This window comes from Flavobacterium aquatile LMG 4008 = ATCC 11947, assembly GCF_000757385.1.
GTDB lineage: Bacteria > Bacteroidota > Bacteroidia > Flavobacteriales > Flavobacteriaceae > Flavobacterium > Flavobacterium aquatile.
This window is the reverse complement of the sequence record NZ_JRHH01000006.1, coordinates 1-230,686: the sequence shown is the minus strand read 5'-3', so window position 1 is coordinate 230,686 and position 230,686 is coordinate 1. Positions and strand designations below refer to the sequence as shown.

213 protein-coding genes, 1 tRNA gene, 1 other RNA gene and 1 pseudogene are annotated in these 230,686 nt (G+C 31.9%); 79 read left to right on the top strand and 137 right to left on the bottom strand.

The window, feature by feature from the left end:
* Positions 1-81 precede the first annotated feature (81 nt).
* The 6 genes from LG45_RS15645 to LG45_RS15620 all read left to right on the top strand — a co-directional run bounded on the left by LG45_RS15645 (position 82) and on the right by LG45_RS15620 (position 7,328).
* Positions 82-747 carry a ferredoxin reductase domain-containing protein gene (locus tag LG45_RS15645; RefSeq protein ID WP_035128993.1) on the top strand — a complete coding sequence of 222 codons (666 nt, stop codon included), beginning with the start codon at positions 82-84 and terminating at the stop codon, positions 745-747.
* A gap of 85 nt (positions 748-832) precedes the next feature.
* Positions 833-1,372: a DUF4142 domain-containing protein gene (locus LG45_RS15640; protein WP_240471891.1), complete on the top strand. Its 540-nt coding sequence runs from the start codon at positions 833-835 to the stop codon at positions 1,370-1,372.
* Positions 1,372-1,716: a plastocyanin/azurin family copper-binding protein gene (locus tag LG45_RS15635; protein WP_035128990.1), complete on the top strand. Its 345-nt coding sequence runs from the start codon at positions 1,372-1,374 to the stop codon at positions 1,714-1,716. The genes LG45_RS15640 and LG45_RS15635 overlap by 1 nt, the downstream gene beginning before the upstream one ends.
* A gap of 22 nt (positions 1,717-1,738) precedes the next feature.
* Positions 1,739-3,049, top strand: a complete 1,311-nt coding sequence (locus tag LG45_RS15630; RefSeq protein ID WP_035128988.1) for a hypothetical protein — start codon at positions 1,739-1,741, stop codon at positions 3,047-3,049.
* A 132-nt stretch (positions 3,050-3,181) separates the two neighbouring features.
* Positions 3,182-6,328, top strand: a complete 3,147-nt coding sequence (locus tag LG45_RS15625; RefSeq protein WP_035128986.1) for a cytochrome c biogenesis protein CcsA — start codon at positions 3,182-3,184, stop codon at positions 6,326-6,328.
* A gap of 40 nt (positions 6,329-6,368) precedes the next feature.
* Positions 6,369-7,328 (top strand): transporter family protein, encoded by a 960-nt coding sequence (locus tag LG45_RS15620; RefSeq protein WP_035128983.1) that lies wholly within the window; start codon positions 6,369-6,371, stop codon positions 7,326-7,328.
* Positions 7,329-7,340: 12 nt separating this feature from the next.
* On the opposite strand, the gene LG45_RS15615 is transcribed toward LG45_RS15620, so the two are convergent.
* The 3 genes from LG45_RS15615 to LG45_RS15605 all read right to left on the bottom strand — a co-directional run bounded on the left by LG45_RS15615 (position 7,341) and on the right by LG45_RS15605 (position 10,893).
* Positions 7,341-8,777, bottom strand: a complete 1,437-nt coding sequence (locus tag LG45_RS15615; RefSeq protein WP_035128980.1) for a pyridoxal phosphate-dependent decarboxylase family protein — start codon at positions 8,775-8,777, stop codon at positions 7,341-7,343.
* A complete protein-coding gene (locus tag LG45_RS15610; RefSeq protein WP_131494673.1) occupies positions 8,777-9,436 on the bottom strand; it encodes a ferredoxin reductase domain-containing protein in 660 nt (219 codons plus the stop codon). The genes LG45_RS15615 and LG45_RS15610 overlap by 1 nt, the downstream gene beginning before the upstream one ends.
* A 221-nt stretch (positions 9,437-9,657) precedes the next feature.
* Positions 9,658-10,893 carry a site-specific integrase gene (locus LG45_RS15605; RefSeq protein WP_035128976.1) on the bottom strand — a complete coding sequence of 412 codons (1,236 nt, stop codon included), beginning with the start codon at positions 10,891-10,893 and terminating at the stop codon, positions 9,658-9,660.
* A 579-nt stretch (positions 10,894-11,472) separates the two neighbouring features.
* Here LG45_RS15605 and LG45_RS15600 point away from each other — a divergent pair.
* Complete coding sequence (locus LG45_RS15600) at positions 11,473-11,811, top strand: hypothetical protein (protein WP_035128973.1); 339 nt, start codon at positions 11,473-11,475, stop codon at positions 11,809-11,811.
* Between the two features lie 66 nt (positions 11,812-11,877).
* A complete protein-coding gene (locus LG45_RS15595) occupies positions 11,878-12,348 on the top strand; it encodes an HAD domain-containing protein (RefSeq protein ID WP_035128970.1) in 471 nt (156 codons plus the stop codon).
* 170 nt (positions 12,349-12,518) lie between these two features.
* On the opposite strand, the gene LG45_RS15590 is transcribed toward LG45_RS15595, so the two are convergent.
* From LG45_RS15590 to LG45_RS15450, 30 genes are all read right to left on the bottom strand, one after another.
* Complete coding sequence (locus LG45_RS15590; protein ID WP_035128967.1) at positions 12,519-14,414, bottom strand: hypothetical protein; 1,896 nt, start codon at positions 14,412-14,414, stop codon at positions 12,519-12,521.
* A 15-nt stretch (positions 14,415-14,429) separates the two neighbouring features.
* On the bottom strand, positions 14,430-17,522 hold the full coding sequence (locus LG45_RS15585; protein WP_035128964.1) for a GmrSD restriction endonuclease domain-containing protein: 3,093 nt from the start codon (positions 17,520-17,522) through the stop codon (positions 14,430-14,432).
* 231 nt (positions 17,523-17,753) lie between these two features.
* Positions 17,754-17,918, bottom strand: coding sequence for a hypothetical protein (locus LG45_RS16525; protein WP_165570817.1), 165 nt, complete (start codon positions 17,916-17,918; stop codon positions 17,754-17,756).
* A 15-nt stretch (positions 17,919-17,933) separates the two neighbouring features.
* Positions 17,934-20,129: an ArdC family protein gene (locus tag LG45_RS15580; protein WP_035128962.1), complete on the bottom strand. Its 2,196-nt coding sequence runs from the start codon at positions 20,127-20,129 to the stop codon at positions 17,934-17,936.
* A gap of 1 nt (position 20,130) precedes the next feature.
* Positions 20,131-20,601 carry a hypothetical protein gene (locus LG45_RS15575; RefSeq protein WP_035128959.1) on the bottom strand — a complete coding sequence of 157 codons (471 nt, stop codon included), beginning with the start codon at positions 20,599-20,601 and terminating at the stop codon, positions 20,131-20,133.
* Complete coding sequence (locus LG45_RS15570; RefSeq protein ID WP_035128956.1) at positions 20,592-21,146, bottom strand: hypothetical protein; 555 nt, start codon at positions 21,144-21,146, stop codon at positions 20,592-20,594. The genes LG45_RS15575 and LG45_RS15570 overlap by 10 nt, the downstream gene beginning before the upstream one ends.
* Before the next feature lie 110 nt (positions 21,147-21,256).
* Positions 21,257-21,613, bottom strand: coding sequence for a hypothetical protein (locus LG45_RS15565; RefSeq protein ID WP_035128953.1), 357 nt, complete (start codon positions 21,611-21,613; stop codon positions 21,257-21,259).
* 12 nt (positions 21,614-21,625) lie between these two features.
* A complete protein-coding gene (locus LG45_RS15560) occupies positions 21,626-22,312 on the bottom strand; it encodes a glycoside hydrolase family 19 protein (RefSeq protein WP_052087629.1) in 687 nt (228 codons plus the stop codon).
* Positions 22,312-22,452: a hypothetical protein gene (locus LG45_RS16520; RefSeq protein ID WP_165570822.1), complete on the bottom strand. Its 141-nt coding sequence runs from the start codon at positions 22,450-22,452 to the stop codon at positions 22,312-22,314. Before LG45_RS16520 ends, LG45_RS15560 begins: the two co-directional genes overlap by 1 nt.
* A complete protein-coding gene (locus LG45_RS15555; protein ID WP_035128950.1) occupies positions 22,452-23,159 on the bottom strand; it encodes a peptidoglycan-binding domain-containing protein in 708 nt (235 codons plus the stop codon). Before LG45_RS15555 ends, LG45_RS16520 begins: the two co-directional genes overlap by 1 nt.
* A 4-nt stretch (positions 23,160-23,163) precedes the next feature.
* Entirely contained in the window at positions 23,164-23,586 is a 423-nt protein-coding gene (locus LG45_RS15550) for a hypothetical protein (protein ID WP_035128947.1), read from the bottom strand.
* A gap of 1 nt (position 23,587) precedes the next feature.
* Positions 23,588-24,082: a hypothetical protein gene (locus LG45_RS15545; protein ID WP_035128945.1), complete on the bottom strand. Its 495-nt coding sequence runs from the start codon at positions 24,080-24,082 to the stop codon at positions 23,588-23,590.
* A 309-nt stretch (positions 24,083-24,391) separates the two neighbouring features.
* Entirely contained in the window at positions 24,392-24,586 is a 195-nt protein-coding gene (locus LG45_RS15540; RefSeq protein ID WP_035128942.1) for a hypothetical protein, read from the bottom strand.
* Positions 24,586-25,377: a hypothetical protein gene (locus LG45_RS15535; RefSeq protein ID WP_035128939.1), complete on the bottom strand. Its 792-nt coding sequence runs from the start codon at positions 25,375-25,377 to the stop codon at positions 24,586-24,588. Before LG45_RS15535 ends, LG45_RS15540 begins: the two co-directional genes overlap by 1 nt.
* 1 nt (position 25,378) lies before the next feature.
* Entirely contained in the window at positions 25,379-25,660 is a 282-nt protein-coding gene (locus LG45_RS15530; RefSeq protein WP_035128937.1) for a hypothetical protein, read from the bottom strand.
* Between the two features lie 2 nt (positions 25,661-25,662).
* A complete protein-coding gene (locus LG45_RS15525; protein WP_035128923.1) occupies positions 25,663-26,037 on the bottom strand; it encodes a hypothetical protein in 375 nt (124 codons plus the stop codon).
* 49 nt (positions 26,038-26,086) lie between these two features.
* Positions 26,087-26,644 (bottom strand): hypothetical protein, encoded by a 558-nt coding sequence (locus LG45_RS15520; protein WP_035128920.1) that lies wholly within the window; start codon positions 26,642-26,644, stop codon positions 26,087-26,089.
* A gap of 35 nt (positions 26,645-26,679) precedes the next feature.
* Positions 26,680-27,294 (bottom strand): hypothetical protein, encoded by a 615-nt coding sequence (locus LG45_RS15515; RefSeq protein ID WP_035128917.1) that lies wholly within the window; start codon positions 27,292-27,294, stop codon positions 26,680-26,682.
* An 8-nt stretch (positions 27,295-27,302) separates the two neighbouring features.
* Positions 27,303-27,929: a hypothetical protein gene (locus LG45_RS15510; protein WP_131494672.1), complete on the bottom strand. Its 627-nt coding sequence runs from the start codon at positions 27,927-27,929 to the stop codon at positions 27,303-27,305.
* A 77-nt stretch (positions 27,930-28,006) separates the two neighbouring features.
* Positions 28,007-28,702 carry a transglutaminase-like domain-containing protein gene (locus LG45_RS15505; RefSeq protein ID WP_035128910.1) on the bottom strand — a complete coding sequence of 232 codons (696 nt, stop codon included), beginning with the start codon at positions 28,700-28,702 and terminating at the stop codon, positions 28,007-28,009.
* Positions 28,703-28,860: 158 nt separating this feature from the next.
* Positions 28,861-29,088: a hypothetical protein gene (locus tag LG45_RS15500; RefSeq protein WP_035128907.1), complete on the bottom strand. Its 228-nt coding sequence runs from the start codon at positions 29,086-29,088 to the stop codon at positions 28,861-28,863.
* Between the two features lie 233 nt (positions 29,089-29,321).
* Positions 29,322-29,663 carry a hypothetical protein gene (locus LG45_RS15490; protein WP_035128901.1) on the bottom strand — a complete coding sequence of 114 codons (342 nt, stop codon included), beginning with the start codon at positions 29,661-29,663 and terminating at the stop codon, positions 29,322-29,324.
* Positions 29,664-29,676: 13 nt separating this feature from the next.
* Positions 29,677-30,288, bottom strand: coding sequence for an ATP-binding protein (locus LG45_RS15485; RefSeq protein WP_035128899.1), 612 nt, complete (start codon positions 30,286-30,288; stop codon positions 29,677-29,679).
* A gap of 11 nt (positions 30,289-30,299) precedes the next feature.
* A complete protein-coding gene (locus LG45_RS15480; protein ID WP_035128896.1) occupies positions 30,300-31,097 on the bottom strand; it encodes a hypothetical protein in 798 nt (265 codons plus the stop codon).
* A gap of 11 nt (positions 31,098-31,108) precedes the next feature.
* A complete protein-coding gene (locus LG45_RS15475; RefSeq protein ID WP_035128894.1) occupies positions 31,109-31,375 on the bottom strand; it encodes a helix-turn-helix domain-containing protein in 267 nt (88 codons plus the stop codon).
* Between the two features lie 87 nt (positions 31,376-31,462).
* Positions 31,463-32,311, bottom strand: a complete 849-nt coding sequence (locus tag LG45_RS15470; protein ID WP_035128890.1) for an RteC domain-containing protein — start codon at positions 32,309-32,311, stop codon at positions 31,463-31,465.
* 340 nt (positions 32,312-32,651) lie between these two features.
* Entirely contained in the window at positions 32,652-33,479 is an 828-nt protein-coding gene (locus LG45_RS15465; protein ID WP_035128886.1) for an oxidoreductase, read from the bottom strand.
* Between the two features lie 19 nt (positions 33,480-33,498).
* Positions 33,499-34,272, bottom strand: coding sequence for an NAD(P)H-dependent oxidoreductase (locus LG45_RS15460; RefSeq protein WP_035128884.1), 774 nt, complete (start codon positions 34,270-34,272; stop codon positions 33,499-33,501).
* A gap of 9 nt (positions 34,273-34,281) precedes the next feature.
* Positions 34,282-34,593, bottom strand: a complete 312-nt coding sequence (locus LG45_RS15455; RefSeq protein ID WP_035129181.1) for an EthD family reductase — start codon at positions 34,591-34,593, stop codon at positions 34,282-34,284.
* Positions 34,594-34,706: 113 nt separating this feature from the next.
* Complete coding sequence (locus LG45_RS15450; protein WP_035128881.1) at positions 34,707-35,243, bottom strand: YbhB/YbcL family Raf kinase inhibitor-like protein; 537 nt, start codon at positions 35,241-35,243, stop codon at positions 34,707-34,709.
* A gap of 84 nt (positions 35,244-35,327) precedes the next feature.
* Here LG45_RS15450 and LG45_RS15445 point away from each other — a divergent pair, with 84 nt between their 5' ends.
* On the top strand, positions 35,328-35,696 hold the full coding sequence (locus tag LG45_RS15445; RefSeq protein WP_035128877.1) for a winged helix-turn-helix transcriptional regulator: 369 nt from the start codon (positions 35,328-35,330) through the stop codon (positions 35,694-35,696).
* A 307-nt stretch (positions 35,697-36,003) separates the two neighbouring features.
* Here LG45_RS15445 and LG45_RS15440 read toward each other — a convergent pair whose 3' ends face one another.
* Complete coding sequence (locus tag LG45_RS15440) at positions 36,004-37,251, bottom strand: site-specific integrase (protein WP_035128874.1); 1,248 nt, start codon at positions 37,249-37,251, stop codon at positions 36,004-36,006.
* Between the two features lie 1,026 nt (positions 37,252-38,277).
* On the opposite strand from LG45_RS15440, the gene LG45_RS15430 reads away from it, so the two are divergent.
* Genes LG45_RS15430 through LG45_RS15420 form a run of 3 tightly spaced genes read left to right on the top strand, consistent with a single transcriptional unit; the run spans position 38,278 to position 39,667 of the window.
* Complete coding sequence (locus tag LG45_RS15430) at positions 38,278-39,036, top strand: hypothetical protein (protein WP_035128868.1); 759 nt, start codon at positions 38,278-38,280, stop codon at positions 39,034-39,036.
* Positions 39,036-39,431 (top strand): DUF5675 family protein, encoded by a 396-nt coding sequence (locus LG45_RS15425; RefSeq protein WP_035128865.1) that lies wholly within the window; start codon positions 39,036-39,038, stop codon positions 39,429-39,431. The genes LG45_RS15430 and LG45_RS15425 overlap by 1 nt, the downstream gene beginning before the upstream one ends.
* 11 nt (positions 39,432-39,442) lie before the next feature.
* On the top strand, positions 39,443-39,667 hold the full coding sequence (locus tag LG45_RS15420) for a hypothetical protein (RefSeq protein ID WP_035128862.1): 225 nt from the start codon (positions 39,443-39,445) through the stop codon (positions 39,665-39,667).
* Between the two features lie 238 nt (positions 39,668-39,905).
* Here LG45_RS15420 and LG45_RS15415 read toward each other — a convergent pair whose 3' ends face one another.
* The 37 genes from LG45_RS15415 to LG45_RS15235 form a co-directional block, all read right to left on the bottom strand.
* Entirely contained in the window at positions 39,906-40,085 is a 180-nt protein-coding gene (locus LG45_RS15415) for a hypothetical protein (RefSeq protein WP_035128859.1), read from the bottom strand.
* Positions 40,086-40,106: 21 nt separating this feature from the next.
* Positions 40,107-40,529: a DUF6943 family protein gene (locus LG45_RS15410; RefSeq protein ID WP_035128857.1), complete on the bottom strand. Its 423-nt coding sequence runs from the start codon at positions 40,527-40,529 to the stop codon at positions 40,107-40,109.
* A gap of 1,378 nt (positions 40,530-41,907) precedes the next feature.
* Complete coding sequence (locus LG45_RS15405; protein ID WP_255318236.1) at positions 41,908-42,273, bottom strand: DUF6265 family protein; 366 nt, start codon at positions 42,271-42,273, stop codon at positions 41,908-41,910.
* A gap of 152 nt (positions 42,274-42,425) precedes the next feature.
* Positions 42,426-43,241: a helix-turn-helix transcriptional regulator gene (locus LG45_RS15400; protein WP_035128854.1), complete on the bottom strand. Its 816-nt coding sequence runs from the start codon at positions 43,239-43,241 to the stop codon at positions 42,426-42,428.
* Positions 43,242-43,253: 12 nt separating this feature from the next.
* Entirely contained in the window at positions 43,254-44,924 is a 1,671-nt protein-coding gene (locus LG45_RS15395; protein ID WP_035129179.1) for a CocE/NonD family hydrolase, read from the bottom strand.
* Positions 44,921-45,619 carry a DUF4386 domain-containing protein gene (locus LG45_RS15390; protein WP_035128851.1) on the bottom strand — a complete coding sequence of 233 codons (699 nt, stop codon included), beginning with the start codon at positions 45,617-45,619 and terminating at the stop codon, positions 44,921-44,923. The genes LG45_RS15395 and LG45_RS15390 overlap by 4 nt, the downstream gene beginning before the upstream one ends.
* 34 nt (positions 45,620-45,653) lie before the next feature.
* Positions 45,654-46,073, bottom strand: a complete 420-nt coding sequence (locus LG45_RS15385; RefSeq protein ID WP_035128849.1) for a DUF6326 family protein — start codon at positions 46,071-46,073, stop codon at positions 45,654-45,656.
* A 61-nt stretch (positions 46,074-46,134) separates the two neighbouring features.
* Positions 46,135-47,184, bottom strand: coding sequence for an acyltransferase family protein (locus LG45_RS15380; RefSeq protein WP_035128846.1), 1,050 nt, complete (start codon positions 47,182-47,184; stop codon positions 46,135-46,137).
* Between the two features lie 7 nt (positions 47,185-47,191).
* Positions 47,192-47,758, bottom strand: a complete 567-nt coding sequence (locus LG45_RS15375) for an ankyrin repeat domain-containing protein (protein ID WP_035128843.1) — start codon at positions 47,756-47,758, stop codon at positions 47,192-47,194.
* Positions 47,759-47,785: 27 nt separating this feature from the next.
* Complete coding sequence (locus LG45_RS15370) at positions 47,786-47,989, bottom strand: helix-turn-helix domain-containing protein (RefSeq protein ID WP_035128841.1); 204 nt, start codon at positions 47,987-47,989, stop codon at positions 47,786-47,788.
* Between the two features lie 3 nt (positions 47,990-47,992).
* A complete protein-coding gene (locus LG45_RS15365) occupies positions 47,993-48,529 on the bottom strand; it encodes a DUF2975 domain-containing protein (RefSeq protein WP_035128838.1) in 537 nt (178 codons plus the stop codon).
* A 179-nt stretch (positions 48,530-48,708) separates the two neighbouring features.
* A complete protein-coding gene (locus LG45_RS15360; protein WP_035128835.1) occupies positions 48,709-51,861 on the bottom strand; it encodes a M1 family aminopeptidase in 3,153 nt (1,050 codons plus the stop codon).
* Between the two features lie 2 nt (positions 51,862-51,863).
* On the bottom strand, positions 51,864-52,733 hold the full coding sequence (locus tag LG45_RS15355) for an ABC transporter ATP-binding protein (protein WP_035128832.1): 870 nt from the start codon (positions 52,731-52,733) through the stop codon (positions 51,864-51,866).
* A gap of 135 nt (positions 52,734-52,868) precedes the next feature.
* Positions 52,869-53,255, bottom strand: a complete 387-nt coding sequence (locus LG45_RS15350) for a hypothetical protein (protein WP_035128829.1) — start codon at positions 53,253-53,255, stop codon at positions 52,869-52,871.
* Positions 53,256-53,273: 18 nt separating this feature from the next.
* Positions 53,274-53,480, bottom strand: coding sequence for a helix-turn-helix domain-containing protein (locus tag LG45_RS15345; protein WP_035128826.1), 207 nt, complete (start codon positions 53,478-53,480; stop codon positions 53,274-53,276).
* Positions 53,481-53,482: 2 nt separating this feature from the next.
* The gene (locus LG45_RS15340) at positions 53,483-54,001 is read right to left on the bottom strand and encodes a DUF2975 domain-containing protein (RefSeq protein ID WP_035129177.1); all 519 of its coding nucleotides are present in this window, start codon (positions 53,999-54,001) and stop codon (positions 53,483-53,485) included.
* A 155-nt stretch (positions 54,002-54,156) separates the two neighbouring features.
* Positions 54,157-55,677, bottom strand: a complete 1,521-nt coding sequence (locus LG45_RS15335; protein WP_052087627.1) for an amidohydrolase family protein — start codon at positions 55,675-55,677, stop codon at positions 54,157-54,159.
* Between the two features lie 102 nt (positions 55,678-55,779).
* Positions 55,780-56,520, bottom strand: coding sequence for a LytTR family DNA-binding domain-containing protein (locus LG45_RS15330; protein ID WP_035128823.1), 741 nt, complete (start codon positions 56,518-56,520; stop codon positions 55,780-55,782).
* Positions 56,521-56,903: 383 nt separating this feature from the next.
* Positions 56,904-57,389 (bottom strand): hypothetical protein, encoded by a 486-nt coding sequence (locus tag LG45_RS15325; RefSeq protein ID WP_035128820.1) that lies wholly within the window; start codon positions 57,387-57,389, stop codon positions 56,904-56,906.
* Positions 57,389-58,099 (bottom strand): DUF3800 domain-containing protein, encoded by a 711-nt coding sequence (locus LG45_RS15320; protein WP_035128816.1) that lies wholly within the window; start codon positions 58,097-58,099, stop codon positions 57,389-57,391. The genes LG45_RS15325 and LG45_RS15320 overlap by 1 nt, the downstream gene beginning before the upstream one ends.
* 12 nt (positions 58,100-58,111) lie before the next feature.
* The gene (locus tag LG45_RS15315) at positions 58,112-59,953 is read right to left on the bottom strand and encodes an HsdM family class I SAM-dependent methyltransferase (RefSeq protein ID WP_035128813.1); all 1,842 of its coding nucleotides are present in this window, start codon (positions 59,951-59,953) and stop codon (positions 58,112-58,114) included.
* Positions 59,954-59,956: 3 nt separating this feature from the next.
* Positions 59,957-60,526, bottom strand: coding sequence for an HNH endonuclease family protein (locus tag LG45_RS16200; protein ID WP_052087626.1), 570 nt, complete (start codon positions 60,524-60,526; stop codon positions 59,957-59,959).
* Entirely contained in the window at positions 60,513-61,187 is a 675-nt protein-coding gene (locus tag LG45_RS15305) for a hypothetical protein (protein WP_035128810.1), read from the bottom strand. Before LG45_RS15305 ends, LG45_RS16200 begins: the two co-directional genes overlap by 14 nt.
* A 6-nt stretch (positions 61,188-61,193) precedes the next feature.
* The gene (locus LG45_RS15300) at positions 61,194-63,806 is read right to left on the bottom strand and encodes an ATP-binding protein (RefSeq protein WP_035128807.1); all 2,613 of its coding nucleotides are present in this window, start codon (positions 63,804-63,806) and stop codon (positions 61,194-61,196) included.
* Between the two features lie 3 nt (positions 63,807-63,809).
* The gene (locus tag LG45_RS15295) at positions 63,810-64,013 is read right to left on the bottom strand and encodes a helix-turn-helix transcriptional regulator (protein ID WP_035128804.1); all 204 of its coding nucleotides are present in this window, start codon (positions 64,011-64,013) and stop codon (positions 63,810-63,812) included.
* A 47-nt stretch (positions 64,014-64,060) separates the two neighbouring features.
* Positions 64,061-64,669 carry a hypothetical protein gene (locus LG45_RS15290; protein ID WP_035128801.1) on the bottom strand — a complete coding sequence of 203 codons (609 nt, stop codon included), beginning with the start codon at positions 64,667-64,669 and terminating at the stop codon, positions 64,061-64,063.
* Positions 64,666-65,331, bottom strand: coding sequence for a P-loop NTPase family protein (locus tag LG45_RS15285; RefSeq protein ID WP_052087625.1), 666 nt, complete (start codon positions 65,329-65,331; stop codon positions 64,666-64,668). Before LG45_RS15285 ends, LG45_RS15290 begins: the two co-directional genes overlap by 4 nt.
* Positions 65,261-66,157 (bottom strand): transcriptional regulator, encoded by an 897-nt coding sequence (locus LG45_RS15280; RefSeq protein WP_035128798.1) that lies wholly within the window; start codon positions 66,155-66,157, stop codon positions 65,261-65,263. Before LG45_RS15280 ends, LG45_RS15285 begins: the two co-directional genes overlap by 71 nt.
* An 8-nt stretch (positions 66,158-66,165) precedes the next feature.
* Complete coding sequence (locus LG45_RS15275) at positions 66,166-66,459, bottom strand: helix-turn-helix domain-containing protein (RefSeq protein WP_035128796.1); 294 nt, start codon at positions 66,457-66,459, stop codon at positions 66,166-66,168.
* Positions 66,460-66,547: 88 nt separating this feature from the next.
* Entirely contained in the window at positions 66,548-67,396 is an 849-nt protein-coding gene (locus LG45_RS15270; RefSeq protein WP_035128794.1) for an RteC domain-containing protein, read from the bottom strand.
* A 53-nt stretch (positions 67,397-67,449) separates the two neighbouring features.
* Entirely contained in the window at positions 67,450-68,145 is a 696-nt protein-coding gene (locus LG45_RS15265) for an ABC transporter ATP-binding protein (RefSeq protein WP_035128792.1), read from the bottom strand.
* 6 nt (positions 68,146-68,151) lie between these two features.
* Positions 68,152-69,399 carry an ABC transporter permease gene (locus tag LG45_RS15260; RefSeq protein ID WP_035128789.1) on the bottom strand — a complete coding sequence of 416 codons (1,248 nt, stop codon included), beginning with the start codon at positions 69,397-69,399 and terminating at the stop codon, positions 68,152-68,154.
* 3 nt (positions 69,400-69,402) lie between these two features.
* Positions 69,403-70,500, bottom strand: coding sequence for an efflux RND transporter periplasmic adaptor subunit (locus tag LG45_RS15255; protein WP_035128786.1), 1,098 nt, complete (start codon positions 70,498-70,500; stop codon positions 69,403-69,405).
* A complete protein-coding gene (locus LG45_RS15250) occupies positions 70,497-71,813 on the bottom strand; it encodes a TolC family protein (RefSeq protein ID WP_035128783.1) in 1,317 nt (438 codons plus the stop codon). The genes LG45_RS15255 and LG45_RS15250 overlap by 4 nt, the downstream gene beginning before the upstream one ends.
* A 4-nt stretch (positions 71,814-71,817) precedes the next feature.
* Positions 71,818-72,687, bottom strand: coding sequence for an SDR family oxidoreductase (locus tag LG45_RS15245; protein WP_035128780.1), 870 nt, complete (start codon positions 72,685-72,687; stop codon positions 71,818-71,820).
* A gap of 132 nt (positions 72,688-72,819) precedes the next feature.
* Entirely contained in the window at positions 72,820-73,641 is an 822-nt protein-coding gene (locus LG45_RS15240; RefSeq protein ID WP_035128777.1) for a DUF4249 family protein, read from the bottom strand.
* A 28-nt stretch (positions 73,642-73,669) separates the two neighbouring features.
* The gene (locus LG45_RS15235) at positions 73,670-76,045 is read right to left on the bottom strand and encodes a TonB-dependent receptor (RefSeq protein ID WP_035128774.1); all 2,376 of its coding nucleotides are present in this window, start codon (positions 76,043-76,045) and stop codon (positions 73,670-73,672) included.
* Positions 76,046-76,282: 237 nt separating this feature from the next.
* On the opposite strand from LG45_RS15235, the gene LG45_RS15230 reads away from it, so the two are divergent.
* The gene (locus LG45_RS15230) at positions 76,283-77,335 is read left to right on the top strand and encodes a sensor histidine kinase (protein ID WP_052087624.1); all 1,053 of its coding nucleotides are present in this window, start codon (positions 76,283-76,285) and stop codon (positions 77,333-77,335) included.
* Complete coding sequence (locus LG45_RS15225; protein WP_035128771.1) at positions 77,332-78,054, top strand: LytR/AlgR family response regulator transcription factor; 723 nt, start codon at positions 77,332-77,334, stop codon at positions 78,052-78,054. Before LG45_RS15230 ends, LG45_RS15225 begins: the two co-directional genes overlap by 4 nt.
* Before the next feature lie 2 nt (positions 78,055-78,056).
* Here LG45_RS15225 and LG45_RS15220 read toward each other — a convergent pair whose 3' ends face one another.
* The 8 genes and pseudogenes from LG45_RS15220 to tpx all read right to left on the bottom strand — a co-directional run bounded on the left by LG45_RS15220 (position 78,057) and on the right by tpx (position 86,890).
* Positions 78,057-79,304 carry a site-specific integrase gene (locus LG45_RS15220; protein WP_035128768.1) on the bottom strand — a complete coding sequence of 416 codons (1,248 nt, stop codon included), beginning with the start codon at positions 79,302-79,304 and terminating at the stop codon, positions 78,057-78,059.
* A 260-nt stretch (positions 79,305-79,564) separates the two neighbouring features.
* Positions 79,565-79,652, bottom strand: a tRNA-Ser gene (locus tag LG45_RS15215).
* Positions 79,653-79,810: 158 nt separating this feature from the next.
* Positions 79,811-80,941, bottom strand: a complete 1,131-nt coding sequence (gene ribB, locus LG45_RS15210) for a 3,4-dihydroxy-2-butanone-4-phosphate synthase (protein WP_035128765.1) — start codon at positions 80,939-80,941, stop codon at positions 79,811-79,813.
* 477 nt (positions 80,942-81,418) lie between these two features.
* Positions 81,419-82,834 (bottom strand): annotated as a pseudogene (locus tag LG45_RS15205) (LptF/LptG family permease); the annotation flags it as partial.
* A gap of 6 nt (positions 82,835-82,840) precedes the next feature.
* Positions 82,841-83,482: an outer membrane lipoprotein periplasmic chaperone LolA1 gene (gene lolA1 / locus LG45_RS15200; RefSeq protein WP_089046924.1), complete on the bottom strand. Its 642-nt coding sequence runs from the start codon at positions 83,480-83,482 to the stop codon at positions 82,841-82,843.
* A gap of 4 nt (positions 83,483-83,486) precedes the next feature.
* On the bottom strand, positions 83,487-85,970 hold the full coding sequence (locus tag LG45_RS15195; RefSeq protein ID WP_035128759.1) for a DNA translocase FtsK: 2,484 nt from the start codon (positions 85,968-85,970) through the stop codon (positions 83,487-83,489).
* A gap of 49 nt (positions 85,971-86,019) precedes the next feature.
* Positions 86,020-86,391, bottom strand: a complete 372-nt coding sequence (locus tag LG45_RS15190; protein WP_035128756.1) for a diacylglycerol kinase — start codon at positions 86,389-86,391, stop codon at positions 86,020-86,022.
* Between the two features lies 1 nt (position 86,392).
* Positions 86,393-86,890: a thiol peroxidase gene (tpx, locus tag LG45_RS15185; RefSeq protein WP_035128753.1), complete on the bottom strand. Its 498-nt coding sequence runs from the start codon at positions 86,888-86,890 to the stop codon at positions 86,393-86,395.
* A 142-nt stretch (positions 86,891-87,032) separates the two neighbouring features.
* Here tpx and LG45_RS15180 point away from each other — a divergent pair, with 142 nt between their 5' ends.
* The 12 genes from LG45_RS15180 (at position 87,033) to LG45_RS15125 (ending at position 98,428) form a co-directional block, all read left to right on the top strand.
* Positions 87,033-87,356: an ArsR/SmtB family transcription factor gene (locus LG45_RS15180; RefSeq protein WP_035128750.1), complete on the top strand. Its 324-nt coding sequence runs from the start codon at positions 87,033-87,035 to the stop codon at positions 87,354-87,356.
* Positions 87,357-87,406: 50 nt separating this feature from the next.
* Positions 87,407-87,883: a DUF6428 family protein gene (locus LG45_RS15175; protein WP_035128747.1), complete on the top strand. Its 477-nt coding sequence runs from the start codon at positions 87,407-87,409 to the stop codon at positions 87,881-87,883.
* Between the two features lie 142 nt (positions 87,884-88,025).
* A complete protein-coding gene (locus LG45_RS15170) occupies positions 88,026-88,637 on the top strand; it encodes a low molecular weight phosphatase family protein (RefSeq protein ID WP_035128744.1) in 612 nt (203 codons plus the stop codon).
* Between the two features lie 5 nt (positions 88,638-88,642).
* Positions 88,643-89,683 (top strand): ACR3 family arsenite efflux transporter, encoded by a 1,041-nt coding sequence (gene arsB, locus LG45_RS15165; RefSeq protein ID WP_035128741.1) that lies wholly within the window; start codon positions 88,643-88,645, stop codon positions 89,681-89,683.
* A gap of 52 nt (positions 89,684-89,735) precedes the next feature.
* Complete coding sequence (locus LG45_RS15160) at positions 89,736-90,071, top strand: hypothetical protein (protein WP_035128738.1); 336 nt, start codon at positions 89,736-89,738, stop codon at positions 90,069-90,071.
* 57 nt (positions 90,072-90,128) lie between these two features.
* Positions 90,129-90,329 carry a hypothetical protein gene (locus LG45_RS15155; RefSeq protein WP_035128735.1) on the top strand — a complete coding sequence of 67 codons (201 nt, stop codon included), beginning with the start codon at positions 90,129-90,131 and terminating at the stop codon, positions 90,327-90,329.
* A gap of 80 nt (positions 90,330-90,409) precedes the next feature.
* Positions 90,410-92,008, top strand: coding sequence for a hypothetical protein (locus tag LG45_RS15150; RefSeq protein ID WP_035128732.1), 1,599 nt, complete (start codon positions 90,410-90,412; stop codon positions 92,006-92,008).
* Positions 92,009-92,144: 136 nt separating this feature from the next.
* Complete coding sequence (locus LG45_RS15145) at positions 92,145-93,458, top strand: TolC family protein (RefSeq protein WP_035128731.1); 1,314 nt, start codon at positions 92,145-92,147, stop codon at positions 93,456-93,458.
* Between the two features lie 48 nt (positions 93,459-93,506).
* The gene (locus tag LG45_RS15140) at positions 93,507-94,595 is read left to right on the top strand and encodes an efflux RND transporter periplasmic adaptor subunit (protein WP_035128729.1); all 1,089 of its coding nucleotides are present in this window, start codon (positions 93,507-93,509) and stop codon (positions 94,593-94,595) included.
* 72 nt (positions 94,596-94,667) lie between these two features.
* Complete coding sequence (locus LG45_RS15135) at positions 94,668-97,898, top strand: efflux RND transporter permease subunit (protein ID WP_035128727.1); 3,231 nt, start codon at positions 94,668-94,670, stop codon at positions 97,896-97,898.
* Positions 97,899-97,903: 5 nt separating this feature from the next.
* Complete coding sequence (locus LG45_RS15130) at positions 97,904-98,209, top strand: hypothetical protein (protein WP_035128718.1); 306 nt, start codon at positions 97,904-97,906, stop codon at positions 98,207-98,209.
* A gap of 27 nt (positions 98,210-98,236) precedes the next feature.
* The gene (locus LG45_RS15125) at positions 98,237-98,428 is read left to right on the top strand and encodes a YgaP family membrane protein (RefSeq protein ID WP_255318234.1); all 192 of its coding nucleotides are present in this window, start codon (positions 98,237-98,239) and stop codon (positions 98,426-98,428) included.
* Here LG45_RS15125 and LG45_RS15120 read toward each other — a convergent pair.
* The 4 genes from LG45_RS15120 to LG45_RS15105 form a co-directional block, all read right to left on the bottom strand.
* Positions 98,425-99,198, bottom strand: a complete 774-nt coding sequence (locus tag LG45_RS15120) for a sulfite exporter TauE/SafE family protein (protein ID WP_035128715.1) — start codon at positions 99,196-99,198, stop codon at positions 98,425-98,427. The two genes, LG45_RS15125 and LG45_RS15120, sit on opposite strands and share 4 nt — an antisense overlap.
* A gap of 52 nt (positions 99,199-99,250) precedes the next feature.
* Positions 99,251-99,508, bottom strand: coding sequence for a DUF6952 family protein (locus tag LG45_RS15115; protein WP_035128713.1), 258 nt, complete (start codon positions 99,506-99,508; stop codon positions 99,251-99,253).
* Positions 99,509-99,514: 6 nt separating this feature from the next.
* On the bottom strand, positions 99,515-99,829 hold the full coding sequence (locus LG45_RS15110) for a thioredoxin family protein (protein WP_035128711.1): 315 nt from the start codon (positions 99,827-99,829) through the stop codon (positions 99,515-99,517).
* An 86-nt stretch (positions 99,830-99,915) separates the two neighbouring features.
* Positions 99,916-100,551, bottom strand: a complete 636-nt coding sequence (locus tag LG45_RS15105) for a peroxiredoxin (RefSeq protein WP_035128709.1) — start codon at positions 100,549-100,551, stop codon at positions 99,916-99,918.
* 375 nt (positions 100,552-100,926) lie between these two features.
* Here LG45_RS15105 and LG45_RS15100 point away from each other — a divergent pair, with 375 nt between their 5' ends.
* Complete coding sequence (locus LG45_RS15100; protein WP_035128707.1) at positions 100,927-102,603, top strand: amino acid permease; 1,677 nt, start codon at positions 100,927-100,929, stop codon at positions 102,601-102,603.
* Between the two features lie 59 nt (positions 102,604-102,662).
* Here LG45_RS15100 and LG45_RS15095 read toward each other — a convergent pair whose 3' ends face one another.
* The 3 genes from LG45_RS15095 to LG45_RS15085 all read right to left on the bottom strand — a co-directional run bounded on the left by LG45_RS15095 (position 102,663) and on the right by LG45_RS15085 (position 105,977).
* Positions 102,663-103,076 carry a hypothetical protein gene (locus tag LG45_RS15095; protein WP_035128704.1) on the bottom strand — a complete coding sequence of 138 codons (414 nt, stop codon included), beginning with the start codon at positions 103,074-103,076 and terminating at the stop codon, positions 102,663-102,665.
* Positions 103,077-103,207: 131 nt separating this feature from the next.
* Positions 103,208-104,614 (bottom strand): DUF4932 domain-containing protein, encoded by a 1,407-nt coding sequence (locus LG45_RS15090; protein WP_035128702.1) that lies wholly within the window; start codon positions 104,612-104,614, stop codon positions 103,208-103,210.
* 145 nt (positions 104,615-104,759) lie between these two features.
* Positions 104,760-105,977 carry an aminotransferase class I/II-fold pyridoxal phosphate-dependent enzyme gene (locus LG45_RS15085; protein ID WP_035128700.1) on the bottom strand — a complete coding sequence of 406 codons (1,218 nt, stop codon included), beginning with the start codon at positions 105,975-105,977 and terminating at the stop codon, positions 104,760-104,762.
* A 273-nt stretch (positions 105,978-106,250) separates the two neighbouring features.
* On the opposite strand from LG45_RS15085, the gene LG45_RS15080 reads away from it, so the two are divergent.
* Positions 106,251-106,703, top strand: a complete 453-nt coding sequence (locus LG45_RS15080; RefSeq protein WP_035128698.1) for an Lrp/AsnC family transcriptional regulator — start codon at positions 106,251-106,253, stop codon at positions 106,701-106,703.
* 67 nt (positions 106,704-106,770) lie between these two features.
* Positions 106,771-107,196 (top strand): META domain-containing protein, encoded by a 426-nt coding sequence (locus tag LG45_RS15075; protein WP_165570821.1) that lies wholly within the window; start codon positions 106,771-106,773, stop codon positions 107,194-107,196.
* Here LG45_RS15075 and LG45_RS15070 read toward each other — a convergent pair.
* Positions 107,193-108,677, bottom strand: a complete 1,485-nt coding sequence (locus tag LG45_RS15070; RefSeq protein ID WP_035128696.1) for a T9SS type A sorting domain-containing protein — start codon at positions 108,675-108,677, stop codon at positions 107,193-107,195. The genes LG45_RS15075 and LG45_RS15070 overlap by 4 nt on opposite strands.
* Before the next feature lie 81 nt (positions 108,678-108,758).
* On the opposite strand from LG45_RS15070, the gene lpdA reads away from it, so the two are divergent.
* Together lpdA and LG45_RS15060 are read left to right on the top strand one after the other, a co-directional pair.
* Positions 108,759-110,162, top strand: coding sequence for a dihydrolipoyl dehydrogenase (gene lpdA, locus LG45_RS15065; protein WP_035128694.1), 1,404 nt, complete (start codon positions 108,759-108,761; stop codon positions 110,160-110,162).
* 284 nt (positions 110,163-110,446) lie between these two features.
* Complete coding sequence (locus LG45_RS15060) at positions 110,447-111,973, top strand: hypothetical protein (protein ID WP_035128692.1); 1,527 nt, start codon at positions 110,447-110,449, stop codon at positions 111,971-111,973.
* Positions 111,974-112,029: 56 nt separating this feature from the next.
* Here LG45_RS15060 and LG45_RS15055 read toward each other — a convergent pair whose 3' ends face one another.
* The gene (locus LG45_RS15055) at positions 112,030-112,932 is read right to left on the bottom strand and encodes a DUF4349 domain-containing protein (RefSeq protein ID WP_035128690.1); all 903 of its coding nucleotides are present in this window, start codon (positions 112,930-112,932) and stop codon (positions 112,030-112,032) included.
* A gap of 184 nt (positions 112,933-113,116) precedes the next feature.
* On the opposite strand from LG45_RS15055, the gene LG45_RS15050 reads away from it, so the two are divergent.
* The 3 genes from LG45_RS15050 to LG45_RS15040 are packed head-to-tail and all read left to right on the top strand — an operon-like array spanning position 113,117 to position 117,735.
* Positions 113,117-114,406: an anthranilate synthase component I family protein gene (locus LG45_RS15050; protein WP_035128688.1), complete on the top strand. Its 1,290-nt coding sequence runs from the start codon at positions 113,117-113,119 to the stop codon at positions 114,404-114,406.
* A gap of 17 nt (positions 114,407-114,423) precedes the next feature.
* The gene (tilS, locus tag LG45_RS15045) at positions 114,424-115,731 is read left to right on the top strand and encodes a tRNA lysidine(34) synthetase TilS (RefSeq protein ID WP_035128686.1); all 1,308 of its coding nucleotides are present in this window, start codon (positions 114,424-114,426) and stop codon (positions 115,729-115,731) included.
* Complete coding sequence (locus tag LG45_RS15040) at positions 115,732-117,735, top strand: protein-disulfide reductase DsbD family protein (protein WP_035128684.1); 2,004 nt, start codon at positions 115,732-115,734, stop codon at positions 117,733-117,735.
* 61 nt (positions 117,736-117,796) lie between these two features.
* Here LG45_RS15040 and LG45_RS15035 read toward each other — a convergent pair whose 3' ends face one another.
* The 3 genes from LG45_RS15035 to LG45_RS15025 all read right to left on the bottom strand — a co-directional run bounded on the left by LG45_RS15035 (position 117,797) and on the right by LG45_RS15025 (position 119,725).
* Positions 117,797-118,984 (bottom strand): sensor histidine kinase, encoded by a 1,188-nt coding sequence (locus LG45_RS15035; RefSeq protein WP_035128682.1) that lies wholly within the window; start codon positions 118,982-118,984, stop codon positions 117,797-117,799.
* A 71-nt stretch (positions 118,985-119,055) separates the two neighbouring features.
* Positions 119,056-119,256 carry a helix-turn-helix transcriptional regulator gene (locus LG45_RS15030; protein ID WP_035128681.1) on the bottom strand — a complete coding sequence of 67 codons (201 nt, stop codon included), beginning with the start codon at positions 119,254-119,256 and terminating at the stop codon, positions 119,056-119,058.
* Positions 119,246-119,725, bottom strand: coding sequence for a hypothetical protein (locus LG45_RS15025; RefSeq protein WP_035128679.1), 480 nt, complete (start codon positions 119,723-119,725; stop codon positions 119,246-119,248). Before LG45_RS15025 ends, LG45_RS15030 begins: the two co-directional genes overlap by 11 nt.
* Positions 119,726-119,902: 177 nt before the next feature.
* On the opposite strand from LG45_RS15025, the gene LG45_RS15020 reads away from it, so the two are divergent.
* The 3 genes from LG45_RS15020 to LG45_RS15010 all read left to right on the top strand — a co-directional run bounded on the left by LG45_RS15020 (position 119,903) and on the right by LG45_RS15010 (position 123,880).
* On the top strand, positions 119,903-121,438 hold the full coding sequence (locus LG45_RS15020) for a YifB family Mg chelatase-like AAA ATPase (protein WP_035128677.1): 1,536 nt from the start codon (positions 119,903-119,905) through the stop codon (positions 121,436-121,438).
* Between the two features lie 37 nt (positions 121,439-121,475).
* On the top strand, positions 121,476-122,405 hold the full coding sequence (locus LG45_RS15015) for an alpha/beta hydrolase (protein ID WP_035128676.1): 930 nt from the start codon (positions 121,476-121,478) through the stop codon (positions 122,403-122,405).
* Between the two features lie 182 nt (positions 122,406-122,587).
* Entirely contained in the window at positions 122,588-123,880 is a 1,293-nt protein-coding gene (locus LG45_RS15010) for a hypothetical protein (RefSeq protein ID WP_035128674.1), read from the top strand.
* A gap of 14 nt (positions 123,881-123,894) precedes the next feature.
* Here the strand turns inward: LG45_RS15010 and LG45_RS15005 are convergent, their stop codons facing one another.
* The 7 genes from LG45_RS15005 to panB form a co-directional block, all read right to left on the bottom strand.
* Positions 123,895-125,217 carry a hydroxymethylglutaryl-CoA synthase family protein gene (locus tag LG45_RS15005; protein ID WP_035128672.1) on the bottom strand — a complete coding sequence of 441 codons (1,323 nt, stop codon included), beginning with the start codon at positions 125,215-125,217 and terminating at the stop codon, positions 123,895-123,897.
* Between the two features lie 294 nt (positions 125,218-125,511).
* A complete protein-coding gene (gene ypfJ, locus LG45_RS15000; RefSeq protein WP_035128670.1) occupies positions 125,512-126,375 on the bottom strand; it encodes a KPN_02809 family neutral zinc metallopeptidase in 864 nt (287 codons plus the stop codon).
* Positions 126,376-126,421: 46 nt separating this feature from the next.
* Positions 126,422-129,910 (bottom strand): PAS domain S-box protein, encoded by a 3,489-nt coding sequence (locus LG45_RS16195; RefSeq protein WP_165570820.1) that lies wholly within the window; start codon positions 129,908-129,910, stop codon positions 126,422-126,424.
* 603 nt (positions 129,911-130,513) lie between these two features.
* On the bottom strand, positions 130,514-131,842 hold the full coding sequence (locus LG45_RS14990) for an aldehyde dehydrogenase (RefSeq protein WP_035128668.1): 1,329 nt from the start codon (positions 131,840-131,842) through the stop codon (positions 130,514-130,516).
* A 3-nt stretch (positions 131,843-131,845) separates the two neighbouring features.
* Complete coding sequence (locus tag LG45_RS14985) at positions 131,846-133,234, bottom strand: hypothetical protein (RefSeq protein WP_035128666.1); 1,389 nt, start codon at positions 133,232-133,234, stop codon at positions 131,846-131,848.
* Positions 133,235-133,313: 79 nt separating this feature from the next.
* Complete coding sequence (locus tag LG45_RS14980; RefSeq protein ID WP_035128664.1) at positions 133,314-134,009, bottom strand: RluA family pseudouridine synthase; 696 nt, start codon at positions 134,007-134,009, stop codon at positions 133,314-133,316.
* Positions 134,010-134,042: 33 nt separating this feature from the next.
* Positions 134,043-134,861 (bottom strand): 3-methyl-2-oxobutanoate hydroxymethyltransferase, encoded by an 819-nt coding sequence (gene panB, locus LG45_RS14975; RefSeq protein WP_035128662.1) that lies wholly within the window; start codon positions 134,859-134,861, stop codon positions 134,043-134,045.
* Between the two features lie 124 nt (positions 134,862-134,985).
* On the opposite strand from panB, the gene LG45_RS14970 reads away from it, so the two are divergent.
* The 12 genes from LG45_RS14970 to LG45_RS14920 all read left to right on the top strand — a co-directional run bounded on the left by LG45_RS14970 (position 134,986) and on the right by LG45_RS14920 (position 147,360).
* Positions 134,986-135,417 (top strand): nuclear transport factor 2 family protein, encoded by a 432-nt coding sequence (locus LG45_RS14970; protein WP_035128660.1) that lies wholly within the window; start codon positions 134,986-134,988, stop codon positions 135,415-135,417.
* 33 nt (positions 135,418-135,450) lie between these two features.
* Positions 135,451-136,785 carry a sigma-54-dependent transcriptional regulator gene (locus LG45_RS14965; RefSeq protein ID WP_035128658.1) on the top strand — a complete coding sequence of 445 codons (1,335 nt, stop codon included), beginning with the start codon at positions 135,451-135,453 and terminating at the stop codon, positions 136,783-136,785.
* 18 nt (positions 136,786-136,803) lie between these two features.
* Positions 136,804-137,853: a DUF389 domain-containing protein gene (locus tag LG45_RS14960; protein ID WP_052087621.1), complete on the top strand. Its 1,050-nt coding sequence runs from the start codon at positions 136,804-136,806 to the stop codon at positions 137,851-137,853.
* A 160-nt stretch (positions 137,854-138,013) separates the two neighbouring features.
* Positions 138,014-138,295 (top strand): DUF7674 family protein, encoded by a 282-nt coding sequence (locus tag LG45_RS14955; protein ID WP_035128656.1) that lies wholly within the window; start codon positions 138,014-138,016, stop codon positions 138,293-138,295.
* Positions 138,296-138,378: 83 nt separating this feature from the next.
* Positions 138,379-138,456 carry a potassium-transporting ATPase subunit F gene (locus LG45_RS16325; RefSeq protein ID WP_081932100.1) on the top strand — a complete coding sequence of 26 codons (78 nt, stop codon included), beginning with the start codon at positions 138,379-138,381 and terminating at the stop codon, positions 138,454-138,456.
* A gap of 2 nt (positions 138,457-138,458) precedes the next feature.
* Positions 138,459-140,159, top strand: coding sequence for a potassium-transporting ATPase subunit KdpA (gene kdpA, locus LG45_RS14950; RefSeq protein ID WP_035128654.1), 1,701 nt, complete (start codon positions 138,459-138,461; stop codon positions 140,157-140,159).
* Between the two features lie 10 nt (positions 140,160-140,169).
* Positions 140,170-142,188, top strand: a complete 2,019-nt coding sequence (kdpB, locus tag LG45_RS14945) for a potassium-transporting ATPase subunit KdpB (RefSeq protein ID WP_035128652.1) — start codon at positions 140,170-140,172, stop codon at positions 142,186-142,188.
* Positions 142,189-142,200: 12 nt separating this feature from the next.
* On the top strand, positions 142,201-142,761 hold the full coding sequence (locus LG45_RS14940) for a K(+)-transporting ATPase subunit C (protein ID WP_035128650.1): 561 nt from the start codon (positions 142,201-142,203) through the stop codon (positions 142,759-142,761).
* 120 nt (positions 142,762-142,881) lie between these two features.
* Positions 142,882-143,964 (top strand): porin, encoded by a 1,083-nt coding sequence (locus LG45_RS14935; RefSeq protein ID WP_035128648.1) that lies wholly within the window; start codon positions 142,882-142,884, stop codon positions 143,962-143,964.
* A gap of 106 nt (positions 143,965-144,070) precedes the next feature.
* Positions 144,071-145,198 carry a histidine kinase gene (locus tag LG45_RS14930; protein WP_035128646.1) on the top strand — a complete coding sequence of 376 codons (1,128 nt, stop codon included), beginning with the start codon at positions 144,071-144,073 and terminating at the stop codon, positions 145,196-145,198.
* A gap of 1 nt (position 145,199) precedes the next feature.
* Positions 145,200-146,918, top strand: coding sequence for a sensor histidine kinase (locus LG45_RS14925; protein ID WP_035128644.1), 1,719 nt, complete (start codon positions 145,200-145,202; stop codon positions 146,916-146,918).
* Positions 146,919-147,012: 94 nt separating this feature from the next.
* Positions 147,013-147,360, top strand: coding sequence for a hypothetical protein (locus LG45_RS14920; protein WP_035128642.1), 348 nt, complete (start codon positions 147,013-147,015; stop codon positions 147,358-147,360).
* On the opposite strand, the gene LG45_RS14915 is transcribed toward LG45_RS14920, so the two are convergent.
* Positions 147,357-148,784, bottom strand: coding sequence for an L-serine ammonia-lyase (locus LG45_RS14915; RefSeq protein WP_035128640.1), 1,428 nt, complete (start codon positions 148,782-148,784; stop codon positions 147,357-147,359). The two genes, LG45_RS14920 and LG45_RS14915, sit on opposite strands and share 4 nt — an antisense overlap.
* Before the next feature lie 239 nt (positions 148,785-149,023).
* Here LG45_RS14915 and LG45_RS14910 point away from each other — a divergent pair, with 239 nt between their 5' ends.
* Positions 149,024-149,923: an EamA family transporter gene (locus LG45_RS14910; RefSeq protein ID WP_035128638.1), complete on the top strand. Its 900-nt coding sequence runs from the start codon at positions 149,024-149,026 to the stop codon at positions 149,921-149,923.
* Here LG45_RS14910 and tamL read toward each other — a convergent pair.
* Positions 149,920-152,211, bottom strand: a complete 2,292-nt coding sequence (tamL, locus tag LG45_RS14905) for a translocation and assembly module lipoprotein TamL (RefSeq protein ID WP_035129160.1) — start codon at positions 152,209-152,211, stop codon at positions 149,920-149,922. The genes LG45_RS14910 and tamL overlap by 4 nt on opposite strands.
* On the bottom strand, positions 152,204-157,192 hold the full coding sequence (locus LG45_RS14900; RefSeq protein WP_035129158.1) for a translocation/assembly module TamB domain-containing protein: 4,989 nt from the start codon (positions 157,190-157,192) through the stop codon (positions 152,204-152,206). The genes tamL and LG45_RS14900 overlap by 8 nt, the downstream gene beginning before the upstream one ends.
* A 321-nt stretch (positions 157,193-157,513) precedes the next feature.
* On the opposite strand from LG45_RS14900, the gene dnaK reads away from it, so the two are divergent.
* The gene (gene dnaK / locus LG45_RS14895; RefSeq protein WP_035128636.1) at positions 157,514-159,391 is read left to right on the top strand and encodes a molecular chaperone DnaK; all 1,878 of its coding nucleotides are present in this window, start codon (positions 157,514-157,516) and stop codon (positions 159,389-159,391) included.
* A 56-nt stretch (positions 159,392-159,447) separates the two neighbouring features.
* Here dnaK and LG45_RS14890 read toward each other — a convergent pair whose 3' ends face one another.
* Entirely contained in the window at positions 159,448-160,332 is an 885-nt protein-coding gene (locus LG45_RS14890; protein WP_035128634.1) for a Brp/Blh family beta-carotene 15,15'-dioxygenase, read from the bottom strand.
* A gap of 113 nt (positions 160,333-160,445) precedes the next feature.
* Here LG45_RS14890 and LG45_RS14885 point away from each other — a divergent pair, with 113 nt between their 5' ends.
* Positions 160,446-161,168, top strand: coding sequence for a bacteriorhodopsin-like (locus tag LG45_RS14885; RefSeq protein WP_035128632.1), 723 nt, complete (start codon positions 160,446-160,448; stop codon positions 161,166-161,168).
* 119 nt (positions 161,169-161,287) lie between these two features.
* Positions 161,288-161,893, top strand: coding sequence for a hypothetical protein (locus tag LG45_RS14880; RefSeq protein WP_035128630.1), 606 nt, complete (start codon positions 161,288-161,290; stop codon positions 161,891-161,893).
* Positions 161,894-161,914: 21 nt separating this feature from the next.
* On the opposite strand, the gene LG45_RS14875 is transcribed toward LG45_RS14880, so the two are convergent.
* Both LG45_RS14875 and LG45_RS14870 read right to left on the bottom strand, forming a co-directional pair.
* Positions 161,915-162,172: a hypothetical protein gene (locus LG45_RS14875; protein ID WP_035128627.1), complete on the bottom strand. Its 258-nt coding sequence runs from the start codon at positions 162,170-162,172 to the stop codon at positions 161,915-161,917.
* On the bottom strand, positions 162,172-163,239 hold the full coding sequence (locus LG45_RS14870; RefSeq protein WP_035129156.1) for a glutaminyl-peptide cyclotransferase: 1,068 nt from the start codon (positions 163,237-163,239) through the stop codon (positions 162,172-162,174). Before LG45_RS14870 ends, LG45_RS14875 begins: the two co-directional genes overlap by 1 nt.
* Positions 163,240-163,326: 87 nt before the next feature.
* On the opposite strand from LG45_RS14870, the gene ffs reads away from it, so the two are divergent.
* From ffs to fsa, 4 genes are all read left to right on the top strand, one after another.
* Positions 163,327-163,424, top strand: an RNA gene (gene ffs / locus LG45_RS16320) — signal recognition particle sRNA small type.
* A 105-nt stretch (positions 163,425-163,529) separates the two neighbouring features.
* Entirely contained in the window at positions 163,530-164,528 is a 999-nt protein-coding gene (locus tag LG45_RS14865; protein WP_035128625.1) for an enolase C-terminal domain-like protein, read from the top strand.
* A 57-nt stretch (positions 164,529-164,585) separates the two neighbouring features.
* Complete coding sequence (locus LG45_RS14860) at positions 164,586-165,389, top strand: SDR family oxidoreductase (protein WP_035128623.1); 804 nt, start codon at positions 164,586-164,588, stop codon at positions 165,387-165,389.
* 381 nt (positions 165,390-165,770) lie between these two features.
* Positions 165,771-166,427, top strand: coding sequence for a fructose-6-phosphate aldolase (fsa, locus tag LG45_RS14855; protein ID WP_035128621.1), 657 nt, complete (start codon positions 165,771-165,773; stop codon positions 166,425-166,427).
* 127 nt (positions 166,428-166,554) lie between these two features.
* Here the strand turns inward: fsa and LG45_RS14850 are convergent, their stop codons facing one another.
* The 3 genes from LG45_RS14850 to LG45_RS14840 form a co-directional block, all read right to left on the bottom strand.
* Positions 166,555-167,964 (bottom strand): TlpA family protein disulfide reductase, encoded by a 1,410-nt coding sequence (locus LG45_RS14850; RefSeq protein WP_035128618.1) that lies wholly within the window; start codon positions 167,962-167,964, stop codon positions 166,555-166,557.
* A 100-nt stretch (positions 167,965-168,064) separates the two neighbouring features.
* Positions 168,065-168,454 carry a hypothetical protein gene (locus tag LG45_RS14845; protein WP_035128616.1) on the bottom strand — a complete coding sequence of 130 codons (390 nt, stop codon included), beginning with the start codon at positions 168,452-168,454 and terminating at the stop codon, positions 168,065-168,067.
* 652 nt (positions 168,455-169,106) lie between these two features.
* On the bottom strand, positions 169,107-172,916 hold the full coding sequence (locus LG45_RS14840; protein WP_205620521.1) for an nSTAND3 domain-containing NTPase: 3,810 nt from the start codon (positions 172,914-172,916) through the stop codon (positions 169,107-169,109).
* Positions 172,917-173,286: 370 nt separating this feature from the next.
* On the opposite strand from LG45_RS14840, the gene LG45_RS14835 reads away from it, so the two are divergent.
* Entirely contained in the window at positions 173,287-174,906 is a 1,620-nt protein-coding gene (locus tag LG45_RS14835) for an ABC-F family ATP-binding cassette domain-containing protein (RefSeq protein WP_035128613.1), read from the top strand.
* Between the two features lie 153 nt (positions 174,907-175,059).
* Here the strand turns inward: LG45_RS14835 and LG45_RS14830 are convergent, their stop codons facing one another.
* A complete protein-coding gene (locus tag LG45_RS14830; protein WP_035128611.1) occupies positions 175,060-175,953 on the bottom strand; it encodes a pirin family protein in 894 nt (297 codons plus the stop codon).
* Between the two features lie 364 nt (positions 175,954-176,317).
* Between LG45_RS14830 and pyrR the strand changes: the two genes are divergently transcribed.
* The 10 genes from pyrR (at position 176,318) to LG45_RS14790 (ending at position 181,808) form a co-directional block, all read left to right on the top strand.
* Positions 176,318-176,857, top strand: coding sequence for a bifunctional pyr operon transcriptional regulator/uracil phosphoribosyltransferase PyrR (gene pyrR / locus LG45_RS14825; protein ID WP_035128609.1), 540 nt, complete (start codon positions 176,318-176,320; stop codon positions 176,855-176,857).
* A 116-nt stretch (positions 176,858-176,973) separates the two neighbouring features.
* Positions 176,974-177,903, top strand: a complete 930-nt coding sequence (locus tag LG45_RS14820; RefSeq protein ID WP_035128607.1) for an aspartate carbamoyltransferase catalytic subunit — start codon at positions 176,974-176,976, stop codon at positions 177,901-177,903.
* A 2-nt stretch (positions 177,904-177,905) separates the two neighbouring features.
* A complete protein-coding gene (locus tag LG45_RS14815; protein WP_035128605.1) occupies positions 177,906-178,238 on the top strand; it encodes a hypothetical protein in 333 nt (110 codons plus the stop codon).
* 10 nt (positions 178,239-178,248) lie between these two features.
* Complete coding sequence (locus tag LG45_RS14810) at positions 178,249-178,467, top strand: hypothetical protein (RefSeq protein WP_035128603.1); 219 nt, start codon at positions 178,249-178,251, stop codon at positions 178,465-178,467.
* Positions 178,454-178,627, top strand: a complete 174-nt coding sequence (locus tag LG45_RS16515; RefSeq protein ID WP_165570819.1) for a hypothetical protein — start codon at positions 178,454-178,456, stop codon at positions 178,625-178,627. Before LG45_RS14810 ends, LG45_RS16515 begins: the two co-directional genes overlap by 14 nt.
* A 5-nt stretch (positions 178,628-178,632) precedes the next feature.
* Positions 178,633-179,541 (top strand): ribonuclease Z, encoded by a 909-nt coding sequence (locus LG45_RS14805; protein WP_035128601.1) that lies wholly within the window; start codon positions 178,633-178,635, stop codon positions 179,539-179,541.
* Positions 179,542-179,556: 15 nt separating this feature from the next.
* Entirely contained in the window at positions 179,557-179,697 is a 141-nt protein-coding gene (locus tag LG45_RS16510; protein ID WP_165570818.1) for a hypothetical protein, read from the top strand.
* 54 nt (positions 179,698-179,751) lie between these two features.
* Complete coding sequence (gene pdxH / locus LG45_RS14800; RefSeq protein WP_035128599.1) at positions 179,752-180,399, top strand: pyridoxamine 5'-phosphate oxidase; 648 nt, start codon at positions 179,752-179,754, stop codon at positions 180,397-180,399.
* A gap of 212 nt (positions 180,400-180,611) precedes the next feature.
* Entirely contained in the window at positions 180,612-181,109 is a 498-nt protein-coding gene (locus LG45_RS14795; RefSeq protein ID WP_035128597.1) for a CAP domain-containing protein, read from the top strand.
* 177 nt (positions 181,110-181,286) lie between these two features.
* The gene (locus LG45_RS14790; protein ID WP_035128595.1) at positions 181,287-181,808 is read left to right on the top strand and encodes a hypothetical protein; all 522 of its coding nucleotides are present in this window, start codon (positions 181,287-181,289) and stop codon (positions 181,806-181,808) included.
* 146 nt (positions 181,809-181,954) lie between these two features.
* Here the strand turns inward: LG45_RS14790 and LG45_RS14785 are convergent, their stop codons facing one another.
* Genes LG45_RS14785 through LG45_RS14770 form a run of 4 tightly spaced genes read right to left on the bottom strand, consistent with a single transcriptional unit; the run spans position 181,955 to position 186,787 of the window.
* Positions 181,955-183,775: a chloride channel protein gene (locus LG45_RS14785; protein WP_035128593.1), complete on the bottom strand. Its 1,821-nt coding sequence runs from the start codon at positions 183,773-183,775 to the stop codon at positions 181,955-181,957.
* Between the two features lie 31 nt (positions 183,776-183,806).
* Positions 183,807-184,475, bottom strand: coding sequence for a DNA alkylation repair protein (locus LG45_RS14780; protein ID WP_035128592.1), 669 nt, complete (start codon positions 184,473-184,475; stop codon positions 183,807-183,809).
* A gap of 9 nt (positions 184,476-184,484) precedes the next feature.
* Complete coding sequence (gene ggt / locus LG45_RS14775; protein ID WP_052087636.1) at positions 184,485-186,206, bottom strand: gamma-glutamyltransferase; 1,722 nt, start codon at positions 186,204-186,206, stop codon at positions 184,485-184,487.
* Positions 186,203-186,787, bottom strand: coding sequence for an acyl carrier protein phosphodiesterase (locus LG45_RS14770; protein WP_035128590.1), 585 nt, complete (start codon positions 186,785-186,787; stop codon positions 186,203-186,205). The genes ggt and LG45_RS14770 overlap by 4 nt, the downstream gene beginning before the upstream one ends.
* A 97-nt stretch (positions 186,788-186,884) precedes the next feature.
* On the opposite strand from LG45_RS14770, the gene glmM reads away from it, so the two are divergent.
* Both glmM and LG45_RS14760 read left to right on the top strand, forming a co-directional pair.
* Positions 186,885-188,285 (top strand): phosphoglucosamine mutase, encoded by a 1,401-nt coding sequence (gene glmM, locus LG45_RS14765; protein WP_035128588.1) that lies wholly within the window; start codon positions 186,885-186,887, stop codon positions 188,283-188,285.
* A gap of 139 nt (positions 188,286-188,424) precedes the next feature.
* Positions 188,425-190,023, top strand: a complete 1,599-nt coding sequence (locus LG45_RS14760) for a S41 family peptidase (protein ID WP_035128586.1) — start codon at positions 188,425-188,427, stop codon at positions 190,021-190,023.
* Between the two features lie 27 nt (positions 190,024-190,050).
* On the opposite strand, the gene LG45_RS14755 is transcribed toward LG45_RS14760, so the two are convergent.
* The 9 genes from LG45_RS14755 to LG45_RS14715 all read right to left on the bottom strand — a co-directional run bounded on the left by LG45_RS14755 (position 190,051) and on the right by LG45_RS14715 (position 198,477).
* Entirely contained in the window at positions 190,051-190,491 is a 441-nt protein-coding gene (locus LG45_RS14755; RefSeq protein ID WP_035128584.1) for a VOC family protein, read from the bottom strand.
* A 14-nt stretch (positions 190,492-190,505) separates the two neighbouring features.
* Positions 190,506-190,910, bottom strand: coding sequence for an SRPBCC family protein (locus tag LG45_RS14750; RefSeq protein WP_035128583.1), 405 nt, complete (start codon positions 190,908-190,910; stop codon positions 190,506-190,508).
* Entirely contained in the window at positions 190,907-191,269 is a 363-nt protein-coding gene (locus tag LG45_RS14745) for an iron chaperone (protein WP_035128581.1), read from the bottom strand. The genes LG45_RS14750 and LG45_RS14745 overlap by 4 nt, the downstream gene beginning before the upstream one ends.
* A gap of 39 nt (positions 191,270-191,308) precedes the next feature.
* Complete coding sequence (locus tag LG45_RS14740; RefSeq protein ID WP_035128578.1) at positions 191,309-192,874, bottom strand: protein adenylyltransferase SelO; 1,566 nt, start codon at positions 192,872-192,874, stop codon at positions 191,309-191,311.
* A 94-nt stretch (positions 192,875-192,968) separates the two neighbouring features.
* Entirely contained in the window at positions 192,969-193,955 is a 987-nt protein-coding gene (locus LG45_RS14735) for an SH3 domain-containing protein (RefSeq protein WP_035128576.1), read from the bottom strand.
* 11 nt (positions 193,956-193,966) lie between these two features.
* Positions 193,967-194,560: a hypothetical protein gene (locus LG45_RS14730; protein ID WP_035128574.1), complete on the bottom strand. Its 594-nt coding sequence runs from the start codon at positions 194,558-194,560 to the stop codon at positions 193,967-193,969.
* Positions 194,561-194,572: 12 nt separating this feature from the next.
* Positions 194,573-196,342, bottom strand: a complete 1,770-nt coding sequence (locus LG45_RS14725) for a SpaA isopeptide-forming pilin-related protein (protein WP_035128564.1) — start codon at positions 196,340-196,342, stop codon at positions 194,573-194,575.
* An 81-nt stretch (positions 196,343-196,423) separates the two neighbouring features.
* Positions 196,424-197,971: a hypothetical protein gene (locus LG45_RS14720; protein ID WP_131494670.1), complete on the bottom strand. Its 1,548-nt coding sequence runs from the start codon at positions 197,969-197,971 to the stop codon at positions 196,424-196,426.
* A gap of 53 nt (positions 197,972-198,024) precedes the next feature.
* On the bottom strand, positions 198,025-198,477 hold the full coding sequence (locus LG45_RS14715) for a hypothetical protein (protein ID WP_035128560.1): 453 nt from the start codon (positions 198,475-198,477) through the stop codon (positions 198,025-198,027).
* Between the two features lie 136 nt (positions 198,478-198,613).
* Between LG45_RS14715 and LG45_RS14710 the strand changes: the two genes are divergently transcribed.
* The 7 genes from LG45_RS14710 (at position 198,614) to LG45_RS14680 (ending at position 206,689) form a co-directional block, all read left to right on the top strand.
* Positions 198,614-199,009 (top strand): hypothetical protein, encoded by a 396-nt coding sequence (locus LG45_RS14710; protein ID WP_035128557.1) that lies wholly within the window; start codon positions 198,614-198,616, stop codon positions 199,007-199,009.
* Positions 199,010-199,657, top strand: a complete 648-nt coding sequence (locus LG45_RS14705; protein WP_035128555.1) for a hypothetical protein — start codon at positions 199,010-199,012, stop codon at positions 199,655-199,657.
* Entirely contained in the window at positions 199,630-200,424 is a 795-nt protein-coding gene (locus tag LG45_RS14700) for a sensor histidine kinase (protein ID WP_035128553.1), read from the top strand. The genes LG45_RS14705 and LG45_RS14700 overlap by 28 nt, the downstream gene beginning before the upstream one ends.
* Before the next feature lie 6 nt (positions 200,425-200,430).
* Complete coding sequence (locus tag LG45_RS14695; RefSeq protein WP_035128551.1) at positions 200,431-201,069, top strand: response regulator transcription factor; 639 nt, start codon at positions 200,431-200,433, stop codon at positions 201,067-201,069.
* Between the two features lie 93 nt (positions 201,070-201,162).
* Positions 201,163-202,650, top strand: coding sequence for an aminotransferase class V-fold PLP-dependent enzyme (locus LG45_RS14690; RefSeq protein WP_035128550.1), 1,488 nt, complete (start codon positions 201,163-201,165; stop codon positions 202,648-202,650).
* A gap of 47 nt (positions 202,651-202,697) precedes the next feature.
* Positions 202,698-204,392 carry an energy-dependent translational throttle protein EttA gene (ettA, locus tag LG45_RS14685; protein WP_035128548.1) on the top strand — a complete coding sequence of 565 codons (1,695 nt, stop codon included), beginning with the start codon at positions 202,698-202,700 and terminating at the stop codon, positions 204,390-204,392.
* A gap of 89 nt (positions 204,393-204,481) precedes the next feature.
* Positions 204,482-206,689, top strand: a complete 2,208-nt coding sequence (locus LG45_RS14680) for a response regulator (RefSeq protein WP_035128546.1) — start codon at positions 204,482-204,484, stop codon at positions 206,687-206,689.
* Here the strand turns inward: LG45_RS14680 and LG45_RS14675 are convergent.
* Complete coding sequence (locus LG45_RS14675) at positions 206,686-207,936, bottom strand: DEAD/DEAH box helicase (protein WP_035128544.1); 1,251 nt, start codon at positions 207,934-207,936, stop codon at positions 206,686-206,688. The two genes, LG45_RS14680 and LG45_RS14675, sit on opposite strands and share 4 nt — an antisense overlap.
* Positions 207,937-208,002: 66 nt before the next feature.
* The gene (locus LG45_RS14670) at positions 208,003-209,043 is read right to left on the bottom strand and encodes a formimidoylglutamase (RefSeq protein ID WP_035128542.1); all 1,041 of its coding nucleotides are present in this window, start codon (positions 209,041-209,043) and stop codon (positions 208,003-208,005) included.
* A gap of 116 nt (positions 209,044-209,159) precedes the next feature.
* On the opposite strand from LG45_RS14670, the gene LG45_RS14665 reads away from it, so the two are divergent.
* Both LG45_RS14665 and LG45_RS16190 read left to right on the top strand, forming a co-directional pair.
* Positions 209,160-210,044 carry a hypothetical protein gene (locus LG45_RS14665; RefSeq protein ID WP_035128541.1) on the top strand — a complete coding sequence of 295 codons (885 nt, stop codon included), beginning with the start codon at positions 209,160-209,162 and terminating at the stop codon, positions 210,042-210,044.
* Between the two features lie 121 nt (positions 210,045-210,165).
* The gene (locus LG45_RS16190; RefSeq protein WP_052087619.1) at positions 210,166-211,170 is read left to right on the top strand and encodes a hypothetical protein; all 1,005 of its coding nucleotides are present in this window, start codon (positions 210,166-210,168) and stop codon (positions 211,168-211,170) included.
* A 101-nt stretch (positions 211,171-211,271) separates the two neighbouring features.
* Here LG45_RS16190 and LG45_RS14655 read toward each other — a convergent pair whose 3' ends face one another.
* From LG45_RS14655 to LG45_RS14590, 14 genes are all read right to left on the bottom strand, one after another.
* Positions 211,272-211,961 (bottom strand): hypothetical protein, encoded by a 690-nt coding sequence (locus tag LG45_RS14655; protein ID WP_035128539.1) that lies wholly within the window; start codon positions 211,959-211,961, stop codon positions 211,272-211,274.
* Between the two features lie 161 nt (positions 211,962-212,122).
* Positions 212,123-212,668, bottom strand: coding sequence for a hypothetical protein (locus LG45_RS14650; RefSeq protein ID WP_131494669.1), 546 nt, complete (start codon positions 212,666-212,668; stop codon positions 212,123-212,125).
* Positions 212,669-213,210: 542 nt separating this feature from the next.
* Positions 213,211-215,613: an alpha-ketoacid dehydrogenase subunit alpha/beta gene (locus tag LG45_RS14645; RefSeq protein ID WP_035128535.1), complete on the bottom strand. Its 2,403-nt coding sequence runs from the start codon at positions 215,611-215,613 to the stop codon at positions 213,211-213,213.
* A gap of 186 nt (positions 215,614-215,799) precedes the next feature.
* The gene (locus LG45_RS14640) at positions 215,800-218,604 is read right to left on the bottom strand and encodes a gluzincin family metallopeptidase (RefSeq protein ID WP_307725776.1); all 2,805 of its coding nucleotides are present in this window, start codon (positions 218,602-218,604) and stop codon (positions 215,800-215,802) included.
* Positions 218,601-219,491 (bottom strand): hypothetical protein, encoded by an 891-nt coding sequence (locus LG45_RS14635; RefSeq protein WP_035128532.1) that lies wholly within the window; start codon positions 219,489-219,491, stop codon positions 218,601-218,603. Before LG45_RS14635 ends, LG45_RS14640 begins: the two co-directional genes overlap by 4 nt.
* 5 nt (positions 219,492-219,496) lie before the next feature.
* Positions 219,497-220,930 (bottom strand): MBOAT family O-acyltransferase, encoded by a 1,434-nt coding sequence (locus tag LG45_RS14630; RefSeq protein WP_035128530.1) that lies wholly within the window; start codon positions 220,928-220,930, stop codon positions 219,497-219,499.
* A gap of 82 nt (positions 220,931-221,012) precedes the next feature.
* Positions 221,013-221,738, bottom strand: coding sequence for an LOG family protein (locus tag LG45_RS14625; RefSeq protein ID WP_035128528.1), 726 nt, complete (start codon positions 221,736-221,738; stop codon positions 221,013-221,015).
* A 58-nt stretch (positions 221,739-221,796) separates the two neighbouring features.
* Positions 221,797-222,258, bottom strand: a complete 462-nt coding sequence (locus tag LG45_RS14620) for a DinB family protein (RefSeq protein ID WP_035128526.1) — start codon at positions 222,256-222,258, stop codon at positions 221,797-221,799.
* A gap of 21 nt (positions 222,259-222,279) precedes the next feature.
* Positions 222,280-222,819 (bottom strand): GNAT family N-acetyltransferase, encoded by a 540-nt coding sequence (locus LG45_RS14615; protein ID WP_035128523.1) that lies wholly within the window; start codon positions 222,817-222,819, stop codon positions 222,280-222,282.
* A gap of 1 nt (position 222,820) precedes the next feature.
* The gene (gene uvrA / locus LG45_RS14610) at positions 222,821-225,652 is read right to left on the bottom strand and encodes an excinuclease ABC subunit UvrA (RefSeq protein WP_035128522.1); all 2,832 of its coding nucleotides are present in this window, start codon (positions 225,650-225,652) and stop codon (positions 222,821-222,823) included.
* A 170-nt stretch (positions 225,653-225,822) separates the two neighbouring features.
* On the bottom strand, positions 225,823-227,769 hold the full coding sequence (locus LG45_RS14605; protein ID WP_035128520.1) for an OmpA family protein: 1,947 nt from the start codon (positions 227,767-227,769) through the stop codon (positions 225,823-225,825).
* Positions 227,770-227,782: 13 nt separating this feature from the next.
* Positions 227,783-228,691, bottom strand: a complete 909-nt coding sequence (locus LG45_RS14600) for a PorP/SprF family type IX secretion system membrane protein (RefSeq protein WP_035128519.1) — start codon at positions 228,689-228,691, stop codon at positions 227,783-227,785.
* Positions 228,692-228,755: 64 nt separating this feature from the next.
* Complete coding sequence (locus tag LG45_RS14595; protein ID WP_035128517.1) at positions 228,756-229,592, bottom strand: T9SS type B sorting domain-containing protein; 837 nt, start codon at positions 229,590-229,592, stop codon at positions 228,756-228,758.
* A partial coding sequence (locus LG45_RS14590; RefSeq protein WP_035128515.1) for a DUF7507 domain-containing protein occupies positions 229,589-230,686 on the bottom strand: 1,098 nt, incomplete at its 5' end. The genes LG45_RS14590 and LG45_RS14595, both read right to left, overlap by 4 nt.

The following is a 230,686-nucleotide window of genomic DNA, read 5'->3' as shown; positions in this document are numbered from 1 at the left end:
TGCATCGTTTGATGGTGTATTCAAAAAAAATCACCCCATCAAATTTACAATTTAATCGTTTAATTAAAAAACAAAGAAAAGATGTATTACGACACAAAAATCATCCATAAAGAATGGATAACTCACGACGTGCTAAGGTTATTGTTAGAAAAACCAAAATTATTTAAATACACTATTGGTCAGGCGATTGAACTGTCAATTGATTCCCTAGAATCGTTTAAACACTTTGCGCCATTTACGTTAACTAGTACTAATGAAGATGACTTTCTAGAAATAATAGTGAAAGTATATCGACAAAGAAACCGATTAACGTTTTGGATGTCAGAGTTGAATCTCGATGCAAAAATAATAATTTCTGAAGCTTGGGATTCATATGAATATAAAGGAGACGGTGTATTTATTGCTGCAGGCTCAGGAATTACTCCTTTTTTACCTATGATAAGGAATCTATCAAAAACAAATAGATTGGGAGACAATGTTTTGATGTATGCAAATAAGAAAGAAGAAGATATCATATTGCGAGATGAACTGAATGAACTGCTAGGAGTGAATTGTATAAATGTTTTGAGCAGAGAAGTTTCAGATTCTTGTGAATCAGGTAGAATTGATAAAGAATTCTTGAAATCTTGGGTAACTGATACAAATTTATTCTACTATGTCTGCGGACCAGAAAGTTTTAATGATAATATCAAAGAACATTTACTTAGTCTGGGAGTTGATGGAGACAAAATTCAAGTAGCATATTAATGAGTTAACGAAAATAAATGGAAAATTTTGTAACCGTACTCTAGAATTTTCATCCAAACGATATAAACTTTAAATTATCAAAACAATGAAAAAAATTATTTCAATGAAAAAAACTGTAAGTGTGCTAGTGGTTCTGCTAGTGTCGTCGTTCTCGTTTGGGCAAAAACAACCCCAATTATCAGACCCTGAAATAGCATCAGTTGCTGTGGTTGCTAATCAAATAGACATAAGCTATGCTGAAATAGCTATTGAAAAAAGCAAGGACAAGGAAATTAAAGAATTTGCAACCTTGATGATGACTGACCACAAAGCCGTTATTGGGCAAGCTGTTGCACTTGTTAAAAAATTAGGCGTAACACCAAAAGATAATGCAGTTAGTCAATCTTTATTAAGTGCTTCTGAAAACACAAAGAAAGAACTGAGAGCAAAAAAAGGAAAAGATTTTAACAAGGCATACATTGATAATGAGGTTGCTTACCATAAAGCCGTTATTGCTGCTGTAAGAGACCTTTTGATTCCACAAGCTAAGAACACTGAGTTAAAGTCACTATTAGAGGCGGTTTTACCTGCACTAGAAACTCACTTGTCACATGCTGAAATGGTTCAACATAAATTTTCAAAATAATGAGACTAAAGAGAGGTTATTATAAAAGCTTTATACTGTTAGTTGCCTTGCTGATTTTTGCGCCGCAAGTTAGCGGTCAAAAGAAGACAAAGGCTCCTAAAGTTTACACGATAGAAATTTCAAAAATGAAATTTATACCTGCGGATTTAGTTGTTGAAAAAGGATCTAAAATAGTTTGGATTAACAAAGATTTTTATCCACATGATATTACAGATGAAATTAAGAAAACTTGGTCATCTAAGCCGATAAATCAAAATCAAAGCTGGAGTAAGATTGTTACCAAGAATGAGAATTATTTCTGTAATCTTCATAAAACAATGAAAGGTAAGATTACTGTTAAATAAATAATCTATAAAATTTAAAAAAATGAAAATAAATAAAATCTATAGTCTGTTGTCATTGGTACTGGTCGGTATTTTTAGTACTAGTTGTACAGAAACAGAAATAAGAACCGAAACAATTACAGAAATTTTAGATCCGGCACTGGTAACAGAAGGAAAAGAAACTTTTAGACATGATACTTTTGGAGATGAAGATTTTTGGAGTGGAATTTTACATTTAGACAAAGCTATTAAAGGCTCGTCAAATGGCGGATATGGTTCAGGTGTTAGTCCCGCGACAGCATTGTCTGTTGGGTTAAAGGTTGATTCAGAGGCTCTACCTGCTGATGTTGCTCAGGCAATTCAAGCTGGTCAGGTTGATTTAAATAGTCCGGCTACTACACTTACTCTTTTAAAGTTAAATGCTGTGGTAGGATTAAAAGGTAATTTCGATACTAGTGGAAATATGACTTCTGTAGGCATAACTTGTGCACTTTGTCATTCTACAGTTGATAACTCATTTGCTGCGGGAATTGGAAAAAGATTGGATGGCTGGCCGAATAGAGATCTTAATGTAGGAGTGATAGTATCACTTACTGATAATGCAGCTTTTTTGGCTAATTTACTCCATGTAGATGAACCAACGGTCATGACAGTATTGCAAGGATGGGGTCCAGGTAAATTTAATGCTGGTCTATTTATGGATGGTAAGGCATTGAAACCAGATGGGACGATTGCCGCTAATCTAATACCTGCTGCCTATGGAATGCAAGGGGTTAATTTAGCGACTTATACAGGATGGGGAGATATGACTTATTGGAATGCGTTTGTTGCTAATCTTGAAATGCATGGGAAAGGAAACTTCTCTGATTCTCGATTGAATAATGCAGTTCAGTTTCCCATAGCAAGTGAAAATAATTTTGGGAATGTTACGAATTCTCCTGATTTAATTACCCCTAAATTACCTGGTTTGCAGGCATATCAGCTTTCATTACTCGCTCCCGTACCACCGTCAGGAAGTTATGATGCTGCGGCAGCTGCGGCAGGTAAGATAGTATTTCAAGGTGTTGGTCAATGCGCAACATGCCACATATCACCAATTTTTACTGACGCAGGATTTAATCTGCATTCTGCATCTGAGTTGGGAATTGATAATTTTGAAGCTAGTAGGTCACCTACTGGAATGTACAGAACCACACCTTTGAGAGGATTGTTTGCGAGAAGTACCGGAGGCTATTATCATGACGGAAGATTTACCACTTTGGGAGATGTTGTTAATCATTATGATAATCACTTTAATCTTCAGTTAAATTCTCAACAAAAAAATGATCTTATAGAATATTTAAAATCTATATAATATTTAATTCCTGTTTTTGGTTTGATCCCGTGATTAACATGACTTGTGTTTAGTCACGGGATTTTTTAAAAATTCTTCTTTTAACATATTGCTGACTATTGTCGGTAACATTTTTATTTTAAAATCAATCTAATGATTAGAAAACTAGTTTCGGTATTTTCTTCAAATTATTTAATGGCTCTATTGTTCGTGATTTTTGCTGGCTCTATGGCGGCAGGGACTTTTATTGAGAATAGTTATAATACGAATACTGCAAGAATTATTATTTATAATTCATGGTGGTTCGAATTAATTCTACTGTTGTTTACAATCAACTTCGTATGTAATATTGGTAAGTATAAGTTATTCAGGAAAGACAAATTAGTGATTTTAGGACTCCACTTTGCCTTTATTTTTATTATAACTGGTGCTTTTATTACGAGGTATTTTGGCTACGAAGGAATAGTTTCATTAAAAGAAGGTGAAAGTAAACAAGAGATTCTTTCTGATAAAGCTTATTTAACAGCCGAAATTGAAACTAAAGGCTCACAAAAAAGAACGGTAATAAGCCGGGCTCTATTATTGTCTCAAAAAACAGATTGCAATAACGATTTTGCCATTCATGCCAATCATCAAAACAAGCCAGTTGATATTATCTATAGCCGTTTTATCATGAATGCAAAACAAGTTTTTAAGCAGGATAAAAACGGGAATAGGTATCTGAAAATTGTAACTGTGAACGAAAATGTTAGGGTTGATCATTTTATTAAGGATGGGGAAATCTTAAAAACCCCGAATGTAACTTTTACCTATAATAGACCTATGATTAACGCAATTAATTTTACAAGCGAAATTGATGGGCGGCTTTTTATTAAAGTTCCAATTAACGGAAGTTTTTTGGAGATGTCCTCTGGAAATTCAGGTAATGTCATAGCTAATGATAAATCGTTGTTGCATGTAAAGAGTCTTTATAATTTTAATAATATACAATTTGTTGTTCCCTTTTTTCCCAAAAATGGAGTTTTAGATGTTAATTCAGATTTTAAATATGATAATAAAGGTGAAAATGATGCCCTAGAATTAAAAATTAAAGTTGGAAATATAAGTAAAGATTTAGTCCTGTTTGGAAAAGAAAAGAAGAAAGGAGTGCCAGAAATTGTCTTGATTGATGATTTGAGGTTGAAACTATCTTATGGTAGTAAGGAATATAAGCTTCCTTTTAAAATTAGGCTTGATGATTTTATTGCGGAAAAATATCCGGGTACATTAAATAGTTATTCTTCATTTGAAAGTAGAGTTTCTGTTTTGGATGAGAATAAGGAAACGAAAGAAAGAATTTATATGAACCATGTCTTAGATTATGATGGATATCGCTTTTTTCAGGCTTCTTATCACCCTGATGAGAAGGGAACTATATTAGCGGTAAACCATGACAATCTTGGTACGAATGTTACATATTTGGGTTATGCATTGTTATATCTTAGTCTAATTTTATTATTGTTCGATAAAAAATCAAGATTCGGAATCGTACAGAAAAAATTAAAGAACTACTCAAAAAAAGGTTTTGTCTCTATACTGCTATTCTTCTCTCTGTTCAGTCTAAGTTCTTTTGGTCAGGAAATGAATCATTCTGAAAAGTCTGTTATTAAATTCCGGTTAGATTCTATAATAGATTTTTATGCTGTTCCTGTTAAGCATGCGAAGCTATTTAGTAAATTGGTTGTACAGGATGAAGTAGGAAGGATGAAACCTTTAAATACCTATTCGTCAGAATTGCTAAGGAAAATAAGTAAGAATGACTACTACAACGGTTTAAACTCTGACCAGGTTCTTATCTCAATTATGCAACGTCCTAAAGTGTGGTATAATGTTCCTTTGATATATTTAAAGAAAGATAATGATAGTTTAAGAAAACTAATTGGGCTAAAAGCTGATGAAAAGTATGCAGCGTTAGCGGATTTTTTTGATAGAGATGGAAAGTATAAACTTGCAAATCAAGCGAAAGATTCCTATCGTTCTTTGCTACCTAACCAGTATGAAAAAGATTTTATAGAAACTGATAAACGTGTGAATATATTCTATAATATCATTACTGGTCGTGTACTTAAAATTTTTCCAATTCCTAATGATTTAAATAACAAATGGATTTCTGCTTCAGAGACAGAACATTCAGGAGTTGAAGGCAAGGATTTACTTTATGTAAAAAATATTTTGCCTCTTTATTTTACTTCTTTAGTTACCTCGTTCGATAAAGATAATTATTCTAAATCTGATTCTCTCTTGTTGAGTATTGAAAGATATCAAATAAAATTTGGAAGTAAAGTAAGACCCTCAAAAGATAAAATAAGTGCCGAACTACTTTATAACAAATATGATGTATTCAAAGAACTTTTTAAATGGTATATGTATGCCGGAGTTTTAATGCTTGTTTTATCATTACTGAATATTTTCAAACCTAGAAAGTTCTTCAGAACTTGCTTGAGGATTATGCATTATCTAGTTCTCGCTCTTTTTACCTTACAGAGTTTAGGGCTTATCTGCAGATGGTATATTTCAGGACATGCACCTTGGAGTGATGCTTATGAAACAATCATTTACATTAGTTGGGCAACAATGTTATTCGGATTAATACTAGGTAGGAAATCAAGTTTAACGGTCGCGTCAACAGCTTTTGTTGCCTCAATGATACTCATGGTAGCTCATTGGAATTGGTTAGACCCATCAATTGCCAATTTACAACCAGTTTTAAATTCTTACTGGTTAATGATACATGTTGCTATTATTGTTGCAAGCTACGGACCTTTTACATTGGCAATGATACTTGGATTAGTCTCAATGATTATGATGTGTTTTTTAAATGAATCTAATAAAAAACTATTAAGTGATGCGATAACAAAAGTTCTACTGATTACTGAAATGTCATTGACTGTGGGACTTATTATGTTAACTATAGGTAATTTTTTAGGTGGACAGTGGGCGAACGAGAGTTGGGGAAGATATTGGGCATGGGATCCTAAAGAAACTTGGGCATTGATTAGTATAATGATATATGCTTTTGTTCTACATATGCGACTAGTACCTATTTTAAGAGGGAAATGGATCCTCGCCTTGTTTAGCGTTTTGTCTTATTATTCTATACTAATGACATATTTTGGGGTTAACTTCTACTTGTCGGGATTACATTCTTATGCGAAAGGAGACAAGGTAATAACACCAATTTACATATATTATTCACTTGCTATATTATTTGTGTTAGCAATACTGTCGTTCTACAAACAAAAAACCTTTTTAAAATCTTAAAATTATTAATTTTTTGTTTTTTAAAATAAATCTAAAATCTATGAAAAAATATAAAATATTACTTATAACTATCTTATTTTCTGTAACTTATGCTAATAGTCAATGTGCGTGCTGTGCAGGTGCAGCAACTGGTTCTTCGGGCAGTTTTAATAACAACAATGGATTATTAACCCTCGAAAAAAGACAATTAGTATTAGAAGACTATGTAGAATATCGAAATATCAATATCAAAAGTCAACATATCGAGGAAGCCAGAATAGAAGAGGACGAAGAAACGCCACTTAAAAGCATTTTTGTGAATTCTCTAGGTGTACGATATGGCATTACGGATAAAATTACGATTGCTGCATCACTTCCCTATGTTTTTTTACACACTGATAGCGGTAACGACAATGGTTTAGGAGATTTAATGGTAATAGGAACTTTTAATGCTTATTCAAAAAATAACTTTAACATTGCACTACAAGGAGGTCTCGAACTACCAACAGGAATTCAGAAAGGATCGAATTTTGACAATACAACCGTTGTGGTTGGTTCGGGTTCATTTGACCCAATGGTCGGGCTGCTATTTTCAAAGCGATGGGAAAACAATATAGCACTTCAAGGCAATGGGACTTTTAAATACACGACGAATGGTTTTAAAGGAAATTATTATGGAAATATATCAGTTCAAAATGTAACATTTTCCTATAGAATAAAAGAAATAAAAAAGAAAGCGGACTTAATTTCAAATGATACTCAATATAAAATCATTGAAACAAATTACAGATGGACTGTATTCGGTGGTTATTATGGTGAATGGCTAGATAAAATACGAGAAGATGGTAGTGTAGATGAAGATTCTGGCTATTACCTAGGATTTCTAAATATAGGCACGAATTTTAACTACGACAGTTGGAGTTTTCCTTTGACTCTTTCATTGCCTATTATACAAGATATGAACGGAGAACAAAACGATGCTGGAATTAGGTTAAGAATCGGAGTTGTTAAATCATTTTAAAAAAACAGTCATTTATCGAAGAGGTGTAGTTATATCTTTTTTGTTTAGGATTTCACTAAGGATATTCAATAATGAATCAACTTCGATTTTATGAGTCCTAAAGGAAACAATTGCAGCTCTTAATGTAAAGTTTCCATTAATGGTGGTGCTTGAAATGAAAACCTTTCCGTTGTTTTGTATTTCTTTTATAATAAATCTGTTGAGGTCATCTGCACTCCCGTTTTTGGGTAGAAATCTAAAAGTAACGATTGATAAATCCGGTTTTGGACCGACCTCAAAACCGATTTTTTTTACATTAGAATAAAAGTACCTTGCTAAGTTCAGTTTTTCGTCTAAATAATGTTCAAATGTATTGTGACCGTAGAGCTTTAATGGTAACCACATTCTCAATCCTCTAAAGTGTTTGCTTAATTCGGGCGATAACTGAGAAGGTGAATAACTATTGGAATCTTCATTGGCATCCTGCATATAATTTGCACTGTACTGATTAGCTTTGATAAGATTATTAATATTTTTTACTAAAACCACACCTGATCCGTAAGGTAGAAATAAACTTTTATGAGGATCCATAATTATAGAATCCGCTAAAGAAATTCCTTTTAATCTTTTCTGCCCCCTCTTTGTCAAAAGATAAAATCCTCCATAAGCAGCGTCAATATGAAACCATAACGAATATTGTGTTGCAATTTTTCCGATATCACATAAAGGATCAATCATGCCAGCATCAGTTGACCCAGCATTTGCTACAATTAAAAAAGGATTCAAATCAATTTTTAAATCCTCTACAATCTGTTTCTCAAGTTTTTCAGTATTCATGCGTAATTCTGAATCAATATCAATGTAGCGAATAATGCAGTCCTCAAGACCAATAATATTTATGGCTCTTTGAATGCTATGATGTGATTGATGAGAACAATATATAACTGTCCTTTCAATATTGCGAATATTTATATTTTTTGCTTTTTTTGCTGTTAAGAGCGCTATAAGATTAGCTATACTTCCCCCTGAAGTTAGGTTGCCGCCATAACCCTTTGAATAACCAACAAGGTCTGCTGTCCATCGAATTAGTTCATTTTCCATGTTAACGGCACCAGGAGATGCATAAAATACCCCAGCATATTTATTGGAGATTGCAGCAATGTAATCGCCAAGAGCGGAACTGAAAATACCACCTCCTGGAATGTATCCCATGTTTGCTCCGGATGCAGTATTTAAACCTGGGCTCAATAATTCTTCCTCTAATAAGGACAAAATTTCATCTATCCCAGATGATTTCTCATTAATGGCGAACTTTCTATCCGTATTTAAATTGCTTTTAGATGGATCATTATATGCATTCAAATGTGACAAATTATTAAGGAAATGCTCGCCGAAAATTAAAGTCTTATCTACTAATTCCTTTCGTTCCTTGGGCGATTCTTCTAATAAAAATAATTTTTTAATTTTCATTACTTCCCTGTATGTATTTGTTCTTTATTAAACCCAATATTTAGTAGAGCAACCATTATGTTCTTTTCAAATTTATAAGTTCCACATATGAATATATCTTGATCTAAATTATATACACGCTTCTTAAGTAGACTATAGTAATCGAACTGGCTCCCGTGGTAAATGTTCTTGTAGTTTGCGCCTAAAATTTTTTTCATTTCTGAATCAAAAAAAACATCTGCTTTGGTCTCATTAAAAAGTAAAAGTTTGTGATTTGAAATGTTTATCGAGTCTGGACTAATTTTTTTCAAAATATTTAAGATTCGGGCTATGAAAATATTTTCTACTATAAACAAACCTGGACCTTTGTATTCTTGTGAGTCCCAAGCATCAGATATAAAAATACTTTCATTAGTGTTTATTATACTAAGATAATCTGAAATTTTACTATCATTGGGGCAACTCTTTACAATTATATCGAAAAAAGTATTCCCACTTACATCTATAATTGTAAATGTATCAACCTCCAACCCAAATTGCGGAGCATCAATACTCAAATCGATAACTTGACCAAGTTTGCAATCGTAATTATAAGGTCTCTCGATTGATAACTTGACAATTCTATCGCTAATAAATCTTTTTTTAACGACTTTGACTTTATAAGGAAAAATGAACCCCATTTGCATGTATTTTTAGTAGTTGTTATATCTGGACACCAAGATTTAGATGATTTCCCAAACAGAAGGTTACATTTTATATCACTTTAAATAAACTTTTTGGATATGTAGAAAGAATATAATTATAGATTCTTCAATACTATTTGCATCGATGTTTTATACATTTTGTCCTCTCGCAAATTGTTAATGATTTTGATATGTTTTTTGAATTAAGAATTTAACGCTTATGAACTTTTTGCTACTGTTTGTGACTTCAGTTTTTGTTTTAGAATTGCCATATCATCACTAACTTTTCTATCCAAAACCTTAGCGTAATGTTGTGTAGTTCTCAAATTTTTATGCCCAAGCATTTTACTCACACTTTCAATAGGAACGCCATTTGTAAGTGTGACAGTAGTAGCAAAGGTGTGTCGAGCAATGTGAAAGGTTAATTCTTTTTCGATTTCGCAAACTCCTGCAATTTCTTTTAAATATGTATTCATTTTTTGATTACTCAAAATAGGAAGTAGTTTATCTTGATTGTTATTTTGTGGATGGTCTGCATATTTATCAATAATCATTTGTGTAAATGGAAGTATTGGAATTTTGGAAGCAGTTTCTGTTTTCTGTCTGTGAGTAAATATCCACTTCTCACCATCAATTCCTAGGCTTACATGCGACTTTGTTAAATTTTTGACATCAATGTATGCCAATCCGGTAAAGCAGCTAAAAAGAAAGATATCGCGAACAAGAGATAGTCTTTCGGTTTTGAAATCTTTTTCAATGATGTTTTGAATTTCTTCTTCAGATAAATAAACTCTCTCGACTTCTTTAACTTTCGATTTGTAGTTTGCAAACGGATTTTTATCAAGCCAGTCATTGGCCAGACAAAGCTTTATTATTTTATTGAAGTTCTTGATGTATTTAACTGCGGTGTTATTGGAGCAGTTTCTAACGCTTCTTAACCAAAATTCATAATCGGTTACAAAAGCATGATCTATCTTGTTTATCTCGATATCTGAAACTTTGTACTTCCACAATAGAAATTCTTTAGTATGGCTCAACGAAGTTTTGTAACGTTCTAATGTTCCTGGTGCATATTCTTTGCCAACCAGTTCTTTGATTTTATTGTTGTGGTCTTGGAAGATTGGAATTAGCATACGTTTAGTTTCGGTTGCTCTAAACAATTCATTCTTTAAGTTTTCCGAAGTAACTTTGATGTCTTTTTTGAATAATCTTTTTTCAGCTTCCAAAACTTGATTTTTTAAATAATCTAGATGGCTATTAATTGTTCTAGCTTCTTCATTAGTACCCTTGACTTTAGAGCCTTCTCCTAACCATCTTTCGGGATTTACATACTTGTTTGCGCTAAACTCAAATCGTTTGGATTGGATTGTTACTCTTGCATAAATTGGGCAAATGCCCTCGTTGTTGGCTTTTGATCTCTTTATGTAAAAGAGAACTGATACAGTAGTGTTCATAAGTGGTAACCTTTTAGTTATTATTAAATTTAAAATTTCTAATAATTACAAACAAGATGTACATATTTTGAATATGTTGTTGAACACCTTGCTGTACTGGTGGTTTTCTGTAAGAGGTGTCACTTAAATTTTTATAATTTAGTGACACCTCGAAAGACACCAAAACTTTGAGATTAAATGAATAATTTGATATATCCGTAAAAGAAAAAACCCACTAAATCGTTGAATTTAGTGGGTTTTGTAACCATTTGTATTTCTACTGGCGGAGAAAGAGGGAATTGTATTCCGACTTTAATACGTTGATATGTAGAATTTTAATTTTCTATTCCTAAATAGGGTCTCGCTTTTGCTCCTCAATTTTGACTTGCAAATTTTCGAATCCATCCATTACAAATATAAAGAAAAAAAATGACTGACCAAAAAAGCTTAAATTTATTCGTTCAATGATTGAACTGGTTGATGAACTTGCTTATATTTCATTTGCGATTTACTACGAAATATGTAGCAAATCGCAAATAGAATATTTTTTAAAACTGTAATTATTTCAGTAAGTTTGCCTTTTATAATTTACATTTTACAATGGCTAATATCACAAAGGCTGAAATCGAAAAATTTTTAGCACAAGCACCTTTTGACCTTAAACCTGGGCAAGGCGCAATTAGTTTTCCAATAATTGAAAGAATCCATAGGAGATTACAACTAGGTAAAAGATTTAGTTCTATAAAAGTCCATGAAGGAATTATTACAGATGGTCATCATCGCTACATTTGTATGAGTATTTTAGGATTGGAAATTGAAACTTCCAAAGGAGGGAAAAATCCATCTGCCGAAGGGTTTGACTGGAAGAAATTAGATGTTGAAGCAAATGACTATGATACTGACGCAGATATTCAGCGTTATGAGGAATTGTATGGCTGATTAACAGTAAGTTAAAAAAATACTTAATATGTTTTTTATTAAAGAATAACACATTACCTTTGTATCATGTTAATATTATTAGACATAGATGGTGTAATGCTTTCAGCATCTTCTTGGAAACCCGTTGAGAGATTAGACGATGGTTTTTCAAGTTTTAGCCCTAGAGCTGTTTCAAGTCTTCAAAGAATTATTTCGGAGACTGGGGCTTCTATTGTCTTAACTACATCTCATAAATCTACATATAGTTTACCTCAATGGAGAAAAATTTTCAAGAAAAGAGGTATTGATGTATCTATTGTTGGGAAGCTTGAAGACAATACCACTTTTTTGACCCGTAAGGAAGAGATTCTAAACTGGCAACTTAAAAACAAGAGCATTAATGATTATGTTATTCTTGATGATGATAAGTCATTAAATGGTTTACCAAGTAACATTAAAGAAAAGCTAGTTCTCACAAGTCCAATGTTGGGTTTAACTAACGATGATGCTTTGTCTGCTATTGAAACTTTAAGGAAATCTGAATTAGTTTATGCTTAACTAAAAAGTTAATCAATATATAAGCCTCTTTTTAAGAGGCTTTTTTATGCAATTTTGACTACTTATTTATAAGTACTTTCGTTTGGAAATATATCAATTAACCTTGGGATAGACTTTGAATTAAATGTTTTAACCTTGTAGATGAATTTTCATTTATAGTTTTTCAATTATTACCAAACTGTAAGAGGTATAATTGAAACCCAATTAGTACCATTATGGTATTCAATTCCATTAAGATAATTTACTCCTTTTACGAAAGCAGGTCCATTGGCTTGCAAAAAATTATAAATTGATTCTGAAGCAGATTCTAAAGAATTATAGTTAAATCGAGCATCACTTTTTGAAGGGCTAAAAGATGGTATTGGCACACCATTATTTGTTCCATGACATCTTTCAGTAAAACATTTTGAATTGGATAAACTAGGTGCTCCTCCATTTCTACTTAAAATAACGGATTCTTTTAATTTTAGCTCGTAATAGGTAAAATGATTTACTGCTGAATTAACAGTCATGGTAATCCTGATGCTTTTGCCATGTTCGAGTACACATCTATAGTTATTACTAATATCCAAGTTTATTAGTAACTGTCTAAGATTCGGAATGGCATTTTCCAGTATAAGTAGTTCGTTTTTATAGATTGGCGATGTAATTTCATGATGTGAAAGAGGATGAATTAAATTATGCAGTAGCCCAATAATTGCAGTAATATCTGTAACATCAGCATTAATTTTTTCCAAAAAATTTTTTGTTTTTGAAAGCAATAAAGTTAATTTATAATCTGCAATTTGAGTGTTATCAGCATCTACTAATTCATATTCAGGTACTAAATCCTGAATCAATTCCTCAACAGATTTTCGAAAATAGTTGGTTGCTGCGGGATAGTCTGGGCGAACTTTATCGTGAAGATATTGAACTGCTTTCTCATAATTTGTAGCTCCTTTTACTAGTATAGGTTTTGATATTAGATTGTGATTAACCGTTTCTGTTCCCACATAAATTTCAAGTGTTGACCAAGATTTGTCATCATGAATTTCAAACTGTCTCTTTGCTAATTCAAACCAATGTCTATCGTAAGTTGAGATAAATTTTTGAAAACCAGAAAATTCAGCACGTAATATGTTTAAGATAGGAATACGATTACCAGCATCTAATCCAATAAAGACATCATCAAGAAATAATATTTTTAAATCCACATTCGTCGGGTTTTGCAACAATGAAGCTAAATATAAGCAAATTGCAATTGCAGATAACCTAGCCTCATTAAGAAAGTCACTATAATCACCAAGAATACTTACTCCGTCTTTAATTATATCTAAACGCAAATCTGCCGTCGTGTACCAATCAACTTTGTAATTTTCATAATTAAAGTCCAATGGGAGAAGAACATAATTAAGTTGAATATTAAAATCTGTAAAATATAAGTTTAATAAGCGATTTAATTCATTAAATACTGAATCTAAAGTTGACCTAAGATGAATCTCATAATTGGGTAACTCAATTGCTGCATTTTTATGACATCTATCATTTCTAGTATATGCTCTTACTGTTAAATCATTTTGTAATTGATCCCATTTTTCTTTGAATTTAAAATTCCCACCACTAGCTAGTGGTATATGATTTCCTAAAAGAGAAAAGACTATTAAATCGAATAGATTAGGTCGTTCTTCTTTGTGTAAATAAACTTTCAAAAGGTCTGTATAATCTAAAAAACCTTTCACTAGTGATGCAGTTTGAATAAATTCAATATTATTATCGGACGTGACACTACCAAATGTGTACTCCTCCTCTGTACCTGGTAAAAGTTGAAATGGAGTATTGCTAAATTCTGAAAAAGTTATTTTGATTTCTCCATCTAAATGGGATAAATATCTATTCTTTACAAATGGTAATGCCAACTTAGTAGATTTGGCAAAATAGTTATTCATTGCTTTATACAAAGAACTTTTACCACTTCCATTTTCACCATAAATTAGAACATTCTCTCCATTTGGCAATGTCAACGCATCATACCTACTACAATATGCTCTACAATTATTAATTGCTAATGATACAATACGTTTTGTCATCTTAATCTAAATATTTTAAAAATTATTTTCAATATTTATTACTTCTTTCATATTTAGGATTTTCAATAAACTAATATTTAAATCATTATTTGGACTACTTAATTTCTTATAAATAGAATCAATGGATGAATTATTAAGCTCTAATTCAATCTGAGGTATTTCATTTAAGTAATCTGAGATTTTAATGTCAAATGCTTGAAACTGACTTTCAAAATACAATTCATATACCATTGCATCAAGTAGACGTTCAAAAAACAATTTTGCTTCCTTATTGTTATTAGAATTTAAAATATAATCAGTAACAATAACAAATGGTTGTTGTTTTTCTATAGAAATTACAGGTATTTCAATTGACCTTATTTCAGATAATGTTATAATTTTGGTTTCTTCACTTCCTTTTATAAAATTTAAATAAAAATTATGAAAACAATATCTACTTGAAAGAATAGATAAAATAAATTTTGTTTCAAAACCATATCGATTAATTACCAAACCAATTATGTTGGTATTGAAAACTAATTTCGATTCATAATATGCTGTGCTAAGGCGGGTATTAGACGTTAACGCTCTCTTTATCAAAATCTTGTCGTTAAAATTAAAAAAATCTTTCGAATTAAATTTCGTCAATTCATCAACGTAGTTCAAATCTTCGGAATTAATTTTAAAATCTTTAAACTCTCCTTTCCTAAGATAAGGATAATGTGCGTTTAAATTTCTCGAATTCGTTTGATGGTATTCATTTAAATTTATTCCTTGAGAGATATTAGCTATTTCTCCTAAAAATGCAGTTTGTCTATGTTTATGATTGTTTTGGAATAAATTAATTTGAAGACTATTATATTTTGATTTAAATTTTGAAACATTCGTATCGAAAGCTTGTCTATTTTCAATACCAGTCATGTCATTAAATAATGATTTTAAATTATTTCTAATTTCAATTTTTTTGACTTCGATTGTTTCAAATGGAACATCATATAAAAAATACCATAATGCGTAAAATGCTTGTTGGGTTCTACGACCATTTTCAATATTAAAAATATCATCTAAGTTTTTATTTAAAGTCGATGCAGCGCTGTCTTTTGAATCAGAGAGTAATATTCGTAGTTTTTTAATGAAGTTAAATTCAAAATCATTTGCAGAAGTAATAAAAATATCTGACAAAGAACTATCTTCTAAAACTTTAGTAATCTCATTTTTTGATTTTATACGAAAATTAATCTTGTTAACAACCTTATAAATATCTACATCTTTTGGACTGAAATTATCAGGCTTATTGGCTCGAATCCATGTATACTGTAAATATGCCAAAGCTGTATAGATATTTTCATTTTCCATTCGGGAATTATTTTTCCTAATGTAAAACCATTCACTATTATTGCTATAAATTGATTTAATAGTAGTTATAACATCTCTGGGAACATAAGAATTCCACATCTCAAAAGTATCTTCTTTAATCGGATATGGTTTATTGTTTAGCCTAATAAACAAATCGATTGGCTCAAAATTGACATTATTTTTATAACTGATTTCTATAAACCACAAGTCAAAATTTTTAATTTTTTCTTTCTGGTCTAAATTTAATTGCTCAAATTTTTTGCCATGTAAATTACTTAAAATACTATTTTTTAAATATAATGAAAAAGTGTTTTTATCAGAATATCTAACTTTGTTATTTTCATCTAAGTATGGTTGACCTATAAAACCTAAAATACTTAATAATCGTTGTTGACCATCTAATACTTCAGAGATTTCGTCCTTACGTTTATAAACAAATATAGGAGGTAATTTAATCCCTAAAAGAATACTTTCAATTATCGCTGAAGACTTCTTTTTATTTATTACTTCATTTCTTTGATAAGGCGGACGAATTAAAAACCTATGTCGTTCCATTTGACGACAAATATCCATTATAGCAATTGAAGATGGCTCTGGTTTGTTAATTCGTAAGTCATCAAAACTAACTCTTTCTTCATTTTCAGGTGTTAGTTCTTGATTTCGCAACTTAAATTCAGAATTATGTTGAAGATATAATGTGAAATCAATATCAAATTTTTTAGAAAAAAAAGTTGAAATAACCTCGTATCTATTATATAATTCTTTCGCAAAAGAACTACGAATCATTTCAAACGATTCTATATTTTTATAAATATATAATATCAATTCATTTATTATATCTTCAGTTATAAGGTTAAGTGATAGCCCTTCGTTTTCTAGTATTGAAAATGCCCAAAATAAACACTCAGAAATAAGTCTGTTATACAAAATTCCTTCATCTGGAAAACCTACTTTAACTTTTGTTAGTAGATTTATTTTTTCAATGAAACTAGAGTATATTTCTTGTATTTCAATCTCATCAATGTTAGAAAAAGAAAATTCATAAAATTTTGATATGATAGTGTCTTTTTTTACAGCATAATATTTAATTGGAATTTTATGTTGAACAAGTAACTGTCTTATTTTTTTTAAAATGATTTCATTACTAGTTTTTTCAAAATGTAAAACATTAGAAATATTTCTATATAATATTCGGTCATTAGTTAACTTCTTTTTAAAGAAAGAATTTAAATCATCTTCAAAATAGACAGCGTTATCTATCTCAGTAGGTTTTAGCGGAGTAATTCCAGAATTGTACCGCTTAAAAATTTCCTTTTTTACAACATCCTCAAGTTCCTCATCAACCAAACTTTGACTATGAAAGCTAAATTCAATTATTCGTAGTTTAGTATCCCAAAACAAATCTTGTAAATGCGTCTCGAAATCTTTAAAATTTTTATTTGCAATTCCAACATTATCAAGCTTTTGCAAGCCATTTTTTTTAAGTTTAAATTCATTATTGATAAACCTTAAAATTGTTTGGTATCGTTGTCTACCATCAATTACCTCAACCTTATCCGAATTTCTAAAATAGATTAATGGAGGAATTTCAGTACCTAACAAAATACTTTCAATAAAATATGTTGCCTTTTCATCATCCCAAACATAATTCCTTTGATAGAAAGGCTTATAATCAGTTTTTTCAACTCTTTCAGGGTTGTTGAATAAACTTTCTATAGACATCACTTTTGGCTCTATCTTGATTTTATTTTCAAATATTTCTCTAATTTCCATTCACTCCAATAATTAATTGATATCAAAAAATAATCATATTATTTCTGTCGTAAATATAAGGCAAATTGAAGAAAATAAAAAATGTCAATATTTTGGCAAAACAATTGTTTTTTGTTAAGTTTTAAATCACAATGGTCTATTTATTTTGACAATTATATAAAAAGTATTATATTAATGATGAAGCCGTGTCACATTTCTGCAATACGGCTTTTATTACCAACAAATTAAAAATTATTTTTTAGCTTTAGCTTTGACAACTCTACCTCCCTTAACGTAGCGATACCCTTTCTTTAATGTTCCGTCTTTTTTAACACCTTCTCGAACAATTACTCTACTGCATAATTTTTTAGCCGAGATTCTTTTTTTGCCTTTCGGTTTTACTTTTTTACTTACCATGATTTTGAATTTTAATTATTTAACTTTAAACGATAATTTTCTTTTACTTTTTGCCTCAGTCGGCTCATTTACAACCTTTTTGTAATACATCGAGTATTTTAAAGTGAGGTCGTTTCCTCTGTTTTTCTCCAATGTAGCGAACCTTTGTTTTGGGTCTTGATGAGAGGAACAATGAATTACAGAAGTTGGATTGTGTGCCATCTTATTACCACCATACATCGCCCCGTTTTCTTTTACCTGTGATATAAAGCACCAAATTACTTTCGGGTAGGTGGTTCTTAAAAAGTTCAATTGGTCGGCTGTTATTTTTAAATCCGTAACGGAATCTGCTATAATAACCTTTACCACTTTGCAGAAATCCTGCAATTCTTGAAAGGGCTTTTCCAAATAACCTTTTATAGCTATGTAGCGTCTTCCTTTCTCGGTTGTATTTCGGTTGATACTATCGAGTGTGTCCTTGCTCTCAATTCCACCTTGCTCATAATCGATGTACGCTACTGGCGTTTGCTGTTCTCCAAAAGCATTGGCAATTTGCATAGCCAACTGTGATTTTGAACTGTGCTTATTACCTTTAATCAGAATAAGTGCCTTGTGAGGTTGTTGTTTTTGTAAAAACTTTCCAATCTCTCCACCCAATACAAAGACATCTTTAGCCTCTTTTGGTGCGGAATTAGCAGAAATAAAGCCTAATTTCTCTAACTGATTTAAACTTTTATTCCGATCTGTTACAAGTGGTTTTTTACTTACTCCAGTAATGGCTTTTTTTGTTACTCGTACAACTCGTTTTTTCTTTACTTCGGTAACTTTTTTAGTTTTGGCTTTTGCTCCCAAACCTGTAAATAAATCCAGTTGACTATCCTGTTTTGGTTTGTTTTTGTCTTTGGTTTTTACAGGTCTTTTCCCTGGAGTTTTTACAGCTACTTTTTTTACTGGCTCTTCCTTTTTTTCTTCATCTTCTTTATCACTATCTGAGTTTCTGTTTAAAATGTAATTGACTGCCTTTTGAGATTGTGCCGAAGCTTTGAGAAAAAAACGGTTGTCGTTCTCTAATTCAGTGACTAAAACAGTATTCCAGTTTTTAAGATATTTTGCCGAATTTTCTTTGGTTTGAAACAATATGCCTGCCTCTGAACATAAAAAGACTGCTCCTAATTCTGCAATAAGTTCCTCATAAGCATAATTTTTACTACCAAACTTTCCGGAGAAATCCCTGTCCAATCTTTTTTTTGCTCCTGTCGAATGGGTCAGCTCGTGAAAGTAGGTGCAGTAATACGATGCCTCTTTGTTAAAGGCAGTTATTTTAGGCATATTAAGCGTATCAGTAGCAGGCTGATAATAAGCTTTGTCTCCAACAAAAGTATAAGTAGGCGGGTTTTTATATCCGTCAATAAGATGTTGTGCTTGTTCTATCGGATTGACTTTTTTACTGTCTGTCTTGTCACTTGGAAATTTTAACCCTGTACAATCATCAGCCCTAAAAACATTGTAATATTTAATTACTGGAATTTTTACCAAATGCGCTTTCAAATCTTCTTTGGTAAGTCCGTGAGATTTTACAAACTCAGTAAACTTTACCTTATCGGTGGTCTTGAATTTTAATGTACCATTGTCATAATTAAAAATCATAGTGTAGTAAATCACTCGTCTTGCCTTACTATCCTTTTTCAATGATGCTTTAGTTTCCTTGATTTGATTAAAGGTTAAATAGTAAGGCTGAATAAATTTGATAGGCACTAGATAACCTTTGCCATCTTCATCAAATTTCACATCGAAATTCAGCAGAAAATTTGCTCCTGTGTATTCCTTTTTGCTCACATAGTTTTTGGCTGTTCCGTCAGCTCCCGAACCAACCCAATCCTTTTGCCAAGGCAAATGCCCGACCTTTTCAATGGTGTTTATAATCAAATCCGTTATATAATTGTAAATATCATCGGGAGAAACGCCATTTAAACCTTCTGGAGTATCGGGTTCGGATTGATATTCCAAAGTAGGCAAGATGATGCTTTGCTCTGCGCCACTAAGTCCCAATTCATAAATAAAATCATGTATTTCAATAGTGAAAACGGAATCTTTATTTTGTCTCAAAACATTCGTTATACGTTCTGAGATTAGCGAATGCTTTTGCTTTTTAGCTCTAGCCAAAAGTTTTCTTAGTGTGCTTCGAGAAACTTGTTTTCCGTTCAGATTATTAAATGCTGTTACTAAATCCATACTATTGAATTATTGAATATTCTTTGCCCAAAACCCCTAAAATGGTTTCAATTTGAATGTCTTTTACTCCTGTTATTTTTACTAGACTTTCCATATTGGAAAGATTCTCAAGTATCGGAATCTCAACTGTCAGATCCTTTAATACAAATTTGCCTTTGGCAGGAACTGAAACAAAAGATTTGTTTACCGTAATGGTTGCAATACGTTTGGCTGTCTTGTCTTTCAGTACAATTCTCTTCACAACAGCAATAACACCATCGGGTGAAAAATTATCATTGGTGGGATTGAAAAGGGTTACATCTAAATTGAAACGCATCCTTTTAAAATTGATGTCGAAATTTCTAAACCCAGTCGGCAACGCTTTTAGTTTTCCCATAGTTTCTTTCCACTTATTTACTTTACTGCTATACCATAGTAAACCAACGCCTACAAGTGCGCCAGTAATGACGATGTGTTTTGCTCTTATACCCATAGACTTGTTTTGTTTCTGATAAATACAACCACTTTATACCCAAGATAAAGGAGCGTCAAAATCCCCAATCCCATTAAAAACTTTTCCAATTTTGATAGTGGTTTTTTAATCACAATAGGTATTTTTTTTATCTGAATGATTGTTTTACCATTGGTGGTTTTGGTGGTCGAATTTTCGTTTTTAGTTTGTGCTATTTTAGAGTAAAATTCCAGTTGTTTTGCTAGTTTATCGTAAATCAGTTTATAGCTGTTATCACCCGAATTCTTTGAAGTATTTAGCTTTGATAAAATCTCATCGACCTTTACATTTACTAGGCTATCCAACTTACGGTTTCCAGTATTGCTTTGAACAACTGGAGTGATTAATTTATCATCAATCGCTTGATTAATAATCACATTTTTTATGCTGTCTTTTTTTTGAATTTCACTTTTGAGAAAAGTATTTTCTTCTTTATATTTTTTAGCTGAAGAACAACCCGAAGAGATTAAAGAAAGCATTAATAGTAAAACAGAGAATATTAAAAATTTAGTGATTGTCTTTTTCATTGCTTTTGTTTTTGAGAATAGATTTTAATGTAAAGAATGCCTTTTGGGATAATTCCAGTAAATTGAATAAATCAATACTCCAATACATACTGGCGATTTCTATTATCTTGTTAAGGATTTGTTTTCTCATTTATTAATTGCTTTAGCTTGTCAAAAAAAGCACCTAATAAATCTTCCATCCTTTTATGAAAAATGGTTGAAAATGAACCACACCAAGCGCAAACCATATAAGTAAATAGCTTGTTAAAGTGCAGGAACTGGTCGAAAAAGCCATATACCAAAAGGGCGACAAAAACCGAAACAATCGCTTCTGCTAAAAACCACTTCCAAGAGGCTTTGACACCTTGTTTTACTTGCTTTATTATTTTAACGATTGCACCCATGATTACGATGATAAGGAATAGGAAAAAATCCAGTATCTGCTTGGAATGAATCGTAATCCATTCCATTATTTGCTGTTTTGTCATTGTTTGTATAATTTATTTATCAAGATGTAAAAGCCCAGACCAAAAATTGTAAATGGGACTAGGTAGGAGCGTCTGCTTGACTTTTTTTTTTAATATCCCGAGTGTGTCAATCGTGATGTAATAATTGAGCTGTTTTACCCGCTCTTGTAAATTGGTCAGTCCGCCATTTATCTTTTTTGTAATGGTGTTGATATTGTTTGTATCTGCAATCGGATTAAGATTGAACCTGACCGACCAAAACCAACCCGCAATATCAATAGCTATATCAGGTCTTGAAGCCAAATTAGGATTAGCAATCACATCATGTCTCGAATAGTTCTTATATGCCTGATAATTGGCTCTTCCAGTTAGTTGCATCAGTCCACGACCTCTAAAACGCCAACCGTCTCCAACTTGCGTATTGCCTAGATTTATCTTTCCCCAATTGCCACCATAAACAATATTTGCAATGGCTTCTTGATTGGCTTTGTGTTTTGCAGTTCTGCCGTAAAGGTTTGCCTGTGCAACTGAAATTTGATTTGTTCCGAAAGTTTTAATTAGTCCTTGTGGCGAATAATTCAGATTTTCAGTAAACCTTGTAAATCCTCCGCTTTCCTCATGAATCTGTGCCAAAAAATGAGCAATTCGTCTAGGAGTGTTCAAGCCATACTTTTTGAAGATGCTCAAAAAAGTGATGCTGTTTGTCAGTAAAAATTCCATTACAATACTACTTTTTTAGGTTCTGTTTTTGGCTTGTCTTCTGTCTTTGTAACTTCGGGACTTGTCTCATTATTCATAGTGGCAACAACCAAAATCCCTGCTACTGCAAGAGAAAGCCATAATGTTGCATTTGTATTCATTATTTAAAGTCATTTAGTTTGATTTGCTTAACTCCCTTTTGGGTAAATAGTGCGTTCTCTGTATTTCTTCCAAAATCGCCGTCAACCTTGACTTTCAAGAGTGTCTGTAACGCTCTTACTTCTGCTCCCTTGCTTCCTTTTTTAAGTAGCTTATTCTTGTCAATACCCGCTTGGTTTAGGTTACTGGCTGATACGATTGTTGGGAGTATCTTGCCAATTGGTTTTATTACATCTTGGTCAGCAATCCAGTAAATATCATTGAGTAGCATTCCGTTTCTTTGTGCAACATACCGATAGGTTCCGTCTGGCTTTCTTCCAACCCAAATAATAGTACCTATTTTATCTCCTTTTTTGAAAGTGGCTTTTCTGATTCCCTCGCTGATATAATTTCCGTCTGCCATTTTTCGGGCATCATACGCCTTTGTACCGTTAAATCCTGTTGCCATTATTTCCTGTCCTATACTGTATCTGAAACTATCGGCTAAAACTGGAGCTTTAACAAGTAGTTGTGTTTTTACGGGAACAATTGGAGCGGTAGCCAGTATTGGTTTTTTTATGGGAATTTCTGTTGTCTCTACTTCTTCATAGGGAATTTCTTGTGTATAGTCTTGGCTTTTATCTTTGCCTTTTTGAACAAAATAATAGATGCCACCACCTAAGGCTAGGGCAATACCCCCGCCAATCCATAATTTATCTTCTGTGGTCATTTTTTTATAATTGTTTTGGATAATTTGATTTTAACAACTTGTAATCTTCCTCGCTTAATTCCTCTTTTAGCCAAATCTTTAATGGATGCTTTACTGGAGTTTGCCAAAGGGCAAAATAAGTATTGCCTGTAAGGGTATTGTAATACCTGCTACCAAAGGCTTTAATCACTTGTGAAAACTGCGCTTCAGATACTCCAGTTAGTGCAGTAAAAATGGACTTTCGCTTCTCTGTGTTAGTGAAATTGGCTTCTTTCATGGCATCATAAAGCATTGTTGCAACTTCTTTGGCATTGAAACTGGAATCCGTTAAACTGGCATCCAAATACGCACCTGCTTTTTTATTTTTACTGCTTTGTGAGACAGCAAAAAGCATTATTCCCAGTCCTGTAAATCCTATTGCAATAGGCACTATTTTTGTGACTTCCATATTAAAAAAAGTGTGGTATTAAAAAGCGTAGTTCAATTAGTTCGCTTGGAGTGAATTGGTCTGCAAACCATTCTATCATTGTCATTTTTTCGGATAATGGATTGATGCCTTTTCTTTGACCAAACTCATTGTAAATCCGAATAAATCCGTTGTGATTAACTCCCATAAGATTTTGCTTGACCGATTTAAAACCGCTTCCCAAACCGTACATCGCATTAAAAATAGCCTCGGCTTTATTCTTTGCCATTCCGCTTGAAATATTACTTGGTTTTTCTCTTCGGTCTTCAGCGAGAGAAGAAAAACCGTTAAATACTTTCTTGTAAACAAAATAGCCAACCCCTAAAAACAATCCAGTTTTGAGTACTCCCTTTACTATTGAAGCTGTTGCATTTACCGTAGCATTGGCATTGTCAAGAGTATTGGCTATTGCTTTTTGCCCCTGCGGTGATGAAGCTACTGCCATTATTGCGGGATTATGTAAACCTTGCTTTTCCATTTTTTACTTTTTTGGCATTGGATAAACTAAACAGAGAATCTATTTCACTCCTTTTTCAAGGTTCTTTTCAATATTAAAATGAAGTTTTTAAATGGTCAGGACTTTCACCCTCTATAAAATAGGTCACATATTCCAATGTGTTTTACTTCAATTCAACCCCTGTTTAGTTTTAACCTCTCTTGGCTGAGTTTTTACACACTCTTTAAGTGATAGACACTTCCAATCTTACACGTCCAAGTTTATTCCAATGCTATTTTTAGAGTTGTTTCTCTTGTAAGTAGAATGCCTACAAGCCAAGCAACTGCTATCCTACATAATAAATTCTTTAATGGTCAGCCAGCTCTCTTTGTTAGTAACCATTGCAATTGCTTTTTTGGAGTTTTTAAGTTCAACTAACTTCTCTAAAACCTCATTATCTAAATCCGATAATTGTTCAATCAGTTTTGCCTTTTTCTGTAACTTGAAAGGGTTGGCTTCCTTTGTTTTTATAGTAATTACATTCATTATACTATCATTTGATGTTTCTGTAATAATTCAAATAGTTCTTGCGAGAAAACATTATTCTCTGTCTTTTCACTAATTTTCTGATACATGACCTGCAATAGTGTTATCGTATCATCATCAAGGGTTTTAACAATATCCAAGAATGTTTTTTTTGCATCCGAATAATTATCATCCTGTAAATCATCCGCAGAAGCCACTCCTAAACCATTTGGTTCAATGGGAACATTAAACCCCAAACTTTTTAAGATAATCGGAGCTTGTTTTGCTACCCCTAAAAGCATATTGTTTAAACTGTCATTGCTTTCTTTTGTGTATCGCTTCTGCAATTTCTCTTCGTTGAGAGCCTCATTCTTGGCTTTAAGCTCCTTGTTTTCTCTTTCCGATTCCTCAAGTTTCCTAGCAAGTTCAGCCCTGTCATAGGCTTGAAGTTTCAAATCGAAAATCTCTGTCATTCCAAGTCCCATAAGTCCCGATTTCTTTTTCTTTTTTTTCTTCTTTTTTGGGATCAGTTTTTCTTGTTCTTCAGTAGCATTTCCAAAACTTACATCAAAAGGTTCTCCCTCTAGCTTAAAGGCATTGCTTCCGTTTTTTCTTTTTTCCTGTAGGCTCAACTTTGTATGACCATCAGCGAATAATCGCTCGAAAAATTCTTCGGAACTACCATACTCATTTTTTATCTGCTCGTGGGTTACATTGCGGAAAATGGATTTTGAGGTATTCCTGTCATAAACAGTAACAGCACAAAATTTGTCGCTATTGAGTTTATCCATCAAATCATCTAATTGCTCCATTTTAAATTAGCTTTTTGTAGATAAGTAAAACTTTGTTTTGTGCTGTTGTTCCTTTTCGTTTGATGCCTCTATCTTGATTTAAAAAAATGACTGTCAACTGAACTTTTGAGTACGTGCCATCGGGAACAATTAAAATCTGCTTCTGAGTTGGATATATACTAACTCCGTTAATTATTGCAATGGTAGTACCTGTGTTTACAACTGACAAGCAAGTGATGTTCTCTAAAACAGGTATTTGCTCTTCTTTGAATTCTCTTGTTATAAAGGCAGTTTCTACAAACATTGCTAGACTTTATTAATGGTATTGTTATACAAAAACACGACATGAAATTTTAAAGGAATATCTCCTGCAAGCGGTTCTTCAAGGGCAAACAAAAGCGAATAATCCTTGTTGCCTGTATCAAAATTTAGTGGTTTGAAACTCCTTTCATATTCTCCACCTGTGGTTTGTCTCCAGTTGTCAATGTGAACCATTGGAATAATTGCAATACTGTTGTCGTCTTTCATTTCAACTGATGGCATTGCCCCAGTATTCTTTTCAACTCCATTGGTATAGACTGCAACAGCTGTTGTAAATCCAATTGGCAATTTGAAGTTTTCAGATGTGTTATTCTCTCCAGGTTTTATTGTTGCTTTTACAACATAATGTATCTGTCTCATGGCATTTGTGTTTTTTGAGCCAAAGCCTTTCGGTTATGGCTTTCCAGTACTATTTTTTAGCTTCGGTTACTCTAAATTCCAATCTCATAAAAAGTGGCTTTCCAGTTGGAACTGTAACCCCTTTTGGAAATTCCAATTCCAATTTGAATTCTTCCTTGGCTCTTAAAAGCGGAGTAGTCGCAATTGGTCTGTGGTCTTCGTTCTTGAAATTTTGGGTATCGGTCATAGGCAAATCAATGAGCATATCATTGGTTTGGATGAGCCTTAAATCTGCATTTTGCAACTGTGCAGGAATTCGTTCCGAGTTTTGCCAATTGGCATTTTCTACGGATGTTCCATCAGATGTAAACAAGGTTCGGATGGAATCAATTACAACATCACGACCAGAGTTTAAAAGGTTACCATCAAAGTTGGTTACTCCAACTAATTTTTTGGTATTGGAATCAACCAATTGGTTAATGCCACTCATTCCATCAACTTTTACATTTAAGTAAAATGTCTTATCTACTAATTTGGTAGCCTGTGGTCTTACTGCTTGTGCGTGTTGGCGTTGTCTTGCCCCCAAGACCTTGATTGCTCTTTGCAATTGTGGGTTTCTATTTTCCATTTTTCTTATGAATTAATTTTTACTTCTTTTTTTGTTTACAAAATATAGTTGCCGTTCTCGTCGATGTAAGCACCCAATCCGTCTTCATCTTCATAAGCACTCAAACCATCTTCAACATAGTTACCACTTGCATCAATGTAACCGCCCAATCCATCTTCGTGGTAATTTCCTGCTTCATCATAGTAGCCGTTTAGTCCTTCTTCATCGTCATAACCGCTCAAACCATCTTCAACATAGTTGCCGTTTACATCAATGTAACCACCCAATCCATCTTCGTGGTAATTGCCGTAGGCATCTATATATCCATTAAGACCATTTACTGCTCCAGATAGACCTGCTGCCTTTTGCATAAATCTTCCCATTGTGGTTTCGGGATTGAGTTTTGATGCAATTTTTTCAGATGAAAAAACATTCTTTACCAATTCTAATCCGTGAGCAATGGAGACACCAATTGCTGAACCTCTCAAAAGCGAACTCTTTGTATCACTTCCCTTTACTTTTACTGCTAAAAATCCAGCACCAAAAGCAACTGCACCATTTACAACACCTTTAACCATATTGGAAGATGTCTCTGTCACCGTGCCAGTGAGACCTCTTGAGAGCGCACCTACAGCAACGGCAGAACTAATTGTTATTAACTCTTGTTTCATTTCTATTTTTATTGATTACTTTTTGAACTTGTAGCCAGTAGAATAGCTCCTACAGCACCAACTCCAATAACAATTGGGATTGTATAATTGGGCTTATCTGTAGTGGCACTCTCATTTTTCGCCATTTCTTTTTGAGTAGCAACCTCGTCTTTTAAATTCTCTACTGGAATATCTTTGACCTGCGAAATGGTTTGCAATTGCGCATCATTTGGAACGGATTGACTGAATTCTGCATCTGTTGAAAGTGTTTCAGCAGGCACTCCTTTGATTTGTGAGATAGTGTCTAATTGTTGTGGTGTAGGTGTTGCATTTTGCATTACTTCGCCTTGTCCCGAATCATCGTAAACCTGCTGTGAACCACCGCCAGAAATGACGTTTTTTATGGTAGGCTTAACCACGTTGTTGATGGCAAACTTTCCAACTTTGGTTTTACTGATTTTGGTGGCAAATTTTACAGCCTTACTGCCTTTAATTTTTGTAAAAAGCTTACCCGCCTTGCTATCCAGTATCTTACTTGCAATTCCTCCTCCCGGAATAAAACTCATTGCTGTAGTGGCTAAGGGAATGGCTACTTTACCTACTTTAATAGCATTTTTGATAGAAACGTTTTTTAAGCGAACGTTCTTTTTAAGCATCTTGCCAATTTTAAGCCCTTTGTTCAGTCCAGCATTCAGCCCTGTTTGTTCTTCTAATATTATCATATTCTTATTGTTTAAAAAGGAAATCTTTCTCTTGTCTGATTACTGCTTTTTTTAATGGTAGTGCTTCTTTTGGTTTTTCTAGGCGTACCTTTCAAACCTTTTTTTGGTGCAGGGCAGTTAAGCCCGATATGTGGCAATTTTAAACTCATAAAAACATCTTTTTTATCGGTATAATTTGGTTCTTTGTTACTCTGTACAGTACCATCAATTACACAATATCCATCCTCTAATTTTCCGCTCACTTGATTATTAGGCACTACAACGTAAACATGGGTGTACTGTTTTGGATTAAAATTCGGCTGTTTGATTTGCCTTATATAATGCTTGATTCCCAAATTCAGAAGCACGCAACTGGCAAAAATGGAGTAGCTTTTGCAATCAATCCCATCTCTTCGATTAAACCAACTATTGGCTGGACTTCTTATGTTTTGAGTAACTCCATCAGCCTGATATTGGATGTCATAAAACAAGAAATAATGAACTTTATCGCAGGTTTCTTTTATTGTGTTGCCTTTTAAAATCAATGATAGTTTGGCAACCTGCTTGTAAAAAGTCTTTGCCCATTTACTCATTATTGAAACCGAATAAAAAGTATCGCCACTCTGTAGTTTTACCTTTTGATTTTTTGGCTTCTCGATTAAATGATTAAACTCGTCACCGTTTTTTATCCTGCGCTTTAGAATTAAGTTTATTTCATCCTTTGTCATCTGCTCTGTAACTTTCTGATACAAATGTTTGAAATAAAAAAACCTCGCCTTTAAGTAAAGCGAGGTATGACAAGGTATTGCAATGGTTTTTTAGGTATAATAAGGTATTGAAAGGTACGCTAAGGTATTACTGCAATGGTTTTGGAATAGTATTGCAATTAGCTACTGTCGTCAAGATAATAACCTTTTGGCAACCCGTAGGTTTCTACAAATTCCATAAATTCTAAATGCGGTATTATCTTGGTGTCCTTGGATATGCTTTTCTCTTTTAGAATTTCATTGATTTGCTTTCTGATTTTTGCCTCACTAAATTGGTTGCAATACATTTCTATCAATTCTGATTTTGTAACCGAATGGGGAAGTGGTTTTTTAACTTTACAGCTCATTGTTCCAGTTTTGATATTGTTTTTTTAAATCATTTATTTTGAATAGCATTTTGAAAACATACGATTCCAAGAATTTCAATATCCTGTTTTTACCTTTTATGATAAAATCCAAAAATTGCAATGGAGCAGTAATAATAATTGCAAGGCATATTGCTAAAGCAAAAAAATTGTACTGAATTATTTTTAGGCGGTCTATAAACTTCATTTTTTTGTGATTTTTGGTTAGTGTTTTTTTAAATATTTATAAGTTTCTCATGCAATAAATCGGAGGTAGTCTGCATCACAAATTTTTGTCCGTCTGTTCGTTCTTCTCTTTTCCATTGACAACAAAAAAGCAGTATGACAGCCTGTGATGGAGATAATGAGATATTTGCAAACTGTTTTTGGTTTTCAATCTTGTTTCTAAAAATGTAAAACATACTTTGCAGTACATCAATTATAATGATGTCATTGCAATACTTTTCATAATCATTGCAATGAGAAATATTATCAACTTTATTCCTGATAAATTTTAGTAGTTCGGATTGTATGATTTCAATGTCTGCTATCTTGATTTTCTTTAATGCTATTTTCATTTTGATATTTTAATTAGCGTTTGTCTCCAGTATTTTTATCGAATGCAATGAGATTGAGCATTCCTCTTAGTCTTGACCGAACTCTATTGCCATAAGCAACCTCTATTTCGGAGGCTGATAGATTACTTGTGATGTGGGTTTGGATTTTCTTTGCCACAAATAGATCATATCTTGAAAGGATTATTTCTGCCATAACATTGCACTCGTTTCCGAAGTATTTTAAGTTTTGTTCTACACCCAAATCATCGAAGCAATAGTTTTTATATTCCGTTTGAGAATAGCTACCACGGCTGTATCGGTGGATGATTTCATAGCCTTCCTTTATGAACTCAAAACTTATATCTCGACAGGTCTTTAAATAAAATTTGTTGTTTGGCTTGGTCACATATTTCATTAATGTCATTAGTGTTGTCTTGCCACAACCTACTGGACCCGATAATAAAATTCCTTTGGTCAAGTCGATACCAAATTTTTCAGTTGTTATCCCATCATTGAGAAAGTAGGCTACAAGTTTTGTAATGTTCGTAATGTCTTGCTCTACGAAATGAAACTTTTCTCCAAAATCTTTTTTGCCTCTCTGTTCCAACCATGCTAGAATCTCTGGGTAGTTGTATTGTGAATTCATAGTTGGTTATTTTACAATGGTTCTGCATAGTCTTTGTCTTCTACGGTGTGCAAATTATTAGCTCTTGGTTGTTCTTTGATTAGATTGCTTTGTGGTAAATTAATTGTGAATTTGGCAGTATTGAGCATCCAGTTGCGAGCAGCAGCATTCCAATCAATCATTTTCGTTTTACCGCCAATTAACCAACCGTTACTGGTGTAATAGTTATAAAACCGCTCTGCTTCAAATTCTGTATACTCCTGAATCTTGAAATAATTCTTCACCATTTCTAAACTTGGACTTTCTTTTTTTTTGGCGGAACTTTTTTTTTCTTTTTCCGAAGTATCTAAAAATTCATCTTCATTTAAAATTTGAAAATTGGTGTCTATAGATATGTTTTTATTGTTTTTTAAGGTTTGTATATTATTATATATATTGGGTTCATTAACATGTTCAGTAACCTTACTATTGACTTGTTCATTTATTGGCTTTGTTGCATCAATTGTTGAACTGGTGTTTCCTTTTTTAAATGAATAGCTATCCGCAAGATTGTGTACTATGACTTCTGAACCCGAATAGGGGTTGTAAGACGGTAAATAATCTATGAAACCAAGCAATTGCAATTCTTTAATGCACTTATGGTAAGTTGCTTTAGAAGCAATTCTACTGGCTTTCATCATTTCATCACGGGAAATTGCAATTGGATTTTTGAACCGATTGACATTCCAACTTTGAAACAATGCCAAATACAAACTGATGTGGGTTGGATAAATGGTTTCTTCATTGGCAATACGAATAAAAAAGCCTGTCAAGTGTTTGATGTAATTCATAGAACGACAGATTATTTTGACTTATTACCGTTCAATACTTTATCAATATCTGAATGATTATAATACATAATTCCACCAATCTTGGTATAGGTTAATGTTCCATTGACACGTAGATTTTGCAAAGTTCCAGAGGAAATATTTAACAGCTTGCGGACTTCGTTGGATTTGAGCCACTGTTTTACCTGTTGCGGTTTGGATTGGATGATTTCTTTTAAATCATTCAATAGAAGACTTCTGAATTCGTTTAAATCTTCTCGGGTAATAACTTCAATTGCCATAACGTATATTTTAGATTGTTATGGCACAAATTTGTAATATTTGAATTGTTTTGTTTCACAACGGGGTTTGTGTTGTGAATGATTATTTTAAATTATATCATCTGCATTGTCCATGCGCTTGATTAGAGATTCATTTAATGCAGTAATAAATTTTGTTCGGTCAGTTTTACGAGTTCTGATTTCTAGGAAAGTACGGCGGTATTGACCTAAATCTATTTCAAAAATATGCTCGAAATATTCAGCTATATCTTTCAAATCAGCACTGCCATTATTGAAAACTCCTTGCGAGTGAAGGGCATATAGTAATTCCGTTAGCGCTACTTTAGAACCTGTCCACATTAGTTTAATGTTCGGTTTGCGTTGTGATTTTTCTGAAATATCTTTATTTTCAGTCATAATTAACTTATTTTCTATGTATAATTGAAGTAGGTCATTGGCTAAAATTTGTGCTACTTTAAAGTCATGGGAAGTGCTAAATGTTGTATCTGTTTCAAAATAATAATTGTCTAAGGCAAGTTTAATATCAAACTTGCCTCTTTGAAAATATTTATAATCCAAATAAGTGCTTCCAGATCTATAATACTGATAAAATTCAAGTTCATTATCAAAGAAAGATTTTAGTTTTAAAAGTTCATTATGAAAGTATTTCTTTAATATTCGATTTCCTCCATTTGGTCTTTTCATTTCTATTTTATAAACCATATTATAGTAAATGAGTTTAGACGTGAACTGAGGCTTTATTTCTTTGAAAAAAAGTATTTCTTCTTGATCTGTTTTAAAAGAATTTTTAATTACAACTTTCTTAATTATATTTATTGATTTTAATATAATGTCAATTGCATTTTCACATTTCACTATTGGATTTTCTATTTCAATTTCTAAAAAACTTAATTGTTCATTTAATTTAGCTAATTGAAAATTTATATTGATGTTCAAATTTATATGGTTAATAGAGATTAGAAAATAATATGATCTAATTACAATTTAGTAGCTTGATTAAAAATAATTCTATTTAATTTGTATGTATCTTTATGGAAGTTCTTATTACAACTAAGAAAGTCCGAAATCCATTTTTTCATTTTATTCATAAATTTTTATTTATATTAATCTAAATTTCTATGAGTTTACATAAGAAAAGACTATTTAAAAAAAAATAGGGTATGTTGGAAAACAACCCTATTCTTTTCACATTTTCAAAATATATTACAAAGCGTTATACTGTAAACATTGCAGAATCTTTCTAAACAAATTTATTTCACTATATAAAATTTCGCTTTTAGTAAGTACAACTTTCTGCAAGTAACTTAAATTCTTTAATTTCATTAGCAACACTTTCAATTTTTGAATTCAAAGTTGCGATAGCAGTTTTACCCAAGGGAAGACGTAAAGGTGGAAATTCAGATTTGGTAATTTGAATTATAGCCTCTGCTGCCTTATTTGGGTCTCCTTCCTGAATTCCATCAATAGCTTTGATTTTTTCTCTAAATAATCCTGAAGTAGTGTTGTAATCTTCAATTATTTTTGATGCATGTTTAAAAGAGTTACCAGCAAAATTAGTGCGAAATGGTCCAGGTTCAACAATAGTTACCTTTATGCCTAAAGGAGAAACTTCTTGAGCTAAAGCTTCGCTAAAACCTTCAAGGGCAAATTTACTGGCATTATAAATACCAAAACCTGCAAATGCCTTAAATCCACCATGGGAACTAATTTGAATTATATGCCCGCTTCTTTGCTTACGAAATATTGGTAGAACATTTTGAGTCACGTGCAATGAACCAAAAAAATTAGCTTCAAAGACATCTCTTGCTTCTTGTTCATTAGTTTCTTCAATTGACCCAGCAAAACCAAAACCTGCATTATTTACCAAAACATCTAAATTATCAAATTGACTCTTGATTTTTTCAATAACTTCTTTAACGTTACTAAAATTTGTTACGTCTAATGTAAATGCTTTTGCCTTATCCTTATATTCATTATTAAATGCATCTGTTTGATATTGGTTTCTAAAAGTCCCAATCACAAAATCACCTTTATCAATCACCGACTGGGCAAGAGCTTTACCCAATCCGCTAGATATTCCTGTAATAAACCAAGTTTTTTTCATTGTTAAATATTTATTATAATTACGAAGCAATATGAGCATTAATCCCTGTCTTTTCAGGATCAATATCATCTCTTAATACATGTCTATCAGGATAATCCCCACCATTTTGAGATCTGAAAGGAATTGGTGTATCAGTAAATAAATTATGAAGCCTTGAAGACCAAATTAGTTTGGCTTTTTCTACCTCTTCAGGAGTTATAAAGGCAGCGCTATGGATTACATGAGTTGGTAATACTTCCATTCCCGGATAAAACAATGCACCATGAGTAAGAGGAAATAATAATTGTTCGATAGGGCCATTAATACCTCTTGGACTGAAATCACTTTCCGGGCCACCTGTATATACAGAAACAATTGCCCTCTTACCACTTAAAATACCTTCACCAAATCTAAATTCATTGGTGCCATTTTTATATCCATACGCAAATCCAAAAGCATATACTCTTTCAATCCATCCTTTTAAAATTGCTGGCATACTATACCACCATAATGGGAATTGTAAAATAACAGCATCAGCACTTAGTAATTTCTCTTGTTCTTTTACAACATCAGAGGTTTGATTTTGAGTAGCATATGCATTACCTGATTCATGTATCAACGAAAGTCTTTCACTATTAGCTCTAACTGGAAAATCTTCTTCATCATATACAGCTTTCCACTTCATCGCATAAAGGTCAGAAGTTATTACTTCATGTCCCATTTTTTCAAGAACTTCAATACTCGTATTTACCATTGTTCTGGTAAGAGATGTTTGCTCAGGATGAGCAAACACAATTAATATCTTTTTTTTCATTTTTTTAAATTATTTTATAATTTCACTTATTTGCATTACAGGTTCTATGTCTGTGAAGTTCGGAGAATCTTCAAAAATTTTATTGAAATGTGGCACCATGGCGCTTTGGAAAGAGTCCATGTTCTCAAAGTATAAATGGGTTACATTTATATACACAGGCATAGAATTTGGTTCATTACCAAATAAACCTCTATCAACTGAAATCTTTTTTAAACTTTCGCCACAAATTTGCTGAACAAATGGCAGGTGTTTTTTTAGGTAATAATCAATATCAAATTTTTTACCTTCAACGTTTTTGTAGTATGCTATTACTTTTATCATTTTTGAGTTTTTAAATTTAGATTTTTGGTACTTCTGGCCATATAAACTTATTTGAGTTTGAATAAAATGTATTTTCAAAAAAGCATTAAATCCAAATTCCAAATTTAATTGCCTTAATTTTTTCCATATATTATTAATGACGACTTTGAGATTGTATTCTTATTAAGAATGAAACCTGTTAAAGCAGCACTTGCATTATCATCCACTTGTATACTATTATTTAGTGCATATACAGTAACAATGTATCTATGTACTTGTCCAACAGGTGGACAAGCCCCAAAAAAGCCTCTGACTCCAATATCGTTTAGTCCGTTTGTAGCTCCTTTAGGTAATTTATTTTCTGTAAAACTACCTGAATCAGAAACAAGGGATGTAACTGATGGCGGAATATTGTAAACCACCCAATGCCAAAGTCCACTACCTGTAGGCGCATCTAAATCATACATTGTTACAGCAAATGATTTTGTTTCTTTTGGGGCATTTTCCCAATTTAGTTCAGGTGAAACATTTTCACCTGTACAACCAAAACCATTTGCAAATTGAGCATTGACAAACTGACCTCCAAGGTCCTTACTTTTCAAAGTAAATGTTTGTGCCATTGCAAATCCAGTAATTACTAGTGTTGCAATTGTAAAAATTTTTGTTTTCATCTTATACTATAATTATTTTAGTTGCAAAACTAATTTTAGTTTTCTAAGTTTGCAATAACTATCAAAAAGGATAGTTTTAAAAAGATGAAGAAAGAATGTGTAGGTAACTATGTAAAACTAAATGGAAAAAGCTATCCTTGTTCCGTTAGTCTTACAATGGACTTAGTCGGTGGAAAATGGAAAGCTGTAATACTTTACCATTTAAAAAATGAGCAAAAAAGATATAGTGAATTACGAAAAGAAATCCCGAGTGCTACAGAGATGACACTAAGTTTGCAATTAAAGCAATTAGAAAAAGATGGGTTAATTTCAAGAAAAGTTTATGGAGAAAAACCGCCGATTAAAGTAATTTATTCATTAACTGATTTTGGTAAAAGCTTTGTTCCAATTTTGGAAGCAATTACAAAATGGGGTAATCAAGTTATCCTTGAAAAAGGTGAATTTATTATATAAAAAATTAAATAAAAAAGTTTCTAAAACTATTTTGAATTGATAACGAGTCGACCTTTTTTAGGACAACACATTCAGATGTCGTTTATTATTTTTTTGTTGCTATAATTTCATTTAATTAACTATAATTTATATTTAATTTTTGGATAACGATAATTTAAAAAATATGTTAACTGCTGAAAAGAGTCAGTCAATTCTAATAGAAATAACTCAATAGATAATACTATTTATTTTTGAAAAAAAACTATTGTGAATATTCATTGATTTTTTTGTAATATGTTTGTTTTTAGAAATATATTAAGTAGATAATTTAACTTGATTTTACTTGTTCTGTTTTGGTGTTTAATAAAGTAAACTTGTTTTTTAAAACCATCATATCCTCACCAACTTTTTTATCCAAAACTTTAGCATAATGTTGTGTCGTTCTCAAACTTTTATGTCCTAACATTTTGCTTACACTTTCAATCGGAACTCCATTAGTAAGAGTTACAGTAGTTGCAAAAGTATGTCGGGCAATATGAAAAGTAAGTTCTTTATCAATCTTGCAAATTCCAGCAATTTCCTTTAAATATGCATTCATCTTTTGATTGGATAGAATAGGAAGCAATTTATCATCGCCAATACATTGAGGATGATTTTCGTACTTATCGATTATCATTTGCGTAACTGGTAAGATTGGAATTTTTGAAGCACTCTCTGTTTTTTGGCGATGTGTAAAAATCCACTTCTCGCCATCAATTCCAATACTTATATGGGATTTTGTTAAGTTTTTTACATCAATGTATGCTAGACCCGTAAAACAGCTAAAGAGGAATATATCACGCACTAGAGACAATCTTTCTGTTTTAAAATCTTTTTCAATGATACTTTGAATTTCTTCCTCAGATAAATAAGTACGTTCTACTTCTCTAACTTTAGATTTATAATTTGCAAATGGGTTTTTATCAAGCCAATCATTAGCCAAACATATCTTGATTATTTTATTAAAATTCTTGATGTATTTAACGGCAGTATTATTAGCGCAATTTCTAACACTTCTTAAATAGAATTCATAATCGCTAATAAAGGCGTGGTTTATTTTTGTAATATCTATATCAGATACTTTGTATTTCCATTCTAGGAATTCAATAGTATGTTTCAATGAAGTAGTATAACGTTCTAAAGTTCCCGAAGCATATTCTTTACCTACTAACTCTTTAATTTTATTGTTGTGGTCTTGAAAGATAGGGACGAGCATACGTTGTTTTTCCTCCAACCCAAAAAGTTTACTTTTAAAGTTCTCAATATTTACCTCTTGGTTTTTATGGATTAGTTCCATTTGAATATCCAATACTTTAGATTTCATCAAATCAAGATAACTATTGATTGAACGAGCTTCTTCTGTAGTGCCTTTCATTTTGGCTAAATCTGCCGACCATCTGTTAGAATCAACAAATTTCTTTGTACTAAATTCTAATCGATTCCCATTTACGGTAAGTCTTATATAAATTGGAAATTGTCCAATAGTATTTGCTTTTGTGGATTTTGCATAAAAATGCAATGTAACTTTTGCTTTCATTTTTTTGACTGATTAATTATTCTTCAAGTTAAATTCCTAATTCAAATCAAACAAGATGTTTACTGAGTGAACAAGTTATTGAACACGTAAATAAACCCAATGTTTGAAAGGGTTGAGAGAATTTAGCGAGACCCTAATTTTTAATATTTTTTTAGGGTCTCGATTTTATCTCGCATGAGATAAGATTCGATGAATAATTTGGTATGTCGGTAAAAGCAAAAAACCCCGAAAATCATAGGATTTTCGAGGTTTTGATACCATTTAGGATTTTTTTCAGCGGAGAAAGAGGGATTTGTCTGCTATAAAAGCCACCAATAAAACCAATACTTCGCAAAGTATTTTATTTAAGTGACACCTCGACTGACACCTCTTTATTAGGATACAATTATCTTTAATTCAAAGTAGTCAAATATAAGCATAATAATCTGAATACTAAAGCATCAAGACTAAAAAATGAACTAGTTATTTAATAACAAATTTACCCGAAATGGTTTAAAATGAAGTTGGGATTTTATCCGCATTTTAACCAAAAATTAAATGAGCTACTTGTTCATATTTTAATCCTGCATATGAACAAAACTCTTCGATAGTTAGAAACTCATTTTCGAGCTTGTTGAGGTCAGTTTTCACTTTTTGCATTAATCTGGTACTTTGGCGATAACTCTTTCCTGTTATGCGCTGTATGTCTTTCGGATAGATGCACACCCTCTGTTTTTCAAATTTCATACATTATCTATGCCTTTGACTAGGCTTTGACTACCTTAAACGTACTATCAAATAATATTTAAGATTATACAAAAGTAGGATTTTTTAAAAAATTATTTGCTTCTGCAATTTAATACTGTTTTATGTGCTTTCTGATAGGCATTTATGTCGATTTAAGCCATTTGTGTCGCTTTGCGACATATGGAACTGCTCACTCTTTTTTTTTCTGTTTTATTGGCTAAAATTTGTTTCGAAATCAATCGGAAGATGTTGCAACGGAAAGATGATTTAGAGTAAAGTTTAATCTAAATTTTAGAAATTATGGCAAGACAGAAAGGCATAATTAAATTAAAAGGTACTATCGGAGATATTACTTTTTATAAAACCCAAGACGGACACTTGGCAAGAGAAAAAGGCGGAATTGACGCTAGTAGAATTGCAAGTGATCCAGCGTTTCAGAGAACGCGAGAAAATGGTTCGGAGTTTGGTCGAGCAGGAAAAGCTGGTAAAATTTTGAGAACGGCTTTACGTCCGCTTTTAATCAATTCTGCCGATGGTAGAATGGTTAGTCGCTTAACTCAAGCGATGGTAAAAGTTATTCAAGCCGATTTAGTAAGTGAGAGAGGTTTGAGAAACGTTATTGATGGCGAAGCTGAATTGTTGTTTGGTTTTGAATTCAATATTCGTGGAAAGCTTGGAACGAGCTTGTATGCTCCATTTGTTGGAGCAATTGATCGAGTGGCTGGAGAAATTACTGTGGATTTGGCATCATTTATTCCATCGAATATGATTGCTGCACCAAGTGGAACTACTCACTTTAAAATTATTTCTGGCGGTGCTGAAATTGACTTTGAAGCTGAAACGTATGTTGTTGCTACGTCAGAAACTGCAATTCTACCATGGGACGCAACTCCAACTGCTGTAATCAGTCAAGTTAATGCGGTAACTCCAGCGAGTACAAAACCTTTGTTTTTGGCTTTGGGAGTAGAGTTTTATCAGCAAATCAATGGTACAATGTACCCATTGAAAAATGGTGCTTTTAACCCATTATCGATTGCAAAAGTTGATAGTGGTGTGTAATGGTTATTTCAATAACTAGAATTTATTTCCCCGAAGGAACGAACGGAAAACTCGAATGCGATGGCAAATTAATATGTAATACAATTGAATTGCCTTGGAAGATAAACGAAACGAAAGTTTCCTGCATTCCGGAAGGGAAATATTTTATTAGAAAACGATACAGTCAAAAATTTCAATGGCATTTAGAGGTTTTGGATGTACAAAATAGAAGTTTGATTTTGTTTCATCCTGCAAATAATGCTTTGAAAGAATTAAATGGTTGTATTGCTCCTGTAACAAAAATTTCAGGACCAGGTTTAGGTCTGATGTCACGAAAAGCTTTTGACAAATTAAAAAGTTTGGTTTACAAAGCTTTGGACAGAAAAGAAAGTATAGAATTGATTGTTAAATCTTAAATTCATAGATTATGAATGTAATAAAAAGAGCGAAAGCTCCAACTCCAAAATTTTTCAAAGTGCTTCGAAATGTTGGTTTGGCATTAGCTGCTGTTGGCGGAACTATTTTAGCTGCACCAATTGCTTTACCAGTTGTGGTTACCACAATTGGAGGTTATTTGGCTGTGGCTGGCGGTGTTGTTTCAGCAGTTAGCCAATTAACTACAACACAAGAAAAGAGTAATGCAAGTAAATAATAATACACTGATGGGTACCGCTGGCGGTACATTTTTGAGTATTGTACCAAATTTACACTCTGCTGATGTCTTAAAGACTGTAATATTAGCATCTGTTGGTGCAATTGTCAGTTTTTCAATATCTTTGGCACTCAAATTTTTCATAAAGAAGCACAAAAAATAGTCTAATTCTAGTTGTGGTGACCTTTGGATTAGACAATAATGAAGCCCAAACCGTAAGGATTGGGCTTTTTTAGTTTTAGATTTCTTCAAATAGATTTAGTGTTACTTCTAAAACCACAACTTCGGAATTATGATTGTATAATTCTTGCCATTTTGCGCTGTCAATGGCTTTGGCTCTTGTGTCGAAAATGCCAAAACATACTCTTGATGCTTTGGACTTCCAATTGTCGGTTTGGTACAAAATAAATAGTTTCATATTAGCTGATTAGATTAATTATTATTTTCTGCAATACCTGTATAAAATGCTTCTGCGTAAGTCGTTTATGAGGTTTATGTTTTCGTGAAATTGCTTTTCTTTTTGCTCTAAAAGTTTGAGTGTCGCAACATTTTTCTGATGCTCTTCGTGTTCTTGCATCATTAAGCTAGCTTTTGGATTAAATTCGTTTTTGAAGTCTGGAAGGCGTAAAAATGGAATTACTGAACCGCAAAGGAACTGATGCCAAAACTTGGTTTGCCATAAGCTGTAAGCGACAAAATAAATACTTTCGCAATCTGTTTCGTTTTGAAAAATAACCACAAAGCTGTTAGTAAATGGCAATTTTTGTGGCTTTCCGCTGTTCATTCCTTTGTTAAGTATGAATAAATGAGGTTTGGCGTATAATGTGTCTTTTCGGTGTGTTTTGATGATGAAATTGGGCATACTTTCGGTTTTTTAAGATGATGTGCCTCGTTACCACAAGCCACACATAAAATTTTTAAAAGAAAAAAAAAGAAAAAAAAGAAAGTCGTCCATCAAGTGGAGGTTTCAAGAAAAAAAAGTTTTTTAGAAAAAATACTACCCGATACATCATCGGAAATGAAGAAGTGAAATCGGAAGAGAATGTTGTTGCGAAACGTTATGGGTGGAGATTTTTTCTAAAACCCACAGGGCTTGAACTTTTTTTTCTTGAAACCGGAACTTACCTTTACTTTCTTTTATTTATTATTTTTTTATTTTCTTCTAATCCGAGAAGTTTCTACTGAAGACTGATTTAAAAATGTTGATGAAGTAGATGATGTTCTCCAGAAAGGGTATGAAATTTTAATGGCTGCATAAAATTCAAAACAATAGCAACGTTTTTATGTGGCCATTAAAATTTCATACTCTTTCTTACCGTTTGATTTTTTGAGGATGCCTAAAGGTTATTTGGAAAATTGTTTAAATTGATGTTGTTATGAAAATGGGAAGCATCTTCAAAAAAACAATGCAAATACTTACCTAGTGCGTTGGCAGCAGTTCAAAGCAAGTGTGTCTTTTTTTATTTGCTTACCGAGATGTTTCTGATTGATTTTACTATCGGCTTGATGCCAAATCTACCTATTGAAAGACTAATTTGAATAATAAAGTGAGTAATCCTATGAAACCGCTAGGTATCAAGACGATGGAAAAGCAATTTATATAGTGTTTCTGGCAAATAAAAAAAGATACTCTTGCTGGGATTTTTGGTTTTGTGGGTAGAAAAATGGCTTTTACCATAGGCAAATCCACTATACTTTAAAAGCAATTTTTCTACTTACAAAAGCAATGCAAACAGTACCTATTTATGGATAAAGTTGCTAAAAACAGTTACCGAAAACGTTCTTAAAAGCAAGTACAACCGTAAAGTTTCCGATGGAATGATAACGTTGTTAAAGACAGTGGCGAAGGACGGTGTTTTTTTGTAGCTGGGTGATGCGATGGGAGCTGCAAAAAATGTTGTCCTGGAGCCACTGGCAAGCGCGTTGGCAGGTGCGGCTGTTTTACATAAATGATATTATAACTTCATTGCAAAAACCAAAAAACAATAAACTCGCTTTGTGATGAATTATAATACTCAATTATGTAACACAGCTTGGGAGAAAAAATTACTGGCGCAAGTTGCGAAGCATACGTGTTTTTTCTAAAAACTGTGCCAGTAATTTTTTTGGAGCGTTGGCAAAGGAGTGTAAATTGGAATGCCAAGATTCCTCTTATAAACTAATAAATATTTAGTTTTTTACCACACAAAAAATCCTCAACTGTTTGCAATTGAGGATTGACTATAAATTAATTTATAGTTTTATTTTTGTTTCATCATTTTATAAGAAAACCCTTTATCGTTTTCGCCTAAAACTTCTACAAAAAGTGTGGTTTCATCAAGCTTGGTGTATTGAATTTTTTTAGGAAAATCGTGTGTTAAGTTTTCAAATGAGATTTTATTTTTAACTTCTTTGTTCAAAACAAATTCAATTGGTTTTCCATCGTTTTGATTTACAACTTGAGCGGTATAAATAACTTTACCTTCAATTTTTTTAATCGATAAAAATTCGGACACTATTTTTTTATCGGCTTTCATTTTATATGAACTACCTTCTAATTCATTTTCGTTTTTTATTTTCCAAGTTTCGTAATTTTCTTTGTTTTCCATTTTCCAAGTGCCCTCCAGTAACCTAAATTCGTTGAGGTTACATTTTTGTGTAAAAGAAAATAAGGTAAGTAATGTGATAAAGCCAATTATTGTTTTCTTTTGAATAAATTTAAAAATATTTTACAAAATTGATTTTTTTATTTCGTGTAAAATTGTAAAAATGCGACACTCTATACTTTCTCCGAAAACAAATGCGACAATTTTAAATTTTCCGAATAAAAATCTTTAGGACTTACACCAGTAAATTCTTTAAACTCTTTTATAAAATGAGCTTGATCATAAAAGTTGTTTTCATAAGCTACATCTGTTAAATTGGAATATTTGTTTTCTAGTAACGATTTCAAAACCGATTGTATGCGTATCATTTTAGAAAGTTGCTTTGGACTAACACCAATCACTGATGCGAATTTTCGCTCTAATTGTCGTTTGTTGGTGCTTAAATTTTCTGACAATTCTTCTACAGTTAATTGACCTTTTAATTCTAAAATCAATGCAACACTCGATTTTGTTATTCTATCAATAACTTTCGAATCTGAAATTAAATCGGTAAAAAAAGCTTCAACAATTTTAACTCGTTCTTCATTTGAAGCTGCTTTTAGAACTTCTTTTTCTAATTTACTTGCTTCTTCTCCAAATAATTCAATTAACGGAACCGCTTTGTTTTCCATTTTATGAATAGGGAAATCGGTAAACGGAACAAAGCCATTGGGTAAAAAACGGATGGCGAATATTCCTGTTTTTCCAGTGGGTTCAATGTCTAAAGGCTGGGTGATTTGTCCAAAAACAAAACATTTCGGTTGAATAATAAAACTTCCATCTACTAAGTATTGTTTGTAAAAATCGCCATAGTGAAAAATCATTTCCATGCAACCATCTGGAACAATGCGTTGCTTTTCTGGATTAGTCTCCTTTTCAGCTTCTAATGTCCAATAACATTTTATGAAGTCTGATAGATTTTTATTGGGTTCAATTGTATTGTAATTCATTTAGGGTTCTGATTACTCTTTCCAAACAGGAATACTTATAAAACTATCATTATACCATTTTATTTGCATAGGTTCACCGGCATCTTTTATGGTTTCGTCAACCACGTTTTTACCCGAACCATAATTTATAATTTCAAATGGATGTTTATTAGTATTTAGCAAAATAACTAATTTACTTCCTTTACTAATTTTTTTACTAACCAATCTGGTGTTTTCAAAAGTAATAGTTTGAAATTTGTTTGGCTTCAACAATTGTCGCTTTTCATTGTTTTTTGCATAGCTAGCTCGACCAACATATCTCGTAAGAAAAAAGTATTTACCATTTGGCATTAATTCATACAATGCTATAGAAATATCCATATCTTTTTTATTGATTTTAAGCTTTAAATTTCCTATAAAAGAGCCATTTATTGTAAACTCTTTTTCAAATATTTTTGTAGAAAAAACCAATCCTCCACTTACATCAAGAGTATCAAACACAATAGTAGGTGTGTAAAAATTATTTTGATTTTTTCGGTCTTTAAAATCTATTATTTGAGTTGAAAATGATTTCTTTTTAGGTTTTTCTTCATCAAGTATTTCACTATTTAAATAGAATTTTAAATTTCGATTATTCATTTTGGCTAATGACGGTACGTGTTTCCATTCATTGGCTCCCATTACTTGATAATTGATTTTATCTTTCAATAAATCGGGTTTTTTACCATCTTTCAAAATATAATCGAGCCATTGATAGGCAATATCTCCCATATTTATATTTGCCACTTCATCAATAGTGTAACCCATTAAATTGGGTGCTGCTTTTCGTTGTCCACCCCAATGATCGTAAGGACCAATTACAAAATAATGATTGGCGTTTTTGTTGTATTTTGTATGTAATTTGAAATACTGCAATGCCGAAATTTGTGAACCATCATAATATCCAGTAGTTGAAAGAACTGGAATATTAATTTTTGCATATTCTTCTGGAGTTGGCACTAACGATTGCCAATACTTATCGTAACTAGGATGTTGCAACCATTTTTTAAAAATCTCACTTTTGTAACCTGCCAAACTATCCATTTTACCAAAAGCAATACCATTATCAAACCATTCAAAAGGTAAACTTCTTCGTATAGGTTCTTTTTTGTAAATATTATCGTGAGGCCAATATAAATTCAAATTTGACTGAACGTTGTTTTCCATTGGCGTGTCAAAACCTGGCATTACTGCTACTTGCGGCACAATAGTTTTTAATGCTGGATGTATGTTTTTTGCCGTTGCCCATTGCGAAAAACCAGTATAACTACCGCTTAACATTCCTACTTTTCCATTGCTCCATGGCTGTTTACTTATCCAATCGATAATGTCATAAATATCAGTTCCTTCATGTTCATAAGGAACATAATCTTTTAAATTGGCACGAATTCCACGTGCATAAGCCACAACACCAACATAATCTTTATCAGCAGACCTTTTGCCCAAAATTGCATCTCCTTTTCCTTGATAATAGGTTGTATAAAAAAGAATAACGGGCAAAGGTTGTGTGTTTGTTTTTTTACGGACCACAATTGCTGAAATTGGAATGCCACTTTTTGTCGGTATAGAAACACTATCTTGAATGATATAATTTTCATCATTAGAATTCTGTGCAATAGATAAATTGGTAATTAGAAAGCAAAATGCTAAAAATATTTTTTTCATGAGATTGATTTTGATTGATGATTTTCTTTTGCGCCCATGATTAATAACCACAAGCATATTCCTATTTCTCCAAATGTGGCTGGTATGCTAATGTATTTTGAAATTCCAAGAGTAGAATAATCTGAAACCAAAGTATTTCCTAAAAAATTTATTAAATACCCAAAGCAACCCATCATTAACAAAATCCCGAAAAACTTAGGTAAAAAACTCGATTTATAAACCAAATATCCAAAAGGCAAAAGCCATAATCCAGAAAATATATGAACTATTCGCATTCCATTATCATATTGATCAAGATTTAGCATTATTTGAGATTTTGTTTCCTCCAAAGACAAATCAAAACTATTCTCTGTAATAAATGATAACACATTAAACTGATTATGAATATTCAAAAAGTAAATTGGAACACTAATAATGGCTAACAAAATCATCAATTTTGCATAATTTTTGTTTACAGATTTTAATAATTTGTAAAGTTGAAGCACTAAAAACAGAAAGAATGTATAACAGGATAAACCACCTACAATTCCGAATCTGAAAAGCGTTTCAGAGGCTTTTATGTTATTAAATGTTTCGGTTGGATTGTCCCAAACAATTAATTTAGAAGGTACATAAGCCAAACTAAAAATTCCTGTTACTACTACTCCTAAATAGAGTAATCCTGCAATTCGAGCTGTTTTTTTATTTGATGTCATTTTCGTGTTTTGGTTTAAGGTTTAATTTATTAGATTAATTAATTTGTTTAGTCCAATTATAAGCAGTCCAAACAATGATTGCCGTAAGCATACTTTCTAAAATGGCGTAAAAAACATAAAAAACTCTCCATTCTGAAAATGAAGTCGCTGCAATTAGCAACATTATGGCTGTAAAAAACAAACCAAATACTATGTTTAGCCATTTGTTTAGTTGTGGTTTTAATAGAATCGAAAAACAAATCATCAGAGAAGGAATTGCTAATAATAATGATGCTAAAAATAATTTTATTGGAGTATCAAGCATACTGTTTCCATTAATTATTCCACTTACTTTTGTAGGAACATATAACTCAAAATAATCGCCATAGATGTAGAGAAATGTTACAGATGTCCATAAAGAGGCGAGTTTAACTTTGATATTTATTTTGATGTCTTCAAGAATTGTTTTTTTCATTTTTATTGTTTCATTAAGTGAGACGATAACCGATTGATTTTGTTACAGTTGTAATTTTTTCTTAAATTGAACTTTGTTTTAACCCAAATAATGGCCTAATAAGTTTTATTCGTTTGATTATAAATTGATATAGTAGCCAACTGCCAAAACCTGTAAAAAGTAATAGTAATATAAATTTTAATTGTACATTCATTTGTAATGGTAATAGTATCTTAGAAATTGCAAACAAAACAATGATGTGAATCATATAAATAGGATAAACTGCTTTATTCATATAATTTAAGAAATTTGAAGAACGATTCAAATATTGATTTGTAAAGGCTAAAATTGTAATTATCCAAAACGCTGATTCAATGGCTAATAAATAGTTGGGTGCACTATTTAAGTTTTGTAGTATGCGACTAGTATATAATCCAAAGGCTAAAAAAAGCGTTAGCCATTTCCATTTCATTAGAAAAAAATTATCTCCAGTATATGCAAAGCAAAATCCGAACAAAAATGCCAGCATTCCTAAAACAAAACCGTGTAATGTAGTTGCATACATTTCAAATGGGAATGGTTTTACTATTAGTGCTTCTATCACAAAACAAAACATTACTAAAAGTATAGATATAGGATTGCTTAAGATTTTTTTTAAAGTGATTGCTAATTTTGATTTGAAATTATTTTTTAGATAAATGAATGGAAATGAAAACAACAAAACATAAACAAACAAATTTCCTAAAAACCATAAATGTCCTGAATTTGGTAAGTAAACAAAAGGTATTTTGTATATATTTAGCCAAATTAATGATTGAAATGGTACTAAAACAAAATATCCAAAAAGAAAAGGTAGCAATATTCTTAATGTTCTTTCTGTAATAAATTCTTTCCAGTTTTTAGTTTGAATTGAAAAACAAACACCCATTCCAGAAACAAAAAACAGCAACGGAATTCTCCAAATATTTAGCATTTGCATAGGCAACCATAAACCAGTCCATTTTTCTTCATTGGTTATAAAGCCTATCATTGTACCCCAAGGTTGAAAAACTATAGCTGTATGGTAAAGTATTAATAGAAAAACGGCAATTACCCGAAGCCAATCTACATAAAAGTGTCTGTTTGAATTCATAAGAAAGTTATTCTAGCATTTTTGCGATTATAGGTCTTGTTTTTTCAAGATGTTTATAATCTAGTTTTAAACCCATTGGAGCTAACATTTTTTCCATCATTTCATACACACCTTTTACTTCTGAAAATGGACTAGAAACAGATTGATAGGCGTTGTTTCCATATAAATTCTTAATGGTTTTATCGGCACCTTTTTTCAAAAGTATCTTTACAATTTCGGTTCTGCAAAAAAATGCCGCAGTAATTAAAGCTGTTGAGCCTTCATTGTTTTGAACATTAATTTTGGCACCAGCATTAATTAATAGTTTTGCAATTTCGGTTCTTCCAAAAAGAGTAGCAGTTATTAATGGTGAAGAACCTCCAAAAGGATCTTTCAGGTTTAAATCCTTTTTAGATGAAATGTATTTCTTTACAAAAGCAATATTATTTTTCACAATTGCATTATGAATATCTTCTTCTAATACAATTACATTTTTATGTAAAATATTCCTGTTTTCAATACTTATGTTATAAGCAAAAGTGGTCACTGTCGCAATTAAAGAAATTGCAACTAATTTTAGTTTCAAAGTTTTCATGATTATTTTTTTTAGATTATTTTTTTCTTAATTTTTAAATTCTAAAATATCGCCTGGCTGGCAATCTAAAGCTTTACAAATGGCTTCTAATGTACTAAATCTTATAGCTTTTGCTTTTCCAGTTTTTAGTATAGAAAGATTAGATAATGTTAAATCTACTTTTTCGGAAAGTTCGTTTAATGACATTTTTCGTTTTGCCATCATCACATCGAGGTTTACAATTATTGCCATAACTTATATTGTTAGTTCGTTTTCTTCTTGTAACTCAATTCCTTTTTTGAAAATAACAGAAATAATATAAATAATAGCTGCCATTGTTATAAATGCAGAACTATCTACCCAAAACTGACTTAGTTTATCAATTTCATAACCTTGAATTTGCAAACTATTAGCAATTTGTCGTGCTACATGGCTCAATATTCCTATTGAAAAAGTGTAATGGCTAATTTGAGAAATTTTATTTGATACAAATCTGCTAAATGGTTTGGTTAAATCTAACTTGAATTGCAATTGTATTACCACATAAAAAAGTATTGCTTTTAAAATTGATATAAATAGTACAAAAGCATACATCCCATAAAAAACCATTTCACTTTGCTGATGCAATTTACTCAGATCAAGTTTTTGATAAAGATTACCCACCATTTCTGGTTTAAAAACACTAAATATAAAATTGACTATCAAGCCACCAGCTTCTATGGATAAACCAACAAAAATTAGCCATGAGATAACATGTAGAATTATAAATACGAGTTTGTTTACATTAATCATAATTTTTAAATTTAAAAGTTTAACAAGACAAAAATAATAAATATTTATTGAAAATCAATAAAATTATATTGAAAAGTATTAAAAATTTAAAATATTTTTTTAAGACACCAATAAAATCAATGCTTTTGAAATGAAAAAATCCACAACTGTTTTTAATTGAGGATTCTAATCGTGAATTTTTACTTTTTAAACAAAATATCAATCTCCTTATGCTGTTTTTTATCTGCAACTCTATAAACTTCTTCTAAAAAATCAGTAGAAATAGGTTTCGGATTTGGATATTTATGTTTGTTTAGAAAATTTCGAAGTGCCAAATTCACCTTTTCTTCGCCAAGTAGTTCACTCAGTTTGTACATAGCCACAGCACCTTTTGAATAGGCAACATGAGTTAAGTCGCCAGTTGCTTTTATAAGTGGTGCATCGCCTGAAAAACCTTTTTCGCTTTCAAAAATATCTTGGTGCATCGCAATACTTTCTGCTGCTTTTTGTTTTCCATACATTTTTTTAAGTAGCATCATTTCGGTGTACATCGCCAATGTTTCTGTAAGCATGACATCGCCTTCACGTTCGTCAGGATCAATTTGAGAATTTCCCCACCATAAATGCGCTAATTCGTGACCAGCCAATTCATTAATTACATCTTGTTGTTTGTCTGCCGAAATATTACAATGAAACGACATATTTTCGTTCATATAAATGGTGGCTGGATAAGCAGTTGCATTAAATCCTTTTGTAAAGCCCGATATTTCCGCAAAACGAATGGTTTTAAATGGATACTTCCCAAAATTACTTTCGCAATAATCCATCGTAATTTTTGCGTTTTTGATTAAATGAGCGACGTTTTCACTGTGTGTAGGATGATAATATACTTCAAAACTTTTACCTTTGTATCGTTCTTTTTTTACTGCATAATTTGCCGAAGAAATAGCAAACCGAAAGGGAATAGCATCGGCTTGAAACTGAAACACATTGCGGTTTTTTTCTTTCCATTGTTTGGATAATTCGCCTATACCAATTACGGTTTGACTGGCTTCGGTTGAAACGATCATATCCAACGAAATGAAATCGTCATTTAAAACTTTTGGTGCTTCTAAACGTGTAATTTCTGTTCGTTTTCCTAATTGATATTGTTTTCTAATTTTCTCGTTTTCAATTTCGTTAGAAACATTATAACCAATTTGAGGAAAATAGCGACTAATACGCATAAAACTTCCGTTTTCTACAATAGCATTAAACGATTGATGTCCGTTTACAGGTTTCCATTGATAGTATAATTCAAAATCGAAACTGATTTTTTGATAGGGAAGTAGTACTTTTTTTAATCGAATAATTTGATATTGATTTGTGATTGAAATAGCTCCATTTTCAGTATGTAAAACCGCTTTTTTAATTTCAAAATAATCTGAAAAATTAAATAAAATTTCAGTAATTGGTTGTTGGGTTTTGTTTTCTAAAACATAATTTCCTTTAATTGAATATGCATTTTCGGATGGAAATAAATCCACTCGTGTGGTTACTTTAGTTATGGTTGGTTGCGATTTGTTCTGAAAATTTCGGAATTGTTTTTCGTAATTAACTTGAGCTAATTCCTCTTGGTTTTTATCTTTTGAAACATAACCTGAAACAGAGTTTTTTCCTAGAAATGAAAGTAAACCAAGGCTAAAAATTGCAATCAACCAAAATGAAATTTTAGCAACTGACTTTTTACTTTGATGAATAAAATATAATAGAAAAAAGACGAGTACAAAACCGAAAAATAATCGTTGTATAAAAGCATTTTCATAGCTTCCAAAACCATTCATATCGCTATAATCAAAAGAAATGGTGTGTAAAAATTTAAGCAATGGATATTTTATAATCGATTTTCCTAAAGAAGTGGTCATCAGTAAAACAAATATTCCCGAAATGGCTAAGGCGAAATATTTATTTTTGATGATTTTTTGAAAGATTAAAGTAAATCCACCTATTAGAATTAAAGGAAATGTTGTAAACAAAAAGGATTTTGTATATACATTCCATTCGATATTTGGATAGTTGTAAAGAAATTGAAATGCAATGCCTTCTAATATTAAAACAGTTGTAAAAACAAAACTCAATATAATTAATGTGAGCCAAATGGACCAGAATTTAATCGAAAAATTTGGCGTGCTTTCTTCAATATAATGAAAGTTGGCATTTTTGCTTCTCCAATACAAATCATTGCCATAGAAAACCAAAATTAATGCGCCCAACACATAAAAATTTTGAATAATGGTAGAAATCATCAATCCAGACGATGCGTATTTTTGTGGTAATCGAATACCTTTTTCAATTTCTGCATACATTTCCATTCCGACTGCAAAGAGTAAACTCAAAACGATTACTATAAATGGAATGCTTTTTACAACATAGATCCAATTCATTTTTGTAAAAGAAAAAAACGATTGCAATTTGACTTTGTTTGATTTTTCGGTAGTAACAAATGCAAAAGGTAGCGATGAAACTTCATTTGGAACCGATTTTACTTTGATAGATTTTACTTTTTTAATAATTGAAAATCGTTTGGTAGCCAAAATCAACACTAAAATTGAAAATAGCAGAATTCCTATTCTGTTGGCTAATAAAATTCCGTTTGGAAATAATAAATCCGTATTACGTTGTTCAATGGTCAAATGTGCAGTTTGATAGAAATAAGCCGACAACCCAAAGGGATCAAAAATGGCTGAAATAATCTGTGCTTGTTTTGATTGTGGTAATTGATTTGCCATAAAAGGCGAGCTTGAAAATAACATACTTACCATGTAAAGCACATAAAGCAATAAACCGCTAACATAAATGAACAATTTGCTTTTGGAAAACCAACCTATTGATGTGGTAATTGTTACTACAAAAAATGTATTTATGGCAGTGAAAATTAGTATCGGAATTAGGTAAAAAAAGAAGTTAAAATCAACATTTTTCATTCCGTTGGAATCAAAATTTCTACCTATAAAAAAGCTAATTGTGAGCAATAATGTAAATCCAAAACTCAATATAAAAATGGAAGTAAATCGGCTCCAAAGAAATTGTTTTTTGGAAATAGGCAACGAAAAATAAATAAGATTCAAATTGAAATCTATTTCCTTTAATGCCAATTGTGCTGAAAAAAGAGTAGCAAAAAAAATGCTGGTTAAACTCAAAAACGCTGTAATAAATGCCACTTGATACGGTGAATTAAATGCCAAGTTTTCATTTAATGTAAAACGAGCAGCATTCCCACCAAATATTCCAAAAACAAATAAAGTTACAACCAAAAGTAGAAATCGCCAGTTTTTACAGTACGATTTTAAATCAAATAAAATTAGTGTTTTCATATTTATATCTGATTTAGAGTTTTGAAATACACTTCTTCCAAACTTGGTTGTATGGCTTCAAAATCGGGTAAAATTTCTTCTGAAAATACTTGAATATTCAATTTTCCACCTACATAATGCGAAGCAATAACATAAAAATTTGATTTGTATTTTTCTAATGCTTCTTTTGAGATTTGTTTTTGCCAAATTTTGCCTTTTAGTTCCGTCACAAAATCATTCGGGTTTCCTTGTAGCAATACTTTTCCGTTTTGCATAATTGCCATTTGTGAACAAAGATTTCTAACATCTTCCACCAAATGTGTAGAAAGAATTACAATGCGTTCCGATCCAATTTCCGAAAGCAATCCATTAAAACGATTGCGTTCTTCTGGATCTAAACCTGCAGTTGGCTCATCAACAATTATGATTTTTGGATTGCCCAAAAGCGCTTGTGCCACACCAAAGCGCTGACGCATTCCCCCCGAAAAAGTATGTACTTCTTTATTTTTTTGAGAAGATAGGTTCACTTTTTCTAGTAAAGACTCGATTTGTTCTTTACGTGCTGTTTTGTTGGAAACACCTTTTAGTATTGCAATATGATTCAATAATTCATAAGCCGAAATTTTAGGATAAACGCCAAAATCTTGAGGAAGAAAACCTAATTGCTCTTTGATAAACATTGGATTTTCTAAAATATTGGTGCCATTTAGTAGAATTTCTCCCGAATCGGCTGTTTGCAAGCCAACAATAGTTCGCATTAATGATGATTTTCCTGCTCCATTTGGACCTAGTAACCCAAACATTCCATTATTGATTTCTAACGAAATGTTACTCAACGCTTGTACTCCATTGGCATACGTTTTTGTGAGATTCTTGATTGATAAACTGTTCATTTTTTGTTGATTTTGATGATTATTATTTTAAAATTTTGACAAGAAAATTCCTGTCAGCTACAATTAAGTAGTTGAGATATTTGATTACTATGTGTTTGAATTATTTTTTTTACGTATTACTCTAAACTCCGGGTTTTAAGTTACACTGTATATGATGGCAACACCAATTGCAAATGCAAAAGGAGAAATAAATTGAAAATAAATTGGTTTTAAAATATCGGCAGCTTTATTTGAAAAATTATGATGAAGTTGCTTTGGGACAAAATATAATACCAATGAAGTAAAAATCATAAACGAACCAACCCATTTGAATATCTCTGGAAATTTAGATAGACTGGAATATATAACTAAAGCTGCTGCAGGAATCATTCTTATAGTAATTTCAGCATAATTTATAAAATTTGTACTTCCCGCTTTTCTTAAAATTGCTCTTGCTTTTTTCGGGTTTAGAAGCATCAATAAGCCTACTGAAATAAAAAATATTCCAAATAAAATAATTGTGTATTTTGCTAGGGTCGTCATAATGGTTATGTTTTTTTATTACTCTTTTACGTACTCGATAATATCTCCAGGTTGGCAATTTAATGCTTCACAAATAGCTTCTAGTGTATCCCAACGAATACCCTTGGCTTTACCCGTTTTTAAAATGGATAAATTTGCTGGAGTGATTTCCAAAATCTCTGCCAATTCTTTGCTTTGCATTTTGCGTTTGGCAAGCATTACATCTATGTTTACAACTATTGGCATAATTAAATAAATAAGTCTTGTTCGTTTTGCAATTGTAATCCTTGTTTGAAAATGGCAGCTAAAAAATAAGCAAAAACTCCTAAGAAAAAATGAATTACCGCAACCCATTCTAATCCTTCTTCAATTTTACCAGCAAAAATAGAAGCTAATAAAATGGTTAACCAAGGCAAAGTTAAATTAGCCAAGTAAAACCATCTCAATTGATTTACACCATATTTTGTAAATAATTTAGGTTGTTTAAAAACATTGAACACATTACTGACTAGCAAAAAGAAAATTCCATAAAAGCCAATAGGAATTAAGAAATTAAACAATTTATAACCCCAATTATTTTCTCCGACTAAAAAATGCGTTTCTGTATAGGGAAAGCAAATTGTAAAATACTTTCCATTGTCTTTTGTGAAATAACTCCATTCAGTTAGTAATGAAACCAATGAATATAAAGTGGTTAACAAATATAAAATGGCAACTACTCTTGTGATGTAGAATAAGATTGTAGAAATTATTTTTACGTTTTTCATTTGCATGAAATTTTGATTTATTTCTGCAAATATATAATTAATTATTGCAAAACAATAATTAATTGATTAAAAAATGTAAAACGTACTTTTACCACCGAATAAAAATTTATTGTTGTTAGAAGTGAAATAAGTGAATTGAAAAAGATAGAACCTTTTCAATTAATATATTCGTTAATTTTTATAGATCTATTTTCATTATTAGTTTCTTCAATTGCTTTTAGTATTGTTGCAATTTGAACTTTATCAATCATATTTTTACCAAAGAAAACATTTTCTATTGTTTTTGTGTTTTTAATATCCTCTAATGGATTTTTTGAAAGTAACACTAAATCTGAATTATAACCGATTTTAATTTTTCCAGAATTTCTTTTCATCCAATTACTTGGTTCAACAGTTGCTGAATAAAGTGCTTGTGAGTTTGTTATTCCTGATTTTGTTAATGATTGTAACTCATCATGAAGAGAAAATCCGGGAACCATTGTTGATACATTGGCATCTGTTCCAGCCATAATCGTAACTTTATTGTCAACCAACGCTTTTGTCATAATATGAATTGCTTCTACATAAGTTTTCCAAAAAAGAGCTGATAATTTTCTTGCATCTGGATTATCTTCTCCATCATATTCATACCCATTTTTACTTGGTAACCAACCTAATTTGTAAATTGGCGTTCCTTCAATAATTTTAGGATTGGCATATTTTAGTTCTATTTTTTTAAGTTCAGATTTTAGATCAAATCTTTGTTTAGGAAAGCTTTCAATTAGCGAAATAGTAGAAGTTACACAAATATTGTTTTCTTTTAATTTTTTTGCAATTTGGTTTGAATGTGCTTTTAAGAAATTTATATATTCTTTTGGGTTTTTAGAAATTGATTTTCCAAAATCATCCATATTTTTCACGGTTATTTCTTCAACGTGAGCAATTTCTTTTTGACCCGAAGTATAAAACGCATCTAAATTAACTAAAGGAATATGCCCAATAACAGGAATATTATATTTTTTGGAAATGTCTATTGTGGTTTTAAACATTTCGGGATTAACAAAACCGTACATTTTTACCGCATCATAACCTTGTTCTTTTATCTTTTCTATCTTTTTTTCTGCATCGCCTTTCGTTGAATAATTGATTGATTGTCTAGTCCATTGATAGTAATATCCCATTATTCCACTTTCACTAAATATTGGTGGAGAAGCGATAAACATTCGTGGTCCAAATCCATTTTTTTGAATTGATTTTCTCCATTCTAAAGTAATTGGTCTTCCAGCCATTTCTCTAATAGAAGTTACTCCATTAACTAAATATAAAAATAAATCATTTTTGCTTTCTTTTAAATGAACGTGAGAATCAATAAGACCTGGAATTAAATATTTATTTGTTCCATCAATTGTAACAGCATTATTTTCGACAAGTTGATTTTCTCCTAAACGAATTATTTTACCATTTTTAATAATTACATCTTGATTTTTAATGAAGTGGCTACAATCTTCTGAAAGTATATTTGCGTTTTTTATTTGAATTATTTCGGTTGGTTTAACAATTGAAGAAATATCAATAACTTTTGTTGATTTACCTAAAACCTTATTTAATTCATTATCCGACCACAAAAACACACAAATAGAAATGCTTAATAATGCCATAACAACGTATAGCAATTTCCTAAATCTCATTTTTTTCATAAATTTATTATTTTAATTATGTTGCAAAAATAAGGTTATGAAGATATGATTTCTACCGTGAATAGTGATTAGGTATGAAATATGCTATTTTAGGTATGAAAATTATAAAGACAATAATTGTTCTTTATAATTTTTAGAAACTGGTAATTCAATTTGAGTCAGAAAAATGGTTTCTTGATTTTTCCAAGCTTTAAAATGAGTTGGATTTATTAAATGGGAGCGATGGATTTGAACTAAAAAATCAAAATCTTTTTGGATTTTTTTAAGCGTACTGCGAATTAATTTTGCTTTTAATTGATTTTCTTCTAAAAAGAAAATTTCCACATAATTCTGTGAATTAGAAACGCAGACTAAGTCATTTTTTCTTATTTTTAAAATGTCTAGCTTATTTTCTCCTCTAATAACAATATTTTCGTCTTGTATTGGAATTAACTTTACAGAATATATCCTTGCTAAAACTATAATTGGAGTTGAAATCAAAGCAGATTTAAGAATAATTACTTGTATAAATTCCAAAAAGCCAAATCCTCCATTTAGAATAGGACTTTTATAATATGAATAAGTCATTACTAAAAAAAGGAAATGGAAAAGTAAAAGGGTAATTATTTCAAAACCAATATTCCATTTTAATACTTTTTTATAAACCCTTTTTTGAATTACGGCAATTAAGCCATAACATAGAAATGCAATAAGACTAAATCCAACACTTATAAGAATCCACTGTTTTGAACTTATTGTTCCATCATCAAATGGTTTGATAAAATAAGCGAAAATGAAAAACCAAAAACTGATAAAAATTCCAATTAGTAAATGATGGTTTATCAAAGGATTAATTTTTTTCATTTTTTATAATTAACGAGTAAGTATTGAAATTTCATTTTTAGATTATAACGATATGATTTATAAATTTGCAGGAATTTCTTTCTGATTAAAAGTGAATGTAATTAGCGAAATGAAGCAAACAAAGAATTGGCTTTAGGAATACTTGGACTAAAGACGTTTTTTGTGCAGATGAATGAGATAATGAGTTGATTAAGCATTTTTTGTGGTATATTTTTTGTTATAAATATTTATGAAAGCATTACCTGAAATTGGTCGAATATACGTTTTTTGATAGAAAATTTGTTTTTTGGTACAAGAGTTGTATATTTGCAAAGTCATTTCCCTAGGGAAAAGGACCTGGTTCGCGAAAGCGCACGCCACAGCACCGTAGCCTGTGGCTTTTTTTATTTTACCCTCTTTGTATATTTGTCTTCATAATATTTTTGATTTCTAGCATCGTCAATGTGAAAACATGAAATAATCATATAATCAGGAGTGATTTTTTCCATTACCACTAAAAAGTTTCCTTCTTTGAACCAAAAGTAATCTCTGATTTTACCATCTGCTTCTAAAAACTGAAAACAAATTACATCTTCAGTATCTTTATTTTCTAATATTGGTTTTATCCAATGAATTTTGTTGGCTCTTTTTTTATCAAAAACTCTTTTCCCTTTATCTCCTCTTGTAATTATTTTTACAAAAGTGTGCGGATAAGTTTCGAAACCTTCTTCCTTTGAATTTGCTACATCTATTTTTACTCTGCAACCATCAAAATAAAAAACGGTATCAATAAAATCGGCTTTGAATACTTGATACAGTTCTTGTAAATGCGCAGCTGATGGGTTAATTCCTAAATAGGGTATGTGATCGTCCAAGTCTAATAAATCCATTATAGCTTTATTTTAGGTTGGTGATCAAAAATATTGAACTTTGTTTCCCAAGGTTCTGTTCCTTCTTCGAGATTAAAACCAGATTTAGTTTCTAAATATTTAATGAAATCCATCCTGTTTTGAGTTGGATTTACAATGTTATTCATTACTACTCTTGTTTTGTAAGTAATAGCTCCAATAAAAAAATCGGCTAATTGAAAGAAATTATTATCGTGAGAATGTAAATGCTGGAATTGTTTGAATGGGCTTTTGCCGTTGTACTCGGTATCAAATACTTCATTGATTTTTTTTAATTTTTCTCTACCACGAGTATTTTGAACATCAATAAAAACTCTGTATTCATCGCCATTACTATTATTAGGATGCAACAAATAATAGGTCATTTTATAATAGAAATTGTCGTGAGAACCTTGATTGAAATCTATATGATTTAAGCGCTCTTTGTATTTGACTAAAATACAACGAAACTGGAGCGATGAACTAAAAAAATAATCTACTAATTCTTTGTATAATTCGGTTCTTGCATTTGAAAATTTATTCCATTTAAGTTCTGACTTTTGATTGTGCTTTGCAAGTATTTGATTGAACTCTTTTTGTAATTCAACATAATCTACCATTGGTACTTTGATGTAACCGATACACATTACCGGAATATCGTCATGTTCTAAATGACAACTTTCGTCGATATAAAAATCATATTTATTGCTCATAGATGTCGGAAATTAAAGTCTGATATTATATCTTTCTTCAAAGAAAGTATCAAGAACTTCTTTGTTATTTTCATTAAGTATAAAATCAATTTCATTATTTGTAAAATCGCAGATACCAAAATTGTTGATATAATTACCATTTAAAGAATAATAACTTGATGAATATGGTTTACTTGTCGTTTTTATATAATACCAAAATAATCTTGACTCCAGTATTTTTTTAACTATTAACATTTCTTCTTCTGAATGGCCAATAATTGCTTGACCGTTATAAAACAATAAATCAATATCATTACTAATAAGATATTTTGGTGTTTGGTCAGAAAACTTAGGAAAAAATAATTTGTTTTCAACTTTTTCCAAAGATTGGGTTCTACCAAAAGAAAACCATTTTTCATATTTCCCTTTTCCTTTATCTCTCTTAGCTAGTTCTAGCTTTTTTTTCGTTAGATACTTGTATGCTTCTGGAAAGACATCTTTTAAAAACTCTTCTTCTAAAGCTTTTGGTTTGTTTTCATTATTATATGGAAATAATACTTTCTCTCTTACATTATCAAAATCAATACTTCTACTTAGCTTGTTTGAGTTTAGAATATCCTTGCAAATTCCTTTTTCAATAGGATATAAATTTCCATTTTGTAAATAAAAGAAGTCATCATCTTCAGCAACTGGCTTAAAAATATAAAGATCATTTCTTAATGTAGCAATACCATGTCTTGTTTTATAAAGCTCCCCAAAAGGAGTTCCTATAGATTCTATTCGAGATATAACTTCATTATCATTTAGATTCCAACCTTTTTTTGCATCTAAATTTCGATAATTTACTCTATTATATAAATTTCTATTATAAGGTAACTCTTTAGCGACAGACTTATAGTATTCAACAAAATTTTGCTCAGTGTTTTCTATAAAGCAAATACATGTGTAAGTACTTTTAGATTTAAATATCTGAAGTGTCCCAAAATCAATAATTCTAATTGCAGCTCTTTTATCTTCAAAATACCTTCTTAGTGCTCTACCATTTAGACTTTTGAAAAAAGAATTCATTGTAATGTAACCTAGTATTCCATTTTCAGCAAGGTTTTCATAACCGATTTGAAAGAAAGGAATATAAAGATCTTGGTTTCCTGAATTACTTACAGACCAATTTTGTAGATTTACCTTTACTGCATCTTCTAAATTTCTTGCACACACATAAGGAGGATTTCCCAATATGGCTTGAAATCCCTGAAAATCATTATATATGTCCTGCCATTTAAAAGTTAACGCATCGCCTTCGTATAAATTAAAATGAAACTCTTCAACATCTTCGCCCTCAGACAATGCTAATAAGCACAATAATATTTTACTACGAGTTATAGAATATTCTTGAATATCAAGTCCGAAAATTTGATTTTCAAAAATATATTGATAATTATTGCCCGTTCGTCTTTTAATCTCTTTTGCAGCACTATATAAAAAACCACTACAACCACATGAAATATCTGCAATTTTAGCATCTATAAGTTGATTACCTACTTTTCGGAAAGTTTGTGAAATAATATATGAACGAATTTCAGAAGGTGTATAAATTGCACCATTTACAATTCTATCAGATGGAGAAATGACAAATTCAAAAAGCTCAATTAAATCTTCAAGTTCAAATTGTAAAATTTCTTCATTAACTATTGATACAAAATTATTTAGGTTGGAATACTCAATTGTATTATCCTCTGAAATTTGATATTGCTTTAAAAAAATATTATTATCAATTCTTAAATTATTAACTTTTATAAAAGTGGAAACAATAAGTCTGTCTACTTCTAATGGAAGAGTAGAGTATGATTTTAAAAATTTTAAGACTTGTTGTTTCATCAATTATTGATTTGTTTTTAAATAACTAAGATAGATAGTAAATTCCTCTGCTAATTCACTATGAATTATTCTTAAATCATTTTTTATTTTAATGTTTTCGGGATTATGAATTGCAACTCGTAATTTTTCTAGTCTATTAAGAATTTCATCAAGTTTCCATATTATTCTATATCTAGCAAGACCTAATTTTAATTTACCAAACATATAATTTGCTTCCTTAGAAGTAGGCTTTGCAACAATTGAACCATCAGTATCTCTTTCAAAATGCACATTAAAATCAATATTACATGGGTCTAAATAATGTCCTTCATCATCAGATTTTAAAATATTTACATAAGAGCAACAATAAACTAAATTGCTGTAATCAGTTTCTAATGCTGGATTCTTTGAAAATGGTTTAAAATGGTCGATATGAAAAGTGTTTTTTCCACCAAACCAAAAATCTCTACAATCTGTATATCCACATTTTGAATTAAAATCTTCGGCTAAATATTTTTTAAAACTTCTATAACTTGCATAAGTTTTTGTACAAGTTCTCGCTGGTGTAAGTTCTCTAAATCTAATTGCCGCCATCTTCATCCAACTTTTTAAGAAGTTCATCTACCTTACCAAGCATACTATCTAATTTTTCTGAATTAGAAAACGATTTGAATTCAGATGGTATTATGTTTTGTGCATCAATTGATCTTTCTAAAAAATCATCAAGTTCAATAATTCTTCGTTCAATATCAAAATCTGCATTTCCGTTTTTCCTTACTTCAATTAATTCAGCTAATTCACTTTGAGCACTTTCAATTCTTGATTTGTAATGTTCAATCTGTTTAACAAGTCTATCTGTAAATTTAACTTTTGCTTTTGTATCTTCAATTTCAGTAGTCATAAGACTTTTTGTGTAAACTAAATTTACATCTTCACTGTCACTAACTGCATCTTGATCTTTTGCTGTTAATACAAAACATGGAAACTTATTTCTAATAGAAAGAAAATCTTCAACCAGTTCTACACCATTATAAGGAACATTATAACCTAAAGCACCAATATTTTCATTGAGCAAAAAATCACAAACAATTACATCTGGATTGATTTTAATTATTTTATCAATCATTTCTTCTTTATCACCTAAAGGCAATTGTGTGATAACTTCAAAAATATTGTTACTATTAGTGTCATCAATATAATTCAAGAAGTTTTCAATTTGTTCTTGATCTTCATCGATATAAAGTAATCTGTACATAATCTTTTATTTATTATATTTAATTGGGAAAGTTATCCTTAATCCAAAACCAACTTCCGGATATAGAAGTTGAATATTACCATCGTTTTCATTGACAATAGATTTAATTAGCCACATTCCAAGTCCTGTTCCTTCTTCCTCACCTGTATATAGATTTCTTCTTGTTGTAAACAAAGGCTCAAAAATCTTTTCAGGCTCAGTTATGTCTTTTGAAAGCCCTGGTCCATTATCGCTATAGTCAATAACTATATTTTTTTCATTTTGATTTATTTTTACTTTTATCTGTCTTGGTCGATTTTCTTTTGAGATTATAAAAGCATCTATTGAATTAACTAATAAATTATTAAAAATACTATCTAAGTCAATTTCAAAAACCCTCATATTTACTTCTTCAACTTCTGAAAGATCATAATTGATTCCCTTTTCATTTAATACTGTAAGCCAATCATTCTTATAATTTGTGAAATATGGTTTAAACGAAAGTTGTCTCCTTGTTCTTTTGTCTTTTCTTGTTGCACCTAATGAGAAATTTAACCAGTTTTGAATTTTAACATCTTGAAGTTTAATACGTTCAATTAACTTGAAAGGATTTTTTCTATCTTCAATATTTTCGTAATCACTTTCAATAATTTTATCTGCAAGTAGATTTTTCAAACGATCTGTTCTAACTGCTAACATATCATTTAATTTACTTAAATCATGGCTAAAAGATGCTAGAACAATACCACTACTTGCCAATGCTCTGAGCATTTTTTGCTCTTCTTTTAATTTTTCTATTTCTTCTTCTTTTCTGTCTAATTCACTAGCTAGAATTTCTTTTTCCTTTTCTGATTCAGTTTCTTGTGAATTACTGCTCTCATTTAATGGAGTTGGGTTATTTGCTGACGCTTCTTTTTTAGCTCTACTTTTTGCTAATATTTCATTTTTGAGTTTTTCAGCTTTTTCTCTATCTCTTTCGGGACCATATTTTATATCATCATAATCTGACATCTCTCTGGCTATATAAGCTCTGTCTTTTTCAAATTCTGCAATGATTTGAGTTAATAAAAGCGTAAAAATTCGAAAGGTTTTATTTTCTTGCAAACCTTCACGACTTGACTTATCTTCAAAATCAACATTTGTTAAACGAGAGATGTTTACAGCTCCAGCAACATTATCAGGTTCAACTTTGTATCCACCTTCTTTCTTTGCTACACTTGCAGGACTTTGTGTTTTTCTGCTTCCTAAACCTAACCAGTCAAAAGCCACATTATTTACTTCACCATATGGTCTTACTCTAAAATTATCTCTTACTAGTTTAACTCCTCCAAATTTATTTAACCAATCTTTTCTATTGTTAGACATGAAACCTCTTGTAAAGAATTTCTTTGTATCAATAGAGTTGGACTGTCTTTTCAAGAAATAAAATGAAAATCTGAACAATCCAATATTCTTGAAAGTGTTATCTTCGTCTATGTCTTTATAACCTTTCAATAACTCTGAAAAAGTTATTGTTTTTTCCCAATATCCTTTTATGAAATCACTTTTTCGATAGTTTGGTTTTTGCATTGCCACTCTCTCGAAAAAATCGTTAGGAATTAATTCTACGGCATACTCATTTCTAAATATCTTTATTTGTACATTTTGGTTGTCATCAGCTATTGCTACTAACTTATAATCGAAATCGTCACAAACTGAGCCTAAAACTTCGCCATATTTTGATTTTATCAAAGAGCTAAAAAGAAAAATTTCAAAATCACCAACCTCTTTTGGAGGTACTAATACTTCTAAATCATTAAATACTTGTTCAACAAAATAATCTTCCCAATGATCTCTTAAATTTGTTATTTTTAGTATTGTTCCAAATTTAAATTCTTTTTCAGATTCAATTTTAGACAAATCAATTTCCGGTATTTTTTTTAGTAGTTCTTCTTTAATCGAATTTGATTTTAATCCTGTTAAAATTGCCCCAACTTTATCAATGGTTTTGAAATCACCTTCGAAATCTTCCCAATTAACTAACCAATTGTACCCAGTAAAATTTGTTAATATTCCATTAATGTCTGTATCTGGATTATGAACATCCGGGTTAGAATTGAAAATTGTTGTCATTTCACATCTGCCACCCAATTTATCTAATGCAAATCTTCCTATACCTTTTGCTCCTGATTTTACTCTGCCATTTTTTGTAAAAATGTCATTAGCTTTATTATCAGTACCTATTGTCATCCAATGCTCTCTTATTATATTTTGAGTCATTCCTTCACCAAAATCAATAATGTATAGTGCTGAAAATTCTGAAATGATATTTTTAAAAGCTAATTTCTTTTCTTCATCTAATTCAGCATCTATTATATAATCACCTTCATCGTTTCTCTTATAAACTATGTTAAGTTGCTCCTCAGAAACACCTAAACTCAAAAGACCATTAAAATGTTCTTCATCAATTTCGTTTAAAATTGAAGAATATTTATTGTCAAAATAAACTATACAAACTTTACTATCGGCATCATAAGCATTTTTTACAAGCTCAATGATTGCTCCTTTTGAAGTAGCTACATTCTCCCTACCTATAAGCCTTGCTGTTCTAGCAGAAACTCTAAAAGGAATAACAATATTATCCGGATTAAGATTTTCCATTAATTACTTATCATTTATTAATTCTGAAATACTAATTTTTAATAGTTCAGAGATTTTAACCAATGTATTTAAATTTGGTTGCACATCATTTGTACACCATCGAGAAATAGTAGCTTCATTCTTTCCTAACTGTTCGGCTAACCACTTACTAGTTAAATTCTTTTCTGCTAATACAGCCTTTAAACGATTAATTGCTTTTTTACTCATAAAAATTGCATATGATGCAAATATATTGAATAATATACAATTAAAGATTAGCAATCAATGTAAAATTTAAGGTTATACAATTCGATTAATTTTTCTTGATTTCCTACCAATTGTCCTATCTCAATAAAAGCAATATCATTAGCAAATGCTTTCTCTCCAATTAAATGCTCAATATGCATATAAACTGCTTCTCGAAGTCTTGGATTGTATTTGTGGATGATGTAGTTTTTGATGAATACTTTAATACCTATATCGGTTTCTTTTTTCGAGTTCTTTATTGGAATAAAATACATTTCGCTTATTTTTAAGTTGATGCCGTAATATTCAAATGGTTTATCTGTGCAGTTTTTGTATTTAGTGATATTATGTTCCGGCTGAAGAAAGGCAGTTATTTTCCAACGTTCTAAAGCTATAGAATGATGAACTAGTAACTCTACTTCTTTGAAAAGATAAGGATTGCCATTTGCTGTAATGATTAGTTCTGCATCTTTATTTTTGTTTTTTATGATTAGATCAAGGTTTTTATTGTATTGATGGAGAAGATAAATTAACTTATCGAAATGTACTTTGATTTCGTCTTTAGGTATTTCATTTAACAACAGAAAAACGAAGTTGTTTTCTTTGAAGTGGTTCCAGAATTTAGTTATTTGATTCATCGCTTGTCTTTTATAGTTTTGTCGTAAGCAATTAAATTGAACATTTCTCTCATTCGGCTACGCACACGGTTTCCATAATAAGTTTCAATTTCAGAAGCCGAAAGGTTTGTAGTGATATGTGTTTGGATTTTTTTAACTGTAAAAATATCATAGCGACTTAATAGAATTTCTGCCATTACATTACATTCGTTTCCGTAATATTTTAAGTTGTTTTCTGTTCCTAAATCGTCGAAGCATATTGTTTTGGGTTCTGATTCATATAGTTTTCCTTTGCTGTATTTGTGAATGATTTGGTAACCGTCCTGGATAAACTCAAAACTTATATCTCGACAAGGTTTTACGAAAAATTTATGTTCGGTTGGCGTTAGGTATTTCATCAAATTCATCAGTGATGTTTTACCGCAACCGACAGGACCAGAAAGTAAAATTCCTTTGTTGAGGTTTATGTTGTATTGAAAACAAGTTGGTTCGTCTTTTAGAAAATAAGCAATGAGTTTGTAAATTATGGGATAATCGCTTTCAAGGATTTTGAAATGATTTCCGTATAGTTCAATTCCTTTTTTTTCTAACCAAACAATTATTTCAGTGTAGCTATAATGGCTCTGAATAGTCTTTGTCGGTTCCTGTGTTGAGGTGTTTTGCTCTGTTGGATTGTTGTCCATTTGGGATGAATTTAGGTGCATTTAATATCCAATTTTGTGCTGCGGCTTGCCAATCGACCATTGGTGCTTTGCCACCAACTAACCAACCGTTGCTAGAGAAGTAATTGAAAAATTTAATTGCTTCGAGTTCTGGAAAGTGTTGCTCAAGAAAATAAGCTTTCACATTTTCGATTGTTGGTATTTCTTCTTTTTGCCGACTTTTTTCAGTTTGATTTTTATCGGTGTCGGCGAATGTTGAAAACATTTCTTTTTTGGCGGAACTTTTTTCTTTTTCTTCAACAATATTTTTTAAAAACTCACTATCAATTTCAAAATTTTTTGCTTGCTCGTCCAAGTTTACAATCTTTAAATCGTTTGAAATGTTTGGTATGTTTGTATTGTTTATATAAGATACTAGAGCTTGTTCAGTACCTGTTTCAATACTTGTACCACTACCAGTATAAAGCTTGTTCACTACTTGTTCATTGACTAGTTCAAAAACAGGTTCGTTTTTTGGTATTGTTGTTTTTTCGTTTTTGGGAATTGGTTTTAAATCGTCTGAAAAATTGAAAAGGTAAACGTGGCTTCCTTTGAATGGATTGTATGACGGTTCATAGTTGATGTAACCTAACGAATGTAAGTTTTTGAGGCACTTATGATAGGTTGCTTTTGAACTGATTTTACTAATTCTCATTACCTCATCACGAGAAATGCTTATTGGATTTTTAAAGCGATTGCAGTTCCAAAATTGGAACAATGCTACATACAAACTTACGTGAGTTGGATTGAGTGTTTTGTCGATTGCCACTTTCTCGAAAAATCCTGTTAGATGTTTTATGTAATTCATCTTTTGAGCTATTTTCGATTGAATAAATTGGGTGTTGCTTCGACTTTGTTGGTTTCTATAACTTTTTCTAGATCATTACTGGAGTAATATAGAATTCCTCCAATTTTAGTATAAGTTAGTGTGCCGTTTACTCGTAGGTTTTGTAAAGTGCCGGAAGAAATGTTTAACAGCTTTCTGACTTCGTTAGATTTGAGCCATTGTTTTTGCTGCTGCGGTTTTGAATTAAACATAGCGTTTAAGTCGGAAAGAAGGAGTGTGCGAAATTCATTTAAGTCTTCGCGAGTAATAACTTCGATTGCCATAACTGATTTTTTAGATTGTTATGGTACAAAATTGTGAAGATTGATTTGTTTTATTTCACAACGCGGTTCATGTTGTGAACGATTTTGTTTAAATTACATCATCTGAGTTCTCCATTCGTTTAAGTAAATTTTCATTTAAAGAAGTTATAAACTTTGTTTTATCAGCTTTTCTTGCTCTGATTTCCAAGAAAGTACGACGGTATTGCCCTAAATCTATTTCAAAAATATGCTCAAAATATTCAGCAATATCTTTTAAATCTGCAACTCCATTATTGAAAACTCCTTCTGAATGTAGCGCGTACAAAAGTTCTGTTAATGCAACTTTTGAACTTGTCCATGTCATTTTCACGTTCGGTTTGCGTTGTGATTTTTCATTATTATCTTTATTTTCAATCATAATTAATTGGTTTTCTAAATACAATTGGATTAAATCATTTGCTAAAATTTTAGCTACTTTGTAATCGTGAGAAGTAGAAAAAGTCTTGTCGGTTTCAAAGTAATAACTATTAACAGATAATTTTATATCACATTTTCCTCTTAAAAAATATTTATAGTCCAAGTAAATATTACCAGTTCTGTAATACTTATAAAATTCTAATTCGTTATCAAAGAAAGCTTTCAACTTAATTAATTCATTGTTGTAATATTTTTTTAAAACTCTAGTACCACCATTTGGTTTCTTCATTTCAATATTAAAAATCGTATTATGATAAATGATTTTAGATGTAAATTGTGGTTTAATTTCTTTGAAAAATTGAATTTCTTCTTCTTCAGATTTAAAATTTGTTTTTTGAATTAAAACCCTTAACTTTTCTTTCGATTTTATGCTGATTTCAATTGCTTTTTCACAACGTTTAATTTCATTATCAATTTCTAAATCAATGAAATTCAGTTGTTCTGTTAAGTCGGAAAGTAAATGGTTTATTTTAGTATTCAAGGTTCTTATTTTTGATATTTAGTATTGTTCTACTCCAAATTCACAGTTTTATTTTATTTTTTCTTAAGACAATTTATAATTTTTCCATCCATCATTTCAATAATTCTATCCGACTTGTTTGCAAAATCGTTATCGTGTGTAACTGCAATTATCGTTTGATTTTGTTCGTGAGCTAACATTTGGAAAGTATCAAAAACAATATCTGAATTTTTAGAATCCAAATTGCCTGTTGGTTCATCTCCCATAATAATAAGTGGGTCATTAATTAAGGCACGAGCAATAGCTACACGTTGTTGTTGACCACCTGATAGTTTAGAGGCAGTTTTTAGGGCTTGGTCTTGTAATCCTAATAACTTTAGTTTTTCATAAGCTCGTTCTTCAATTTCTTTTTTGGAATAATTACCAAGGCGTAGGGCAGGAATCATAATATTTTGCAAGCAACTGAATTCATTGAGCAGGTAATGAAACTGAAATACAAAACCTATTTTTTCATTGCGTAATGCAGCCAACTCATTTTGCTTTTTTCCAGTAACCATTATTCCGTCAATAATTAATTCCCCTTTATAATCGGTGTCCATTGTTGAAAGAATGTAAAGCAGAGTTGATTTACCGCTGCCAGATTTACCTACCAATGTTGCAAATTCCCCTTTTTTTACTGAAAAAGAAATATCATTGAGCACCTTAAATTCTTCTGGGTCATAAAAGTACTTCTCTATGTGATTTGCTTGTAAAATAATATCTGAAGTCATACTTTTTTATTTTCTTAAAATGGAAACTGGGTCAACATTTGCGGCTTTGCGAGCAGGTAAGTAGCTCGCAAAAAAGCAAACTACTAATCCGAACAAACTAGCATTAATAAAGACCATATAATCTAGTACAATAGGAAAATATCCTTGATCTGGACCCATATATATTTTTGACGCAAAATAAACCATTACACCTCCTATTAGTAGGCCAACAGCAATTCCCATTAGCCCGATAAGTGTTCCTTGTAACACAAAAATCTTTATAACATCCCAACCTTTAAATCCCATAGCTTTTAGGATAGCAATATCATTGATTCTATGGGTAATGGTCATATTCAGAATATTATATGTTCCAAATCCGGCAACTAACAAAATAGAAAGCGACATTGCAAATATTATGATGCCTCGCATTTTGAATCCGTTTAGTTGGTCACTGTTTGCCGCTTTCCAATCTTCGGCTTTGTAATTAGTTAGTGCAGAAAACTTGGCCGAGTAGTCTGCTGCCTTATTAAAATCTTGAACATTTACATCAATATTCGTAATATAGTTTGCGTTTTCGCCCAAAAGCTGTTGTGCAGCATTTATCCCAATATAGGATTTGGTTTTATCTACAATGGAACTATTCGTTTTAAAAATGCCAACCACTTTCATTACTTTAGTAATGTTCTTTGAGGAAGTAATGCTAATATTGTCGCCTGTTTTTGCATTTATTTTTGACGCTATGCCAACACCCAAAAGAATCCCATTAGAGTGGGTTTCTATGTCTTCCATTCTGCCTTGAATCATACTGGGTTTTATATTGAACATTTTGCTTGCTTCGGCTATTTCTAATCCAGAAGCATCGCCTGATACTTGCGACATTCCACTATTGTAAAATACTTTGACTGCAATTTCGGGTGTTACATATGTTACTTCGGGTTGTGCTCTTAGCAATGTTATTATCCTTTCTGGGTTTACTATTTGCTCACTTTTAGGGATAACAGTTGGATTGCTTATTAGTACTAATGAGTTTGAGTCTTTGGGTGTAATAATGGATTTACTAATTTCATCGTCTTTATATACACGAATGTGTGGTGTATTATTAAATATGGTTTTATTTGATTTTTTGACAAAACCGCTACCCAAGGAATTCATAAAAATAAAAATAGAAATACCTATAGTTACACCAAGAGCAGCCACAAGTGTTATTTTTTTGTTTGCAACTACATAAGTAATTGAAATATTAGTATCGATGTTATGGTTGTAATGCGTTTTCATAAGTTAGGGCTCTTCTTTTATTATCGTTTGACCCACTTCCAAACCACTGATTATTTCTACCCATTCGTTGGAAACAATTCCTGTTTTTACTGTTATCATTTTTGAATCTTCTTTGAGCATTACTTTATTGCCATAATTCAAGTAAGCCAAGGGAATAACTAAAGCATTCTTTTTAGTCCCAATCATAATATTCGCTTCCAATTGAGTACCCGTAATGTTGAGGTCTAGTTTTTTGTCAAAATATGCCTTAACTATAAATGATCTTGAAGTTTCATCAAAGGCAGGTAGAATTTGGGTGATGCTTGCTTTATATACTTTAGTTTTATTAGTGTTTAGCTTTATCATAACCGTTTGTCCCTTCTTTAATTTGGACATAATCGTTTCATCTACATTTAATTTGGCATAGATTACGCTTGGATTACCGATTATTGCAATTACATCGCCTTTACGAACGTAGTCGCCCAATTGTTTTTTCTTTACATAGACTTTCCCTGTATTAATTGCGGTAATTTTGTTCTGATTTTCAAGCACATTGCTAACTTTACTGGCATAACGTTGAACGATTTCTTGTTGATTAGCACTAATTTGCTGATTACCATATTGTTCTTTCAATGCCTTTAGATTTGATTGAGAGTTTGTTAAAGAAAGTTGGATATTATCATATTCTGTTCGAGATACACTATTGCTAGCATAAAGGCGTTTGTATCGTTCCAATTGTTGCTCGTCAAGTTTTACTTTTGCGGTTGCAGCAATTATATTAGCTTTAATTTCTTGTAAAGCAGGTGCTGATGACAGTGTGTTGTTACTAGCAATAGTATGAAGTTGACCAGCACTTTCGGCATTAATTATATTTTGATTATTGTCAATTACAGCTATTACTTGCCCTTTTGTCACTAAAGTTCCTTCTTCAAAATTCATTTGAATCAGATGACCATCGGTTTGAGCAGTAAGATTGTATTGATTATCTGCTTCGAGCATACCAGAAGCAAACACCATTTCCGTAATATCTTTGCGTTGAACTTGTGCATCATTTTGTTTATCGGAGCAGGCTGCGAAAAACAAATACATTACTATAACGACTATTAGGTACTCTTTCCTCATTTGATAGTATTGCTTATGATTATTTTACTTTTTGCATATTTTACAGAAGCTAAAAGAGCAACAGTTTTCAAACTGCTGTTGAGCCAATCATCAAAAGAATTAATGAGGTCTGTTGCTGAAATAATTCCTTCTCGGTAAATATTTAGATTTTTCTCGTAAGAATCTTTCTGTAATGCTTCAATTTCTGCATTAATTTTGTAGCTCTCATAAGCCTTGCGATAATCAAGTTCTAGTTGAATATTATTGATTTGGTCTTGCAATTTGTTATGATTCCAATTGTTTTGGGCAATTTCAAAATTTATTCTATCCTTTTTTACTGTTGCTATTTTTGAAACTTCGGGTAGAATAGGAATACTAACTTTCAATCCGATATAGTTACTACCAAACCAATTGTTGGTTCCAAACCAATTATTGTTGTTGCTTTCCTGCCAACTGAATGAACTGAATAGGTTTAACGTTGGGTACATCCATCTTTTGTCCGCGCGAAGTATGGCTTGTTGGTATTTGGTTTGCCATTCGCCTTGGCGTTGCAAAAGGTCTCCGGTAGCTTTTATAGGTAACTGAATATCTGAAACTGAGTTTTCATTTCCTGTAATAATGATAGCGGTTTCAGGATTAATATCACATAAAATTTTCAAACCGTTGTATTGCTGTTGAAGTTGTATTTCGAGTTGTTGCAATTTGTCTTTTACTAATAGTTGATTGGCTAGTGTAATATTGATATCTTGACTACGTACTAGTCCTTCCTTTTGTTTGTTTTGCAGAAAATGAACGAGCGATTCTGCATTAGATAGACTTTTGGTAGTAACATCAATTTGCCATCTATAAGAGAGAATGTTATGATATGCGGCTGATATACTTTCATATACCACTTTTTTAGTAAGTAAATTTGTAACCGCTGTCAATTGCTCATTAGTTTTTGCAACCTTGATTTGAGCCATTGCATAAGGATTTATCAAATCAATTTGAGGTTCGAAGGCAAAATTGCTGACATATTTTTGTCCGAAAGTGATGGTTCTAAAAGTCCCTTCTGGACCTCCAAATACTTCAGCAGGAATAAAATTCGGATTTAGTTTTGTATTATCTGTAAGAGTAAAACTGCCAGTACCTTTCAAATTAAACATTCCAAGTTTGGAAGCAAGTGTTTGGTATTTTACAAGAATAATTTGCTGATTGGCATTACGAAAAGAAATACTATTTGTTTCGGCATAAGCATACACCTCTTCCAATGTAGTGAAAATTACTGTTTCTTGTGCAACACAATTTATTACAAAAAAGTAAGAAAGGAACAGTAAAATTAATTTAGGTTTCATAGTGCTATTTGTAAATTTTTAGCAAAAAGTCTTCAACACTTGTAGGTTTTCTTTCTAATAGCATTTCCATTTTAGAATTTACTCCTGCTAATTCACCTTGTTGGGCTGCCAAAGAAAAACCGCCAATCATTTTAGCATACTCTTTTGGAATACCTGATCCAATTGCAGTTTTAATGAACGTTTCAATGTCTGGACTGACGTATGTGATATTCTTATTTGTAATGTGATAAATCATAGCTGCTATCTCTAGAAATGAAACACCTTTTCCGGATACATCATAAATTTTATTTTTGTGCCCCTCAGAATTTAAGATATTGGCTGCTACTTCAGCCATCTCATTTCTCAATGTAAATGCAATTTTTCCATTACCTGCTGGCAGATAAATACCATTTTCGATTACATTTTTGCCTAAAAACAATGGTAACATATCTAAGTATAATCCGTTACGAAGAATTGTATAATACATTCCGCTTTTCATAATAGCAATTTCAGTTGCTAAATGTGATTTCATTACGAATTTCATTGGTGATTTTGGATCATCAGTCTCGTGTATTTGGCTTGTATAGAGAATGTGTTTTACTCCTGCTTTTTTTGCCGCTTTTACCACTTGTTTGTGCTGAACAGCATGGTTTTTCATTTCCCCACTTGAAACAAAAAGTAGTTTATCTATTCCAGAAAATGCGTTTATCATTGATTGATAATCATTATAATCACCTATAACTACATTAATACCGAATGCTGCTAGCAATTTTGCTTTGATTTTGTCTCTTGCTATTGCATAGATTGATTTTTTGTCTACGCCTTTTTTTATCAATGCTTCTATTACTGCATAACCATAATTACCAGTTGCTCCAGTTATCGCTATTTTTTCCATTTATTTTTACACTGTGTTTTTTAGAATCAAACCTTTATCATGTTTGAATTAATTAAAAAAAATACTGGATGTTGTTAGCATCCAGCATCCTAACATAACTCAATTTAAACCAAAACAAACATGAAATTCTTATTATTGAATAGTATAACTTTTAGTATCAATCTCTGATAATCTGAAATAACCAAAAGGAAAATTTTTGCTATTGGTTTGATTTGTAATGTTACCCCGAACCTTAGTTGGTGTTGTTGCAAACGGACTGTCATCATTACCGGACGCTAATAATAATTTATTGAAATATTCAGAATATCTTCTTGAGATTCCATATAATTTTATGTCCATAATATCACCGGGTTTTAAATCCTTATTTGAGTAGTATATAGTCATAAGATTTCCATTATCGTTTTCGTCATCTTCAATTTGGTATTGAGGGAAAGCTACTCTGTTTGATGCATGTCTGTACAAATAGTAGTTTTGTTGTGCGCCATTATCCTGAAATTTGGTAAGGACTTCAACTTCATCGCCACCAAAACCGGCATCATTGTTTTGTATTACATCAGTTTGCATAGTTGGAGCATTAACGAGTGTTTCTGTTGCTGTATAGGTTTCTCCGTTTAATACAATTGATAACACATATGTTTCTCCAATCGCTGGTTGGAAATTAGTACAAATGTATTCTCCTGTTCCTGGATTTTCAATAAAGTTAAAAACCGTATTAGCAGAGTTGGTTACTGTAATATTTGCTCCAGAAACTGTTGGGAAAGTTGGGCTATAATAACCCGTTGTTGTAGACAATTTTATTTTTTGTTCACTACCCGTTGTATTTTTAACCCAGTCAATTGATGCGTCAATTACTAATCTTGGTGCAGCAGTATCCAAATCTACAGTTATAACTTCCTCACAACTGGTTAAAAGCAAACCAATTGTTACTATTAAAATTTTAATTGATATTCTCATTGTATGTATTGTTATTAGTTAGATTTTATTAGAATTTGAAATTATAAGTTACACTTGGAATAATTCCGAATATTGATTGTTTTCTGGCTTCACTTGTACCAGTATCAATGTTTTGACCAAAGTTAAATGCAGCTGCATTGGCTCTATTGTATACATTATAAACACTAAAAACCCATTCGCCTCGCCATCCTTTTGTCTTATCTGGTTTTGGAATGTAAGTAGCTGATAAATCTAAATGATGGTAGGCAGAAAGAGAGTTTTCGTTTCTTAGACCGTAATCAGCAACAGTAACTCCTTGATATTGGTATTTACCCACTGGAAACGTTGCCGCTTTACCTGTTTGATAGGTGAAAATACTACCAAAAGACCATTTTTTTGTTAATTGATAAGCTGCTGTTACAGATAAGTTGTGTAATTTATCATAATTAGCACGATACCATTCACCATCGTTAATACCTGGTTCATTAGCGTTTCTTCCTGGTGTTCTTTGTTCCGCTTTAGAAAGCGTATAAGAAAACCAGCCTGTTAATTTACCTGTATTCTTTTTGAACATTACTTCTAAACCATAAGCTCGCGCTTCACCATTTAGCATTACTCTTTCAATATGTTTATTCGCTACCAATTCTGCACCATCAATAAAATCTGTTTTATTCTTTATTTTTTTATAAAAAACTTCGGTCTCTATAGAGTATTTATCGTTTTTGAAGTTTTGAAAGTATCCTAAAGCCACTTGATCTAAAATTTGTGGTTTTAGGTATTGATCACTTGGTGCCCATATATCCAGTGGAGAAACCGAAGCTGTATTGGTAATTAAGTGAACATATTGGCTCATTCTGTTATAACTCGCCTTGATAGATTGATTATCGTTTAAGGAATATGCTGCTGCAAAACGTGGCTCAAGATTACCAAAGCTTGCAATTTTTTTGTTTTTTCCGTACTTGATTGAACCAGTTGGAGAAGCTTCTTCATATACTTGAAAATCTTGATTGAAGACTACTGCTTGATTATTTGCATAAGTACTCACTTCTTCTTCACCTAGTCTTTGGAAATTACTGTATCGAAGTCCATAATTAATAGACAATTTATCAGATAACTTTTGTTCAGCACTTATGTATAGTGCGTTTTCAAAAGCAAATTTCTTTTGTATTTGGAATGGGTTGATGCTAGATGACGCGTCAACAGGATTAATTGTACCGGGATTAAAATTATAGTAAATAGAATTTAAACCATAACTCAACGTCAATTTGTCTGACATATAATGTTTAAAATCATATTTCAGATTGTAGTTCTTCACTTCCGATTTCCAATCAATTCCAACAAATTTTAGTTTTAAACCATAATCATAATCACTATAAATAATTGAAGCATTAGAAAACAATTTGTCGGTGAAATTATGGTTCCATCTTACATTGAAAAGAGTATTGCCATAGGTGTTAATGAAGTTATTATTGAAATTCATATTGTCGTTTCCAAAATATCCTGATACAAAAACATTGTTTTTATCATTGAATTTATAATTCAGTTTTGCATTAATATCATAGAAATAAGCAGAATTAGGTTCATCAGCCAATTTTAAAAAAAGATGCGCATAGGATCCTCTTCCAGCTACTACAAAAGAACTTTTTTCTTTTACAATTGGGCCTTCAACTAATAAACGACTTGAAATTGCTCCAATTCCACCAGTTACATGATACTCTTTATTGTTACCTTCTTTTTGATAAATATCTAAAACCGAAGAAATACGACCACCAAAATTGGCAGGAATTCCACCTTTGTATAGTTTCAAATCTTTAATTACATCAGAATTGAAGACAGAGAAAAATCCGAATAGGTGAGAAGTGTTGTATATTGTTGCTTCATCAAGCATTACCAAGTTTCCATCTACCGAACCACCTCTTACATTAAAACCAGTTGCACCTTCTTGAGCATTGGTTACTCCTGGTAATTGTAAAACCGATTTTAAAACATCAACTTCACCCATAACAGCAGGCATCTTTTTTATAGTTGCAATCGAAAGTTTATTTGTACTCATTTCGGGTTTACGAATATTTACTTTAGTTTTATTAGATTTTATAACTACTTCATCCAATGTTTTACTGTTTTCTGTCATTACAAAATTCTTTTTTGTGTTTTGAGTCAAAGAAATTGATTCTTCAACAGCATCGAAACCAATATAACTTATGCTGATAGTATACTCTCCTTTTGGTAAAGTAATCGAATAAAAACCATAAGAGTTTGTGATTGTTGAAGCTTTTGCCTCGGGAATAACAATATTCACACCTATAAGTGTTTCATTATTTAATTTATTAGCAATTGTGCCGCTCAAAGTCACCTTATCTTGTGAATATACATTAGATATAGTCATAAGAATAATTAAAATAAAATACTGGATTTTGCTTTTCATTTATTTAAAGTTTTAAATTTTAAGCGAAACTATTGTATAGAAGAATTGGTTTTTTTTGAATTATACCAAACCGATTAACTTTTATAGGAAAATGTATTTTATAACTACTAAAAGTTTTGAATCCAGTTATAAAATTTTAAGTGCTTATTTTTTGTATAAAAAAAATGTGCTTTTGTATAAAATACTATTTGTCGCAGTTTTAAGTTTTACATTTGTAACAAATTATATATTATTCCTATGAGTAAAACTTTGCATAAAGAATTGATTGATAAAAATTTAATGCTACAATTTTTTATTACGCCAAACTATAGGATGTATAGGCATTTTATAATGATTGTTTTTATTAGCTTAGCAATATTTAATAGTGACCCTGAATATACAGAACCAACTGAAGCTATTAGTAGAGTTATTGCATTATTAATGTTTTTGGTATTGGTTTATACTAATATGTACTTACTAGTGCCAAAACTTTTGTTTAATAACAAATATTTTGCCTATTGTTTATCTGTTATAGGTGTTATATTTATTTCAGCCTTGATTCACAAGAGTGGTCAATATTTTTATGGTTCGGATGTTAGATTGGATTCTACTAAAGAAGATGTTAGCTTTTTGCCTTTTTCATTTGTTATAATAATATTATTTTCTGCATCTGCTGCTATCAAATTGTTTCAAAGATGGATGCTGGATGCACAATTAATAACTGAATTGGAACGAGCAAATACGAATGCTGAATTAGAACAATTAAAAAATCAAATCAATCCTCATTTTCTTTTTAATATGCTCAATAATGCTAATGTATTAACTAAGAAAGATCCTGAAAAAGCATCACAGGTTTTAATGAAGTTGAGCGATTTATTGCGTTATCAATTGTATGATAGTGCAAGAGAAAAAGTGCTACTGACTTCAGATATCCATTTCTTAGAAGATTTCTTAAATTTGGAGAAAGTAAGACGAGATAATTTTGATTTTATAATATCCAAAGAAGGAAATTTGAGTGGTGTATTAATACCTCCGTTACTATTTATTTCATTTGTAGAGAATGCAGTAAAACACAATAACGATTCAGCTAAATCGTCTTATGTGAATTTATTTTTTGATATTAGAAATGACGAGCTTTTTTTCAAGTGTATTAATTCAAAGCCCATTTTAAAAGCAGTAAACACAAATACTGGTGGTTTAGGATTGGTAAACATAAAAAGAAGATTAGAATTGCTATTTCCTTTGTCTTATAATTTAAAAATAGAAGATAATCCAGAAACCTATAGCGTAACCTTAACCATAAAATTATGAATTGTATTATAGTAGATGATGAACCGTTGGCAAGAGAAGCTATTCAAATGTTGATTGAGCAAACTGACAATTTAAACTTGATAGGTTCATTCAATAGCCCAGATGCAGCCTCCCAATTTTTAATAAACAATGAAGTTGATTTAATATTTCTTGACATTCAAATGCCAGGAATAAATGGAATTGAATTTGCCAAAACTATTCCGAAAGAAACGTTCGTGATTTTTACCACTGCATTTTCTGAATTTGCTACTGATAGTTATGAAGTTGATGCTATTGATTATTTAATAAAGCCAGTAAAATTAGAGCGTTTTCAAAAAGGTGTAGATAAAGCACAGGTATATTACAAATTATTCAATGCTGATTATGCCAATAATAATATTGAAAATATCACAGATGATTATTTTTTTATAAAAGCCGATAGAAAAATAGTTAAAATTCATTTTAACGATATTCTTTTTATTGAAGGTTTAAAGGATTATGTGGTTATGCACACAGAAAATCAAAAAGTAATTACCGCGATGAATATTAAAACAATTCATGATCAGTTGCCTAAAAATATGTTTGTTAGAGTCAGTAAATCTTATATTATCAATGCGAAAAAAATAGATTCAGTTGATAATAATACAGTCTATATTGGAAAAAATGAAATCCCTATTGGGAATATTTATAGGGATTTCTTTTTTAATGAGTTTGTGACTAAAAAGATTTTGAGTAGATAACTTTAGCTTGACTTAACATCGAATTTTGGCTTTTCTAATGATATAAACTTGTTTCTCAAGATTTGCATATCCTCACTAACTTTTTTATCCAAAACTTTTGCGTAGTGCTGGGTTGTTCTTAAATTTTTATGACCGAGCATTTTACTAACGCTTTCTATTGGAACTCCATTTGTAAGTGTTACAGTAGTTGCAAAGGTGTGTCGAGCAATATGAAAGGTTAATTCTTTTTCAATCTCGCAAACGCCAGCTATTTCTTTTAAATACGCATTCATTTTTTGGTTTGTCAAAATTGGGAGTAGTCTATCTTCATTATTACTTTTAGGATGGTCTGAATATTTGTCAATAATCATTTGTGTTACCGGAAGGATTGGAATTTTAGAAGCGGTTTCGGTTTTCTGCCTGTGCGTAAATATCCATTTCTCGCCATCAATCCCGATGCTTATATGCGAGTTGGTTAAGTTTTTGACATCAATATAAGCCAAGCCAGTAAAGCAACTAAAAAGGAATATATCACGCACTAGCGATAGTCTTTCGGTTTTAAAATCTTTCTCGATTATATTTTGAATTTCTTCTTCAGATAAATAAACTCGCTCGACTTCTTTAACTTTCGATTTGTAATTAGCAAAAGGATTCTTATCAAGCCAGTCATTGGCCAAACAAAGCTTAATTATCTTGTTGAAGTTTTTGATGTATTTAACTGCTGTATTGTTGGCACAGTTCCGAACGCTTCTTAACCAAAATTCATAATCGGTTACAAAAGCATGATCTATTTTATTAATCTCGATATCAGAAACTTTGTATTTCCATTGTAGAAATTCTTTAGTATGACTTAACGAAGTTTTGTAGCGTTCTAATGTTCCTGGTGCATATTCTTTTCCAACTAGTTCTTTGATTTTGTTATTGTGGTCTTCAAAAATCGGAACGAGCATACGTTTAGTTTCAGTAGTTCCAAACAATTCATTCTTCAAGTTTTCAGAAGTAACTTTGATGTCTTTTTTGAACAATCTTTTTTCTGCTTCCAAAACTTGATTTTTTAAATAATCCAGATGGCTATTTATTGTTCTAGCTTCTTCATTAGTGCCCTTAACTTTGGTGCCTTCTGATGACCATTTCTCTGGATTTACATACTTGTTGGCACTAAACTCAAATCGTTTGGCTTGGATTGTTACTCTTGCATAAATTGGGCAAATGCCCTCATTGTTGGCTTTTGATCTCTTGATGTAAAAGAGAACTGATACAGTAGTGTTCATAAGTGGTAACCTTTTAGTTATTATTAAATTTAAAATTTCTAATAATTACAGACAAGATGTACATATTTTGAATATGTTGTTGAACACCTTGCTGTACTGGTGGTTTTGTTTAAGAGGTGTCACTTAAATTTTTATAATTTAGTGACACCTCGAAAGACACCAAAACTTTGAGATTAAATGAATAATTTGATAATCCTAGAAACGAAAAAACCCACTAAATCGTTGAATTTAGTGGGTTTTGTAACCATTTGTATTTCTACTGGCGGAGAAAGAGGGATTCGAACCCCCGGACCTGTGACAGTCAACAGTTTTCAAGACTGCCGCATTCGACCGCTCTGCCATTTCTCCAGTTTGAGCGTGTGCAATTCGTTATTGCGAGTGCAAATATAAGAACCTTTTTTTGTTTTCCAAATAGATTTTAAATAAAAAAACGATTAATTTTTATTTAAAAAAGTAATCGTTTCATTTTCTTTAGGTTATGATACTGTTTTAATTTAAATATTTTTTTAATAATTTACATAATCGGTAATTTCTAAGCCATATCCTATCATACCTACACGTTTTGTATGTTGAGTATTGGAAATTAATTTGATTTTAGAAATATCAATGTCGTGCAGAATTTGTGCTCCAATTCCGAAATCTTTAGCATCCATTTTTATTTGTGGTGCATTTTTAATTCCTTGTTCTTGCAATGTTTTTAATTCCTTCAATCTATTCAATAAATCTAATGAGTGCACTTCTTGATTGATGAATAAAACGGCACCTTTTCCTGCCTCATTGATAAGTTTGAACATATCATCCAGTTTCTTATCAGCATTATTAGTCAATGTTCCTAGAATATCGTTGTTGATTTGTGTTGAATTAATTCTGGTTAAAATTGGTTCTCCATTGCTCCAACTACCTTTGGTTAGCGCGATATGCACTTGTTTATTTGTAGTTTGAAGGTAGGCGCGAAGTCTAAATTCTCCAAAGCGAGTTTCTATTTCAAAATCTTCTTTTTTGACAATTAAACTATCATGCTGCATTCTGTACGCAACTAATGCTTCAATGGAAACTAATTTTAAGTCGAATTTTTTAGCAACATCTACAAGTTGAGGTAAACGTGCCATCGTGCCATCGTCATTCATTATTTCTACGATAACACCAGCCGATTTAAATCCGGCGAGTCTTGCAAAATCAATTGCAGCTTCTGTATGACCAGTTCTTCTTAAAACACCTCCTTGCTTTGCAACTAATGGAAAGATATGTCCTGGACGCGCTAAATCGTGTGGTTTCGTGTTTTCATCCACTAATGAAAGTATGGTTTTTGCTCTGTCTAAAGCCGATATACCAGTAGTAACACCATTTCCTTTTAGATCAACAGAAACTGTAAAAGCAGTTTCCATATGATCGGTATTGTTGCTTACCATTGCATGTAAACCTAATTCCTTGCAACGACTCTCTGTTAAAGGAGCACAAATTAATCCTCTACCATAAGTGGCCATAAAATTAATCATTTCGGGAGTTACCTTTTCGGCAGCAGCCAAGAAATCACCTTCATTTTCACGATCTTCATCATCAACCACGATGATAATTTTTCCTTGACGGATATCTTCAATGGCTTCTTCTATTGTATTGAGTTGTATAGTATTTGACATTTGTAAGTGTGTTGTTGATAATTAATTATCAGTGTTTTTAAGTGCTTTTTCAAGCGCTTTTTTATTGTAAAAATAGATAATTGAATAGAAAGGAAAACCTAAAGTAATAGAAATTTCAATACCTGGCTCAAATTTTGTATTGAGAAAATTTCCAATTGTATCCAGTTTTTTTTGTGTAGTAAATATTTTATAGGAAAGAACTATAATTGATAGTATCAAAATTAGTGCAGTTATAATCGAGCTTACCAAAAGGGCAACAATCGACATAGCAAAAGTAATTGCATAGATGACTAAGGTGATTTTAGTGTCTTTGTTGTATTCTAAAAGTAATGCTGTTATGTCTAATTTATCTAGAGTTGATGCCTTAGGTGCGGGAAGAACGTCATTTGAAATTAATTCATTTTCTTCAATAGCTATCGATTTTTCTTTAGTAGTTTGAGTTACTGCGTTTTTTGTTTGTCTAGCTGCTAAATAGTTCTGAATCGGAACTAGTATTACATCTAAATTAATTACGCCTCCAATATCTTTAATGGCTCTATAGGTTAGCAATACTGCAAGCGGAGCTAAAACAATAGTTGACATCCAAGTTCCTAAAAATGGTGTAATTCCGTCTTCCTGAGCAAGTTTTTTACCAAAAGTATTGATAAAGTGAAAGATTATAAAAATGGTTACAGCAAATACAATTGGCATTCCTAAACCACCTTTTCGAATGATTGCTCCAAGCGGTGCGCCAATAAAAAACATCAAAATACATGAAAATGCAATTACAAATTTTTCATAAAGTGCAATCCAATGTTGGTTGATGTTTTTCTGTTTTTCTTCCATTTCAAATTTGGAACTTTCGATAGAAAAAACAGTACTTTCTACATTTGTTGTAGCATATTTTATTGCTTGGGTCTTTTTACCATTATCTAAATCGGCAAGGAGATTTTTATTGAAATTGGTCTTTTTCGTTGGAGTAGTTGTGTCAGCAATACTAAAATTTGTTGCTTTATTGGAGATGTTAATTCGCTGGTAGATATTTTCAGTGAATGATTTTATATCTTTTCTATAATTCGTATTTAGTGAATCTAAAGTATAATTTAACTCACCAACATTTAGCATTGTATTGGTATTGGCAATTTCTCCAGTTTCTGTATTGGTATTTAGTTTAGATAAATCAATATTGATTACATCTTTCTTGAAAGTAGCTTTTGCAAATGGCATTCGCTCACGTTCTTCATATTTTTTGGGAGTGATGTCTTCATAATAATTTCCATCATAAAGAACTAATTTTAAAGTATTGGAGGTTTCACTACTTATAAGTTCACCTCGTTTTGCTTTAATCACTGTTTTATTACCATCACCATTTTGAGATTTTATGTGAATGATTACTCCATCTAATAAATTTCCTTTATCACCCGACTTTTTATCGACTTTAATAGTGTAATTCCCTATTTCGCTAAATTGTCCTTCGGCTATCGCCATTGCTGGACTTCTTTGCGCAATATTTCGCCTAAAATTGATGAATTTATATTCGGCAAACGGAATCACATTATTGGCGAATACAAATGCAATTAAGCTTAAAATAACAATAAAAACAGTTAAACCTCGCATACTTCTTTGAAGTGAAATTCCAGAAGATTTCATTGCAGCAAATTCGTAGTTTTCGGCTAAATTTCCAAAAGTCATGATAGAAGCCAAAAGAACTGAAAGTGGCAATACCATTGGAATAATCCTTGGCATTGCAAATAGTAAAAACTTTAAAATTAATAGTATTTCTAAATCCTTTCCAGCTAGTTCTGAGATGAATAACCAAACGGTTTGCAATATGAATATAAAAAACAAGATTACAAATACTGTAGTAAATGTAATCAAGAATGTTTTTAATAAATACTTATCTAATATTTTCACAAAGGGCTAATCTAATTTATTGATGTAGTATTTTGGATATTTACTAGCCACAAAGGTAAATTGATTTTTTGATAAAGGCTGATTTGTTTTAAAAGAATTAACAGTCAAAGTTGTTTTTGTACCGTTTTTGCCTACTTCAATTAGATTATAGATGTGCTTTGTTTGAACATCAATTCCAAGTAAAATCTCTTTTCGTTGGTCTTTTGTATTGTTCGGAATCAATTTTATGTACTGAATTTTTCTTCCTTTTACATTTTGCGGAATATCCATGTAATATTTGTAGCCACTATTAAAAAAAGTTAGCATTTTAGCTGGTGTAATGGCTTTATCGTCTGAATCATTTACGCTAGAAACGGTAACTTCTTCATCTTCAGGAATAATAGTATATGATTTTTTACCGTCATATATTTTAGTTACGCCCATAAAATTCAAGACATATTTGTTGCCTTCAATGGTTACATTTCCTTTGCTATCCTGATTTATATTCTCTTTAGCATTGTTTAAAGTGTATTTAAAATCAATAGCAATATTTTTATAACTTTTCACTTTAGCCGTAACATCATCTAAAAGTGCTTTAGCTTTTTTGTCTTGTGCGTTAGCAGAAATGCTAATAATTAAAAGAAGCGCAATTGAAAGAAATCTTTTCATTTTACTAATTATTTTGTTCATTGTTGAGAAATTGATCGAGAGCAACCAAGTCAGGAATGTTTACACTTCTTGCTTTACTGCCTTCAAATTGGCCAACAATTCCGGCTGCTTCCAATTGATCTATCAATCTTCCGGCGCGGTTGTAGCCTAGTTTCAGTTTCCTTTGCAATAATGATGCCGAACCTTGTTGAGCAGTAACAATTATTTCTGCGGCATCTCTAAATAGCGCATCTCTTTCAGAAATATCGATGTCTAATTTCACACCACTTTCTTCGCCAACATACTCCGGAAGCATGAACGCATTTGGATAGGCTTTTTGAGATCCAATATAATCTACAATTTTTTCTACTTCGGGCGTGTCCACAAAAGCGCATTGTACACGAACTAAATCATTTCCGTTAGAAAACAATAAATCTCCACGACCAATTAATTGATCGGCACCACCTGAATCTAAAATCGTTCTTGAATCAATTTTGGAAGTTACTCTAAAGGCAATTCTAGCTGGGAAATTCGCTTTAATCATACCCGTAATCACATTTACCGATGGTCGTTGCGTGGCAATAATTAAGTGAATTCCGATAGCACGAGCTAATTGAGCCAAACGGGCAATAGGTGTTTCGACTTCTTTTCCTGCAGTCATAATTAAATCGGCAAACTCATCGACAACCAACACTATATAAGGTAGAAATTGGTGTCCGTGCTCTGGATTTAATTTTCGGGATTTGAATTTTTCATTGTATTCTTTGATGTTTCTAACCATCGCATCTTTTAGTAAAGAATAACGGTTGTCCATTTCAATACAAAGTGAATTTAATGTATTGATTACCTTGCTATTATCAGTAATAATGGCATCTTCAGAATCGGGTAATTTTGCTAAATAATGTCTTTCGATTTTATTGAAAAGCGTCAATTCTACTTTCTTCGGATCGACTAAAACAAACTTCACTTCGGCAGGATGTTTTTTGTAAAGTAACGAAGTTAAAACGGCATTTAAACCAACCGATTTTCCTTGTCCTGTTGCTCCAGCCATCAAAAGGTGAGGCATTTTGGCAAGGTCAAATACGAAAGTTTCGTTCGAAATTGTTTTTCCTAATGCGATAGGCAATTCCATTTCGGCTTCTTGAAATTTTGCCGAAGCAATAACCGTTTTCATCGGAACCATTGTTGGGTTTTTGTTTGGAACCTCAATACCAATAGTACCTTTTCCTGGAATAGGAGCGATGATACGAATTCCTAAAGCCGATAAAGAAAGTGCAATATCGTCTTCTAAACTCTTAATTTTTGAGATACGAATTCCAGCTTCGGGAACAATTTCGTATAGCGTTACCGATGGTCCAACGGTGGCTTTAATTTGAGCAATATCAATTTTATAGTTACGAAGCGTTTCAACGATTCGATTTTTATTTTCCTCTAATTCCTCTTGGTTGATAGTAATTCCAACGCTTGAATATTCTTTTAATAAATCTATAGTTGGGAATTTATAATTTGATAATTCCAAAGTTGGATCGAATAATCCGAAATCAGCGACAAGTCGGGATGCTAAATTTTCTTCAACAATATCTTCATCTTGGGCTTTTTCAATTACAAAAGCTTCATCATTGGTTTTGATAATTTCAGGTTCTGATGGAGTAACCGAAAGAGTAGGAGTAACTGGTTCTGTAATTTTTGGTTGCGATTTTAAACTCGGTTCCAATTCAATTTCAGAATAACTAGAAATGGTAGGTTTTAAGGATTCTTTATTGATTTCAAATTGCGATGCCGGTTTTAAAACAATGTCTTCCAAATTAAAATCGGCTTCTTCTTCCTTATCGTCAATTGCAAATTCTTCCAAATTGTATCCAGCGCCATTTTCATTAATGGCATTCACAACTGGAGTTAATTCGTCTTTCATTTCCGATTTTTTCTTCTCGAAAAACGTTTTAATACTATCTGGAGAAATTTTGATTTTGAATAACAAATAGATAATAATTCCGAAAACTAAAACCAGTAAAGTTCCGATTTTCCCAATGTAATCCTGAAAAAACAAGTTCATTTCGTAGCCAATTGTTCCACCAAGTTCGGGTAACGAATTAGCAAAAAATCCGAATAAAATGGAAAGAACAATGATGGCAAACAAATCCCAAAACCAAGTTGATTTGAGTTTTTTAAGAGGTAAATCTAAAACCAAAAACGCTCCGGTAACAAAAAATAATTTCACAAATAGAAACGATGCTGCTCCAAAACCTTTATAAATAAAGATATCCGACAAGAAAGCGCCCACTTTTCCTAGCCAGTTTGCGGCAGGTTTAGTTCTATCAGTAACATCCGAAACTAAATTTTGATCCTCTTGACCGTGTAAAAAGAACGAAATAAATGCCACTAATAATCCGATAGATAAAAGTACCAAAAGGCAACCCAAAACTACTTTGTATTGCCTTTTCATTTTCCACGGAAGTTTTTCTTCGGGTTCGGTTGATTTTGTTTTTTCTTTTTTTACTTGTTTTGCCATTCGAAATTCAATAGTTTTTATAAAAATAGAAATTTTAAGTTATAATCGTCTAAAATTTTGGAATATAAATAATGCATCCAACAGCAATTGCAGTCATCGCTGCAAAAAATACCGCTCCAGCGGCAATGTCTTTTATAAAACCAATGCGTTCATGGTATTCAGGATGAATGAAATCTGCGACTTTTTCTACAGCCGTGTTCAAACCTTCAATTCCAAGAACTAAACCAATTGCTAAGGTTTGAATCAACCATTCTTCATGAGAAATTTCAAAGTAGAAACCAGCAATAATCAACAAAACTGCTATGGAACTTTGAACCATAACACTGTGTTCTGTAGTGATTAATTTGATGGCGCCTTTAAAGGCAAATCCCATACTTTTGAATCGTCCTGATAAAAATTTTGTGTCTCTTTGGAATTCCATATTATAGTGAAGCTAATGCCGCTTCATAGTTTGGCTCATCAGCAATTTCTGCTACTTGCTCTGTATATTTTACAACACCATTTTCGTCTATGACAATTACAACTCTTGAGTGCAAAGCATTTAAAGCTCCGTCTGTCATTTCTAAACCATAATCTTTACCGAAACTTCCTGATTTAAAATCAGATAAATTTACTACATTTTCCAATCCTTCTGCACCACAAAAACGTTTTTGGGCAAAAGGTAAATCTCTAGAAATGCAAAGTACTTTTGTGTTTTCTAATTTGCTTGCACTTTCGTTAAAATGTCGTACAGATGCTGCACAAGTTCCAGTATCAACACTTGGGAAAATATTTAAGACTAATTTACTTCCAGCAAAATCAGCTAAAGTTACTTCAGATAAATCGGTTTTTAGTAATTGAAATTGAGGTGCTTTCGAACCTACTTTTGGTAATTCACCATTGGTGTTTATTGGATTTCCTCCTAATGTTATTGATGCCATTTGTGTATAGTTTTAAGATGTCAAAAGTATGAATTTTTTTCGGAATTGGGAATAGCGAAATTGGGTTTAAAATTTAACACAATTTATATTTGTTTTATCATTGTTTTATTGTAATATTGCAATTTAATAATTATTTATAAAAATGGGAGCATCTAAATCGGAATCATTTTCTACAGAACATAACGAAATGGCAAGTTTATTTAAAGCACTTTCGCATCCGGCGAGAATTGCAATTGTAGACTATTTATTGAAGGTTGACACTTGTATCTGTGGTGATATTGTAAACGAATTGCCATTGGCACAACCCACCATTTCACAACATTTGAAAGAATTAAAAAACGCTAATATCATCAAAGGAACTATTGAAGGAACTGCCATTTGTTACTGCATAAATCCTGATACAATTGATAAAATTGAAAATCACTTTGGTGTGATTCGTCATAAACTTAAGAATAAATGTTGTTAGGTAAATTCGAATGTCTTAATACTTAATACTTCAATCTTAATACTAAAACTATGAAACTATCAGAAATAAAAAATCAGTTAAAAAATCTTACTCAAATTGCTTTTCAACTGCCTAATGGCGAATTGGTTCCAAGTCATTTTCATGTAACCGAAGTTGGAAAAATCACTAAGCATTTCATCGATTGCGGTGGCGTTGTTAGAAACGAAGAGGTTGTTAATTTTCAACTTTGGGAAGCCAATGATTACGATCATAGATTGCATCCTGAAAAATTGGTTCACATTATTGAATTATCAGAAGAAAAACTTCAAATTCCCGATTTAGAAATTGAAGTCGAATATCAGATGAAAGAAACTATCGGTAAATTTAGTTTAGACTTTGACGGAACTAATTTCCAATTAAAGTCAAAATTAACCGATTGTTTAGCCAAAGACAATTGCGGTATTCCACCAGAAAAATTGAAAGTAAAAATCGGCGAGTGGAAGCAAAAAGAAACTTCTTGTTGTACACCAGATTCTGGTTGTTGTTAAAAAGTAGCACAAGGATTCACAAAGTTTTCACGATGTTTCTCAAAGAATCTGTGTTAATCTTTGAAATCTGTGGCAAAAAAATAATATCCTGTGCGAACCTAGCGTAAATCATTGCGCTCTTTGCGGAAAAAAAAAATAATCTATGCTTGAAAATTTATCAAATACAATACAGTCAATTACAGAAATTTCTGTTCCTAACGAACGAAAGGAAGTTTTACATCCTTTTATTGATTATCTTCAAAACAAAGTAAATTACAACGAAGAAATTCGTCTAAATTTCATTTGCACCCACAATTCACGCAGAAGTCATTTGTCTCAAATCTGGGCACAAACGATGGCGTTTCATTTCGGAATCAAAAATATTTTTTGTTATTCTGGCGGAACGGAAGCAACAGCTATGTTTCCGAAAGTGGGTGAAACTTTAGGAAATCAAGGATTTGAAATTCAGAAATTAAGCGAAGAACAAAATCCAGTTTACGCAGTGAAATTTGATGAAAATCAACATCCAATTATTTGTTTTTCGAAAACGTATTTCGATGATTTTAATCCCAAAAGCAAGTTTGGAGCCATCGTGACTTGCAATAATGCTGATGAAGGTTGTCCAATGGTTTTTGGTGCAGAAGCAAGATTTCCGATAAAATATGATGATCCAAAAGCTTTTGACGGAACTGATTTAATGAATGAAAAATATGCAGAACGCAGTTTGCAAATTGCTAGCGAAATGTATTTCGTTTTTAGTCAAATAAAGAAATAAATACGATGAAAAAAAGATTAGGATTTTTAGACCGTTTTTTAACGCTTTGGATATTTTTAGCAATGTTACTTGGTGTTGCTATTGGTTATTTTATTCCAAATTCAGATGACTTTATAAATTCATTTTCTTCAGGAACTACGAATGTTCCGTTGGCTATTGGGTTGATTTTGATGATGTATCCACCGTTAACCAAAATCGATTTTTCTAAAGTGCCTCAAATGCTTGAAAAGCCAAAATTACTATCAGCTTCGTTTTTCATCACTTGGATTTTTGGTCCGTTTTTGATGTTTTTATTAGCCACTTTTTTCTTGAAAGATTATCCCGAATACATGACTGGATTGATTATTATCGGAATTGCACCTTGCATTGCGATGGTAATCGTTTGGAACGAACTAGCCGAAGGAAACCGCGAATTAACTGCTGGATTAATTGGAATTAATAGTTTACTTCAAGTCTTTTTCTTCAGTTTGTATGCCTATTTTTATTTGGAAATCATGTTGCCTTTATTCGGAATTAAAGGACTAGAATTAAATATTACAATAACCGAAATCGCTCAAACGGTCGGAATCTATTTAGGAATTCCTTTTGCCTTAGCAGTAATTAGTCGTTTTGCAATTAAAAAATATTTAGGAGACAAATTTTTCAATCAGAAATTTATTCCGTTTGTTTCACCAATTACGTTGATTGCTTTACTTTTTACAATTGTAGTAATGTTCAGTTTGAAAGGCGAAATGATTGTCGATTTACCAATGGACGTGGTTCGAATTGCAATTCCATTAGTAATTTTCTTTGCAATTATGTTCTTCTTGATGTTTTTTGTTGCAAAGAAAATTGGAGCGAATTATCGTGATGCCGTTGCGCTATCATTTACTGCTTCAGGAAATAATTTTGAGTTAGCAATCGCCGTTTCCATAGGCGTTTTCGGAATCAATAGCGGACAAGCTTTTGCAGGTGTTATTGGTCCATTAGTAGAAGTTCCTGCATTAATTATCTTAGTAAATGTAGCATTTTGGTTGAGGAAGAAATATTTCATTAAAACATCTTAATTGTGTAACATTTGTCACATTTTTTACGATTTATTTTTAGTACTATTGTACCATGAAATTTTTAGCAATCTTATTGTGTTTCTATTTTAACGCCTTAACCATTATTCCATCGGTTAAAGCAATCAAAATGCAATTTGCTAAGAAAGAACTAGTTTCGTGCAATAAATCCAATTCCGATTGTGAACCAACAAAAGGTTGTGAAAAAGAGAAATGCCTTTTAAATTTTAACTTTAGTAGTTCAAGCTTTATTGTATTTGCAACAACTTACAATTTCACAAACAATACTATTTTCATTCCCAAAAAGGAAAATAGTTTATACCACAAAAATTTCATTTCCAATTATAATGTAACTATTTGGCAACCTCCAGAATCGTTTTTATTGTCTTAAAATCAATGTAATTTAATGAATTACAACAAATCAATTTAAAAATTTAAAACATAAAAAATGAACAAATTAGTTTCAATTATAGCAACAGTAGCTTTATTATTTTCAATGAATGTAAACGCTCAACAAGAGCCAAAACAAAAAAAGAGAAAGGCTAAAACCGAAAAATCATGTTCTTCAGATGAAAAAAAATCTTGTGGAACCAATGAAAAAAAAGGTGGCTGTTGTTCTTCTAAAAAATCAGAAGAAAAAAAATCATAGATTAACAACTCAATAGTTAAAAATAGTGCCAGTTTTCAATTGGCACTATCTAACTATTGTGTAATTTTAAAAATCTTAAAATGAAAATACTATATAAAATTGTATTGCTTTTAATCTCAAGTTTTGCCTTTTCACAAAATACTTTTGATTATCAGGTACAATTAAATCCGATAACCATTCCTAATTTTCCAGGAATACATTCTTATGCCTTTGGGCAACACAACGGAAAATGGTTAATAATAGGAGGAAGAATTGACGGAATTCATGCGCGTCAACCTTTTAATTCTTTTCCTGCAGCAAGTAATAACGCTACTATTTTTGTGGTTGATATTGCTACCAATCAGTTTTGGTCGGCTTCTGTAAATTCTTTGGCAACTAATTTAAAAGAACAACTTCAAGCAACTAATTTCAACTTTTATCAAGATGATACGACATTATATTTAATCGGAGGTTATGCTTTTTCTGCTACTGTAAATGATCATATTACATTCAACAAAATGACTTCTGTTGATGTACCAAATCTTATAAATGCAGTGATCAATGGAACTCCAATTGCAAGTAATTTCAAGCAAATGACCGACGAAAATTTAGCAGTTAATGGAGGACAATTGGGTAAAATTGGAAGCACGTTCTATCTTGTTGGAGGTCATCGTTTTGACGGACGCTACAATCCGATGAACAATCCAACTTTTGTGCAAACGTACACTAATGGAATCAAGAAATTTACCATTGACAATTCGGGAACACAATTGAGTATTTCCAATTATGAAGTCATTACTGATGCCGTTCATTTACACCGAAGAGATTATAATTTGTTACCACAAGTTTTTCCAAATGGAGAACTGGGTTACACCATTTCATCAGGAGTTTTCCAAATTAATGTAGATTTGCCTTTTTTGTATCCTGTTGATATTAAGTCGTCTGGATATCTTCCTCAAACCACTTTTAATCAATATTTGAGTAATTATCATAGTGCTCATTCAAGTTTATATGATGCAACGACCAACCGAATGCACAATTTGTTTTTTGGTGGATTAAGTCAATTTCATTACAATGGAACGACTTTAGTTCAAGATGATAATGTACCTTTTGTAAACACAATAAGTCGTACAACGCGTTTTGCAGATGGAAGTTTGCAAGAATATCAATTACCGGAAACAATGCCATCTTTAAAAGGCGCAAGTGCCGAATTTATACCAAATGAAAGTTTGCCGCATTTTTCTAATGAGGTACTAAAATTGGATGAAATCACGGCAAATGAGTTTGTAATTGGTCACATTGTTGGTGGTTTAAGTAGTCCGACGCAAAATCCGTTTAGCGTGAATCAAACTTCTACAACTTCGGCAAATGCAACAATTTATGAAGTGAAATTGATTCGAAATCAACCTTTAGGAGTTCAAGAAATCAACGGAAAAAATCCATTTTCTATGACAGTTTCACCAAATCCAACTCAGAATGGTTTTGTAAAAATTAACTTTACTATGGCTTATCCAACAACAATTGATTATTTCGTAACTTCATTAGACGGAAAAATTATCACAGATGGTGAAGTTTCTGATGCCAAACAAGGAGATAATACAATGAATTTTGAAATTGATGGTGTTACAAATCAAACGGTTATCATCACTTTTATTTTTGATAATAAATTTTATGTTTCTCAAAAGGTGATAGTTAACTAAATTAATCAAACTATTTTTTCAAAAAGCGTTCAAGAAATTGGACGCTTTTTTTGTAACATTAGTTACTCTGTAACATTTGTAACTGTAAAGCCATTTTTACCGTTCTACTTTTGCTTTATAATTCAGATATAAAATTATGAAGAAAATAAGTTACATCATTTTTACAGGAACAATTTTGAGTTCGTTTTTTGGTTTTAGTCAAGATACTTTGGCTATTTCTAAAAGTGAATTAGTTCAAAAAGTATCCGAGAAGAATTTGCAAATAAAAATTGCCGAAAAAACCTATCAATCGGCAAGGGCAGATTACAATCAATCCAATGCACTCTTTTTGCCCAACATCAATGTGTCTCATACCGGAATTTCTACAACCAATCCATTGATGGCATTTGGTTCTAAACTAAATCAAGAAATTTTAACAGCATCCGATTTCAATCCAGCGTTGTTAAATGATCCAGCGAAGACTCAAAATTTTGCAACCAAATTTGAAATCCAACAACCACTTATCAATATTGATGGTTTGTTTGAAAGAAAAGCTGCAAAATCTAAAATGGAAGCCTATCAATTGCAAACCGAACGTACTAAAGAATATTTAGAATTAGAAGTTTCAAAAGCGTATATGCAATTACAATTAGCATACAGAGCTGTAAAGGTTTTAGAAAAAGCCAATGCAACAGGAAAAGCCAATTTGAAATTAGTTGATAATTATTTCAAACAAGGAATGTTGCAAAAAACCGATTTGCTGAATGTTCAAGTTCGAGTAAATGAAATAGCCAACCAATTGCAATATGCAAAAAGTAACGTGCAAAATGCGTCCGATTATTTAGCTTTTTTATTGAATGAAGATAGTAATGGGAAAATCTACAAACCATCGGAAGAATTAGATAATGCAATTGTAATTGAAGAAATAAACACTTCATTATCAGACAATAGAAAAGATATTCAAGCGATGAGTAAATCGTCTGAAGCTTATGCTAAAATGTTGCAATCGTCTAAAATGGCTTTCTTACCAAGATTAAATGCTTTCGGAAGTTATGAATTGTACGACAAAAACTTTTTAGGAACGGCTGCTAAAGGTTATTTAGTTGGAGCACAATTATCGTGGAATGTTTTTGATGGATATAAATCGATTGGGAAATTTCAAAAAGCCAAAGCAGAATTTCAAAAAGCTGATGTTGAAAAAGACCAATATAAAAAACAAAGTCAGTTGGAATTAAACAAAACCAATCGTCAATTGAAAGATGCTGAAAATAAAGTAAATCTGTCGCAATTGGCTTTGGAACAATCCCAAGAAGCTTATAGAATTCGCCAAAATAGATTCACACAAGGATTAGAAAAAACAACCGATTTATTACAATCAGAAACCCAAATGATTCAAAAAGAATTGGAGCATTTGCAATCGGTTTTCGAGTATAATTTCACTAAGCAATATTTGCAATTTTTAACGAAGTAAAAGAGTATTAAGATTAGAGTATTAAGTATTAAGACAATAGAAAATATTATGAAGAAAGTAATAACCATCCTAACTCTTTCAACTATCTTATTCGTATCATGCGGAAAAGAAACGAAAGAAGCAACCAATAACGAACCAGCCATTGCAGTTCAAGTAAGCGGAATTTTAGCAGATAATAACGGAGAATATGTAACCGCAAGTGGTAAAATTGAAGCCGAAAACAGTGCCAATGTATCAACTAGAATGATGGGTTATGTGACTAAAGTTCACGTAAAAGTAGGACAAAAAGTAGGCGCAGGACAACTTTTAGTAAGTGTAAACAACACCGACTTACAAGCCAAAAAAGCACAAGTAGATACTTCAATTCTACAAGCAACTGCAGCTTTCAATAATGCTAAAAAAGATTACGAAAGATTTACAGCTTTATTCAATCAGCAAAGTGCTTCTCAAAAAGAATTGGACGATATGACTTCGCGTTACGAAATGGCTAAAGCTGGTTTAGAAGGAGCAAGACAAATGCGAAACGAAGTAATGGCGCAGTTTTCTTATTCTAATATTACAGCTCCATTTTCTGGAGAAGTTACTAATACGTTTGTAAAAGAAGGTGATATGGCGAATCCAGGAATGCCTTTAGTTAGTGTTGAAGGAGTTTCAAGAATGCAAGTTACTGCAATGGTTTCTGAAAGTGATATTGCTCAAATCAATAACGGAATGTCAGTTAAGGTTTTAGTAAAATCAATCAACAAAGAAGTGGCAGGAAAAGTTTCCGAAGTAAGTGGTTCAGCTAAAAATACAGGCGGACAATATTTAGTAAAAGTTACTTTAAACGCTACAGACAAAGCCATTTTATCAGGAATGTTTGTGAATGTCCAGTTTCCAATAGCCAACAAACCAAAAGCTGAAACAACTGTAAAATCTGATAAAGTAATGGTGCCAGAAAGTGCTTTGGTAAAACAAGGACAACTAACAGGAATTTACACCATAGCTGGTGGAAAAACAGCCATTTTAAGATGGATAAGAACCGGAAAATCATTTGGTAATCAAGTAGAAGTTTTATCAGGATTATCGGCTAACGAGCAATACATCGTTTCAGCAGAAGGTAAATTGTATAACGGAGCTTTGGTTAGTATTCAGTAATCAGTCGCAGTTTTCAAGTTTAGTTAGAAAACAACTTTAAACTTTTAAACCTTAAACTTTAAACAAAAAATCATGCAAGAAGGTATATCAGGTAAAATTGCCCATTTTTTCATCAACTCTAAATTAACCATTCTATTGATGGTTGCTTTGATGATTATCGGCGTATATAGTTCGTTCTTAATTCCTCGTGAAGAAGAACCTCAAATTAATGTTCCAATGGCCGATGTCATGATTGGTTATCCAGGAGCAAGTCCGGCAGAAGTGGAAAGCCGTGTGATAAAACCACTCGAAAAAGTATTATCCAACATCAAAGGTGTCGAGCATTTGCATAGTATGGCTATGAATGGTCAAGCGATGATTATTGTGCAATTTTATGTAGGCGAAGATTCAGAACGTTCGTATGTGAAATTGTACGACGAGTTAATGAAAAACGAAAATATGTTCCCAAAAGGTGTTTACAAACCCATGGTAAAAACACGTTCGATTGACGATGTTCCTATGATGGGATTGACCCTTTGGAGTGAAACATTAAACGATTTTGAAATTCGTCAAATTGCGGAAGAAGTAACTTCTGAAATTGAAAAAGTAAAAGACGTTGCCATTACCAAAGAAATTGGCGGAAGAACGCGTGAGCTAAAAGTAGTTTTAGACAAAGATAAAATGGCCGAAAATGGCGTGGATGCTTTGGGTGTTATGCAAATGATTCAATCCAATAATGGTAGTTCACAATCGGGAAGTTTTGTTTCAAATGATAAAGAATATTTGGTAACAACAGGACAATTTTTATCCAATTCAGAAGATGTGGAGAATTTGGTTGTGGGTGTAAATGCAAACATGCCAGTGTATTTAAAACAAGTCGCTGCTGTTCAAGATGGTCCTTCAACACCAAGAAGTTATGTATCTTTTGGTTACGGAAAAGCTAATGAGAAATACACCAAAAACAAATCAGAATATCCAGCTGTTACTATTTCTATTGGAAAAGTAAAAGGCGCTGATGCAATGAAAATAGCAGACAAAATACTTGAAAAAGTAGAAGGTTTGAAGAAAACGTTAATTACCGACGATGTTCATATTGAGGTTTCTCGTAATTATGGAGAAACTGCTTCTCACAAAGTAGGAGAATTGTTGATGCACTTAGGAATTGCGATTATAGCCGTTACACTTTTAGTAATGTTAGCTATGGGTTGGCGTGGTGGTTTAGTGGTATTCTTTTCTGTGCCATTAACGTTTGCTTTGACCTTGTTTGCTTACTATATGTTGGGTTATACGCTTAACAGAATCACACTTTTCGCCTTAGTTTTCGTGGTCGGAATTGTGGTTGATGATAGTATTATCATTGCCGAAAATATGCACCGCCATTTCAAAATGAAGCGATTACCATTCAAACAAGCGGCTATTTTTGCGATTAACGAAGTTGGAAATCCTACGATTTTAGCAACGTTTACCGTAATTGCAGCAATTCTTCCAATGGCGTTTGTATCAGGAATGATGGGACCTTATATGAGTCCGATGCCAATTGGAGCTTCTATTGCGATGTTATTGTCGTTGTTTGTAGCTTTAACGGTTACGCCTTATTTAGGTTACCATTTATTACACGAAAAAGACAAACAAGAACACAAAGCCGAACAAGGATTAGAAACGTCATGGATTTATAGAGTTTACAACAAAATTGAACGACCATTTCTTGAAAATTCTACCAAACGTAGAGTAATGTTGGGAATTACTGTTGTTTTGTTAGCAGGTTCAGTTTTGATGTTTTTCACTAAATCCGTTTTGGTAAAAATGCTACCTTTTGATAACAAAAACGAATTCCAAGTGGTAGTTGATATGCCAGAAGGAACTACGTTAGAAAGAACAGCAGCTGTGACTCAAGAAATTGCTCAATACCTAACAACCATTCCAGAAGTTGTGGATTATCAAAATTATATTGGAACTTCTGCACCTATTACGTTCAACGGTTTGGTTCGTCATTACGACTTGCGTGGCGGAAGCAATATGGCGGATATTCAAGTAAATTTATTACACAAAGAAGACCGTGATTTACAAAGTCATGATATTGCCAAATTGGTTCGTCCAGAAGTGCAAAAGATTGCTAAAAAATATGGTGCGAATGTTAAAATTATCGAAGTCCCGCCTGGACCACCAGTTTTATCAACATTGGTTGCCGAGATTTATGGTCCAAATTATAAAGATCAAATTGCAGTTGCCAATCAAGTAAAAGGTATTTTAGAAAAAACGTCTGATATTGTAGATGTCGATTGGATGACTGAAGACAATCAAACCGAATATCGATTGGAAGTGGACAAAGAAAAAGCAATGCTTAATGGTATCGCTCCACAACAAGTAGTTGGAAATCTGACTTATTTGTTGAAAGAATATCCTGTTTCTAATTTATATGATGAAAATTCAAATAACAGTGTTGGAATCGTGCTTTCACTTGATGACAAAGACAAAACTTCGTTGCAAGACATTCAGAATTTAAAAATCAAAGGAAGTCAAGGCAATGTAGTTCCAGTTTCTGATTTGGTAAAAGTGGTTGCTGATACTTTGCAAAAAACAATTTACAGAAAAGACCAAAAACGAGTAGTTTATGTAACGGCTGATATGGCAGGAACATTAGAAAGTCCGGTGTATGCTATTTTGGGAATGAACGAAGAATTGCAAAAAATGAAATTGCCAAAAGGCTACAAAGTCAACGAATTATACATGGAACAACCTTCCGACGAAAGTGATTTTACGGTAAAATGGGATGGAGAATGGCAAATTACATTGGAAGTTTTCCGTGATTTGGGTGTAGCTTTTGCGGTTGTTATCGTGATTATTTATATGCTGATTGTAGGTTGGTTCCAAAATTTCAAAACGCCAATGGTTATGATGATGGCGATTCCACTTTCGTTGGTCGGAATTGTATTTGGACACTGGTTATTAGGAGCATTTTTCACAGCAACTTCTTTCATCGGTATGATTGCTTTGGCAGGAGTAATGGTTCGAAACTCCGTCTTGCTCATCGACTTTATCGAAATCCGACTGAACGATGGAGTTCCATTAAAACAAGCCATTATAGAAGCAGGTGCAGTGCGAACCACACCAATTTTATTAACAACAGGAGCCGTTGTAATTGGAGCCGTAATTATTCTATTCGATCCAATTTTTCAAGGATTAGCGATTTCGTTGGTATTTGGTGCTATCGTTTCAACAATTCTAACCTTGATTGTAGTGCCATTAATCTACTACATCACTGAAAGAAAAAAATGGGAGAAACCAACAGAAGTTATCGAAGAAAAATTCACAACTCATAACTAGAAAATATGAAACTACTATTAATAACAGCAGTTGCAGAATTTGAAAAAGAAGTAAAACAAATTCTAAAAAAAGCACAAGTCAAAACTTTTTCTTACCGAGATGTTTTGTGTTATAGAAATACTTCCGAAGATGCTATTGAAAGCAATTGGTTTGGTGCAGAAATGAACGAAAACGAATCGATTATGTTTTACGCATTCGTACCCAAAGAAAATGTTGACTTGGTTTTTGACCTAATAACAGAATTCAATAGCCAACAAGAAACGTTATCTCACATTCATTCCGCTGTTTTAAACATCGAAAAATCTAATTAGAAAAATATTTAATATCTAAAATCTAATATTAATATGAAAACAAGAATCATACACGCAGTTGCCGGAACTTTTATCCTTATCAGTGTTATTTTATCTATCTACGTAAATCAAAATTGGTTGTGGTTTACTGGATTTGTAGGGCTAAATCTTTTACAGTCATCAATTACAAAATGGTGTTTGATGGCAGATATTTTAACGAAGTTTGGTGTGAAAGATTAAATCCAGCCCAATCCCAATCCGATAGAAATAATAATTAATAAAGTCGCTACTGAAATTTGAAGGAATTTTAGAGTGACTTTTTTTAATAATTTGTTTCCAATAAAAGCGCCTGTCATTGCCGAAAGTGTGGCGCAAATAAGTAATGGCAAATTTTCTTTCAAGTCTAAATTCAAAATTCGAGTACTGTAAACTCCAAGTCTGGTGAAATCTACAAATGATGAAATAACAACTGTGGTCGCAATAAATGCTTCTTTAGAAAGTCCGGCACGAATTAGAAATGCACTTCGTAACGCACCTTGAGCGCCAGTCAATCCTCCGAAAAAACCACTTAAAGCACCGCCAATTGGGAGTTTGTTTTTATCAAATTGTAAATTGTTGAAAAACGGAATCAAATCAATGATTGCAAAGAATAACATGAAAATGGCAACTATCAATTTCATCGGAAATACTTCAAATGTTTTTTCAAATAATTGATACGAATAAATAGGTTGCATATTCGGAATTTGAATCAAAAGCATTGCACCAATGAAAGCAAATAGCACAGCTGGAATTCCAAAACGGAGTACAACCTCTTTATTGAAATTTTTTCCAACTAAAACTAATTTGAATAAATTATTAGAAAAATGAACTACACCAGTCAAAGCAATGGCAACTTCAACCGGAAAGAAAATCATCATTATTGGCGTTAATAGTGTTCCTAATCCAAATCCTGAAAAGAACGTTAGAATAGCAACGAGAAAGGCAACAATTGAAATTAGTAGTATTTCCATAGTTCAAAAATAGTCAAAAAAAAAGCTCCCAAATTGATGAGAGCTTCTTTTTTTATTTATCTATCGAACCTAAAACACGTTTCATAAAATCGTTCAGTGCTTCTTTTTTGCCTTTGCCTTCTTTTATCATTTTATTGACCTCGAGTGCGCCGTACATATTAGAAATTAATTCGCCAATCACATCCAATTCTTCATCTTTCAATGACGGAACTTCGGTTAAAGCTTCAAGAACTTCTATAGTTTCAATTAAATAATCTTGGTCATTTTCTTCAATAAATTGCGTCAAATGTTTGATAACTGGTAATTTCATGTAGTCTTAATTTGATGAAATTTCACTTACCAATTCAGCCAAAACTTCTGCTTTATTAGTTTGTGTTTCGTTCAATAACTTTCCGCCTACAAAAGTTGCAAAAGTTGGTAAATTAGAAACATTCGCTAACTTTCTTGACTCTGGAGAATTCTCTGCATCCACTAAAACAAAAGTAATTTCTTCATTTTCTGAAGCCATTTTTTTGAATTTAGGTTTCATAATTCTACAATTTCCGCACCATGATGCCGAATATTGAACTACAACCTTATTATTTGATGCTACTAAATCTTGTAATGTATCTTCGTTTAATTCGATTAACATAGTTTTATTTGAATTATCAAATTTTAAAAACCAAATTCCAACTTAATTCATTGGAATTTGGAATTTCAAATTTGGAATTTATATTCTTAGTTTTGAGCTAAATACGCAGCAGTACTTAATCTATCAGCGTTCATTGCTTCTTTTCCTTCTTCCCAGTTTGCAGGACAAACTTCACCTTTAGTTTGAACGTGCGTGTAAGCATCAACCAAACGTAAATATTCGTTTACATTTCTTCCTAATGGCATATCATTTACACTTTCGTGGAAAATTTTACCAGTTTCGTCAATTAAATAAGTAGCTCTGAAAGTCACATTAGAACCTTCAAGAATTTCGTCGTTCAATTCTTCATTGTAAACCCATTCTGCATCAAGAATATCTAAAGCAGATGCAAGATTTCTAGTGGTATCGGCCAAAATTGGGTAAGTAACACCTTCAATTCCACCATTGTTTTTTGGAGTATTTAACCAAGCAAAGTGTACTTCGTTGGTATCACAAGAAGCACCAATTACAATTGTATTTCTTTTTTCAAATTCTGGTAAAGCAGCTTGAAAAGCATGTAATTCTGTTGGACAAACAAAAGTGAAATCTTTTGGATACCAAAACAATAAAACTTTTTTGTTGTTGTTTACTGCTTCTTCGAAAATGTTAATTTTTAAATTGTCGCCCATTTCAGACATTGCGTCAACTGAGATACTTGGGAATTTTTTTCCTACTAATGACATAGTTTATATGGTTTTAATGTTATTTTTAATTTGGTGCAAAAGTAGTATTTAAAACAGCTCTGACGCAATAGATTATCATTATATTTTATTATCTTATGATAGTGTTTCTCTATTGATTTTTTAGAGTGATTTTAAAATTCATTTAGTGAAATTTTAATGTATTTTAAAAATGAAATCTGCCAAAAATTAACACTTTATTTTTCGATTTCATAAAATGAAAAATTGACGATTTTTTACATTTTTTGTAGCTGTAAACTGATAAGTTATATTTCTAACAAAGTTTAAAAAATTTATTCGTTAAGTTTTATATATTTGTTTTCACCAAAAGTTAGCAAAGCGTTAATTTTAATTATACTATCTATCAAATCAAACTATATGAATTTTTCAAATTTATTTCGAAAAAAATCAACAAAAACGATAATTCAAGAAGGCGGCGATGGCGAACATTCGGGATTGAATAAAGTATTAACAGTTAAAGATTTAACCTTTTTCGGAATAGCTGCAATTATTGGCGGCGGAACGTTTAGCGCCATTGGAAACGCTTGTTTTTCTGGCGGTCCAGCAGTAGTTATTTTGTATATAATGTGTGCAATCGCTTGCGGATTTACAGCAATGTGTTATGCCGAATTTGCTTCACGCGTACCAGTTTCTGGAAGTGCTTACACTTATGCCTACGTATCTTTTGGAGAGTTATTCGCTTGGATTATCGGTTGGGCTTTGATTATGGAATATTCCATCGGAAACATTTATATTGCCTTTTCGTGGAGTGGTTATTTCACCAATTTATTAGAAACATTTCACATTCATTTACCCGAATGGTTGACCATAAATTATAAGTCAGCTCATGCTGCTTTTCTAGAAAATAAAGCTGGTGAAGGTCTAATCGCTTGGCAAAATGCACCAGTACTTGGAAGTCTTAAAATCATTTTCGATTTGCCTGCTGTGGTTATCAATTTATTAATTACCTATTTGGTTTACAGAGGAACAAAAGAGTCTAAAAACTTTAGTAATGCAATGGTTTACATTAAGTTGGCCATCATCATTTTAGTAATTGTAGTAGGAGCGTTTTATGTAGATATAGACAATTGGACACCATTTATGCCAAACGGATTTGGAGGTGTAATGGCTGGAGTTTCTGCAGTTTTCTTTGCTTATATTGGTTTTGATGCGGTATCAACTTTGGCAGAAGAAAGTAAAAATCCACAAAGAGATCTACCAAAAGGGATGATTTATTCGTTGGTAATATGTACGATAGTTTTCATCGTTTTGGCCTTAGTTATCACCGGAATGGTTTCTTACGAATTACTAGGTGTAAGCGATCCTTTGGCCGAAATTTTTGCTTTAAAAGGTGTAAAATGGATGTTATTTATTGTATCAATCGCTGCTGTTGTTGCCATGACAAGTGTTCTATTAGTTTTTCAAATGGGACAACCTAGAATTTGGATGACGATGTCTCGAGATGGATTAATGCCAAAGAAATTTGCCGAAATTCATCCAAAATACAAAACACCAAGTTTTGCTACAATTGTAACCGGTTTGGTTGTTGGAATACCGATTTTCTTTACCGATGAAAACTTCGTATTAGACTTTACTAGTATTGGAACTTTGTTTGCGTTTGTATTGGTTTGTGGTGGAGTTTTAATGCTTTCTCCACAAAGTGAAGCCGATTTAGCAGAACGCGCTACTAAAGGAAAATTCAGAATTCCGTATGTGAATTCGAAATTTATTTTTCCTGCGATTATGGTAGTTGCTGTTGGATTGATTTTTAAATATGTACCCACATTTTTCACCGATATTTTAGATTTTTCTGATGGTAAAATGGCAACCAACTTACCAATGTTAGTTTTCTTACTAGTTTGCGCGGTAATGACGTTTTTATCGTTCACAAAAAACTTATCGTTAATTCCGTTATTAGGATTGGTTTCTTGCTGTTATTTATTAACCGGAATGGCAGTTTCCAACTGGATGTGGTTTGGCGTTTGGCTAGTAATCGGATTGATATTTTACTTTATTTATGGGTATAAGAATAGTAAATTAAATATCGGAAATTAAAAATTAAAAAATCCCAAATTCAAAAGAACTTGGGATTTTTTTATGGGTGCATAATTCAATTAATCATCGCTCTCCGCTGGAACAATTACCATATATTTATACTCTTCTTTAAGCTTTTTGACATTTTCGGGAATTAACGAACCATCAGCAGCTACAATATTTTTTTTGTATAGTAGTTTTACCAAATACCTCATGTTGATACGCATTTCGATTGCTGTATTTAATCCGTTAAAAACTACTTCAAAATAAGTTCCAGGTTTATCAGGTTCTGGAAGCTGATTTATAGAAATTAGTTCCTTTCCTGCTAAATTGGAAATAGAACATTCTTCGGCAAACTGTCCGCAATCACTAATTTTTAAATATTCTTTACCATCAATGTAAGCGATATTTTTCTTGATGGTAAGTTTTTGTGCAGATGCTAATTGGCAACTTAAAACAATGAGAACGATTGCTAAAAAAGGTAGTTTTTTCATTTTTTTTGGTTAATTACAAGTTTACCAAAGTACACAATTTTTCTTAAAGCAAAAATAATGCAATAAAAAAATCCGTCAAGACAAAGCTCAAACGGATTTTTTTTATATGATTATTGGGTGCTTCATAAGTACTAATTTTCTTTTTTCGCCCAATCTATAATTTGTGGATAAATCTCTGCAACTGTTTTAGTTGGGTTTTCATCCATAAGTCTAATCATTTCTTCATTAAATTCTTTAAACTTTATAAATCCTCTTCTATCAACATTCATTTTTATCCTTTCATTTATTAAATAGTCAGAAGTTTTCTTGTCATAATTTTCTTTTACCCAAACACAAAATACCGAATGCGTCATGTATTCGTTGAAAACGGATTGAGGATTCTCATAAAACATATTTTTTTCATCAGTCCATATTTTTCCTTTAAAAATTTCTGCAATTTCCTTTTTGTATTTATTACTTGTTGGATTTACATAATTATGATCAATTTCTGTGAAAACAATACCCGACATTAATACTTCTTTTTGTTTTTCAGTTATATCTTTTTTCAAATCATATCGATTAGCATTGCAAATAAACATAACACATTCACTAAACCATGAATTGTTCTTGATGTCTTTGCCAGAATAATTTTGAGTACTATGCGAACCACCAATTAATGGTGAAAATACAATTTTATATGAATTTTGTTTGATTGGAAATTCTTTTTCAAGCCAGTTCCACATATTTTTTATTGGCATTAACTCTGTTATTCTTTTTAAATCATTAGAGTAATATTTTTTATTTTTTTTGTAAAATGCTCTAAAGTTAGATTTATCTGAAAAGTCTTGAACCAATGGGAGAAGTTCAGTAAAAAGATTTGTAAAACCTTGCCAATCGTTGCCATAAACATAATTATAATTTTCGCCTTTTAAAATTTTGTTTCCATTAAACTCATACATAAAACTATTTTCTCTGAATTGATAATACGTATCACTGTAATCATTTTTGTTTTTTAAAATCAATTTTTTAAATATTGGATGATCTAAATAAGGTTGAAAATATTTTTCAACTTTTCTATAATATTCTGTGTCTTTTTGTAAATTGATAGCAGCTTGTCCAGATGGCGATAATGCCCAAATTATGTTAGCAAGTTCAAACACTTCTGATAAAACAATTGAAAATTTTCCTTGATTTTCATGAATGTATTCTTGAGAAAAATTTGATGATGAAGCATTGAATCTAAATATTACAACAGTAGTTCTTCTTGGAGTTTTAATAGTTATAAAACTTTTTCTTGCAAATGGATAATTATCACCTTTTATAACGAGTGTATCTTTACCAATATAGGCAGTCATAGTTATATCTTTCGCAATATTAGTTCCAGGACTTAAAGTATCATTTTCAGACAAATCAAGTTTGAAAACTTCAGGATAATTTGAATATTTAAAAGTTATTGAATCATTTTCAGAAAAATAAGTTTTTGAAATGTTTTCTTTTATATATTGACCTGAAACAAAATTTATGGAAATTAGAAAGATGGATAAGATAAATGTTTTCATTTTTTGGTTTTTGTGGATTTGAAAGTAATTGCATAACTATTTGTAAGATAACTACTAAAAATAACAAATATTATTTTAATCATAAAAAAAATCCGTCAAGCACAAAGCTCAAACGGATTTTCCATTTATAAACAACTACTAAATTCTAACTCATTACATTTTCCAAAACTCCCAATTCCATCATACAATCTTTCATCATTTCGTAGGTTCTTTCTATATGATTATCTAAACCAATAGAAAAACGAATCAATCCATCAGTCAAGCCCATTTCCAATTGTTCTTCCATAGGAATCTCACTAGAAGTTGAAGTTCCAGGTGCCGAAAACAACGTTTTGTAAAATCCTAAACTCACAGCCAGATATCCTAAATTGCGTTCTTGCATTAATTCCATCAACTCGTTGGCTTTGTCAATCGAACCTGCGTCAATAGTCATCATTCCTCCAAAACCGTATTCTTTATTGATCATTCCAGCATACAATTCATGACTCGGATGACTCGCCAAACCTGGATAAACTACTTTCAATCCGTCGTTTTCAAATTTCTCAGCCAAATACATTGCATTGTAACTATGTTGTTTCATTCTAATGTGCAGTGTTCGTAGGTTTTTCATCACCGAAGCACTGCGCAAACTGTCCATTGTTGGCCCGAGTAACATACTTGCTCCACTGTTCACGTCTTTCAAACTATTAATAAATTCTCTCGACGCACAAGTCACTCCACCAACTGTATCGCTGCTTCCGTTGATGTATTTCGTCAAACTGTGAATTACAATATCGGCACCCAATTTTATCGGAGCAACACTTAATGGTGAAAACGTATTGTCAACTACTAATTTCAAATTATGTTTCTTCGCAATCTTCGCCAATCCAGCAATATCAGCTACTTCTAATAATGGATTACTTACTGTTTCACAATAAAGTACTTTGGTTTTATCGGTAATTGCAGCTTCAACAACATCCAGTTTTGTGATGTCTACAAACGATGTTTTAATGCCAAATCTCGGTGTGAAGTTCTTTAAAAAAGCATATGTTCCGCCATAAATCGTGCGACTCGACACGATGTGATCACCATTACTACACAACTGCAAAAGAGTAGGCGTAATCGCACCCATTCCAGAAGCCGAAACATTCGCAGTTTCTGTTCCTTCCATCGCTGCAAGTGCTTGGTCTAAATATAAATTACTCGGAGATGAATGTCTCGAATACAAATAGCAACCTTCGGCATTGCCTTCAAAGGTATCAAACATCGTTTTAGCCGAAAGAAAAGTATAAGTAGAACTGTCTGAAATCGATGGGTTTACACCGCCAAATTCGCCAAAATATTGTAAGTCTTGAATTTTATCCGCAGGATTGAAGTTTTTCATAGGTGTTTTTTTAGAAGCTTTTTCCAGCTATACGTTACAATTCCCGATAAAAAATCGGGAGATTTCAACTGCTATCTGGGCTAGGGCTTTTCGTTTTTAATTAATAATCATCAAAAAAACAAATTATAAGATTTAAGAACAATAGATATGTATTTAATTGGAAAATAAATCTATAAAAATTATAATTAGTAGAAATAAAAACTAATTTTGAAATCATTTTTAAAACATTTTAGATTTTTATCAAAAAAACTTGAAACTTGAAACAAAAAAAACATGGACACAATAGATAAAAACCTCCTCCAACTTTTACAAACTGATACAAAAAAAACTACGAAAGAACTTTCGGTAAAACTCAATTTATCGGTCACAGCAGTTTACGAACGTGTTAAAAAACTAGAACGAGAAGGAATAATAGATAAATATGTAGCACTTTTAAATAGAAACAAAATCAATAAAGGGTTTATGGTTTTCTGTCATTTAAAGTTGTTGCAACACACCAAGGAATTCATCAATCAATTCGAAAAAGAAGTAATAAAACTCAATGAAGTTCTAGAATGCTTTCATGTTAGTGGCGATTATGATTACATTTTAAAAATTTGTGTAAAAGACATGGAAGAATACCGTGAATTTATGGTTACAAAACTCACATCCTTACAACATATTGGTAGTACGCACAGCACTTTTATGATTGGAGAGGTTAAAAATACAACTGTTATTACGATTTAATTTTAACCAAAGTTTTGTACTCATTTCGTAAAAATTCATGAAATTTGTAGTACAAAATAAGAACATTATGAAAAAGCTATCTATCTTAATTTTAGTTTCAATTTTCACATTCTCCTGTAATTGCAAAAAGAAAATTACAGAAACTCCAACTCAAAACATCAACAGGGTTTGGATGTTAGTAGAATTCAAAGACTACAAAAAAGAGTTTTTTGTTGAGAAAAAAGCATTTCTCGACATGACAAATTCTGAAAGAGCATCGTCTAAAATGGGTTGTAATAATTTATCTTTTTCCTATTCGATTAACGACAGCAAATCAATTCAATTTTCACAAGGAATTGCTACAAGAATGTATTGTGACGACGCAATGAAGCTTGAAAATGATTTTCTAAATGAAATTCCTTCCATAAAAAATTACAAAGTTGAAGGTCATTTTTTAACGCTAACTTCCAGCAACGGAGAAAAAATGGTTTTTGTTGCTCAAGATTGGGATTAAATTTTGATAAATTTAGAAGTTACATTTCCTTTTTCTAATTCTAAAGAAATGAAGTAAGTACCACTTTTTAAATCATTTACGTCTATATTTTCTTGAAAACTACTCAATTTTTTCACCAATTGACCAATTGCGTTGTATACTGCTATTGATTTAATTTCAATGGCATCAGTGTTTACAATGTTCAAATTATTTTTAGTCGGATTTGGAAATAACACCAAATTATTGGAAGCAAAATCAGCATTTGAAAATGTATTAACTGGAACTATTGTTGAGCACGTTGGTCCAGTATAAACTACGACAGTTCCACTAGTATTGTAATTATAGCTACCGTATGATAAATTATTTTGTTCACCATTATCTAAACAAATAGATTGCAGTTGTGGATTATTTCCAATCATAAATCCAAAAAATAATAAATCGGTATCGCTGTATGTGTAAACATTATTTTGAACATTAATAGTTTGAAGATTCGGATTATTAATACAATACAATTGTTGAACTGTTGATTGAGAGCAATCTAAATTAGTAATTAATGTATTGGAAGCATTTAAATGATTTATTGCATCTAATGAATTCAAATTTAATGAAGAGATAGGATTGTTACTAATATCTAAATGAAAAATAGCATTTGTATTTGGAAATGTAATTGACGAAATCTGATTTGAAGAAAAATCTAAGAAATTCAAAATAGGTAAATTACTAATATTTAGGCTTGTTAGTAAGTTGTTAGCACAAGATAATTGTGTTATTTGACTAATTGTTCCTAAATTTAGAGTACTTAAAAGATTATTATCGCAACTAATATTTTTAATACTAGGAGTAAGGCTAAAGTCAAGTGAAGAAATTAAATTATTGTAACAAAACAAATCTTGAAGAGAAGTATTATTGTTAAAAACTAGCGAATTTAATTGATTATCATGAATACTAATTTTGGTTAAATTAGTCAAATTATCAATGTTTATAGAAGTTAGCAAATTATTGTAAATAGATAATTCTTGTAATGCTACCAAGCCATTGATATTTATTGTTGCAATATCATTTTGCGCCGCATTGATGTATTGCAAATTTGTTAATCCTTGCAAATTAAGAGTAGAAATACTATTTCCAGCACAATTTAATTTTTTTAGATTCGCAAAATTTTGAATTCCGTCTAAACTTATTAAATCATTTGTGGTATTTAAAACAGGTGACCATAAATATAATTCATAAACATTTAAGGCTTCTGAAACTTGAATTTCACTATCACTGTTTGTATCAACTACAATTCCATTTCCGAAAGTATCTTTTGCAAATCCGTTGCTGGAATTAGAAGCAATAAGTCGGTTTTTAAAATTTGAATCTGAAAACGAAATTGTTTGAGCGTTTACAACGAAACAAATGCTAAACATAAAAAAAAGTAAAAGTTTTTTCATAATGGTATAATCTACAAACAAATATACTAATTCTTCACGATTTTTCTTAGTGAAATTGATTTTTGACATTGAATTTGATTTTTGATATTGTAATTGAAATTGAATTCGTAAATTTGTACAACTTTTATAAAACACACAAAATTATATATCATGAGTTCATTTGACGTAGTCATTATAGGTTCTGGTCCAGGCGGATATGTTTCGGCGATTCGTTGTGCACAATTAGGTTTTAAAACCGCAATTATAGAAAAATATTCAACGCTTGGTGGAACTTGCTTAAATGTGGGTTGTATTCCATCAAAAGCGCTTTTGGCATCATCACATCATTACGAAGAATTACAGCATTTTGCCGATCACGGAATTGAAGTTTCGGGTGAAGTAAAAGTAAATCTTGAGAAAATGATTGCTCGCAAGCAAGCAGTTGTAGACCAAACTTCGGGTGGTGTTAAATTTTTAATGGATAAAAATAAAATCACTGTTTACGAAGGATTAGGTTCATTTGAAGATGCCACTCATGTAAAAGTTACAAAAGCTGACGGTTCATCTGAAGTTATTGAAGCTAAAAATATTATTATCGCAACTGGTTCTAAACCATCAAATCTTCCTTTTATCAAAATAGATAAAGAAAGAATTATTACTTCAACCGAAGCACTAAAATTACCAGAAGTTCCTAAGCATTTAGTAATTATTGGTGGTGGCGTTATCGGAATTGAATTGGGGCAAGTGTATTTAAGATTAGGTGCACAAGTTTCGGTTGTTGAATTCATGGACCGAATTATTCCTGGAATGGATGCTGGTTTGTCTAAAGAATTAACCAAAGTGTTGAAAAAACAAGGAATGAAATTCTACGTTTCTCACAAAGTAAAATCGGTGGAAAGAAAAGGTAAAGTTGTTACTGTTCAAGCCGAAAATGCTAAAGGTGAAACCATCACTTTAGAAGGAGATTATTCGTTGGTTTCTGTTGGTCGTCGTCCTTATACAGACGGACTTTCGGCAGATAAAGCTGGTGTAAAAATCACTGACAGAGGAATGGTAGAAGTAAACGATCATTTGCAGACTAATGTTTCAAATATTTACGCAATTGGTGATGTAGTTCGAGGAGCAATGTTAGCACACAAAGCCGAAGAAGAAGGAGCAATGGTTGCCGAAATTTTGGCTGGTCAAAAGCCACATATTGATTATAACTTGATTCCTGGAGTAGTTTATACTTGGCCAGAAGTTGCCGCTGTCGGTAAAACAGAAGAGCAATTAAAAGCAGATGGAGTAGAATATAAAGCTGGAAGTTTTCCATTCAAAGCATTAGGAAGAGCAAGAGCAAGTAGTGATACAGATGGATTTGTAAAAATCTTAGCCGATGCAAAAACAGATGAAGTTTTAGGTGTTCACATGATTGGTGCTCGTTGCGCCGATTTAATAGCCGAAGCCGTAACAGCTATGGAATTTAGAGCATCTGCTGAAGATATTTCTAGAATGTCTCATGCACACCCAACATTTGCAGAAGCAATAAAAGAAGCAGCGTTAGCAGCAACTGATAATAGATCGTTACACGTGTAATTCTTAACTATTTTAACATAAAAAACCCGTTATATAACGGGTTTTTTTGTGTTTGGTCGAAAATGGAATTTTCATTAAATTTTACAATAAAAAAAGCGGAAATGAGGTATTAATTTAGTTTTCACGAGTTATATTTTCAGAAAATTTACATAAACGTTACATAAATTAGATTTTTTTTTACATAAAACAAGGTTTTTTTCGAGCAAAATAAAACCATGATAACCTATACTACGTATTATATCGAGTTATCAGTATTAATTTTGCATCAAAAAATAAGCCCCATTATGAAAACCAAAATTTTATCTATTTTAATCTTATTTATTACCCAATTATCATTTTCTCAAGTTGGAATTGGAACAACTAATCCAAGTCCTTCGTCAGCTTTAGAAATTAGAAGTACCAACTCTGGATTATTGATTCCAAGAGTTGCTTTGACCTCTACTACGGATACTAATACAATTGCAAATCCAGCAACAAGTTTGTTAGTTTACAATTCAAGTTCTACAAACGATGTTACTCCAGGTTTTTATTACTGGGAAGGAAGTTGGAAAACTTTAAAAGGCAATGCTTCTGGTAGTTCTACTGGATGGAATTTAACTGGAAATACACTTACAACTGGTTCAGAATATATAGGAACAAATAGTAATCATGCATTGTTATTTAAAGTAAATAATAATCAGTTTGGAAAGTTTAGTCCAAATGGTGGAATTATAATTGGTAATGCTGCAACTGCAAGCGACGATAGATCTATTGCAATAGGTACATCTGCAAAAGCACCGTCTCAAAACGCAACAGCTATAGGTTATAACGCAGAAGCAGCTCAAGACGCGACATCGCTTGGATTTGGAGCAAAAGCTTCCTATCAAGCAGTTGCAATTGGTTTAAATTCGAATACAACTGGTAATACAGCTATTGCAATTGGCGCCAATTCAAAAGCAACTGCGCAAGATGGTATTTCTATAGGAACTTCTAGTGAAGCGGCTCAAGAATCGACCGCTATAGGCAAATCTACAAAAGCTACAGGTTATCGTTCAACGGCTTTTGGGAACGAAGCTTTAGCAACTATGAATAATGCTCTTGCAGTTGGGGTTGGCTCCAAAGCTACAGGAGAACAAAGTACGGCGTTGGGAAATGCTTCCAATGCTTCTGGTCAAAATGCTACCGCAATTGGTTATCAAGCTTTGGCATCTCAAGCAAATTCAATAATTATTGGAACTTCAAACAATAAAACCGGTATCGGAACAAGCACACCAGACGAACGCTTGCATGTTGCTGGTTCGATTAAAATTGTTGACGGAACACAAGGTGTAGGGAAAGTATTAACGTCTGATGCAAATGGTAAAGCAACTTGGCAAACTCCAACTTCAACAAAAGCTTATGCTGATATTTATTTTGGAGGAACTAACGTTCAGAATTTGGCTCACAATGGAACTGTTGCATTTGGAACTACAGGTACTTCATCAAATATTACAGTTAACAATACCAATAACAATATTCAAGTGTCTACTGCTGGTCGATACAGAATTTCATACAAAATTACTTTTTATGCAGGAAATGATAATAAAGCTTTTAGATTCAATTTATATAGAGGAACCACTTTAATTCCGGGAAGTTTGAGTATTACTGGACGAGTAAATAATAATGATTCTCTTGAAGAAGCATTAACTATTTCTTCTAGTTCTATTGTGACTTTAAATGCTAACGAACAAATCTCTGTTAAAGGTTTGAGTACAGCAACAAGTGATTTAAACGATGATACAATCAATCTTGTTCCTAATGGCTGTTCTTTATCAGTTGAACTTATAGATTAGAATTGATTTGTAATAAATATAAAACCCACTATGATAGTGGGTTTTTTTGTTTCTTTCTATTTCTTCAAAAACTTTTTGTAACCCATCCAACCCAAAAATATAATTAGGATAATTGCCCAAAGTTGAATAATAAATGCAACGATACTTTCAAGCATAAACCAACCCGTTTTTAAGGAATCCCATATTTGTAAACCCAAGTTTGGTCTGTAATTATTAATGCTTTTTTCGCTCGCGTATAATTCGTGTTTTATAGATTCGCGTTGGTATAAGTTAATGGTTAACGTACTAAAATTTAATTGATCATTCAACGATAAATTTTCTATGGTTTTGTTATCGTTGGCCTCTTTTTTAGTGTCCAAAGTTTCTTCGGCATCCATAACTTGATTTAGCTTTTTGCCTTTGGTATCAATGCTATTTGCGATTCTTTTTTCAGTTGATTCACTTCTTTTTTGAGCTAGTTTATTGGATAACATTTGCAAAGTAACGTCATCTGCTTTTATCAATCTAGAATCCAAAAAATCAATCTCTTTAGCAATGGATTTTATAACAGTATCTAATTTTGTATTGGGAACTCGAATGGTGATGTTATTGTCCACTGTGAATTTTGTGGTTTCGAGAATACTGTCTTGGCTCACTCGAGTTTCCGATTTTTCGTTAATGTGGCTTTCTAGATTAGTATACGTTACAAATCCACCAAATTTATTGGTCACATTTTCAATCGCATAGGTCGATTTGGCTACGTTTTTCACTTTGAATTTAATATCGGCTGTTCTCACAAATTTCCGATTACTGTTCTTGGGTTGCACTGCTGCCGATGACGAAATTACCGATGTGCTATCAGTTGTAGCTGTTGCATAATCTGCTTTTAGGGCAGCATTTTCACTTTCTTCTGCTTGTTTACAAGAATAGGCGATACCCAAAATTAAAATCGCCAAACCAACTTTTGGAATTGTTTTCATAAAAAATTACTATTTAAAGGTTAATGTTTACAAATGTTTAGTAGGAATAGTAATTTTATATCAATATGTTGAATTTTTAAGATTTTTAATTAATTTATCTCAATTAAAAACCGTGCCAAGATTTTTTGAAAATCCGTTTGAATGGATTTATTTTATCGTATTTTTGAAACCTTATTAAATTACATTGAGAACATCAGTTTATAAATCAATTTCAAATAGTTTAGAATTTAAAAATCAATTGCTTAGTTGGTCCAATCAATTTCGTGAAGTTGTATTTTTAGATAGTAATTCAGATACTAATAGTCAGAATTATTCTAATTATGATTTGATTTTAGCCGTTGATGCATTTACCTCAATTAAAACAGATTACGTCAATTCTTTTCAAGATTTACATCAATATCAAAGTCAGACTAAAGATTGGCTTTTTGGTTATTTATCTTACGATTTAAAAAACGATACAGAAGATTTAAAATCTAATAATTTTGATGGTTTAGACTTTCCAGACTTATTTTTCTTTCAACCTAAAAAACTATTTTTAATAAAAGGAAATCAAGTCGAAATTCAATATCTAAAAATGTGTGATGACGAAATTGATTTTGATTTTGATGAGATAAATCAGTGTTCATTATTCAGTGCTCAGTGTTCAGAAATTGAAATTAAAAACCGAATTTCTAAAGAAAATTATATTTCTAAAGTCACTCAAATGCTCGATCACATTCATCGTGGTGATATTTATGAAGCTAACTTTTGTTTGGAATTTTATGCAGAAAACACTAAAATTGAACCTCTGGAAATTTATCAAAAACTAAATGCCATCTCGCAACCGCCATTTGCAGTGTATTTTAAAAACAATTCAAATTACCTAATGTGCGCCTCCCCTGAACGATATTTGAAAAAAGAAGATTCAAAAGTTATTTCGCAACCCATAAAAGGAACTTCAAAGCGTTCTTTCGATATTGAATCAGATGAATTGTCAAAATCTGAATTGGAAAACAACCCGAAAGAACGATCAGAAAATATCATGATTGTTGACTTGGTTAGAAATGATTTATCAAAAACCGCAACAAAAGGTTCGGTGCAAGTTGAAGAATTATGCAAAATATATTCGTTTAAGCAAGTACATCAAATGATTTCTACAATTGTATCGGAAGTTGAAAATACAACGTCACCTGTAGAAATTATCCGAACTACTTTTCCGATGGGAAGCATGACTGGAGCTCCAAAAATTTCGGCAATGAACATTATCGAAAAGCTTGAAGAAACCAAACGCGGATTGTACAGCGGCGCAGTGGGTTATTTTACTCCAAATGGTGATTTTGATTTCAATGTTGTAATTAGAAGTATTCTCTATAATTCTGACAATCAATATCTTTCGTTTTCGGTTGGAAGTGCAATCACGTCTCAATCAATTCCAGAACTTGAGTATCAAGAATGTTTGTTGAAGGCAAAAGCAATGTTTGAAGTTTTGAGTTAAAATACCTACTTTTGAAAATGCTTACAAAATTCCAAAATCATCTTAATTCTCAATTTTCATTCTTAAAAGATAAGAAATTATTTATCGCTGTAAGTGGCGGAATTGACAGCATTGTTCTTGTTGATTTGTTATATAAATTAAATTACGAAATTGCTGTTTTACATTGTAATTTTTCACTACGTGATGCTGAAAGTGATGGTGATGAAGCCTTTGTAAAATCTTTTTGTAAGGAACGAAATATTGAAGTTATAGTTCAAAAATTCGATACAAAACAATTTGCTTCCGACTACAAATTATCGATTCAAGTTGCTGCTCGAAAGTTGCGTTATGACTGGTTTTACGAACAATTAGAAAAAAGAAGTTTTGATTTTATTCTTACAGCACATCATCTCAACGATAGTTTAGAAACGTTTTTAATCAACTTTTCACGAAGCACAGGATTGGATGGATTAACTGGAATTCCAGCGCAAAACGATAAAATCATCCGACCATTATTGCCTTTTTCTAGAGAAGAAATTGAAGTTTATGCTAAAGAAAATGAAATTCAATGGCGTGAAGATTCAAGCAATTCGTCTGATAAATATCTTCGAAATAAATTGCGTCATGATGTAATTCCGATTTTAAAAGAAGTGCAGCCCAATTTGCTTTCTTCATTTGAAAACACGGTGAAGCATTTGCAACAAGCACAATCCTTAGTTAACGATGCCAGTAGAATTATCTATAAAGAAGTGGTTACAGAAGACGATAATTCGATTAAAATAAATCTTAGCAAACTAATTCAACTCACTAATTATCAAGCTTATTTATTCCAATGGCTTAAAGAATTTGGTTTTGTGGCTTGGGATGATATTTACGATTTAGTTTCAGCTCAATCGGGTAAAAAAGTCCTTTCACCAGAATTTATTTTAGTAAAAGATCGAGATTTTTTTATCCTAACTTCAAAAATAGATTCTCAAATTAATCAAAAGTTTTTGATTGAAAAAGAGGATAGCAAAGTTAATATTCCCTTAAAATTCACATTTTGTAACGTAAGTGACATTTCGATTACAGATTCAAATAGTATCTTTGTGGATGAAAATAAATTGCAGTTTCCTTTAACCTTACGAAAGTGGCAAGAAGGAGATTATTTTTATCCATTCGGAATGACTGGAAAGAAAAAGCTGAGTAAGTATTTTAAAGACGAAAAATTCTCTTTAATTGATAAGTTAACTACTTGGATTTTATGTTCTGATAATCAAATAGTTTGGATAATAAATAAACGAATGGACGACCGATTTAAAGTAAACAATAACACAACAACTATTTTAAAAATAACGATTACATAGATGAGAAATTTTCTTTATACATTAATCACATTTTTGGTTTTAACCAATGTAAATGCGCAAGTTCTAAGTCCGGTAAAATGGACAACTAAAATAGAAAAAGTCTCAGAAACCGAATTCAATTTAATTGCAAGTGGAACCATTCAAGAAGGTTGGCACGTATTTTCTCAATTTACACCTGATGGCGGATCTTTGCCAATGGTTTTGAATTTTAAAGACATAAAGGGGAATTATGAATTAGTTGGTAAAGCTAAAGAAAGTCCGTATCAAAAGGTTTATAGTGATGTTTTTGAAGTGGATGAATACATCTTTGAAGACAAAGTTACTGTAACTCAAAAAGTAAAAATTACAAATCCTAAAACTACCAAAATCAAGTTAAATCTTGAATACCAAGTTTGTAAAGAAGCTTGTATTAATGACAGTAAAGATTTGGTTTTTAATATTCCATTAGTTTCTAGTGTTGTGGAAACTACCGTTAGTAAAGATACAATTGTAGAATTGGACAGTCAATTCGCTACTACTGTTGATACCTCAAATACTCCAACAACAATTAAACAGGCAGAGCCTAAAAGCATCGAACCGATAAAAGACGAAAAGAGTTTATGGACGATATTTTTCTTAGCATTTTTAGGAGGTTTTGCAGCGCTTTTAATGCCTTGTATATTCCCAATGATTCCAATGACTGTAAGTTTTTTTACAAAACAAAGTAAATCCAAAGCACAAGGAATTAGAAATGCGATTATCTATGGTTTATCAATAATTGCTATTTATGTGATTTTAGGTTCATTAATTACTGGGATTTTTGGAGCAGAAGCTTTAAACGAACTTTCTACAAGTGTTGCTTTTAACTTAATTTTCTTTGCTTTATTAGTGATTTTTGCACTTTCATTTTTAGGAGCATTCGAAATTATGCTGCCAAGTTCTTGGGCTACAAAATTAGATTCTAAAGCTGATAAAGGTGGTATTATCGGAATTATTTTTATGGCGTTAGCATTAGCAGTAGTTTCGTTTTCTTGTACTGGTCCAATTGTTGGAACTTTACTAGTAGAATCAGCTTCTAAAGGCGGAATTGCACCTGTTGTGGGAATGTTAGGTTTTTCATTAGCCATTGCCTTACCATTTATGTTGTTTGCAATGTTTCCGGGTTGGTTAAATTCATTACCAAAATCGGGTGGATGGTTAAATACTGTAAAGGTTTCGTTAGGATTTTTAGAATTGGCATTTGCATTCAAATTTTTATCAAATGCCGATCTAGTTTTACAAAAACATTTATTAGAAAGAGAATTATTTATAGCGATTTGGATTGCAATTTTTGGAGCTTGGGCATTGTATTTATTTGGAAAATATATGTTGCCACACGATTATGAAAAAGCTGATAAAATAGGAGTAGGACGATTGATGATGGCACTTGTAGTCACAACATTTACGTTCTATATGATTCCAGGATTATGGGGTGCACCATTAAAAATTCTAAGCGGATTGACACCTCCAATTCATTACGCAGAAAGCACCAATGGTTTTGGATCTTCCAATTCAAATAAATCAGAATTACCAGAACATGCTCATTTTGGCCCACATGGTATCATAGCATTTGAAGATTATGATTTAGGATTGGCTTATGCCAAAAAAGTAAATAAACCAGTTCTTTTAGATTTTACTGGCGATGCTTGTGCCAATTGTAGAAAGATGGAAGACAACGTTTGGTCTGATCCAGCGGTTCTTAAAATTTTAAAAAATGATGTTGTTCTAATTTCTTTATATTGTGATAGAAAAATTGATTTGCCAAAAGACAAACAATACGTTTCTAAAACTACTGGAAAAGAAGTGGTAACAATAGGTAACAAATGGACCGATTTTCAGATTACACGATACAAAAGCAACTCGCAACCGTTATATGTAATTTTAGATGCAGACGGAAATGATTTATCTAAACCAATCGCATTTACATTCGACAAGCAAGAATATAAAAAATGGCTTGAAGACGGAATCTCTTTATACAAAAAATAAAATCACAAAAAAACCATCCGTTAATTCAGATGGTTTTTTTTATCGTAAAAATGTGGGGTTTCTATTTGGCTAAAAACAAGGTAAAAGTCGTTCCTTTTTTTAATTCTGATTGAATTTCTATACGCCCATGAAGTTTGTCTACTATCTTTTTTACAGTCGATAAACCTAATCCAGTTCCGTAATTTCCGTAGCGATCTTTTACATTTAGTATTTTGAAAGATTCGTAGATATCAAGATAATCTTTCGTTTCAATACCAATTCCGTTATCGATTACTTTTATAATATAGTAGCTTGCGTTTTCATTAAAATCAATTTTAATTTCAACAAGTTCTTTGTCATTATACTTAATTCCATTTCCAATTAAGTTGTTTAAAATCTGAATCAAAGCATACTTATTTATATTAATCGTATCGTAATCACTCTGATAATTGATAGTTACATTTGTAAAATCTTTCTGCATCAATTTGATTTCGTCAATTAAATGAGAAATGTTAAGCTCTTTTTTCAGAGTGAAATCAATATTATCATTTTTATAGAAATTTAATAGTCCGTCAATGTAATTCTTTAGTTGAATTGAACATTCTTCAATATGGTCAATATAATCAACACTATCAGTGCTTAATTTATGGTCAACATCATCTTTTAATAGTTTTATCAACGAAATTATATTATTCAACGGCGATTTCATATCGTGCGAAATAACACCAGCAAATTTCTCTAATTCCGAATAACGTAAATGCAAATATTCATTGTTTTTAGTAAGCTTTTTAAACCTTCTTCTCATTTCAAATAACTTCGAAGTTTGTTCTGCTAGTATTTCTAATGATCTAATTTGATCTTCAGATAATGAATTATTTTTGTAATCTATAACGCATAAAGTGCCTAAAATCAACCCAGTGCCATTCTCTTTGATTGGAACTGCTGCATAAAAACCTGTGTCTGTCAATCCATTCATTAAACCAACTTTTCTGAAATCGGCATCTTCCATAAGCTTTTCTACAACTATTGTCTTAGATGATTTTTCAATTGCTAGTGAACAAAATGACGTTTCTCTTAAACTTTCTGTTGCTTCAATACCAATTTTTGATTTATACCACTGACGGTATTTATCAATCAAAGTAATAGTTGATATTGGTGTATTGCAGAGTGTTGATGCTAAAAAAGTGATGTTATCAAATTCAATTTCCGGACTCGTATCTAAAATTTCATAGCTATTTAAGGCTTCTAATCTTTTATCTTCGTTATTCATTTATGTTTTTTTGTATAATTACGTAAAATGGAGCAAAAAGGTTCACACTATTTTGTTAAAAAACATAAATTTTAATCATTTTCTTCCAAAACGAATATTTTTTCAACAGAAATCTCAAAATACCGAGCCAGCTTCAATGCAAGAACTGTTGATGGAACATATTTTCCTTTTTCCATTGCATTAATCGTTTGCCGACTGACTTCAATTTGTTTTGCCAAATCTTCTTGCGAAATATTCTTAATAGCACGCAAGACTTTTAAATTATTCGTCATCGTTGGTACTTTTATTTAACTGATAAATTTTATAATGAAATCGGATTATGAAAAATAGGAGTAACGTAAACATATTATAAAAAAGTACATTTAAATACGGCATTCCAAAAATAAAAGCGGTAAAAAATAATATCAAACCATAGTTTAAATAGGTCGCCCAAACCAAACTTTCATATCTAATTTTGGAAATGTACTCATCCTCATTCTTAAGTTTTGAGAATCCTATAAAAATTCCTCCGACAATCATCCCAAAGTTTAAAAGCTCGTCTAAAATACTATTTTCAATAAAGGTAAAAAAGCCTGACTTTTCGCCAATACTTTCTTGATAAATTGCAAAAGTCGTCACATTTAAATAATCATCACTACTTAATGCAGCTGTAGAAAATACAATGGTTAAAACTAATGATGGTACAAACAATATCCATCCAATTTTTTTGAAGGAATTCGGAAATAAAAAATGTTTTTTCATGATTAAAAGATTTAAATTATTTTTCAAATGTAAAGTTTATTTTACATTTAGACAAATAAATTTTACAAAAAGTTTATTTTGTTTTACATTTTATAAAAATTAGTATGAATTTCTTGTTTGTTTTTCATTCTTTTATATATTTGTATCAGTATTAGCCATTTAAAAATAATATAAGCCATGTTAGTAAAAGTATTTGGAAGCGCCGTCTTTGGTGTAGAAGCAACTTCAATCACAGTAGAAGTTAATATAGATAAAGGTGTTGGTTACCATCTTGTTGGTTTACCAGATAACGCCATAAAAGAAAGCAGTTATCGAATTGCTGCCGCGTTAAAAAATAACGGATACCAACTTCCCGGAAAAAAAATCACCATAAATATGGCTCCAGCCGATTTAAGGAAAGAAGGTTCTGCATACGATTTAACGCTTGCTATTGGAATTCTTGTTGCATCTGGTCAAATAAAAGCCGATGATGTAGATAAATATGTTATAATGGGTGAATTGTCGCTCGATGGTGGTTTGCAACCCATAAAAGGTGCCTTGTCCATTGCAATAAAAGCTCGCGAAGAAGGATTTAAAGGATTTTTTCTGCCAAAGCAAAATGTAAAAGAAGCTGCAGTTGTTGATGGTTTAAACGTTTACGGAATTGAAAATGTAACCGAAGTCATCAATTTTTTTGAAGGGAAAGGAACTTTAGAACCTACAGTTATTGATACAAGAGAAGAATTTTACAAGGAATTAGAATTTCCCGAATTTGATTTTGCCGATGTTAAAGGTCAAGAAAGTATCAAGCGTTGTATGGAAATCGCCGCTGCTGGAGGACATAATATTATTCTAATTGGTCCGCCAGGTTCAGGAAAAACTATGTTGGCAAAGCGTTTACCAAGTATTTTGCCACCAATGACTTTGAAGGAAGCATTAGAAACTACAAAAATTCACAGTGTTGCTGGAAAAATTAAAGACGCCGGATTGATGAGTCAACGACCATTTCGTGCGCCACATCACACGGCATCTAGTGTTTCTCTTGTTGGCGGTGGAAGTTTCCCTCAACCTGGAGAAATTTCGTTATCTCATAATGGTGTTTTGTTTTTGGATGAATTACCTGAGTTTAAGCGCGAAGTTCTAGAAGTAATGCGTCAACCGCTTGAAGATCGTGAAGTAACTATTTCTAGAGCAAAATTCACGATTACTTATCCATCATCGTTTATGTTGGTGGCGAGTATGAATCCAAGTCCGAGTGGCTATTTTAATGATCCAGATGCGCCAGTAAGTTCTTCTCGAAATGAAATGCAACGGTATTTAAGTAAAATTTCAGGTCCGCTTTTAGATAGAATTGATATTCATATCGAAGTTACTCCAGTTCCATTTGAAAAACTTACCGAAACTCGTAAAGCTGAAAGTAGCGTTGAAATTAGAAAACGCGTAACAGCAGCACGAGAAATTCAAACGCGACGTTATAAAGAATTAGATTCAATACATTATAATGCACAAATGAGTTCAAAACAGGTGCGAATTTATTGTGAATTAGACGAAGCTTCACTACATTTGTTAAAGACAGCAATGGAACGTCTCAATCTTTCTGCTCGTGCTTACGACCGAATTTTGAAAGTTGCTAGAACGATTGCCGATTTAGAAGCTTCCGAAAAGGTAATTTCCAATCATATTGCCGAAGCTATTCAATACAGAAGTCTTGATCGTGAAGGTTGGCTTGGTTAGTTTTCTTTTCATTTTATTGACTCTAAAATATAATCTTATGAAAAAACATATTTTAAATAGCGTCTTTTTACTTATTTCAAGTTGTATTTTCTCACAGGATATTCCAAAAGTTAGTTCTGGAAAAATTGAACGAATTGCAGACTTTAAATCGGAATTTGTTACTTCAAGGAATATAGATGTTTGGTTACCCAATAATTATTCTGATTCTAAAAAATATTCGGTGTTGTATATGCATGACGGACAAATGCTTTATGATGCAGAAACCACTTGGAATAAGCAATCATGGGAAGTTGATGAAGTTTTATCAAGTTTAATAAAAGACAACAGAATTGATGATGTGATTGTGGTTGGAATTTGGAACGGCGCTACCACACGACACATGGATTATTTTCCTCAAAAACCATTTGAAAGTTTGACTCAAATTCAACAAGATTCTATTTATAATGCGAATAGGAGTAATGGTCAAAATGTTTTTAATGGCAAAGTCAATTCTGATAATTATTTAAAATTTATTGTCAAAGAATTGAAACCTTTAATTGATAAAAAGTATTCAGTTCACAGAGACAAAAAGCACACTTTTATAGCAGGAAGTAGCATGGGCGGATTGATTTCTATTTATGCTATTTGTGAATATCCCAATGTTTTTGGTGGCGCAGCTTGTTTGTCAACGCATTGGCCTGGAATTTTTACGGTAGAAAACAACCCAATTCCAGCAGCATTTTATACTTATTTGAAAACCAATTTGCCAAACCCTAAAAATCACAGAATTTATTTTGATTACGGAACAGCAACTTTAGACGCCATGTACGAACCTTTGCAGTTAAAGGTTGATGAAATCATGAAAGCGAAAGGCTACAATTCATTGAATTGGTCAACTAACAAATTTGAAGGTGAAGATCATAGTGAAAAGGCTTGGCAAAAACGATTACATATTCCGCTGGAGTTTTTACTTGGGAAGTTTTTGTAGGTTTATGTTTTTAATAAATGTATAAAATACAACGTTGAAACTGGTAGATTAGTATTATAAAATTTGTCTGCTTTTTTCTATGAATTCTATTTGTTTTGGTCAGTACTTAAAGTATACTGAAACAAAACATAGGAAGCATAAAAGTTAGTTTCTCCTAATAAAAGAAAAATTAAATATTATAAATGAAATTCTACGCAATATATCTGTTTTGTTTTTTTGGAATTGCTCAAGGTAGTTCTCAAAGTAAAAGTAATGTAAATAATCAAATAAATTTATTGAATTTAGAATATAAAGATTTTGTTTCGGTAAAAAATAATATATATGCTATAGCTAGAAATAATGATTTAATAGTAATTAATTTGAAAGATGATAGTTTCAAATTAATTGAAAAAAATATTTCCGCAGTAGCAAAAAAATCCAATAATGAGTTAATATTTGGAAGTAAAGACGGTAAAATATTTATTTTAAATAAAAAACAAAAAATTAAACAAATTGAGAAAATTGATGCTAAAATATTTTCTATTTTAATAAATTCAAAAGATGAATACATAATTTATTCAAACAAATCTATTCACTTTAATAAAGCAGATTATATTCCAAAAAAGAAAACCAATTTTTATGGAAAAGTTAGGGAAAAATACACAGGAACACTATTAATAGAACCAGATTTCATTTACTTGGACAAAATGGATTTTATTTGGTTTGCCTATGATGAAGGTGAATTTGGTGGAAATGTATGCTTTTTTGATTTGAATAAAAAAGAATTTATTTATGATGATTGGTTGAGACTAGATGATGGAGTAAAATATAAAGATAGAAATGACTATTTCACACAATTAAAGGAAAAATATCCAGAAATAATTAAAGTAAGAGAAAGAGATACTATTTACAAATATCCATTTAATTTAGGTATTTCAAGTGTAACAAAAGGAGTTGCCTATAATAATTCAGATGATTTATTCATGACGTCAAGTGGTGGTGGTCATACTATGATTTATGCCACCGAAAATGATTTTAATTATTACGTTGATGGAACAATTGTAAAAGTTTCAAAAAAAGAAAATAATTATTATAGATCATGCTTTGACCAAAGAATTCTTGAAGATGAAAAATATAAAATTGCTTTTGAGAGAGACTTGATGGGTTTTAAAAACAAAGACAGAGAATTAAGAGGAAAAATATTAACAGAAAATGAAATCAATAAATTAGGTCCAATTTCATTCAATAAATATGATAATAAACTTTATTTCTTTAGCTCAAAAGGATTCTATACTTTAAATAATTCTGGTTGTACTTTTTCTAAAAAACTATTTTTTATTCCAAAATTAACGTGTTACGTTCAATCTGAAAGTGGTTATTGTACTCATTTACATGTTACTAAATTTGAATTTATAAGTGAAAATGAAATTATATTTCTAACTATGAATAATGGTATTGGATATTATAATGGAGAAAGTATTAAATATTATAGATAAACTGAATAATAAAATCACGCAAACTTATAATACCGAGCACCAACCAAGACCGGATTTTCCTTCTCAATAAAGTCTAAAACAAATTCGTTTTTAGGTTGTAGAACCGAGTGATTCCTTTCTTTTTTGTGAAGCGAAATGTAGGTTCCAAAATCTATTTCGGTACTATTATCTAATGTTTCAAAAAGTGGTACTTTTTTTATCGCTGATTTCCAATTGGCTTCCACTTGTGCTTCGAAGACTTTTGATTTTGAACCACTTCCGTAGGCTATGAATCCGAATTTTTTGTCTTGGATTTCGGTTTCGTTTTGGAAATGATAACACAAAGTAGATAACATTCCTAAGAAGATAGAACCTGTGTACATGTTTCCAATTTGTCCCGATGCAATTTCTGATGGGAAAATGGTTTTGTTTACAAACTCTAGATAATCTTCACTTTTAGAAATGGTTTTTATGTCATCGGTCAGATTATTTTCTTTAGCATAAATTTCTACAAAGGTTCTACGTGCCTGAAAACAATAGGGTAGATGCATCAAAATGTTTTCCCAGTTATTGAATAATGTGCCACTTTGATTAGTGATTTCTTTGTAATGAAAATAGGCTTCGGTAATTCTATTGATATAACATTGATTGGAATATTGTCCGTCAAAAACTGGTTGTTCTTTGTAGAAAGCAATTTCGTTTTCTAGAATTCCGAACCATTCGGGATTGTCGGTTGTGTTTAAAATTTCGTTTTTAGAAACGTAGCGTCTTGGTTTGAAAAAGTCGAAAACTCCTTGTGAAGAAAGACCAACTTCTTGTGAAAACGATAAAATTTTTGGATTTGCCGTAATCAATAATGCAATTGCGCCTGCGCCTTGTGTGTATTCGCCAGTAGAATTTAAATCGTATTTGGCGTTGTCGGTTGCAACTACAATGGCTTTTTTGGTAGGATTTAAACGGATGAAATCTAAGGTTGTATGCAAAGCATCGACTGCTCCAATACAAGCAAATGTCATGTCTAAAGTATCGCAATAACGTAAAGTTCCTTCACCAAATTGCTGTTCTAAAAGTGCTGAAACATACGACGCAATTGGCTTTGACGAATCGACGCTGCTTTCTGTTCCCACATAAATTCTAGCAATTTCGGATGGATTTATATTTTCTTGTTGGATGAGTTTGTAAACGGCATTGGCTGCAAAAGTTACTACATCTTGATGCACGTCGGGAAAACTCATTTTGTGTAAACCTAAACCTTTTATGAGTTTTTCGGGTTCGATGTTTCTGTTTTCGGCTAGAACTTTTATGGGTAAATGTAGTTTTGGGATGTCAAATGCGATGCTGTCAATTCCGACTTTCATAGGATTATTTGTTGGTTTAGTTAAGCAAATTTATCAATTGGATTTGCAAATTGCGTTCAACATTTTATAAAAATGAATGGTTTGGCTTCGATTTGTGAATGTGATAAAAAACGTCTTGTTTTATTTTATTATTGTTAATTTTCTACTCGTTTTTAGCCCAGATAGAAGTGAAAAGCAAAGCGCTGTAAAAGGACAATTTTGCATAAAAAAAAGAGCGACTAAAAGAAGCTCCTTTTTTTTATAGCAAAATGTTGTTTTACAGTGTTTTCTTGTAACGAATAGCTGGATTGGCTTCTACTTAAGTAAAGCAGAAAAAGTATCTCCTTTGTTGATATCGCCCGATTGAAATCCTTTTTTGAACCAATAAATACGTTGCTCCGATGTTCCATGAGTAAATGTATCTGGTTGTACGTGACCTTGCATTTTACTTTGGATGGCGTCGTCACCAACGGCATGCGCGGCACTTAAGGCTTCTTCGATATCACCTTCTTCAAGGTATTGTTTGTTGTAATGCGCCCAAACTCCGGCGTAGAAATCGGCTTGCAATTCTAGACAAACGGATAATTTATTGGCTTCGGTTTGGCTTTTTCCTTGCTGTAATTGACGAACTTTTCCAGAAGTTCCAGTGATGGTTTGAATGTGATGACCCACTTCGTGAGCGATTACGTAAGCAATGGCAAAGTCACCGCCTTTGGCTCCGAAGCGCGTTTTTAGTTCTTCAAAAAAGCGCAAATCCATATAGACTTTTTTATCGCCAGGACAATAAAACGGACCGGATGCTGATGTGGCACTTCCGCAAGCAGTTTCTACTGCGTCTGAGAATAACACCATCTTTGGTTGTTCATAATCCATATTGTTTTCTTGAAATATTTGTCCGAAAGTATCTTCTGTGTAGGCAAAAATGGTTTTGGCAAAGTCTCCAATTTCTTGTTCTTCTGGAGTTAAAGGTCTTTGTTCACCGCTTGATTGTTCGGTTTGTTGGCCTTGATTTATTTGTTCTAAAACTGGAGTAAGCATTTTGGCATTTTCGCCTCCAAACATGTTTAGAAGTAAGATTACAATTCCGATTAAACCACCACCAATTACGGCTTTTCCACCGCCAGACATTCCGCGTCTGTCTTCAACATTGTCACTTTGACGATTACCTCTCCATTTCATTTTGAATAGTTTTAAAGATTTCTATAACAAATATATGTTAAAATTTTTATTTTATCCATTTTGAGATTAATGTTTCTAATGCTTCTTTTATTATTGGTTTTGAGGCATAATCATTCATTCCCATTTCTAGACATTTTTCCTTTTCACCAATAACTGTGCCAGCGGTTAAGGCAATAATTGGAACGTGTTGTCCTCTTGGGGTTTTTCTAATTTCTTGTGTTGCTTCGTAGCCGTTCATGATTGGCATTTGAACATCCATAAGGATTAAATCTGGATTTAAGACTTCAAATTTTTCTACCGCTTCTTGACCATTTTTTGCTTCGAAAACAGTTCCGTTTGGTATGATTTGTTTTATTAATGTTTTGGCTAAAAGCATGTTTATCTTGTTGTCTTCAACTATAAGAACTTTATAATTTTCTTGACCATAATCTAATTTTATTCTTGGATTGATGATGACGTCGATATTTTCTATTTCTTCGGAGCTGATTTCGTTAGAAGTTTTTAATTGTACATCAAAATAAAAATCACTCCCAAAACCATATTCACTTTCAAGATTTAATTTACTGTCCATTAATGATAGTAGTTGATTGGAGATTGAAAGTCCGAGTCCAGTTCCTCCAAATCGTCGCGTTGTTGAATTATCGCCTTGAGAGAAGGCATTAAAAATTTGTTCTTGATAATCTTTTTTGATTCCAATTCCTGTATCTCTCACTGAGAAACGAATTTTTGTTTCGTTTGAATTGATGTTTTGAATAGTGGTTACAGAAAGTGTTACACTACCAATTTCTGTGAATTTTATTGCGTTTCCTAGTAGATTGATTAGAATTTGTTTCAATCGAACACTATCGGTCCAAACGTATTTTGGAACGTCGGAACTTATGATTAATTGTAAGTCAATTTTCTTGATATTAGAATCGTATTTCACCAGCTCAATGACTTGATTAATTAATTCTGATAAATCATATTTTTTTACATACAATTCAAGTTTGCCCGATTCTATTTTAGAAAAATCTAGAATATCATTAATAATTGCCATAAGTGAATGTGCCGATTCATTTATGGTACTCATATAATTTTTTTGAATTGCTTCTAATTCGGTGTTTTTTAGTAGGTCTGAAAATCCTATAATTCCGTTTAGTGGCGTTCTAATTTCGTGACTCATGTTGGCAAGAAATTCCGATTTTGCTCTGCTTGCGGCTTCGGCGTATTCTTTTGCTTTTATGGCGTTTTCGGTTTCTTTTTGCTTTGTAATATCAATAAAAATACCTTCGATGTATGCAATTTTTCCGTCTTTGTAAATGGCATCACCAAATTCTTCCACCCATTTTATTTGATTGTTTTTATCAATAATTCTATAAATTATGTGTATTTTTTTTCCTTCGGATAAGGAAGTTTTAATTTCGTCTTCGGTGTTTTTTATATCATCTGGATGAATTAGATTTTTGTAATTGATTTTCTTTTCTAGGAAATCTGATTTAGGATAACCGGTTAAATTTTCAATTTCATCATTTAAATAAATATCCGACCAATTTTCGTCGTTGTTAGATAAATAAACTGTTCCTGGTATATTATCGGCTAATAATCTGAAACGTTCCTCGCTTTCTAAAATCATAGTTTCATTGATGCTTCGTTCAATAGCTGATGAAATATTATTGGCTAAAGTTCTAAGAATATTGATTTCATCATCACTCCAAATTCGTTCGTTTGTACAATCATCAAAAGCTAAAAATCCGAAAAGTTCATTCTTTAAAAACACCGGTAATCTAAGTAATGAAACTACATTTCTATCTGCTAAACTTTCTTTTAAAATCGATTCTTCCAAATCTTTGGTAAGAAAACTGTACTCGCTTTTACTTTTTAAAATATCGATTAATCTTGAGAAATTTTCGTTTGGAAAACTTTTTAGAATAGGATTATGTATTTGTTTTAAATTTTCCTTTTCAGTCCATTCAAAGTCTAAAGAAACAGTATTTGTTTTATTGTTGAATATAAAAAAATGTACACGATCTACATTAACCGATTTACCAATTGATTCTAAGATTTCATCAAAAATGGTGTAAAGTTGTCGAGTAATAATTAATTTATTGGTTATAGAGGTAATACATGACAACAATTCACTTTTGTATGCTAGATTTTTTTCGGCTTCTATTCGCTGACTTGTTTCTAAAGCTAATGCTAAATAATCGGCAATAGAACGTGCAAAATTAATGTCTTGATTATCCCATTCTTTAATCTTAGTAGTCGATTCTAGACAAAGCACACCCGATAAAATTCCGTTTAAATAAATTGGAGTATCTAATAATGATTTGATTTCGTTTTTTGGAAAATACCTTACGTTAAATTCTTTAGTTTCAGTGCTTTTATAGACATCACTTGTAACAACTTGAGTTTCACTTTCAATAGCTTCAAAATAAGATGGATAGTCTTTTCTATAGAGCTTTGGTGCTTTTTTATATATTTTTTTGTTGTGCAAATACAGATTCTCACATTCTAAATAATCTTCTTTATAACTCCAGTAACTAACTCGATTGATGTCAACCTTTTCGGCTATTATTCTTAAGATATCAGATAAAATCGATTCTAAATTCTTAGTTTTATAATGATTTTTTAAAGTTATTTCTTTAAGTGTTTCATTGTAAATTCTAACTTTACGCTCTTTTCTTAATTTTTCAATTTCAATTTGTCTCACCAAGGTTATATCTCTTGCAATAACGGTAAAACCAGTAATTCTTTGAAGTTCATTTCTTTTTACCGTAACATTTTGAGATAACCATAAAGTTTCTTTATTTTTATTTAAAATTGGGAAAATCAATGTTGGAAAATCACTAACAGTTTCATTAGGTTTGCCATAAAATTCTAAAACTTTTTCTTTATAATCTTCTCTAATTAATTCTGAAAAATGTTGATTGTAAAGTTCTTCTAATGAATATCCAGTTATTGTACTTGCGTGTTTATTTATAAAAGTATATCGTCCATCTGTATTGGTTTCATAAATTACATCGTTGGCATTTTCAATTAAATTTCGATATTTATTTTGGATGTTAATTTGTTCGGTAATATCTTGACCAATACCTATAAACAAATCGTTAGAAAATTTTTTGTCTTTCCACTGGATGTATTTGTATTCGCCACATTTAGCTCTCATTTTTCTTATATGCAGTCTGTTATCTGTGTAGTTATCATGATAAGCTTCACCAATAAACTCGGCATCTTCTGTTAATTCCCAAAAATTTAATCCCAAAACTTCTTTTGGCGAATATCCTAAAAACTCGGTAACTTGTTCACTACAATAGGAAAGTTCTCCTTTTCTATTAGTAGCGATGGTTAATATATTTCCTTTACTCACAATTTCATTAGCAAAAAGAAATTTACTTTTTGTATTTGTATTTGCAATATGAATTGCCGAATGAATTCCAATTATAAAAATTAATGCACAAATTAAAATTATAACGTAATTGCTAGGAATTATTTGAAATTGAAATAAAACTATAGTAAAAAGTAGCATTAGAATACTGAAAATCCAATACTGTATCATGTTTTTAAAAACATAATAACATATAAAAAAGTTTACGATCAAAGCAACAAACGGATATAATTCGAATGGAGTTTGAACAACATTGTAAGCATTGTAAATAAAATACAGGATGTAAAAAAATATAAAAAAAGAGCTAAAATGTTTCTTAAAAAGTGTTGTTTTGGTGTTTAAAAAATAAACACTAATAAGTAAGAATCCAAATAGTAACTTCGAGGTTAAATGACTATGAACTCTTATTTTATAAATTTCAAGAATTATCTCTACTATGGGAGTTGCTAATCCCATGAAAAGAAGGTACATATTGTGTTGTTCTTCTTTTGGAGCAAACTCTGAAAAACTTTTTATGAAAGTTGTTTTCTTGTATTTGACAAACAAGATTACAGAAAAAATAAAAGTAATAAGTATGAACAATATAATTATAACAAACCAATTTTTAAAAAAAATGGTTTGATGTAAAGTATTTTTTAAAGATAAAAACCCTACACTGAGAGAGTTGAATTCTAATTTTAAGTTAAGAAGATTTGGATAAATTTTCAAAATAGATTATATTGTTCTAACAGTTAATTTTAGAGCAATATAGAAAAAAAAAGCTACCTTTTAACGTTAAAACCATTTCATTAATTTCTTAATAAAATGTATTTTATTTTTGTACGGAGCATATCTAAAAGGAAGATCTAACCAAGTTCCTTTATTAACAATTGCTTTTTTATGTGAGAAAGTATCAAAACTCAATTTGCCATGATAAGCGCCAATTCCGCTGTTTCCAACGCCGCCAAATGGTAATCTATTATTCGAAAAATGTATGATAGTGTCATTGATGCATCCACCACCAAAAGAATATTTTTTTACAATTTCTTTAGCCCAATTTATTCTATTAGAAAAAACATAAAGCGATAAAGGTTTGTCATAATTTGAAATTATTTGCTCAATTTCTGTTTCATTTTGATAGCTAATTATCGGTAAAATGGGTCCGAAAATTTCGTCTTTCATAACTAAGCTATCTAGCTTTGATTCGTCCAAAAGAGTAGGAGCGATGTAATAGTCGTCTTTATTAGTTTGACCGCCAAAAAGTACTGTTTCGTTATTTAAGAATTCAGAAAGTCTATTGAAGTTTTTTTCATTTACAATTCGAGGAAAATCTGCAGAAACTTCAGGATTTTCGCCGTATGCCAACTTGATTTCATCTTTTAAAGCTTCAACAATTTTCGTCTTTACTTTGGTATGAACTAGCAAATAATCGGGTGCAATACAGGTTTGTCCAGCATTTAGAAATTTTCCCCAAACAATTCGTTTGGCAGTTAATTGAACATTGCAATTTTCATCAATAATACACGGATTTTTTCCGCCAAGTTCCAAAGTTACTGGAGTTAAGAATTCGGCTGCAGCTTTTGCGACCATTTTTCCTACGGCTACACTTCCAGTAAAGAAAATATAATCCCAACGTTGCGAAAGTAGTTTTTTAGAAACTTCTGCGTCGCCTTCAACAACTTCAACATGGTTTTTATCAAATACTTCTGCTACTATTTTAGAAATAATTTTAGAGGTATTAGAAGTTAATTCTGATGGTTTTAAGACTACTTGATTTCCAGCGGAAACAGCAGCAATTAAAGGACAAAATGCCAACTGAAACGGATAATTCCATGGCGAAATTACAAGCACTTTTCCATAAGGTTCACTCAAAATATAATCGGAAGAAGGAAAATTTAAAAGTGAAGGCAAAACCTTTTTCGGTTTTGCCCATTTATCAATGTTTTTAATTGTGTGTTTTAAATCGGAAATCACATAACTAGTTTCGGTTATTACTGACTCAAATTCGGATTTTTTGAAATCATTGTATAAAGCTAAAGTAATGTCATTTTCATACTTTATCAAAGTAGAAAGAAGTTGTTTTAGTTTATCTTTTCTGTAACCGATGTTAGTTTTGAATTCCATTTTTTATAAAAATCCCCATCTAAAACCTGTATAAATATCAGCTTGTTTACTATTATCGCTAGCTAAAGCAGTAATTACAGAACTCGAACCTAAGTAAAATCCGCCAATTCTAAAGCCAACACCGCTACTAAATCCGGCAATTTCGGTATTGCTAAAAGGTGCAAATACTTCGAAAAATCCTGTTGTAAAACGTGGTGTAATTGTTATAATATTTTGTGCTGTGATTTGATCATTACTGTTATTGTCATTCAATTTTTGTTGTAAAAATCCAGTAATGAAAACTTTAGGTATAAGCTTAACATCAGCATATGCTGTAATTGTAGTTGGTAATTTTACTTTGAAATCTTTTTTATTTCTAGATGCATCAAGACCTAAATAACCTTCGTTTATTAAAATTTCTTCTACTTCTTGAAGACTTTCAATATTTTCAAATTGATTTAAGTTTAAACCAGGATTTCCTAATGTTGCATTTGGAATATTTAAAACATAATTAGTAGCATAATTATTATCGTCTTTAAACGTCATCGAACCAATATTTCTTATTGATAAACCAGCATTCAATTTGTATTTATTCTGATTTTTCTTCGGATTGTCTTCTGGTTGATCTCTCCATTGATAATTAATTCCTAAATCGCCAGAAAAACCGTTTAGTCCACCAATCATCGACTTTGTATAATCATTAAAATTTGAAAAATTATTTGCTAATCCGCCAGAATAGGCAATATTTAAATCGACATCGGTTACATCACTTAAGTAAACATCACCTGCTGTGTTCGTAATTGTTCCGTTAAATTTATCCAAACCAAGATTAGAATACGAACCAGGAAAAAGTAGTTTAAATGTGGCTCCAACATTAAATTTATGTTCGGCATTATTGATAATATTCATCGCACCAGTCAATCCAATTTCACCCCAAGTGGTTCCGCTCAAACGCTGGTTGTAATCGTTGTTTATTGTTGTTGAACCAAATAAGCTGTTCAATCCTGCATTTACTAATCCGTCACCAAGATTTGGATCTACATCTACAACATCAAGTTTTCCTGTAATTTTAGTTGTAATTGCAAAGGCTAATTTTTTGTACTTCATTCCAAAACTAGGACCATAAATTTCTGAATCAACTCTTAAATTTACAGGATCATTTCCGGTGAAAAGTATAGTTTCTAAATCGCTATCAGAAAACAAATCATTAATACCAATTTTGTTGTTAGAAACATTGGCACTTAAGGAATAGAAGCCAACTTCAAATGTATGCGACATATTTACAAGTTCAGCAGGATTGTTTGTTGCTGATAATACTCCAACGCGATTAGAAGTAGTTAATCCAGCAAAATGTTCTTGTGAAAAAGCAGTAATTCCAATTAAGGAAATTGAGGCAATCAGTAATTTTCTCATAGGTATCAATTATAATTTGGGGTTATAACAAGTACATACGTAGAAACCCTACGTTTATGTTTCGTAAATGTATACTTTTTTAAATGGAATTCCAAATAGCATCCGATGGAGTTGGAGCAACAATTTCTATATTTTCTTTAGAAACTGGATGAATAAAACTCAATTTTCTAGCATGAAGATGAATGCCACCATCAGGATTACTGCGATCAAATCCATATTTTAAATCGCCTTTTATTGGAGAACCAATTGCTGATAATTGTGCACGAATTTGGTGATGTCTTCCTGTATGAAGATTGATTTCCAGAGCAAAATAGTTATTTAATTCTTTGATGATTTTATAATCTAAAGAGGCTTTTTTACTATCTGGAACTTCTTTTAAATGCGCTTTCGAAGTGTTATTTTTTTCGTTTCTTTTCAGAAAATGAACTAAATTATCTTCGTTTTTTGGAGTTTTATTTTTTACAACTGCCCAATACGTTTTACTAGTTTCTCTTTCGCTAAACATTTTATTCAATCGTTCCAATGCTTTGCTGGTTTTGGCAAAAACTACGATTCCAGTTGTTGGTCTGTCAAGTCGATGAACAACGCCAAGAAAGACTTCGCCTGGTTTTTCATATTTATCTTTGATGTATTCTTTTACAACTTCAGATAATGGTTTGTCACCAGTTTTATCGCCTTGCACAATATCGCCAACGCGTTTATTAATCACAATTAAGTGATTGTCTTCATGAAGAATTTGAAGATTGGATTTATTGGAAACGATTTTTTCTGCCAAAATTGCTATTTACTAATTACTATTCACTAATCACTAATATTGCTCGTTAGCATTTGGAAAATCTTTACTCTTTACATCAGCAACATAATTACCAATTGCTTTTGTCATTTGATCGTATAAATCTAAATATCTTCTCAAAAATCTCGGACTGAATTCATTGTTCATCCCAAGCATGTCATGAATTACCAAAACTTGTCCGTCAACTCCACCACCAGCGCCAATTCCGATTACTGGAATCGAAATACTTTGAGCAACTTTTTCTGCTAAATGCGCCGGAATTTTCTCTAAAACCAAAGCAAAACAACCTAATTTTTCTAATAATTTTGCGTCTTCAAGTAATTTTTCAGCTTCAGCATCCTCTTTAGCACGAACAGTGTAAGTTCCAAATTTATAAATAGATTGTGGTGTTAAACCCAAATGTCCCATAACTGGAATTCCGGCGTTTAATATTTTCTTGATAGAATCCTTAATTTCGCTTCCACCTTCTAATTTTACTGCATGTCCGCCACTTTCTTTCATAATTCTGATTGAAGAACGAAGCGCTTCTTTTGGATCCGATTGATAACTTCCAAAGGGCAAATCTACAACAACTAAAGCGCGTTCAATTGCTCTTACAACGCTAGAAGCATGATAAATCATTTGGTCCAATGTTATCGGTAAAGTCGTTTCGTGACCTGCCATAACATTACTTGCAGAATCTCCAACTAATATCACGTCAACACCAGCAGTATCAACAATTTTTGCCATGGTGAAATCGTATGCTGTAAGCATCGAAATCTTTTCTCCATTGGCTTTCATCTCAATTAATGATTTAGTGGTAATACGTTTGTAATCTTTTTTAGCTACTGACATGAATATTAGATTTTAAATTTCAACTATTAGATTTAAGAATGTAAAAGTACTAAATTCGATTAGTTTTGTAATAAATGGGAATAAAAATATACTAATATAATTGTAACTTTAAATTTAGATAAAAATGAAAAAAATAGTATTCTTTCTGATTCTGATATTTTCGGGTTCAGTTCATGCTCAAAATCAAGAAGTTCAGAAAACAATCGAAACTTTTTTTGAAGCTTTTCATGCAAAAGATACTGTAAAATTAAAATCAATTTGTTCCGATAAAATTTTTCTGCAATCCATCCAAGAAAATGCAAAAGGAGGAAAATTATCAGATGAATTGGCATCAGAATTTTACAAATCGATAGCTTCGATTCCGGCAAATTTCAATTTTCAAGAGAAGATTTTGAATTATTCAATTCAAGTTGATGGCACAATGGCACACGCTTGGACACCTTATGAATTCTACATAAATGATAAATTAAGTCACAAAGGCGTAAATGCTTTTACACTTTTTAAAGAAAATGAGGTTTGGAAGATTATTTACGTTATTGACACTAGAAGAAAGTAATTCTGTAATTTTGCAGTCTAATTTAGTTTCAAATTGAAAAACATCCTCATAATTGATGACGAAGAAAAACTTCGCGGACTTCTAGCTCGAATAGTTAAATCGGAAGGTTTTGATGTTATTGAAGCTGGCGATTTAAAATCGGGTTTTAAGAAATTAGAACAAAACGATATTGACGTAATCTTATGTGATGTAAAACTTCCCGACGGAAATGGCGTAGATTTTCTTGAAAAAATTAAGTCAAATTTCCCTTTTGTTGAAGTAATTCTGTTGACCGCTTTTGGAAAAATTGCCGATGGAGTTCAAGCCATGAAAAACGGTGCATTTGATTATATTGTTAAAGGCGATGATAATGATAAAATTATTCCACTTTTATACAAAGCATTAGAGAAATCGGATCTTCAAAAGAAAGTTCAAAAATTAGAAAAACGAATCTCCGATAAATATTCCTTTGATACTATAATCGGAAAATCAAAAGCTTTGGAACAAGTAATTGATTTGGCCAAAAAAGTTGCTAAAACCGATTCGACCGTTTTATTAACAGGAGAAACTGGAACCGGAAAAGAAGTGTTTGCACAAGCGATTCACGAAAACAGCAATCGAGTTGGAAAAACATTCGTAGCTTTAAATTGCAGTACTTTTAGCAAAGAAATTTTAGAAAGTGAATTATTTGGACACAAACAAGGCGCTTTTACTGGAGCTTTAAAAGATAAAAAAGGTTTTATTGAAGAGGCAAATGGCGGCACTTTATTTTTGGATGAAATAGGAGAAATGCCTATTGATTTGCAAGCCAAATTACTTCGTGTTTTAGAAACTAGTCAATACATTCCTGTTGGAGATACTACTCCAAAAAAATCAAACTTCCGATTAATTGCTGCAACCAATAGAGATTTAAAAACAGAAAGTGAAAATCATAATTTCCGATCTGATTTGTACTTTAGACTGAACATTTTCGAAATTATAATTCCTCCATTGCGAGAACGAATAAAAGATATTTCACCGTTAACCAGTTATTTTGTCAAACAATTTTCTGAAAAAACCAATAAAAAAGAACTTCAAATTACACCAGATTTTCTTCAAAAACTAGAAGCATATCATTGGCCAGGAAATGTTCGTGAGCTAAAAAACATTATTGAACGTTCGGTTATTTTAGCGGACGATATTTTAACTCAAGACGTTTTACCTTACGAAATTCAGCATCAGCAAGACAATTCTAATAAAACAATGTCGGCTTTTTCAATGCAAAGTATTGAGAAATTACACATTCAAAAAGTGTTGAATTACACTAAAGGAAACAAAGCTGAAACGGCACGATTATTAGAAATTGGTATTGCAACTTTGTATCGTAAAATTGATGAATTCGGTTTATAATTTTAAGAAAGTTCAGCTATGACAAGTAATTTAGCGGTTATTAAAAGATATTTTAAAACAGTTTTAAACCTAAAAACCGACCAAGAAGCGGAACAGATTACTTATGACGAGATAAAATCGGGCGTCATTTTTAAAGGCACCAATTTCTGGATTATGGCATTTGCGATTTTTATTGCTTGCATCGGATTGAACATCAATTCTAAAGCCGCAGTAATTGGCGCCATGATTATTTCTCCTTTAATGGGACCAATTTTTGGTATCGGATTTTCGCTCGGAACTTCGAATAGTAACCTATTAAAATTGAGTTTAAGAAATGTTTTCAGAATTGTTGTAATTTCAATTTTGTGTTCGACATTATATTATTTACTTTCTCCATATCATATTGCAACAGACGAATTATTGTCGTTTTCAAAACCTACAATTTTTGATATTTTCTTAGCATTTATCGGCGGAATGGCTGGAATGATAGCCATTTCACGCCATGACGGAAATCGTGTTTTAGTCGGAATTGCAGTAGCAACGGCATGTATTCCACCACTTTGTACTGCTGGTTATGGAATTGCAACGTTGCAATGGGAATATATTTTAGGTGGTTTATACACCTATTTTATCAATGCGCTTTTCATTTGTTTGGGTTGTTATATCATTACTCGTTATCTAAAATTTGCGAGATTTTCTGAAAGTAATATCAAACACATCAACAGCTATTTTGGTGTTTTGGCTTTTATTGCCATTCTTCCAGCACTTTATTTAGCTTATAATCTTTGGATGGTAAATGTCTATAATGATAAAATCAAGTATTTTGTAGCCAATGAAATTGAAAAAACGCACCATGTAACTCACACTACTATTGATGTTGAGACTAAAACACTTACAATAGATGTTATTGTTAATGAATACGAAGATAATTTAGCAAAATCAATCGAAGATAAACTTGTAAAACACGATTTAAACGATACCAAAGTAAAAGTGTTTCAAACAATAAAAGCGATAAACAACAGGTCGGAAATACAAGTGTTACAGAAACAATTGGACGAACTTAAAGCCCAACTCGATAAATTAAAATAAAACTTCTTATTTTGATAAAAGCCTATCATTTTGATAGGTTTTTTTATGCCTAATTTTCGGCACGTCAATCACAAAATCAACTATCACAACACCTTACATAATTTTTTATTTATTGGAACAACTTTTGGCATTAGGCGAATGAACATAAAAATTCATACTAATGAAAAATCAGGTTACTACCATTTACAAACAAGCCGAACGCTTTGCTGAAATTACCAAGTCAGCCATTGTTTCTGGAAACATTGTAAGAGCAAAAAAATGCTTGGCACTTGCCGAACGATTATTTGCTACTGGAAGTTACGAAACCAAAAACGCTATTTCTAATGTTTACGTTTTCTCGGTTTCTACTTTCATGGAATTGCGCCATTGCAACATTTCCAATCTCTTTCCTCAATCGCTTAAAGCGGAATATCTTAAACAAATAAACACTTCTGGAGTATGATGGCAATTATCCTTTCTTTAAGCGGATTGATTTTATTCGCTTTGTTTTTTAAAATGATCGAAATTTTTGAAAAAATCTAAATTATGACAGCACTCTTCATCATCGCAATAGCAGTATTTCTTTATATCTGTTATGTATTATTTAAACCCGAAAAATTCTAAAAATGAACTCAGAACTATTAGGAATTATCTTCATGTACGGATTGGTTATGCTTTTAGCCATTCCGCTTGGTCGTTACATCGGCAAAATATTCAACTATGAAAGTACGTGGTTGGACAAAGTTTTTAATCCAATTGATAAATTATTTTTTAAAATTGGAGGAATAAATCCAACGAAAGAAATGAACTGGAAACAACATTTGGTAGCACTTTTAACTATCAATATTGTTTGGTTTGTTATTTCGATTTTGGTTTTAACAAATATGGTTTGGTTGCCTTTAAATCCAGATGGAAATCCTTCCATGAGTGGTGATTTGGCTTTTAATACAACAGTCAGCTTTATTACCAATACCAATTTACAGCATTATTCTGGCGAAAGCGGATTGTCTTATTTAGGTCAGTTGACCTTGATGCTTTGGCAATTCATCAGTGCTGGTTGCGGAATGGCAATTTGTGCCGCTGTATTTATGGCTATGAAAGAAAAAACGTCTGCGACTTTAGGAAATTTCTACAGTTTTTTCGTTAGATCATGTACAAGAGTTTTATTGCCTTTATCATTTGTAGTAGCCATAATCTTAGTGATGAATGGAACTCCAATGACTTTTGAAGGAAAAGATACCATCACAACTCTGGAAGGAAACGAACAAAATGTGAGTCGTGGTCCAGTTGCCGCTTTTGTGGCAATCAAACAATTAGGAACCAATGGTGGTGGATTTTACGGTCCGAATTCAGCCAATCCTATGGAAAACCCAAATTACTTAACCAATATTGTTGAGAATATTTCTATAGTTTTAATTCCGATTGCGATGGTTTTTGCTTTAGGTTTTATCTTGAAACGCAAAAAATTATCTTGGACAATTTACAGCGTGATGACCTTAGGTTTTCTGGTGCTTTTAATTCCTGCTGTAATTAGCGAGATGAATGGAAATCCGGCTATTTCAAATATGGGAATTTCTCAAAATATGGGAAGTATGGAAGGTAAAGAAGTCCGTTTTGGTGCTGCTGCTTCCGCAAATTGGGCGACGTACACAACAGTTACCAGTAATGGTTCTGTAAATGCTATGCACGACAGTATGACGCCCATTGCAGGAATGACAACACTTCTTGGAATGATGATCAACTGTTTTTATGGCGGAGTTGGAGTGGGATTTTTGAACTTTTACATCTTCATTATTCTAGGTGTTTTCATCAGCGGATTAATGGTCGGAAGAACACCAGAATTTTTAGGCAAGAAAATCGAAGCCAAAGAAATGAAAATCGCGATGTTTATAGCTTTGTTACATCCATTTTTAATATTGGTTGGAACTGCTTTAGCGAGTCATTTATACGCATCAGATTCAGAAGCATTATCGGGTTGGTTGGCCAATCCTGGTTATCATGGATTCAGTGAAATGTTATACGAATTCACATCATCCTCTGCAAATAACGGAAGCGGATTTGAAGGTTTAGGCGATAATACTCCGTTTTGGAATATTGCTACTGGAGTTGTAATGCTTTTTGCGAGATATTTACCAATCATCGGACCAGTTGCTATTGCCGGAATGTTAGCCCAAAAACAATACATTCCAGAAAGTAACGGAACCCTAAAAACGGATACATCTACCTTCGGATTGATGGTTTTTGCAGTGATATTTATCGTAGCAGCTTTATCGTTCTTTCCAGCTTTAACTTTAGGTCCAATCGCTGAATATTTTTCAGCTAAATAATTAAAATATCATGAGTAAATCTCAAAATAATTTATTTCAAAAAGAGTTGGTTAACGAAGCTTTCAAACAGTCTTTCGTGAAACTAAACCCCAAAATAATGTTCAAAAATCCAGTAATGTTTACTGTTGAAATTGGAACAGCCGTTATGCTTTTTGTATGTCTTTGGATTTTATTCGGAGAAAGTTCACAAGGAAGTTTTGCTTATAATTTTACTGTTTTTCTAGTTTTATTTCTAACACTACTTTTCGCAAATTTTGCCGAAGCTATTGCCGAAGCCAGAGGAAAAGCACAAGCCGACAGTTTAAGAAAAACGCGTGAAGAAACGCCTGCCAAATTAGAAAACGGACAGACCATTTCGTCTGCACAATTGAAAAAAGGTGACATCTTTGTTTGCGAAGCTGGAGATATTATTGCTACCGATGGAGAAATTATCGAAGGTTTGGCAACAATTGACGAAAGTGCCATAACTGGAGAAAGTGCACCAGTAATTAGAGAAGCTGGTGGCGATAAATCGTCAGTAACTGGTGGAACAAAAGTACTTTCGGATAAAATTAAAGTAATTGTAACATCAGAGCCAGGCGAAAGTTTCCTTGATAAAATGATTGCGTTGGTAGAAGGTGCAAGCCGTCAAAAAACACCAAACGAAATTGCATTGACCATTTTATTAGCAGGATTCACTTTAGTATTTATTATTGTAACTGTTACATTAGCGCCATTTGCAAAATATGCTAACGCACCAATAACCATAGCAGCATTTATTTCACTTTTTGTGTGTTTGATTCCAACAACTATTGGCGGATTATTATCAGCTATCGGAATCGCAGGAATGGATAGAGCTTTGCGTGCGAACGTAATTACAAAATCTGGAAAAGCGGTAGAAACTGCTGGTGACATTGATGTGTTGCTTTTAGACAAAACAGGAACAATCACTATTGGTAATAGAAAAGCAACTTCTTTTTATCCAACAAAAGGAATTTCTCAAGAAGATTTTATAAAATCTGCCGTGTTGAGTTCGCTTGCAGATGATACGCCTGAAGGAAAAAGTATTGTAGAATTGGCTGGGCAAGATGTTGCCAATAAACTATCGATTGAAGGCGCAACTTTAATCAAATTTACAGCCGAAACTAGAACCTCTGGTGTGGTTTTAAAAGATGGAACTAACATTAGAAAAGGTGCGCAAGATGCAGCGAAAAATATTTCTGAAACAGCCGGGAATAGTTATCCACAAGACACAGCGCAAAAAGTAATTGATATTTCGTCTAATGGTGGAACTCCATTAGTAGTGATCAAAAACAATCAAGTGCAAGGTGTGATTGAGTTGCAAGATATTATCAAAACCGGAATGAAAGAACGTTTTGAACGTCTGCGCAAAATGGGAATCAAAACGGTAATGGTAACAGGAGATAACCCTTTGACTGCTAAATTTATCGCTGAAAAAGCTGGTGTTGATGATTTCATTGCCGAAGCCAAACCAGAAGATAAAATGAACTACATCAAAAAAGAGCAAGCCGAAGGAAGATTGGTTGCCATGATGGGTGACGGAACAAACGATGCGCCGGCTTTGGCTCAAGCAAATGTTGGAGTTGCCATGAACAGCGGAACGCAAGCAGCGAAAGAAGCTGGGAATATGGTTGATTTAGATAATGATCCAACCAAATTAATTGAAATTGTAGAAATTGGAAAACAACTTTTAATGACAAGAGGTACGCTTACAACATTCTCAATTGCGAATGACGTTGCGAAGTACTTTGCTATTATTCCGGCACTTTTCATTACTGCGATTCCGGCGTTACAGGGTTTGAATATTATGGGATTACACAGTCCAGAAAGTGCGATTTTATCAGCAGTAATTTTTAATGCGATTATTATTCCATTCCTTATTCCATTAGCATTGCGAGGTGTTGCTTACAAACCAATTGGTGCTTCGGCCTTGTTGCGTAGAAATTTATTTATCTACGGAATTGGTGGTGTAGTCATTCCGTTTATTGGAATAAAATTGATTGATTTAGTAGTGTCATTATTTGTTTAAAAAATAGAAATTATGAAAGAAAATATAATACCAGCAATTCGATTAACACTGTTCTGTGCAGTGTTTTTCTCCGGAATTTATACAATGAGTATTCTTGGAATTGCACAATTGGCTCCTAATCAAGGAAATGGTGAAATTGTAACCGTGAACGGAAAAAATCATCACATTAATGTTGCTCAGAAATTTGTAGAAAATAAGTACTTTTGGTCACGTCCATCGGCAGTAGATTATAATGCCGCAGGTTCTGGAGGAAGTAATAAAGGAACAAATAATCCTGATTATCTTGCAGAAGTAGAAACTAGAATTGATAGTTTTTTGATTAAAAATCCATCGGTGAAAAGAAGTGAAGTTCCATCTGAATTGGTAACAGCTTCTGGAAGTGGATTGGATCCAAATATTTCGGTTCAAGGTGCGAAAGTTCAGGCGAAACGTATTGCTGAAAGTAGAAAAATTTCGGAAGAAAAAGTGTTAGAAATAATCAAACAAAACACCGAAAAGCCACTTTTAGGAATGTTGGGTACTGAAAAAATAAATGTGTTGCAATTGAATATTGAATTGGATAAATTAAAATAAAAAGTCTTTAAAAACGAAAAGCCCTAGCCCAGATAGAAACGGCATCCTTTGGGTTCGTTGTTCGAACCCAAAGATATAGTGGATAGCTGGATTAGCTTCAAATAAAAATTAATAAACAAAATGAAAAAAATAGTATTTACTGCTCTTGTAGCATTGGGAATTACAACTGTTAACGCTCAAGAAGTAGCAAAAGAGAAAAGTCCTTTGACGTTTTCGGGATATATTGAAACGTATTACAGTTATGACTTTGGAAATCCAGACAATCATTTGAGACCAGGTTTTGTGTACAGCCACAACAAGCACAACGAGTTGAACCTGAATCTAGGTTTTGCAAAAGTGAATTATGCAAAAGATAACGTGCGTGGAAATTTGGCGATTATGGCCGGAACTTATGCCGAATATAACTTGGCAGCGGAGCAAGATTTATTGCAAAATGTGTATGAAGCAAATGTTGGTGTAAAAATTTCCTCGAAACATAATTTGTGGATTGATGCTGGAATTATGCCATCGCACATTGGTTTTGAAAGCGCGATTGGAAAGGATTGCCAAACATTAACTAGAAGTATTTTGGCTGATAATTCGCCTTATTATGAAGCTGGAGCCAAAATTGGATATACTTCTAAATCGGAAAAATGGTATTTGGCAGTAATGTATTTGAATGGCTGGCAACGAATTCAGAAGATTGATGGAAATCAAACACCTGCTTTTGGAACTCAGATTACGTACAAACCAAGTGGAAAAACGACTTTGAATTGGAGTACTTATATTGGGAATGAACAACCCGATAACGACAGAAAATGGAGGTATTTCAATAATTTTTATGGACAATTTAAATTTTCTGATAAGACCAATTTAACTGCTGGATTTGATATTGGAGCACAACAAACCTTGAATGGAAGTAGCGATTATGATGTTTGGTATTCGCCAATTTTAATTTTGCAACACAAGCCAACAGCCAAAACTCAAATCGCTGTTCGAGGTGAATATTACCAAGACAAAGAAGGCGTAATCATTGCAACTGGAACTGAAAACGGATTTAAAACCTACGGATTTTCTGCAAATTTTGATTATTTAGTTTCTGATAACGTGATGTTTAGAATTGAAGCTAGAAACTTGGCAAGTAAAGACGAAGTATTTTTGAAAGATGGAAATCCAACGGATAACAATACTTTTTTAACGACTTCTTTGGCGATTTCGTTTTAATTTTTTAGCCACAGATTAATAGGATTAAAAGGATTTTTGAAATCTGTGAAAATCATTTTAATCTGTGGCAAATTATAATAGATTATTTCGTTGAAAACAGTGAAACATGGAACAAGAAAAACAAAATAACGCCCTGCATTTCCTTGATTTAATTCAGAAATCACGTAAAGGAAAATTCAAAATTTACATTGGTATGAGTGCTGGTGTGGGTAAAACGTTTCGTATGTTGCAGGAAGCTCACACGCTTTTAAAAAACGGAATTGACATTAAAATTGGCTATATCGAAACTCATTTTCGTAAGGAAACACACGAATTGCTTGATGGTTTGCCAATAATTCCAAGAAGAAGTATTTTCTACAAAGGAAAAAATCTGGAGGAAATGGATGTGCAGGCGATCATCAATTTGCGTCCGGAAGTTGTGATTGTGGATGAATTGGCGCACACCAACATTGAAGGAAGTAAAAATGAAAAGCGTTGGCAAGATGTTCTGGAAATTCTTGAAGCTGGAATTAACGTAATTTCTGCGGTGAACATTCAGCATATTGAGAGTTTGAACGAAGATGTCAAACGTATTACAGGAGTTGATGTTCAAGAACGAGTTCCAGATAATGTGTTGCGATTGGCGGACGAAGTTGTAAATATCGATTTGACTTCAGAGGATTTAATTTCGCGTCTGAAAGAAGGAAAAATTTATACACAGGATAAAATCCAAACCGCGTTAGCTAATTTTTTTAAAGCGGATCAAATTCTGCAATTGCGGGAACTGGCATTGAAAGAAGTTGCGAGTCAAGTGGTTCGAAAAGTAGAAAATGAAGTTCCGAAAAACCTTGCTTTAAAACACGAAAAACTATTGGCATGTATTAGTAGTAATGATAAAACAGCCAAAATTGTAATCAGAAAAGCTGCGCGATTAGCCAGTTATTACAACGGAAGTTGGTACGTTTTGTATGTAGAAACTCCAAAGGAAAGTCCGAATAAAATTGCATTAGACAAACAACGTCATTTAATTAATAATTTCAAATTGGCCACACAACTAGGTGCCGAAGTTATTAAAATTGAAAGTTCAAATATCACCGATGCAATGCTGAAAATCGTCGAGCAAAAAAACATCACAACCGTTTGTATTGGAAAACCGCATTTCAATTTATTTAAAGTAATTTTGTCTACCACTATTTTTAGACGACTATTGAATAGTTTGTCGAAATCGAGTGTTGACTTAGTAATTCTCTCTTAAAATGAAAATTAAAACCAAATTAAATCTCAGTGTTGGATTATTATTTACTTTAATAATTATCCTATCCTTGGTTAGTGCTTTTTATGTTTTTTCGATTAAAAAAGACACCGAAAACATCTTGAAAGCCAACTATATAACTTTGGAATACTCAAGAAATATGCTTTCTTCTTTGGATGAAATTTCTAAAGATGAACCAAAAGCCATTCTTCTTTTTGAAACCAATTTAAAGAAACAATTGGAGAATATTACCGAAATTGGCGAAGATAAAGTGACTTACAATCTTCAGAAAAACTTTCAATTATTAGAAAAAAATACTTCAGATGAAACTATAAAAGGCAAAATTAGGCAAGACATTTTTGAGATTATGAAACTCAATATGAATGCCATAAAAGTTAAGAGTGATATCGCAAAACACACAGCCGAAACTGCCAATTTATGGATTGCAATTGTTGGAACTTTATGTTTTTTAATTGCTTTTAATTTGTTAGTTAATTTGCCAAATAATATTGCTAATCCGATAAAGGAATTGACGGAAAGCATCAAGCAAATTGCTAATCGAAATTACTCCGAACGGGTTCATTTTCGGGATCATAATGAATATGGAGATTTGGCAAAATCATTTAATTCGATGGCAGAAAAATTGGAGGAATATTCTAATAGTAGTTTGCACAAATTGACATTCGAAAAGAAACGTTTAGAAACCTTGATTAACAATATGCACGATCCAATTATTGGTTTGGACAATCAGGGAATCATACTGTTTGTAAATGATGAAGCCTTGAAAATCATCGGATTAAAGCAAGATGAAGTTATTGGTCAATTGGCTACAACATTAGCACTGAAAAATGATTTGATGAAGTCGCTAATCATAAACGAATTAGAAAGTCCAAAAGCACATCCGATGAAGATTTTTGCTGATGGAAAGGAAAGTTATTTCGAAAAAGAAAATGTAAACATCACTATAAAACCTACCGGAGAAGACCAATTAATTGATATTGGAAATGTAATCATACTGAGAAATATTACCATTTTCAAAGAATTGGATTTTGCAAAAACAAATTTTATTGCAACTGTTTCACACGAATTGAAAACACCAATTTCTTCCATCAAAATGAGTTTGCAATTGCTTGAAAATACTTCAACTGGAACTATAAATGATGACCAAAAGCAACTGATTGACAGCATTAAAGAAGATAGTCAGCGTCTATTGAAAATTACTGGAGAATTATTAGAATTATCTCAAGTTGAAACTGGAAACATTCAGCTGAATATAGAAAAAAGTAGTCCGAATGATATTGCAAAATATGCTATTGAAGCTGTAAAAGTTCAAGCTGAGCAAAAACAGATTGAAGTTGTTTTGGAATTTGAAAATAAGCTGTCAGAAGTAAAAGCAGATAGCGAAAAATCATCATGGGTTTTGATTAATTTCTTGACAAATGCTATTCGTTATTCCTCGGAAGATAGTATTGTAACTGTAAAATTGAAACAAGAGAATAATCAGATTGTTTTTCAAGTTACTGATAAAGGAAAAGGAATTGATAAGCGGTACCAGTCGAAAGTTTTTGACAAATATTTCCAAATTCCAGGAAGTCATAAATCGGGAACTGGATTGGGTTTAGCTATTTCTAAAGAGTTTATAGAAGCTCAGGGTGGAACTATCGGTGTTGAAAGTGAATTGGGCTTAGGAAGTACTTTTTATTTTAAATTGGGAATGGTTTAAAGTTGGATTTTTGATACATTAATTAGGAATTATGTAACATTAAAAATAATGATTTAGAATAACTTTATCTTTCAATAATTTAAACATTTAGGTCATGGAAGATAACGATTTAGGTTCTAAAAAAATGAACAACAAGCAAAGCAATAGCAATATTATATCGGAATTGAACCAGGAAAATCAGTCAGATTCTTTAATGAAATCTGAGATGGAAACCGATAAAAATGGAGTTACAAAAATTGTACAAAGAGCAAGAAATACAGATCATGATGAACAAAATTGTGAACCTGAAACTAATAAGACTTTAAGCACAAAACCAAGTACTGCAAAAGAAGAAGTTGGTAAAGTAATGCTTGAAAACAGAGATAAGAATTTCGATATTACCAAAAAAAGGTATCCCAATTCAAGTCCAGAAAATCAAGACGATCCAAAAGAGAAGAATTAGCAATCAGCCATATTTACTGCTATTGCAAGACCGCCTTCAGAAGTTTCTTTGTATTTAGAATTCATATCTTGTGCTGTTTTCCACATGGTATTGACTACTTTATCCAAAGGAACTTTTGCGTTTTTTGCATCGGTTTCCATGGCCAGTTCCGCTGCATTTATTGCTTTTATTGCACCCATCGTATTTCTTTCGATACACGGAATTTGAACCAAACCACCAATAGGATCACAAGTTAAACCAAGATGATGCTCCATGGCAATTTCGGCTGCCATTTGTACTTGATCTGGAGTTCCGCCCATAACTTCGCATAGTGCGGCTGCTGCCATAGCTGATGAAACGCCAATTTCTGCTTGACATCCGCCCATTGCTGCAGAAATCGTAGAACCTTTTTTGAAAATACTTCCAATTTCGCCAGCAACCATCAAGAATTGTTTGATTTCTTTTTCGCCAGCATCGTGGTTTTCAATTACTAAATAATACATTAAAACGGCTGGAATAACACCAGCACTTCCGTTGGTTGGCGCTGTTACAACTCTTCCTAAAGCGGCATTTACTTCGTTTACAGCTAAAGCAAAACAGGAAACCCATTTTAATATTTGACGGAATTTAACTTCGGTTTTTCTAATACATTCTAACCATTCTTGAGGATTGTTATAGTTGGATAAACCAATCAAACCCTGATGCATGTCAAACGCTCTTCTTCGCACATTTAATCCACCTGGAAGTATGCCTTCTGAATGACAACCGATGTACATGCATTCTAACATGGTGTTCCAAATTCGCATTAATTCATGATCGATTTCTGCTTCAGTTCGCATTGATTTTTCATTCTCATATACAATTTCAGAAATAGATTTTTTTTCTGAATTACAATAGTTTAAAAGTTCTTCAGCGTTTTGAATTGGAAAAGGAAACGCACATTTTATTTCTAATTTTTTCTTGGCATTGACACGTTCTTCTTTCACCACAAATCCGCCACCGATAGAGTAGAAGGTAGTTTGGTATTCTTTATCGTCTAATAAAAAAGCGGTAAAAGTCAAACCGTTGGCATGAAAAGGCAGGAAATTTTTGTTGAAAACAATGTCTTGTAAAAAGTAAAACGGAACCACAATTTCGTTACCCAAATTGATTTCGTTTTTATTTTCGATATTTTTTATAATTCCATCAATATCTTGCACAGGAATATATTCTGGATCTTGTCCAGACAAACCTAACATTACAGCCAAATCGGTTGCGTGTCCTTTTCCTGTTAACGAAAGTGAACCATACAAATCGACTTTGATTCGGGTTACGTTTTGAAGAATGTTTTCTGTTCTTAATTCCGATAAAAATCGTTCGGCTGCACGCCAAGGTCCAAGTGTGTGTGAACTCGATGGTCCAACACCAATTTTTAACATATCAAAAACCGAGATGCATTCTTCCATAAAATGAAAAGTTTAGTTTATGAAGCAAATATAAGCTAAACAATTATTGAATTTTCATTATTTTAATGTTAAACTGATTTTTGTTTATTTTAAAATTGTATTTTCTGTCAAATATTTAAAATAAGAACTTGATTTCCAGAATTTTTTGGTAAATCTGATATAAATTAATTCCTAATTAAATGTTATAATGGATTAATTTTAGATGGGTATTGCTGTACTTTTGCAGCAAATTTTACAGCGTGCAAATCAATAAATATTATGCTTCGGCATTAACAGCTTTTGTTATTTGGGGTTTCTTTAGTTTGGCTTTGAAACCATTACATATTTATCCATCATTGGATATTCTTTTCTATAGAATCTTTTTTGCAACTGTTATTTTGCTTGTAATCAATCTTTTATTCAGAAAATCGATTGTAAAAAATGATTTAGCAACGTTCAGAAAGTTGGAATCAAAACTCAAATATCGTTTTTTATTTCTAACTGTTTTAGGCGGATTTCTATTAATTTTCAATTGGTTTTTATTCATTTATGCAGTGAATCATGTCAGTTTAAAATCTGCTTCGTTTGCTTATTTAATTTGTCCTATTGTTACTACTATTTTGGCTTACTTTATTTTGAAAGAAAAATTGAGCAATTGGCAATGGTTTTCGGTTGCTTTGTGTGTTGTAAGTTGTGGTATTTTATCTTACGGAAATTTGGCTGAATTAGCTTATAGTTTGGTTATTGCTTTTTCATTTGCATTGTATTTAATCAGTCAACGAAAGAATATAGTCTTTGATAAATTTCTGATTTTGACCTTTCAAATGGTTATTGCGTCGTTAGTAATTTTGCCTTTTTTTCCATCGTATTCAGCAGCAATTCCAACAGAATCATTGTTTTATATCTTGTTGATGGTGATCGTTGTTTTGTTTACAATAATTCCGTTATATCTTAATTTGTATGCCTTGAAAGGGATGAATTCTTCGGCAGTAGGAATTTTGATGTACACCAATCCATTACTGAATTTTGTACTAGCAATTTTCTATTTTCATGAAGAAATTACGTTTAACCAAATTATATCGTATTCGTTAATATTACTTTCGATAGTTATTTTTAACGAACGATTTCTATTTAGAAAATCAGAAATAAAACCGGTTTAAAACGGATAACCAATTGCTAAGTTAAAGACCAAATTTTCTTTTCTCCACGAGCCACTTCCAAGGTTTACTTGGTCTAAAACCCATCGTTGTCCATCGGGTAAATACGGTTTTCTTATTGGAAATGCTAAATCTGTTCGAAGGACTAAAAAGTCAAAGTCAAATCGTAATCCAGCACCAACGCCAACGGCTAATTCATTTAAAAAATCACTTGAAAATTTCGATCCAGCTTTATCTGGATTAGTATTCATAAGCCAAATATTTCCTGCATCGACAAATAAAGCTCCGTCGACAAAACTGTAAATGTTACCTCGATATTCCGTATTTAATTCTAGTTTTAAATCACCAGATTGATCGGCTAAAAAAGTTGAAGTATCTTCTTGTCTAAAAGTTCCTGGTCCGAGCGAACGTGCTTGAAACGCTCTGATACTGTTTGTTCCACCAATAAAAAATTGCTTGATGAAAGGCATTTCTTCTGAGTTTCCATAAGCATAACCAGCGCCAACAATGAATCTGCTTGCTATTTGAGACTTTTTACCTAATTTATAGTAATGTCTAAAATCACTTTCTACTTTTAGAAATTGACTAAATGGAACTCCAAAAACTTTGGTTGTATCACCATTTTTGATATTTGAACCTGATAATAATCCGACTAAATTTCCAGATAAATCGATGGAAGCTCTATAATAAAACGTATTTTTCTTTCTTTTTTGAGCTGTATTGGTATAAGTATAACTGTAAGTTGGACCGAATATTAATTGTTTTTCGATTACTTTTTCTAATGATGGATTGTCAACAATTTGCGATCGGTATAATGAAGTAACATTTTGCGGACTTGCATACGTGATTTCGGTAACGTTTAATTGATGTTCTTTTCGAGCGTTTTCTTTCCACAAATAACCAAACGAACCTTTTAATGTTTGAAGTGAATACAATTGCGTTCGGTTCTGAAATTCGTATCCCAAAGTGGCTTTCGTTTTTGGAACAAATCCACTCGATGATTTTAATTTGAATGGTGAAATAAGTCTTGGCCAAATTAGATTGGTTTCCATTCCAAATCGATACACATTGAAACCATTATTTTGCCCAGAAACCTGAACTTCAATTCCACCAAAAGCAGTTATTGTAAGTAATTCTGCGCCACGAAACGTATTTCTGTTACTCCAGTTAACGTTCAATTCTGTTCCAGTATAATTGGCTGAGTTGGTTTTCGCCAAAACTTCTACGCGAATTGATTTTCTTGGTAACGGTGTTAAATAATAGTAGGTGTCTAAATAATTTCCTGTCGTATCGGCCACTTTAAATTGATTTTTTACAAATTTAAAAGTTCCTAAATTCACCAATCGATTTAAAGATAAATTATGATCGGTTCGATTGTATAAATCGCCTTTTCTAAAATATAAGGAACGGTCAAAAATTCTTGGTTTGAATAAATTTTCTTTATCAATTATAGTGAAATCTCTGTATCTCACAACCGATGAATCTGTTGCAATGCTTAAACTATCGGCGTTTACAGAATAATTTGGATAAACAATTATGTTATTGATTCGGTATTGTTTTGTAGCAATTTGTGGAGTTTCGTCTTTAATTTTCAGAATTAAATCTACCTGATAATCGGCGACTGTGCTATCAACTTGAACCTTTAAATAATCGGCATTGAAATAGAAAAATCCTTTCTCTTTTAATCGAGTATCAATTCTTTCGCGTTCTGCCTTAATAACATTTAAACTGTAAGGTTGCCCAACTTTCAACAAGCTTCTGCGTTGTGTTCGATTTATTGCTTTCGCCAATTCAGTAGAATCTGTTGGAAATTGAATTGATTTAATTTTATATTGTTTACCTGGTTTTACAACATATTTTACTCTAGCTTTTTTACCAGATTTGGTAGAATCTGCCTCAGTTTTTGTATTAAAGTAACCGTTGTTTTCAGAAAAATTTTGCAATACGCTTCTGTTGTATTCCATATCTACTTGACTAAACAAAACTAGTGGTTCGCCAACAGTAAATTTTAGCCAATGCCAAAATCCTTTTTCTTTGGTAACTTCTCCTGCCAGATTGTGAAAGAATAATTTTGGACGCATTCCTAAAAACGTTTTGTTGGGTTTTGGTCGCACCAAATCAGCTAATTGCGATTTCAATTCTTTACGTTGTTTTTTGGAAATAGCTGTATCTTCAACTTTTACTTTTGCACCAACATAAAGCAATTCACCTTCGGGCAAACTTCTAGTTCCGCTGCATGAAACTATAAAAACTACTATAAAAAATAGTCCAATTAGTCTTAAATTAGTCATCCGATTTCTTTTTATTTTCTTTCTTCTTTTTAGCTTTAGCTTTTTGTTCTTTACTCTTGCTAAACAATTCACGAAATTTGTTGTAATCGATAGTTAAGATAAAGGCAACTCCAGTTTCTACAACCTGTCCTTGCAAAGCAACTTGGTATTTGTTTACTCGATAAGCACGAACTTTATAACGACCATCTTTGGTAATTTGATAATCTAATGAAACGTCGCCTGCAATAGTATTAGCCTCTTGATTGGCTTGTTGTGTGCCTTCGAGTCCAAAACTACTTCCAACGGTAACTTTTAATCTATCGTTTAATAATTTTTTCGAAATTCCAACATTCAAATCGGTTTTATTTTCCTTTTGACCTGTTGTATAATCTTCTGTAGATTCGATATCAAAATTTATTTCAACACCCGAAATTAAATCGCCAGCAAAATTGTTAAGTTGTTGCGACAATATTTTACTTGCACTATCTCTAGCCAATCCAGAAGCTGTTGTGCCACCACTTTCGCTCGAAAACGGATTTTCACCAACAAATCGATTAAGTAATAACAAAGCAAAAACTTGCTTGTTTAATTCATCGGGTTGTTGTCTTAATTGCGCTAATTTGGCTTGAGTTGTAGTAATTACATCGGCAGAAACGTTATTGTTTCCATCGGGTAAAACAATATCAAAAGTAATAACTGGTTTTAGTAATTCGCCGTTTAATTTTAGTTCAGTTTCAAATGGAATTCGTTCTTTATAAGTGTTTCTTTCTTCTGGCGTCATATCACCCAATTGATCGTTTACCAAGTCAATTGGCGCAGTTTCCGATTTGTAAATGGCAGTAATATTCATATCAGCCATTGTTGGCTCGCCGGTCCAAAGAATGTAACTTCCTTTTTTGATGTCGAATTTTCGTTTGATTAAATTAAAATTCATTTCATATGAACCTTCGGTAAATTCATATCGTCCAGTTAAAGTTGTTTTTCCAGAAGGATCGATGCCACCATTCAATTCAGCTTCACCTTTTAATTTTAAGAAATCTCCATTCGATTTATCAATAATTATAGATATTTCGGCATCTTTATCAATTTCAATATTTACCGATGCCAAAATGCCTTTTATTTCGGTCTGACTTAATTCGTCGTCAAACTCCACTTTGGTAATTAATTGCGGTTGATCTTGGTCAATAAATTCAACAATTCCTTCTCTGTCGGCGATTGAAGGATCAGATTGTGGTAAAACTACAGTGAATTTGGTGTCTTTGTTTATTTTTATATCACCTTCAACTACAGGACTTTCCATCGTTCCTTTTATCGTCAAATGGTTGTCTAAATAGAGTTCGCCATAATATAAATCGTTGTCTTTAGCTTTAGAATTGATAGCTTTAAAATTTTCAGCATCTACTTTTAAATCGAATCCAACGTTGGTTATATTTTGACTATTTATTGTTCCGTTGATGGTTAAATCATTATTTTTTTCATCTTTTATAATGAAATTATCTAAGGAAATTAAGTTCTCAGTAAAAGTAATATTGTCGTTCATTGACTTGAACTTGGCATTCAATTGTTTTACTTTAAATCCAACTTCATTAAATTTTAAATCACCAATAATTTTAGGGCTTTCGGCTGTTCCAGTAATTTTTAAATCGCCGTTTAAAAAACCGGTACTTTCGGTAATGTTCCCAAAACTAAAACCTTGAATACTTTTTACATTTAGTTTTTGAATGTCTAAATTCAAGTCGAAACTGCTAGTTGAAGTCTTGTAATTTCCATCCAAATTTACTTGATTGTCAAACCCAGTAATTTCCACAATAGCGTTGTAAGTATTGGCAATCTGATTATCAACTTTAACTTTTAAATTTCCAACCGTATCTTTTTGAAACGTAAAATTATCAATCGTTAAATCGGATGTGAATTTTACCGATTGCATTAAATCTTTCAACTGTGCATTTCCATTGATTTTTCCGCCAATTTGCAAATTACTTTTTTGTGCAATATTGGTTATAGTTTCTATTTCAAAATCTTTAAAATCAATTGCTAAAGGTGAATTTGGTTGTGTTGATTCGGATTGAATTTTAATCGAATTTCCATCTTTATTCAACTCAAAATTGTTGGCGTAAATTCCGTTTTTGCCTATTCGAATTAAATTTTCTTCGGATAAATTCCATTTTTCGTAATTCAGAATTAGATTGGTTGGATTCAAATTGATATCGGAGTTTCCGTTTTCCGATTTTAAAGTTCCAACAATTAAATAACGTTCTTTGTTTTTCAAATCCTTTAATTGTACCGAATAATCGACAATATTATTTTCTACTTTTCCAGTAATATTGGTGAAAGGCAATTGAAAACTTGCATTTTGAATATCATCTACAACCAAACTGTAAATCAAAGCATTATCTTTCGTGTCCACTTTTAAAATCGCACCAGAAATAGTATTTGTTCCATAAACTAATTTTGGAATCGAACCATTTACAATTATCGAATCGTTAACCGAATTGTATCTTCCAGAAAGCGCAATTGGCGACAAACTCTTTAATTCTGGGATAAATTTCAACAGAATTGGATTGTCTTTTACATCAATTTTAAAAGCAAATTGTTGGTCTTTAACTTGATTATTTTTAGAATTAGAATTGATGTTGTAATATTTGGATATCGAATTTTGTAATGCTGTTGCAATTTTAGAAAGTTGGTATTTTCCATTAATATCTGCGTTCATAAACTGCGATTTCACTAATAATGTGTTCTTTTGAGCAGTTGAAGTTGCAATAATGTTTATCGAATCTAAAACAAATTGTTCCTTTTCATTGGCGATTATAAAATTGTTTGCGCTTACTTTTCCATTCAAATAATCCAAATCAGCCGATTGAATATCTGCGTCAATTTCGCCTCTCAATTTTAACGCACCAGCGTGAAGATTAAGTTTTCGTAAATCGGCGATATCAACATTTAATTTCAATTTTCCAGATGGATATTTACCTCTAAAACTTCCATCAGAAATCATAGTAAAAGTTAAATTTGGATCGTTAGCGTTGGCTTTTATATTGAATAATCCGTTGTTTATTTTTCCTTTTAATTTCAAATTGGTATAAACGTAATCATTGAAATCAGCTTTCAAAATGGTTCCATCAACAGTTGCATTTGCCGTTTTCGGATTCAATCCAGAACCTTTTACATTGGCTTTTAAAGATATTTTTCCGATAGAATCATTCTTTATCAACTTTCCTAAATCGAAATTATCTAGCTCGGTTTGGGCATTATATTTTTCGTAATCTTTTCTTCTTTGATCAAATGTGGCTTTGATTTTGGCATTTCCAAAACTGCTGACCAATTTTAAATCGGTTGCAAAATTGTTGATTGTTCCTTTAAAAGTTCCTTTTGTATTGAAATTTGCAGGCAATTGAATGCTACTCGGAATCGTTCCTTTTGGTACAAATTGCGCCACATCTTTCGAACTCGATTCTAAATTTTTTATGTTCAAATCGAAATACGCTTTCTTCATATCTGGAAAACCTACAATTTTACCGCTAGCCTTAATTTTGGTACTTCCAATTCCTGAAACTTCTAAATTTGGAAATGAAATATTATTTAGCTTACCAGAAATAACTGAATTTATAGACACAATCGCATTCGGGTTTGTATCAAACGGACTTATATTTTCTAATGTTGGTGCGAATAATAAAATGTCTTTAAAACCAATCTTGCTGTTTTTTAAATTGGCTTTCACACTCATTTCACCAAGATTTTCTTGAATACTTTGCACAGAAGCATAGCCTACAATTACTTCATCTTTTAGCGATGTTTGTAGCGTTTTTAAATTTAGATTTTTTAGCGAAACGCCATTGTTATTGTAATTAAAATCGGTTTTTAAGGCTTGAATGTTTAATCCGCTTTTGTCTTTTACGGTTAGCGAATTTATTTTTCCCGAAGTATTTTGCTCACTGTAATCAATATTTTCAGCATTTAGATTAAAATTTTGAATGTCTAAATGTTTGTAATCAACACCTTTATTTGTAGCAACAGAGCTTGCATCATCAAATTTAAAATCGACTTTTTTCAAATCGGCTTTTTTTACTTTTATTTTCCAGTTTGAAGAAGATGGAGTAGAAGCAACCTCGTTTTGATTTATAATTTTTTCAATTTTCCCTAGTTCTAAAGTACCTTTTGTATTGGATAATTCTAGAGTTTCAATATCAATTAATTCTTTTTTCAAATCAATAGAATTGAAAGCTACATTTAGTTTTTCAAGGTTGATTTTAGTATTTAATTTTGAAGCTTCATTTTCATAAACGACATCAATTTTAGACAAATCGACTTTGCCTAATTTTAAATTTAAATTAGTTTCGGATGATTTTTTGGAAGTATCTTTTTTAGTTTTTGCCGAAGCAATTCCTTGTTTCAATTTCAGTTTTAGTCCGTCGATTTTAGCTTTTGGAATATCGAATTCCATTTTGTTTAAATCGAGCGTTTTTATTCTAGTATCAAAGTGATTTAGGTTTACCGAAATATCATTTTTGGAAGTCGCATCGGAGTACTTGAATTTTACTTTATCGATATTTATTTTATCGATAGAAAATTCCATAGGCTGCGAATTATCTTCTGGTTTTGGTGGTGATGCGAATGCTTTGATGATATAATCAAAGTTAAATGTTGCGTTTTCATCACGAGAAATTTTCGCAGTAATATCTTGTAAATCAACCGAATTAATTTCGATTTTATTATTCAATAATTGGAATAAACTAATATCAACAGCTAATTTTTTTCCAGCAAGAAGTGTGTCTTTTTGTTGGTCTTCAAAATAGAAACCTTCAAGAATTACTTTCTTAGGAAGTCCGATTTCTATTCTATCAATAGCAACTTTTGTATTAATTTTTCCTTCTAAATAAGTTACGGCTTTGTTTTTAGCAAAATTTTGAACCGCAGGAATTTGAAGTGCAAGAACTAGTAGTAGGAATAAAGTTAAAAATGAACCAATAATCCACAGAAAAACCTTCAAAGTTTTCTTCAAGATTTTTTTAAGTCGATTCTGTTTATTGGTTTGCAAGTTACAAAGGTATAGTTAGTCTTACAAAGGTGCGAAAATGTTGTAGGATAAAGTTATATAATTAGTGTTAAATATTATAGAATTTTGATATATCAAATTTGAGAAGACATTTAATAGGTCACTATTTTCGAATAGTAATTCAATGTTTTGTGTCAGTTTGTCATATGAATAACTGTCAGTTACCTTTAAAACTGACAATTTATTGCGTTTTTTGTTGTGGCACAATCATTGCTTTTTGACAGACAAGTTTAAAAAAGAATTTTCTAAAATTAATTAAATATAAAAATGGGAAAAATTATTGGAATTGATTTAGGTACAACGAACTCTTGCGTTTCTGTAATGGAAGGACAAGAAGCAGTAGTAATCCCTAACTCAGAAGGAAAAAGAACAACTCCATCGATCATTGCATTTGTTGAAGGTGGCGAAATTAAAGTGGGTGATCCAGCAAAAAGACAAGCTGTGACTAACCCAACTAAAACGGTTGCATCTATCAAACGTTTTATGGGACATACTTTTTCTGAAACTACAGAAGAAGCGAAAAGAGTACCTTACACTGTAGTAAAAGGTGACAACAATACGCCTCGAGTTGATATCGATGGTCGTTTATATACAGCACAAGAATTGTCAGCAATGACTCTTCAAAAAATGAAAAAAACTGCTGAAGACTATTTAGGTCAAACAGTTACAGAAGCAGTTATTACTGTTCCTGCTTACTTTAACGATGCGCAACGTCAAGCTACAAAAGAAGCTGGAGAAATTGCAGGTCTTAAAGTAATGAGAATTATCAATGAGCCAACTGCTGCGGCATTAGCTTATGGATTAGACAAAAAAGGAACTGATCAAAAAATTGCAGTTTACGATTTAGGTGGTGGTACTTTTGATATTTCTATCCTTGAATTAGGTGACGGAGTTTTTGAAGTATTGTCTACAAACGGTGATACGCACTTAGGTGGAGACGATTTTGACCAAACAATCATTGACTGGTTGGCAGATGAATTTAAAGCTGAAGAAGGAATTGACTTGAGATTAGATCCAATGTCATTACAAAGAATTAAAGAAGCTGCTGAAAAAGCTAAAATTGAACTATCATCTTCTGCGGAAACTGAAATCAATTTACCTTACGTAACAGCTACTGCTTCAGGACCAAAACACTTAGTGAAAAAATTGTCTCGTTCTAAATTTGAACAATTATCTGACTCTTTAGTAAAACGTTCTATGGAACCAGTTGCTAAAGCGTTAAAAGATGCAGGTTTATCTACATCAGATATTGACGAAGTTATCCTTGTTGGTGGTTCTACAAGAATGCCAAGAATTGCTGACGAAGTGGAGAAATTCTTTGGTAAAAAAGCATCTAAAGGTGTTAACCCTGATGAAGTTGTTGCAATTGGAGCAGCTATTCAAGGTGGAGTTTTATCTGGAGATGTAAAAGATGTATTGTTACTTGACGTTACACCTTTATCTTTAGGTATCGAAACAATGGGTGGAGTTATGACAGTTTTGATTGAATCAAATACTACAATTCCAACTAAAAAATCACAAGTATTCTCTACTGCAGCAGATTCTCAACCAACAGTTGAAATTCACGTTTTACAAGGTGCAAGAGCAATGGCTGTTGATAATAAAACAATTGGTCGTTTCCATTTAGATGGTATTCCACCAGCGCCAAGAGGAGTTCCACAAATTGAAGTAACTTTTGATATTGATGCTAATGGTATCATCAAAGTTTCTGCAACTGATAAAGGAACTGGAAAATCTCACGATATTCGTATCGAAGCTTCTTCTGGTTTAACAGCTGAAGAAATCGAAAAAATGAAAAAAGATGCTGAAGCAAATGCTGATGCTGACAAAATCGCAAGAGAAAGAGCTGAAAAAATTAACGAAGCTGATAGTTTGATTTTCCAAACAGAATCTCAGTTAAAAGAATTAGGTGACAAAATTTCTGACGAGCACAAAACAGGTATCGAGTATGCATTAACTGAATTAAGAATGGCTCACCAATCGCAAGATGTTGAAGCTATCCAAAAAGGTTTAGACAATGTAAACGCTGCTTGGAAAACTGCTACAGAAGCTATGTATGCTCAAGGTGAAGCTGGACAAGCTCAACCACAAGCTGACGCTCAAGGTGATACTACACAGGACGTAGAATTTGAAGAAGTGAAATAATTTTTTCAAATAAATATAATTAGGAGAAACCGAGTAAGAAATTGCTCGGTTTTTTTTTATTTACTATTCTGCATCTTAATAATTATAATAGTATGCGGAAATGTAATTGCGGCTAGAAATGAAAAAAATAAGGCATTAAAAAGTTCTTTGTCCTTAAATATATAGTACAGAATAAAAATTCCTAAGAGTGATGTAATCCAATACGGAAATGCACTGATAAAATAACTTCTAAAATTTTTCAGAGTAAAACTTCCATACAAATAATTGATTTGTTCTTCAATAGATGAAATGCTATGCCAAATCACAAAATAAATTGCAAACGCCCAAACTAAATCGGCGGTCTTGAAAATGATGGCAAAAACTATTAGATAAAAGATATTTACAACAACTTCTGATTTAAATTTCACTGAAATTGAGTTGAGTTTAATTCCGGATGCAATCATCAATAATCCAATGCAAATTGTTATCCACTTAAATTCAAGTTGCTGAATTGAAGTATTAGTAATTTGATAAATTATTTTTTCAACCTCAATTTCATGAAAACTGAATAGCAACGAAAATATAAATAATCCATAAATGGTTTGAAATATTGTAATCCAACTATTCTTTTCTTTTGTTTCTAGTGTATTCCAATGTTGTTCTCCAAAATGATAAGAACTGAATAAAATAAAAAGGAGTAAAGCCACAATTGGAATGGAGTAGAAGAGCACTGCTCCAAGAATCACTATTCCTATATAATACAGTGTCAATTTTTTTAATGAAATACTTTTTTTTGTTTCGCTAATTTTCTGAAATAATGCTAAATCATTTGCTCCATGTAAGATTCCAAATAAGAATATTACTACAAATCCAATAACTTGTTGATAGTTAGGCGAAAAATTCACATTTATCCATAAGGCAAAAAAGCTAAAAATTATGGCGAATTTATTTGTTTTAGACATCTTTCTAATTTGAAATTTTGTTTAAAGATAATAATAAAAAGTTAAACAAAATTATTTTGTTTGTTTAACCATTTGTAAATTTGATTAAACAAATAACTTAAATTTTTATTTTTATGAACAATTTATTATCTATTTCGCTTGTTTCGAAAATGCTACCAACAGATTACGTTGGATTTACATTTTTCATTGGATGCATGGCTATGATGGCTGCATCAGCATTTTTCTTTTTATCTCTTAGTCAGTTTGATAAAAAGTGGCGTGTTTCTGTTTTAGTTTCTGGTTTAATTACTTTTATTGCAGCGGTTCATTATTTCTACATGAGAGATTATTGGGCAAGCTTTGGAGAATCACCAACTTTTTTCCGTTATGTTGATTGGGTTTTAACCGTTCCATTGATGTGTTTAGAGTTTTATTTAATTCTGAAAGTTGCAGGAGCAAAACAATCATTATTATGGAAAATGATTATTTATTCATTAGTAATGTTAGTTACAGGTTATTTTGGTGAAGCCGTAGATCCAACAAATGCATGGGTTTGGGGATTAGTTTCTGGAATTGCTTACTTTGCTATTGTTTATGAAATATGGTTGGGAGAAGCTTCCAAATTAGCTGCTGCTGCTGGAGGTGAAGTTTTGTCTGCTCACAAAATTTTATGTTGGTTTGTACTTGTTGGTTGGGCAATTTATCCTTTAGGATACATGTTAGGAACCGACGGTTGGTACACAGGATTACTAGGAAAAGGAAATGTAGATGTTGCTTACAACATTGCCGATGCCATTAACAAAATCGGATTTGGTTTAGTAATTTATAACTTAGCTGTGAAGTCAACAAAAGAATAGTTTTTAAGTTTTATTGATGAAAGCCACCTTGTCTATATTTCAAGGTGGTTTTTTTATTTAACATTTACCCTATAAATTATTTTGTATATTGCTCATCTATAAAAATCAAAATTGTAGTTATGAAAAAAATAATTTTTATTGTTCTTGTTGCTTTAATTTCTAATGTAACATTTTCTCAAAAGAAAAAAGCTGCTACCAAAAAAACAGTTGTAACCGCTAATGCAAAAGGTGTTTTTGCTAAAGTAGATAATTTAGTTGTAGAAGTTAAAAGCGGTACTTTTCAAGTTACCATTAATGAAAATGGTAAACCAAAGGATGCTATCACAATTAAAAATGTGGATGCTAAATTTGCCCCAACAAATACTAAAATAACTGCTTTTAAAGCAAATGGTGCTGCATTATATTTATTGACTTTTACAGAAAAGAATATAACAAAAACTGATTTGAAAACTGAGGATTTGACTATTATAACTTCCATTATATATGAGATTCCAACAAAGAAACAAGTTTTTTCAAATACTCAAATGACCAATCATATTGTTGAAAAAGTATATTTAGATAAAAACAAAACGGTTTCAGAAACGCAAGAACGTATGCGAAGAGAAGGTTTTGAGTTTACTTTAAATGCTGATGGTTCCATAACTCAAAAGAATAAAACTCAGGAAAATAAATGGGTTTACGATGTTGCCAAAATGGAATATGTAGATGCCAAAAAGAAAAAATAATACTATAAAAAAACCGAGCTTCTAACTCGGTTTTTTTGTTTTTCTATAGATTAAGAATTCTGAAATTTTATCAAGCCATTTTAATTTACTTCTTTCATTTTCAGATATACTCGAAGAATATTTCAAACAAATACCATTTAAATTTTCATCGCTTTCACCTTCAGACTGAAAAATATTTTTCTGACATAAAGTACAAAAACGCACTTTTTCTTCTGTATTTAGTTCAAGCCAATTTTCTTTACAAGATTTTGGCATTTCAGATTTTGAATTGTTAGACATTACTCAATTATTTTTATTTCAAACATCTTGTCCCAGTTTTTACCTGTTACAAAAATTGTTTTAGTTTTTGGATTGTAAGCAATACCGTTTAACACATCGCTATCTGGATGTTGTGTAATTTTTTTCTTCAATTCGGCCATATCTATAATTCCTTCAATTGAACCATTATTTGGATTAATAATTGCAATGGCATCTTTTCCATAAACGTTTCCATAAATTTTCCCATTAATCCATTCTAATTCGTTAATTTCTTTTATTTTGGTTCCGCCTGCATAAATATTAACATAATCTACTTCTTTTAAAGTTTCAGGATCCAATTTATATATTTTTTCAGAACCGTCAGATTGGTATAGGTTTTTACCATCATTTGTTAAACCCCAACCTTCTATTTTTTTAAAATATTGAAACGTTTTTTCTTTCTTAAAAGTATCAGCATTGTAAACATAACCTTCATTATTCAACCAAGTTAATTGATACACTTTATTATTTAAAATAGTAATTCCTTCGCCAAAATAATCTTGTCCTAATTCTACTTTTTTATAAACTTCACCAGTTTTGTAATTGGTTTTTCTCAAACTTGAAATTCCTCTTAAACCAGTTCCATTTCCAGCACCATTTCCGGTTCCTTCATAAAGTGTGTCTCTGTAAAATTCTAGACCTTGTGTGTAGGCTTTAATGTCGTGAGGATACGTATTTACAATAGTATATTTCAATAATTTTGGTTCGGTTGCTGATACTAATTCTATTCTTGTAGAATCAATTTCAGTAGTTCCATCATAAAAAACTTCTGCTTTAATATTTTGGTAACCTAGTTTCTGATTTTTTAAATCAAATGAAAAAGCGCTTGCACCATTATTTGAACCAACTCGTTTATTGTTGATGTTGTATACAACACTATCTACCTTTTGACTTTTTAAATTTAAAATTTCAAGCGAAAGTTTGTCATTTACCGTGTATTGCGCCTTGATTTTTTCTTCATTAATACTAAAAAAATCTTCTTTAGTTCCGCCACAATTTGTTAAAACTAATCCTAATAAAATGAATGCTAATGCGTTATATTTTTTCATTGGTAATTGATTGAATTTTATATTCACAAATGTATTATTTATGATGTTAATTTCTTGCAAAAATATAAAAAGATTGTATCTTTGCACCGGCAAGTCCTACACGACCAGCTCCTGCAGACTCCTCCAGGATGGGAACATAGCAAAGGTATGTGGTTGTAGCGGTGCGATGTAGGTCGCTTGCCATTTTTTTTCATTCCGAACTTGTTTACTGCGTCAGTCGCTAAGCTCGTGTCGGAATTATTTTTTTACATTTGTTTGTACTTCAATAACAAATTAATTCCACTTCCTAAATGAATTTATCTTGGCAAATTGTTAGATTGAATTTAAAGGAAACTTTCTCCATTTCTTACGGAAATTATACTTTTAGAGAAGCATTAATTATTACACTTTCACATCAAGGTTATAAAGGTTACGGCGAATGTACTTCGATTGATTATTATCAAATTAATTTAAATGATTTTACTTCAAATTTAAAGTTGGTTCAAACTCAAATTGAAACTCGTAAAATCATTCATCCATCAGAATTTTATCAGTTTTTGTTGACTTTAAATCTTCATAGTTTTCTGCGTTCGGCATTAGATTGTGCCTATTGGGATTTATTTGGGAAATTAGAAAACAAGTCGTTTGCAGAACTAAATTCGATAGAAATCAATCAACTTCCAGAATCTTCGATTACGATTAGTGTTGATAAAGTTGAAAATCAGATTCAGAAAATTCAATCTTCAGCTTGGAATAAATTTAAAGTAAAATGTAATGGTTTTCATCAAAAGGAAATCGAATCTTTATTAGAATTAGATTATCAAATTGCTTTAGATTCCAACGGAAGTTTTACAAAAGAAGATTGTATTTGGTTAGAAAATCAAGAAATAGTTTCAAAATTTTTATATTTGGAACAACCAATGCAAAAAAGTTCAAGCAATTATCAATCGCTAAACGCCAATAGGTTTGCCAATTGGATGGCCGACGAAGATTGTCAAGATGAAACTAATTTGGAGCAATTAAAACCACATTATAAAAGTATCAATATCAAGTTGGTAAAATGTGGCGGATTAACTCCTGCAATTCAAATGATTGCGAAAGCTAAAAGTTTAGATTACAAAATAATGATTGGTTGCATGACAGAATCAACTATTGGAATTTCGGCTGGAGCAGTTTTGGCACCATTGTGTGATTATGCCGATTTAGACGGAGCAAATCTAATTGAAAATGATATTGCGAATGGAACAAAAATTATAAACGGTAAAATTAAATTATCTGAAAAAGCAGGATTAGGAATTTTTATTATTTAGCTGATATTTAAAATTTAAAATAGAGGATGAGATTGCTTCGTGCCTCGCAATGACAAAATGAGTAAAGTAGTATTAATAACAGGCGGTTCTTCTGGAATAGGAAAATCGATTGGAGAATTTCTTCACACGAAAGGATTTGTAGTTTATGGAACGAGTAGAAATCCGGAGAAGATTTCTGGTTCGGTTTTTCCGTTGATTGCTTTGGATGTTCGTAACAAAGAAAGTATTCAAAAAGCAGTTGCTGAAATTATTTCAAAATCGGGTAGGATAGACGTAGTAATTAATAATGCTGGCGTTGGAATTACGGGCCCAATTGAGGAAATTCCAACTGAGGAAATCAAAAATAATTTTGAAACCAATCTTTTCGGACCAATAGAAGTGATGAAAGCGGTTTTACCGCAAATGCGTTCCCAAAAATCGGGTTTAATTATCAACATAACTTCGATTGCTGGATATATGGGTTTGCCGTATCGCGGCATTTATTCGGCTTCCAAAGGTGCTTTAGAATTAATTACCGAAGCGTTACGTATGGAAGTAAAATCATTCGGAATTCATATTACTAATGTTGCGCCAGGAGATTTTGCTACTAATATTGCTGCAGGACGTTTTCACGCGCCATTGCTAAAAGGTTCGGCTTATGAAGTTCCGTACGGAAATACATTGAAAACCATGGACGAACACGTTGATTCTGGAAGTAATCCAAATGAAATGGCAGAAGCAATTTATAAAATTATCCAAACACCAAACCCTAAAATTCATTACAAAATTGGAGCTTTTATGCAAAAGTTTTCTATTGTTTTAAAACGAATTCTTCCAGATAAAGTTTATGAAAAAATGTTGATGAATCATTATAAGCTTTGACAAAAGTCAAAAGTCAACTTCAAAAATCAAAAGTCAATTTTGATCGTATTGTGTTTATTTTTTTTTGATTTTGTCATTTAGACGCAGGAGAAATCACATTATTTTAATCACTTTATTAGATTTCTTCTGCGTCGAAATGACAAACTTTGAAATTTTGAAGTTGATTTTTGAAATTGATTTTTGAAATTGACTTTTGCAATTGATTTTTGAAAAGGAATTCGTAATTTTGCACACGATTGCGTTAAGGATTGCAGAGGAAAGCCCGGAAACTTGCTGGAACGTTAGTGGAAGTAAGTTGAGGACTTGGAACGGAAAGCCTGACCCGAAGTTTTTCACGTAGGGTAACGCCCAAATTTTAAAAACACAACTTAATTATATAGTATGAAATTTTTTATTGACACAGCCAATTTAAACGAAATCAAAGCGGCACAAGCACTTGGAGTTCTTGATGGAGTAACAACTAATCCTTCGTTGATGGCTAAAGAAGGTATTACAGGGAAAAACAATATTTTAAAACATTACGTTGACATTTGCAACATTAGTGATGGCGAAGTTAGTGCCGAAGTGAATGCAGTTGACTACGACGGAATGATTAAAGAAGGTGAAGAACTTGCTGAATTACACGATCAAATTGTGGTAAAATTACCAATGACAAAAGAAGGTGTAATGGCATGTAAATATTTTTCTGATAAAGGAATTAAAACTAACGTGACTTTAGTATTTTCGGCAGGTCAAGCGTTATTGGCTGCTAAAGCTGGAGCTACTTTTGTATCACCATTTATTGGTCGTTTAGATGATATTTCTACTGATGGATTAAATTTGATTCAAGAAATTAGAGAAATCTATGATAACTACGGTTACGAAACTCAAATTCTTGCTGCATCAGTGCGTCACACAATGCACATTGTTAATTGCGCGAAAATTGGAGCAGACGTTATGACTGGACCACTTTCTGCAATTTTAGGATTATTAAAACACCCATTAACTGACATCGGATTAGCACAGTTTATTGCTGATTTCGAGAAAGGAAATAAATAAAAGTACGAGGTACGAAATACGAAATACAAGGTTTGAAATAATACTGAGTAATAAATTTAAAAGCCGATTTTCAATTGAAAATCGGCTTTTTTTATGTGTTTTATTCTCGTATTTTGTACTTCGTATATTATTTCAAATTATCCTCAAAATCAACTTCGAAAACCCCAGTAAACGCATTGATGATTTTCTTGTCCTTGTTTACAACAATTGTTCTGTAGATTTTTGTGATGGCCCATTTGGCTCTTAAATCTTCAAAGTTGGCGCAGTGGTATTGCTGAATTCCTTTAAAATCATAGTTGGATAATGTTTCTTTCCATTTGTGTTCTTTATCGTGCAAATTGATAGCGATAAAATTGAATTCAGGGTATTTTTTCTCGTAATCAATTACTTTTTTGTGTACTTCGGTTAAATGTGATTTTGCATTTGACGACCAAAAGAAGAATACGGTATTTTTTGTAATTAAATTAGAAGAGGAAACCGTTTTGCCGTTCAAATCTACTAAATTAACTCTAGGTAAATCAAAATGTGGTTTTAGTAACTGAATGGCGTTTCCAATTTTTACAATTTCGTTTTTCTGACTTTTATCGGTAGAATATTTATGATAGGTGTCTAAAAACAAATTGTTGTTCATCATGTTTTGATCTTCCAACAAATAATTAAAAGCAATCGTGTTAAGCACAATGTTTTTAACTTTTTCGTTTTTAATTATAGAATCGGTGATGTTGAGTTTATTGATGTTTGTTTTTAAAGCTAAATCGGCATTCGAGTAATGATTATGGTATTTTATCTCCGCCATATTACTCAACATGTGACTTAAATACATCACAAACGGAGAAAAATTGGTTAAGGCTTCGTTGTTGTAATCAATTTCATCTCTAAAACCGTAATAGTCTTGCGGAAGTTTCTCAATGACATCTTTTCCGGTACGCATTTTATGAACGTAAGGATATATTTCTTTTAGTGTGTAATTAGGAAAATCTAATGATGCTTTGGCATACACGTCAAATTCATCGTTCCAGTTTACAGCTTCTTTTTGTGTTTCGTAGTATTTTTGGTTGGCAACAAAGAGTTTGCTTAAGGCTTTATCAAATTTAGCAAAGTCATAATTGAAAGCTTCGAACAAACCATTTCTGTCTTTTTCGTTTCTCAAATACATTTCAATTAAGAAATTGTTTTTTTCGTAACCGCGACCACAAAAAACCATCGACTCATCAAATTCTTTTGAGTTGATATTGACCATCAAACTATCGTTCTTATCAAAATAAACATATTGATATTCGGGATTGTTTTTAAACGTATATAAACCAGGAGTTAGCGAGTCAAATTTGACAAAAAAAGTATTGTCCTCTTTCAGCTTTATGGAGTCTATTACCTTATTGTTTTTGCAAAAAAGAACGTATCTAGACGACGGATTTTCAATCTCTCCTCCAAAATATGCGGTGTAATCATTACCTGAAAATTCATTTTTACATGAACTAACAACTAACAATATAAAAAGTGGTACAATATAGGTTTTTAAAAAAGCAAGACTTCTCATTAAGTGTAATTATTGAAAACAAATATATTTATATGAAACTATATATTCTGTTAACCAAGCGTTAAAGTATTGTTAGTGGTTTTTGAGTAAATCTCAAAAATTAATCTTGCGTTTCCTCAATGTCAACTCTATTGATATGTATAAATTTGGATAATTCTTCTGTTGCAGTATTCAGTGATTGGGCTGATTTTATAATGATATCAAGCATTTCCTTCCAATCGTTAATTTCAAGATTTTCATTGGTTTGCAGTATAGTAGAAATCCCTAAAATATTGGCAACCTTTTTCCGAACCTTGTGACAAACAATAAACATCATTTTCTCCAAATCGCTGTTCAACTGTCTGATGTGTTCCTTCTTTTCCTCTTCACCGATTTTCAGTTTATTTTCGGCTATTCTTAATTCGTGCGAACATTTTTCCAACTCTTCATGATGAAGCAGCAGTTCTTTCTGAGCTAGCTTTAATTGTTCTAATGTAGCAGTAGTACCCATAAGTTGCGAATTTAGAAATTAAATGACATTCAGGTAATCTGATTTGGTTTACAGTTGTTTGCCTTTTCAATATGGTAAATCCTGTTTAATAACTAGTTAAAAAACTTAGTATATCAATTATCAAATGTACCTATTAATACTAACAATAGTGTACGTAGTTTTACGTGGTTTTTGTAAATTATTTTTTGATTTTTGGAGGATGGAATTGTTTTGAAATTAATTGTGTTAGTTTAATTTTCTCCAGAATTTATCACCTAATTTACAAAATTGTTATCTGACAACTCAAAATTGTTATTTAGCAACCTAAAATTGTCATTTGATAGCCTAAAATTGTTATTTGGCAACCTAAAATTGTTATTTAACAACCTAAAGTTGCTATCTGACAATCCAAAATTGCTATCTGACAACCCTAAGTTGTTATCTGACAACCCAAAATTGCTATCTGACAGCCAAAAGTTGCTCTCTGAAAACTCAGATAGCAAAAAAGTTCATTTAGAATGCTTTTTAAAGTTTGAATTTGTGCCATCTTTTTTTTAAGAATTAATTTTTAAACATAAAAAACCGCAAAGTCAGGAGACATTTGCGGAGGTTTTTATGGGAAGGGTTGGCGGAGCTTGAGGTTGCATTCTGTATGACTTTATGCGTTCGCTTTTCAGTAATCTTTTCTCAAAAACTTTCGCTGTCTTTCCCAATCTCCGCTCCTTAAACAAGATTCAACCTGTTCAGTTATATAGTTTTTTATTGGAATCAACTTTATTCCTACAGCTGATTTTTTAGCTATTTCCAATAAATTTCTCCATTCTGAAGCTTGAATATCTCCAATAATTACATCACCTGAATATGTTCCACCGTTTCCTCTCCACATTAATCTACCGAAAGTTTCTTTATCTTGATTTAATGAAATAAATAGTAGGAATATTTCTTCAAATAATACTTTTCTTGAATGTCTTATGAGGTCAACAACGATTTGCATTTTTTTATAATCGTGATTGTTGACAATTACGTATTGTCTAATAAAATCATCCGCTCTTTTTTTCTGTTCTTCTTTTGGATTTCTAAAGAAAACATTACAATAGTGTTCTGATATGCCAAAGTATAAGTCTTTTTCAATCACTAAGTCGAATACATTGATTAATGTCTCTTCTATGTTTTCTATATTCCAAACATAACTCATATCGCTATGGTCGCCTCCAAGACTATGTCTGTTAGTTGCTGAATATAAACTTTCAACAAATTCTATTAAGAAATTTTTATCAACTTTTAGTATTTCTAGAATCCCTTGTCCTTGGTAGTCAAAATGATTTTCAATAAGGTTTTGTTGGATGTAAGCTTTTTTTATTAACTCAATGTCATCACCAAGGTTATCAAAATGTTTACTGAAAATATCCATCCAAACTCGTATTTGAGTACCTTCTCTTTCATTTTTTTCTGTAATAGTTTTTAAAATTATTTGAAATAAGTTTGGAGATACTTTTAAAAAACGTTCAAGTCTGTCAAAATGAATTGTATTAGATTTATCCATTTTTGAAATTGTTTCAACTAATGATTTAGATAGGCTTTTATTGATTAATGAATCGTCTATGCAATCATAAAATGATAACTCCCATAATTCTTTAAGATTAAAACTCTTTTGCTGGCGTAGTTTATATTTTTTCAATGATTTTGAAACTCTGTAATTATTTTCAGATAAAATGAACCAAAACTTTTTGATATTACTTAAAATACCATTTAAATTATTCTCAATAAAACGGTTTATATGGAAAATACTCCAAATATTGTTAGCTGTATTAGCAACTTTCAACTGATTTCTAAAAACAACTTTTGGAACATAATTAACTTCATTTCCTTTTTCAATTATTTTTTCCAATAATGCATGACCGATTTTTAAGTCTCTTGAATAATTTTCATCTATAACAAAATCTAGTGCATTGTTATAGTTCCAATTGTTGTCAGCTAAATTTCTTAATAGTATAAAAGTATTGTAAAAGTTATTGATTTCAACCTCATTGGTTAATATAAATGAGCTTCTTATTTCTGCCTCTTTTAATCGTTCATAATCTCGAAAATCATCAAAATCGTATATTTCCTTATCTCTAAATCTATCCCAATCTAATTTTAAGAATGCTATGTAAGTTTCATTAACAAATTTGTTAGTGAAGTTTGAGAACTCGGGTAAATTGAACTCGTGTCTTTTGAACCACCTAATTTGGTCTTGAACATATTTACAATGTTCAAAATTTTCATTGTTTAAATGATTGTCTATAATATTGAGAACAAATGGAATGTCAAATTCCATTATTTCATTATTTACATCTGGGTGAACTCGTGAATAATTCTTTAATAACCTGAAAGCCATTACAGGACGAGATGCAAAACTATTATCTAATGTATTCCATATTTTCGTTCTAAATTCATGTATAGTATTATTGTTAGGAATTGGATATTGATAATGAATAAAACTATTATTTCTACCTCCTTTAAATTGTTGAAATTGATAGGATAAGAAAGTTTTTGAAAGTTCATAAAATGATGTTGAAAGTAATTCATCATCTTTGTTTATACCATATATTAATATATCGAAAAGAGCTTTTTGTCTATAAAAATCGTAGTGTTCATCATCTCTATCGAAAATTAATAATTCTCTAATTTTATGAATAAGTTCCGGCAATCTATCCGGTTTTTTGGTTACATATTCGAACAACAATTCAATTGAATCTTTTAAAGAGTTACTATTAAGACGAAAAAAATTACCTAGTAATTCAATTATATTATCCTTGTCATAATTGAATTGATTATTTTCATACGAACAGTCATATTTGGTTTCTTCAATTTTCGGAAAGGTTTCTATGTACTGATACGTAAATTCTAAAGTTTGATCTTGTAAATAAAACCAAAATGAATTGAGAAAATTAAAAGACTTTTCATTATTGTTTCGAATTAAGTTCCAATGTTCAACTAACACAGGTTTAATTTTGTCCATTACATTTTGTGGGCCAAATGTATTATTCGCAGGAATAATACTGTCTGTAAATCTACTTTGATAATTTTCAAAATAGTTGTTTAGCAGAACTTGAAAGGAAAGCAAGTTGTCTTTTATAAATGCTTTGTAAAAGAAAAATATAGCAAGATTTTGTTCAGGGACTTTTACGTGTTCAAATTGAATTTCTGCCAATTCCAACTTATCAAGTTTGTCTATAGTATCTATAAAATCATTATATGAGATATCAAATTTTTCTAAAATTGATTCTGTCACTTCTTTATTCTTATATGGAATTGTATAAAAGAAAGCAATAATTCCAAGACATTTAATATTTAAGGGATTTTCAAATTCGCCATCATCTTTGATGAAAGTTGAAAAATACTTTTCAAATAAATCGGAAACATCGTGCAAAGCATATAAGTTTTGTTCCTTTTTTGCCAAAAGGGAAGTCATTATTGCTAATCTTGGATTACCATCTGAAATTCGAACTATTTCTTTATGATAATCAGGGTTTAAAATTTCAAATGGTTCAGATTTTATAATATCAATAATTTGTTCATCGTTTAGCTTTTGTAAGTCTATTCTTTTAGTTGAGAACTCTTGACATTTCCTTCCGATTTCTTGAAAAGCATAATCTCTTACAGTAATTATTATTTTAAGTTTACCGTTTCTATTAGCTTTAAAAAAGCCTGTTATTTGTTCAAATGCATCAATCCTGTTTGCATCATCAACAAAAAGTAAATAGTCTTTTTCTACATCAAAATATTGATACAAGTCCTCAAGCAAAGTATGACTCTTATATGAAACACAATATGCTTGATAAAATTTATTGATTACTAAATAATTGTTGATAGTTTCAATTGCTAACTTTGTTTTTCCAACTCCGGGTGCTCCTGTAAGTATTATAAAGTCGTGACTATCTATAACATTACTTAATTGTTCTAATTCTGTTTCCCTATGTAAGAATGTATTGTTCAAAGGAGTGGCAATACCTTTTGACGCTCTATCATACTCTTTGATAAAGTTGTCTATTGAAATAATTTGACCAGTATCTAAAGGCAAGCCTAAATAATGATGAGCTAAATCTCTGTGATTTAAATGAAGTTCTAACGCTAATTCTTGCAACATTAAATAGCGAATTCTAATATCAGCTTTAAAACCTTGGGCTAATGCATTTAATTCAGATATTTTCTCTTGATCTATGTTCCAATTGAAACAAAGTACTATTTCTTGAATTTTATCAATAGGTATTTTTGTCTTATCTGGATCAAAACAAGCTTTTATATCATTAGCTAACTTATTTTTTGTACTCGTATCAGTTGTAATTTCTGAATATAAAAAGTTGCCGTTTGGCAATTGAAAGAATGTGTCAGGTGTTCCTTTTGTTGTCTTTTGTTTTCCTGTTTGGCTTCCTGTTCTAGATATAGCTAAGTAATTATGATCTCTTATAATTAAATAACTATCGCAAAGCTCTTGAAACACAGTTCCATTTATTTCTTTAAGTCGATTTTCTATTGTTTGGAGTCTGCTCATATTATTCTTATGAAATTTCTTAGAGCCTTGTAAAGAAACAGCTCTTTTGTTTTTAGTGTTGGAGTTTGAGTTGGTAAAAAACTAGATTTGCTATTTGTAAGGTTGGCTTTTCAATGAAGGATAACTTATAAATAAACGCATTTCTAAAATCACATCCTTCACAAATATACCATTTTCCTACAAAGCGCAACCGCGTACTTTTACCTGTTTTTCAACAAAAAAATGTGTGTAAGTCACTGAACGCTAAAAACTGAACACTGAACGCTAAAAACTGAACACTTTTCACTACTTTTGCACCGAAATTAAAGAAAATCATTTTATGCTTACTGTATCTAATTTATCAGTTCAATTTGGTAAAAGAATATTATTTGACGAAGTAAATACAACTTTCACACAAGGAAATTGTTACGGAGTAATTGGTGCCAATGGTGCCGGAAAATCTACGTTTCTAAAGATTCTTGCTGGTGATATCGATCCTACTTCGGGTCGCGTATTTCTTGAGCCTGGAAAACGTATGTCGGTTTTGAATCAAAATCACAACATGTTTGATGAGCACACCGTTCTTGAAACTGTAATGATGGGTAACAAAGTATTATTCGCAGTGAAATCTGAAATGGATGCCTTGTACGCCGATTATGATGATAAGAATGCCGATAGAATAGGTGAGTTGCAAGTGCAATTTGAAGAAATGAACGGTTGGAACGCAGAGTCTGATGCTGGTGCGATGTTATCCAACCTTGGAATTGCTGCCGATATGCATTACAACCTAATGGGCGAAATGGAAGGAAAAATGAAAGTTCGTGTGTTATTGGCACAAGCGCTTTTCGGAAATCCGGATGTTTTGGTAATGGATGAGCCAACGAATGACTTGGATTTTGAAACCATCACTTGGTTAGAAAATTTCCTTGCTAATTATGAAAATACAGTAATTGTAGTTTCGCACGATAGACACTTTTTAGACTCTGTTTGTACGCATATTTCGGATATTGATTTCTCAAAAATCAATCACTATTCTGGAAACTATACGTTTTGGTACGAATCAAGTCAGTTAGCAGCGAAACAAAAAGCACAACAAAATAAGAAAGCCGAAGAGAAAAAAGCCGAATTAGAGGAGTTCATCCGTCGTTTTAGTGCGAATGTGGCCAAATCGAAACAAGCTACTTCTCGTAAAAAAATGATTGACAAATTGAATTTAGATGAAATTCGTCCTTCAAGCAGAAGATATCCTGCTATTATATTTGATGTTGAAAGAGAAGCTGGAGATCAAATCTTGCATGTTCAAAACCTTGCCGCATCTGTTGATGGTGAAGTATTGTTTAAAAACGTAGATTTGAATATGGCGAAAGGAGATAAAGTGGTGATTTTCTCAAAAGATTCTCGTGCTACGACCGCTTTTTATGAAATCCTAAACGGAAATCAAAAAGCCGATGAAGGAACTTATGATTGGGGAATTACAACAACACAATCGTATTTGCCAAATGAAAACCACGAATTTTTTACAGATGGAAGTTTGAATCTAGTTGATTGGTTACGCCAATGGGCAAAAACCGAAGAAGAACGCGATGAGGTTTACATCCGCGGATTTTTAGGGAAAATGATTTTCTCTGGTGAAGAAGCGTTAAAGAAATGTACCGTTTTATCTGGAGGAGAAAAAGTACGTTGCATGCTATCTCGAATGATGATGATGCGCGCGAATGTATTAATGCTAGATGAACCAACAAACCACTTAGACTTAGAGTCGATTACGGCATTCAATAATACGTTGAAAAACTTTAAAGGTTCGGTTTTGTTTACAACGCATGACCACGAGTTTGCGCAAACAGTTGCCAACAGAGTTCTAGAAATTACACCAAACGGAGTGATTGACAGATACATGACATTCGATGAATATCTTGATAACGAAGGTGTTCAAGAGTTGAGAAAGAAAATGTATAACTAATATATGATATGAAAATCCAGTTTAACCGCTGGATTTTTTTTTAGCCACAGATTTTAAAGATTATCACAGATTTTTGTTGTGAGAATAATTAAGGACTATAAATTAAAATCTTTAAAATCCGTTTAATCTGTGGCAAAAAAACTTTGAGATTTTTTATTTTTTAATAGTAAATCCTTTATTCTCAGGTAACGGAACATAACCAGTTTCGCCTTCAATTTTTGGAAATTCTTGATTGATCCAACGTTGTTTGGCTTCTTCAATTTTATCTGAAGAACTGGAGACAAAATTCCAGAAAATATAGCGTTCTTCGGGAAAAGCCTCGCCACCAAAAATATAAATTGTAGTGTTTTCTTCTATTTCAAATTCACATAACGAACTTTCTTTTGCAATCAGAATTTGCTTCGGACCAAAATTCGTTCCATCACTATTGATGCTTCCTTCTAGAATATACAAAGCACTTTCTCCAAATAGATGATTTCCGATATTCACTTTCTGTTTTTCGGTACTTTTAATTTCGATAAAATAAAGCGGACTATAAGTTGGAACTCCAGATTTTCTTCCCGAAAATTCACCAGCAATAAGTTTAAAGGAAAGTCCGTTTTCGTTCCATTGTGGCAATTGTTCGGCTTCCACATGAACAAATGATGGTTCCATTTCTTCCAATTCTTTTGGTAACGCCACCCAAATTTGCATTCCGTGTAATTTCTTTTCCGAATGACGTAAATATTCTGGTGTTCGCTCCGAATGGACAATGCCTTTTCCGGCAGTCATCCAGTTTACTGCGCCAGGTTGTATTTCAATTTCAGTTCCAAGACTGTCGCGATGCATAATACTTCCTTCAAAAAGATAGGTTAGTGTTGAAAGTCCGATGTGTGGATGCGGACCAACATCTAAATTCTGATAATCCGACAATTCGGCTGGACCCATATGATCAATAAATGCAAATGGCCCGACGGTTCTTTTTTCTTTAAACGGCAATAATCGTCCCACCAAAAAGTTTCCGATATCGGCAGCGCGTTCCTCTATAATTAATTGGATATTTGACATTTTATAGGATTTTCAGTTGTAAATTACTTGTGCATAAAGTTACTTATTTTCGAATTAAAACAATAAAACTTATTCTTAAAATTGTTTACAGGAGCGAAAGGCTTGGGCATTTTTGGTTTCCATATTCCTGCTTTCCATTACAATAAAAATGATTGAAAAAATCATTTTTATTTCCATTGCAATCAGGGCTAGATTGGTTTTGTCTTTTTCTAAATCAATTTTTAATAAACTTTTTATCATTTCAATCTGTGAAAATCAGTGTAATCTGTGGCAGAAGAGAAAACTATTTTAAAGCAATTTCCAAATTTGAATTAAACCATAAAAAAAATATCGTATTTTTACACTCCAAACACAACACTTCATTATGAGTCAAAAAATATTGCTCACTTCACAAGAAGTAAATATCATTCTTCATCGTTTGGCCTGTCAGTTGATAGAGAAGCATCTCGATTTTTCGAACACTGTTTTGATAGGATTACAACCACGAGGAAAATTTTTAGCCGAAAGAATAAAACAGATTTTAGAAAAGGAATACAGTGTTTCCAATATCGAACTCGGATTTTTAGACATCACCTTTTTTAGAGATGATTTCCGTCGAGGCGAAAAACCATTAGAAGCCAATAAAACCCAGATTGATTTTTTAGTCGAAGATAAAAAAGTGGTTTTTGTAGACGATGTTCTTTATACAGGACGAAGTATCAACGCAGCATTAACGGCAATTCAATCGTTTGGAAGACCATCAGAAGTAGAACTTTTAACACTTATAGATAGACGTTTTAGTCGTCATTTACCCATTCAACCCGATTATCGAGGAAGACAAGTTGACGCCATAAACAACGAAAAAGTAAAAGTTTGCTGGATTGAAAATGAAGGAGAAGATGCAGTTTATTTAATTACGAATTAAGAATTACGAATTACGAATTTAAAGATTGTCACACTGATCGCAGTCGAAGTGCACCAATATAATATTTTAGAATCTGAAATAAATTCAGATTGACAAACACAACAACACAACAATAAATGAAAGAATTAAGTGTAAACCATTTATTAGGAATAAAATACCTTGTCAAGGAAGACATCGATTTGATATTTGAAACAGCAGATCATTTCAAGGAAGTTATCAATCGACCAATAAAAAAAGTGCCTTCTTTACGAGATATAACTATCGCCAATATATTTTTTGAAAACAGTACGAGAACCAAATTATCATTCGAATTGGCTCAAAAAAGACTTTCGGCAGATGTAATTAGTTTCTCAGCAGCACAATCTTCGGTTAAAAAAGGAGAAACCTTGATTGATACTGTAAACAATATTTTGTCAATGAAAGTTGATATGGTTGTAATGCGTCATGCCAATCCAGGTGCGGCGTATTTTTTATCACAAAATGTAAAAGCAAGTATTGTAAACGCTGGTGATGGAGCGCACGAACATCCTACTCAAGCTTTGTTAGATAGTTTTTCTATAAGAGAACGACTAGGCGAAGTTGCCGGAAAAAAAGTAGTTATTGTTGGTGATGTCTTACATTCGAGAGTGGCTTTGTCAAATATTTATGCACTGCAAATGCAAGGTGCCGAAGTAAAAGTATGCGGACCAAAAACTCTAATTCCAAAGTACATTGAAAGTCTTGGAGTTTCGGTTGAACCAAATTTGCGAAAAGCTTTAGAATGGTGTGATGTTGCAAATATGTTAAGAGTTCAGAACGAACGCATGGATGTGAACTACTTTCCATCAACTAGAGAATATGCACAGCAATATGGAGTTGACAAAGCTTTGCTAGATTCACTTAATAAAGAAATTGTAATCATGCATCCCGGACCAATAAATCGTGGAGTCGAAATTACATCAGATGTTGCCGATTCACAACAATCGGTCATCTTAGACCAAGTTGAAAATGGTGTTGCAATTAGAATGGCAGTGATTTATTTATTAGCAAGTAAAATCAAACAGTAATTATGAAAGTAGATCAAAAAGGACATACTACAACTATAAAAGATACTCAAGGCGATGTAAATGCATTCCTTGAAAAAATAACCCATGAGCATAATAGTTTTAAAAATCAGAATTTAATTATTGATATCACTCACGATAAAGGAATTACAGTTAAAGATATAAAATCCTTTTCAGAATTATCTAAAGTACACAGAAAAGGAAAAAAATCATTTGTAATCGTTGCCGACGGAATCGATTTTAATGATGTTCCCGTAAAAATTATTGCAGTGCCATCGCTTCAAGAAGCACATGATATTATTGAAATGGAAGAAATTGAACGCGATTTAGGATTTTAAAAATTCAAACATGAAACTAGACAATAAAACATTAATTTACGTTTACGCAGCTGTACTTTTTATACTAACATTTTTGTTTGTACAAAGGCTAATCACAAGTTTTAAAACCCAAGAGTTTGACTATTTAAGATTATCAGTAAATCTAGCACTTCTAATTTACATCATTATTAAAGTTGTAAAATTAGGAAAAGTAGAGAATGATAAAAAAGAGAACAATGAACAAAGTTAGAATCGCTTACATTTTAATCATTGCATCGATAGCTTTATTAGGCTTAAATCTATACAATGGTTATACTCAAAACGAGTACAACTACTTCGGTATTGGTTCCAATCTTTTATTAATACTTGCAATGGCAATAATTATTTTTCAAAGTAAAAAAATAAAATAAGCATCTTGAAACTAACTATACTCGGCTGTTATGCTGCAACTCCACGAACAATTTCCAATCCAACGTCACAGGTTTTAGAAATTAAAAATCGTCTGTTTCTAATAGATTGTGCCGAAGGAACGCAAGTGCAACTCCGAAAAAGTAAAGTCAAATTTTCCAAAATAAATCACATCTTCATTTCACACCTTCACGGCGATCATTTTTATGGATTAGTCGGATTAATTTCTACTTTCATGTTGCTCAATCGTGAAAGCGATTTAACGGTTCATGGACCAAAAGGTATTAAAGAAATCATACTGCTTCAGCTTCGTGCATCGGGTTCATTTACAGGTTATAATTTATATTTCAACGAACTAGAATCCAAAGAATCCCAAACCATTTTCGAAGACGATCGAGTAGTGGTGAAGACCATTCCGTTAAAGCATCGCATTTACACCAATGGTTACTTATTTCAAGAAAAAAACATCGAACGAAAACTTAATATCGAAGCCGTAGAAAACTACAATATCGATAAAGTATATTTCAACAAAATAAAATTCGGAGGCGATATCACTCTAGAAAACGGAACAGTAATTCCAAATTCAGAGCTAACTTTCGATCCGCAAGTAGCAAAATCGTATGCCTTTTGTAGCGACACTATTTACGACGAAACCATCATTCCAATTATTGAAAACGTAGATTATCTCTATCACGAAAGCACATTTCTAGAAAGTGAAGCCCATCTTTCAGAGCGAACAATGCATTCAACCGCTAAGCAAGCCGCTACAATCGCTTTAAAAGCCAACGTCAAGAATCTTATACTCGGTCATTATTCAACGCGTTACGGCAACATAGAGTTGTTTAAAGACGAAGCTCAAACCATTTTCCAAAACGTGCAACTCGCAGACGACGGAAAAGAATTTGAAATGGATTAAGGCAAAACTTCAAACTTGTCATTCTGTAAGAATCTGGAGCGAACCGCTTGGGCTTTATCAGTAATCCTTATTCCTGCTGCAGGAACTCGCTTCCCGATAAAAATCGGGAAAGCTCAAACAATTCCAGCATCAGGGCTAAAAGAAAAACCATTCTAATTTTTGTAAACTTCACCAAAACTTCACGAACTTTGTAATCTAACAAATTACACAATGAAAGATTTAGGCAATTACAGAAAATCATACGAAAAAAGCGAACTACTAGAAACTAACATTCCCGAAGATCCAATCAATCTATTCAATAAATGGTTTCATGAAACCGAGGATTTTGGTGGTATCGATGAGGTAAACGCCATGACAGTTTCCACAATTGGTTTAGACGGATTTCCAAAATCGCGTGTTGTTTTACTTAAAAAATTCAACGAAGAAGGATTTATTTTCTACACCAACTATAATTCCGAAAAAGGATTAGCAATACAAAACAATCCACACGTTTGTTTATCTTTCTTTTGGCCAAGTATAGAACGCCAAGTAATCATTAAAGGAATAGCCGAAAAAACTTCCGAAACAGTATCTGATAATTATTTTAATTCACGTCCCGATGGAAGCAAACTCGGCGCAATTGCTTCTGATCAAAGTAGGGTTATTTCTTCTAGACTTGTTTTAGAACAGAAGCTAAAGGAATTAGAACAATATTACATCGGAAAAGAAATTGAAAGACCAGAGTTTTGGGGTGGGTTTTTAGTTAAACCTCAAGAGGTTGAATTTTGGCAAGGTCGACCTAATCGATTGCATGATAGAATACGATACCAACTTCAAAAAGATGATTTTTCATGGAAAATTGAAAGGCTTTCATCATAATTGTAAGAATTTTATTCCACAATTTTTTAAAATGATGCATTTCGTCGATTTTATTTGACACTTAACCGATATAGTAGTAGTATTGTATAACGAAAAAGCACAAACGTTCTTACAATATTAAAACCTAAAGATATTTGCCCCACATCTATCCTTAAAAAAATTAACCCTATAGATATTTGCCCCACATCTATCATAGACTTAAACCTACTACTATGAAAGCAAAATTACTAAGAGTTGTAATGCCAATGCTATTGGTATTTACTTTGATGTCATGTTCATCTGAAGAAAGCGAATCAGGAACAACTGATTCTAAAGTTGTAACGGAATACAGTTACGATCAAGACGAGATGGCTTTAGTTGAAGTGGTAAACAATTACAGAGCTTCTCAAGGTTTGTCAACATTATCTTTGATAAACCACATTTCGTACAAGTCGGAAGAACACAATGATTACATGATTGAAAATAATGTTGTAAATCATGACTATTTCAATCAACGTGCTAGTAACATTAAATCGGTTTTAGGTGCTGTAACTGTTGGTGAAAATATTGCATACAATTTTTCTACTGCAAACGCTGCTTTACATGCTTGGTTACAAAGTCCAGGTCACAAAGAAAATATTGAAGGAGATTATACTCATTTTGGAGTTTCAATTTCTATAAATCCAAATAATGGAAAGAAATATTACACTAACATTTTCATGAAAAAATAATACATAATATATTTGTTTGATTTTGAGAAAACCATCTATGAAAATAGGTGGTTTTTTTATTGGTATCATCTTGGGTACAATTAATCATCGATTTTCTTCTCGAAAAAATCGTATTTTCTTAAACATATACTAGTTTAAATTTTATCAATTTTTTTATATTTGAAAAAAATAAATCAGATGAATATTTTAGGAATAGGATCACGTATTAAACATTCAGAATTTGGACTTGGAGTTGTAACCAATGTAACATCCAAACATTATTGGGTAACATTCATAGAAAGCGGATTGGAAACTATCGATGTTGACAGCGAATTTGAAATCATTGAAGCAGTTGAAGACGAAGTAGATTCGGTTAGTTTTTATGAAGTAGAAAAAACCTTGAAAAATTTGCTGCAAAAATGGAGTGATGTTTCACAAATTGTTCCAATAGCAGATAAGTGGAAAGGCGGAAAGTTAATCATGGAACCAGGAACACCAACTCAAAATAAAGAAGTTCCAATTGATACTTTTTTTAATAAAATAATTATGGTGAGAGATAGACTTCGTGTAATGGAGCAAAAAATAAATGCAAGCAATTTGGAGAATTCAGAAAAAATCGAATTGCAGCAATACATTACAAGATGTTATGGCAGTTTAACTACATTTAATGTATTGTTTAAAAGCACTAATGATTACTTTGTTGGAGAAAAGACAAAGTAGTATAAGTAAAGAGTTTTTAGTGTTCAGTTTGCGAACTGCCAACTGAACACTGCTAACTTTTTTTTCTCCCAAACTTCATTTTATGAGTTTGTTTTTACTTTGTTTAAATTTGAAAAATTGTAATTGTTATCTAATTCTAGTTAATTTTATTCAATTACCATTTCTTTCAACTTCTCACGGTAGGCTTCAAGGATTTCAACTTTAGAAATTAGGCCGAAGAATTTACCGTATTTAGTTACAGGAAGTACTGTTTCATTTGAACTTTCAAACTTATCCATAATGGTTTCCATGCCGTCATCGTGGTGAATTACTTCTTTGGGTTGCGAAATAATTTCTTTAATCATCGTGAATTTTATTCGATACTGATTAAATACAATTGGACGGATCGATTCGAAATCAATGATTCCTAACAATTTATTTTTTTCATCCAAAACCGGAATAATAGATTGATTGGAACTTGACAAATATTCGATTAAATTTTCTAATGATTTGTCTAACGATATTGTCTTTACATCAGTTTGAACCAAGTCAAGAAAATCAATGCTTTGCAAGATGTTTTTATCTTTATCGCTTGTAAAAGCTTCACCTTTATCGGCAAGTGCTTTTACATCCATAGAATGTTTTTCAAATTGCTTAGAAACAGCGTAACTTATCGAAGAAACCATCATTAACGGAACCATTAAATCGTAACCGCCAGTAATTTCACCTATCAAAAATATTGCTGTTAAAGGCGCATGAAACAATCCAGATAAAATTCCAGCCATTCCAACAATTGCAAAATTGGTAACAGGTAAATGTGAATTAATATTGGTGATATCCATGAATTTGGCAACAAAAAATCCAAGATAAGAACCTACAAATAGAGAAGGAGCGAAGTTCCCACCATTTCCACCAGAACCTAAAGTTAAACCAGTTGCAAACGCTTTAAGTAGAACTATTATTCCAACAAATGCCAACAAAACCCATTGTTTACTTTTATAATCTTCAAGAAAAGTATTGTTTAATAATTCCTCTGGATTCGCAGTAGATAATGTTTTGATGCTTTCATAACCTTCACCAAAAAGTGATGGAAATATAAAAATTAATATAGCCAAAATACTAGCGCCAAACAATGCTTTCTTGTAAACTCCGCTTCTGATTTTACTAAAAAAATGTTCTACTTTTCTAAAATTTCGAGCATGATAAACCGAAACTAAACCAGCGAGAATACCAAGTAAAATATAATAAGGTGTGTTGTGATAATCAAATTCGGTTACATTTTTAAAACTTAAAAGTACATCCTGACTCAAAATTACTTTAGAAACCAAAGCTCCAGTTGCTCCAGAAATTATTATCGGAATAAATGCAGAAATTGAAACATCGGTTAGAATTACTTCTACTGCAAATAAAACTCCAGCAATCGGTGCGTTAAAAGCAGCTCCAATTCCGGCAGAAACGCCGCAAGCCAGAAGTAAAATTCTGTCTTTTTGGGATAATCGGTATTTTTGAGCAAAGTTAGATCCAAATGCTGCACCGGTTATCACAATAGGACTTTCTAATCCTGCCGAACCACCAAGACCAACGGTTAATGAGCTCGTAATGATTTGCGCATACATTTGCTTTTTAGGAATAATTCCGCCTTTTTTGGCAACAGCATACAATATTTTAGAACTTCCTTTTTCCAATTCACCATTTAAAACTCTCCGAATTACAAAAACTGTTAGTAGAATTCCTATGATCGGTAGTAAAATATTAAAGAACGGAAACTTTAAAAATCCGTTTACATAGTTAGCAAAAACAAAGACGTTGTGGGCAAAACTTTTTAAAACAATTACTGCCAAAGCACAAGAAATTCCAACTAAAACGCACGCTAAGTAAATGAAATTTCTTTCAGATAAAAGTTGTTTGCAAAGAAAAACAACCGCTTCAAATTTTCGAGCGAATTTTCTAAATAGAAGTTGTACTGAAACCGATTTACGATTGGTCATTGTAAATTTTTTATAGGATTGCAAATATAACTTATTTTATATTTCGCAGTGCTTCTCTTTGACTTAAAGGTTTTAAATTAGTAGAATCTACATATTCTTTAACACCATTTGGATTGAAACGGCTATAATCTCTTAATGCCCAACCAATAGCTTTTTGAATAAAGAACTCATTAGATTCTTTGTGTTTTTCGCATTCTGATTTTAGTAATTCGAAATTGGTTTGTTCTTTATAGCTCAATTGAAAAAGAATCGCACTTCTATTCAACCACATATTTTTTGAATTAGAAAAACGTTCGATAATTTCAAATGTTTTTGCAGGAAAACTTTGCAAATAACCGCCAACAAGATATTTAGCGATAGTATCAACAGAATCCCACCAAGAGTTGGTAATTATAAGTTTTTCGATTAAAATAATATCTTCTTGAACATAGTTCTTTTTGATTTCTTTAATGAAAATATCAATTGCACAAAGGTGAAATTCACGTTCTTTCTTTTGGAATAATTCCCAAGCAATTGCTCTATAATTTGTTTTAACTTCTTGCTTGTATTTTTCACAATTCTCTTTTAAAATTGCTCGTCTTTCGATGGTTTTAATTCCTAAAAAATCGAAATTATTTTTCATGTAATTCTCCATCGGAATTGCAGTTTCTCGATTGAAATTACTTCGTAAACGGTTCTCTAAATCGGTTATAAAATTCATTTTCAAAAATTAAAATCCAACTGCTGTATCATCGCCTCGAGCATCAGCTCCAGCTTCTAATTTTTTATTTGGTAGAACCAAAATTGCATCTACTTTTCCAATAATTCGTGCCGATTTTTCATTGATTTTGTAACCTTTTTTAGTAAGGTTCTCTAAAATTGATTTTTCAAATTTATTAGGTTCAAATAACACTTCGTCTGGTAACCATTGGTGATGAAATCTTGGTGCATTTACGGCTTCTTGCATTCCCATTTTAAATTCAGCAACATTTAGAATGGTTTGCAAAACAGATGTTATAATTATTGATCCGCCAGGTGTTCCTAAAACCATAAAAAGTTTACCGTTTTTTTCTACAATTGTTGGTGTCATCGAACTCAACATTCGCTTTTGTGGTGCAATACTATTGGCTTTAGCACCAACTAATCCGTACGAATTTGGAACACCAGGTTTTGCAGAAAAATCATCCATTTGATTATTAAAAAAGAAACCTAACTCTTCAGAATACAACTTCGAACCGTATGCGCCATTTAGAGTTGTGGTTACTGAAACTGCATTGCCATCCGGATCTACAATTGAATAATGTGTAGTTTCATCACTTTCTGAAATTGAAATTTCTCCATGACTTACTTCTGATGATTGGGTTGCTTTTTCCCAATTGAAGCTTTTCATTCTATTGTTTAAATAATCTTTATCAAGCAATTGATTTTTAGGGATTTTAATGAAATCTGGATCGCCAAGATAGTAATTTCTATCGGCATAAGCGCGCCGCTCGGCTTCGGTTATAAGTTGAATGTATTTTTCAGAATTGTGTTTGAATTTTGAAATTTTATAATTCGAAAGCATCGTCATAATTTGCGCCAAAGTAATTCCGCCGCTTGATGGTGGCGACATCGAAATGACATCTAAATTTTTGTATTTAAAACGGATTGGTTCGCGCCATTTTGCTTCATATTTAGCCAAATCTTCCATCGAAATAATACCACCTTTTGAATTTAAAAAAGCAACTATTTTTTCAGCAGTTTCACCTTTGTAAAATTCGTCTTTTCCGTTTAGCATTATTCGTTTTAAAGTCGAAGCCATCGCTGGATATTTAATAGTATCGCCAACTTTTAACTCTTTGGAATATATAGTCTTATCACCACTTACTTTAATGATTTCTTCGCGATTGTCTGTTATTTGTTTGAGTTGTTTTGAAGTAATAACTATACCTTTTTCAGCCAAAGCAATAACAGGTTTCATAATTTCTTCAATCGATAATTTTCCGAATTTTTTATGAACTTCAAATAATCCAGCGATAGTTCCAGGAATGCCAACTGCCAATGCGCCATTCACTGATAAATTTGGTATTACGTTTCCGTTTGCATCCAAATACATGTCTTTTGAAGCTTTCATCGGAGCTTTCTCGCGATAATCTAATGCTCCAGTTTCGCCGTTATTCAATCGATATACCATAAATCCACCACCAGAAATATTTCCCGCATACGGATAGGAAACAGCAAGTGCCAATTCGGTGGCAACCATTGCATCAAAGGCATTGCCACCTTTTTTCATTATTTCTACACCAATTTGTGATGCTTCTTCACGTGCAGAAACGACCATTGCTTTGGAGGTGATTAATCCTTTTTGCGCTTGGCAGAAAAGTGAAAAAAAGAGAAAAATTAAAAGTGTTGTTCTTTTTAAGTTTTGATTGCGATTCCTACGGAATGACAATATTGTGCATAGTTTTTTCATAATTCTGTTAATTTCTCCTGGCAATGTTGCTCTAATTCCTCAAAGTATAATGTAAATTCTTCTTCAAATTCCGTATAAAATTGCTTTACTTCAACAATTGCTTCTTGCATGTGAACACGATGTTTTGTTCGGTAATCCATTTGAAATAAAATCATTTCTAAACCATCTAAAGTTGCATAACTAACTAACCAATTTCTAGCAATCATAGAAGGCATCATTTTCTGAATTTTATCGGTAAGTATTTCGCAATTATCTTGAAGTAATTTGTAGAAACTGTCGGCATAATCTTCTAGTTTTTCATTGGAATATTTCGACCAATTTTTAGCCAAATAATGATCGTAAACAATGTCCATAATTACACCTGAATAATGTCCGTATTTCTCGTGCAAACGGTGTTTACTTTTTCTATAAATAGGATGCGCGTCGGTAAAAGTATCGATGTATCGATGTAATAAAATACCTTTTCTAATATCGTCTGGATAATCCAAATAGTGATGCCCACGAATACTATCGGCCATAAAATTACCAATCTTAAGCATGTCGTTGTTTCCAGAAAGATAGATGTGCGCTAGAAAATTCATTCGCCTAATTTAGTTATTTAATTTAGAAATTCAAATTACTATATTTGTACAATAAATTTAATATTTGAAATCTAATATCTAAAAACTAATATCAAAGATGACTTTAATAAAATCTATATCAGGAATTCGTGGAACTATTGGCGGTAAAGTAGGTGATAATCTTACTCCAGTTGATGCTGTAAAATTTGCTTCGGCTTATGGAACTTTTCTTAAAAAAGGAAGTGGGAAGTTGGAAGATGGAAGCAAATTAAAAGTAGTTATAGGAAGAGACGCGAGAATTTCTGGACCAATGATTCATAATTTGGTGATGAATACGTTACTCGGATTAGGAATTGATGTCATCGATTTAGGACTTTCTACAACGCCAACAGTTGAAATTGCAGTTCCAATGGAAAAAGCCGATGGCGGAATTATTTTAACCGCTTCACACAATCCGAAACAATGGAATGCCTTGAAATTACTGAACGCAAAAGGTGAATTCCTTAGCGGAAAAGAAGGCGAATTGATTCTAGAAATTGCCGAAAGTGAAGCTTTTGATTTTGTTGATGTAGATTCGTTAGGTGAAATTACCGTAAACGATTCGTACATGGATATTCATATTGACGAAGTTTTAGATTTACCATTAGTTGATGCCGATTTGGTAAAAACCAAGAAATTTAAGGTTGTTGTTGATGCTGTGAATTCGTCTGGTGGAATAATTATACCAAAGTTGTTAGAATTAATGGGTGTGGAATGCGTAAAATTATATTGCGAACCCAACGGACATTTTCCTCATAACCCAGAACCGTTGAAAGAACATTTGGGAGATATTTGTAAATTGGTAGTTGAAGAACAAGCCAATTTCGGAATTGTAGTTGATCCTGATGTTGATAGATTGGCATTTATTTCTAACGATGGCGAAATGTTTGGTGAAGAATATACTTTGGTTGCGATTGCCGATTATGTTTTGAGTAAAACTCCAGGAAATACGGTTTCTAACATGAGTTCGTCTCGTGCATTGCGCGACATTACCAACAAACACAACGGAAGTTACCAAGCAAGTGCTGTTGGTGAAGTGAATGTAGTAGAATTGATGAAAGCTACCAACGCCATAATTGGAGGAGAAGGAAACGGCGGAATCATTTATCCAGAATCGCATTATGGTCGTGATAGTATCGTTGGTGTGGCGTTGTTCTTGACTTATTTGGCAAATCAAACCAAAACGGTTGCAGAACTTCGCGCAAGTTACCCACAATATTACATGAGTAAAAATAAAATTGAATTGACACCACAAATTGATGTTGATGCAATTTTAGTTGCGATGACAGAAAAATATAAAAACGAAGATATTACCACAATTGATGGCGTAAAAATTGACTTCGCAGAAAATTGGGTACATTTAAGAAAATCGAATACCGAACCAATTATTAGAATTTATACAGAAGCTGCAACGCAAGAGTTAGCAGATAATTTAGCCGAAAGAATTATTGGCGAGATTAAAGAAGTTGCTGGGATTTAATTTGATTTTATTTCAGATTATTTATAAATATAGAAGCCTTTCAAAAGCGATTTTGAAAGGTTTTGTTTTCCTAAATATTTCCTAACAAATTCCTATAAAACCCAAATAATCCTATATTTGATTTCCAAAACAAAATTATATGTCTTTTAAAATTACGAGGATTTCTTTTATAGTTGTAATTGCTTTATTGTTAGTTAATTGTACTTCAGTAGAAAAATATAATTATAAGTTAGCACAACCAATTCCTGTTGAGAAACTCCAAAAAGACATTGATTATACCCAACACAAATTAGAAAAATTATATCCAAATCTTTACGGATACATCTCCAAAGAAAAACTTGATTATAAGTTTGATAGTATCAGAAAAGTAGTCAATAAACCCATGACAAGTTCGGAGTTTTACTTTGTAATTTCTCCAGTTATTGCTTCGGTTCGACAAGGTCACATGACGATGACGCCACCTTCGAAGAAACTTTCCAAGAAAGAATCGAAACGTTTAAAGAAAATGGGCGACGGACCATTATCTCAATTTACTTTTGAATGGGAAAACAACAAACTATTTGTAATTAAAAATAAATCCAAAAAGAAAAGTATCAATTTAGGAAGTGAAGTGGTTTCCATAAACGGAGTTGCACCGCAAACACTTTTTAATAAATATAGAAAATCAGTAACTTCTGATGGTTATAATGAAACCTACATCCGCAAAGGATTCAATAAAAGATTTTCGTTGTACATGACCAATGAAATAGGTATAAATGATAGTTTAACTTATGTTTTTAAACACAAGGATTCGACTTATTCAGCTGTCATTTCTAGAAATAAGTCTGATAAGAAAGAGGTTTCAAAAGGTAAAATAGTTCAAAAAGATTCGGCAAAAGTAGTTGCAAAAAAACCAGTTGATAAGGCAAAACTAAAATTGGAACGAAAAAATAAAAGAATTTATGGATACAACGCTTTAACGAATGAGTATGCCAAGAGTTTGAAGTTTGTAAAATCAGACAGTACAATCGCTATTTTAAAAGTTAAAAACTTCTCAGAAGGAATTTATTCAAAGTCTTACAAAGCCATTTTCGATTCTATCAAAAAGCATAATATTCAAAATTTAATCATCGATATTCGTGACAATCCAGGAGGAAGAGTTGCCGATGCGGTGAATTTGTACTCGTATTTAACCGATAAAGATTTTGTGATTTTGCAACCAGCTAAAGTTACTTCTAAAACAAGTTTATTCAAATGGGGTTTGTTTAGAGAATTGCCTGCCGTTGCTTATCCGTTTGCCGCAATTGCTTATCCTTTTTACATGGGATTTTCTTATTTTAGAACTACAAAAAAAGCTGATGGAACATATGAGTACCGACTTGTAGGATCAAGAAAAAGCAAATTTGCACCCAATAATTATAGCGAAAAAACTTATGTTTTGATTAATGGTGGAAGTTTTTCGGCTTCTTGTATTTTATCTTCATCTTTGAAAGGAAATCCAAATGTAACTTTTGTTGGCGAAGAAACTGGTGGCGCATTTAACGGAACTGTTGCAGGAATTATGCCAGTAGTTGATTTGCCAAATTCTAAAATTCCATTGCGATTGGGTTTAATGGATATTAGAACGATTAATCAAACAAATATTGAAGGTAGAGGTATTTTTCCTGATGTTGAAATAGAGCTTACAATTGAAGATAAAATTAAAAACAGCGATCCGCAATTGGATTGGATAATGAATGATATAAAGAAAAAACGCTGAAATTAATCAGCGTTTTTTTTTATAAAATTATTGAGGAGTTTCATCAAAATTTACCATCCAACCAATTCCGAATTTATCGGTAAACATACCAAAATAGGCACCCCAAAAGGTTTTTTCCATTGGCATGATAATCGTTCCATCTGCAGAAAGTCCGTTAAAAAGTTTGTCGGCTTCATCTTTAGTATCGGTATTTATTGAAACCGAAAAATTAGTTCCAAAAACCGCATTGCCGCTTTGACTAGTGGTATCGCTTCCCATCAAAATGGTTTCTTTACTAATTGGTAGAGAAACGTGCATTATCCTATTTGTCTCTTCATCACTTGGCGGAGGACAATTTGGATCGTCTGATGGTGGCATTTCGCCAAATCTTCCCATGTAGGCAAAGTCGCCTCCAAAAACCGATTTGTAAAATAGGAATGCTTCTTCGCAATTTCCGTTAAATGTTAAGTAAGTGTTTACTGTTGCCATTGTATGTTTATTGTTTATTGTTGTTCTGCGTATTTTTTAAAATTATCGATGATACTTTGCCAACCTTGACGTTGCAAATTTTCGGGATTCATAGTTTCAGGTTCGAATGATTCTATAATTTCAATACCATTTTGTGTTTCTTCAAATGAAATTTTTACTTTTCGTCCATCAACTATTGTATATTCAATTAACTTAAATTCGATGACATTTGTATAAGTTCCTTCAAAATCAAAACTCATGGAATTATCCTTAGCAGCCATAGTGAAGCTGAATTTTCCACCTGTTTTTAAATCATTCAAAGCTTTTGGACAATGCCAATCGTCTGAAGCGTTGTTCCATTTTGTAATGTGTTTAGGATTTGTCCAAAAATCCCAAGCTTTTTCTATTGAAGCAGTTACAGTAGTTTTTACAGTGATCATTTTTTCTTTTTTTCTAAATTTTGTTTGACTCTAAATGCAGTGATTCTTGAAATTAAATCCAACGGAATTGGCTTATCAATAGGAAATTGAATAGTTCCTTTTGAAGTGGAATAATCAGTAATCTCATCTTTAAAAGTTTCGACAGCAAATGCTCCAGGATAAAAACCTATGTGATTTTTATAAGCTGCAAAGTGAACTAAATTTCCGTGATATTTAAAAGTTGGAATTTGATAACTGATGGTTTCTTCGGCATCTGGAATTACATTTTTTATTGTTTTCCTAATTTCTTCCAAAATTAAAATAACCATTTCGGGTTGCATGGCAATATATTCGTCAATGGTTTTAAAATTAGTAGTCATCTTAACAATTGTTTAATGATACTAAATTATAAAAAAATATTAAGAACTGCAAGAAAGCATGGAACATCCTATTTTAACGCGTGCCCAATCGGGTCTTTTCGCATACCATTTTTCAAATTCTAGTTGTTCGTCATAAGGTTTTTTTAATAACATGTATAGCTCATTTACTAAACTATAGTCTTCGATATTTGCAGCGTCAATTGCTATTTGCGCCATGTAGTTTCGCAACACGTATTTCGGATTAATAAGATTCATTTTTGTTTTTCGAATTTCATCAGAATCATCTTCTAATTTTATTCTATCAATATATTTTGTGAACCATTTTTCCCAACTTTTTAAAATAGTTTTAGAAATTTCTTTCGGATTGTAAAAAGCATTGTTTACTATTGAAATTCCACAGCCAACGGAAAAATCTTTTTTAAGATTACTCAATTCTCGAAAAAAGATAGTCATATCTGTTTCAGATAATTGCAATACATTTTCTAATTCTAAAACTAATTTTTTATCTTTTTTTAGTACTTTAGTTAAACCCAATTTACTTCGCATCATGTTTAAATAATCAGCCTCGAACAGCTCTTGAAATTTATTCAAAATAGTTTCCAGAGGTTCGGCTTCGCCAATTAAAGGATACAATGCATTTGCCAACTGATATAAATTCCATTGTGCAACATCGGGTTGATTTCCAAAACGATAACGTTTGTTTTGATTATCGGTTGTGTTTGGTGTCCAATCTGGATTATAATCTTCAAGCCAACCATAAGGACCAAAATCGATAGTAAGTCCTAAAATAGACATATTATCGGTATTCATTACACCATGAACAAAACCTACTCGTTGCCAATGAACAATCATTTTTCGGGTTTTATCGGCAATTTTTTGAAAAAACTCTACGTATTTTAGTTTTCCATCAATTAAAATTTCAGGATAATAATGTTCTATGGTAAAATCGGCTAATTTTTGTAAATTTTCGATGTCATTTTGTGATGAAAACAATTCGAAACTTCCAAATCTTATAAAAGTAGGAGCAACTCTACACACAACAGCGCCTTTTTCATATTCTGGATTTCCATCATACATTACATCCCTTAAAACGACGTCCCCAGTTAAAATCAACGATAACGAACGAGTAGTGGGAACACCTAAATAATGCATTGCTTCACTACATAAATGTTCACGAATAGAAGATCGAAAAACGGCCAAACCATCGGCTCTTCTAGAATAAGGAGTATTTCCGGCACCTTTCAATTGAAGCATATTTTTTTGATAATTATGTTCAATTTCAGCTAAAACAATTGCTCTTCCATCACCAAGTTGACCAGCCCAATTTCCAAATTGATGACCAGCATAATTCATCGCATAAGGTCGAGAATCAGGTAAAATTGATTTTCCTGAAAATACATTAAGAAATTCTTCAGATTGAGTTTTTTCTGATGAAATTCCAATTAAATTTGCCACTTCCTCAGACACATGTATCAACTTAGGATGCGATGGAATTCTTGGAGTAACATAAGAAAAAGCAGCATTTAAAACCTGTCGTGAAGTATTTATTTCAATACTATCGGCAGTTAATTCTTTAGAAAATCGATTATTAATTTTTAATTGCATTAATTGTAATTGAATGGTATACAAATTTACGAAAAAAGCTAGAGATAAGTTTTATATTACATCATGAAAAAATTATCAAATTATCACAATTAATTTAGTTTTTTGTGACGAATGTATTTTTTACCCATTTAGTTTCCAAACCGATTTTACACCATCCATTTTTTTCTTCGGTAATGAAAATTTCAGTTCCTTTCACTAAACTTCCCACAATGCTAAAATCTATTCCAGCACCATTTCTAATATTTAATGTGTCTGCATTTACTGTGGCACGAATTACTTTTTGAGTGTATCGTCCTGATATCCAATGTGATGATGAGCTGGATATTTTATACCAACCGTTTTTTTCTTCAAATATTCGTAAAACTGAACCCAATGGTATTGCAACTCTATCTGAAGCTTTTGCACTGCTCGCCGATGGTAATGTTCTAACATTTAATTCATTGGCAGTAATTATTCGGTATTCTAAAATTGAAATTGGAGTAGGAGATGGCATTCTGTTTATAGCATTTTGAACTAGTGGTAAAAAGTTGTTTTCGCAATCGGCCACTTTATTTCCGCCAAAAAAAGCTGTGCCTGGACAAGATTTATTTCCGCCAGTTCCATTATTTCGTTCGCCAGAGGAAAGATTAAACCAATGATGATAAACAATTCTATCACTTGTAATCGGAATATTAAATTTTTTGCATAGAATAGCTGTCATTTTTACAATAGTATCTTTTTGTAAAAGAGTCATCACATCGTTTCCTGAATCGAAATTTCCAACGTTTTCAATGCAAATAGCATTAGAGTTGAATCCGTAAATGCACGCTGGAGAATTTTCTATACTTCGTCCTGTAGCAATCGAACCGTCGGGAAAAGTAGAAAAATGCTGACCAATATCGCTCCATCCATTAGTATTTACATGATGGTTTTTCATTCCTTTTTGCAACTCCAACTGATTGGAATTGGTACATAAATTATAATTCGGAGAATAGGTGTGATGTTGTTGGAGGTATAAAACGGTTCGTCCAACTTTTAAATTTTTTATATAATTTTCAAATTCATCGATTGAAAAAAGTGTAAATCCGTATTTTGTTTTCATAATTTCTAGTTTTATAATCGGTTTAAAAATTCAGCGTATCCAAAAGATTCTAGACATCCCAAAAGACTTGTTCCAGTTATTTCATCAATTAAAGTAGCATCAATATCAATAAATTTATTACCAAACCATTCTAATCCAAAGGTATACAGAAATTTTCCATTAGCTTGAATTCTAGTGTATTCAATTTGACAACCATGATCTACGCGATCGGTAATTGGTAAAAAGTTGTAATTTCCGTTAGCGTCATGAGTTATTTTTAATCCAATTCTATTTTTAGTAATGGCAATCCATTCAGGATGTTCTTCGTAAATTATTTCTTTAGATTCTAAATCTTCAAGTTTCACATTAAAACTCCACTTCACCCAACTTTCAAAAAATCCATATGCGAACTTGCCCATTTGCTTTTTAGTAGCTTTACCAACTCGCTCTTTTATCTCGATATTTCCTTCACGAAGTTTTACGCTCAAATTATCTTGATTGAGTTTTTTATAGTAATCTGTTCGTGGTTTTGTGTTGCTAATGGTCAGATTTTTATTTAAAAACCAATTTGTAATTTCCTTGTTTTCTTTTTCAAAAAACCATCGTATTTCTTTACTTGCTAACATATTTTTGTATTTTTAGGTTGGTATTTTTGGTAGTTTTTCGCAAATCATTCCTATTAAAAAATAGGTATCGTAAGTAACTGATTCTGGATTGAGAATGTGTTCTTGATTTACAGTGTTGGTATTGATAATATTTAAAGTTGTTTTTAATAAACTATAGCCGTCTTTCTTAATTTCGACCGAATAATTTCCTATTGGAAGCTGAAAATTTATAGTGCCATTTTCATCGGATTCCACTTCTTTGAAAACCGAATTGTTTGTGCCCATAATAGAGATTTCGGTTTTGTAAATTCCGATTTTAGTAATTTTATCTTTTACAGTAAAAATTACATTAGCCAAATTGTTGTTGATTTCAATAATCTTTATTGGATGAAAAAGTACCGGATTTAAAATTACTGGTTTAACATCTAAAACTGGTTTCATTGTTATTGGTCGATGTAACACAACTCTTGGTTGCATTGGCGTTACAGGAGTTATCGGTGTTGCAGCAGTTACAATTGGAGCTATTGGAGCAGAAATTGTAGCCGTAATAGGAGTGATTGTTGTAGCATTTACAACGGCTTTATTGTTGTAATTTTTAATATTAGTTGATTGCAAAACTTCCTTATTTCTAATAGCTTTTATAAATTTTACATTCGAATTGGAGTTGATAAACATTTGATTTTTCATCAAGATTGGTCCAAAATGAATCAACTGATTTACATTACTAACCGTTGAAGCATCAACAGCTTGATCGATGTTTATTTTCAAATTTTTTATCAACAACATTTTTTTAGGATATGCCGAAAGTAAGAATTCATTACTGATTGTTTGTCCGTCAGAAATTGATTTGGCTTCGTTCCATTTAAAGAAACTAGAAGTTATTGGATCGAGTGAAAACCAATTTCTTTGCATTGAAATAATTGAAAAGTCCAATTCAATTCCTGTGATATTTTTTTCATCATAATCAATTGAAATAATTTCAGACGGAAAATCGTTTTTCTCAGTTTTAGCTGCTTCATATAGTTGATCTAGTTCTACTTTTGACAATGTTAGTTTGTTCCATCCATTATCTGTTGACATAAAATCATATGGTATAAAATTGATGTCTAAATAAGAATCTTGCGAGACAATTCCAGTTTTTTTAGAGCCTTCTAAAGTGTATTTTGCACTTTTTAAATTGGAAAGAAAACGATCAAAATCATCCGATTCATTTATTTTTTCTAAAGCAGATTCGATGGTTTTTTTAAATCCTAAAAGTTTGTGATCGGCAAGAATAATTTCCTTTTTTTGAAGTATAACATTGAGTTTTTCTAACCAAATTTTCTTTTCATCGTCGGTTTGTAATCCAGAAAATGCAACAATATGATTCTCCCATTCTGCTATTAATTTTTCAAATTGCGCAAGATATTTATCATAGGCTTTTCGTTCTTTGGTAGGTTTTCCTTTTGCATCAAAGAGTACTTTTTTAGCTAATTCAGTTTCGGTAGAATCATCTTGAATAGCCACATCTTGATTAGCGCTAATTATTTGACTATAAGCATCGAATAAGGTATTACTTGGATTAATATCCCAATACTTATCAGATGACGGAAGCGAATTTAATTGAAACGAAAGATCTTGTTTTTTAAGTAAGCCTTCGCCTTTTAGTTCGTCTTGAATAAGCATTTGCGGAAGCATAAGTTTCATTTCAGAATCTTCATAAACTCGCAATGAAGGGCATATTAAAGCAATCTCATTTGGGTTGGAAGTTTGCGTTTTGTAATGCTCCTTTATTTTTTGAAAAAGAGCGATATAGTATTTCATGATTGGTTTCAGTTTGGTAGGTTATATTTGGGGAAATAAAATTCCAAATACCAAAATCGGTATTTGGAATTTTTAATAGGCTTAATTTACTTCAACCCATTCATCCGCTTTTATTGATGGAAGTGGATTTGGTGATAAGTCAATGATATTACATTTTCTTCCGATAAGTAAAATTCCGTCAGACGACATTCCTTGTGATTCTCTAGAACCTGAACTGTTAACACGAGTATCGCTGTAGCCATAAGATCCACCAATTGCAAATGGTCCTATCATTAATCCGCCAGCTGCTTTAATTTCGTCTTCGGCTCTTTTGTAAGAATCGGATCCTTTTTTGAAACCAATTTTTAAATCGGTTAAAAAGTAAAATTCTGTTGGAACTGCTGGCAATAATCCTTTGCCGTTTCCGTCGCTAACCATTTGATTATTAGTGATTACTTCTCCATTTTTTGAATATTTCCAATAGCGAGATTTAATGAAAGTTGTTCCTAACCACGGACTTGATACAAAGCATTTCCCAATTTTGAAGGACATTTCAAAATCGTTGAAATTATAATTAGAATTCACTCTTTTGTGAGTTCCGCTTCCACCAACAGAGAATAATCCAGCAAATGTTGCGCCAGCACTCCAGCTGTGTGCTGTACTTTGATAATTGGATTCATAATCACTTTTCTTGAACTCATATTTTAGCCATTTTTTAGAATTAGCCAAAGTACTTGCAGGAACTGGAGCCGAATAGAAGTAAGTGTTCATTCCGCCCAAACCTGTTCTTTTAGCTGCTAAAAGTTCTGATTCATATCTTTTTTTGATGGTAATAAAGTTACTGCTTTCAATTTCGTCAATGTAGTTTAACGCTTTTTCAATTTTACCTTTGTAACCAATTCCTTCCCATCTTTTTAAGGCATCATCACGTCTTTTAATAACGTTTCTTCCATTGATAGCCATTTCTGACATTGCATCTGAATCGCCATCGGCAACTCTTTTTTGTAAATCTGTTAGTTGGTCTTCGGCTTCATAATACAAAGCTTCATACTCTAAATATTTCACATATTGTGGCGAAGGAAACGATTGATAAATGAATTTCGGATTGTCATCTGGATGTTCAACTACTGTATCATCATAATCTGGATTAGCCAATTTTTTGATGGTAACAATTTGCTTTCTTAATGTTTCCAATTTTTTCTCCACTTTCGGATCTATTTTAGTGTTTTTTACAACACAATAGTCCATAATGTCTTGATATACATTGGATTTCGTATGATCTGGATGTGGATTAAAAATCGTGAATTTTCTTGCACCATTGGCATCTAATTCGGGAATCAAACTCGGAATTTGGTCTGCTAATCTTGCAAATTCTTCGGCATAAGCATATTTACTATACTTTTTAGAAGCTCTTGCATCAGAATATTCCTCATCAGTCATTCCTTCAATTTTTGGTGTTGCTCCAAAAAAACCTTTTAAAGCATAATCAAAAGCTTCGGGATCAATTATAGTTGGAACTGGTTCCCAAGCTATAAAATTGTTTGGTCCTAACATTCGTGGATCACCACCATTGGTTAATTTTTTAAATACATCTCCTAAAATGTAACTCATAAAGTCACTCTCGTTAGGCATTGGGGCAAATGCTGGCATAATTTATTGTTTTTAGTAATTCCTACTCTTTTTAGGCTTTTCGGATTACGCCTTTATTTATTTACTATTGTTTCTAAAATGGTATCGATTACGTCCTTGTTTCCAAGAACCTTCCATCTTGTTAAAGAATCGTCTCTTCGTCTAGTGAAATTTCTTCCTGAGAAGGTCATCTCGTTAATCGCTTCTGAATTTTTTAAATCTACTTTATCTTTTAAATCGTTTAGCTTATTATTAAATTCGTCAAATGAAATTTTGTGTTCCAAATAGGTTTTAAACTTTGGTTTCGGATAAAATTTTGTAGAATCACTTTTGTCCGCCACGAAAAATTCTCTCTTTAGCAGCATTAGTTTCTCAATGGTATCAGGATTTGATTTATCCTGTAATTGTGGAAAATGATTTTGAATAATAGTTTCAAATTCAAATGCTTCATTTAAGTTTGTAATTCCCATTTTGTTATAATTAGGTAGTTCGTTTTTTATAATTGATTTTGATTTTGTAAAATTCATTTTTTTTAGTAATTTGAAATAGAGCAGATTAACCCATTTTGAAAAGGGAAATAGAATTTAAAAAAAAGGGTGTTTTTCCCCTTGATGAAGAAGTGGGAAGAAATTAAATTTGAAAAACTTTAAAACAAAATTTATTATGGGAAATTATCAAAGACCAACACAGTTGATTAGTGTTGCAAAAGGAAAGGAATTGAATAAAAATTACAATTTAAAACGAGCGGCAGGAATTAGAAATTTGATAGGAAAAGAAGATGCGAATGCGGTTTGGTTTTCTATCGATGAACTTCAAAATTATATCGATTATATTAAAACAGAAGGCGCTGCAAAAGGACATACTGTAGATGGAATTCGTTTTTATTTTGGTGTTTATTCTGATACTGAATCTGCAGATAAAGCTGGTTTTACAACACTTTTCTTATCTCCAACTTGCAAATTACCAAATTCAACAGTAGTTGCAAAAGATATGACCGATATGGAATTATTAAATTATGGTTCGATGGGAAATCCACCAAAAATTGAATACGGATTATAAATGTTAGCAAACCTTAGATTTTATATTATTTATTTAGCTTTATTTGCAGGCATTGTGGGAATTATTTTCTTGCATAAATTGCCTAATAATAAAGCTAAATCTTTAGTAGTAATGATTTGGTTTTCTGTTGTAACAGAGTTTGTAGGTATAAATTTTACTAAATGGACTCATTTTTTAAATTACATTGTCTTTAATATTTATATTTTAGTAAGTTTTTCCTTTTATATTATTTTATTAAGAAAACTCTTAAGTTCTGGGAAATATAAGAAATTAGCATCTTTCTTTCTAGTAGCCTTTTTTCTTTTTTTTCTAATTAATCATGTATTATTTGATGTAAGTATTAATAGAATTGATACAATTAGTTTTGCTTTAGGTATAAGTTTCGTTGTATTTTTATCGTGTAGGTATTTATTTGAAACGGTAAATTCTAATAAGATCATGGATTTTCAAAATTCAGTCTTTTTTTGGTTTATAATAGGCGTAATGCTGTTTCATGTCCCATTTTTACCATTCATGTTATCAGTAGAATGGTTTTTAATCGATTATAATCAAAATGTGACAAGTTTGATTTTATTTTTTCTAAATTTACTCATGTATTGTTGTTTTATAATCGGATTCGTATGGAGCGAGAAGAAATACAATTATTAATTATATCTTCCAGTATCGTATTGTTTACACTACTTACGACGGTGTTTATTTTGTTTTATTATTTCCAAAAAAAGAAATCGGAGTTTTTATTAGATAAAATCGAATCGGAACTAATTTTTCAATCGGAATTAGTAAAATCTAAAATTGAAATTAAAGAGCAAACCCTTACCAACGTTAGTAGAGAATTGCATGATAATATAGGTCAGATACTTTCTGTAGCCTTGATGGAGATGAACATGATGTTGGAGCAAAAAGAGAATTTCTCCAAAAGCCAATTATTAGAAACAAAACAATTAGTAAATAAATCACTTAATGAAATTAGGGTTTTAGCAAAGCTGATAAATGGTGATGTTACGATAGAATCCAATTTTATTGATGCTGTAAGTGACGATTTGGAACGCATTCAGAAATTCAAAAATATTAAATGTTCCTTGCAACTAGAAGGCGATTTTATTGCCTTAAATAAAGAACATGAAACCATTATTTATAGAATTTTACAGGAATCAATTTCTAACATTTTGAAGCATTCTCAAAGCGAAGTTATTGACTTAAAAATAAAATTCAGTAATCAAATTTGTACTATTGAAATAAGCGATAAAGGAAAAGGTTTTGGAGTTGATAGTTGCAAAAAAGGATCTGGACTTTTAAACATGAAAACTAGGGCAAAATTAATTGGTGCCGATTTAACTGTAAATTCTTCATCACAAGGCTCTAAAATAACAATTATTTATCCAATACCAGTACAAATTGAATCTCAAGACGAATAATAAACTATGGAGAAAATAAACATCATAATTGTAGATGATCACTCATTATTTTCAAACTCATTATCCTATTTAATAGGAAGTTTTGAGGAGTTTAACGTTGTGGGAACTTTCTCTAATGGCAAGGAATTTATAACTCATCTTACTTCTGAATCTTCATTACCAGATATCGTTTTAATGGATGTAAATATGCCAATTATGGACGGCATTGAAACTATCAAATGGTTAAAATCGAATCATCCCGATTTGAAAGTTTTAGCATTATCTGTTAACGATGATGATGCCACAATAATAAAAATGCTCACAAATGGTGCAAAAGGTTATTTGCTTAAAGATACCGAACCGGCTATTTTTAAAGAAGCATTACTGGATGTTTATCACAAAGGATTTTATTATACCAAGATGATTTCGGGATTGTTAATTCATAAAATCGAAAATAAAGACAGCAAAGATGTTTTAAAAGAACGCGAAATTGAATTTATAAAATTGGCTTGCACCGAGTTAACCTACAAAGAAATTGCAAACGAAATGTGTCTCAGCCCAAAAACAATCGACGGATATCGCGAACATTTATTTGTAAAACTTGAAGTAAAAACTCGAATTGGATTGGTTTTATTTGCCATTAAAAACCGAATAATTATGCTTTAAAATTTTGATGAAAATCAATGTTTTTGGTTACTCTTTTAACAAACTAAAATTATATCTTTGTATTCTGTTTTTCGATGATATAATTTTACAGAAATGACTTCTACATTAATAACGACCGAACTAGAGCTTTACTTCCAACAATTCCGAAAGAACATTATCGGAATTGATCAAGAATTTGTTTCTCCTTTTGGAACTAAAAAAATCATTTACACCGATTGGACTGCCAGCGGAAGATTATACCGACCAATTGAAGAAAAATTAATGAATGAATTTGGTCCATTTGTAGCCAACACGCATACTGAAACTACAGTTTCTGGTACGGCAATGACTATGGCATATCACGAAGCAAAACATATTATCAAACACCACGTTAACGCAACTGAAGATGATGTTTTAATAAACACCGGAACAGGAATGACTGGCGTTGTCAATAAATTTCAACGTATTTTAGGACTTAAAATTCCAGAAAATTTAAAAGAATTTATCGCGTTGCCACAAGAATTAAAACCAATAGTTTTTATTTCCCACATGGAGCATCATTCCAATCAAACTTCTTGGTTGGAAACAATGGCCGATGTAGAAGTAATTCCAGCCAATGAAAACGGATTGTTTTGTTTGGAAGAATTTAAAAAATTATTAGAAAAATATAAAGATAGAAATTTCAAGATTGCATCGATTACATCGTGTTCAAATGTTACCGGAATTAGAACTCCATACCACGAAGTTGCCAAAATAATGCACCAAAATAAAGGTTTGTGTTTTGTAGATTTTGCTTGTTCTGGTCCGTATGTTGATATCGATATGCACCCAAAAGATCCAGAAAGTTATCTAGATGCCATTTTCTTTTCTCCACATAAATTTCTTGGTGGTCCAGGAACTTCTGGCGTTTTAATTTTTAATAAAAACTTATATAAAAATACAGTACCAGATTGTCCTGGTGGTGGAACTGTTTCATGGACAAATCCTTGGGGTGAACACAAATACATCGATAATATTGAAGATCGTGAAGATGGTGGAACGCCTGGTTTTCTTCAAGTTATTAAAACAGCATTGGCCATTCAGTTGAAAGAACAAATGGGTGTGAAAAATATTTTAGCTCGTGAGCACGAATTGGTAGAATATGTTTTTGAAGAATTAGGAAACATTGAAAATATAAATATTTTAGCCAAAGAACATCAAGACAGGTTAGGAGTAATTTCTTTTTATATTGATGATTTGCATTTTAATTTGGGTGTAAAAATCTTGAATGATAAATTCGGAATTCAAACGCGTGGTGGATGTAGTTGTGCCGGAACTTATGGACATTATTTACTTCACGTAGATCAAGAAACTTCGCACGATTTAGTTTGTCAAATAACATCGGGAGATTTAATCAGAAAGCCAGGATGGATTCGCATGTCTATTCATCCAACAACAACTTCAGAAGAAATAAAATACGTTTGCGACAGCATAAAAGCATTGGCAGCAAATCATAAAGCCTGGGAAAAGGATTATGTTTACAATGGTAAAACCAATGAATTTAACCATAAAAATGCTCTGTTTACTGAGAAAGAAATGGTGCACAATTGGTTCAAAATGTAAGGAATTTAAATATCTAAAATCTAATATCAAAAATTTAATATAATACTATGTCAGACGATAAGAAAGTAATTTTCTCAATGCAAAAATTGAGTAAGTCGTATCAAGGAAGTGATAAACAAGTGTTGAAAAACATCTATTTGAGTTTCTTTTATGGAGCAAAAATTGGTATTCTTGGACTTAATGGTTCTGGAAAATCATCCTTATTAAAAATTATTGCTGGTGTTGATAAAAACTATCAAGGAGATGTTGTTTTTCAGCCAGGATATACGGTTGGTTATTTAGAACAAGAACCAATTTTAGACGATACAAAAACAGTTATAGAAATTGTAAAAGAAGGTGTTGCAGAAACGGTTGCGGTTCTAGAAGAGTTCAATAAAATCAACGATATGTTTGGTTTGCCAGAAGTTTATGAAGATGCAGATAAAATGCAAAAACTAATGGACAGACAAGCCGATTTACAAGATAAAATCGATGCTTCTGGCGCATGGGAATTAGATACAAAACTAGAAATTGCAATGGATGCTTTGCGCACTCCAGAAGGTGATACACCAATTAAACATTTATCTGGAGGAGAACGTCGTCGTGTTGCTTTATGTAGATTATTATTGCAACAACCTGACGTTTTATTACTGGATGAGCCAACCAATCACTTGGATGCCGAATCGGTACTTTGGTTAGAACAACACTTAGCTCAATATGCTGGAACTGTAATTGCAGTAACGCACGACAGATATTTCCTTGATAATGTTGCTGGATGGATTCTTGAATTAGATAGAGGTGAAGGTATTCCATGGAAAGGAAATTATTCTTCTTGGTTAGATCAAAAGTCTAAACGAATGGAGCAAGAAGAAAAAACAGCTTCTAAACGTAGAAAAACTCTTGAACGCGAGCTGGATTGGGTTCGTCAAGGTGCAAAAGGTAGACAAACCAAACAAAAGGCTCGTCTTCAAAACTATGATAAATTATTGAACGAAGACCAAAAAGAACTAGACGAAAAATTAGAAATCTACATTCCAAATGGTCCGCGTTTAGGAACTAATGTTATTGAAGCTAAAGGTGTTGCTAAAGCATTTGGCGATAAATTATTATATGACGATTTGAATTTTACATTGCCTCAAGCAGGAATTGTTGGAATTATCGGACCAAATGGAGCTGGTAAATCAACTATTTTTAGAATGATTATGGGCGAAGAAACCCCAGATGGTGGAACATTTGAAACTGGTGAAACGGTAAAAATTGCTTACGTTGATCAAGCGCATTCTAATATTGATCCAAATAAATCTATTTGGGAAAACTTCTGTGATGGTCAAGAATTAATAATGATGGGCGGACGTCAAGTTAATTCTCGTGCTTATCTTTCACGATTTAATTTTGGAGGAAGCGAACAAAACAAAAAAGTATCAGCACTTTCTGGTGGTGAGCGTAACCGTTTGCATCTTGCCATGACTTTAAAAGAAGAAGGAAATGTACTCTTACTGGATGAGCCAACCAACGATTTAGATATCAATACGCTTCGTGCTTTGGAAGAAGGTTTAGAGAATTTTGCTGGATGTGCTGTGGTTATTTCGCACGACAGATGGTTTTTGGATAGAATTTGTACACACATTTTAGCTTTTGAAGGCGACTCTCAAGTGTATTATTTTGAAGGTGGTTTCTCTGAATATGAAGAAAATAAAAAGAAACGTCTTGGTGGTGATTTAACTCCGAAACGTCTTAAATATAAAAAGTTAATAAGAAATTAAGTATATTTGCAATAAGTCCCAATTGAGTTTGGGATTTTTTGTTTTAGTTAAATTTATTCTCATCAAAAATTACATATTAAGTACAAAAATTGAAATTTAAAAAAATATATTTACTTCTATTTGCTTTAATTCTCCAGAATTTTGCTTTTTCTCAAGAACAAACTCGTTCGAAAAAAGAGATTGAAAAACTGCTAGAAGATGCTGGAAATGCTTTTTTCAATCTAGATGTTGATAAATCATTAAAGCTTTCTAAAATTGCTCTCAACGACGCTTATCTTATTAAAGATGACGAACTTATGGCTAAATCCTATAATATTATAGGATTAAATTTCGAAGAATTTTACAATGTTGATAAAGGTTTAAACTACTATAATAAAGCTCTTTATCATGCCAATTTAACAAATAATGATTCGATTAAAGATTGGGTTAATAATAACTTAGGAAGTCTATATTCGTATAGAAAAAATGACTTTAAAACAAGTATAAAATATTATAAAAAAGCTTTAATTTATTCAGAAAAAATCAAAGATTCTATCGAAATAATGTATACTCGATTGAATATTTGTTCTGCTTATTTTGCTATAAATGATTATAATAATGGTGTAGAATACTTAAATAGTATAAAAGACTTTGTTGTGAAAGGAAATCAACTTGAGGCCAAAATTTCAATGTGCTCAATGTATGGTTCTTATTATAGTAACTTGAAAGACAATCCAAAAGCAGAGTTGTTTTTCAATGAAGCAATTCGATTGAGCGAACTCAATACAACTCAACTGTTGGATTCTAATGTTTGCGATGTTTACAATGATTATGCAACCCATTACAAAAAAAATAAAGATTTTGAAAAAGCGTTTTATTATTTAAACCTTCACAAAGAATTAAAAGAAAAGGTTTATAATGATGAGCGAATTAAGAAAGTAAAACTTGCTGGAGGAGAAATTGAACTTGATGAATTAGAACGTCAAATTAATAGAATTGAAGGAGAAAAAGACGAGCAATCCAAAGATTTAAAAGAATCTAAACTTATTGTTCTACTTTTTGTAATCATATTTTTTATTCTGTTATTATTGCTGTATTCGTTATATAAAAATAATAAATTTAGAGATCAATCTAATAAGGAATTAAAAATTGCCAATGAGGAATTAAAAATTGCAAAAGAAAAAGCCGAAGTTGCTTCGCAATTAAAAACCCAATTTGTCTCTACAATTAGTCATGAATTACGAACTCCTTTGTATGGTGTAGTTGGAATAACCAATATCATATTAGAAGAACACAAGGAGTTGGCAAGCAGCCCGCATTTAAATTCGCTCAAGTTTTCTGCTAGATATTTACTTTCGTTAGTGAATGATTTACTTCAAATAAATAAAATTGAGGAGAATAAGATTGTTTTAGAAAATATGATTTTCAATATTTCTGACGAAATTAAAACTATCATTGAATCGTTAGAATTTATTGCAGTCAAGAACAATAATAAGTTGATTTTAAAAATCGATTCGTCTATTCCCGAATTTATAATTGGTGACAAATTGCGTCTTTCTCAAATTTTCATGAATTTGGTAAGCAACGCTTTGAAGTTTACTAAAAACGGAGAAGTAAAAATTATTGCTGATTTAGATAGAGTAGAAGGAACCAAAAGTTTTATTAAGTTTCAGATTAGTGATACTGGAGTTGGAATTGCTAAAGTAGACCAAGAGAAAATTTTTGAAAAGTTTGTTCAAATTGAGCGTAAAGAAGGCGATTATCAAGGAACAGGTTTAGGATTATCAATTGTGCAAAAATTAGCCGAACTTTTTGGTAGTAAAGTTGAGCTAGAAAGTGAAGAAGGAGTTGGAACTACATTTACATTCACAATCGGATTTGAATCGGATGAATCTAAACGCAACGAAATTATAAACAATATTGAAGTTGATTTATCATCTAAGCATTTCTATAAAATTCTTGTAGTTGAAGATAATAAAATCAACCAAATTGTAACCAAAAAAATCCTTGAAGGAAATAATTTCAAATGTCAAATAATTGATGATGGTTATGCTGCTATAAATTTACTAGAATCAGAAGCTTTTGATGTAGTCTTAATGGATATTAATATGCCAATAATCAACGGATTTGAAACTACAAAACTCATTCGAAAAAAAGGAATAACCATTCCAGTTATTGCCTTAACAGCTTTTGATAAAGAAGAAATAACGGAAGAGGCACTAGCTAGCGGAATGAATGATATTATTATAAAACCATTCGAACCCGTAAAATTATTTCAAATAATCACCAATATTATAAACAAAAAAAACGCTGATTAATACCAGCGTTTTTTGTTCTTTTTAGAAGCATCCGATTTTCTTGAATTGGCAGCTTCGGGTTTCTTTTTATTTCTCAAATCGGGTTTTGCATCAGGATTTGGTACTTCATCGGTGTAAGGATAAGGATGTTCTTTCTCTACCTTAATATTCATTTTAATCAATTTCTCGATATCTTTCCAATACGGTTGCTCGTCTTTGGCACAAAATGAAATGGCTAATCCAGTATTTCCTGCACGTCCAGTTCTACCAATTCGGTGAACATAAGTTTCAGAAATATTAGGAATGTCAAAATTGATGACATAAGGTAAACTTTCAATGTCAATTCCTCTTGCAGCAATATCAGTAGCAACTAAAACCGAGATTTCTTTATTTTTAAAAGCATCCAAAACACGTTGTCTTGCATTTTGCGATTTGTCTCCGTGAATAGCTTCGGCAGTTACGTTATTTTTCTTTAAAGCTTTCACAACGTTATCGGCTCCATGTTTTGTTCTTGTAAAAACCAGTACGTTTTCTAATTTATCATTTCTGATGATGTGGTATAATAACTTTCTTTTATCTTCTTTTCCAACAAAATACACTTTCTGATTCACTTTTTCTGCTGTCGATGAAACTGGGTCAACAGAAACATATTTTGGTTTCGTTAGAAAAGTATCCGCAAGTTCACGAATTGCCATTGGCATTGTAGCCGAAAACAAAAGTGTTTGTCTGTTATCTGGAGTTAGTTTTACTATCTTTTTTACATCGTTAATAAAACCCATATCAAGCATTTGATCGGCTTCGTCTAAAACCAAATGATGCATATGGTCCAAATCGATAAATCCTTGTTTGTGTAAATCTAATAATCGTCCTGGAGTTGCAATTAAAATGTCAATTCCTTTTTTTAATTGATCTACTTGAGGCACTTGACTAACTCCACCAAAAATTACCATCGAACGAATATTGGTATATTTTCCGTAGGTGTTGATACTTTCGTCAATTTGTATTGCAAGTTCTCTAGTTGGCGTTACAACTAAAGTTCTAATCATTTTTCGCTTTGCTGATGAACCAACAATTCGATGTAATGAATTTATAATAGGTATTGCAAAAGCTGCAGTTTTTCCGGTTCCTGTTTGTGCACAACCAACCAAATCAGTTCCTTCCATAATGATAGGAATAGCTTGTTGCTGAATAGGAGTTGGGTTTTCATAACCTTCTTCGGTTAATGATTGTTGTATGTTTTTTAATAAATTTAAATCGCTGAATGTCATAAATATAATCGTCTTGAACTGTTTCAAGTGATTGCAAAGATAGGCTATATTTAGCGAAAAGGAATGTTAAGATTCAATTTCCATTTTTGCTTTAATAAAATCAGTAATTAAGTACCCAATTAATTTTCCTACTAAGTGATTATTTTTATCGTTATCTAAACTTGGTGCACCTTCGCAAATGTGAATGTAACTAGCATTTTCATGCCTTCCGAAGAAATAAATAAACTGACGTAATTCTTCTACAGAATAACCACTCAAGGTCATTGCACTACAAGGAATGTTGGGTATCGAATCTAAATCAATTTCAATTCCGTAACTGTCATTTTTTATAAATTCGTGAGCAAGATGCATTTCTAAATTGAAATCTTTTGTCTTTTTAATTTTTACAGCATCATAAGTATTGTATAAAACGCGGTCTTTTAAAGTTTTAAGTCGGTCAAGAACACTTTTAGAAGTATAGCTTTCATGTAATCCAAAGATGAAATATTTCTTAAGAAATCCTTCTTCATAAGCATACGAAAATCCGTTACCACTGTGTCTGCCTTCCAAAATTCTAAAGTCGGAATGCGCATCGAAGTTGATAGCGTTTATTGGTTTTCCTTTTGCCAATGCTGTTCCTTTTATATTTCCGTAAGCATTATTATGTCCGCCACCAATTACAATCGGAATTTTTCCTGCTTTTACAATTTGACTAATTATATGAACCACTTCTTTATCGATTTTCACAACAAGTTCGCTCATTTTTTTGCGATCTTCAATCTTATGAAAATCCAAATGCTGAATGGCTTCCATTTCTTCTGAAACGTCTAGTTGCCCAAGAACTAAGATGTTGTATCCTTTAGAAAATCGGTTGTGTTGGATATTTGCAATGCTTTTTATAGCGCTTTCCCAAGCCGAATCTGCTCCAGGTCGACCATAGTTGGCTCTTACACCAATATCTTCAGGTATTCCAAACAACACAAATTGAGGTTCGCAGTTCTTTAGAAAGGTAGAAACATCTTCATTTTGAGGTATTACTACCATTTTTTCGCCAAATTTTACTTCGCCACTTCTATAATTAGTGACTTTTGATAAATCGGCTGTTGTAAATCGAATAAGCTTGTCCATGAAAAATATTTGTTCAAAAATAGTGTAATTATATAAAGAAATACTAAAATCTTATAAATTTACGTTTAGAAATAACGTCTATCTTTACAAAATCAAAAATTAAAAAAAATACTCCTATGGAAAATCAAAAAAGTAACTCGTCTTTAAAAGTTGTAATTGCTGTACTTTCACTGCTATTACTAGGAAGTTTATTCTACATTTACAAGTTAACAACTGATACTTCTACTTTAGAAAATGTTGTAAAAACTGAAAAAACTGAGAAAGAAAATGTATTAAAAGATTTGCAAGAGCTAAAAACAACTTATGATGCTGCAATTGCAGAAAACACGTCAATGAGTGATGAACTTATTGCAGAAAGAGAAAAAGTGGTAAACTTAATTTCGCAACTAGAAAAATCTAAAGGAACTGTTGCCGAACTTTCTAAGTATAGAGGTCAGTACAATGCTTTACAGGTAAAAATGAACAGTTTAATGCAAGAAGTTGATGTGTTAAAGAAAGAAAATCAATCTTTGACTACTAATTTAGATTCAACAAAAGTAGTTCTTGAAGATACTAAAAATTACACCAAAACTCTTGTTGGACAAAACGAAGAATTGACTAAAACAGTTGAAAAAGCGTCTAAATTGACAATTTCAAATTTAAAAACTTCAGCTTACAAGAAAAGAAGTTCTGGTAAAGAAATTGCTACTGAAAAAGCAAGTAGAGCGGATATCTTAAAAGTAAGCTTTACAATTGCTGAAAATGCTGTTGCAAAAACTGGCGACAAACAATATTACGTTCAAGTAATTGATAGTAAAAACAATGTTCTTGGAGATAAAGCTACGGCGACATTTGGAGAAAATTCTTTGACGTACAGTTTTATAACAACAGTTCAATACGAAAACAAATCGGTTCAAGTAACAGAAAATTTGCCAGGTAAAGATTTTGCAAAAGGAACTTACTTTGTAAATGTTTTTGATAAAAACGAATTGGTTTCTAAAACTAGTTTCACACTAAAATAATTTCAATTATAATTGACTTAAAAGGTGCGCATTTGCGTGCCTTTTTTGTTTATAACTTGTGAGTTTATCAACTACTACTTATAGCTTTTTTGGTGTTATTTTGTGTTATAATCCTAAATCAATGAGCAACAAAAAAAGTGTACCAATTTTAATCGGAATTATAGGTCTTCTATTAATTCTTCTTGCAGGAAGTATTGGTTACATTTTGGGTGGAAACTCTTTCAATTCTATAACCGAACCTTCAAGCATCAGCAATGATAAAAAAGTATTGCAAGAAATTGAAGAATTAAAGTTGATGTACGACACTAAAATCGCAGATAAAACCAATACTTACAAAGCTTTACAAGAAGAAAAGGAACGCGTAAAAATGTTAGTTTTAGAATTAGAAAAAACTAAAGGCGATGCCAATTCACTTATAAAATACAAAACCGAATACCAAAATTTAGAATCTAAAATGAAGGTTTTAGTAGATGAAATTGTGGTTTTAAAAGGTAAAAAAAGCAAAGTAGTTTCTAAAACTCCAAAGCCAAAACCAACAAAGGAAATTACAAATTCAACCGAAATTACTATTCCTAAAACAGATAATGTTGTTCCAAAAAAGGAAACTCAGGCAGAGGCAAAAAAAGAAGTTGCTACAGCTAAACAAGAAGATGTTTTTTCTAAAGTTGCTACTTCCAAACCAGAACCAGTAGTTACTAAAACCGAAACACCAGCACAACCAAAATCTTCAGAAAAAAAATATGCCAAAGTTTCTATGTCTAATGTAAAAGCCGGAGCATTTATTTCTAAATCGGCATCTAAACAAGAAGAAACTACAAATGCAAGTCGAGCCGATTTACTTAAAATTACATTCACTTTAGACGGAAATCCAAATGCTAAAGCTGGCGATAAAACCTATTATTTTCAAATCATCAACGGAAAAAATAATGTTTTAGGAAAACGTGTTACCGAATTTTTCGACAACGAATCATTGACTTACAGTTTCAAAAAATCATTTGATTATAACAACGAAACTACAACCATTACTCAAGAATTTCTTCAAGAAGAGTTCCAAAAAGGAGTTTACTTTATCAATATTTTCGATAGAGATGATTTGGTAGGAAAGACAAGTTTTACTTTGAAGTAGGTTTTAATGTTTATGATCTTCGTCATTCCTGTGAGAAGTAACACTCAATTTCTTTTAAAAAAGCGAGAAAACTTGATTTGGATTTAGATAAAGCAATACTTTTAAAATTTATATATTATTTTCAAGTCAAGATTAAAATTGAAAGCAGTTGCTTTTCCTTCATTACGCAAAAATCCATCATTAACCGGAAATACAAATGAGTTAGGTCCTTCATAATTTAAATCTTCCATTTGGTTCACAACGTTAGAATATTTCACATCTCTACTTCGTAAACCTACTCCAACTTTTTGCAGTAGCGCCAATTTAGTGGTGATATTGTAAATTAAACTATGATTGATGTTCATTCCATATTTAATCCTTTTGTAATCTGCTGCATCGTAATTATAATAGGTGTTATTTTCTATGTTAAAATATCTTTCATTTTTGAATTTGTCTGAATGATTTATGTAAAATAATTCTAATGAAAGTAAATGTTTTAATTTAGATTTTGGTCGTAAATCATAATAAAACTCAGGTCTAATTTCAAATAGTTTGTAGTCATTGTCAATCCAACCGCCATCTTCTGCAAAATTTACAGATATATTTTTAGAACCATAACCAAGTTCTAAACCAACCCAATATCGTTTATCGACTTTTCTGATATATCCCAAATTCCATCGTGGCGCATAACTTATTAAAGGTGAAAATGTACTAAAAGTAACAATTGATTTGAAATCATTAGGTTGCTCTTGAGCAAAATTGAAGTTTGAAATAAGAAGAATTAAAATTATAAGTTTTGAGTTTAGTTTCATTTTTTGTTTTGTGAAGAATTTTTATAAGTTTTCATGGACTAAAGAAGAGATTTACATAGGATTTTTTGCTTTATTTTAAATGCTTATTTGATACAACATTAACTTTAATTTTAGTTTGGAAACCAGTAATCTTGCCAAACGCCTGTTATGGGCAGTACTTATTACCAATCAGGTTTGTAAATTAAAAAATCTTTTGAAATATTTATTGGATTGTAAGTGTAAGTGAAATCTCCAGACAATACTTCAATTTCTCCATTTGGGTTTTTCCGTAATATTTGTTTCACAAAGCATTGTCCACATTGTGCATTTACAAAATACGATTGAATTATAAACTTTTTATTTTTGAACTGATATAAATTGCTTTCAGCTTTTTTCGGATTGTAAGATTCAACATTGTTTAGATTAATATTTCTAAATTCTCCGACTCGACCATTCGCATAAAATTTCAGATATTTTGGATTCGAATCTACGTTTTTTTTGAATTCAAGTTTCATATTTTCATCTTGCAATCTATTTTCTATAGCAATTAGCTTATATAATTTTGTTGTATCAATAATTTCGTAAGCCTGATTATCTTTATTTGGTTTTATTCTTTCGAAGTTAAAATTAACACGTCTTTGCCCGAATTCATTCAAATGTGAACAACTCTGTGTAATTATACTTACTAAGAAAATAAATATGTATAAGTGAACTCTTTTATGCAGCATCTGTATTTAAAATTACTTAAGTTTTTTTCATTTTCTAACCTCTACGAGGTATTGCCCATAACTTATTTTTATGCGAAAAAAACTTTCGCCAATCACACCATTTTAGTAGGTATATGCGAAAGTTTACTTTAACAAATATATCAAAACCTTCCAATATAATTAATTCCAAACGTAGTATTTATCAAATACCGTGGTTGACCACGTCCTGAACTCCGTTTACCACGTTACCCAACGTGGTAGATGACGTTAGTAACGTGGTTGACCACGTTATACAACGTGGTAAGTGGGGTTCGTAACGTGGTTGACCACGTCATACAAAGTGGTGAATGGGGTTCATAACGTGGTAGACCACGTCACCCAACGTGGTAAACGCACTTCAAGACGTGGTTGACCACGTTACCCAACGTGGTAAATGGCGTTGTATAACGTGGTCTACCACGTTGAACAACGTGTCTAATGGGGTTAATGCTTATTTTAAATAAAAATTCCCTAATTGCTTTTACAATTAGGGAATTAATAATTTATTTTTAAACTGCTAGTTGCTAGTACAAACTTGGGTAAACATCTGGTTTGGCTTCGTTCATGATGGCGTAAACTTTTTCGTAAATATCTTCTACAGATGGTTTAGAGAAATAATCACCATCGGATCCATAAGCAGGACGATGTGGTTTGGCAGCCAAAGTTTGAGGCGCGCTGTCTAGATGTTGGTAACCGTTTTGTACTTCTATAATTTCTTGCAAAATGTAAGCACTTGCACCACCAGGAACGTCTTCGTCAATGACTAAAAGGCGGTTGGTTTTGGCAATACTTTTTACAATATCGTGTTTAATATCAAATGGTAACAAAGACTGAACATCGATGATTTCACAGTTAATTCCAACTGCTTCTAGTTCGTTTGCCGCTTGTTCTACCAATCGTAATGTTGAACCATAAGAAACCAAAGTGATGTCTTTTCCTTCTTTAAGTGTTTCAACAACACCAATTGGAGTTTTGAATTCGCCTAAATTGGTTGGCATCTTTTCTTTCAATCGGTAGCCATTCAAACATTCTACAACCAATGCTGGTTCGTCTGTTTGCAATAACGTATTGTAAAATCCTGCCGCTTTGGTCATGTTTCTCGGTACCAAAACGTGAATTCCACGAATGGCATTGATAATCATTCCCATTGGCGAACCAGAGTGCCAAACGCCTTCTAAACGATGTCCACGAGTTCTAATTATTAACGGTGCTTTTTGGCGACCTTTCGTTCTATATTGTAATGTTGCTAAATCGTCACTCATGATTTGAATAGCATACAACAAATAATCTAAATACTGAATTTCTGCAATTGGACGCAAGCCACGCATCGCCATTCCGATTCCTTGACCAAGAATAGTAGCTTCACGAATTCCGACATCAGCCACACGAAGTTCACCGTATTTTTCTTGCATTCCTTCTAAACCTTGATTCACATCGCCAATATTTCCGGCATCTTCACCAAAAATTAATGACTCTGGATATTTAGAAAAAATAGCATCAAAATTATCTCTAAGCACCAAACGCGCATCCACTTCATCGGCAGATTCGTCATAAGTTGCAGGAACTTCTGTCGCTGAATAAATATTAGAATTTGATTCAGAAAATAGGTGAGAGCTAAATTTTGGCTGAATTTTATTCGTGTAATTTGTTATCCAAGTTGCCAATTGTGATCTCGTATTTTCTTTCACAATCATGCGCAACAATTTTCGTGCTGTAGTTAAAATTTCTTTGCGAATAGGTTCTTTAATCGAAGCTAAATCGGAAGTGATTTTTTCGATAAAAATTTTACTTTCGCTAGAAGGAGCAATCGAATTTAGTAAGGCAACCAATTCTTTTTGCTCTTCTTTTGTTGGATTTGTAAACGAAGTCCATGCGGCTTTTTTGCCTTCAAGAACGTCTTTTTTTGCTTGATTGTCAATTTCATCCAATTCTTCGGCTGTCGCCAAATTGTTCTCAATCAACCAAATACGCATTTGAGCTAAACAATCAAATTGTGCTTCCCATGCTAATCGATCAGCATTTTTATAACGCTCGTGACTTCCAGAAGTGGAATGTCCTTGAGGTTGTGTAAGTTCTTGAACGTGAATTAATACCGGAACGTGTTCTTCACGAGCAATGGCACCAGCTTTTTCGTAAGTTGCCACCAAAGCTGGATAATCCCAACCTTTGACGTTTAAAATTTCATATCCTTTATTGTTTTCATCACGTTGAAATCCCCTTAAAATTTCAGATATATTTTCTTTAGTTGTTTGATGTTTTGCGTGAACCGAAATTCCGTATTCGTCATCCCAAACGCTCATTACCATTGGAACTTGTAAAACGCCAGCAGCATTTATAGTTTCAAAAAACAAACCTTCAGAAGTTGATGCATTTCCAATTGTTCCCCAAGCCACTTCATTTCCGTTTTCAGAAAAATTAGTTTGATTGATTCCAGAAACATTTCTAAATATTTTAGAAGCTTGAGCCAAACCTAATAAACGTGGCATTTGTCCGGCAGTTGGAGAAATATCGGCGCTCGAGTTTTTTTGTTGGGTTAAGTTATTCCAATTTCCGTTTTCGTCAAGCGAATGCGTTGCAAAGTGTCCGCCCATTTGACGACCGGCGCTCATTGGATCAAAATTGATGTCGGTATGACCATACAATCCGGCGAAGAATTGTTCGATATTCATCGCACCAATTGCCATCATAAAGGTCTGGTCACGATAATATCCCGATCGGAAATCACCATTTTTAAACGCTTTTGCTAAGGCAAGTTGTGGCACTTCTTTTCCGTCGCCAAAGATTCCAAATTTTGCTTTACCAGTTAGTACTTCACGTCTTCCTAGTAAGCTACATTCTCTACTTATTGTGGCAATTTTATAGTCGTTTAAAACTTCGGCTTTAAAATCTTCAAAAGTAATTTCGACTTTGTTTTGTGTTTCGGTCATAATTGAAAAAATCTTCTTAATCCAACAAATTTAATGAAAAAGAAGTAAATTTCACTAATCTTAAGAAAAAATATAATTTAATTATTGATAATTATACAGACAATTTTTGTTCTTTGATTGAATTTTATGCAGTAAAAAATTAAAAATGATAGTAATTGTTTAAAATACTATTTTGATTTCTAATGATTAGAACCATTTTCTTGTAAAAAGATTAATTAGAGTATCGGGTGAAAAAGTTACAATAAAACGAATTTTTTGACCATAATTTGGGTCAGTGATTTCCCAACCATTACTTGAACGAACTGGAAGATAAAGTTCGAAATAATCGGTAACTAAGTTAAGACGAATTCCACTATCATAAATGAATTTTTCTTTAGAATATTTGTTTTTTATCAATCCCATATCGCCATAAATTTCAATCCAATTCCAAATATTAAAACTGGCATTTGTTGTTGCAATCCATTGATTGGCATAACGTGTATCGAAAACAGATTTGAATCCGCCTTCGGCAATAATGATTTGCTGGCTAAAAAGTCCGGTATTTTCTGAACGTCCAAGATATTCATAATCAAATAAATAATCGGTTGGACGATCGATTCCAAAACTAAAAAAATCGGAGGTTGTATTTCTGTAAAGGAAAGTTCCTGCGTAAAATCGTAAATTAATTTGTCGGTTGTTGTTGAATAATTTTCGGTATTCAATTTCGGCTGCCAGTTTTCCGAATTTATTAGAAAATTGCACATCAGAACTAAAATTAAAATGATTAGTAACTTCGGTTTTGTTATTGAAATATTTAGCATTAAAAACAGTATAATTTTCTGTAGTAGCATCTTCAACTACAAAATTTGATTTTTCTCTATTTACTGTTACTTGTCTAAAAATTAGTGCTTGTTTTCTATTATCACGTAAATTATTTTGTCTAAAACGTAAAGAAACTGATGGATTATACCTTGTATAAATAGCGTCTGGCGCATAATGAAATAATGCTCCGCTAAAGGAATATCTTACTTGATATAATCTACTATTTCTATTGTATTGGTTTACAGAAACTACTCCAGAACCTGATAATGACTGGGTTTTGGTAGAATATGAGGGATTCAAATCAAAAGTAAATGGTTTGTCTAAAATGGTTTTATTATGAAAACGCATTCCTGGCAGTAATCCATCATATAAATTGAATTTTAAGGTTGGCACATATAAAATTTGATTATAAAAAGGATCTTCCAAATCTTTCATGAAATTAAATTTTATTGGTTTATTGCTAATTCTAAAAGGTCTTAGCGATTGCCAATTGTTGCGAAGATTGAATTCTGGAACTTCGTTTTTATAGTTGATTACGACTTTATCGGCTTGATTTCTCTCAAAAGTGTAGATACTGTCTTTTTTTACTTCGTCAATCCATTTTTTAAAAACTACTTCTTTACCTTTCAATCCATAAATCGGAATAGGAACATTGGTTGTAGTTTTATTGGTCAATGAAAAGGAAATGCTGTCTTTAGTTTTGGTTAATTTATCAAATTTATAATCTATAATATCTCTAGAATCAATAATAGTTTTGAAATACCAATCGATATTTTTTGTTGAATTTAAGAAAATGATACTTTCAAAATCTCTTCTTGAGGTTTGATGGTTTTTGTTTAAACTGTAAAAATATTTAATACTTTTTGGTATTATATCTTCCTCTAAATAACTATCCAAATATTTCAAACTCAATCCAGCTCTGTATTTGGATGCGATTTTTTCGTTGAATTTTATTAATTTATTTTTCGGACTACCAAGAGGTTGATCGAGATTTTTTCGAGCCATTAGCATATAAAAATAGCTGTATTGCTCATTGAAATCTAATGAAACCAAGTTATAACCGCGAAGCAATTTAATTTTGGAAACATTACCCATCATTTTCATATTGGGATAATAATTATCAATGTACTTCATCATCGTATAGATTTGAATTCCATCGATTAACCAGTTGTCTTTTCGCGAATCTATTTTTAATGTATTTTTTAAATAATTGTTGAGATAGGTTTTGAGAAATTTTAATTCATACAAAAAACTATCTTCAAACGGACTAATAAATGATGGCAACTGATTTAGTCCATAAAACGGATTTCGTTCATAATCTACTTGTGAAACGGTAATGTTATCGTGCGGATAGCGACCAATATTTTCGGTTACATAATTAACTACTTTATCAATAGCTAACGATTTTTGAATGATATCTAATCGATTGTCTTTTAAGTTGCTATAAACGGTTAAGTCGTTGTTTATGAAGCTTGAAAATGTAATATTTTTTTCTAAATAGATAGAGAAATCCAATCTATTTTTTCCTGTTAAAGTATATACTGAATTGGATACACCAACTTGATTTAATTCGGAAAACAAAGTAAAGCCACTTGGAATTTTTACTTCCAAATCATAATTGGATAATGAGTTATTGATGTCGTCTAGATTTACGTTGCTGTATTTTATAAAACCTTTGTCTTCATAACGAGCTGGCGTTAAAAAACAGTTTTTAATATAAATACTTTCATCAGAACTGTAGCCATATTTTGTAAATTTATCACTCGGAATTTTTACAACATAGGTCAAAACTAATTTTGCAGATTGATGTGGGAAAATCAAGTTATTAAGCTGAATTTCAACCAAATCTGGTTTGTCTTTTGGTCGGCTCCAATTTAATAAAAACCTATTTTCATCAACAATTGATAGTGCAGAAGTTCCGCCACGTTCTTTATCGGAAGCTAAATGAAAATTTCTTATAAATTCGTCTGAAAATCGTTTGCCAAGCGGTGTGTTTTTATCGGAATAAGCATTGTTCCAATCGTTTAGAATGATGCTCGAAATGGTATCGTTAGATTGATTTGAAAAAGTTAATTCTTGGTATACATTTAAAGTCTTCTTTTCTACATCAACATCCACCATCATTTTGGAATAATGTTGTGCAAATGAAGCAAAATGGACTAAAAATATTATGTAAATTATCTTTTTCAATTAACGTTTTTAGGTTTAAAATAGGCGTTGAACACAACTTTGGTAAATTCTATTGCACCTTTTTGATTCATGTGACCACAAGTAGCAAAATACTTGTCATCGGTAACTGCATTCTCAAAGCTACGTATTTCTGGGTAGACTAGTTTTATTTGATCAAAATATTCACGGTTTATAGTCGACATACAAATAGGCGTTGTTATTGCAATCAAATTTATGTTATTCTCTTTACAAATTTTCTTAATATCGTCATAAGATTTATTCCGTTTTGGACTGTATTTTGATAAATCGGCTGGAACTAAAGGTCGCACATTTTTCATTAAAGGATTAAAGCCGTCCAAAGACAAGGCATTTGTTGGCTTATGAATTGCCGAATTATACGTTTCTCTAAAGCCGATTCGAGCATCATAATTCATATAACGATAGAACGGAATGTACAGCAATTTGGGATATTCGTCAATGTTTTTATAATGATCTCTAATGATTTGCGATTGATGAATGTAAGGCATAAACAACGAACGAATGGCTTCGGAATGATCGTTGGTATTAATATTCAAATCAACCTGAAGTATGAGATTTTTGATTTTATATTTTCGTTCAATCATCAGTTTTAGCATCAATGCCGATTCGTCTAAACGTGAACGAGTTATACCAAAATTGAATGTTTTGTATCCGTTATCGTTGAATATCTTCGGTACAAAATGATTGTTAACTCGCGATGAACCTAAGAAAACTACATCGTATTCTTTATCTTTTGAGTTATATAAAAAATCTATTTTAGATCTAGAATCAGATTGCATGAAAACAGCCGTATACAATAAATCAAGCAAAACCATTGTAATGATGATAATTGCCAAACCTTTTGCTAAAAAAATAATAAACTGCCTCATTAGTATTAGAATTGGAAATAAATAAATTCTTTATAATCAGAGAAAACTCCTAAAGCCAAAATTGCAGCAATGCACAATCCTAGTTTTAACCAACTGTATTTTCCAGAAATAGGTTCGATTTTGGAGCGATTATTCCATTCGACTAAAATGAAAACTACAAGTAAGGTTATTAATTCGTGATTGTATCGTTCAATTTTGAAATATTGAGATGAAAAATCTAGGTTTTCAAACATTCTTCTGATGTAACTTATAGCATCGGTTATGGTTTTGGATCTAAAAAATATCCAAGCAAAACAAGTTATAGAAAACGTCATTAAAATATTTAAAAGTGTTCTAACCGATTCAAAATTAATGCCTAATGTAAAATCATCTACATTTTTTCTGTTTCTGTTTAGTAGTAGAAGTGGTAGAAAATACACGGCGTTTATAAAACCCCAAGCGACATAAGTCATGTTGGCACCATGCCAAAAACCACTAACCAAAAAGATGATGAACGTGTTTCTAACTTGAAATAGTTTGTTGCCTTTGCTTCCGCCGAGTGGAATGTATAAATAATCGCGAAACCAAGACGAAAGTGAAATATGCCATTTGCGCCAAAACTCGGCAATATCTCTGGAGAAATAAGGGTAATTGAAGTTTTTTAGAAGGTCAATTCCGAATAGTTTTGAGGTTCCCAATGCAATATCAGAATAACCTGAAAAGTCACCATAAATTTGAAATGCAAAATAAATCGCACCTAAAACCAACGATAAAGAATTGGCATTCTGATAATTATCGAAAATTTCGTTGGCATAAATAGCACACGAATCGGCGATTACCACTTTCTTAACCAAACCCCAAACTATTTGATATATTCCTTCTTTGGCTTTATTGAAATTGAATTTTCTTCTAACTTTTATTTGTGGTAATAGGTGAGTGGCACGTTCGATTGGACCAGCAACTAACAACGGAAAATAGCTTACAAATAGCGAATAATCGACAAAATTTTTCTCAGATTTTATTCTGCCATAATAAATGTCGATGATGTATGACAAACCATGAAACGTGTAGAATGATATTCCGACAGGAAGAATTAATTTCAGTAAAATCGGACTTGCGGTCATACCAAACGATTGCACTAATTCGGCAAAAGAAGCAGCAAAAAAGTTGTAGTATTTAAATATTCCTAGAAATCCGAGATTGATTGAGATGCAAATCCACAGCCATAATTTTCGTTCTGATTGGGTTTTGCTTTGTTCGATTTTCATCGCCGAAACATAATCGAGTAAAGTAGAAAAAACCAACAGAAATAGAAAGCGCCAATCCCAACAAGAATAGAAATAATAACTCGCTAAAATTAATATATAATTCTGATTGATTTTCGATTTATGACCAACAAACCAATACATTATAAAAACGATTGGAAGGAAAATGGCGAAATGTAAGGAGTTAAAAAACATAGCAATATGAATTTTCAAAAATCAAATTCCAAACCCCAAAGATAGTAATTGGAATTTGGAATTTTATAGTTTTGAATTTCAGTTAGAAGTTCGGACTTAAATTGTATTTTTTATAGAATCGATCTAATTCTGCTACCACTTCGTCTTCGGTATCCACAATTTTGATCAAATTTAAATCATCGATATTGGCGTTTTTATGATCTTCAATCATCACGTTTTTAATCCAATCCATTAATCCAGACCAATAGCTTGAACCTACCAATATTATTGGAAATTTACCAATTTTCTTGGTTTGAATTAACGTGATTGCTTCAAACATTTCATCTAAAGTTCCAAATCCGCCAGGCATAACCACAAAACCTTGTGAATATTTTACGAACATTACTTTGCGAACAAAGAAGTAATCAAAATTCAAATTTTTATCTTTATCGATATATGGATTATAATGTTGTTCGAATGGCAATTCAATATTTAAACCAACAGAAGTTCCTTCGCCACGATGAGCGCCTTTGTTTCCGGCTTCCATTATTCCAGGTCCGCCACCAGTGATAACTCCATATCCAGCTTTACTGATTTTATATGCAATACTTTCGGCTAGTAAATAATATTTATTGTCAGGTTTTGTTCTTGCAGATCCAAAAATGGAAACACATGGGCCAATTCTAGCCATAGATTCGTAACCATTCACAAACTCGGACATGATTTTGAAAATCGCCCAAGAGTCGTTGGTTCTTATTTCGTTCCAAGTTTTTTGGTTTAATTTATCCTGAATTTTATCGTCTTCGTTATCGTACTCGTTATGTATCATATCTATTTCGTTTTTGTTTTTTCAGCCTGCTAAATTAGTTCTTTTTTCAAAAAAAATCTTAATTGTGTAGGGTTATTCGTTTCTGTATTTGTAACCGATGTCGCAGGATATGCACTATTGAATGTTCAAGAAGTGCTTCCAAATCATAAGTTGTCCATGATGTTTTAATTATTGTACTCATCATTTCATCATCTGACATTAACCATTTATCCTCAAAGGTTTTTACTTTATATAAAAACATCTTATCTAATTCTTCAATTGCTTCTTTAACAGAATTTATCTCAATAAAAGGATTTGTCTTTTCAGTTCCAAAGCTTGTTCTAGCATAATTCGAATAAGTGTACCCTGAATGGACTATATGATTAGTAATATTTCTAATAGATTGAAAATCTAAATCTAAATGAAAATCAGTTTTTAGAAATAATTCATTTGGAATTGTTTCCAAAACCGCCTTTAATTCATTCAATGCTTTTTGATATTCATCAGTTAAAGCTCCAATTGCTCCAGGTTTGTATTGCATATAATTTCAAGTATATAATTTTTATTTTTCCCATTCCCATTTTAGCAAGGAATAACAATCAGAATCTTCATTTTTTCCATTAACGACATAATCTTCTCGCATGGTGCCTTCTTTTGTAAATCCGTAATGTTGTAATAATTTTAAGGAAGGCGTATTATTTGCATCAATTAACGCTTCAATTCGATGAAGTTTTAATTCGATAAAACCGTAATCTAAAACTTCTTTCAATGCTTCTTTCATCAAGCCTTTTTGTTTGAAAGCTTCATTTCGCATGTTATAAAAAACTTCAGCACGATTATGAGATCTATTCCAAGTGTGAAAACCACATTCTCCAATCGATAAATTAGTTTGTTTATCAATCAACAAGAAAAGAAATAATGACAATCGATGTGTTTCCATTCCTTTTTCATGCATGTTTTTATAGTGATCAAATCCGATTTCGTCAAATCCAAAGTAGTTAATAATTTCTTCTTTAGATTTGGTTTCAAAAAATTCATGAATGATAGCAGGAGTAATGCTTTTCAAAATTAATCGTTCGGTATGTATTTCAAATTGATCCATTTTATGCTAATTCTTTCTTTAAAAACTGCGCTGTATAGCTTTTTTTATTTTTCACAATTTCTTCTGGAGTTCCTTTGCATAGAATTTCTCCGCCGCCTTTTCCGCCTTCCATTCCAACATCAATAATGTAATCGGCTAGTTTTATTACGTCTAAATTATGTTCGATAATTAAAACCGAATTTCCTTTATCTACCAACTTTTGAATTACATCCATCAGCACACGAATGTCTTCGAAGTGCAAACCAGTTGTAGGTTCGTCCATGATGTAAAACGTGTTTCCAGTATCTTTTTTAGATAATTCTGCTGCCAATTTTATACGTTGCGCTTCACCACCAGAAAGTGTGGTACTTTGTTGACCAAGTGTAATGTATCCTAAACCTACATCTTGAATTGTTTTGACTTTTCGGTAAATTTTCGGAATCATTTCAAAGAAATCTACGGCTTCGTCAACCGTCATGTTCAACACATCCGAAATTGATTTTCCTTTGTATCGAATTTCTAATGTTTCTCTGTTAAAACGTTTTCCCATGCAAGTTTCACATTCAACATAAACATCAGGTAAAAAACTCATTTCTATCGTTCGAACACCAGAACCTTCGCAAGTCTCGCATCTTCCGCCAGCAACATTAAAACTAAATCTTCCGGCTTTGTAACCGCGAATCATGGCTTCTGGAGTCATCGTGAATAACGATCTAACTTCTGAAAAAACATCGGTGTAAGTTGCAGGATTCGAACGCGGAGTTCGTCCAATCGGACTTTGATCAATATCGATAACTTTATCAATATGTTCTAATCCTTCAATTTTTTTATAAGGTTGTGGTTTTTTTACTCCGTTGTAAATATGCGCATTTAAAATAGGGTAGAGCGTTTCGTTAATTAAGGTCGATTTTCCACTTCCAGAAACTCCGGTTACGCAAATTAGTTTTCCTAATGGAAATTCAACCGTTACATTTTTTAAATTATTTCCAGTTGCTCCAGATAATTTAATTGATTTTCCGTTGCCTTCACGTCGTTTTTTAGGGACTTCAATTTTTAGTTCGCCGTTCAAATATTGTGCTGTTAACGTGTGTTCTTTTAACAGTTCGGCTGGTGTTCCTTTACTAATAATCTCACCACCAAATTTTCCAGCTTTCGGACCGATATCAATAACATAGTCGGCACATTCAATCATGTCTTTATCGTGTTCTACGACTAAAACCGAATTGCCAATATCACGTAGATTTTTTAGTGAATTAATCAATCGTTCGTTATCGCGTTGGTGCAATCCGATACTTGGTTCATCCAAAATATAAAGCACTCCAACCAGTTGCGAACCAATTTGGGTTGCCAATCTAATACGTTGTGCTTCGCCACCCGAAAGTGATTTGGAACTTCGATTTAATGATAAATAATTTAGCCCAACATCTAATAAAAATTTCAGTCGATCGTTAATTTCTTTTAGAATTTCGGTGGCAATCGTTTTTTGTTTTTCTGATAATTTTGGAGGTAAATTTTGAAACCATTCCGTTAATTCAGAAATATCCATTGCAGATAATTCGGCAATATTTTTATCTTCAATTTTAAAGAAAAGCGATTCTTTTTTCAATCGAGAACCATGACATTCGGGACAATTTATTTCGTCCATAAATTCTTTAGCCCAACGTTTTATTGAAGATGAATTGCTTTGATCAAATTGGTTTTTTATAAATTTAGAAATACCTTCAAAATCGATTTTATAATCTTTGGTGACACCAGCGGTTTTTGAAACTACCGAGAATTTTTCGTTTCCACCGTTTAAAATCATTTCCATTGCTTCTTCGGAAATGGTTTCGATGGCATCGGTTAATTTGAAATTATATTTTTCACCAATTATTTCCAATTGCTTGAACATCCAAGAACTTTTAGATTCGCCAAGAGGAGCAAGGCCACCTTTGTTAATGGACAATTTTGGATTTGGAATGATTTTATTTCTGTTGATTTCGTTTATAATTCCTAAACCATTACAATGTTCGCAAGCACCTTTTGGTGAATTGAATGAGAATAAATTTGGTTCAGGATTTTGATACGAAATTCCGGTTGTTGGACACATTAACGTCCTACTAAAAAAGCGAACATCATCACTTTCATGTTCAATCACCATCATTACATCTTCGCCGTGATACATTGCGGTTTTGATACTTTCCGATAAACGTTTGTCGGTGTCATCGTCATTTTCTACTTGCAGTCTATCAATTACAATTTCGATATCGTGGGTTTTGTATCTATCGAGTTTCATTCCGGTCGTTATGTCTTTTATCTCGCCGTTGACTCTAACTTTTACAAAACCTTGCTTGGCAATTTGCTGAAATAATTCGGCATAATGACCTTTTCTAGCACGAATAATCGGAGCTAAAACATTAATTCGTTTTCCAATAAAATTTTCCTTGATTAGTTCTTTGATTTGCTCATCAGAATACGAAACCATTTTTTCGCCAGTGTTGTAACTAAAAGCTTCGCCTGCGCGAGCGTATAATAAACGCAGGAAATCGTAAATTTCGGTGATGGTTCCAACGGTAGATCTTGGTGATTTGCTAGTTGTTTTTTGTTCGATAGCAATTACAGGAGAAAGTCCGTCAATTTTATCAACATCGGGACGTTCCAATCCGCCAAGAAACTGACGTGCATAGGCCGAAAAAGTTTCTATGTAACGACGTTGACCTTCGGCATAAATTGTATCAAATGCCAACGATGATTTTCCAGAACCAGAAAGACCAGTAATTACTACTAGTTGTTCTCTTGGAATTGTAATATCAATGTTTTTGAGATTGTGAACTCGAGCACCAATTACTTCAATAGTATTTTCGTTTTCTAGCATAATTTTAGTGAAAACGCAAAAGTACGATTTTGTACGTTATTTTTTTATAGACTGTTAAGAAGAATTTGTTAAAGATTACTCTTTATTTTTATTGATTGCATTTAAACTTTTGCAAAAAAAAACACCCAACAAATGTTGAGTGCTTTCCGGGGTTTAAATAGTATTTAAAATTACAATTTTGTAATAATAAATTCAGATCTTCTATTGGCTTGGTGTTGTTCTTCACTACAATCAGATTTGTTTGTAGGTTCACATCCACAATCGTTTACTAGTTGCGATTCACCATATCCTTTTCCTGTTAATCTTGATTTTGCAATTCCTTTAGAAACTAACCAAGCAACTGTTGATTTGGCTCTTCTGTCTGATAACGCCATGTTGTAAGAAGCTGTTTGACGACAATCAGTGTGTGAACGAACATCAATTTCCATTGTTGGGTTTTCAGTCATTAAATCTAAAATTTTAGATAATTCGAATGCTGCATCAGGACGTATAAATGATTTGTCTAAATCGAAATAAATAATTTTGATTCCGAATGTTTTGGCAACGTCATCACCAACAGTAACTTTTTTAACTTCTTTTTCAAGTTCAATAGGAACAAATGTTTTCCCAGTTTCTTCAGCTGTAATTGTTGCAGTTTCTTTTGTAATGTATTCTGGTCTTTGTGCTATGATGTAAAATTTAGTTCCACAAGCCACAGCTCCGAAATCGAATTTACCTTCAGCATCGGTGATTAATTCTTTGATGTATTTATGGTTCTGATCTTCAAGAACAACTTTAGCATTTGCAATTGCAGCACCAGTTTCTTGGTCAGTTACAACACCGGCTAATAATTGTTCACATTCCAATTTTTTAGTTTCTTGAAATCTGTAAATATCATCGCTTCCTTGTCCGCCATCTCTATTAGAAGTTACATAACCAATTCTAGATTTTGCATCAATCAAATAACCAAAATCATCTTTTGAACTGTTTAGCGGTTCGCCCACATTTTGAACACTTTTGTAATTTCCATCAGACATTTCTTTAGACACAAAAACGTCTAATCCACCAAGTCCAGGATGACCATCAGAAGCGAAATATAATTCGTTATCTGCAGATACATATGGGAAAGTTTCTCTTCCTTCAGTATTAATAGTTTTTCCTAAATTTACTGGTGTTCCAAATGTACCATCGCTGTTAATTGCCACTTTAAAAATATCAGATTGACCAATTGTACCAGGCATATTTGATGCAAAATACAATGTTTTTTCATCTGCACTTAAAGTAGGATGAGCTACACTATAATCATTAGAATTAAAAGGAAGTTCAACAACCTCAGTCCATTCGTCACCATCTAAAGTTGCTCTGTAGATTTTTAAAAGTGTTACTCTATCTGAATCTTTTCCTTTCTTTCCGTTTAAGAAATTGTTTCTAGTGAAGTAAGCAGTTTTTCCGTCTTTTGTAAAAGCAGGAGTAGACTCATGAAATTTAGAATTTAGTTTTTTCCCGAAACGTTTTGCATCGCTTAGCGTTCCTTGATCACCCATATCGGCACCGTATAAGTTGGTAAAACTCTCACCAGTCCAAGCGTGTTTTCTGATTCCTAATCCAGCAGTATCTCTTGCTGATGCAAAAACTACTTTGTTTTTGTAGAATGCACTTCCGTAATCTGATTTATCCGAATTGATTCCGGCGTTTTCTAAAGTATAACGACCCGAATTCTTTTTGATTTCAGCTAAATAATCTTTTTGTTCTGCGGCTAATTTACCACGACTGTCATTTCCACTTTTTTCATTGAATTTAGCCAACATTGCATCGGCTTTTTTATAATCTTTAATACCTTTTAATGATTGTGCATAACGATAATAGTATTCGGCATCAAGATCTTGAGTTAAAGCGAATAATTCGGTGTACCATTTTGCAGCACTTTCTAAATCGGCTTTAAAATAATAAGCGTTTCCTAGATTTTGCAACATTTCAACCGATTTGTATCCTTTTTCAAAAAGACGTTCGTAGGTTTTTATTGCATCAACGTAGGCATATTTTTCGTATTCCTTATTGGCTTTAGCTTCTTTAGTTTTTTGTGCGTAGTTATTCAACGAAATAATGAAAACTAATGTAGTGTATATAATTTTTTTCATGATGGTTGCTTTTTTAGAAGAATCTTGGTGAAACTATTTTGTTCTCACGTTTGAACAATTCAAAACGTAAAAATACTTCGTGAGAACCCGAATTGTATCTTCTCAATCTAGTAGTTTCTAAATCGTATCCATATCCAATATATATTCCGTCTGATACTTGAAATCCAGCCATTAAACTCACTGCTGCACTCCATCTCCATGCTGCTCCAAGAACAAATTTTTCATTGATTAAAAAGTTTCCAGAAACGTCAACTTGCAATGGTGCACCTTCAACTACTTTAGTTAAAAAAGCAGGTTTGAATTTTAAACTTTCAGTCACATCAAATACATAACCTCCAATAAAATAGAAGTTCATTCGTTCTTTGTTGACTACAAAATCGTTATCAGAATAGCGTTTAGTTTCAAAGAAATTGGGTACAGATGCTCCAAGATATAATTTATCGGAATGGAAATAAACTCCAGCTCCAACGTTAGGAGAAAAATTGTTATCTAGGTTTTGCAATGATGGATCACCAGCTTGCTCCGGATTTAATTTGCTTACATCCAAATTGAATAAGTTAGCTGTTCCTTTAACTCCAAAAGATAATTTATACGTTTCAGAGGTTTGAATAGTATAAGAGATATCTGCCGAGATAGTGTTTTCATTAGTTGGACCAATTTTATCATTAACAAACGATAATCCACCACCAAGATTAGAACCTAAAGGTGCGTTTATAGAAAATGCATTAGTTGTTGGTGCACCATCTAATCCAACCCATTGTGTTCTATGCAATCCAAAAATACTTGTCACACCACGTGAACCTGCATACGCTGGATTCACATTAATAGTATTGTACATGTATTGTGTATATTGTGCATCTTGTTGCGCATAACTCACAAAACCCGTGAATAATAGAGCGAAAAATAAAAATTTTGTTTTCATTTATTTTGGTTTTTTAAATCAATAGCAGAGAGTAGTATTTCAACTCTCTGCGATTTTTTTTGGATTATCTTGTTAAATATAAATATCCTTTTTCAGTACTATAATCTCCTTCAATAGTTTTGTATTTCAATATGTAAAAATACGTACCATTTGGTAATTCAGACGATTGTTTAACAGTATTTCTTCCTTCAGATATACCTCTAAATGCTTTGTCGGCATTGTTATAGTTTTGAACTTCATATACTAAAACACCCCATCTATTATAGATTTCTACTGTATTCTCTGCATAACAAGGATCTGTAATATTCTCAATCGAGAAGTATTCATTCGTATTGTCCCCATTAGGAGTGAAAGCATTATGGACTACTAAAGTAACACAATCTGCAACTTCACAAAAATCTCTTCTCACTTTTAACGTAATTTCGATTATTCTTGGACATTCAGGATCGTTGTTTTCGTATCTAACAATATACTCACCATCAGCTAAATTTAAAGGAGTAAACTCACCAGTTGCCTCATTTAATGCACCAGAATTACTCACATCAGTATAAGTTCCATTTGAAGAAACAACTCCAGGATATTGAGCATTTATTTCAGCCGCAATATCGATTATTAAATCAATATCAATAGTACAAATTGAATCTAAAACCATTGTTCTAAAGTAATTACTAACAGTAACATTTACTGTTTGTGTTACAGTTGCTTGATTGTTACAAGAGTCAGATGCTGTCCATGTTCTAATGATAGTATAACTTCCATTCTCTGAAACTTCAGAAGGAGTTTCTGTTGATGTGATTGTAATATCTGAAGCAGATGAACAAGCATCACTAAATGTTACAACAGGCATATCCGGAATAGCATCACAATTTACATTTATTACAGCATCAAGTGTTGATGTCAATACAGGAGCTGTAGTATCTTGAACAGTAAAAAAGTTACATTCGTTGGAAGTGTTTCCACAAATGTTGGAGCTGTTGTGTCTTGAACAGTTATTGTTTGAACGTGAACTATGTCATTATTAGATGCATCAGTCGCAGTCCATGTATTTACTATTGTATAATTACCTTGACAATTTCCTGGAGTTATAATTTGTACATGTGTTACAATAGGAGTACTACAAGAATCTGTCGCAGTTAAAATAGGTGTAACAGGAATATTCGAACAACTTACTGTTATATCTTGTGGTAGAGGTATAGGTGTTGTCCAAGTAGGATCCGTTGTATCAATTATATTGATTATGACTGTTGCAATATCACATGTGTTTGGCGATACTGTACTACAAATTTGGTAAGTATATGTATATGAACCAACAGGAACAGCGCTAGTCATTGTAATAGCTCCAGAATTATCAATGATAATATTTGGATTATTTCCGCTCAATATTGTTAAGGTAACTTGACTATTACTATTAGAATTAACAGGGTTTGAACCATAAGTATCATTACTTAAAATATTTCCAATTGTTCCAGTTCCATCACATGCAACGCTATTGTAAGTGTCATTTACAGCGTCTATTAATGGTGTAATGGTACAAGTAGGACAACCAACTACAGGCTCACAAGTAGTACAAGGAGTTGGGTCAGAAGAGTCATCAGTCGCTGGAGGTCCAGAAGGCGGTGTTCCAGTAGCAGTTGCTAAGTTGTTTACTTGACCAGCATCGATATCAGCTTGAGTTACTGTGTAAACAGCAGTAAACGTAGTTGAGTCAGAAGCACCTGCGGCTAATGTAGCTAAAGGCCCACCAATTATTGTAACAATTGGGTCGGTTATTATAATATTTGTTAAAGCAATTGTACTTGTGTTAGTTATTGTAAAAGCATATGTAATCGTGTCACCAACAGATACACCAGATGGAAGATTTGAATCAACATAAGTTCCTTCTTTTAATAGTTCAATACTTGGAGTATAAACAGGTACCGTTACTATTGCAGTATCACAATTCGTTGGATTGGTTACTTGACAAATTTGGTATGTTAATGTGTAGTTTCCAGCAGG

What these genes read in the sequence shown, in the direction of transcription:
- LG45_RS15645 (WP_035128993.1), top strand. Translation starts at nt 82, where the DNA reads ATGTATTACGACACAAAAATCATCCATAAAGAATGGATAACTCACGAC.
- LG45_RS15640 (WP_240471891.1), top strand. Translation starts at nt 833, where the DNA reads ATGAAAAAAATTATTTCAATGAAAAAAACTGTAAGTGTGCTAGTGGTT.
- LG45_RS15635 (WP_035128990.1), top strand. Translation starts at nt 1,372, where the DNA reads ATGAGACTAAAGAGAGGTTATTATAAAAGCTTTATACTGTTAGTTGCC.
- LG45_RS15630 (WP_035128988.1), top strand. Translation starts at nt 1,739, where the DNA reads ATGAAAATAAATAAAATCTATAGTCTGTTGTCATTGGTACTGGTCGGT.
- LG45_RS15625 (WP_035128986.1), top strand. Translation starts at nt 3,182, where the DNA reads ATGATTAGAAAACTAGTTTCGGTATTTTCTTCAAATTATTTAATGGCT.
- LG45_RS15620 (WP_035128983.1), top strand. Translation starts at nt 6,369, where the DNA reads ATGAAAAAATATAAAATATTACTTATAACTATCTTATTTTCTGTAACT.
- LG45_RS15615 (WP_035128980.1), bottom strand. Translation starts at nt 8,777, where the DNA reads ATGAAAATTAAAAAATTATTTTTATTAGAAGAATCGCCCAAGGAACGA.
- LG45_RS15610 (WP_131494673.1), bottom strand. Translation starts at nt 9,436, where the DNA reads ATGGGGTTCATTTTTCCTTATAAAGTCAAAGTCGTTAAAAAAAGATTT.
- LG45_RS15605 (WP_035128976.1), bottom strand. Translation starts at nt 10,893, where the DNA reads ATGAACACTACTGTATCAGTTCTCTTTTACATAAAGAGATCAAAAGCC.
- LG45_RS15600 (WP_035128973.1), top strand. Translation starts at nt 11,473, where the DNA reads ATGGCTAATATCACAAAGGCTGAAATCGAAAAATTTTTAGCACAAGCA.
- LG45_RS15595 (WP_035128970.1), top strand. Translation starts at nt 11,878, where the DNA reads ATGTTAATATTATTAGACATAGATGGTGTAATGCTTTCAGCATCTTCT.
- LG45_RS15590 (WP_035128967.1), bottom strand. Translation starts at nt 14,414, where the DNA reads ATGACAAAACGTATTGTATCATTAGCAATTAATAATTGTAGAGCATAT.
- LG45_RS15585 (WP_035128964.1), bottom strand. Translation starts at nt 17,522, where the DNA reads ATGGAAATTAGAGAAATATTTGAAAATAAAATCAAGATAGAGCCAAAA.
- LG45_RS16525 (WP_165570817.1), bottom strand. Translation starts at nt 17,918, where the DNA reads ATGGTAAGTAAAAAAGTAAAACCGAAAGGCAAAAAAAGAATCTCGGCT.
- LG45_RS15580 (WP_035128962.1), bottom strand. Translation starts at nt 20,129, where the DNA reads ATGGATTTAGTAACAGCATTTAATAATCTGAACGGAAAACAAGTTTCT.
- LG45_RS15575 (WP_035128959.1), bottom strand. Translation starts at nt 20,601, where the DNA reads ATGGGTATAAGAGCAAAACACATCGTCATTACTGGCGCACTTGTAGGC.
- LG45_RS15570 (WP_035128956.1), bottom strand. Translation starts at nt 21,146, where the DNA reads ATGAAAAAGACAATCACTAAATTTTTAATATTCTCTGTTTTACTATTA.
- LG45_RS15565 (WP_035128953.1), bottom strand. Translation starts at nt 21,613, where the DNA reads ATGACAAAACAGCAAATAATGGAATGGATTACGATTCATTCCAAGCAG.
- LG45_RS15560 (WP_052087629.1), bottom strand. Translation starts at nt 22,312, where the DNA reads ATGGAATTTTTACTGACAAACAGCATCACTTTTTTGAGCATCTTCAAA.
- LG45_RS16520 (WP_165570822.1), bottom strand. Translation starts at nt 22,452, where the DNA reads ATGAATACAAATGCAACATTATGGCTTTCTCTTGCAGTAGCAGGGATT.
- LG45_RS15555 (WP_035128950.1), bottom strand. Translation starts at nt 23,159, where the DNA reads ATGACCACAGAAGATAAATTATGGATTGGCGGGGGTATTGCCCTAGCC.
- LG45_RS15550 (WP_035128947.1), bottom strand. Translation starts at nt 23,586, where the DNA reads ATGGAAGTCACAAAAATAGTGCCTATTGCAATAGGATTTACAGGACTG.
- LG45_RS15545 (WP_035128945.1), bottom strand. Translation starts at nt 24,082, where the DNA reads ATGGAAAAGCAAGGTTTACATAATCCCGCAATAATGGCAGTAGCTTCA.
- LG45_RS15540 (WP_035128942.1), bottom strand. Translation starts at nt 24,586, where the DNA reads ATGAATGTAATTACTATAAAAACAAAGGAAGCCAACCCTTTCAAGTTA.
- LG45_RS15535 (WP_035128939.1), bottom strand. Translation starts at nt 25,377, where the DNA reads ATGGAGCAATTAGATGATTTGATGGATAAACTCAATAGCGACAAATTT.
- LG45_RS15530 (WP_035128937.1), bottom strand. Translation starts at nt 25,660, where the DNA reads ATGTTTGTAGAAACTGCCTTTATAACAAGAGAATTCAAAGAAGAGCAA.
- LG45_RS15525 (WP_035128923.1), bottom strand. Translation starts at nt 26,037, where the DNA reads ATGAGACAGATACATTATGTTGTAAAAGCAACAATAAAACCTGGAGAG.
- LG45_RS15520 (WP_035128920.1), bottom strand. Translation starts at nt 26,644, where the DNA reads ATGGAAAATAGAAACCCACAATTGCAAAGAGCAATCAAGGTCTTGGGG.
- LG45_RS15515 (WP_035128917.1), bottom strand. Translation starts at nt 27,294, where the DNA reads ATGAAACAAGAGTTAATAACAATTAGTTCTGCCGTTGCTGTAGGTGCG.
- LG45_RS15510 (WP_131494672.1), bottom strand. Translation starts at nt 27,929, where the DNA reads ATGCTTAAAAAGAACGTTCGCTTAAAAAACGTTTCTATCAAAAATGCT.
- LG45_RS15505 (WP_035128910.1), bottom strand. Translation starts at nt 28,702, where the DNA reads ATGACAAAGGATGAAATAAACTTAATTCTAAAGCGCAGGATAAAAAAC.
- LG45_RS15500 (WP_035128907.1), bottom strand. Translation starts at nt 29,088, where the DNA reads ATGAGCTGTAAAGTTAAAAAACCACTTCCCCATTCGGTTACAAAATCA.
- LG45_RS15490 (WP_035128901.1), bottom strand. Translation starts at nt 29,663, where the DNA reads ATGAAAATAGCATTAAAGAAAATCAAGATAGCAGACATTGAAATCATA.
- LG45_RS15485 (WP_035128899.1), bottom strand. Translation starts at nt 30,288, where the DNA reads ATGAATTCACAATACAACTACCCAGAGATTCTAGCATGGTTGGAACAG.
- LG45_RS15480 (WP_035128896.1), bottom strand. Translation starts at nt 31,097, where the DNA reads ATGAATTACATCAAACACTTGACAGGCTTTTTTATTCGTATTGCCAAT.
- LG45_RS15475 (WP_035128894.1), bottom strand. Translation starts at nt 31,375, where the DNA reads ATGGCAATTGAAGTTATTACCCGAGAAGATTTAAACGAATTCAGAAGT.
- LG45_RS15465 (WP_035128886.1), bottom strand. Translation starts at nt 33,479, where the DNA reads ATGAAAAAAACTTGGTTTATTACAGGAATATCTAGCGGATTGGGTAAA.
- LG45_RS15460 (WP_035128884.1), bottom strand. Translation starts at nt 34,272, where the DNA reads ATGAAAAAAAAGATATTAATTGTGTTTGCTCATCCTGAGCAAACATCT.
- LG45_RS15455 (WP_035129181.1), bottom strand. Translation starts at nt 34,593, where the DNA reads ATGATAAAAGTAATAGCATACTACAAAAACGTTGAAGGTAAAAAATTT.
- LG45_RS15450 (WP_035128881.1), bottom strand. Translation starts at nt 35,243, where the DNA reads ATGAAAACAAAAATTTTTACAATTGCAACACTAGTAATTACTGGATTT.
- LG45_RS15445 (WP_035128877.1), top strand. Translation starts at nt 35,328, where the DNA reads ATGAAGAAAGAATGTGTAGGTAACTATGTAAAACTAAATGGAAAAAGC.
- LG45_RS15440 (WP_035128874.1), bottom strand. Translation starts at nt 37,251, where the DNA reads ATGAAAGCAAAAGTTACATTGCATTTTTATGCAAAATCCACAAAAGCA.
- LG45_RS15430 (WP_035128868.1), top strand. Translation starts at nt 38,278, where the DNA reads ATGGCAAGACAGAAAGGCATAATTAAATTAAAAGGTACTATCGGAGAT.
- LG45_RS15425 (WP_035128865.1), top strand. Translation starts at nt 39,036, where the DNA reads ATGGTTATTTCAATAACTAGAATTTATTTCCCCGAAGGAACGAACGGA.
- LG45_RS15420 (WP_035128862.1), top strand. Translation starts at nt 39,443, where the DNA reads ATGAATGTAATAAAAAGAGCGAAAGCTCCAACTCCAAAATTTTTCAAA.
- LG45_RS15415 (WP_035128859.1), bottom strand. Translation starts at nt 40,085, where the DNA reads ATGAAACTATTTATTTTGTACCAAACCGACAATTGGAAGTCCAAAGCA.
- LG45_RS15410 (WP_035128857.1), bottom strand. Translation starts at nt 40,529, where the DNA reads ATGCCCAATTTCATCATCAAAACACACCGAAAAGACACATTATACGCC.
- LG45_RS15400 (WP_035128854.1), bottom strand. Translation starts at nt 43,241, where the DNA reads ATGAATTACAATACAATTGAACCCAATAAAAATCTATCAGACTTCATA.
- LG45_RS15395 (WP_035129179.1), bottom strand. Translation starts at nt 44,924, where the DNA reads ATGAAAAAAATATTTTTAGCATTTTGCTTTCTAATTACCAATTTATCT.
- LG45_RS15390 (WP_035128851.1), bottom strand. Translation starts at nt 45,619, where the DNA reads ATGACATCAAATAAAAAAACAGCTCGAATTGCAGGATTACTCTATTTA.
- LG45_RS15385 (WP_035128849.1), bottom strand. Translation starts at nt 46,073, where the DNA reads ATGAAAAAAACAATTCTTGAAGACATCAAAATAAATATCAAAGTTAAA.
- LG45_RS15380 (WP_035128846.1), bottom strand. Translation starts at nt 47,184, where the DNA reads ATGAATTCAAACAGACACTTTTATGTAGATTGGCTTCGGGTAATTGCC.
- LG45_RS15375 (WP_035128843.1), bottom strand. Translation starts at nt 47,758, where the DNA reads ATGAAAACTTTGAAACTAAAATTAGTTGCAATTTCTTTAATTGCGACA.
- LG45_RS15370 (WP_035128841.1), bottom strand. Translation starts at nt 47,989, where the DNA reads ATGGCAATAATTGTAAACCTCGATGTGATGATGGCAAAACGAAAAATG.
- LG45_RS15365 (WP_035128838.1), bottom strand. Translation starts at nt 48,529, where the DNA reads ATGATTAATGTAAACAAACTCGTATTTATAATTCTACATGTTATCTCA.
- LG45_RS15360 (WP_035128835.1), bottom strand. Translation starts at nt 51,861, where the DNA reads ATGAAAACACTAATTTTATTTGATTTAAAATCGTACTGTAAAAACTGG.
- LG45_RS15355 (WP_035128832.1), bottom strand. Translation starts at nt 52,733, where the DNA reads ATGAACAGTTTATCAATCAAGAATCTCACAAAAACGTATGCCAATGGA.
- LG45_RS15350 (WP_035128829.1), bottom strand. Translation starts at nt 53,255, where the DNA reads ATGACGACCCTAGCAAAATACACAATTATTTTATTTGGAATATTTTTT.
- LG45_RS15345 (WP_035128826.1), bottom strand. Translation starts at nt 53,480, where the DNA reads ATGCCAATAGTTGTAAACATAGATGTAATGCTTGCCAAACGCAAAATG.
- LG45_RS15340 (WP_035129177.1), bottom strand. Translation starts at nt 54,001, where the DNA reads ATGAAAAACGTAAAAATAATTTCTACAATCTTATTCTACATCACAAGA.
- LG45_RS15335 (WP_052087627.1), bottom strand. Translation starts at nt 55,677, where the DNA reads ATGAAAAAAATGAGATTTAGGAAATTGCTATACGTTGTTATGGCATTA.
- LG45_RS15330 (WP_035128823.1), bottom strand. Translation starts at nt 56,520, where the DNA reads ATGAAAAAAATTAATCCTTTGATAAACCATCATTTACTAATTGGAATT.
- LG45_RS15325 (WP_035128820.1), bottom strand. Translation starts at nt 57,389, where the DNA reads ATGGATTTATTAGACTTGGACGATCACATACCCTATTTAGGAATTAAC.
- LG45_RS15320 (WP_035128816.1), bottom strand. Translation starts at nt 58,099, where the DNA reads ATGAGCAATAAATATGATTTTTATATCGACGAAAGTTGTCATTTAGAA.
- LG45_RS15315 (WP_035128813.1), bottom strand. Translation starts at nt 59,953, where the DNA reads ATGAAACAACAAGTCTTAAAATTTTTAAAATCATACTCTACTCTTCCA.
- LG45_RS16200 (WP_052087626.1), bottom strand. Translation starts at nt 60,526, where the DNA reads ATGGCGGCAATTAGATTTAGAGAACTTACACCAGCGAGAACTTGTACA.
- LG45_RS15305 (WP_035128810.1), bottom strand. Translation starts at nt 61,187, where the DNA reads ATGTACAGATTACTTTATATCGATGAAGATCAAGAACAAATTGAAAAC.
- LG45_RS15300 (WP_035128807.1), bottom strand. Translation starts at nt 63,806, where the DNA reads ATGGAAAATCTTAATCCGGATAATATTGTTATTCCTTTTAGAGTTTCT.
- LG45_RS15295 (WP_035128804.1), bottom strand. Translation starts at nt 64,013, where the DNA reads ATGAGTAAAAAAGCAATTAATCGTTTAAAGGCTGTATTAGCAGAAAAG.
- LG45_RS15290 (WP_035128801.1), bottom strand. Translation starts at nt 64,669, where the DNA reads ATGAATCAAATAACTAAATTCTGGAACCACTTCAAAGAAAACAACTTC.
- LG45_RS15285 (WP_052087625.1), bottom strand. Translation starts at nt 65,331, where the DNA reads ATGGACAACAATCCAACAGAGCAAAACACCTCAACACAGGAACCGACA.
- LG45_RS15280 (WP_035128798.1), bottom strand. Translation starts at nt 66,157, where the DNA reads ATGAATTACATAAAACATCTAACAGGATTTTTCGAGAAAGTGGCAATC.
- LG45_RS15275 (WP_035128796.1), bottom strand. Translation starts at nt 66,459, where the DNA reads ATGGCAATCGAAGTTATTACTCGCGAAGACTTAAATGAATTTCGCACA.
- LG45_RS15265 (WP_035128792.1), bottom strand. Translation starts at nt 68,145, where the DNA reads ATGACTTCAGATATTATTTTACAAGCAAATCACATAGAGAAGTACTTT.
- LG45_RS15260 (WP_035128789.1), bottom strand. Translation starts at nt 69,399, where the DNA reads ATGAAAACGCATTACAACCATAACATCGATACTAATATTTCAATTACT.
- LG45_RS15255 (WP_035128786.1), bottom strand. Translation starts at nt 70,500, where the DNA reads ATGAGGAAAGAGTACCTAATAGTCGTTATAGTAATGTATTTGTTTTTC.
- LG45_RS15250 (WP_035128783.1), bottom strand. Translation starts at nt 71,813, where the DNA reads ATGAAACCTAAATTAATTTTACTGTTCCTTTCTTACTTTTTTGTAATA.
- LG45_RS15245 (WP_035128780.1), bottom strand. Translation starts at nt 72,687, where the DNA reads ATGGAAAAAATAGCGATAACTGGAGCAACTGGTAATTATGGTTATGCA.
- LG45_RS15240 (WP_035128777.1), bottom strand. Translation starts at nt 73,641, where the DNA reads ATGAGAATATCAATTAAAATTTTAATAGTAACAATTGGTTTGCTTTTA.
- LG45_RS15235 (WP_035128774.1), bottom strand. Translation starts at nt 76,045, where the DNA reads ATGAAAAGCAAAATCCAGTATTTTATTTTAATTATTCTTATGACTATA.
- LG45_RS15230 (WP_052087624.1), top strand. Translation starts at nt 76,283, where the DNA reads ATGAGTAAAACTTTGCATAAAGAATTGATTGATAAAAATTTAATGCTA.
- LG45_RS15225 (WP_035128771.1), top strand. Translation starts at nt 77,332, where the DNA reads ATGAATTGTATTATAGTAGATGATGAACCGTTGGCAAGAGAAGCTATT.
- LG45_RS15220 (WP_035128768.1), bottom strand. Translation starts at nt 79,304, where the DNA reads ATGAACACTACTGTATCAGTTCTCTTTTACATCAAGAGATCAAAAGCC.
- ribB (WP_035128765.1), bottom strand. Translation starts at nt 80,941, where the DNA reads ATGTCAAATACTATACAACTCAATACAATAGAAGAAGCCATTGAAGAT.
- lolA1 (WP_089046924.1), bottom strand. Translation starts at nt 83,482, where the DNA reads ATGAAAAGATTTCTTTCAATTGCGCTTCTTTTAATTATTAGCATTTCT.
- LG45_RS15195 (WP_035128759.1), bottom strand. Translation starts at nt 85,970, where the DNA reads ATGGCAAAACAAGTAAAAAAAGAAAAAACAAAATCAACCGAACCCGAA.
- LG45_RS15190 (WP_035128756.1), bottom strand. Translation starts at nt 86,391, where the DNA reads ATGGAATTCCAAAGAGACACAAAATTTTTATCAGGACGATTCAAAAGT.
- tpx (WP_035128753.1), bottom strand. Translation starts at nt 86,890, where the DNA reads ATGGCATCAATAACATTAGGAGGAAATCCAATAAACACCAATGGTGAA.
- LG45_RS15180 (WP_035128750.1), top strand. Translation starts at nt 87,033, where the DNA reads ATGGGAGCATCTAAATCGGAATCATTTTCTACAGAACATAACGAAATG.
- LG45_RS15175 (WP_035128747.1), top strand. Translation starts at nt 87,407, where the DNA reads ATGAAACTATCAGAAATAAAAAATCAGTTAAAAAATCTTACTCAAATT.
- LG45_RS15170 (WP_035128744.1), top strand. Translation starts at nt 88,026, where the DNA reads ATGCTTGAAAATTTATCAAATACAATACAGTCAATTACAGAAATTTCT.
- arsB (WP_035128741.1), top strand. Translation starts at nt 88,643, where the DNA reads ATGAAAAAAAGATTAGGATTTTTAGACCGTTTTTTAACGCTTTGGATA.
- LG45_RS15160 (WP_035128738.1), top strand. Translation starts at nt 89,736, where the DNA reads ATGAAATTTTTAGCAATCTTATTGTGTTTCTATTTTAACGCCTTAACC.
- LG45_RS15155 (WP_035128735.1), top strand. Translation starts at nt 90,129, where the DNA reads ATGAACAAATTAGTTTCAATTATAGCAACAGTAGCTTTATTATTTTCA.
- LG45_RS15150 (WP_035128732.1), top strand. Translation starts at nt 90,410, where the DNA reads ATGAAAATACTATATAAAATTGTATTGCTTTTAATCTCAAGTTTTGCC.
- LG45_RS15145 (WP_035128731.1), top strand. Translation starts at nt 92,145, where the DNA reads ATGAAGAAAATAAGTTACATCATTTTTACAGGAACAATTTTGAGTTCG.
- LG45_RS15140 (WP_035128729.1), top strand. Translation starts at nt 93,507, where the DNA reads ATGAAGAAAGTAATAACCATCCTAACTCTTTCAACTATCTTATTCGTA.
- LG45_RS15135 (WP_035128727.1), top strand. Translation starts at nt 94,668, where the DNA reads ATGCAAGAAGGTATATCAGGTAAAATTGCCCATTTTTTCATCAACTCT.
- LG45_RS15130 (WP_035128718.1), top strand. Translation starts at nt 97,904, where the DNA reads ATGAAACTACTATTAATAACAGCAGTTGCAGAATTTGAAAAAGAAGTA.
- LG45_RS15120 (WP_035128715.1), bottom strand. Translation starts at nt 99,198, where the DNA reads ATGGAAATACTACTAATTTCAATTGTTGCCTTTCTCGTTGCTATTCTA.
- LG45_RS15115 (WP_035128713.1), bottom strand. Translation starts at nt 99,508, where the DNA reads ATGAAATTACCAGTTATCAAACATTTGACGCAATTTATTGAAGAAAAT.
- LG45_RS15110 (WP_035128711.1), bottom strand. Translation starts at nt 99,829, where the DNA reads ATGTTAATCGAATTAAACGAAGATACATTACAAGATTTAGTAGCATCA.
- LG45_RS15105 (WP_035128709.1), bottom strand. Translation starts at nt 100,551, where the DNA reads ATGTCATTAGTAGGAAAAAAATTCCCAAGTATCTCAGTTGACGCAATG.
- LG45_RS15100 (WP_035128707.1), top strand. Translation starts at nt 100,927, where the DNA reads ATGAATTTTTCAAATTTATTTCGAAAAAAATCAACAAAAACGATAATT.
- LG45_RS15095 (WP_035128704.1), bottom strand. Translation starts at nt 103,076, where the DNA reads ATGAAAAAACTACCTTTTTTAGCAATCGTTCTCATTGTTTTAAGTTGC.
- LG45_RS15090 (WP_035128702.1), bottom strand. Translation starts at nt 104,614, where the DNA reads ATGAAAACATTTATCTTATCCATCTTTCTAATTTCCATAAATTTTGTT.
- LG45_RS15085 (WP_035128700.1), bottom strand. Translation starts at nt 105,977, where the DNA reads ATGAAAAACTTCAATCCTGCGGATAAAATTCAAGACTTACAATATTTT.
- LG45_RS15080 (WP_035128698.1), top strand. Translation starts at nt 106,251, where the DNA reads ATGGACACAATAGATAAAAACCTCCTCCAACTTTTACAAACTGATACA.
- LG45_RS15075 (WP_165570821.1), top strand. Translation starts at nt 106,771, where the DNA reads ATGAAAAAGCTATCTATCTTAATTTTAGTTTCAATTTTCACATTCTCC.
- LG45_RS15070 (WP_035128696.1), bottom strand. Translation starts at nt 108,677, where the DNA reads ATGTCAAAAATCAATTTCACTAAGAAAAATCGTGAAGAATTAGTATAT.
- lpdA (WP_035128694.1), top strand. Translation starts at nt 108,759, where the DNA reads ATGAGTTCATTTGACGTAGTCATTATAGGTTCTGGTCCAGGCGGATAT.
- LG45_RS15060 (WP_035128692.1), top strand. Translation starts at nt 110,447, where the DNA reads ATGAAAACCAAAATTTTATCTATTTTAATCTTATTTATTACCCAATTA.
- LG45_RS15055 (WP_035128690.1), bottom strand. Translation starts at nt 112,932, where the DNA reads ATGAAAACAATTCCAAAAGTTGGTTTGGCGATTTTAATTTTGGGTATC.
- tilS (WP_035128686.1), top strand. Translation starts at nt 114,424, where the DNA reads ATGCTTACAAAATTCCAAAATCATCTTAATTCTCAATTTTCATTCTTA.
- LG45_RS15040 (WP_035128684.1), top strand. Translation starts at nt 115,732, where the DNA reads ATGAGAAATTTTCTTTATACATTAATCACATTTTTGGTTTTAACCAAT.
- LG45_RS15035 (WP_035128682.1), bottom strand. Translation starts at nt 118,984, where the DNA reads ATGAATAACGAAGATAAAAGATTAGAAGCCTTAAATAGCTATGAAATT.
- LG45_RS15030 (WP_035128681.1), bottom strand. Translation starts at nt 119,256, where the DNA reads ATGACGAATAATTTAAAAGTCTTGCGTGCTATTAAGAATATTTCGCAA.
- LG45_RS15025 (WP_035128679.1), bottom strand. Translation starts at nt 119,725, where the DNA reads ATGAAAAAACATTTTTTATTTCCGAATTCCTTCAAAAAAATTGGATGG.
- LG45_RS15020 (WP_035128677.1), top strand. Translation starts at nt 119,903, where the DNA reads ATGTTAGTAAAAGTATTTGGAAGCGCCGTCTTTGGTGTAGAAGCAACT.
- LG45_RS15015 (WP_035128676.1), top strand. Translation starts at nt 121,476, where the DNA reads ATGAAAAAACATATTTTAAATAGCGTCTTTTTACTTATTTCAAGTTGT.
- LG45_RS15010 (WP_035128674.1), top strand. Translation starts at nt 122,588, where the DNA reads ATGAAATTCTACGCAATATATCTGTTTTGTTTTTTTGGAATTGCTCAA.
- LG45_RS15005 (WP_035128672.1), bottom strand. Translation starts at nt 125,217, where the DNA reads ATGAAAGTCGGAATTGACAGCATCGCATTTGACATCCCAAAACTACAT.
- ypfJ (WP_035128670.1), bottom strand. Translation starts at nt 126,375, where the DNA reads ATGAAATGGAGAGGTAATCGTCAAAGTGACAATGTTGAAGACAGACGC.
- LG45_RS16195 (WP_165570820.1), bottom strand. Translation starts at nt 129,910, where the DNA reads ATGATACAGTATTGGATTTTCAGTATTCTAATGCTACTTTTTACTATA.
- LG45_RS14990 (WP_035128668.1), bottom strand. Translation starts at nt 131,842, where the DNA reads ATGGAATTCAAAACTAACATCGGTTACAGAAAAGATAAACTAAAACAA.
- LG45_RS14985 (WP_035128666.1), bottom strand. Translation starts at nt 133,234, where the DNA reads ATGAGAAAATTACTGATTGCCTCAATTTCCTTAATTGGAATTACTGCT.
- panB (WP_035128662.1), bottom strand. Translation starts at nt 134,861, where the DNA reads ATGTCAGTAGCTAAAAAAGATTACAAACGTATTACCACTAAATCATTA.
- LG45_RS14970 (WP_035128660.1), top strand. Translation starts at nt 134,986, where the DNA reads ATGAAAAAAATAGTATTCTTTCTGATTCTGATATTTTCGGGTTCAGTT.
- LG45_RS14960 (WP_052087621.1), top strand. Translation starts at nt 136,804, where the DNA reads ATGACAAGTAATTTAGCGGTTATTAAAAGATATTTTAAAACAGTTTTA.
- LG45_RS14955 (WP_035128656.1), top strand. Translation starts at nt 138,014, where the DNA reads ATGAAAAATCAGGTTACTACCATTTACAAACAAGCCGAACGCTTTGCT.
- LG45_RS16325 (WP_081932100.1), top strand. Translation starts at nt 138,379, where the DNA reads ATGACAGCACTCTTCATCATCGCAATAGCAGTATTTCTTTATATCTGT.
- kdpA (WP_035128654.1), top strand. Translation starts at nt 138,459, where the DNA reads ATGAACTCAGAACTATTAGGAATTATCTTCATGTACGGATTGGTTATG.
- kdpB (WP_035128652.1), top strand. Translation starts at nt 140,170, where the DNA reads ATGAGTAAATCTCAAAATAATTTATTTCAAAAAGAGTTGGTTAACGAA.
- LG45_RS14940 (WP_035128650.1), top strand. Translation starts at nt 142,201, where the DNA reads ATGAAAGAAAATATAATACCAGCAATTCGATTAACACTGTTCTGTGCA.
- LG45_RS14935 (WP_035128648.1), top strand. Translation starts at nt 142,882, where the DNA reads ATGAAAAAAATAGTATTTACTGCTCTTGTAGCATTGGGAATTACAACT.
- LG45_RS14930 (WP_035128646.1), top strand. Translation starts at nt 144,071, where the DNA reads ATGGAACAAGAAAAACAAAATAACGCCCTGCATTTCCTTGATTTAATT.
- LG45_RS14925 (WP_035128644.1), top strand. Translation starts at nt 145,200, where the DNA reads ATGAAAATTAAAACCAAATTAAATCTCAGTGTTGGATTATTATTTACT.
- LG45_RS14920 (WP_035128642.1), top strand. Translation starts at nt 147,013, where the DNA reads ATGGAAGATAACGATTTAGGTTCTAAAAAAATGAACAACAAGCAAAGC.
- LG45_RS14915 (WP_035128640.1), bottom strand. Translation starts at nt 148,784, where the DNA reads ATGGAAGAATGCATCTCGGTTTTTGATATGTTAAAAATTGGTGTTGGA.
- tamL (WP_035129160.1), bottom strand. Translation starts at nt 152,211, where the DNA reads ATGACTAATTTAAGACTAATTGGACTATTTTTTATAGTAGTTTTTATA.
- dnaK (WP_035128636.1), top strand. Translation starts at nt 157,514, where the DNA reads ATGGGAAAAATTATTGGAATTGATTTAGGTACAACGAACTCTTGCGTT.
- LG45_RS14890 (WP_035128634.1), bottom strand. Translation starts at nt 160,332, where the DNA reads ATGTCTAAAACAAATAAATTCGCCATAATTTTTAGCTTTTTTGCCTTA.
- LG45_RS14885 (WP_035128632.1), top strand. Translation starts at nt 160,446, where the DNA reads ATGAACAATTTATTATCTATTTCGCTTGTTTCGAAAATGCTACCAACA.
- LG45_RS14880 (WP_035128630.1), top strand. Translation starts at nt 161,288, where the DNA reads ATGAAAAAAATAATTTTTATTGTTCTTGTTGCTTTAATTTCTAATGTA.
- LG45_RS14875 (WP_035128627.1), bottom strand. Translation starts at nt 162,172, where the DNA reads ATGTCTAACAATTCAAAATCTGAAATGCCAAAATCTTGTAAAGAAAAT.
- LG45_RS14870 (WP_035129156.1), bottom strand. Translation starts at nt 163,239, where the DNA reads ATGAAAAAATATAACGCATTAGCATTCATTTTATTAGGATTAGTTTTA.
- LG45_RS14865 (WP_035128625.1), top strand. Translation starts at nt 163,530, where the DNA reads ATGAATTTATCTTGGCAAATTGTTAGATTGAATTTAAAGGAAACTTTC.
- LG45_RS14860 (WP_035128623.1), top strand. Translation starts at nt 164,586, where the DNA reads ATGAGTAAAGTAGTATTAATAACAGGCGGTTCTTCTGGAATAGGAAAA.
- fsa (WP_035128621.1), top strand. Translation starts at nt 165,771, where the DNA reads ATGAAATTTTTTATTGACACAGCCAATTTAAACGAAATCAAAGCGGCA.
- LG45_RS14850 (WP_035128618.1), bottom strand. Translation starts at nt 167,964, where the DNA reads ATGAGAAGTCTTGCTTTTTTAAAAACCTATATTGTACCACTTTTTATA.
- LG45_RS14845 (WP_035128616.1), bottom strand. Translation starts at nt 168,454, where the DNA reads ATGGGTACTACTGCTACATTAGAACAATTAAAGCTAGCTCAGAAAGAA.
- LG45_RS14835 (WP_035128613.1), top strand. Translation starts at nt 173,287, where the DNA reads ATGCTTACTGTATCTAATTTATCAGTTCAATTTGGTAAAAGAATATTA.
- LG45_RS14830 (WP_035128611.1), bottom strand. Translation starts at nt 175,953, where the DNA reads ATGTCAAATATCCAATTAATTATAGAGGAACGCGCTGCCGATATCGGA.
- pyrR (WP_035128609.1), top strand. Translation starts at nt 176,318, where the DNA reads ATGAGTCAAAAAATATTGCTCACTTCACAAGAAGTAAATATCATTCTT.
- LG45_RS14820 (WP_035128607.1), top strand. Translation starts at nt 176,974, where the DNA reads ATGAAAGAATTAAGTGTAAACCATTTATTAGGAATAAAATACCTTGTC.
- LG45_RS14815 (WP_035128605.1), top strand. Translation starts at nt 177,906, where the DNA reads ATGAAAGTAGATCAAAAAGGACATACTACAACTATAAAAGATACTCAA.
- LG45_RS14810 (WP_035128603.1), top strand. Translation starts at nt 178,249, where the DNA reads ATGAAACTAGACAATAAAACATTAATTTACGTTTACGCAGCTGTACTT.
- LG45_RS16515 (WP_165570819.1), top strand. Translation starts at nt 178,454, where the DNA reads ATGAACAAAGTTAGAATCGCTTACATTTTAATCATTGCATCGATAGCT.
- pdxH (WP_035128599.1), top strand. Translation starts at nt 179,752, where the DNA reads ATGAAAGATTTAGGCAATTACAGAAAATCATACGAAAAAAGCGAACTA.
- LG45_RS14795 (WP_035128597.1), top strand. Translation starts at nt 180,612, where the DNA reads ATGAAAGCAAAATTACTAAGAGTTGTAATGCCAATGCTATTGGTATTT.
- LG45_RS14790 (WP_035128595.1), top strand. Translation starts at nt 181,287, where the DNA reads ATGAATATTTTAGGAATAGGATCACGTATTAAACATTCAGAATTTGGA.
- LG45_RS14785 (WP_035128593.1), bottom strand. Translation starts at nt 183,775, where the DNA reads ATGACCAATCGTAAATCGGTTTCAGTACAACTTCTATTTAGAAAATTC.
- LG45_RS14780 (WP_035128592.1), bottom strand. Translation starts at nt 184,475, where the DNA reads ATGAATTTTATAACCGATTTAGAGAACCGTTTACGAAGTAATTTCAAT.
- ggt (WP_052087636.1), bottom strand. Translation starts at nt 186,206, where the DNA reads ATGAAAAAACTATGCACAATATTGTCATTCCGTAGGAATCGCAATCAA.
- LG45_RS14770 (WP_035128590.1), bottom strand. Translation starts at nt 186,787, where the DNA reads ATGAATTTTCTAGCGCACATCTATCTTTCTGGAAACAACGACATGCTT.
- glmM (WP_035128588.1), top strand. Translation starts at nt 186,885, where the DNA reads ATGACTTTAATAAAATCTATATCAGGAATTCGTGGAACTATTGGCGGT.
- LG45_RS14760 (WP_035128586.1), top strand. Translation starts at nt 188,425, where the DNA reads ATGTCTTTTAAAATTACGAGGATTTCTTTTATAGTTGTAATTGCTTTA.
- LG45_RS14755 (WP_035128584.1), bottom strand. Translation starts at nt 190,491, where the DNA reads ATGGCAACAGTAAACACTTACTTAACATTTAACGGAAATTGCGAAGAA.
- LG45_RS14750 (WP_035128583.1), bottom strand. Translation starts at nt 190,910, where the DNA reads ATGATCACTGTAAAAACTACTGTAACTGCTTCAATAGAAAAAGCTTGG.
- LG45_RS14745 (WP_035128581.1), bottom strand. Translation starts at nt 191,269, where the DNA reads ATGACTACTAATTTTAAAACCATTGACGAATATATTGCCATGCAACCC.
- LG45_RS14740 (WP_035128578.1), bottom strand. Translation starts at nt 192,874, where the DNA reads ATGCAATTAAAAATTAATAATCGATTTTCTAAAGAATTAACTGCCGAT.
- LG45_RS14735 (WP_035128576.1), bottom strand. Translation starts at nt 193,955, where the DNA reads ATGAAAACAAAATACGGATTTACACTTTTTTCAATCGATGAATTTGAA.
- LG45_RS14730 (WP_035128574.1), bottom strand. Translation starts at nt 194,560, where the DNA reads ATGTTAGCAAGTAAAGAAATACGATGGTTTTTTGAAAAAGAAAACAAG.
- LG45_RS14725 (WP_035128564.1), bottom strand. Translation starts at nt 196,342, where the DNA reads ATGAAATACTATATCGCTCTTTTTCAAAAAATAAAGGAGCATTACAAA.
- LG45_RS14720 (WP_131494670.1), bottom strand. Translation starts at nt 197,971, where the DNA reads ATGCCAGCATTTGCCCCAATGCCTAACGAGAGTGACTTTATGAGTTAC.
- LG45_RS14715 (WP_035128560.1), bottom strand. Translation starts at nt 198,477, where the DNA reads ATGAATTTTACAAAATCAAAATCAATTATAAAAAACGAACTACCTAAT.
- LG45_RS14710 (WP_035128557.1), top strand. Translation starts at nt 198,614, where the DNA reads ATGGGAAATTATCAAAGACCAACACAGTTGATTAGTGTTGCAAAAGGA.
- LG45_RS14705 (WP_035128555.1), top strand. Translation starts at nt 199,010, where the DNA reads ATGTTAGCAAACCTTAGATTTTATATTATTTATTTAGCTTTATTTGCA.
- LG45_RS14700 (WP_035128553.1), top strand. Translation starts at nt 199,630, where the DNA reads ATGGAGCGAGAAGAAATACAATTATTAATTATATCTTCCAGTATCGTA.
- LG45_RS14695 (WP_035128551.1), top strand. Translation starts at nt 200,431, where the DNA reads ATGGAGAAAATAAACATCATAATTGTAGATGATCACTCATTATTTTCA.
- LG45_RS14690 (WP_035128550.1), top strand. Translation starts at nt 201,163, where the DNA reads ATGACTTCTACATTAATAACGACCGAACTAGAGCTTTACTTCCAACAA.
- ettA (WP_035128548.1), top strand. Translation starts at nt 202,698, where the DNA reads ATGTCAGACGATAAGAAAGTAATTTTCTCAATGCAAAAATTGAGTAAG.
- LG45_RS14675 (WP_035128544.1), bottom strand. Translation starts at nt 207,936, where the DNA reads ATGACATTCAGCGATTTAAATTTATTAAAAAACATACAACAATCATTA.
- LG45_RS14670 (WP_035128542.1), bottom strand. Translation starts at nt 209,043, where the DNA reads ATGGACAAGCTTATTCGATTTACAACAGCCGATTTATCAAAAGTCACT.
- LG45_RS14665 (WP_035128541.1), top strand. Translation starts at nt 209,160, where the DNA reads ATGGAAAATCAAAAAAGTAACTCGTCTTTAAAAGTTGTAATTGCTGTA.
- LG45_RS16190 (WP_052087619.1), top strand. Translation starts at nt 210,166, where the DNA reads ATGAGCAACAAAAAAAGTGTACCAATTTTAATCGGAATTATAGGTCTT.
- LG45_RS14655 (WP_035128539.1), bottom strand. Translation starts at nt 211,961, where the DNA reads ATGAAACTAAACTCAAAACTTATAATTTTAATTCTTCTTATTTCAAAC.
- LG45_RS14650 (WP_131494669.1), bottom strand. Translation starts at nt 212,668, where the DNA reads ATGCTGCATAAAAGAGTTCACTTATACATATTTATTTTCTTAGTAAGT.
- LG45_RS14645 (WP_035128535.1), bottom strand. Translation starts at nt 215,613, where the DNA reads ATGACCGAAACACAAAACAAAGTCGAAATTACTTTTGAAGATTTTAAA.
- LG45_RS14635 (WP_035128532.1), bottom strand. Translation starts at nt 219,491, where the DNA reads ATGAGGCAGTTTATTATTTTTTTAGCAAAAGGTTTGGCAATTATCATC.
- LG45_RS14630 (WP_035128530.1), bottom strand. Translation starts at nt 220,930, where the DNA reads ATGTTTTTTAACTCCTTACATTTCGCCATTTTCCTTCCAATCGTTTTT.
- LG45_RS14625 (WP_035128528.1), bottom strand. Translation starts at nt 221,738, where the DNA reads ATGATACATAACGAGTACGATAACGAAGACGATAAAATTCAGGATAAA.
- LG45_RS14620 (WP_035128526.1), bottom strand. Translation starts at nt 222,258, where the DNA reads ATGCAATACAAACCTGGAGCAATTGGAGCTTTAACTGATGAATATCAA.
- LG45_RS14615 (WP_035128523.1), bottom strand. Translation starts at nt 222,819, where the DNA reads ATGGATCAATTTGAAATACATACCGAACGATTAATTTTGAAAAGCATT.
- uvrA (WP_035128522.1), bottom strand. Translation starts at nt 225,652, where the DNA reads ATGCTAGAAAACGAAAATACTATTGAAGTAATTGGTGCTCGAGTTCAC.
- LG45_RS14605 (WP_035128520.1), bottom strand. Translation starts at nt 227,769, where the DNA reads ATGAAAAAAATTATATACACTACATTAGTTTTCATTATTTCGTTGAAT.
- LG45_RS14600 (WP_035128519.1), bottom strand. Translation starts at nt 228,691, where the DNA reads ATGAAAACAAAATTTTTATTTTTCGCTCTATTATTCACGGGTTTTGTG.